183 protein-coding genes (2 of these 183 only partly in view) are annotated in these 230,686 nt (G+C 56.0%); 128 read left to right on the top strand and 55 right to left on the bottom strand.

The annotated features are described in order from the left end of the window. Both VHE34_RS24265 and VHE34_RS24260 read left to right on the top strand, forming a co-directional pair. Positions 1-284, top strand: partial view of an ABC transporter permease gene (locus tag VHE34_RS24265; RefSeq protein WP_325592766.1) — the final stretch only. Its footprint begins 2,107 nt before the window's first position; only the last 284 of its 2,391 coding nucleotides appear in the window; its start codon lies beyond the left edge, outside the window; the stop codon is at positions 282-284. A gap of 9 nt (positions 285-293) precedes the next feature. Beyond that, positions 294-2,675 carry an ABC transporter permease gene (locus VHE34_RS24260; protein WP_325592764.1) on the top strand — a complete coding sequence of 794 codons (2,382 nt, stop codon included), beginning with the start codon at positions 294-296 and terminating at the stop codon, positions 2,673-2,675. A 255-nt stretch (positions 2,676-2,930) separates the two neighbouring features. On the opposite strand, the gene VHE34_RS24255 is transcribed toward VHE34_RS24260, so the two are convergent. Further along, the gene (locus VHE34_RS24255; RefSeq protein ID WP_325592762.1) at positions 2,931-4,019 is read right to left on the bottom strand and encodes an alpha/beta fold hydrolase; all 1,089 of its coding nucleotides are present in this window, start codon (positions 4,017-4,019) and stop codon (positions 2,931-2,933) included. A 178-nt stretch (positions 4,020-4,197) separates the two neighbouring features. Between VHE34_RS24255 and VHE34_RS24250 the strand changes: the two genes are divergently transcribed. Beyond that, a complete protein-coding gene (locus VHE34_RS24250; protein ID WP_325592760.1) occupies positions 4,198-4,716 on the top strand; it encodes a hypothetical protein in 519 nt (172 codons plus the stop codon). A gap of 21 nt (positions 4,717-4,737) precedes the next feature. Continuing rightward, positions 4,738-5,259, top strand: coding sequence for a hypothetical protein (locus VHE34_RS24245; RefSeq protein ID WP_325592758.1), 522 nt, complete (start codon positions 4,738-4,740; stop codon positions 5,257-5,259). 38 nt (positions 5,260-5,297) lie between these two features. Here the strand turns inward: VHE34_RS24245 and VHE34_RS24240 are convergent, their stop codons facing one another. Continuing rightward, positions 5,298-5,738, bottom strand: a complete 441-nt coding sequence (locus VHE34_RS24240) for a hypothetical protein (protein ID WP_325592757.1) — start codon at positions 5,736-5,738, stop codon at positions 5,298-5,300. A 132-nt stretch (positions 5,739-5,870) separates the two neighbouring features. Then, a complete protein-coding gene (locus VHE34_RS24235; protein ID WP_325592754.1) occupies positions 5,871-6,032 on the bottom strand; it encodes a hypothetical protein in 162 nt (53 codons plus the stop codon). A 314-nt stretch (positions 6,033-6,346) separates the two neighbouring features. On the opposite strand from VHE34_RS24235, the gene VHE34_RS24230 reads away from it, so the two are divergent. Continuing rightward, on the top strand, positions 6,347-6,982 hold the full coding sequence (locus tag VHE34_RS24230; RefSeq protein WP_325592752.1) for a DUF4412 domain-containing protein: 636 nt from the start codon (positions 6,347-6,349) through the stop codon (positions 6,980-6,982). Here VHE34_RS24230 and VHE34_RS24225 read toward each other — a convergent pair. Genes VHE34_RS24225 through VHE34_RS24215 form a run of 3 tightly spaced genes read right to left on the bottom strand, consistent with a single transcriptional unit; the run spans position 6,979 to position 8,742 of the window. Further along, the gene (locus VHE34_RS24225; RefSeq protein ID WP_325592750.1) at positions 6,979-7,548 is read right to left on the bottom strand and encodes a DUF4337 domain-containing protein; all 570 of its coding nucleotides are present in this window, start codon (positions 7,546-7,548) and stop codon (positions 6,979-6,981) included. The two genes, VHE34_RS24230 and VHE34_RS24225, sit on opposite strands and share 4 nt — an antisense overlap. Positions 7,549-7,556: 8 nt before the next feature. Beyond that, a complete protein-coding gene (locus VHE34_RS24220; protein WP_325592748.1) occupies positions 7,557-7,943 on the bottom strand; it encodes a DUF3037 domain-containing protein in 387 nt (128 codons plus the stop codon). Next, on the bottom strand, positions 7,921-8,742 hold the full coding sequence (locus VHE34_RS24215; RefSeq protein WP_325592746.1) for a HipA family kinase: 822 nt from the start codon (positions 8,740-8,742) through the stop codon (positions 7,921-7,923). The genes VHE34_RS24220 and VHE34_RS24215 overlap by 23 nt, the downstream gene beginning before the upstream one ends. A gap of 75 nt (positions 8,743-8,817) precedes the next feature. On the opposite strand from VHE34_RS24215, the gene VHE34_RS24210 reads away from it, so the two are divergent. From VHE34_RS24210 to VHE34_RS24145, 14 genes are all read left to right on the top strand, one after another. Then, entirely contained in the window at positions 8,818-9,555 is a 738-nt protein-coding gene (locus VHE34_RS24210; protein ID WP_325592744.1) for an ATP-binding cassette domain-containing protein, read from the top strand. Positions 9,556-9,649: 94 nt separating this feature from the next. Then, positions 9,650-11,635, top strand: a complete 1,986-nt coding sequence (locus VHE34_RS24205; RefSeq protein WP_325592742.1) for a M1 family metallopeptidase — start codon at positions 9,650-9,652, stop codon at positions 11,633-11,635. Positions 11,636-11,726: 91 nt separating this feature from the next. Next, positions 11,727-13,271 carry a glucose-6-phosphate dehydrogenase gene (gene zwf, locus VHE34_RS24200; protein WP_325592740.1) on the top strand — a complete coding sequence of 515 codons (1,545 nt, stop codon included), beginning with the start codon at positions 11,727-11,729 and terminating at the stop codon, positions 13,269-13,271. A gap of 33 nt (positions 13,272-13,304) precedes the next feature. Further along, complete coding sequence (locus VHE34_RS24195; RefSeq protein WP_325592738.1) at positions 13,305-14,150, top strand: DUF1080 domain-containing protein; 846 nt, start codon at positions 13,305-13,307, stop codon at positions 14,148-14,150. A gap of 122 nt (positions 14,151-14,272) precedes the next feature. After that, positions 14,273-14,782: a sigma-70 family RNA polymerase sigma factor gene (locus tag VHE34_RS24190; protein ID WP_325592736.1), complete on the top strand. Its 510-nt coding sequence runs from the start codon at positions 14,273-14,275 to the stop codon at positions 14,780-14,782. Further along, positions 14,767-15,024, top strand: coding sequence for a hypothetical protein (locus VHE34_RS24185; protein WP_325592734.1), 258 nt, complete (start codon positions 14,767-14,769; stop codon positions 15,022-15,024). Before VHE34_RS24190 ends, VHE34_RS24185 begins: the two co-directional genes overlap by 16 nt. Before the next feature lie 2 nt (positions 15,025-15,026). Beyond that, complete coding sequence (locus VHE34_RS24180) at positions 15,027-15,701, top strand: ClpP family protease (RefSeq protein WP_325592732.1); 675 nt, start codon at positions 15,027-15,029, stop codon at positions 15,699-15,701. Positions 15,702-15,733: 32 nt separating this feature from the next. Beyond that, positions 15,734-16,765, top strand: coding sequence for a hypothetical protein (locus VHE34_RS24175; RefSeq protein ID WP_325592730.1), 1,032 nt, complete (start codon positions 15,734-15,736; stop codon positions 16,763-16,765). 31 nt (positions 16,766-16,796) lie between these two features. Continuing rightward, entirely contained in the window at positions 16,797-17,483 is a 687-nt protein-coding gene (rpiA, locus tag VHE34_RS24170; protein ID WP_325592728.1) for a ribose 5-phosphate isomerase A, read from the top strand. Between the two features lie 5 nt (positions 17,484-17,488). After that, positions 17,489-18,208 (top strand): SDR family NAD(P)-dependent oxidoreductase, encoded by a 720-nt coding sequence (locus VHE34_RS24165; RefSeq protein ID WP_325592726.1) that lies wholly within the window; start codon positions 17,489-17,491, stop codon positions 18,206-18,208. A 238-nt stretch (positions 18,209-18,446) separates the two neighbouring features. Then, positions 18,447-19,997, top strand: coding sequence for a vitamin K epoxide reductase family protein (locus VHE34_RS24160; protein WP_325592724.1), 1,551 nt, complete (start codon positions 18,447-18,449; stop codon positions 19,995-19,997). A 34-nt stretch (positions 19,998-20,031) separates the two neighbouring features. Then, a complete protein-coding gene (locus tag VHE34_RS24155) occupies positions 20,032-20,262 on the top strand; it encodes a hypothetical protein (protein ID WP_325592722.1) in 231 nt (76 codons plus the stop codon). A 14-nt stretch (positions 20,263-20,276) separates the two neighbouring features. After that, on the top strand, positions 20,277-22,532 hold the full coding sequence (locus VHE34_RS24150) for a peptidase domain-containing ABC transporter (RefSeq protein ID WP_325592720.1): 2,256 nt from the start codon (positions 20,277-20,279) through the stop codon (positions 22,530-22,532). Position 22,533: 1 nt separating this feature from the next. Further along, positions 22,534-23,046 (top strand): hypothetical protein, encoded by a 513-nt coding sequence (locus VHE34_RS24145; RefSeq protein ID WP_325592719.1) that lies wholly within the window; start codon positions 22,534-22,536, stop codon positions 23,044-23,046. A gap of 8 nt (positions 23,047-23,054) precedes the next feature. Here VHE34_RS24145 and VHE34_RS24140 read toward each other — a convergent pair whose 3' ends face one another. Beyond that, positions 23,055-24,278 (bottom strand): multidrug effflux MFS transporter, encoded by a 1,224-nt coding sequence (locus tag VHE34_RS24140; protein WP_325592717.1) that lies wholly within the window; start codon positions 24,276-24,278, stop codon positions 23,055-23,057. 60 nt (positions 24,279-24,338) lie between these two features. On the opposite strand from VHE34_RS24140, the gene VHE34_RS24135 reads away from it, so the two are divergent. Next, positions 24,339-24,773 (top strand): FKBP-type peptidyl-prolyl cis-trans isomerase, encoded by a 435-nt coding sequence (locus VHE34_RS24135; protein WP_325592715.1) that lies wholly within the window; start codon positions 24,339-24,341, stop codon positions 24,771-24,773. Here VHE34_RS24135 and VHE34_RS24130 read toward each other — a convergent pair. After that, the gene (locus VHE34_RS24130; protein ID WP_325592713.1) at positions 24,766-25,221 is read right to left on the bottom strand and encodes a Dabb family protein; all 456 of its coding nucleotides are present in this window, start codon (positions 25,219-25,221) and stop codon (positions 24,766-24,768) included. The genes VHE34_RS24135 and VHE34_RS24130 overlap by 8 nt on opposite strands. A 169-nt stretch (positions 25,222-25,390) precedes the next feature. Between VHE34_RS24130 and VHE34_RS24125 the strand changes: the two genes are divergently transcribed. Continuing rightward, positions 25,391-26,569 carry a T9SS type A sorting domain-containing protein gene (locus VHE34_RS24125; RefSeq protein WP_325592711.1) on the top strand — a complete coding sequence of 393 codons (1,179 nt, stop codon included), beginning with the start codon at positions 25,391-25,393 and terminating at the stop codon, positions 26,567-26,569. 93 nt (positions 26,570-26,662) lie between these two features. On the opposite strand, the gene VHE34_RS24120 is transcribed toward VHE34_RS24125, so the two are convergent. The 3 genes from VHE34_RS24120 to VHE34_RS24110 form a co-directional block, all read right to left on the bottom strand. After that, positions 26,663-29,671, bottom strand: a complete 3,009-nt coding sequence (locus tag VHE34_RS24120) for a hypothetical protein (RefSeq protein ID WP_325592710.1) — start codon at positions 29,669-29,671, stop codon at positions 26,663-26,665. Positions 29,672-29,783: 112 nt separating this feature from the next. Next, entirely contained in the window at positions 29,784-31,334 is a 1,551-nt protein-coding gene (locus tag VHE34_RS24115; RefSeq protein ID WP_325592708.1) for a metallophosphoesterase, read from the bottom strand. Beyond that, a complete protein-coding gene (locus VHE34_RS24110; RefSeq protein ID WP_325592706.1) occupies positions 31,331-33,019 on the bottom strand; it encodes a cytochrome-c peroxidase in 1,689 nt (562 codons plus the stop codon). The genes VHE34_RS24115 and VHE34_RS24110 overlap by 4 nt, the downstream gene beginning before the upstream one ends. 61 nt (positions 33,020-33,080) lie before the next feature. Between VHE34_RS24110 and VHE34_RS24105 the strand changes: the two genes are divergently transcribed. Beyond that, complete coding sequence (locus tag VHE34_RS24105) at positions 33,081-34,409, top strand: serine hydrolase domain-containing protein (protein WP_325592704.1); 1,329 nt, start codon at positions 33,081-33,083, stop codon at positions 34,407-34,409. Positions 34,410-34,643: 234 nt separating this feature from the next. Here the strand turns inward: VHE34_RS24105 and VHE34_RS24100 are convergent, their stop codons facing one another. From VHE34_RS24100 to VHE34_RS24090, 4 genes are all read right to left on the bottom strand, one after another. Beyond that, positions 34,644-35,057, bottom strand: a complete 414-nt coding sequence (locus VHE34_RS24100) for an abortive infection system antitoxin AbiGi family protein (protein ID WP_325592703.1) — start codon at positions 35,055-35,057, stop codon at positions 34,644-34,646. Positions 35,058-35,087: 30 nt separating this feature from the next. Beyond that, complete coding sequence (locus tag VHE34_RS31220) at positions 35,088-35,570, bottom strand: abortive infection system antitoxin AbiGi family protein (RefSeq protein ID WP_414709922.1); 483 nt, start codon at positions 35,568-35,570, stop codon at positions 35,088-35,090. 115 nt (positions 35,571-35,685) lie between these two features. Continuing rightward, entirely contained in the window at positions 35,686-36,363 is a 678-nt protein-coding gene (locus VHE34_RS24095; protein WP_325592701.1) for a hypothetical protein, read from the bottom strand. Positions 36,364-36,673: 310 nt separating this feature from the next. Then, positions 36,674-37,345, bottom strand: coding sequence for a hypothetical protein (locus VHE34_RS24090; protein WP_325592699.1), 672 nt, complete (start codon positions 37,343-37,345; stop codon positions 36,674-36,676). A 162-nt stretch (positions 37,346-37,507) separates the two neighbouring features. Here VHE34_RS24090 and VHE34_RS24085 point away from each other — a divergent pair, with 162 nt between their 5' ends. The 16 genes from VHE34_RS24085 to VHE34_RS24010 all read left to right on the top strand — a co-directional run bounded on the left by VHE34_RS24085 (position 37,508) and on the right by VHE34_RS24010 (position 65,653). Then, on the top strand, positions 37,508-38,698 hold the full coding sequence (locus VHE34_RS24085; RefSeq protein WP_325592697.1) for an MBL fold metallo-hydrolase: 1,191 nt from the start codon (positions 37,508-37,510) through the stop codon (positions 38,696-38,698). An 84-nt stretch (positions 38,699-38,782) separates the two neighbouring features. Next, positions 38,783-39,454, top strand: a complete 672-nt coding sequence (locus VHE34_RS24080) for an FAD-binding oxidoreductase (protein WP_325592695.1) — start codon at positions 38,783-38,785, stop codon at positions 39,452-39,454. Between the two features lie 99 nt (positions 39,455-39,553). Next, positions 39,554-39,988 carry a MaoC family dehydratase gene (locus tag VHE34_RS24075; protein WP_325592693.1) on the top strand — a complete coding sequence of 145 codons (435 nt, stop codon included), beginning with the start codon at positions 39,554-39,556 and terminating at the stop codon, positions 39,986-39,988. A 17-nt stretch (positions 39,989-40,005) separates the two neighbouring features. Continuing rightward, the gene (locus VHE34_RS24070) at positions 40,006-41,175 is read left to right on the top strand and encodes an ABC transporter substrate-binding protein (protein ID WP_325592691.1); all 1,170 of its coding nucleotides are present in this window, start codon (positions 40,006-40,008) and stop codon (positions 41,173-41,175) included. Continuing rightward, positions 41,172-42,323, top strand: coding sequence for a CaiB/BaiF CoA-transferase family protein (locus VHE34_RS24065; RefSeq protein WP_325592689.1), 1,152 nt, complete (start codon positions 41,172-41,174; stop codon positions 42,321-42,323). The genes VHE34_RS24070 and VHE34_RS24065 overlap by 4 nt, the downstream gene beginning before the upstream one ends. Further along, positions 42,311-43,459: a CoA transferase gene (locus VHE34_RS24060; RefSeq protein ID WP_325592687.1), complete on the top strand. Its 1,149-nt coding sequence runs from the start codon at positions 42,311-42,313 to the stop codon at positions 43,457-43,459. The genes VHE34_RS24065 and VHE34_RS24060 overlap by 13 nt, the downstream gene beginning before the upstream one ends. A gap of 24 nt (positions 43,460-43,483) precedes the next feature. Further along, positions 43,484-44,335, top strand: a complete 852-nt coding sequence (locus VHE34_RS24055) for an amidohydrolase family protein (protein WP_325592685.1) — start codon at positions 43,484-43,486, stop codon at positions 44,333-44,335. Next, positions 44,332-45,417: an L-rhamnose/proton symporter RhaT gene (locus tag VHE34_RS24050; RefSeq protein WP_325592683.1), complete on the top strand. Its 1,086-nt coding sequence runs from the start codon at positions 44,332-44,334 to the stop codon at positions 45,415-45,417. Before VHE34_RS24055 ends, VHE34_RS24050 begins: the two co-directional genes overlap by 4 nt. Continuing rightward, a complete protein-coding gene (locus VHE34_RS24045) occupies positions 45,414-46,481 on the top strand; it encodes a Gfo/Idh/MocA family oxidoreductase (protein WP_325592681.1) in 1,068 nt (355 codons plus the stop codon). The genes VHE34_RS24050 and VHE34_RS24045 overlap by 4 nt, the downstream gene beginning before the upstream one ends. A gap of 18 nt (positions 46,482-46,499) precedes the next feature. Then, complete coding sequence (locus VHE34_RS24040; RefSeq protein WP_325592679.1) at positions 46,500-49,544, top strand: SusC/RagA family TonB-linked outer membrane protein; 3,045 nt, start codon at positions 46,500-46,502, stop codon at positions 49,542-49,544. Positions 49,545-49,555: 11 nt separating this feature from the next. Continuing rightward, positions 49,556-51,346 carry a RagB/SusD family nutrient uptake outer membrane protein gene (locus tag VHE34_RS24035; protein WP_325592677.1) on the top strand — a complete coding sequence of 597 codons (1,791 nt, stop codon included), beginning with the start codon at positions 49,556-49,558 and terminating at the stop codon, positions 51,344-51,346. Next, complete coding sequence (locus VHE34_RS24030) at positions 51,346-53,913, top strand: alpha-d-galacturonidase (RefSeq protein WP_325592675.1); 2,568 nt, start codon at positions 51,346-51,348, stop codon at positions 53,911-53,913. Before VHE34_RS24035 ends, VHE34_RS24030 begins: the two co-directional genes overlap by 1 nt. Further along, on the top strand, positions 53,910-56,606 hold the full coding sequence (locus VHE34_RS24025; protein ID WP_325592673.1) for a glycoside hydrolase family 95 protein: 2,697 nt from the start codon (positions 53,910-53,912) through the stop codon (positions 56,604-56,606). Before VHE34_RS24030 ends, VHE34_RS24025 begins: the two co-directional genes overlap by 4 nt. Then, positions 56,603-59,587, top strand: coding sequence for a malectin domain-containing carbohydrate-binding protein (locus VHE34_RS24020; protein WP_325592671.1), 2,985 nt, complete (start codon positions 56,603-56,605; stop codon positions 59,585-59,587). Before VHE34_RS24025 ends, VHE34_RS24020 begins: the two co-directional genes overlap by 4 nt. Before the next feature lie 7 nt (positions 59,588-59,594). Then, positions 59,595-63,218, top strand: coding sequence for a family 78 glycoside hydrolase catalytic domain (locus tag VHE34_RS24015; protein ID WP_325592669.1), 3,624 nt, complete (start codon positions 59,595-59,597; stop codon positions 63,216-63,218). An 8-nt stretch (positions 63,219-63,226) separates the two neighbouring features. Next, positions 63,227-65,653 carry a glycoside hydrolase family 2 TIM barrel-domain containing protein gene (locus VHE34_RS24010; RefSeq protein ID WP_325592667.1) on the top strand — a complete coding sequence of 809 codons (2,427 nt, stop codon included), beginning with the start codon at positions 63,227-63,229 and terminating at the stop codon, positions 65,651-65,653. On the opposite strand, the gene VHE34_RS24005 is transcribed toward VHE34_RS24010, so the two are convergent. Beyond that, the gene (locus VHE34_RS24005; RefSeq protein ID WP_325592665.1) at positions 65,640-66,209 is read right to left on the bottom strand and encodes a DUF1579 domain-containing protein; all 570 of its coding nucleotides are present in this window, start codon (positions 66,207-66,209) and stop codon (positions 65,640-65,642) included. The two genes, VHE34_RS24010 and VHE34_RS24005, sit on opposite strands and share 14 nt — an antisense overlap. A gap of 130 nt (positions 66,210-66,339) precedes the next feature. Between VHE34_RS24005 and VHE34_RS24000 the strand changes: the two genes are divergently transcribed. Genes VHE34_RS24000 through VHE34_RS23900 form a run of 21 tightly spaced genes read left to right on the top strand, consistent with a single transcriptional unit; the run spans position 66,340 to position 109,088 of the window. Then, complete coding sequence (locus tag VHE34_RS24000; protein WP_325592663.1) at positions 66,340-66,918, top strand: DUF3826 domain-containing protein; 579 nt, start codon at positions 66,340-66,342, stop codon at positions 66,916-66,918. Between the two features lie 16 nt (positions 66,919-66,934). Further along, a complete protein-coding gene (locus tag VHE34_RS23995; RefSeq protein ID WP_325592661.1) occupies positions 66,935-70,162 on the top strand; it encodes a SusC/RagA family TonB-linked outer membrane protein in 3,228 nt (1,075 codons plus the stop codon). Between the two features lie 19 nt (positions 70,163-70,181). Then, positions 70,182-71,996 (top strand): RagB/SusD family nutrient uptake outer membrane protein, encoded by a 1,815-nt coding sequence (locus VHE34_RS23990; RefSeq protein WP_325592660.1) that lies wholly within the window; start codon positions 70,182-70,184, stop codon positions 71,994-71,996. A gap of 46 nt (positions 71,997-72,042) precedes the next feature. After that, complete coding sequence (locus VHE34_RS23985; RefSeq protein ID WP_325592658.1) at positions 72,043-73,683, top strand: polysaccharide lyase; 1,641 nt, start codon at positions 72,043-72,045, stop codon at positions 73,681-73,683. A 4-nt stretch (positions 73,684-73,687) separates the two neighbouring features. Then, on the top strand, positions 73,688-78,034 hold the full coding sequence (locus tag VHE34_RS23980; RefSeq protein ID WP_325592656.1) for a DUF6298 domain-containing protein: 4,347 nt from the start codon (positions 73,688-73,690) through the stop codon (positions 78,032-78,034). Next, positions 78,031-78,963, top strand: a complete 933-nt coding sequence (locus tag VHE34_RS23975; protein WP_325592654.1) for a glycoside hydrolase family 43 protein — start codon at positions 78,031-78,033, stop codon at positions 78,961-78,963. Before VHE34_RS23980 ends, VHE34_RS23975 begins: the two co-directional genes overlap by 4 nt. Beyond that, positions 78,935-79,669: an SGNH/GDSL hydrolase family protein gene (locus VHE34_RS23970; RefSeq protein WP_325592652.1), complete on the top strand. Its 735-nt coding sequence runs from the start codon at positions 78,935-78,937 to the stop codon at positions 79,667-79,669. The genes VHE34_RS23975 and VHE34_RS23970 overlap by 29 nt, the downstream gene beginning before the upstream one ends. 1 nt (position 79,670) lies before the next feature. After that, positions 79,671-81,473: a six-hairpin glycosidase gene (locus VHE34_RS23965; RefSeq protein WP_325592650.1), complete on the top strand. Its 1,803-nt coding sequence runs from the start codon at positions 79,671-79,673 to the stop codon at positions 81,471-81,473. Continuing rightward, positions 81,470-84,646, top strand: a complete 3,177-nt coding sequence (locus tag VHE34_RS23960; protein WP_325592648.1) for a beta-L-arabinofuranosidase domain-containing protein — start codon at positions 81,470-81,472, stop codon at positions 84,644-84,646. The genes VHE34_RS23965 and VHE34_RS23960 overlap by 4 nt, the downstream gene beginning before the upstream one ends. After that, positions 84,643-87,417 (top strand): glycoside hydrolase family 2 protein, encoded by a 2,775-nt coding sequence (locus VHE34_RS23955; protein WP_325592646.1) that lies wholly within the window; start codon positions 84,643-84,645, stop codon positions 87,415-87,417. The genes VHE34_RS23960 and VHE34_RS23955 overlap by 4 nt, the downstream gene beginning before the upstream one ends. Then, positions 87,414-90,053, top strand: coding sequence for a glycoside hydrolase family 78 protein (locus VHE34_RS23950; protein ID WP_325592644.1), 2,640 nt, complete (start codon positions 87,414-87,416; stop codon positions 90,051-90,053). The genes VHE34_RS23955 and VHE34_RS23950 overlap by 4 nt, the downstream gene beginning before the upstream one ends. Beyond that, positions 90,050-91,126, top strand: a complete 1,077-nt coding sequence (locus tag VHE34_RS23945; protein ID WP_325592643.1) for a sialidase family protein — start codon at positions 90,050-90,052, stop codon at positions 91,124-91,126. Before VHE34_RS23950 ends, VHE34_RS23945 begins: the two co-directional genes overlap by 4 nt. A 5-nt stretch (positions 91,127-91,131) precedes the next feature. Further along, on the top strand, positions 91,132-92,106 hold the full coding sequence (locus tag VHE34_RS23940) for a dihydrodipicolinate synthase family protein (RefSeq protein WP_325592641.1): 975 nt from the start codon (positions 91,132-91,134) through the stop codon (positions 92,104-92,106). A 6-nt stretch (positions 92,107-92,112) separates the two neighbouring features. Further along, positions 92,113-93,234 carry an iron-containing alcohol dehydrogenase gene (locus VHE34_RS23935; RefSeq protein ID WP_325592640.1) on the top strand — a complete coding sequence of 374 codons (1,122 nt, stop codon included), beginning with the start codon at positions 92,113-92,115 and terminating at the stop codon, positions 93,232-93,234. Next, positions 93,227-94,048, top strand: a complete 822-nt coding sequence (locus VHE34_RS23930; RefSeq protein ID WP_325592639.1) for a dihydrodipicolinate synthase family protein — start codon at positions 93,227-93,229, stop codon at positions 94,046-94,048. Before VHE34_RS23935 ends, VHE34_RS23930 begins: the two co-directional genes overlap by 8 nt. Next, positions 94,045-95,085, top strand: a complete 1,041-nt coding sequence (gene pdxA / locus VHE34_RS23925; RefSeq protein WP_325592637.1) for a 4-hydroxythreonine-4-phosphate dehydrogenase PdxA — start codon at positions 94,045-94,047, stop codon at positions 95,083-95,085. The genes VHE34_RS23930 and pdxA overlap by 4 nt, the downstream gene beginning before the upstream one ends. Further along, positions 95,079-96,173, top strand: coding sequence for a four-carbon acid sugar kinase family protein (locus VHE34_RS23920; RefSeq protein WP_325592635.1), 1,095 nt, complete (start codon positions 95,079-95,081; stop codon positions 96,171-96,173). The genes pdxA and VHE34_RS23920 overlap by 7 nt, the downstream gene beginning before the upstream one ends. 15 nt (positions 96,174-96,188) lie before the next feature. Further along, positions 96,189-101,393: a sodium:solute symporter family transporter gene (locus VHE34_RS23915; protein ID WP_325592633.1), complete on the top strand. Its 5,205-nt coding sequence runs from the start codon at positions 96,189-96,191 to the stop codon at positions 101,391-101,393. Between the two features lie 3 nt (positions 101,394-101,396). Continuing rightward, positions 101,397-102,458, top strand: coding sequence for a Gfo/Idh/MocA family oxidoreductase (locus tag VHE34_RS23910; protein WP_325592631.1), 1,062 nt, complete (start codon positions 101,397-101,399; stop codon positions 102,456-102,458). Continuing rightward, the gene (locus tag VHE34_RS23905) at positions 102,455-106,060 is read left to right on the top strand and encodes a sodium:solute symporter family transporter (protein ID WP_325592629.1); all 3,606 of its coding nucleotides are present in this window, start codon (positions 102,455-102,457) and stop codon (positions 106,058-106,060) included. Before VHE34_RS23910 ends, VHE34_RS23905 begins: the two co-directional genes overlap by 4 nt. Further along, the gene (locus VHE34_RS23900; RefSeq protein WP_325592626.1) at positions 106,044-109,088 is read left to right on the top strand and encodes a glycosyl hydrolase; all 3,045 of its coding nucleotides are present in this window, start codon (positions 106,044-106,046) and stop codon (positions 109,086-109,088) included. Before VHE34_RS23905 ends, VHE34_RS23900 begins: the two co-directional genes overlap by 17 nt. Here VHE34_RS23900 and VHE34_RS23895 read toward each other — a convergent pair. Further along, the gene (locus tag VHE34_RS23895; protein ID WP_325592624.1) at positions 109,054-110,136 is read right to left on the bottom strand and encodes a cytochrome P450; all 1,083 of its coding nucleotides are present in this window, start codon (positions 110,134-110,136) and stop codon (positions 109,054-109,056) included. The genes VHE34_RS23900 and VHE34_RS23895 overlap by 35 nt on opposite strands. Positions 110,137-110,177: 41 nt before the next feature. Here VHE34_RS23895 and VHE34_RS23890 point away from each other — a divergent pair, with 41 nt between their 5' ends. Next, positions 110,178-110,843: a winged helix-turn-helix domain-containing protein gene (locus VHE34_RS23890; protein ID WP_325592622.1), complete on the top strand. Its 666-nt coding sequence runs from the start codon at positions 110,178-110,180 to the stop codon at positions 110,841-110,843. Here the strand turns inward: VHE34_RS23890 and VHE34_RS23885 are convergent. The 3 genes from VHE34_RS23885 to VHE34_RS23875 form a co-directional block, all read right to left on the bottom strand. Next, the gene (locus VHE34_RS23885) at positions 110,826-113,330 is read right to left on the bottom strand and encodes a DUF5686 family protein (protein WP_325592621.1); all 2,505 of its coding nucleotides are present in this window, start codon (positions 113,328-113,330) and stop codon (positions 110,826-110,828) included. The two genes, VHE34_RS23890 and VHE34_RS23885, sit on opposite strands and share 18 nt — an antisense overlap. Before the next feature lie 73 nt (positions 113,331-113,403). Next, on the bottom strand, positions 113,404-115,371 hold the full coding sequence (locus tag VHE34_RS23880; protein ID WP_325592619.1) for an aceric acid hydrolase: 1,968 nt from the start codon (positions 115,369-115,371) through the stop codon (positions 113,404-113,406). After that, entirely contained in the window at positions 115,359-117,566 is a 2,208-nt protein-coding gene (locus VHE34_RS23875; RefSeq protein ID WP_325592617.1) for a DUF5703 domain-containing protein, read from the bottom strand. Before VHE34_RS23875 ends, VHE34_RS23880 begins: the two co-directional genes overlap by 13 nt. Positions 117,567-117,585: 19 nt before the next feature. On the opposite strand from VHE34_RS23875, the gene VHE34_RS23870 reads away from it, so the two are divergent. Continuing rightward, complete coding sequence (locus VHE34_RS23870) at positions 117,586-118,515, top strand: AraC family transcriptional regulator (protein WP_325592615.1); 930 nt, start codon at positions 117,586-117,588, stop codon at positions 118,513-118,515. 91 nt (positions 118,516-118,606) lie between these two features. On the opposite strand, the gene VHE34_RS23865 is transcribed toward VHE34_RS23870, so the two are convergent. After that, on the bottom strand, positions 118,607-119,065 hold the full coding sequence (locus tag VHE34_RS23865; RefSeq protein ID WP_325592613.1) for a DUF4251 domain-containing protein: 459 nt from the start codon (positions 119,063-119,065) through the stop codon (positions 118,607-118,609). Between the two features lie 99 nt (positions 119,066-119,164). Here VHE34_RS23865 and VHE34_RS23860 point away from each other — a divergent pair, with 99 nt between their 5' ends. Then, positions 119,165-120,592, top strand: coding sequence for an NAD(P)/FAD-dependent oxidoreductase (locus VHE34_RS23860; RefSeq protein ID WP_325592611.1), 1,428 nt, complete (start codon positions 119,165-119,167; stop codon positions 120,590-120,592). On the opposite strand, the gene VHE34_RS23855 is transcribed toward VHE34_RS23860, so the two are convergent. After that, positions 120,589-122,172: a hypothetical protein gene (locus tag VHE34_RS23855; RefSeq protein WP_325592610.1), complete on the bottom strand. Its 1,584-nt coding sequence runs from the start codon at positions 122,170-122,172 to the stop codon at positions 120,589-120,591. The two genes, VHE34_RS23860 and VHE34_RS23855, sit on opposite strands and share 4 nt — an antisense overlap. Positions 122,173-122,748: 576 nt before the next feature. Between VHE34_RS23855 and VHE34_RS23850 the strand changes: the two genes are divergently transcribed. From VHE34_RS23850 to VHE34_RS23800, 11 genes are all read left to right on the top strand, one after another. Continuing rightward, a complete protein-coding gene (locus VHE34_RS23850; RefSeq protein ID WP_325592608.1) occupies positions 122,749-123,243 on the top strand; it encodes an RteC domain-containing protein in 495 nt (164 codons plus the stop codon). Between the two features lie 26 nt (positions 123,244-123,269). Continuing rightward, positions 123,270-123,656 (top strand): LytTR family DNA-binding domain-containing protein, encoded by a 387-nt coding sequence (locus tag VHE34_RS23845; RefSeq protein ID WP_325592607.1) that lies wholly within the window; start codon positions 123,270-123,272, stop codon positions 123,654-123,656. Between the two features lie 46 nt (positions 123,657-123,702). Next, positions 123,703-124,233 carry a DinB family protein gene (locus VHE34_RS23840; protein WP_325592605.1) on the top strand — a complete coding sequence of 177 codons (531 nt, stop codon included), beginning with the start codon at positions 123,703-123,705 and terminating at the stop codon, positions 124,231-124,233. A 31-nt stretch (positions 124,234-124,264) separates the two neighbouring features. Continuing rightward, complete coding sequence (locus VHE34_RS23835) at positions 124,265-124,840, top strand: sigma-70 family RNA polymerase sigma factor (RefSeq protein WP_325592603.1); 576 nt, start codon at positions 124,265-124,267, stop codon at positions 124,838-124,840. Next, entirely contained in the window at positions 124,828-126,330 is a 1,503-nt protein-coding gene (locus VHE34_RS23830; protein WP_325592601.1) for a porin family protein, read from the top strand. Before VHE34_RS23835 ends, VHE34_RS23830 begins: the two co-directional genes overlap by 13 nt. 64 nt (positions 126,331-126,394) lie before the next feature. After that, complete coding sequence (locus VHE34_RS23825) at positions 126,395-126,814, top strand: OB-fold protein (protein ID WP_325592599.1); 420 nt, start codon at positions 126,395-126,397, stop codon at positions 126,812-126,814. Positions 126,815-126,926: 112 nt separating this feature from the next. Further along, the gene (locus VHE34_RS23820; protein ID WP_325592597.1) at positions 126,927-127,310 is read left to right on the top strand and encodes a hypothetical protein; all 384 of its coding nucleotides are present in this window, start codon (positions 126,927-126,929) and stop codon (positions 127,308-127,310) included. A gap of 22 nt (positions 127,311-127,332) precedes the next feature. After that, positions 127,333-127,881, top strand: coding sequence for a YceI family protein (locus VHE34_RS23815; protein ID WP_325592595.1), 549 nt, complete (start codon positions 127,333-127,335; stop codon positions 127,879-127,881). 8 nt (positions 127,882-127,889) lie between these two features. After that, the gene (locus tag VHE34_RS23810; RefSeq protein WP_325592593.1) at positions 127,890-128,783 is read left to right on the top strand and encodes a DUF5777 family beta-barrel protein; all 894 of its coding nucleotides are present in this window, start codon (positions 127,890-127,892) and stop codon (positions 128,781-128,783) included. After that, positions 128,780-130,426, top strand: coding sequence for an ABC transporter ATP-binding protein (locus VHE34_RS23805; RefSeq protein ID WP_325592591.1), 1,647 nt, complete (start codon positions 128,780-128,782; stop codon positions 130,424-130,426). Before VHE34_RS23810 ends, VHE34_RS23805 begins: the two co-directional genes overlap by 4 nt. Then, entirely contained in the window at positions 130,416-131,489 is a 1,074-nt protein-coding gene (locus tag VHE34_RS23800) for a glycosyltransferase family 4 protein (RefSeq protein WP_325592589.1), read from the top strand. Before VHE34_RS23805 ends, VHE34_RS23800 begins: the two co-directional genes overlap by 11 nt. A 48-nt stretch (positions 131,490-131,537) precedes the next feature. Here VHE34_RS23800 and VHE34_RS23795 read toward each other — a convergent pair whose 3' ends face one another. Then, entirely contained in the window at positions 131,538-132,641 is a 1,104-nt protein-coding gene (locus VHE34_RS23795; RefSeq protein ID WP_325592587.1) for a glycosyltransferase family 4 protein, read from the bottom strand. A 65-nt stretch (positions 132,642-132,706) separates the two neighbouring features. On the opposite strand from VHE34_RS23795, the gene VHE34_RS23790 reads away from it, so the two are divergent. Then, the gene (locus VHE34_RS23790; RefSeq protein WP_325592585.1) at positions 132,707-133,654 is read left to right on the top strand and encodes a hypothetical protein; all 948 of its coding nucleotides are present in this window, start codon (positions 132,707-132,709) and stop codon (positions 133,652-133,654) included. A gap of 14 nt (positions 133,655-133,668) precedes the next feature. Here the strand turns inward: VHE34_RS23790 and VHE34_RS23785 are convergent, their stop codons facing one another. After that, complete coding sequence (locus VHE34_RS23785; RefSeq protein ID WP_325592583.1) at positions 133,669-134,829, bottom strand: amidohydrolase family protein; 1,161 nt, start codon at positions 134,827-134,829, stop codon at positions 133,669-133,671. Beyond that, on the bottom strand, positions 134,816-135,562 hold the full coding sequence (locus VHE34_RS23780) for a class I SAM-dependent methyltransferase (RefSeq protein ID WP_325592581.1): 747 nt from the start codon (positions 135,560-135,562) through the stop codon (positions 134,816-134,818). Before VHE34_RS23780 ends, VHE34_RS23785 begins: the two co-directional genes overlap by 14 nt. Before the next feature lie 71 nt (positions 135,563-135,633). Between VHE34_RS23780 and VHE34_RS23775 the strand changes: the two genes are divergently transcribed. From VHE34_RS23775 to VHE34_RS23750, 6 genes are all read left to right on the top strand, one after another. Next, the gene (locus VHE34_RS23775) at positions 135,634-137,136 is read left to right on the top strand and encodes a B12-binding domain-containing radical SAM protein (RefSeq protein ID WP_325592579.1); all 1,503 of its coding nucleotides are present in this window, start codon (positions 135,634-135,636) and stop codon (positions 137,134-137,136) included. A gap of 118 nt (positions 137,137-137,254) precedes the next feature. Then, positions 137,255-138,022: a class I SAM-dependent methyltransferase gene (locus tag VHE34_RS23770; RefSeq protein WP_325592577.1), complete on the top strand. Its 768-nt coding sequence runs from the start codon at positions 137,255-137,257 to the stop codon at positions 138,020-138,022. A 6-nt stretch (positions 138,023-138,028) separates the two neighbouring features. Continuing rightward, complete coding sequence (locus VHE34_RS23765; protein WP_325592576.1) at positions 138,029-139,177, top strand: radical SAM protein; 1,149 nt, start codon at positions 138,029-138,031, stop codon at positions 139,175-139,177. Continuing rightward, complete coding sequence (locus VHE34_RS23760) at positions 139,174-140,685, top strand: hypothetical protein (RefSeq protein ID WP_325592574.1); 1,512 nt, start codon at positions 139,174-139,176, stop codon at positions 140,683-140,685. The genes VHE34_RS23765 and VHE34_RS23760 overlap by 4 nt, the downstream gene beginning before the upstream one ends. A 12-nt stretch (positions 140,686-140,697) precedes the next feature. Next, positions 140,698-142,161, top strand: a complete 1,464-nt coding sequence (locus tag VHE34_RS23755) for a radical SAM protein (protein WP_325592572.1) — start codon at positions 140,698-140,700, stop codon at positions 142,159-142,161. Next, positions 142,151-142,975, top strand: a complete 825-nt coding sequence (locus VHE34_RS23750; RefSeq protein WP_325592570.1) for a class I SAM-dependent methyltransferase — start codon at positions 142,151-142,153, stop codon at positions 142,973-142,975. Before VHE34_RS23755 ends, VHE34_RS23750 begins: the two co-directional genes overlap by 11 nt. On the opposite strand, the gene VHE34_RS23745 is transcribed toward VHE34_RS23750, so the two are convergent. Then, positions 142,950-143,846, bottom strand: coding sequence for a hypothetical protein (locus VHE34_RS23745; RefSeq protein ID WP_325592568.1), 897 nt, complete (start codon positions 143,844-143,846; stop codon positions 142,950-142,952). The genes VHE34_RS23750 and VHE34_RS23745 overlap by 26 nt on opposite strands. Positions 143,847-143,976: 130 nt before the next feature. Here VHE34_RS23745 and VHE34_RS23740 point away from each other — a divergent pair, with 130 nt between their 5' ends. Next, on the top strand, positions 143,977-144,582 hold the full coding sequence (locus tag VHE34_RS23740) for a sugar transferase (protein ID WP_325592566.1): 606 nt from the start codon (positions 143,977-143,979) through the stop codon (positions 144,580-144,582). Here the strand turns inward: VHE34_RS23740 and VHE34_RS23735 are convergent. From VHE34_RS23735 to VHE34_RS23720, 4 genes are all read right to left on the bottom strand, one after another. Then, on the bottom strand, positions 144,560-145,591 hold the full coding sequence (locus VHE34_RS23735; RefSeq protein WP_325592564.1) for an LLM class flavin-dependent oxidoreductase: 1,032 nt from the start codon (positions 145,589-145,591) through the stop codon (positions 144,560-144,562). The genes VHE34_RS23740 and VHE34_RS23735 overlap by 23 nt on opposite strands. After that, on the bottom strand, positions 145,588-146,580 hold the full coding sequence (locus VHE34_RS23730) for a hypothetical protein (protein ID WP_325592562.1): 993 nt from the start codon (positions 146,578-146,580) through the stop codon (positions 145,588-145,590). Before VHE34_RS23730 ends, VHE34_RS23735 begins: the two co-directional genes overlap by 4 nt. Positions 146,581-146,664: 84 nt before the next feature. Continuing rightward, a complete protein-coding gene (locus VHE34_RS23725; protein WP_325592560.1) occupies positions 146,665-147,468 on the bottom strand; it encodes a DJ-1/PfpI family protein in 804 nt (267 codons plus the stop codon). Between the two features lie 64 nt (positions 147,469-147,532). Then, positions 147,533-148,483: a GlxA family transcriptional regulator gene (locus VHE34_RS23720; protein ID WP_325592558.1), complete on the bottom strand. Its 951-nt coding sequence runs from the start codon at positions 148,481-148,483 to the stop codon at positions 147,533-147,535. An 86-nt stretch (positions 148,484-148,569) separates the two neighbouring features. On the opposite strand from VHE34_RS23720, the gene VHE34_RS23715 reads away from it, so the two are divergent. The 3 genes from VHE34_RS23715 to VHE34_RS23705 are packed head-to-tail and all read left to right on the top strand — an operon-like array spanning position 148,570 to position 152,840. Further along, positions 148,570-148,812, top strand: coding sequence for a hypothetical protein (locus VHE34_RS23715; protein ID WP_325592556.1), 243 nt, complete (start codon positions 148,570-148,572; stop codon positions 148,810-148,812). Between the two features lie 8 nt (positions 148,813-148,820). Continuing rightward, positions 148,821-149,885 carry a Fic family protein gene (locus VHE34_RS23710; protein ID WP_325592555.1) on the top strand — a complete coding sequence of 355 codons (1,065 nt, stop codon included), beginning with the start codon at positions 148,821-148,823 and terminating at the stop codon, positions 149,883-149,885. 27 nt (positions 149,886-149,912) lie between these two features. Further along, positions 149,913-152,840 (top strand): glycoside hydrolase domain-containing protein, encoded by a 2,928-nt coding sequence (locus tag VHE34_RS23705; protein WP_325592553.1) that lies wholly within the window; start codon positions 149,913-149,915, stop codon positions 152,838-152,840. Between the two features lie 48 nt (positions 152,841-152,888). On the opposite strand, the gene VHE34_RS23700 is transcribed toward VHE34_RS23705, so the two are convergent. The 3 genes from VHE34_RS23700 to VHE34_RS23690 are packed head-to-tail and all read right to left on the bottom strand — an operon-like array spanning position 152,889 to position 156,532. Next, positions 152,889-154,289 carry a hybrid sensor histidine kinase/response regulator gene (locus tag VHE34_RS23700; protein ID WP_325592551.1) on the bottom strand — a complete coding sequence of 467 codons (1,401 nt, stop codon included), beginning with the start codon at positions 154,287-154,289 and terminating at the stop codon, positions 152,889-152,891. Between the two features lie 12 nt (positions 154,290-154,301). Next, positions 154,302-154,754, bottom strand: a complete 453-nt coding sequence (locus VHE34_RS23695; protein ID WP_325592549.1) for a response regulator — start codon at positions 154,752-154,754, stop codon at positions 154,302-154,304. 26 nt (positions 154,755-154,780) lie between these two features. Then, entirely contained in the window at positions 154,781-156,532 is a 1,752-nt protein-coding gene (locus tag VHE34_RS23690; protein ID WP_325592547.1) for a sensor histidine kinase, read from the bottom strand. Between the two features lie 101 nt (positions 156,533-156,633). Here VHE34_RS23690 and VHE34_RS23685 point away from each other — a divergent pair, with 101 nt between their 5' ends. The 11 genes from VHE34_RS23685 to VHE34_RS23635 all read left to right on the top strand — a co-directional run bounded on the left by VHE34_RS23685 (position 156,634) and on the right by VHE34_RS23635 (position 171,592). Further along, positions 156,634-157,482 carry a fumarylacetoacetate hydrolase family protein gene (locus tag VHE34_RS23685; RefSeq protein WP_325592545.1) on the top strand — a complete coding sequence of 283 codons (849 nt, stop codon included), beginning with the start codon at positions 156,634-156,636 and terminating at the stop codon, positions 157,480-157,482. Next, positions 157,479-158,891, top strand: coding sequence for a dGTP triphosphohydrolase (gene dgt / locus VHE34_RS23680; protein WP_325592543.1), 1,413 nt, complete (start codon positions 157,479-157,481; stop codon positions 158,889-158,891). Before VHE34_RS23685 ends, dgt begins: the two co-directional genes overlap by 4 nt. Before the next feature lie 83 nt (positions 158,892-158,974). After that, positions 158,975-159,208 (top strand): hypothetical protein, encoded by a 234-nt coding sequence (locus VHE34_RS23675; RefSeq protein WP_325592541.1) that lies wholly within the window; start codon positions 158,975-158,977, stop codon positions 159,206-159,208. A gap of 180 nt (positions 159,209-159,388) precedes the next feature. Further along, positions 159,389-159,631 (top strand): helix-turn-helix transcriptional regulator, encoded by a 243-nt coding sequence (locus VHE34_RS23670; RefSeq protein ID WP_325592539.1) that lies wholly within the window; start codon positions 159,389-159,391, stop codon positions 159,629-159,631. 103 nt (positions 159,632-159,734) lie between these two features. Continuing rightward, positions 159,735-159,956 carry a helix-turn-helix transcriptional regulator gene (locus tag VHE34_RS23665; protein WP_325592537.1) on the top strand — a complete coding sequence of 74 codons (222 nt, stop codon included), beginning with the start codon at positions 159,735-159,737 and terminating at the stop codon, positions 159,954-159,956. 76 nt (positions 159,957-160,032) lie between these two features. Beyond that, positions 160,033-160,272 carry a hypothetical protein gene (locus VHE34_RS23660; RefSeq protein WP_325592535.1) on the top strand — a complete coding sequence of 80 codons (240 nt, stop codon included), beginning with the start codon at positions 160,033-160,035 and terminating at the stop codon, positions 160,270-160,272. 103 nt (positions 160,273-160,375) lie between these two features. Beyond that, a complete protein-coding gene (locus VHE34_RS23655) occupies positions 160,376-162,763 on the top strand; it encodes a glycoside hydrolase family 3 N-terminal domain-containing protein (RefSeq protein WP_325592533.1) in 2,388 nt (795 codons plus the stop codon). Between the two features lie 85 nt (positions 162,764-162,848). Then, positions 162,849-166,142, top strand: coding sequence for a SusC/RagA family TonB-linked outer membrane protein (locus tag VHE34_RS23650; RefSeq protein WP_325592531.1), 3,294 nt, complete (start codon positions 162,849-162,851; stop codon positions 166,140-166,142). Positions 166,143-166,162: 20 nt separating this feature from the next. Continuing rightward, positions 166,163-167,608 (top strand): SusD/RagB family nutrient-binding outer membrane lipoprotein, encoded by a 1,446-nt coding sequence (locus tag VHE34_RS23645; RefSeq protein WP_325592529.1) that lies wholly within the window; start codon positions 166,163-166,165, stop codon positions 167,606-167,608. A gap of 8 nt (positions 167,609-167,616) precedes the next feature. Then, a complete protein-coding gene (locus VHE34_RS23640; RefSeq protein ID WP_325592527.1) occupies positions 167,617-169,359 on the top strand; it encodes a M1 family metallopeptidase in 1,743 nt (580 codons plus the stop codon). A gap of 76 nt (positions 169,360-169,435) precedes the next feature. Next, complete coding sequence (locus VHE34_RS23635) at positions 169,436-171,592, top strand: S9 family peptidase (protein ID WP_325592525.1); 2,157 nt, start codon at positions 169,436-169,438, stop codon at positions 171,590-171,592. Positions 171,593-171,594: 2 nt separating this feature from the next. Here the strand turns inward: VHE34_RS23635 and VHE34_RS23630 are convergent, their stop codons facing one another. Continuing rightward, positions 171,595-172,482 (bottom strand): AraC family transcriptional regulator, encoded by an 888-nt coding sequence (locus VHE34_RS23630; RefSeq protein WP_325592523.1) that lies wholly within the window; start codon positions 172,480-172,482, stop codon positions 171,595-171,597. Positions 172,483-172,612: 130 nt separating this feature from the next. Here VHE34_RS23630 and VHE34_RS23625 point away from each other — a divergent pair, with 130 nt between their 5' ends. The 5 genes from VHE34_RS23625 (at position 172,613) to VHE34_RS23605 (ending at position 180,099) form a co-directional block, all read left to right on the top strand. Then, the gene (locus VHE34_RS23625; RefSeq protein WP_325592521.1) at positions 172,613-173,869 is read left to right on the top strand and encodes an NAD(P)/FAD-dependent oxidoreductase; all 1,257 of its coding nucleotides are present in this window, start codon (positions 172,613-172,615) and stop codon (positions 173,867-173,869) included. A gap of 21 nt (positions 173,870-173,890) precedes the next feature. Continuing rightward, complete coding sequence (locus VHE34_RS23620; RefSeq protein WP_325592519.1) at positions 173,891-176,041, top strand: S9 family peptidase; 2,151 nt, start codon at positions 173,891-173,893, stop codon at positions 176,039-176,041. A 113-nt stretch (positions 176,042-176,154) separates the two neighbouring features. Then, on the top strand, positions 176,155-177,090 hold the full coding sequence (locus VHE34_RS23615; RefSeq protein WP_325592517.1) for a dihydrodipicolinate synthase family protein: 936 nt from the start codon (positions 176,155-176,157) through the stop codon (positions 177,088-177,090). Further along, positions 177,090-178,505, top strand: coding sequence for an APC family permease (locus tag VHE34_RS23610; protein WP_325592515.1), 1,416 nt, complete (start codon positions 177,090-177,092; stop codon positions 178,503-178,505). Before VHE34_RS23615 ends, VHE34_RS23610 begins: the two co-directional genes overlap by 1 nt. A gap of 25 nt (positions 178,506-178,530) precedes the next feature. Then, positions 178,531-180,099: a GH39 family glycosyl hydrolase gene (locus tag VHE34_RS23605; RefSeq protein ID WP_325592513.1), complete on the top strand. Its 1,569-nt coding sequence runs from the start codon at positions 178,531-178,533 to the stop codon at positions 180,097-180,099. Here the strand turns inward: VHE34_RS23605 and VHE34_RS23600 are convergent. The 5 genes from VHE34_RS23600 to VHE34_RS23580 all read right to left on the bottom strand — a co-directional run bounded on the left by VHE34_RS23600 (position 180,096) and on the right by VHE34_RS23580 (position 187,542). Next, positions 180,096-180,455 carry a helix-turn-helix domain-containing protein gene (locus VHE34_RS23600; RefSeq protein ID WP_325592511.1) on the bottom strand — a complete coding sequence of 120 codons (360 nt, stop codon included), beginning with the start codon at positions 180,453-180,455 and terminating at the stop codon, positions 180,096-180,098. The genes VHE34_RS23605 and VHE34_RS23600 overlap by 4 nt on opposite strands. A gap of 26 nt (positions 180,456-180,481) precedes the next feature. Continuing rightward, positions 180,482-184,942: an efflux RND transporter permease subunit gene (locus VHE34_RS23595; protein WP_325592509.1), complete on the bottom strand. Its 4,461-nt coding sequence runs from the start codon at positions 184,940-184,942 to the stop codon at positions 180,482-180,484. Positions 184,943-184,949: 7 nt separating this feature from the next. Further along, positions 184,950-186,056, bottom strand: coding sequence for an efflux RND transporter periplasmic adaptor subunit (locus VHE34_RS23590; protein WP_325592507.1), 1,107 nt, complete (start codon positions 186,054-186,056; stop codon positions 184,950-184,952). Positions 186,057-186,135: 79 nt separating this feature from the next. After that, positions 186,136-186,480, bottom strand: a complete 345-nt coding sequence (locus VHE34_RS23585; RefSeq protein ID WP_325592505.1) for a hypothetical protein — start codon at positions 186,478-186,480, stop codon at positions 186,136-186,138. 30 nt (positions 186,481-186,510) lie between these two features. Then, complete coding sequence (locus VHE34_RS23580) at positions 186,511-187,542, bottom strand: LacI family DNA-binding transcriptional regulator (RefSeq protein ID WP_325592503.1); 1,032 nt, start codon at positions 187,540-187,542, stop codon at positions 186,511-186,513. A gap of 107 nt (positions 187,543-187,649) precedes the next feature. Here VHE34_RS23580 and VHE34_RS23575 point away from each other — a divergent pair, with 107 nt between their 5' ends. From VHE34_RS23575 to VHE34_RS23565, 3 genes are read left to right on the top strand one after another with little or no spacing between them, the layout of a single operon-like run. Further along, positions 187,650-188,414: an SDR family NAD(P)-dependent oxidoreductase gene (locus VHE34_RS23575; RefSeq protein ID WP_325592501.1), complete on the top strand. Its 765-nt coding sequence runs from the start codon at positions 187,650-187,652 to the stop codon at positions 188,412-188,414. A gap of 40 nt (positions 188,415-188,454) precedes the next feature. Then, positions 188,455-189,285 carry a 5-dehydro-4-deoxy-D-glucuronate isomerase gene (gene kduI / locus VHE34_RS23570; RefSeq protein ID WP_325592499.1) on the top strand — a complete coding sequence of 277 codons (831 nt, stop codon included), beginning with the start codon at positions 188,455-188,457 and terminating at the stop codon, positions 189,283-189,285. Positions 189,286-189,318: 33 nt separating this feature from the next. Beyond that, the gene (locus VHE34_RS23565) at positions 189,319-190,611 is read left to right on the top strand and encodes an MFS transporter (protein ID WP_325592497.1); all 1,293 of its coding nucleotides are present in this window, start codon (positions 189,319-189,321) and stop codon (positions 190,609-190,611) included. Between the two features lie 57 nt (positions 190,612-190,668). Here VHE34_RS23565 and VHE34_RS23560 read toward each other — a convergent pair whose 3' ends face one another. Continuing rightward, positions 190,669-191,703: a LacI family DNA-binding transcriptional regulator gene (locus VHE34_RS23560; protein ID WP_325592495.1), complete on the bottom strand. Its 1,035-nt coding sequence runs from the start codon at positions 191,701-191,703 to the stop codon at positions 190,669-190,671. Positions 191,704-191,778: 75 nt separating this feature from the next. On the opposite strand from VHE34_RS23560, the gene VHE34_RS23555 reads away from it, so the two are divergent. Further along, the gene (locus VHE34_RS23555) at positions 191,779-193,098 is read left to right on the top strand and encodes a sugar porter family MFS transporter (RefSeq protein ID WP_325592493.1); all 1,320 of its coding nucleotides are present in this window, start codon (positions 191,779-191,781) and stop codon (positions 193,096-193,098) included. 43 nt (positions 193,099-193,141) lie between these two features. After that, positions 193,142-193,567 carry a nuclear transport factor 2 family protein gene (locus VHE34_RS23550; RefSeq protein WP_325592491.1) on the top strand — a complete coding sequence of 142 codons (426 nt, stop codon included), beginning with the start codon at positions 193,142-193,144 and terminating at the stop codon, positions 193,565-193,567. A gap of 4 nt (positions 193,568-193,571) precedes the next feature. On the opposite strand, the gene VHE34_RS23545 is transcribed toward VHE34_RS23550, so the two are convergent. Then, on the bottom strand, positions 193,572-193,904 hold the full coding sequence (locus VHE34_RS23545) for a PDDEXK nuclease domain-containing protein (protein ID WP_325592489.1): 333 nt from the start codon (positions 193,902-193,904) through the stop codon (positions 193,572-193,574). A gap of 216 nt (positions 193,905-194,120) precedes the next feature. Here VHE34_RS23545 and rhaT point away from each other — a divergent pair, with 216 nt between their 5' ends. The 10 genes from rhaT (at position 194,121) to VHE34_RS23495 (ending at position 205,498) form a co-directional block, all read left to right on the top strand. Further along, positions 194,121-195,200, top strand: a complete 1,080-nt coding sequence (rhaT, locus tag VHE34_RS23540) for an L-rhamnose/proton symporter RhaT (protein WP_325592487.1) — start codon at positions 194,121-194,123, stop codon at positions 195,198-195,200. Positions 195,201-195,206: 6 nt separating this feature from the next. Then, the gene (locus VHE34_RS23535) at positions 195,207-197,327 is read left to right on the top strand and encodes a bifunctional aldolase/short-chain dehydrogenase (protein ID WP_325592485.1); all 2,121 of its coding nucleotides are present in this window, start codon (positions 195,207-195,209) and stop codon (positions 197,325-197,327) included. Between the two features lie 44 nt (positions 197,328-197,371). Continuing rightward, on the top strand, positions 197,372-197,686 hold the full coding sequence (rhaM, locus tag VHE34_RS23530) for an L-rhamnose mutarotase (RefSeq protein ID WP_325592483.1): 315 nt from the start codon (positions 197,372-197,374) through the stop codon (positions 197,684-197,686). After that, the gene (locus VHE34_RS23525) at positions 197,683-198,957 is read left to right on the top strand and encodes a TIM barrel protein (RefSeq protein ID WP_325592481.1); all 1,275 of its coding nucleotides are present in this window, start codon (positions 197,683-197,685) and stop codon (positions 198,955-198,957) included. Before rhaM ends, VHE34_RS23525 begins: the two co-directional genes overlap by 4 nt. Further along, on the top strand, positions 198,954-200,231 hold the full coding sequence (locus VHE34_RS23520) for an FGGY-family carbohydrate kinase (protein WP_325592479.1): 1,278 nt from the start codon (positions 198,954-198,956) through the stop codon (positions 200,229-200,231). The genes VHE34_RS23525 and VHE34_RS23520 overlap by 4 nt, the downstream gene beginning before the upstream one ends. 71 nt (positions 200,232-200,302) lie before the next feature. Beyond that, positions 200,303-201,028 (top strand): (Fe-S)-binding protein, encoded by a 726-nt coding sequence (locus tag VHE34_RS23515; RefSeq protein WP_325592477.1) that lies wholly within the window; start codon positions 200,303-200,305, stop codon positions 201,026-201,028. Next, positions 201,025-202,404, top strand: coding sequence for a lactate utilization protein B (locus VHE34_RS23510; protein WP_325592476.1), 1,380 nt, complete (start codon positions 201,025-201,027; stop codon positions 202,402-202,404). The genes VHE34_RS23515 and VHE34_RS23510 overlap by 4 nt, the downstream gene beginning before the upstream one ends. Next, the gene (locus VHE34_RS23505) at positions 202,401-203,042 is read left to right on the top strand and encodes a LutC/YkgG family protein (protein ID WP_325592474.1); all 642 of its coding nucleotides are present in this window, start codon (positions 202,401-202,403) and stop codon (positions 203,040-203,042) included. Before VHE34_RS23510 ends, VHE34_RS23505 begins: the two co-directional genes overlap by 4 nt. Before the next feature lie 252 nt (positions 203,043-203,294). Beyond that, entirely contained in the window at positions 203,295-204,353 is a 1,059-nt protein-coding gene (locus tag VHE34_RS23500; RefSeq protein WP_325592472.1) for a phosphatidylinositol-specific phospholipase C1-like protein, read from the top strand. Positions 204,354-204,466: 113 nt separating this feature from the next. Next, complete coding sequence (locus tag VHE34_RS23495) at positions 204,467-205,498, top strand: GntR family transcriptional regulator (protein ID WP_325592469.1); 1,032 nt, start codon at positions 204,467-204,469, stop codon at positions 205,496-205,498. Here VHE34_RS23495 and VHE34_RS31215 read toward each other — a convergent pair whose 3' ends face one another. Genes VHE34_RS31215 through VHE34_RS23485 form a run of 3 tightly spaced genes read right to left on the bottom strand, consistent with a single transcriptional unit; the run spans position 205,499 to position 207,281 of the window. Continuing rightward, the gene (locus VHE34_RS31215) at positions 205,499-205,831 is read right to left on the bottom strand and encodes a type II toxin-antitoxin system PemK/MazF family toxin (protein WP_414709921.1); all 333 of its coding nucleotides are present in this window, start codon (positions 205,829-205,831) and stop codon (positions 205,499-205,501) included. Next, a complete protein-coding gene (locus VHE34_RS23490; RefSeq protein ID WP_325592467.1) occupies positions 205,828-206,256 on the bottom strand; it encodes a hypothetical protein in 429 nt (142 codons plus the stop codon). Before VHE34_RS23490 ends, VHE34_RS31215 begins: the two co-directional genes overlap by 4 nt. Positions 206,257-206,297: 41 nt before the next feature. Then, the gene (locus VHE34_RS23485; protein ID WP_325592465.1) at positions 206,298-207,281 is read right to left on the bottom strand and encodes a Gfo/Idh/MocA family oxidoreductase; all 984 of its coding nucleotides are present in this window, start codon (positions 207,279-207,281) and stop codon (positions 206,298-206,300) included. Between the two features lie 29 nt (positions 207,282-207,310). On the opposite strand from VHE34_RS23485, the gene VHE34_RS23480 reads away from it, so the two are divergent. The 3 genes from VHE34_RS23480 to VHE34_RS23470 are packed head-to-tail and all read left to right on the top strand — an operon-like array spanning position 207,311 to position 211,115. Continuing rightward, positions 207,311-207,985 (top strand): HAD family phosphatase, encoded by a 675-nt coding sequence (locus VHE34_RS23480; RefSeq protein ID WP_325592462.1) that lies wholly within the window; start codon positions 207,311-207,313, stop codon positions 207,983-207,985. Between the two features lie 46 nt (positions 207,986-208,031). Continuing rightward, the gene (locus tag VHE34_RS23475; RefSeq protein ID WP_325592460.1) at positions 208,032-210,302 is read left to right on the top strand and encodes a TonB-dependent receptor; all 2,271 of its coding nucleotides are present in this window, start codon (positions 208,032-208,034) and stop codon (positions 210,300-210,302) included. Positions 210,303-210,305: 3 nt separating this feature from the next. Next, on the top strand, positions 210,306-211,115 hold the full coding sequence (locus VHE34_RS23470; RefSeq protein WP_325592458.1) for a DUF4249 domain-containing protein: 810 nt from the start codon (positions 210,306-210,308) through the stop codon (positions 211,113-211,115). Here VHE34_RS23470 and VHE34_RS23465 read toward each other — a convergent pair. Next, positions 211,112-212,542, bottom strand: coding sequence for a sigma-54 dependent transcriptional regulator (locus VHE34_RS23465; RefSeq protein ID WP_325592456.1), 1,431 nt, complete (start codon positions 212,540-212,542; stop codon positions 211,112-211,114). The two genes, VHE34_RS23470 and VHE34_RS23465, sit on opposite strands and share 4 nt — an antisense overlap. A gap of 306 nt (positions 212,543-212,848) precedes the next feature. Between VHE34_RS23465 and VHE34_RS23460 the strand changes: the two genes are divergently transcribed. After that, complete coding sequence (locus VHE34_RS23460) at positions 212,849-213,226, top strand: response regulator (protein WP_325592454.1); 378 nt, start codon at positions 212,849-212,851, stop codon at positions 213,224-213,226. Here the strand turns inward: VHE34_RS23460 and VHE34_RS23455 are convergent. Beyond that, positions 213,223-214,734: an alpha-amylase gene (locus tag VHE34_RS23455; protein WP_325592452.1), complete on the bottom strand. Its 1,512-nt coding sequence runs from the start codon at positions 214,732-214,734 to the stop codon at positions 213,223-213,225. The two genes, VHE34_RS23460 and VHE34_RS23455, sit on opposite strands and share 4 nt — an antisense overlap. Before the next feature lie 100 nt (positions 214,735-214,834). Here VHE34_RS23455 and VHE34_RS23450 point away from each other — a divergent pair, with 100 nt between their 5' ends. From VHE34_RS23450 to VHE34_RS23440, 3 genes are read left to right on the top strand one after another with little or no spacing between them, the layout of a single operon-like run. Beyond that, positions 214,835-215,071, top strand: coding sequence for a YtxH domain-containing protein (locus tag VHE34_RS23450; RefSeq protein ID WP_325592451.1), 237 nt, complete (start codon positions 214,835-214,837; stop codon positions 215,069-215,071). Between the two features lie 8 nt (positions 215,072-215,079). Then, positions 215,080-215,421, top strand: a complete 342-nt coding sequence (locus VHE34_RS23445) for a hypothetical protein (protein ID WP_325592449.1) — start codon at positions 215,080-215,082, stop codon at positions 215,419-215,421. Between the two features lie 4 nt (positions 215,422-215,425). Beyond that, positions 215,426-215,689 carry a hypothetical protein gene (locus tag VHE34_RS23440; protein ID WP_325592448.1) on the top strand — a complete coding sequence of 88 codons (264 nt, stop codon included), beginning with the start codon at positions 215,426-215,428 and terminating at the stop codon, positions 215,687-215,689. On the opposite strand, the gene VHE34_RS23435 is transcribed toward VHE34_RS23440, so the two are convergent. Further along, on the bottom strand, positions 215,664-215,942 hold the full coding sequence (locus VHE34_RS23435; protein ID WP_325592446.1) for a hypothetical protein: 279 nt from the start codon (positions 215,940-215,942) through the stop codon (positions 215,664-215,666). The genes VHE34_RS23440 and VHE34_RS23435 overlap by 26 nt on opposite strands. A 121-nt stretch (positions 215,943-216,063) precedes the next feature. On the opposite strand from VHE34_RS23435, the gene VHE34_RS23430 reads away from it, so the two are divergent. The 4 genes from VHE34_RS23430 to VHE34_RS23415 all read left to right on the top strand — a co-directional run bounded on the left by VHE34_RS23430 (position 216,064) and on the right by VHE34_RS23415 (position 219,601). Beyond that, positions 216,064-217,902, top strand: a complete 1,839-nt coding sequence (locus tag VHE34_RS23430; protein ID WP_325592445.1) for a sensor histidine kinase — start codon at positions 216,064-216,066, stop codon at positions 217,900-217,902. Beyond that, a complete protein-coding gene (locus VHE34_RS23425) occupies positions 217,899-218,570 on the top strand; it encodes a response regulator transcription factor (RefSeq protein ID WP_325592443.1) in 672 nt (223 codons plus the stop codon). Before VHE34_RS23430 ends, VHE34_RS23425 begins: the two co-directional genes overlap by 4 nt. A gap of 88 nt (positions 218,571-218,658) precedes the next feature. Further along, a complete protein-coding gene (locus tag VHE34_RS23420; protein WP_325592441.1) occupies positions 218,659-219,237 on the top strand; it encodes a sigma-70 family RNA polymerase sigma factor in 579 nt (192 codons plus the stop codon). Then, positions 219,218-219,601, top strand: coding sequence for a hypothetical protein (locus VHE34_RS23415; protein ID WP_325592439.1), 384 nt, complete (start codon positions 219,218-219,220; stop codon positions 219,599-219,601). Before VHE34_RS23420 ends, VHE34_RS23415 begins: the two co-directional genes overlap by 20 nt. Here the strand turns inward: VHE34_RS23415 and VHE34_RS23410 are convergent. Together VHE34_RS23410 and VHE34_RS23405 are read right to left on the bottom strand one after the other, a co-directional pair. After that, positions 219,578-219,889: a hypothetical protein gene (locus VHE34_RS23410; RefSeq protein WP_325592437.1), complete on the bottom strand. Its 312-nt coding sequence runs from the start codon at positions 219,887-219,889 to the stop codon at positions 219,578-219,580. The two genes, VHE34_RS23415 and VHE34_RS23410, sit on opposite strands and share 24 nt — an antisense overlap. A 49-nt stretch (positions 219,890-219,938) precedes the next feature. Further along, positions 219,939-220,178: a hypothetical protein gene (locus VHE34_RS23405; protein ID WP_325592435.1), complete on the bottom strand. Its 240-nt coding sequence runs from the start codon at positions 220,176-220,178 to the stop codon at positions 219,939-219,941. Positions 220,179-220,254: 76 nt separating this feature from the next. Between VHE34_RS23405 and VHE34_RS23400 the strand changes: the two genes are divergently transcribed. Then, the gene (locus tag VHE34_RS23400; RefSeq protein WP_325592433.1) at positions 220,255-221,751 is read left to right on the top strand and encodes an alpha-L-arabinofuranosidase C-terminal domain-containing protein; all 1,497 of its coding nucleotides are present in this window, start codon (positions 220,255-220,257) and stop codon (positions 221,749-221,751) included. Positions 221,752-222,011: 260 nt separating this feature from the next. Here VHE34_RS23400 and VHE34_RS23395 read toward each other — a convergent pair whose 3' ends face one another. The 4 genes from VHE34_RS23395 to VHE34_RS23380 form a co-directional block, all read right to left on the bottom strand. Beyond that, on the bottom strand, positions 222,012-223,436 hold the full coding sequence (locus VHE34_RS23395) for a C45 family peptidase (protein ID WP_325592431.1): 1,425 nt from the start codon (positions 223,434-223,436) through the stop codon (positions 222,012-222,014). Between the two features lie 13 nt (positions 223,437-223,449). Then, the gene (locus tag VHE34_RS23390; protein WP_325592429.1) at positions 223,450-224,652 is read right to left on the bottom strand and encodes a hypothetical protein; all 1,203 of its coding nucleotides are present in this window, start codon (positions 224,650-224,652) and stop codon (positions 223,450-223,452) included. 118 nt (positions 224,653-224,770) lie between these two features. Beyond that, positions 224,771-225,760, bottom strand: coding sequence for an ion channel (locus VHE34_RS23385; RefSeq protein WP_325592427.1), 990 nt, complete (start codon positions 225,758-225,760; stop codon positions 224,771-224,773). Positions 225,761-225,787: 27 nt separating this feature from the next. After that, positions 225,788-228,685: an FAD-binding and (Fe-S)-binding domain-containing protein gene (locus tag VHE34_RS23380; RefSeq protein ID WP_325592425.1), complete on the bottom strand. Its 2,898-nt coding sequence runs from the start codon at positions 228,683-228,685 to the stop codon at positions 225,788-225,790. Positions 228,686-228,722: 37 nt separating this feature from the next. Here VHE34_RS23380 and VHE34_RS23375 point away from each other — a divergent pair, with 37 nt between their 5' ends. After that, positions 228,723-229,925 carry a glucuronyl hydrolase gene (locus VHE34_RS23375; RefSeq protein WP_325592423.1) on the top strand — a complete coding sequence of 401 codons (1,203 nt, stop codon included), beginning with the start codon at positions 228,723-228,725 and terminating at the stop codon, positions 229,923-229,925. Here VHE34_RS23375 and VHE34_RS23370 read toward each other — a convergent pair. Together VHE34_RS23370 and VHE34_RS23365 are read right to left on the bottom strand one after the other, a co-directional pair. After that, on the bottom strand, positions 229,912-230,535 hold the full coding sequence (locus tag VHE34_RS23370; protein WP_325592422.1) for a GNAT family protein: 624 nt from the start codon (positions 230,533-230,535) through the stop codon (positions 229,912-229,914). The two genes, VHE34_RS23375 and VHE34_RS23370, sit on opposite strands and share 14 nt — an antisense overlap. Before the next feature lie 5 nt (positions 230,536-230,540). Further along, on the bottom strand, positions 230,541-230,686 hold the 3' end of the coding sequence (locus tag VHE34_RS23365) for a serine hydrolase (RefSeq protein WP_325592420.1). It continues 1,108 nt past the right edge of the window; the window shows 146 of its 1,254 coding nt (coding positions 1,109-1,254); the start codon falls outside the window, past its right edge — the gene reads right to left on this strand; it ends in the stop codon at positions 230,541-230,543.

The raw sequence follows: 230,686 nt of genomic DNA, 5'->3' as shown, positions 1-230,686 counted from the left end.
AGATCGGCATCCGCAAGGTTATCGGCGCCTCCGTCCACAGCCTCCTGGCATTGCTGGCGACAGGCTTCCTCAAACTCATCGGAATTGCCGTTTGCATTGCTTTCCCGCTCACTTGGTGGCTCCTTAACCGCTGGCTGGACGGCTTTGCCTATCGAGCCCATTTAGGCGCGGGCATTTTTCTCACCGCCGCGGGGAGCGTTGTCATCATAACCCTACTCACCATCAGCTTTCAATCCATAAAAGCCGCACTCGCCAATCCCATAAAATCTCTCCGCACAGAATAACGGATCAATATGCTAAAAAACTATTTTAAGGTCGCCCTCCGCAACCTCACTGCCAACAAAACACACAGTCTCATCAACGTCTCCGGCCTCGCCGTCGGCATGGCCGTCGCATTACTCATCGGCTTCTGGATCTGGGACGAAGTATCTTATAACCGCTCTATCCCCCAGCACGACCACATCGCCCAGGTCATGCAAAACAGCGTGGGCAACGGCACGATATTCACCGGCGGTAACACCCCTTTCCCAACGGCAGATGAATTGCGCACCCGGTATGGCAGCGACTTCAGCCGGGTCGTCATCGGCTCCCATATCAACCGGCATGTGCTCAGCATCGATAACAAAGTGATCATCCAGTCAGGCGGATGGTGGGAGCCCGGCATGGCCGATCTCCTCGGCTTGAAAATGGTCTACGGCACCCACGCTGCCCTCAACGCGCCTGAAGCCATCCTGCTCTCCGCTTCGGTGTCAAAAGCGTACTTTGGCGACACCAATCCCGTCGGGAAAACCATGCATATAGACAAGGATATGTTGGTACGGGTTAGCGGCGTTTACCAGGACCTTGCCACAAATACAGCCTTCGCCGATCTCCACTTCATCGCCAATTGGAAACTGCTCTACAACGCGTGGGGCCTCGAACACCGCCCCAATCCCTGGAGGATGAATGCTTTCATTACGCTCGTCGCCCTCAACGACAACGTCGACATCCACGCAGCTTCGGCAAGGATAAAAGATGCCAAACTAAAACATGTCCAGGGCTCGGACGCGTTGGCCCATCCCCAATTCTGGCTTCATCCCATGAATAAATGGCGGCTCTATTCGGACTTTAAGAATGGCGTCAGCATCGCCGGGAACATCAAATTCGTCTGGCTCTTCGGCGCCATCGGCGTCTTCGTCCTGTTGCTCGCCTGTATAAATTTTATGAATCTCAGTACCGCCCGCAGCGAAAAACGCGCCCGCGAGGTCGGCATCCGCAAGGCCATAGGCTCCCTTCGCCACCAGTTGATCCTACAATTCCTCAGCGAATCCCTCTTCACCTCCTTCATCGCACTCGTCATAGCTATCCTGCTCGTAAGTCTGTTGCTGCCCTTCTTCAATGAGGTAGCCAGCAAAAAGATAACAATGCCGTTGGCTCAACCATTCTTCTGGCTTGCAACCCTTGGCTTCACCGTCTTCACCGGTCTTATCGCCGGCAGCTACCCGGCGCTCTACCTCTCCTCTTTCCGCCCTGTCAGGGTCCTCAAAGGGGTCTTCAAAGCCGGTCCCGCCGCCGCGATCCCCCGCCGTGTCCTCACCGTCGTACAATTCTCGGTCTCCATCGTCCTCATCATCGGCACCATCGTCGTCTTCCATCAGATCCAATATGCCCAGGATCGCCCCCTCGGCTATAACCACAATGGTCTCGTGATGATCCCGATGATCTCCGATGGCATCCATGACCACCTCGATGCAGTCCGCAATGACCTGATAAGAGCCGGCGCCATCACCGCCATGACGGAAAGCGAAAGCTTCACCACCAACTTCGGCGCAGGTAGCAGCGACTTCGTCTGGGAAGGCAAGGACCCTGCGCTGGCAACCAACTTCTCCACCTCGGCCGTGGCCTATGACTATGGCAAGACCATCGGCTGGCAACTCGTCCAGGGCCGCGATTTCTCCCACGACTATCCCACCGACACCGCAGCCTTTATCATCAATGAAGCCGCTGTCCGCTTCATGGGACTCAAAAACCCCATCGGGCACACCATCCGCTGGTACAACCGGCCCTACCATGTCGTCGGCGTCGTAAAAGATATCATCGTCGAATCCCCCTATCAGGCGATCCAGCCTTTCTTCTACTATATCTATGACTATTCCCGGAGTAACACCATCCTCCGGCTCAACCCCAACATCAGCGCAAAGCTGTCCCTGGCCACCATCGCCAGGGTATACAAACAATACGACCCCGACCAACCCTTCAACTATCACTTCGCCGACGAAGAATACGCAAAGAAATTCGGTGACGAACAACGCATCGGCAAACTCGCCGGCTTCTTCGCCGCGCTCGCTATCTTCATCTCCTGCCTCGGCCTCTTCGGCATGGCCTCCTTCATCGCCGAACAGCGCACAAAAGAGATCGGCGTCCGCAAGGTCCTCGGCGCCTCCGTGTTCAATCTCTGGCAACTCCTCTCCCGCGAGTTCATCTTCCTCGTCGCCATCTCCCTGCTCATAGCGATCCCCGCTGCCACCTGGATAATGCACGGCTGGCTCCGGAACTATGCCTACCACGCCTCCCTCGCCTGGTGGATCTTCGCCGTCACCGCCCTCGGCGCCCTGCTGATCACCCTTTTCACCGTCAGCTTACAGGCCGTACGCGCGGCTCTTTCGAATCCAGTTAAGAGTTTGCGAAGTGAATAATGAGCGTTACCGCTCACGGGGAGGTAAAAATTATTTATATGCATCTATGTTCTATGTATCTAAATATTATGTATATTCGACATTCAATGACCTCCATGCAAATCCTCATCAATTGCCTTTTGACAAGGATCTTTTCAAAAGGATACGGCATGGCCAACCTGGAATATTAAATGGCAACAGGGTGATGCATCTGAAGGTTGTCAAAGCAAAAATTCTTTAACACCCCCTGGTCCGCGAGTCGCAGCTCTCAGCGTCTTATTGTTGGAGGAATTCCCCTATCGCCTCATTTAAGAACTTGGCATCGGCAGGGTTGCTCGCCGCTCCTGCCGTATGTCCCCACAACGAAGGAATGGGCTTGAAGACGACCTTTGGAATAAAGCCCGCCTCGTAACGGGCATCCGAAACCGGGAAGTACAGGTCTGTCTCCGAGGGCATGTAAAGCAGCGGTACCCGTATCGATCGCAGCGCCCTTTCCATGTCGCCGCCAAAGCCGTCCCCCGCGCTCACGTCGTGCTTCTCCCAGGTCCGGCATTGCAGGATCAGGTCGTTGGCATCGGCGCCCGGGATAAAATGATGAAACCGCACCATCACCGAATCGAAGGTCAACTCCGGGTGCGTCGCGTTCTTCCAAAGTTCCTTACGCCACCACTCCTGCGAGTAGAGCCAGCCTGCCCAGACCATCCCGAAGGTCTCCAATCCCCGCGCGGGCTGCGAAGCATAGTCGCCACCGGCAAAAGCCGGGTCGTTGGTGATCGCCGTGATCTGTCCCTCCAGTCGGACGACGCCATGAGGCCAGCATTTTGCTGTTCCCGAAGTCGCCACTATCTTGTCCGCAAAGTCGGGATGGCTCACCGCCCATTGAAAGGCTTGCTCGGCGCCCATGCTGAAGCCGATCACCGCCCGCACATGCCGGATACCGAGACCCCGCGTCAGCAGTTGGTACACCGCCGATACATTGTCGCGGATGGTCGTCAAAGGAAACCGCGGCCCGTGAAACGGCTCAGGGGTGTTGCTCGGTGAAGACGAATGACCATTGCCGAACAGCTCCGTCGCGACAAGGAACAGCTTGGTCGTATCCAGGGCCTTCCCAGCACCGATCAGCCATTCATAGCCCCGGTGAGTCGCCATATAATGCGACGGCAGCAATACAGCATTGTCGTGCGCCGCATTCAAGTGCCCATATGTGCCGTAGACCACCACAGCCCTCGGCAACACCACCCCGCTTTCAGTGGGGAAATTTTCGATCACGAATTCACGAACGTCCGCAACGTCCGGCCGCTGCGCAAACCCGTCCTCCCGCGCCATCACGACCATCGCCAGTGACAAAAAGACTATACTTCTCATATTCGAAACGATTAATTCAATCCAACCCTTCCCTTCACGCTCGTCAATATCTTTTGCGTATCAAACCCCACACCCCCTTTGAACACCACCATCTGATGTCCCTGGGCGCCGCACCTGTCCCGTCGATCACTCCCACCGCGCCCTTCCCATTTCCACGAAATTGCATTATTTTGAGTCCATGAACCCTAAATGGCTCCTCACCCTGGCCCTCGCCGTGCTGGCTGCCATGCTGACCTCGTGCGGCGCCTCCAAAAACCTCACCGGCGCCTACCGGTCAAAATTCGCGATCGGCGGCTTTTTTACGACTGACATCCGGCTCAACGCCGACAGTACCCTCCAATACGTTGTCCAGGGCGATCTGCAATATGAAAAGGCGACCGGCCATTACCGGGTCTTTGGGAAAAAACTCTATATTCTGTTCGATAAGGAAAAGCCGGACAGCGAAATGCCCTATCACCAATTCGACGTCATGCCGGTAAAACAGGACACCGTCGACGGCAACCGTATCGACTATCAGAAGTTCCTCTACATCGGACACAACAAGTTATTTCCCGCCCAGGTCAAGACCGGGAAAAAGCTCACCCGGAACACCGGCTACTCCAAACGCAGAAAGTATTTCTTCTGGGGCAGCCACTATTACAAAAGAAGATACTACTACTACAAGAAAAAACCGCCGGCAAACCCCCAAAAACACTAACTTTATAACACAATCCGGCGAATGCGCAAAACACGGGCCATACTGATTTTCATCACCCTTTTCTCCGCGGGAGCAAGCGCGCAGTCACATCTCCCCATCCCGACCTGGGGCTATGGCCTAACCCCCTGGCAGCCGCTGCTCATGCCCGCCGCCCCCACCGGCAACGCCAAATGGCAGCTCCGGCCCGCCGCCGGCCTCTCCGCAGGATATATCTTTTTCAATCACGGGGGAGCCTCTTACATTACAGCGCCCCTCAGCCTGACGCTCTACCACCCCCTGACTCCCAACGTCACCGCCTTCGCCGGCCTCGTCGCAGCCCCCACCATACTCAGCGCCGGCAGCCTCTATGCCCCCTCGCCTTTCAACCAACCCTTTTCCGGTAACGATTTCACCCGCAGCCTCGGCATCAACGCCGGCATCCAGGGCGGCCTCATGTACACCAACGACGCCCATACCTTTTCTATCTCCGGCAGCATTTATATGGAACGCGGAAGCTATCCTGCCTACTCTTCCCCTCGCCGGACCGGTGATTCGAAAAATTGATAACAAAAAACCCGCTCATCGAGCGGGTCCCCTCCGGATCAATCCGGAAATCCCATTTCAATAAATTCCCAACTCGTCGCTTCTGTGGCCTTTACAAGCATCGCCCCATTGGAAGTGAGCTCCACATTCCGAAGATCATAGAACCCGGACTTCAAACGCCTGGGAACACTCAACCCCTCGATGCGGGCTTCCTGCGGAATGCCTCCGCCATCTCCCTGCGTTTTGACATTTAATACCTCGATCGTCTTCATGGGGCAAAAATACATGACCACGGCCCCATGGTCCATATCCAGTCTGACCGGCGACAAATTTGCCGTCACAGTGCCGCCATGCGTCATTTTTCCCTCTTCCATCTTCTTGCGAAGCACATTGGGTTGTGAAAAGGAAGTGATCGTTACTGGTGAGGATGATTCGCTGGTTGGCGCAAAAACCTTTCCCCCACCGAAAAGGCTTTCGAACGCCGCATACATCTTTTTCATAACACTAAATCTCCTACATAGCAAGACATACAATTGCCGGGCCGGGTTGCGTCGGGATATAGAATATATTCTTTTTTCTTCGCCGGAAATTTTGTAAATTATTAGTAAGCGCTCGCCGCGAAATTCCGCCTCTCACGGCCCCTTCCTCCCCCTATCGCTCACCTGGTCAATCGACGGACTCCATAAAGGAATCGACGCATTATACCCCGGCGTATGGTTATTCGTATACGTATACATAAAGTTCGAAGCCACCAGCCACCCGCTATTCGTATACGCCGTAAACTCCGCATTCATTGGAAATAAGATTTAGATTCGATTTGGGCCGCTTCAGGGAAAACCCATAGTCATAAGCTGGGGAATTGCCGGACAGACTACGAAGGTACCCGTAAGTTTAACCCTCGAAGGCGGGGAACAGGCGAATACCCCCCAGTTTGTCGGTGGATGGAACAAACCCCTTAACTTCGCCTTCCCAGACCGTGCCCCGACCGGGCGGAACCCGCTCGAAGACATTAGCGGACGGGCGGATCCCGGTCCGGGTACCTCAGCGGACGGGCGGAGCCCAACGGTTCGCAAAGCGAACATAAAAAGACATAGGGATAAAATAAAATATGAAAAAGCTAACCGCAGCGGCACTATTTCTCAGCCTGGCATTGTCCACATCCGCCCAATTCGAAGGCGTCCTGATGTATGACTGCACCATCAAGAACAAAACCCTCACCACCATCTACGAATCCAAAACAAAGGTCCTGCTGGAAGCAAAGATATACCCCATGAAAGCGGGCATCGCCGATATCAAGGAAGCCAAGGAACAGGACCCGATATTATTCGATTTCGAAACAAAAAAAGCGACCCGTGTCGGCGCCAAACACCATGAGGTCGCTACTTCAGCCCTCGCACCGGTAACCAATGACCGCAACGACAAGGCAAAGGAAGACGAGATCAGTGTAACCCTCGTAGGAGAAGAGCGGATCGAACCCTACAAATGCCAGCATTTCACGATAAAAATAAAGAATACCACGGTCGATCTCTGGATCACAAAGGAACTCGGCGCGTCCGAGGTCGTCCTGCTCTCGCAGTTCGATTATTATCCCGCCGGTTCCATCCTCTTTGAAAAATTAAAGGCCACCGGTGGCGAAGGCGTCGTTGTCCGGTCAAAAGAAGGCGACGTCGTCGTCAACCTGACCAACGCTCAGGTAAAGACCGTCCCTGCTTCGTATTTCGATATCCCCGGTGTAAAGCCCTAACCCAGTATCTTCGAAACAAAGTCCGAATGTAAACTTACTTTCATAAACGCCGCCAACCCCAGCACGATCCCCAGCAAGCTCATACCCGCGGCAAACCACAACAACCACTTCCGCTGCGTAAGCGAAGCGATCCCCAACATCGCGATCGAGATCGTCAACAACGCTTCCGTCATATCGAATTGATCGTCAAACAGGTTCAGATCGTCATATTGTTTCGCAAAATCCTCCGCCTGCTTCTTGATCTCCGCTTTCTCTTTCTCATACCTGGCCACTTGCGCCTCATACCGCCGGACAATGGTATCCACGCCCGGCGCCCGCTGCAGCCGCGCCAGTTCCAGCACACTTTCGATCGTCGCCTGTTTGGTGCTCTTCGACTGGTAATAGGACCACGCGTCCAGCGAATGTGCCTGCGCCTGGTCCATCGCCTGTACGATGTTCCCGTCTTTCACATTGCAGATGGCCATAAAAGTGGCCGTGATCGCCACAAACAACGCCACCATCGAATTGATCTTGCTCTTGTCGGCATTCTCGGCCGACTCCTGGATCTTCTCGGTTATTTCGCTCATACAATAGATTAAAGTACCATCGCCGCGAAAAGCCGCTCCAACTCACCCTCCATATTCGTCCCACAAAAACCCGGATGCACCTTCGACGCCTGCAGGATCGTACTCCGCGTCGCCGTCAGCCACCGGAATCGCGACGCCTTGTCCAGCTGCCCGATCGGCCCGCCCGCCTCCGATCCCGCAACGATCTCCTCAAAACCTTTCAGGTGCGCGATCACTTCTTCGAGGTCCAGCTTAGGATCCAACGCCCGCAACCGTTCGGCATTGACCGAATATCGTATCCCCAGCCAGCGCGACAAATGACAATACGCGATCACCCCCACATTGAGGAACTCCTCCCGGTCCACCCGCGGCATGACCCGGATCACGGCATACTCAAACAATTGCTTTTCTGGCATTCAAGGCATTTTCTAAGAAAACCGAAGAGCTCTCAACCCTCCGGATCAAAAAATCACTATAAACTTGCCGCACGGCAGCAGGCGATTCCACCCAAACTCCCGTCGTCAACCATTCGTCCGGCACCAACTCGACGACGCCCCGGATCAAAGCTGGCGTCAGCAAACCCCGAAACTCTGCATCCACTTCGTCAAGTCGCGACGCAAAAGGCAACAGCACATGATCTTTCACCTGGGCAAAAGGCCGAACCGCAGCAGCCTCCCAGGGCGCCGAAGCTCCGTGATAGGAGTCATCCCAACTATGATGAAAATATAAAGCGGCCCCATGATCGATCAACCACAGTTCTTTGTTCCAAAACAGCATATTCGTATTCCGCACGGTCCGGTCCACATTCGTCAGCAGGCAATCCAGCCAGACTATCTTCGATGCCAGCAGCGCATCCACCCGGTTCACCACCGGGTCGAACGTAATCGACCCCTGCAAATAATGCAGTCCCAAATTCAGCCCCACGCTCGCCTTCAGCAGGTCCTGGATCTCCTCGTCCGGCTCGCTCCGCCCAAAGGCCGCATCCAGCTGCGCAAACACGATCTCCGGCACCCGCAATCCCAATAGCCGCGCGATCTCCCCACCGATCAGCTCCGCAACCAGCGACTTCACCCCCTGGCCCGCACCCCGGAATTTCAATACATACAGGAACTCATCATCCGCCTCCGCGATCGCCGGCAGCGAACCACCCTCCCGCAGCGGGGTGACATAGCGGGTCACCGCAACCGTCCTCAATTCAGACACCGAAGTAATCATAACGAGCCGGCAAGATAAGCAAACCTCCCCAATCCCCGAGTCGCCCGTTTAGCCGAATTCTTCTACTTTTGTCCCATGGAATTCCTCGAAGTCGCGCTGGAAAACATCGAATTCACCCTCCAAAAAAACCAACGCCTCGCCATCGCCGGCGAGACCGGCTCCGGCAAAAGCACCCTCCTGAAGATCATCGCCGGCCTCGCCGCTCCAAAAAAGGGACACATCCACTTTGAAAATGTAAAAGTCCTCCTCCCGCAAGAACGCCTCATCCCCGGCCAACCCGGCATCGCCTACCTCTCCCAACACTTCGAACTCTGGCACAACTACCGCGTTGCCGAGATCCTCGACTACACCAACGACCTCGAACCCGCAGATGCCCAAAATCTCTATCATCTCTGCCACATCGATCACCTCCTGGGCCGCCGCACCGACCAGCTCTCCGGCGGTGAACGCCAGCGCATCGCTCTCGCCCGGCTCCTCGTCCGCCCGCCCCGCCTCCTACTGCTGGACGAACCCTTCAGCAACCTGGATATGATCCACAAACGCACCCTAAAAGCAGTTCTCCGCAACGTCACCGCCAAATTCGACATCACCACCATCCTCGTCTCACACGATCCCTATGATACCCTCACCTGGGCCGAAAAGCTCATCGTATTAAAGGATAGCCGCATCGTCCAGCAAGGTCCGCCCCGCGAAGTCTACGAAATGCCCACAAATGAATATGTAGCCGGTCTCCTCGGCGATTACGCCCTCGCCAACGGCCAATTTATCCGCCCCGAAGCCCAAACAGCCTTCTTTTTTTCCACACATCCTTAAATTCGGCCGCACAGCGCGCCCGTTCCCTACCTTCGCGGGCACCCGCGGGAACCGATCCCCCGGCCCTAATAAAATCACACAAACTAGAATCACCATGAGAAATGTCTTCGGTCCCCTGGCCCTGGCCGCTGCGTTGTTCACTCAACAGGCAAGCCAAGCCCAATCTGCCGCCCCGGCAACCAACTATGACCCCCACGATGCCTTCGCCCCACTGTTCTACCCGGCCTACGGCGACGACGTCCGTACCGCGGCAGGTACCCCCGGTCCAAAATATTGGCAAAACAGCGCCGACTATAAGATCGACGCCAGCCTCGACGCCGAAACCCACGGCATCACCGGTACCGTCGTCATCACCTATAAAAACAACAGCCCCATCGACCTGCCCTTCGTCTGGCTCCAGCTCGATCAGAACATCTATAACCTCAAATCCCGCGGCGTGGCCATCACCGACCTCTCCGGCGGCCGCTGGGCCAACCGCGACCAATTCGACGGCGGCTATACCCTCGAGTCCGTCGAGATCCTCCACACCGGCACAAACGCCGCAGGATCCGCAAACAAAGCGACAAAAGCCGACTACCTCGTCTCCGATACAAGAATGCAGGTAAAAGTCCCGGGAAATCTCAAGTCCGGCGCAACCCTCAAATTAAAGATCGCCTACAAATTCATCGTCCCGCAATACGGCACCGACCGCTGTGGTCGCCTCGAAACAAAGAACGGCTGGGTCTATGACATCGCCCAGTGGTACCCACGGATGTGCGTATTCGACAACGTCGTCGGATGGAACACCCTGCCTTACCTCGGCCAGGGCGAATTCTACCTCGAATACGGCAACATCGAATACAACGTCAACGTCCCCTCCGAAATGCTCGTCGGCGGCAGCGGCGAACTCCTCAACGCCGCCGAAGTTCTGACCCCGACCCAGCTCAAACGCTATAACGAAGCAAAGAACAGCGAAAAGACCGTCGTCATCCGCAGCCTGAGCGAGGTCACCGATCCGGCCAGCCGCCCACAGGGCAAACGCCTCACCTGGCGCTTTAAATGCACCAACACCCGCGACGTAGCCTGGGGCGCGTCAAAAGCCTTCGTCTGGGACGGCGCCCGGATGAACATCGCCGGCCGTCCCACCGCCGCCCTGGCCCAGTCCCTCTACCCCGCAGAAAGCGCCGGCGACTCCGCCTGGGGCCGCAGCACGGAATTTGTAAAAGGCGCCCTGGAATTCTATTCCAAATATCTCTATCCTTTCAGCTATCCTTCGGCCACCAACATCGCCGGCATCGTCGGCGGGATGGAATATCCCGGCATCGTTTTCTGCAGCTACCGCAGCCGTGGCCGCGGTCTCTGGGGCGTGACCAGCCACGAGTTCGGCCACAACTGGTTCCCCATGATCGTCGGCAGCAACGAACGTAAATACTCCTGGATGGACGAAGGCTTCAATACCTTTATCAATGGGGTAGCCGACTCCGCCTTCAACCATGGCGAATTCTATCGTCCCATCAAGAGCCGCACCCGCATGGCCCAGCCCTATTTCAATTTCCCCGATCCCATGCTGACCATCCCCGACCAGGAACGCAGCCAGCCCGAATGGGGAACGCTATCCTATAGCAAACCCGGCACCGGCCTCGAACTGCTCCGCGAAGAGATTCTCGGAAAAGAAAGATTCGACTATGCCTTCCAATACTATGTCCACTCCTGGGCCTTCAAACACCCCACCCCTTATGACTTCTTCCACGCCATCGAGAACGCCTCCGGCGAGACCCTCGATTGGTTCTGGCGCGGTTGGGTCTTCAACAATTGGAAGATCGACCAGGCCGTCACCGGCCTCGACTATGTAGGCGGCGACCCCGCAAAGGGCGCGACCATCACCATCGAGAACAAGGAAAAACTACCCATGCCCGTTACCGTCGAAGTAAAGGAAGAGAACGGGACCACCAACCGCGTACAGCTCCCCGTCGAGATCTGGGAAAAAGGCGGTACCTGGAAATTCCACTACCCGTCCACCGGCAAGATCACCCAGGTCACCATCGACCCCGATCAACGCCTCCCCGATACCGACCCCGCCAATAACACGTTCAAACCGTAAAATAGCAAAGCCGCCCTCGGGCCAAGCCCTCTCAATTAACATTGAGGGGGCTTCTTTTTCGCTATATTTGTACACACTCAAGCACAATTCTATGGCCGACAAGAAAGTTCTCCCCGCATCGATCACCATCTTCGGGGCAAAAGGCGACCTGACCTGGCGTAAACTCATCCCCGCTCTCTACAACCTCTACATCGATCACCACCTCAATCCAAAATTCCATATTTTCTGCGTCGACTTCCTCACCGTCGACAACGCTTCCTATCACGAATGGCTCCTCACCGGCGTCAACGAGTTCAGCCGCACCGGCCGCGCCGACGCCCAGAAATGGACCGAATTCGCCAAACACATCACCTATGTCCAGGGGGACTTCATGAAGAAGGAAACCTATGACGATCTCAAATCACACATCGCGAAATTCGAAAAGCAGGAGAACATCCGCGGCGTCCGCATGTTCTACTTCGCCGTAGCCCCCCGCTTCATCGAAGTTATCGCCGACGCCCTCTGCAAGCAAAAACTCTGCAACCGCGACGCTCTCGACCGCATCGTCGTCGAAAAACCCTTCGGCACCGATCTCGACTCCGCCCGCAAGCTCAACCGCTACCTGGCGAAACGATTCAAAGAAAAACAGATCTATCACATCGACCACTACCTCGGCAAGGAAATGGTCCAGAACATCCTCGCCTTCCGCTTCGCCAACCACGTCTTCGAACCCCTCTGGAATAATAAGTTCATCGATCAGATCCAGATCAGCGTCGCCGAAGAGGTCAGCGTCGGCAAACGCGGCGGCTACTACGACAGCAGCGGAGCCCTTCGCGATATGATCCAAAATCACCTTCTCCAACTGCTCTGCATCATTGCCATGGACTGCCCCAAAGCCTACGAGGCCGAAGCTATCCGCGACGCCAAGATAAAGGTGCTGAAGGACGTTAGGATATACAACAGCGAGCAGGTGTTCAAGAACGTCGTCCGCGGTCAGTACGCCGCAGGCACCGTCGGCGGTCAACCCCGTAAGGCCTATCGCGAAGAAGAACAGGTCAAACCCGACTCGAACACCGAGACCTTCGTGGCCGCCCGCTTCTTCATCGACAGCCCCCGCTGGAAAGGCGTCCCCTTCTTCCTCCGCACCGGCAAGAACATGGCCAAACAATCCACTACCATCATGATCCAGTTCCGGGATTCCCCGCACAAGATCTTCAAGGATGACATCACGCCAAACCAGCTCATCATCAGCATCCAGCCCGAGCTCGAGATCGGCCTCATCTTCGAAGGCAAGGTCCCCGGCCTACACATGAAGCTCCTCCCGATGGAAATGGACTTCATGTACAAGGACGCCTATATCGAATCCCTACCCGAAGCCTACGAAGCCCTCCTCCTCGACGTGCTCGACGGCGACGCGACGCAGTTCATGCGCGCAGATCAGATAGAATGGGCCTGGAAAGTGGTCATGCCGATCCTCGACGCGTGGAAAAAGAATCCCAAAAAACAATTGCAGTTCTACGAATCCGGCACCTGGGGCCCCGCCGCGGCAAATGCGCTCGTCAAGCCCTATTCGAAAGAATGGTTCCGGCTCAACCACGAGCCCACACCGCTGCCAACACCCGCAGCCGAGAAAGCGCAGATTGTCGCAGCGACCTAACAATTTAAAAACTTTAACACACACTTTCAACCTATGAAGCGCCACTATCCGTTGGTCCTGCTGCTGCCAATCGCATTTTTTTCTGCCCGGCCGCCTGCCTCACAGCCGACCGCTTCTCCCTATTCAACTCCAACCGCGGCCTCCCGCGACAGCTGGAGCTCCCTCTTTAACGGAAAGAACCTGAATGGCTGGGATATCTATCTCAAAGGCGTCGGCCTGAACCCCGCCTCTCAACAAGTGTTCACCGTCACGTCCGAAGACAACCAAAAATGCATCCGCGTCTCCGGCGAGATCACCGGTGGCATCTCCACCAAAAAAGAATATGGGGACTATCACCTCCAGCTGCTCTTCAAATGGGGCGCCTTCACCTGGGGCTCCAAAAAAGGAAAGAAGAAGGACAGCGGTCTGCTCTATCATTCCGTCGGTCCCTATGGCGCCGACGGCGGCGCCTGGATGCGTAGCCAGGAATTCCAGGTGGAAGAGACCAACACCGGCGATTACTGGGGCTGTGCCGGTGCCACGGCCGACATCCCAGCCGTAAAAAAGGACACCGACTATGTTTACAACCGGGAGGGCGCACTCTATACCTTCCGCGCCGATACCCGCATCGGCCGCCACTGCATCAAGGCCGGCGACAATGAGAATGCCGCCGGACAGTGGAACACCCTTGACCTCTATTGTCATGGAGACACCGCCGTCCATGTTGTCAACGGGAAGACCGTCATGATCCTCTATCATTGCGCTCAGGTGGATAATGGTCAGTCGACGCCCCTGACAAAAGGCAAGATCCAGCTGCAATCCGAAGGCGCCGAGGTCTTCTATAAGCAAATCCGCATCCAACCCATTACTGCTCTCCCCGAAGAAATTCTAAGCAAATGAAATACGTGCGCTTAGTTCCTCTTTTCACCGCGCCGCCCGGCGGCCGCCCCAAAAAAATTTTTGGGCCCCACCGGTGATCTTCCTACCTTTTTAGACACTTCCTGGTAAGTAAACAAGTTCGTATGGCCGTCCACAACGATCACCGCCTCACCGCCCTTTATAGGGACTCCTTTCCCGACTTCGCCCGGCTCGTCCGCCGCGCAGGCGGGTCCCTCGAAGAAGCAAAAGACTGCTTCCACGATGCTATGCTGATTTATATGGAAAAGGAATCGGCGGGAACCCTTCATCTCTATTCCTCGCCAAAGGCCTACCTCCTGGGCATCGCCAGGGTCTGCTGGCTGAGGTCGCGGGCAGCGGGCCCCAACCTGCCACTCCCCGATGACTTCGGTGAGGCGTTCGATCCAGGGGATGCGGACAGGCAGGAAAGGGAAGAAACTCTCCTCCGTTCTTTACAGACCGCGGGAAAAAAATGCCTCGACCTCCTGAAAGCCTTCTACTACGACAATATTTCCATGCAGGACATCGCCAAAAAATTCGGTTTCAACGGCCGCCGGAGCGCCACCGTACAGAAATACAAATGCCTGGAGAAGGTCCGGGCAGAAATAAAAACAGAATTATGCGCAGCGAATTGAACGAGATCCAGCTGATCGACCAATACCTGCTCCGGCAGCTCCCCGCAGCCGAGGCACAGGCCTTCGAGACCCGGATCCTTTGCAATGGACCACTCGCCGAAAGGGTGGAGGCCCAGCGCATCGCCCACCGGCTCATCCGGCTTTTTGCCCGGAAGCAAGAGCGGCGCCGCCTTGAAACCATCTATCGCCAATTACAAGCCGAGCCATCCTTCGCCCGCCAATTGAAAACCATTTTTGCCTGATTATGATCATCCCTACTGTCATCGACAACGCGACAAGAGGTGCATTCGACATCTACAGTCTCCTCCTGAAAGAACGCATCGTTTACCTTGGTACCGCCATCGAGGAGAATGTCGCCAATCTCGTCGTCGCACAGCTGCTCTATCTCGACAGCGAGAACCACAATCCGATCATGCTCTATCTCAACAGTCCCGGCGGTATCGTCTACGGTGGTTTCGCCATCTACGACACCATGCGGAAAGTAAAGTCTCCCGTGGCTACCGTGGCGATGGGCTTTTGCGGCAGCATGGCCACGGTGCTGCTGACCGCCGGAACGCATGGCCAGCGATATGCCCTGCCCCACGCCACGATCCACATGCATCCAACCGGCGGCGGCGCCAAAGGGTACACCGAAGACGTACGCATCGCCTACAAGGAGCAGGAACGGCTGCAAAACCAGATATTCCACCTGATCGGAAAATTCTCCGGCCACACCCGCGAAGAAATAGAAGAAATGTTCCGGCGCGACCGGTTCATGAACGCCGAAGAAGCCCGCCAATACGGCCTCATCGACGAGATCCTCGGCGACACCGACGATCTCATCACGCTCGCCGACCCCCCAACAAAAAATTCCTTTCAGCCCCTTCCGAAAGACCGGGAAACTATCGGCTTCAAACGCCCCGTTCCACCCGCTCTTTGATTCATCGCAAATTTGGCTTATTTTATCGGCCTATGCGACCGGTAAACCCCTACATCCTTGCGCTCGCCACAGTCCTCTTCGCCGCCTGTAGCAGCAACACCCAAAAAGCTAAAACCGCCCCACCGCCCCTCTCGGACAGCGCCCGCGCGGCCTCCTTCGTCACCCATTTCCTCCGCTGGTACGCGGAGAAATATGACTCGCTCGATCATTTCCATCTCGTGAATATCCCTGAATCGGACGACTCAGGCTGGAATACCCTGGATCTGGCCCAAACAAAGAGCTATCTCAACGCACTTCGCTCGTCCGGGTACTTCACCGGGCAATTCCTCGCCGAAAAAGAAGCCTACTTCCGCCAATGCGATTCCTTCTTCAACGCAAAAAAGGAGAACAATCACTCGCCCACAGGATTCGACTTCGATCTGGTCCTTTCTTCCAGTCAAACCGGCGAGTTCCTCGCCGACTCGGTCAACCCCAATGTCACGGTGTCCCTTCCTACGGTCATCTTCGACAAATACCTCGTCTTTACCCTTCAATGCAGCGGCGACACTTGCCGGATCGACAAGGTCCACTATCGCGTGGACCCCGACAAATTCGCAGATGAGGTATACGTCCCCGGCGCCGACTCCAGCGATCCCGCGATCCGCAAAATAAAAGCAGAAGTCCAACAGATACGCGCAAACGCTGCCAAATACCGGATGGTCGCCAATGACCTTGAAGGGGTATCCTCCGAAGGTGGGGATGATACCCTCTATTATGAGGGGAACCGCCTTCGGAAAGCCGCGTCACAACTTTTCGGCTCGATCGGCAATGCCAGGTCTGACTACTATTTCACCGACGGAAAAATGCGCTTTGCGATCTATCGCGAGATCCAATACACGAAGCCTTTCACTATACCGAACTATGATATCGGCATGATCAGGACCACGCGTTACTATTTCCAGGATGGCCGGCTCTTCCGCTGTATTGATGAAAAGGGAAAGCTCGTCGACAAGGGGCTTTATCCTGCAATATTGAAAGAATTGGCCACCGAGGACTCCGTATTTTTGCCTACTTTCAGCCGATGAAACAGGCATTTATTTTGTCTCAAAATAAACTATGTCCGATTATAAACAGCAAGCCGCGATAGAGGCCGCCAAACTCGTCCAGCCCAATGCCACCATCGGCCTCGGCGCCGGCTCGACCATGACGCATCTCATCAACGCCATACGATCCACCCCCGGCCTCGCCGGGTCCCTTACCGTAGCCAGCTCTTCCTTTGCCACAAGACAAACCCTTCTCAAAGAAGGCTTCAACGTCAAAGAATCCGGCTGGCTGGCGCAGCTCGACCACTATTTCGACGGGTGCGACCAATTCGACTGGCGGCTCACCGCCCTCAAAAGCGGCGGCGGTGTTCATGCTGCTGAGAAGGTCCTCGCCGCGATGGCAAAGCAATTCGTCCTCGTCGGCGACGCCACCAAAAGAGTCGATCGCCTCACCAACACCTACCCCCTCGTAGTCGAAGTCATCCCCGAAGCCCTCGCCTATGTCTCCGCCCGCCTGAAAGAATACTTCAACCCAATAAGGTCCGAGCTACGCCTCAGCGACAAGAAGGACGGCGCAGTCATCACCGAACGCGGGAATTTCCTCATCGACAACTGGTTTGAAAGCTTCCCCGAACCCGGCGTCCTCAACGATCGCGTCAGCGTCCTGCCCGGCGTTCTGGAGCACTCGCTCTTCTATAATATGGCCCATAAGGCCATCACCGCCGGTCCCGACGGGATCGTCATCTATACGAAACCCTAAGAAAAATGAAAACCGTCCTCATCCTCGGCGCCAACAGCGACACCGCAAAAGAGGCCCTAAGGCTTTACGTCCAACAGGGCCACCAGGTCATCGCCGCCTCCCGCAGTCTCAAAGAGATAGACGCATACGTCCAAACCCATCACCTCCCGCAGGAAAAAGTCATCACCCGCTACTTCGACGCCACGGCGTTCAAGGATCACGCCGCCTTCTACGCCGCCCTCCCCGCAAAACCCCACATCGTCCTCTACGCCGCCGGCTTCCAGGTCACCAACGAAGAAGCCCTCCTCAGTTGGGACGGCACTTATCAAATGATCAACGTCCTCTACGCCGGCGCGCTCTCCATCCTCAACCTAATCGCCACCGACCGCGGCAACCCCAACCTCGAACGCATCATCGGCCTCTCCTCCCTCTCCGGCGTCCGCGGCCGCAAAAGCAATTTCGTCTATGGCAGCACAAAGGCCGCCTTCACCACCTACCTCGCCGGCCTTCGCCAATATCTCGCCCCCCGCCATATCATCGTCAACGCCATCATCGCCGGCTATATCGACAGCAAGCTCACCGCTCATCTCGACCTCCCAAAGAACCTCCTCATGAAACCCGCTTTCATCGCCCGCCACATCGTCCACGCTGGGAACCGATTCACCATCGTCCCCGGCTGGAAGTGGAAGATCATCTACCGGATCCTCAAAATGCTCCCGGAAAGCCTGGTCGCCAAGCTTCCTTGATTGGCCTCGCCTCGTGGTCAATCTTCCCTCATTAGTCTCCCCGGTGACCCAATTCCTCTAAACATCGGCGTCTCCCGGGTCCCACTGCCTGCGCCTCTATCGCACTCGTCTACACGCAAGCCCTTATTGCGCATAAACGCTTTTGGGCTGGCCTGGCATTTCGTATATTTTTAAAGAAGCCAATCGACCTGCCATGCTCTTCGACCTCCTGCTACCACCAAATACCGGAAACATTCTTATGGTCACCCGCCAGCTCCTGCGCGGGCTGCATATCAACGTCACCGTATCCGCGCTCAAACAGACCCTGGAGGGCCATCCCGACTATCCCAGCCTGTTGAGCATCAGCGACTCATTAAAGAAATTCAACATTGCTAACTCCTGCATCCGCCTGGGAAAAGAACAGCTGGCAGATATTCCCCTCCCATTCATAGCATACACCAGCCGGAAGGGAGGCGGCTTCCTGACTGTTCACTCCGTCGGAACCGACAATGTGCTGTGTTCCGGTGAAAAAAAGCACGGTGGCAAAAGGAATATCCCCACATCCGAATTCATTGAAGATTGGAATGGTATTTGCCTGCTCGCCGAAGCTTCCCCAAATTCCGGCGAGGAAGACTTCCGCCGCCGCAGGATAAAGGAATGGCTGGGCGACAACACCCCCGCTCTTATCCTGCTCTGCTGTCTCATCTGGATGACGCTCGCCATCTCGTCCTGGCCGTTATATCTACTCACCTTCATAAAATTCGCCGGCTGCTTCGTCGCCTCCCTGCTGCTGTGGTATGACATCGATGCACTCAACCCCGTATTGCAAAAGATCTGCACCGCCGTCAAAAACACCAATTGCAAAGCTGTCATTCAGTCGCCTGCGGCCAAATTTTTTGGCCTTGTCTCCTGGAGCGAGATCGGCTTCTACTATTTCGCCGGCAGTTTTCTTTGCCTGCTGGTATCCCCACCCGCTGCGACTGTTCCCTTGCTTTCTTGGATCAATCTGCTCACGCTCCCCTATATACTGTTCTCCGTCGGGTACCAGTGGCGCGTAGCAAAACAATGGTGCTTGCTTTGCCTCTGCGTACAGGCCCTGCTCGTCGCCGAATTCGCGGCATTTTACTTCCTCTTCTGGAGCAAGCCGTCCAACCACGCCCCAGTATTCACCGTCAACACCGTCGCCATTTTCCTGATCCCGGTCTTTTTCTGGACCTTCAGCAAAACTCACCTCCTCGCTACCCTCGCCAACCGGCGGCACAAAGCCGAACTTGACCGCCTTAAGGCAAACAAGGATATTTTTCAGTCGATGACCCAGCGGCAGAAAATGATCACTGCCGATCCCACCGGCCTCGGGATAACCCTCGGGAATCCCGCCGCAGGGAATTCGATCATCAAGGTCTGCAACCCCTATTGTAACCCTTGCGCTCAGGCCCACCCCATGATCGACCAACTGCTGCGAACCCATGACAACCTGAAAGTGCAGATCATTTTCACCGCCAAGGATGATGACAAAGATAAGAAAGCGGTACCCGTACGTCACCTGATGGCACTATATGATAAAAAGGATCCGGAACTGATGCTCCGGGCTCTCGATGACTGGTATCTCGCCCCGGAAAAGGATTACCAGCGCTTTGCCCGAAAATATCCCCTCAATGGGGAGTTGCAAAAGCAAGGAGGCAAGCTGCAGGCTATGAGCGAATGGTGCACGCAGACGGGCATATTTGCCACACCGACCATATTCGTCAACGGCCGCCAGATGCCCGAGATATACTCCCTTGGCGATCTCCAGTCTTTCCTCGAAGAATAACGCAATCTATTTTTAATCATAAAAACAAAAGAACATGATAACAACACTCGGCATCCAGCTCAGCCGCGCAGAAATGCGAAACCTCAAGGGTGGCTGCTCCAATCCTCCCTGCACTTACGTTTGGTGGACCTGCGATAACTGCTATATTGCCTGCTATGTTGATAATCCACCGGTAGAACAGATCCCCGGCTGCGATGGGGAGAGTACCAATTGTGTCCGAACCACCAACACCTGTTCGAACCCGAACTACATCGCCTGCTGCTAAGCACGAACCCATCCATGCCCTTCCCATTCTTCCGGCAACCGGACTCCATGGACTGCGGTCCCACCTGCCTGCAAATGGTAGCCGCCTTCTACGGCAGGAAATACCCCTTGCAGGCCCTGCGGGACAATGCCCAGATCGGTAAGGACGGCGTCAACCTGTTGGGGATAAGTGACACCGCAGAAAGCATCGGCTTCCGCACCCGTGCGGTTAAGATCGACCTGCAGTCCTTGGCGGCCGGGGTCGCCCTGCCCGCCATACTCCATTGGGATCAATATCATTTCGTCGTTCTTTACAAGGTAAAGCGCAGACATTTCTATATCGCCGATCCCGCTGCAGCTCGCGTGCGGCTTGGCGAAGCCGAATTTCTGCAACGCTGGGCCCCCGATCGCATCGGCATCGCACTGCTGCTGGAGCCGGCGCCGGAATTTTTCACCCGAAGCTCCTCCAAACCGGCTAGCTCCCCAAATCCGGCTGCCCCCAAAAATCACGCCGCTCCCACAAAACCGGCCAGCTCCGCTTTTCGCAGCATCTTCTCCTATCTCCGGCCTTATAAAAAAATGGTAGCCCAGCTAGCCATCGGCCTTGCTGTCGCCAGTCTCCTCCAGTTCGTTCTGCCCTTTCTCACGAAAAGCATCGTCGACGTCGGCATCGACGCCGCCAACATCCACTTCATCCAGGTCGTCCTCATCGCCCAACTCGCCCTGTTGGCAGGCCGGATGATCACGGAATTCATTCGCAGCTGGATACTGCTGCACATCAGCACAAGGATCAATATTGCCATCCTCACCGATTTCCTGGTCAAGCTGATGCAACTCCCGCTGTCCTTCTTCGATAGCAAACGAACAGGAGATATCCTCCAGCGCATGAACGATCATCTGCGCATCGAATCCTTTCTCACCGGTTCTTCCATCTCGGTGCTCTTCTCGGTCGTGAACTTGCTGGTCTTTTCCTTCGTCCTGGCCTCTTTCAACGGCTACATCTTCCTCGTATTCCTGGCGGCAAGCATTTGTTACTCTGCCTGGATCATCGTCTTCATGCGCCGTCGCCGCCTACTCGACTACCGCCGCTTCGATGTCGCCGCCAAAGAACAGGGCGCAGCCATCCAGATGATCCAGGGAATGCAGGAGATCCGCCTGAACGGCGTCGAAAAACAGATCCGCGGCTCCTGGGAAAAACTACAGGTAGCGGCCTTCAATCTCAGCGGCCGGTCGCTTTCGCTCAGCCAGTGGCAACAGTCCGGAGCGTTCTGTATCAACGAAACAAAGAATATCCTCATCACCTTCATCGCCGCAAGCTCCGTCGTCGACGGCCGCATCACCCTCGGTACCATGATCGCCGTGCAATATATCATCGGTCAGCTGAACGCCCCCGTCGAACAAATGCTCAGCTTCGCCCAATCCTGGCAGAATGCAAAGATCAGCGTCGACCGCCTCAACGAGATCCACTCCATGCCCGACGAAGAGCCCCGCCATAAGCCGTTACTCCAAACCCTTCCTCCCTCGTTCAGCCGGCAGCTGACCGGCGGCCGCCGCGCCGATATCCACCTGGACAATGTATCCTTCACCTACCCTGGCGCCGGCAACGCCCCCGTGCTGGAAAATATCTCGCTTCGCATCCCAAAAGGTAAAGTCACGGCCATTGTCGGCGTCAGTGGCAGCGGTAAAACTACCCTCCTCAAGCTCCTCCTGAAATTCTATCCGGTGCAGCGGGGCGCTATCTGGTTGTGCGATACCCCGCTCGACGCGATCAGCCATAAGCTATGGCGCAGCCATTGTGGGGTGGTCATGCAGGAGAGTTATATTTTCTCCGATTCTATCGCACGAAACATTGCCGTCGGATCGCCCGAACCCGATCGCGGGAGATTGGATTATGCGGTCAAAATGGCCAATATCGACAGTTTCATCACCTCCCTGCCTCTCGGTTATGACACCCTCATCGGCGCCGAAGGGACGGGGCTAAGCGCGGGACAGCGGCAACGCATCCTGATCGCGCGAGCCGTCTATCGCGATCCCGATTTTATTTTCTTTGACGAGGCGACCAACAGCCTCGACGCCGCCAATGAAAGCATCATCCTCGGACATCTGCAGGCCTTCTTCAACGGGAGGACCGTTGTCGTCGTCGCCCACCGCCTCAGCACGGTGAAGAACGCCGACCAAATCATCGTGCTCGACAAAGGCGTCATTGCCGAAAGCGGCACCCACCGGCAGTTACTACAAAAAAAAGGCGAATATTTTCGCCTCGTCGAAAACCAATTGGAATTAGGAGAATAACATGGACGAACTGCGGGAAATATTACATCGCCGTCCTATCTGGATCATTCGCTGGGGAACCGGTCTGTTCCTGCTTGTCCTGGCCGCCCTTCTCGCATTGGCGTTCTTTATTCGGGTTCCCCTAACTAGCCGCATCCGGCTCCTCATCTTCCGCTCTGCTTCGGACGACTACTATGGCCGGCTGGAACTTCCACGGCAATGGATATCCTGCATCTGCGCTGGCCAGACCGTCCGGGTTAAGTTGGCAGGCTACCCGCCGGAGATGTATGGTTACCTGGATGGGAAATTCGCTCCGCCCGCCGGGACCGTCACGAACACAATGGTCACAGACAATGCCGCCGGGGAAAAAACAGTCCCGGTCCTTATCCGCTTTCCCGCCGGTCTCACCACCACCCGCGGCCAACATCTTACCTGCTCCGACGGATTACCCGCCACTACCGAGATCCGTCTTGGCGAACAACGGCTGCTCTTGCGGCTTTGGCAGGAAATAACGATAAAGCCACGGCTCCCCTGAACCGCCGCTCAATGCCCCGTCACGACACCCGCATCCCCTTCCTCCATCACCACCGGCCGCTTCCGCCCCATGAACAACACCCCTAGCGCCAGCACCGAAGTCACCGCGATCACCGCCGCCACCGGCCGCACCGTCCCATCCGCAAACGCACTCACCCCCGCCGAAGCCAGCGCCCCGATCCCCAGTTGCAAACACCCGAGCAGGGAAGACGCCGTCCCCGCATTCTTCGCAAAAGGCGCCATCGCCAGTGCAGCCGCATTCGGATTGGTAAAGCCAAGAAAGCCCAGGAACACAAACAAAAAAGCGATCGTCCCGCCCAGGTTCAGCCAACCCGCCGTGGCAAACCCCCAAAACACCAACCCCGTTACCGCCTGCCCCGTAAGCGTTACCCGGATCACCTGCTGGCTCGTATAGCGCTTCAGCAGCAGACCGTTGAACTGGCTCAGCCCGATAAACGCCACCGCCAGGAAGGCGAAGATCCATCCATACGTCTGCTTGCCGACATGAAAGATGCCCATAAAGATCACCGGCGAACCCGCCACATAGGCCAGCAGACCGGAGAACGCCAATGCCATTACAAATACATAGATCAGGAATTGTGGAACCGAGAAGACCGATAAAAAGTTCCGCACGATAAAGCGCGGCCGCAAACTAAAGCCTTCATCCGCGGGGTAACTATTCGGGAGGAAGAGGATACTCAACCCAAGGATCAACACACCGAGTACCAACAGCACTAAAAATATCGCCCGCCATCCCCAGGTCACGACAATATATCCCCCCGCGGTCGGCGCGATCATCGGCGAAGCCCCCAGTACCAGCAACAACAGGGACAGCACCTTCGCACTCTCCTTCGGACCGAACAGGTCCCGCACCATCGCCATCGCCGTCACCTGCGCCGCGCAGCTTCCCACGGCCTGGATGAACCGCAACACGATCAGCACATTGATATTTTGAGCCCGCATACAGACCACCGTCGACAGAATATACACGGCAAGACCCGCATACAGCGGCTTCTTCCGCCCATACCGGTCCAGCAGCGGCCCATACAGCAGCTGCCCAAGCGAGATGCCCACAAAATAGCTCGCCAGCGAAAGGCCCACCTCGGAAACCGAAGTCTCCAGGCTCTTCGCAATGTCTTCAAACCCCGGCAGGTACATATCGATCGAAAAGGGCCCCAACGCAGTCAGCGATCCCAAAACCAGTATATAGGTGTAATACTTCCTCTTGTCCATAGATCGACCGCAAAGATATGGCATTCCCATTCCCTGTATCTTTGCAAAAAAAACACATTCATGGGCATCGCCGACAAACTCTTTCAAATGAAAAACGAAAAAGCCGCCGCCAACCTCAAAGCCGGCCAGGACTTCCTCGAAGCCAACAAAGCGAAACCGGGCGTCGTCGCCCTCCCCAGCGGTTTACAATATGAGATACTGACCGAAGGCACGGGCCCTAAACCCAGCGCCTCCAACAAGGTCACCTGCCATTATCATGGTACCCTCATCGATGGTACCGTCTTCGACAGCAGCGTACGCCGGGGCCAGCCCGCAACGTTCCCGCTCAACGCCGTCATCAAAGGCTGGACGGAAGGGCTCCAACTAATGCCCACCGGCAGCAAATGGCGCTTCTTCATTCCTCCGAACCTAGGCTATGGCGAACGCCAGGTCAGCGCGGAGATCGGGCCCAATAGCACTCTTGTCTTTGAGGTCCAACTGATTTCTTTTACTTAGAATACACGTTCATCACGTCGTACACCACCACTTTCGTCCACAGATGACTGTAGTTTTTGACAAAGTCAAGGTGGATGGGATGTTGTTGATACGCAGCCTGGTCGGTGACATTGTCAAAGAACATCAGTTCCGACACCTGCCAGGATGTATCGACGACATCCCTTTTTTCGGTCGAGGCGATCACGCCGACATGCAGCTCCCGGATCACCGGGATTCCCGCTAAGGTCTTCAACCCCTCGACCAGCCTGTCGCGATCCGCAACGGAAGAAGGATCCTTCAGCCAAAAAAACACATGATGCCCCACTGGCGGCAGCTTCGTCGCACCCGCGGCCCCTTTCGCCCCCGTACCTTCCCCAAACGCCACCACACCCATCGCAGAAGCACTACCCGCCAATCCAAAAGCCCCCGCCGTCAGGGCGGAAGCACCTAAAAATTTTCTTCTTTTCATAATATCCTGATTTTTACCGGAAAGATAACCGCCTTTCCCTTCCCAAAAACGGAATTTTTTCTCTTTTTTGTCCGTAAGGGTTTACTGCTGGAATCCTTAGTGGTCTCTGAATCATGTCGTTGTATGGGTGGCACTATGCTTGACGTTAATAGGTAGATAATCTGTATCCATGCGCAAGACCTTACCGACCCTGATCCTCTTCATCGCCCTCTCTGCCGGCCTGGAAAATATCGCCCGCGCCCAGGTCATCAGCCAGTTTGGCTTCGAAGCCGGCTCTATCCTAACGGCCGACATAGGCGCCAACGCCACCAGCGTCAGCGGCACGGCCTCCCTCGTAACCCCCGGTAACGCCGGCGGCCATGGAGTAGCCCCCAACAGCACCAACGATATCAATCTCGTCGTGCCCGGCGCTCAATTCGAAGTGCCCGGCCTCGATATATCCATCGATTTCGTCCGCGCAGAGAACACCGCCGGCTTCTTCACGCTGGGCGGGATGGACATCGGGATCAACACCGGCGCCATCTATGCGAAGTTCCAGCTTGACAATGGCGGTGCGGCCCAAAACATCTCCCTCGCCAACTTTCTGTCCGTACCCACCGACGCCAATTTTCATACCTATCGCTTCGACTACGACAACGTCTCCGGCACCTTCCGCGCCTGGCTCGACGGCACGCTGAAATACACCAACGTCGTCGGCGCCACCGGGCAGGCCCTATACTGGGTCGGCGCAACAAACGCGACGATCGGCTCGGGAATGAACGGCAATGGCGCACACACCGCCGTCCTCGATAATTTCATCGCGACCACCCCGCTCTTCGTCCTGCCCCTATCCATCACCGCCTTCGACGCCGTCGCCGATAAGGGCGCCGCCGCCCTCAGCTTCAACGCCGCCGCCACCGGCGGGTTCACCATCGAACGCTCCGCCGACGGCTCGAATTTCAGCACCATCGGCGCCGTGCAGCCGCAGCCGGACAATACCGATGTCTATCATTTCACCGACAACACGCCCGCCGCCGTCAACTACTACCGGGTGACGGCCGTCGCCATGGATGGCAGCGTCGCCTACTCACCTATCCGCAAGCTGACCTTCCTCGCCACCGGCGCCACGATACGCTGTTACCCAAACCCCGTCGTCGACTACGCCACGATCCGCCTCGACAACGGAACGCCCGAAACGGTCCGCCTCAACGTGACGACTCTCGACGGCCGCCTGGTCCGCTCCGGGCAGCTCACCGCCAACCCCGGCCAGGATATCACCCTCGATCTGACTAACGCGCCCAAAGGCATCCTCCTTGTCAGCCTCGGTACAAACGATCATGAAGAAACGCTGAAAATTCTGAAAAATTAAGGCGTTGCCCTTCGGGCCCGGACCTGGGCGGTTGGAAGCCGACTGGCCGAAGGCCAATCATTAGCCTGTGTCGCGAGCGGCGCCCGCGCCCCCCTAACGCAATCCCGGCACCCGCAACAACGAGAAGACCCCCTCCGGGTTCGCCGCCAATCTAGCCCCCTCAAAATTTCCCTCCAACCGCCGCAGCGACGGCCGCGAGATCTGCCACCCCAAGGGCGCCAGCGGACAGTACGCACTATCGGTGCCCGAATTGATGCAAAACGTATTTGGCCACACCGAAAAATATCCTCCATAGAGCGACGCAAACAACGGATTCCCTGCAAACCGCGAACGCAGCGCACTGTCCGCTTCCATCGCATTCCCGTTGATGCCGCTATTGATAATGCCCACCACCGGATTCAAGGGCTCAAGCCGGTTCTTCACCACCCGCCGGTCATCCGGCGGCGGCACTCGCAAAGTTGTCGTCGCCGAATTGGAGATCGACACAAAGTAAATCTTCAGTTTCCTCAACAGCGACACATAGCTGCTGTCCCTCCCCTGGGCAAGCTCCACCTCCATCGCCCGGCTCAACGCAAAAAAGATCTGCGCCGACGTCCCGGCCCCCGAATTATCCTTGCCGCCGCCATCCATAAAATGATACGCCGGTCCCATCTTCCCGCTCGGACTGATATAGGGAAATCGCGCACTCAGGAAAGCCCCCGTGATCAGCGAGATCGACATCGGCGGTTCCCCGCCCGCGCGGGCGTTCGCATTCAAGGCCCGCACCCGGTCCCCCACCTGGATCACCTCCGGGAAATCGGCAAAATCCAGCGACACCGGCGCACAGATGCCCTTCAACCCATTATCGACATTAAGCGTATTTGAAAATAGCAGGGGAATATCATATGCCTGCCGGCCCATCCTGGTCGGGTCCCAGATGGCATGGAACTCACTGTCAAGATTCAACCCCAGCTCCTGCCGCCCATATCTCGCCCATAGCTCCTCCTGTATCGCCGCCCGGTCCCACCAAAGCGTGCCGTTCAGCGAGGTCCATCCATCCGTCACCGCCGAGGACCAGGCATCCCGGCCGAGGATGCTGGCCAGTACCGGCGTCAGGAAATCGTGGCGATAGAACCGCTCGAAGTCCTCCTGGAAATTCGCATAGGGATTGACGATGCTCCCGCCGGCCGCCATGCTGTCGGGATGCGTGGCCCGGTAGGCGCACTGAACGGCCGAGCCGATCGTCCCGCCGGAGGCGCCCGAAAGGGAGAATACATAATGCTCAAACCCCCGCCTCGGCAGCCCCGCAAGGCTGTCCCTGCGCAACAGTGAATCGTCAAGGTACGAAAGCACGAAATTCGTCCATGCCGCCGCCCGTATGCCGCCACCGTAGCTATTGACGAGGAACACCGGGTAACCGGCCGGCGCCGCCCGTATCTCCTCCTGTCGCGCGAGTACCCACTGTTTAAAATATTCGGTGAGCTTCGGGGCCGCCGGTGCGGCCGCCACCGGCATCCGGTGCACAGCGTGAAAGTTATTGCTGCCGTTCACCACGATCAGTACCCAGCCCGATAGCAGGAATAAAAGAAAATTGATCCTCTTCATCTGCCCGGCCCGCAATATCAGCGTCACAACGAGAATATAGAACACGATCCCTGCCAGCAGCACCGGCAGACTGAGATAGCAACCGACCACACCCTGCATCGCGAATGGGAAAATAGTATACAGGATAAAGCCCAGCGCCATCGCTCCCGCGGCAGGCAGGATCAACCGCCCGATCTTCTCGCCCAGCCAGCCTTTGTTATCGAATAGCTGGTCCCGTAAACTGACCAATAAATAAAACGCGAACGCGATCAGCAACAGGTCTGCGAATAGGAAATTCAACGATTGCGGGGCCTCCCGGTTGTGCGGGATCAGGAACAACCGGAAGAAGCTGGGCAGGATCACCGCCGCGAGGGCAATCAACCCGAATGCTACCCCTCTCGCTATGCCCCGGCCCAGCCTCCGCGAGGTCCACCCAAACAATTTTTCGGCGACATTCTGCTGTACCAGCACAAAGAAGATCACCAGCAACCCCGCCAGCCAGGCCACCGGCGAAAAAATATCCATCCAGTAATGCAGCCGCGTGGCGGCCAGCGCATTCAGAATGGCTACTGCCGGGATCACGATCGTACAGATGCCCAGGTAGCGCGAAACTTTCTTCTCCGAGGCCAGCACGGCCGCGTATACCTCCGGGTCGACAGGCTTGGAGAATACCGGCTCGTTCAACGGCCAGAAAGGCGGAACGTACCGGCTTTCGAAGAACAGTTTCGCCAGCCACCAGTTCAGCAACGCCGCGATCACGACAACCATGATGAACAGGAATACCCCCTTGTCCTCCGCATTGGTGTTCACCAACAGATCCTGCCCCTGGTCCATTAGCCAGATGGGCGCCGAAAAACAGATCACTCCCAACAGGATGAGCCGGAACCGAAAGGCCTGCAGCGATTTGGTGCGGAGATAGTTGGACACCCATTGCAACCCGTAGTGCCGGAAGATGAGCACATATACGATATACAGCGTCAGCAACAGAAGGATGCCCATCTTGGTTAGCTGGGTGGCTCGCGTGAAATTGGCCGCTGCCGCCGTTCCGCTGCCCGCAATAAATTGTAACAATCCCCAGTCGCCGGCAAATCCGCAGAGGGCTGCCAGGGCCACCAGCCCCATCAGCAGATGGCTGAAGCCGGCGCTTCCCCCCGCCTTGCCGGACTTTCTTTCGGCCTGCAGCGTCGAGAGTACCACGATAAATAAGGCCGTATAGAATACGATGAAGAAAAAGTCCCAGTAGGTCACCGAACGGGCTACCTCGAGCCTTGTAGGCTGTAAGGTCCTTACTTCGCAAAAATCATCGGCGGGGATATCCGGCACGTAGATCCGCCACGCGGCGATGATCGCGGTATCCGTCCGGAATCCCCCTGTCTCCAGCGAAACAATACCCATCGGGGACGTGTCCGTCCGCAACACGGCCTGATTCTTCAGCTGGAACAGCAGGATACAAAGGGTGCCGGCCAGCGCCGGCCAGAACAAACGATGAAAATTACGGGCGACGAACCCGTAAAAGCGGTTTTGCGAAGCAAGGTTCATATGGCGAGTTTACGAAATATATAAATTCGCCCGGTCACCCGCAACCGTATAAACACTCGAAATACCCACCGGCCACAAACGCCAACGGCGCCAGGCGCGTCACCGAATACGCTCATTTCTCCACCCGCACCTCGAACCGCTCTTCCGCGCACCCCGCCTCGTCCTTCACCGTGTACACCGTGGATCGGGACGGTCGCACCTCGATGCTCGAACCCGTCTCCTTATTGCTCCATTTCCCACTGAACGGCGCCTTCAACACCACGTTCTCACCCCTCCGGATCGTCACCCCATGCGGACTCCGCGTATTCTTCAGCATCGTAAACTGATCCCGGATCACCCCATCCGCGCAGATCCATTTCCAGTCCAGCCGGTCCCCCTGTATCTCCAACATCCCCGCACCGCCATGCGTGGCGTCCGCATAGGGTAGGGCGTCATGGGGAAACGAGGTTTGCCTGCCGCCCAGCTGCCCCGCGCTGCCGCTCACGATATACACCGTGCCGACGTATCCATTGGCGGAATCCTTCAAAAAGGGACAGCTCATTGGGCTGCCGTCATAACGGCCACTGCCATGCTGCACCACATACGAGGACGAGTCCCAGCTCTTCTCCATCCCATAATGTCCCTTGATCAGTTGCGACCGCTCATAGTCATGGCTATGCCCGCAGATCACCAGGTCGACTCCATATCGCTCCAGGATACGGATAAAGTTCTCCCGGATCTTCACCAGCTCGCTTTCACGATCCGAATTATGCGAACCCATCGTATAAGGCGGATGATGCCAGTAAGCTATCACCCACCCTTTGTGCCCATAGGCTTCCAGGTCTTTCTTCACCCACTGCGCCTGTGGTCCCAGTGTATCATACATCCGGTATTGATCCTGTTCGATCCCATAGCTGTCCAAAGACAGGAAATGGATATTGCCAAGATCGAAGGAATAAAAGGCCGGGTTATGCGAAGCCACCCCGCCGGCCTCCCCGTTGACGGGCATCGTGAAATTCTGGAAATACGCCACCTGGTGGGTATGCTGAACCTTCTCTTCCGAGGAATCCCCATCATAATAATCATGATTGCCGGGGCTGGGGTACATCGGGTATTTCGGCAGCAGGTTGTCTTTATAGAGGTTGAAGAAGTTCGACTGGAATTCCGCGTCGCGGCCTGTGTAATACGCGTTATCGCCCAATAGTATCCACGCATTGAGATAATATCCGCCCAAATACTTCAGCAGAGCATCCCGCACGTCCCGCTGGTTCACCGAGTTGTTCCCGCAATCCCCGACGGCGGCGATCCGGTATAAGGCCTCCGTACCCGGCTTCGGCAGCGTCATGAAATAGTCGTTGGCGCCAATTTGCAAGGTATCCTTAAACGAGCCGATCGAATAAAAATACCGCGTGTCGGGCAGCAACCCTTCCAGCAGGATCTTGTGTTCGGTCGTCAGCACGGTGTCCTGTGCATTCCGGTCCAGCAAGTCGCCGCTCCGGCCAAAATGAACGATCCCCCGCGTCAGCACATCGGTGCGCCACCGGACCACCGCCGAGGTAGGTGTGACGGATTGCAGATAGGGACCGCGTAGCAGGACCGATCTGATAGGACTAACATAACGTTGAGCAGAAACCGCCGCAACCATCAGCAGAAGCGCCGGCAACAGAGCCATTTTTTTGATCATAAACTATCCGTTAATGTATGGATGAAAAGTACAATGTCATTCATTTCCGCAGTCGAAAGCCGCAGCGAATCGGCCGAAAGCGTCTGGTCCGGCACAGCCAGTCCCATCCCCGCACCACCACCGTTGTTATAGAATTGGATCACCGTCGCCAAAGACCCAAACCCGCCGTTGTGCATATACGGCGCCGTCAGCGCCGCATTCCGCACGGTCGGCGTCTTGAAAGCCCCGCGAAAAAAAGGTAGGGGATAGGGCCCATATCGTCCCGAGTCCGGGCTCAGCCTCGGATGCCTGAAATCGTCATCCGCAGTCGTTCCCAACACCTCGAATTCCGTCACCGCATAGTCCGGCGGGATCAACCCGTTGAACAAAGGAATAAAATGACAGGTAGCGCACTGCGCCTTCCCCATAAAAAGATTCGCGCCCCGCCGCGCCGCCGCTGAAAGCTCCCCGCTTCCTCTCAAAAAATGATCAAACGCCGAGTTCATCGGCCGCAGACTCCGCACATACGCCGCAATCGCCTTGACATCCTCCTCCCGCACCTCCGTCGCCCCCATCTCCCGCGGATTTTGCAATACCGTCCGGATCTGCTCTTCCAGGCTCTTTACCCGGCCGTCCCAAAACTGTGAGAACTGGAAACCCGCATACAGCAGGGTAGGGGCGTTCCGGTCCAGCGGCTGATGCCCATCCAATTCCACACTCACCCGCAACCCATCCGTAAAAGCCTTTGCCGGGTTATGACACGAGGCGCAAGCCTTCCGGCCGTTCCCCGACAGACTGGAATCGAAGAACAATCGCCGCCCCCGCCGCACAACGTCGTCAGGCGCGGGGGCGGCCCCCGGAAACTTCGCCGCCAAAAACGCATCCGGCGAAAAGATATCCTCTGCGGAATAATTCAACGTCCTCGTCGTATTCAGCTCCAATCCCCTCTCCCGGATGAACAACCCCAACTGCCGCTGAAGCGGCAACGCCGCTTCCCGCAGGAACCGCAACCGGTCAAACCCATCAAAATCACCCGTCAGCAATGCAAGTGATCGGTCCAAATAGCTCCCCACACTATCCCCCCGCTTCCCCTCCAGGTAAGGCCCCAGTTGCACCTCCATCGCCTCCATCGCCGCCCGCGACTCCCCAATCCCGCTCTTCAACAAAGGCGCCTCATATCCCGTAACATCCAACGCCACCACCCGGATCAATTCGATTCGCAGACTCTCCAACACCTGCCGGTCCGTTGCCTTCAACCCGTATAGCAGGGCCGGCAGATCCACCGCCGAACTCTCCACCGCCTTCGCCTGCTCCAGCAAGGCCCGGCGATCCAATGTTTTCGCATAAAGCAAGGACTCCATCAATTGCATCCCGACCGGCTCCTGGTATTCCATCCCCCCATCCTCCGCCTCGAACTTCGGTGGCCGGTTATAGATGGTCGCACTGCTCCGGAAAAAATATTCAAGAAAGGATTCGATCCGCTTATAACGCAATCGCGCCAGCGCCAGCCGCTGCCGCAGTTCCCCGACATCTGCGGGCCCCTCCGCCGCCTCCCGCAGCCCGGTACAGGCGCCCGCAAAGGCTACCGCTTCCTTGCGAAAATACTCCACGGCGCCCTCCACGCCCGGTGAAGGGCCCCGCGGCCCCACGAACCGCGAAGCAGCCATCAGGCCCAGACAAACACAACAAAGGATTAGAATGCGCATCAAACCCTAAAGGTAAAAGGCCGGTCACAAAAAATGCATTATCTTACTGTAAACTAGCCACATGAAAAAGCTTATCCTATCCGTACTCACCCTTCTTTCATTCGCCCAATGCCTCTACGCCCAAAGTCCCGGCGTAACCACGGAAGCCGCCTTCCAAACCGCTCACCCGGCCACATACCCCTCCGCCCAACCCCTCCTCATCGCTCCCGACCCCTCGGTCCATCTCCGCCGCCTCGCGCGCATCGACACCTTTGTGAACGACTGTATCAACAAGGGCTGGATCAACGGCGTCGTCACTCTCGTCGTAAAGAACGGCCATGTCGTCCAGTACAAAGCCTATGGCTACGCCGACAAAGAAGCCGGCATACCCATGCGCCGTGACGACCTCTTTCGCATTGCGAGCCAGACAAAGGCCATCATCAGCGTCGCTGCGATGCAGCTCTTCGAACAGGGCAAGTTCTACCTCGACGAACCCATCAGCGATTTTCTCCCCGCCTTCAAAGACATGAAGGTTGTCGATAAATTCAATCCCGCCGACAGCAGCTATACTACCGTCCCCGCCAAGAGGCCCATCACCTTCCGCCATCTCTTCACCCATACCGCCGGCCTTGATTATCCGCTGATCGGCACAAAGGAAGGCAAGGCCATCTACGCAAAGGCCGGTATCCCTTCCGGTCTCGGCGAGTACGATGGCGATCTGAAAGAAACGATGTCAAAATTAGCCACCCTTCCACTGACAAGCCAGCCCGGCGAGAAATGGCAATACAGCCTCAGCGTCGACCTCCTCGGCGCCCTGATCGAAGTCATCAGTGGAAAAAATCTGGAAGACTACCTCGTGCAGAATCTATTCAATCCCCTCGGCATGAACGACACCCGGTTCAACATTCCCGCCGAAAAAGCCGGCCGTCTCACAAAGGTGTACACCGAGGATTCGGTTCACCACATAATTCCCTGGACAAAGCAACGCACCACCATCGATCCCAACTATCCCCTCGCGCACAAACGCTATTTTTCCGGCGGCGCCGGCCTCACCTCCACCGCCTGGGACTACGCCATATTTTTACAAGCCCTCCTCAACGGCGGCTCCTACAATGGCGCCCGCATCCTCGCGCCCCGAACGGTAGAAATGATGACCACCGGCCAACTCTCCTTTCTCTTCAATGAAACCGACAACTTCGGCCTCGGCTTCGGGATCACCAGCGCCCTCTCCGCCGCCCGCGAAGTCCGCGGCGAAGGCACCTTCGCCTGGGGCGGCTACTTCGGCACCACCTACTGGGCCGATCCCAAAAACCACGTCATCGGCCTCGTCATGACCCAGCAATCACCCAACTCCCACGGCGACTTCGAACATCGCCTCGAGCAGGTCATCTATCAATCTTTTGTTCGTTAAACCCCTTATCCTGCCTAATCCGCGCATCTGCAGTTCCCAGCCGCTAGCCTTTACGAGTCGGGGTGTTTATCGCTCGGGTAAATATCATGAAATGAGTTTTCATTGAAGGAGGAAGGATATCTCTAATGTTAAACCAACCGCCTTTCGGCTTCTTATGTCATCCTGGCCCATAATCACCTATCCAGAACATTGCAGCAATCATAAACGACAAGCTCAGGCGGCACAACTTTGCCTTCAAAAATCACCAGTCAGGTTCTCAATTGTAAATATCTTTGTAGAAAGAATTTCAAATTCACTTGCATTCTGAACTAGCCCTTCGACTGTTCGCAGATGTTTCAATAACTTGGGAATATCACTGGTCGATCTTACGAGTAAATACTTAATATCGTTTGCTTTAAATGACAGGCTTATACGATCGACGAAAGGTTTCATTTTGGACTTGCCCCGATAAAGTGTAAATTCTTCCTTTGTTAAAGATGCCTTCACACGCGCGTCAGATATTTCTGGAATATATCGCCATTCTTTTTCATCATAATATATATATTTTTTAGCACTAGGTCCGTCTCTATAAAGCAATCCCTGATAATTTTTGATGTATCTGAATAGATTCATCTGGGTATTAGCTATGCTAGTGAGCGACTTGTACATCAGTCCAAGAATATTTATTGCTTCCGCTTGCTATGTCAACACCTCTGCATGATTTGATATCCTTTTATTTAGCTCATTGTTTACATTTACTAGCCCGCTTGAAAGTTCTTTACTTATCACAACCTCGCCAGCGAGCTCGGATATTTTCGAAGAAATTTTAGAAAATTCGTTGCGAAGGTGTTCCGTCATTTTTGCAAGATGATCAAGATTGGACTGTATTTCGTGGCTGAGATAGGATTTCGTCTCAAGATAAATGACCGGATTGAGCTTATTTCTAATCCCCCAGTCCTTTGTCAATCCGACCGCGAACGATCCGTATTTGTTGATATGATTTTTAGCGAGTGACAATGGAATGTCGCAGAAAGAAATCATAGGATAATATGCGCTGTGAGTTTGATAGTCCAAAGTGTATTGTTCAAAACAATACGCGATTCGAAACTTATCTGAAACTATCCCCTTCAAATTAGCCAGTGTGGGCGTAAAGTGAAATAATGTTTCTGAAGAAATTGCCATGTTTCCGATTACGGGTTCAAATTTATCGAAAAACTCACTTAACCAAATGCGATTGCTTGAATTATAAAAGCCGCTAGGCTGATGATGATACAGATGCTACTATCCGATATAAAATTTATCGGTCCGCCTTCGGCCTCGATGCGTCCTTCAACGCCTGATAGGCCTTTCTCACGGCATCTATATCACTGAGATCCTTTGCCGGGACACTGGAATCCAACCGGGGTCTTAAATGATTTCCCAAGTACTTCACCACCCACGCAGGCATCACCTCCAATCGCATAACAATTTCGCCCCTCTTGAACTCCCCCACTAAAACCATCGAATCAGTATTATCGAATAGTTCCAGTACATCAGGATAATGAAAATAGTGGTCGAGCAATTTTAGCCCACTGATATATCGTTGTTCTACTATATCCGGACGGACAAAATGATCTCCCAATCTTACCCTGATTGCAATCCGATCGTTCAATACTTGTAATTGATCCGTTGAATAGTACTTCACATGCAATTCATATCCAAGTTCTTGAACCTTGATTAGAAATTTCCATGTTTCTACATCTGACAAATTTGTCTCTATGGCGAATGTATTTCGCTTGCCGATCTGCTCATCGACAAGACGAGCAGCTTCTTGATTGCTATATTCTTGGGTATTTGCAACGATTATCCCGGCCGCCCGAGCCTCCTTTGCAATTTCGTCGGAGTTGATCACCGGAATTCCACTGGGAAGTATGTCAAAAGACGATGTTGTTTTTCCTATTCCGTTAGGGCCTGCGATAACGTAAATAGTAGGCATTGGCTACTATATTAATTGCGTTCCACAATTCTACCATCGGGCCACTCTTCGAAAACTTTCCCTTCTCTTCCAAAAATAATGGGTTGCCCCTTGGAAAACGCTTTTTCTTTCGCCCTACGGCGAATCGAAACAGCTGCACGAACAAGCTCTTCCTGGCTCATCTCAGAAGTGTCCTTCTCGGCCCCTCCATACCGGAGAAATATGGGTGTTCCCTGCGTCTGCATCATTACAAATATACGCATTTGCCCCGAAATCTAAATCATTGATCTCCAGCCGCCAATCCCGAATCCTGAATGGGAGTTTCGCTCCCTCAAAGATCATCCATAATCATAAACCGGTTCCGGTAAAGCGCAAGCACAAGCCCATCCCGTGTCCGTACACCGAAAAGCCGGTACACCCTCGCCACCAGTTGAGTAAATGTTGAATGACAAAGATTCATTCGGCGACGGATATCCTCATCGGAGGCCTCCGACATCGCCAGCCGAAAGAACCGCCGTTGAGATACAGTTACAGGTGGCCATGCGCCGGCGGCAACCGGTCTGGGCTCCCCGATCCCGCCAAAAGCCTGCTCCATCAGTGGCGTGGTATAGTTGCCGTTGCAGGCCAGCTTCCGCAGGGCCTCCTCCAGTTGCTCGGGATCGCTGTTCTTGGGGAGATAACAATCGATGCCCAGTTGCAACAGTCGCAGGATCGCTTCCCGGTCCCGGGTCAGGCCAAGCGCGGCAAGCCGAACAGTGGGGCATCCGCCCTTCACAAATGAGATGAGCCCCGCCGCCCGGTGCAGGTCGAAGTTGACGTCCAGCAGGACGATGGCGGGATAGAGTTCCACTCCGCCCCGGACAATGCTGTCTTCGAGCTCGCGGATATCCTTGCTGATCGATACGACGCGGAAACCGCTCTCAGGCCGGAGCAAACTGGCCAATGCGTGCAGGTTCAGGGCGTGGTCACCGGCGAGAGCGATATGGATGGCGGGGTGTTGCATATCCAATTCTTCCCGAATTTACCTTTAACCGGTCACCGCAAAAGGCTCGCCTGACGAGGTTTTAATGGATTTGATGCATTTGTTCAACGATCGCTAAAGAGATTCTACTAAAAATGCCGGCCGAATGCCCAACCAATCCACCGGTCCATTGTTAGATCAGCCATGTCCCTGCTAAAATCTCTCGGCAAACAGCCCGCCGGCCTGCGGCTCCAGCGTATTCTCCGCTCCTCGCACTACCGCGACGGCAGCTTTCAGAACCCCATTCCCACCGAGGTCACCCTCAAGGATACCACCATTTGGAAAATGCTTGGAGAATATCGCCGTCGACCGACCGACAGCACCCCACCCGGGCCCCTTCCGTCGATCCGCACCAATCTCACCCATTTGCCACCGGACAAGGCCACCGTCGTTTGGTTCGGTCACTCCTCTTATTTGCTCCGACTCGGCCCTACCCATATCCTCGTCGACCCGGTCTTCAGCGGCAACGCCTCGCCTTTCACCTTCTTTGCAAAGGCATATCCCGGCGCGGATATCTATAAGCCCGCGGATATGCCGCCCACCCTCGAGGCTATCCTCCTCACCCATGATCATTACGACCACCTCGACTATAGGACCATCCAACAGCTCAACCCGCGAACCCGCCACTTCTACACCTCCCTCGGCGTCGGCGCCCACCTCGAATTCTGGGGCATCCCCCCCGAAAAGATCACCGAACTCGACTGGGGCGAAACGGTCCATATCGACCCCACCGGCAAGCCTCTCACTGCCACCAGTTCGGTCACTACCGGTGGCCCGGTCTCCACCAGCGACCTGATCGCCGCCAGCCCTTCTCGCGCCGCCGCCGATGACACCCTTCATCTCACCGCCACCCCCGCCCGGCACTTCTCGGGCCGAACCTTCAAAAGAGGACAGTCAGCCTGGTCTTCCTTCATCCTCAACGCCCCCGACCCCAGCTCCCCCGGCAAAACCCGTCTCAACCTCTTCCTCGGCGGCGACTCCGGCTATGGCCCCCACTTCCAATCCATCGGCCAGCAATACGGCCCCTTCGACCTCGCCTTCCTCGAATGTGGCCAATACGGTGTCCACTGGCCCCATATCCATATGTTCCCCGAAGAAACCATCCTGGCCGCCGTCGACCTGAAGGCAAAAGCCCTCCTCCCCGTCCACTGGGCCAAATTCACCCTCTCCCTCCACCCCTGGAACGAACCCATCCGCCGGGTCCTGGCCGAAGCCAAAGCCTTTCATGTCCACATCACCACTCCACGCATCGGGCAACCCGTCATCATAAACCATGATTATCCCATCGATCCCTGGTACGATCTAAACCGGATGGAATCCGGTTCAAAGACATAACCAAACCGGATGGAATCCGGTTCAAAGACATAACCAAACCGGATAGAATCCGGTTCAAAGACATAAACGAAGTAAATTTGAAGTATGGAAAACGCATACACCGTCAAGCTCCTCCAAACAAGACAAGTCACCCACGACGTCAGGGAATTCCGCTTCGAAAAGCCAAAAGGGTACCGGTTTGTACCCGGCCAGGCCACCGATATGACCATCAACAAACCCGGCTGGACCGACAAAAAGAACCCCTTTACCTTCACCGGCTACAACGACGACCCGTTCATCCAGTTCACCATCAAGCGCTACCCCGATCATCACGGCGTCACCGATCAGCTTCACCAGCTGCAACCCGGCGATACCGTTATCGTTCACGACGTCTGGGGCGCCATAGAGTATAAAGGCCCTGGCGTCTTCCTCGCCGGCGGCGCCGGGGTCACCCCCTTCCTCGCCATCCTCCGCCAGCTCCACCGCGACAAAAAAGCCGAAGGCAACACCCTCTTCTTTTCCAATAAGACCGTCGATGACATCATCGAACACCAGGAACTGCTCGACATCCTCGGAGTCAGCGCCAGCTTCATCCTCACACAGGACGATACAAAAGGCTACCTCCACACCCGTATTGACAAATCATTCCTCAAAGCGCAGGTCACCGACTTCACCCAACCCTTCTATATCTGCGGCCCAGATCAAATGGTCGCCGAACTGAACGATACGCTGAAAGAACTCGGCGCCAACCCCGAAGCCCTCGTATTCGAGAAATAGGAAGATAATCCATCAAAAAAGTCAAACCTGACATTGCGCGCGGCTCGCCGCGACGCTACCTTCATTTTTCAATCACATAGGTTCACGCGATTGCTTAAAATGAAGAAGTACTACGAAGAGTTCGAGCCCGGCCAAACCCGCAGCACTACCGGCCGCACCATCACGGAGACCGATATCATCCTCCATGCCGGCCAAACCGGCGATTTTTTCCCCCATCATATGGACGAAGAATGGTGCAAGACCCAACCATTCAAACGCCGCATCGCCCACGGCACCCTCATCTTCTGCATAGCTATCGGCCAAACCGCCGGCGAGATCAACGAGGTCTCGATGACCTATGGGTACGATCGCCTCCGCTTCATCCGTCCCGTCTTCATCGGCGACACCCTTCGCACCGAGGTCACCATAAAAAGCAAGAACGAACACAAACGACCCGAATATGGCCTGGTCGTCGAACAGGTCCACACCTACAACCAACACCTCGAACTCGTCATGGCCTGCGAACACCTCCTGCTCGTAGAAAAGACCCGGTAGAAAAGCAAAAGACTAAAATGCCTTCAGCAAAAAGCAATACAGAAATAACAATAAAAGGCATCACCTGGGGCCATAGCCGCGGCTATACTCCCCTCGTAGCCGCCGCCCAACGCTTCACGGAACTCAACCCAGCCATCACCATCACCTGGGAAAAACGCAGCCTCCAACAATTCGCCGACTATCCCATCGAAGAATTGGCAAAGGTCTACGATCTTCTCATCATAGACCACCCCTGGGCAGGCGCCGCCCACACCAACGCAGTCCTTCCCCTCGAGCAATATCTCCCCGCCGAATATCTCAGCGACCAGGCGGAGAACAGCATCGGGTTCAGCCACCAGAGCTATTACTATGGCGGCCACCAATGGGCCCTCGCCATCGACGCCGCTACTCCCGTCGCCAGCTATCGCGCCGATCTGATGAAAAAGGCCGGCGCAAAAGTTCCCGGGACCTGGGCCGAAGTCCTCGACCTCGCCAACAAAGGCCGCCTCGCCGTCCCCGCGATCCCAATCGACATCCTGATGAACTTCTACATGTTCTGCATCGCCCACGGCTGCCGCCCCTTTCAGTCGCAGGAACGAGTGATCGATCCCCAAACAGGCGAAGCCGCCCTCGACACCATGCAGGAGCTCTATTCAAGGATCGACAAAAAGTTCTTCTCCGCCAATCCCATCGCCGTCGCCGAAGCCATGACCGCCACTGACGACTACTGGTACTGCCCCTTCGCCTATGGCTATAGCAATTACGCCCGCGAAGGTTATGCAAAGAACAAACTCTCCTACACCGACCTCGTCGCGTTCAACGGTCACCGCCTCCGCTCCACCCTCGGCGGCACCGGCCTCGCCATCTCCGCATCAACAAACCACCCCGAAGCAGCAATCGCCTTCGCCAAATACGTCTGCGCACCAAAGACACAATCGACACTATACGTCGAACACGGCGGCCAGCCCGGCCACAAACAAGCATGGCTCGGCAAAGCAGCCAACCACCTAACAGACAACTATTTCTTCAACACATTACCCGCTCTCGAACGCAGCTATATGCGCCCACGCTACCACGGCTACCTCCACTTCCAGGACCACGCTGGCAACCCTATCCAGCAATTCCTGCAAGGAAGGCAGGACAAAAAAAGCACATTAAAAAAAGTAGAAGATATCTACGCGCAAAGCCTCAAAAAAGAACCCGCATGAACAACCTACCCCTACACGGGCTCACCATACTGGAATTCAGCCAGTATCTCTCCGGACCCTCGGCCGGTCTCCGGCTTGCCGACCTCGGCGCCCGGGTGATAAAAATAGAGCGACCCGACACCGGGGACGCCTGCCGCCGGCTCTCCATCAAAAACCTCTGGGTCGACGGCGACTCCCTGCTTTTTCATACCATCAATCGCAACAAAGAAAGCTTTACCGCCGACCTCAAATCGCCGGAAGGGCTCCAAAATATACAGCGGCTCATCGCCCGGGCCGATGTCCTCACCCATAACTTCCGCCCCGGCGTCATGGAATCCGCCGGCCTCGGATACGAAGAAGTAAAGGCGATCAATCCAAAGCTCATCTATGGCGCCATCAGCGGCTATGGGAAGGAAGGCCCCTGGAAAGATCGCCCCGGCCAGGATCTCCTCCTCCAATCGATGAGCGGCCTTGCCTATACCACCGGCAACGAGAAAGACAACCCGATGCCCTTCGGCCTCTCGATCGCCGACAGCCTCTGCGGCGCCCAGCTGGTCCAGGGCATCCTGGCCGCCCTCGTCCGCCGTCAAAGGACCGGCACAGGCGGTCTCGTCGAGATCAGCATGATGGAATCCCTCCTCGACTTCCAGTTCGAATTCCTGACCACCTATCACAGCAGCGGGCAATTGCCACTTCGCAGTCGCAACAACAACGGCAATCCCCTGCTCAGCGCACCCTATGGCATCTACGCCACGGCAGACGGCCATATCGCCATCGCTATGGTCAACATCCCCCAGCTGGCCCAGGCCATCGGTTCAAAAGATCTCGCCGCCTATGGCCAGGACCAGGCCTTTAGCCACCGCGATGAGATCAAGGCGCTCCTCGCCCGGCACCTCGCGGAAAAGCCGGCCGGCCATTGGCTCCAACTTCTCCACGCTGAAGATATGTGGGCCATGGAAGTACTCGACTGGCGAACCCTGACATCGAGCGAAGGCTATAAAGTACTGGAAATGGAACAACCCGTCACGACGGCCAGGGGCAAACGCGTGATCACCACCCGCTGCCCGATCCGGATCGACGGCGAACGGCTGTTCTCGGAAAAGGCCGCCCCCTCCCTCGGACAGGACAATGTAACCATCGAATTAGAACTAAAGCAATGGACCTCTTAAAGGATATTATCGTTATCGACTTCAGCCAGTTCCTTTCCGGTCCCTCCGCAGGGCTCCGGCTTGCCGATATGGGCGCACGTGTGATAAAAATCGAAAGACCCGGCACCGGTGACATCTGCCGCCAGCTCTACGTATCCGACACCCGCATCGAAGGGGAATCGACGATTTTCCACGCGATCAATCGCAACAAGCAGAGCTATGCCGCCGATCTCAAGGACGCAATCGACCTCGAAAAAATAAAAAAACTGATCGAAAAGGCCGATATCGTCCTGCACAACTTCCGCCCCGGCGTAATGGAACGCATCGGTCTCGATTACAAAACCGTAAAACAAATAAAACCGGGTATCATCTATGGCGAGGTCAGTGGGTATGGGTCGGAAGGACCCTGGCGCGACCTCCCCGGACAGGATCTCCTCGTCCAGGCCCTCTCCGGCCTGACATTCCTGAGTAACAATCACGACCAGGGCCCTACGCCGATGGGCGTCTCCGTCGTCGACATCCTCGCCGGCACCTACCTCACGCAAGGCATCCTCGCCGCTCTCTATCGAAAGAACGCCACCGGCCAAAGCGCCCTCGTCCAGGTCAGTATGATGGAAGCCATTCTCGATTTCCAGTTCGAGGTGCTCACCTGTCACTACAACGACGGCCGCCAGCTGCCCGTCAGAAGCAAGCTGAGCAATGGCAACGCTTATATCCCTGCGCCCTATGGCATCTACAAGACCCGCGAAGGCTACCTGTCCCTCGCCATGGGCGATATCCAAAAACTGGCGCTGCTGCTGGAATGCAGCGAGCTGCAACCCTATGATTCGCCTGCGGAGTGGTTTGAAAAACGCGACGAGATAAAGGCGATCCTTACCCAACACCTGCTCCTCCGCACTGCCGACGAATGGCTGGCCATCCTCCAACCCGCCGACATCTGGTGCGCCAAAGTAATGGATTATGCCGATCTGCTTCAACAGGTCGGCTATAAGGTCCTGAACATGGAGCTGAAGGTAAAAACCAGCAACGGACTCTCGATACGTACCACGCGTTGTCCGATCCGTGTGGACGGAAAAATAGCCGTATCGGAAAAAGGCGCACCCCTGCTGGGCGAACACAATACCATGATCGACGCGCAATTCGGTTTGGTAAAGTAATTTGGTGCTTCAAAGCCGCCAATTATGAGCAGATTAGTAGACACACATATCCACATCTGGAACCTCGACCAGGTTGAATACCCCTGGTTGAAAGGCAACACGTCTATCCTGAACCGCACCTATGATCTCAATGAACTCGAACCTCAACGAAAAACCACAGGTATAACAAGTGGCGTCCTCGTACAGGCAGCCAATAACGCCGAAGACACCGCCTGGATGATCCGCACTGCTGAGTTACACCCGTGGATCACCGGCATCGTCGGCTGGCTGCCGCTACAGGACCCCGCCGCTACCGCCCGTATCCTCGAAAAGGAATACGTCCCCGGAGCAAAACTAAAAGGCGTCCGTCACCTCATCCATGACGAACCCGACCCGCGATGGCTGCTGCAGGACACCGTACTCGAAAGCCTCGGCCTCCTCGCCGCGGGCGACATCCCCTATGATCTCGTCGGAGTCCTCCCGGTCCATATCAAGACGGCCCTCGAGGTCGCCGAAAAATGGCCATCCCTGAGAATGGTCTTCGATCACTGTAATCAACCGCCCATCGGCCGCGTCGACAGTGAATGGGAAGACCTCATGACCATCGCCGCGAAACACCCGAACTTCTATGTAAAACTTTCCGGTCTGGGCACCGCCGCACAAAAAGGCGGCGCCTGGACCGCCGCCGATCTCGAACCCAGCATCGACTTCGTACTCCGCCATTTTGGTGTCCATCGCTGTTTCTTTGGTGGCGACTGGCCCGTATCCCTGCTCGCCGGCTCCTATGAAACCACCTGGACCGCTTATCGCACGCTGATCGAAAAAAAGCTCGATCCGCAAGCCCAGGCAAAGCTATATCATCTCAACGCAGAACGATTCTATAAACTGCCATTATGAACGTCATCATCGGGTTAAGCATGCTCATCCTCGGCGGACTCTCCGCCGGAACCAGCTATGTACCCCTGAAAGGGGTAAAAGGCTGGGCCTGGGAAAGCGGCTGGGCCGTCCAGGGTATCGTCGCCTGGCTCCTCCTCCCACTGCTCCTCGCCCTGCTCGCGACACCGCATCTTTTTAGCGTCCTGCATGCAACGCCTACGGCCACCCTGGCCGAAACCTACGCCTTCGGCTTCCTATGGGGCCTCGGCGGCCTCGCCTGGGGAATGGCCGTTCGTTACATTGGTATCGCCCTCGGCTTCTCCATCGCCACCGGCTTCCTCTCCTCCCTCGGCACCCTGGTCCCCATCATCGCCGAAGGAAAATGGGCCGCCACCCTCGCCACTCCGTCCGGCCGCATCACCATCGCCAGCATCGCCCTCTCGCTCATCGGTATCACCATCTGCGGTCGCGCCGGCTGGCTCCGCGACAAGCAAGGCCGCAGTACTTTCAACTTCAGCAAGGGAATATCCATTGCCCTCGCCGCCGGGATCCTCGGTGCCTGTTTCGCCTTCGGAATAGCCGCCGGCGATGCAATAAAACAGAACGCGATCGCAAACGGCGCCGCCCCCCAATGGGCGGCAACCCCCATCTTCTTTGTCGAACTATTAGGCGGTATCACGGTCAATCTCATCTATTGCATCGCCATGAACCGCCGCAACAAAACTTTCAAAGACTACAGCCAGGCGGCAAGCAGCAAAACCCTGAAGACCAACTATGCCTTCAGCGCCCTCGTCGGCGTCCTCTGGTACCTCCAATTCGTATTCTATGGAATGGCCTCTTTCTATATGGGTCCATATAGCTTCGCCAACTGGTCGGTCCACATGTCCTTCATGGTCGTGGCCAGCAACCTCTGGGGATATTATTATAAAGAATGGACAAGCACCACCCGCGCAACGATCCGGCTCAACACCACCGGCATCGCGATCCTCGTCATCGCCGGGATCATCATGGGCGCGGCGGGCGCAAAAGCCGCCGCAATCGGAAATGAAGCCGAAAGCGCAAAAGCCGCAAAGGCAGTAATCAGCCAAAAAGCAAAAGTATGACCATCGAAACCAATAGCCCCTTACCCCAGCGCGCACGGCCCATCGTGCTGATCGGCGCCGGCGGCATCGTCAACGACGCTCACCTGCCCGCCTACAAGCTCGCAGGATTCTGGGTCACCGGCATCTTCGATGTCGATCGGGAAAAAGCGCTACAAACCGCCGCCCGCTTCGACATCCCCCTCGTCTACTACTCGATGGAGGACATGCTCGCCCGCTGCCCCCGCACCGCCGTCTTCGACATCGCAGTCCCCGGCGGTCAAATGTTGCCCGTATTGAGACAACTCCCCGACGAGGCCTGCGTCCTCATGCAAAAACCCATGGGCGAAGACCTCGCCATGGCCCGCGAGATCCTGCAACTCACCCGCGACAAACGCATGAAATGCGGGGTCAATTTCCAGCTGAGATACGCCCCCTATATCAATGCCGCAAGAAGCATCGTCAACCAGGGTCTCATCGGCGACCTGTGCGACATCGAGATCAACGTCAACGTCTACACCCCCTGGCATCTCTGGAAATTCCTCTACGAGCTGCCCCGCGTCGAGATACTCTACCACAGCATCCATTATATCGATCTCATCCGCTCCTTCTACGGCAACCCCGCCTCGATATACGCCAAAACGGTCCAGCATCCCGGTATGCCCGAACTGGCCTCCGTCCGCAGCAGCATCATCATGGACTACGGTCCAATGATCCGCGCCAATATCCTCACCAACCATAGCCACGACTTCGGCCTGCTGCAACAGCACTCCTATATCAAGTTCGAAGGCACAAAAGGCGCCATAAAGATAAAGATGGGCCTGCTGATGAACTACCCCGAAGGGGTACCCGACAGCTTCGAATACTGCATCGTCGGCGCCGACCGCTCCCGTGTCTGGAAATCCCTCGACATCCCCGGCGGTTGGTTCCCCCACGCCTTCATCGGCAGCATGGCCCAGGTCATGCTCGCAGCGGAAGGCACGATCCCACAACCCGATAACTCCGTCGAAGACGCCATCGACACCATGGCCTGCGTCGAAGCAGCCTACGAGTCCAGCGCCAAAGGAGGCGTCCAACCCGATTTTTAAAATAACAACCACTGCCATATGCACCGCACACACCTGAAGCTACTATTGTGGACTTTGATCCTCCCGCTCCTCACCTGCACCACCGCGCTGGCCCAGGAACGGACCCTCACGGGGATCATCGTCGACCAGTCCACCGGTCAGCCATTGTCCGGCGTGACCGTCATGGTCAAAGGCGATCCGAAAAGCGCAGTCGTTACGGACAACGCCGGATCCTTCACGATCCATGCCTCCAACGCCAAAGCGACCCTCCAATTCTCCTACATCGGCTATGAAGCCTCAGAGTTCAAAGCAGGCGCAAACACAAACGCAAGCACCCCGATCCGCATCAGCCTCAAAAAGACCGACAAAAGCCTCGACGAGGTGGTCGTGGTCGGCTATGGCGGTCTTGTCAAAAAGCGCGACCTCACCGGCGCCATCTCCGTGGTCAAAGCAAGTGATATCGTCCGCTCCCCGACAAACGACCCGCTCGAAGCCATACAGGGCATGATCCCAGGCGCCGATATCACCAAGGTCTCGGGCAAAGAAGGATCGGGCGACAGTATCCACATCCGCGGCACCCGCACCATCAGCGGCAACACCGGGCCCCTCTACATCATCGACGGCATCCAGGGCGGGAACATCAACAACATGAACCCGAACGACATCGAATCCATCGAAGTGCTCAAGGACGCCTCCTCCACCGCCATCTACGGAAGCCAGGGGGCCAACGGGGTGATCATCGTCACCACCAAACGCGGCACCAGCGGCAAGGCGAAGATCAACTACAACGGCTATATGGGCACAAACGGCTTCGTCCAATACCCCCATCCCCGCGAAGGCCAGGCCTATCTCTGGCTACGCCGCGAGGCCAACGTATTCACAGGACTCTGGAACAGCCCCGCCGATGACCCGAAGATCTTCAACGCCGGCGAATTGGCCGCCATCGCAAAGAACCAATGGGTCGACTGGCCCAGCCTCGTGACGCAGAACGGTCTCCGCCAAAGCCATTCCGTATCCGTCGCCGGCGGCAGCGAGAAAAGCAGGGCCTACCTCTCGGCCGGCTACTATGGCGACAACGGGATGATCCGGTTCAACAATCTCAAACAATACAACCTCCTGCTCAACCTTGACCAGGATCTCAACAAATGGATGAAGGCCGGCGTCCAGGCCGCCATGGTCTACTCCGTCACCAATACCCGCAGCGCCGATCCTTATTCGCTGGCGTCCACCGCAACACCCCTCGGAACTCCCTATGATTCAACCGGTCACATCGTCGTCTACCCGATAGCCGGCAGCACCGTCATGAGCCCGCTCTCCGACGATCGCGGCCCCCTCATCGCCACCAACACCTCCAGCGCCACCCAGACCACCATCAACGCACATCTCGATGTCAATCCCATCAAAGGCCTCAACTTCGTCACCCGGTTCGGCGCCAATTTCCTCAGCAATCGCACCGGCCAGTATTTCGACTCCTCCGCGCTGGAAGAGATCAATAACAAATACACCTACGCGACCCAAACGACCAACAATAACCGTTTCTATGAGTGGGACAACGTCCTGACCTATAATAAACAGATCGGCGATCATTCCTTCACCCTCACCGGTCTGACCACCTATACCCAAAGCGTAAAAGAATCCCTGACGGCCGGCGGCACGGGACTGCTGTACAGCTCCCAACTGTTCTACAACCTCAACGGCGCGCCAAACAACCGTTTCCAGGGTTCCAACTATATCCGGACGAACAATATGTCCTATGCCGGCCGGTTGAATTATTCCTACAAGGGGAAATACCTGCTGGAACTCACCGACCGATACGACGGCGCCTCCATCCTCTCCGCAGGTCATAAGAACTATAATTTCCCATCGGCGGCCGTCGGCTGGCGCCTCAGCGACGAGAAGTTCATGGAACCGGCCAACGCCATCTCCAATCTGAAACTGCGGTTCAGCTACGGCGTCGCCGGCAACTCCGGTATCCCCGCGTACGGTACCCAGTCCGTTCTGTCTGTACAGCAGATGGGATTCGAAAGCGTCAACGCACCGGCTTATATCTTCAATCCCAATATCGGCAACGCGGCCCTGGGCTGGGAATTATCCAGGACTGCCGATGTTGGCATCGACCTCGGGCTCTGGAAGAACCGGGTAGACCTCTCCGTCGATCTCTACAATACCAATACCGATCATATCCTGCTCAACCGCACCCTGCCCCCGAGCCTGGGTGTAAGCACCACGTTCCAGAACGTAGGCTCCTCTCAAAACCGCGGCATCGAAGTGGGCCTGAATACCCGCAACATCGACGGGCCTCGCTTCAAATGGCTCTCTACCATCAGCTTCATGTCCAACCAGGAGAAGATCACAAAACTCATCAACGGTACCAGTATCATCGACGGTACGGATGCCGAAAACAACTCGTTGCTCATCGGCCACCCGATCCACTCTTTCTACAACTATAAGAAGCTCGGCATCTGGCAGTCGGGCGAAGCGGCAAAGGCAGGCGCCCTGGTATTCGGCACAACGCCCTTCACCCCCGGCACCATCAAACTGGCCGATCTCAACCACGACGGCAAGATCAGCCCCGACAGCGACCGCACCTATATCGGTTCGCAGGTGCCCAAATGGTCCCTCGGCTTTCAGAATACGTTTATATACAAGAACTTTGACCTGACCGTATACGTCCTCGTCCGCTGGGGCCAGATGATCAACGATAAGGTCCTCGGCCGCTTCGATCCCACCGGGAAGACCAACAACGGTCCTGAATATTTCAGCTACTGGTTGCCCAATCATCCCAGCAACGATTACCCGATGCCGAAGGCCGGCGCCACCCTTTCCAACTATCCGGGCTCTACGACTCTTCAATATGTCGACGGCTCCTACGCAAAGCTGAAGACGGCAACGCTGGGTTACACCCTTCCCCGGAGCCTCCTGAAGAAGGCCTTTATGACCTCTCTCCGCGCCTATGTCACCTGCAACAATATTTTCGTACAGGCAAAAAGCCGCCTGATCAAACAATATGACCCCGAACGAGGCGGCGCCGAAGACTCTCCGCTCTCTCGCCAGCTCGTCGTTGGTCTCAATGTTGGATTCTAAAAAAAGCCATTATGAAGAATTATAGTATCATCATCCTCGTCCTCGGTTTCACAGGACTCCTCTCCTGCAATAAGAAGCTCGTGGAATACAACCCGACAAATCCCGCCGCAGGCACCGTCTGGACCACCCCCGCGGGTTTCGTCACCAATGTCAACGGCGCCTACTCCTGGATCCCCTATCTCTACGGCAACGACGAGAACGGGCTCTTCCTGTCGGAACCCGGTACGGACCTCTGGTACAATTACAACAAAGTGTCCTATGACATCGATCTCACCCAATACCAGAATTTCACCTCGGGCTCCAATCCCTGCAAGGGGGTCTGGACCACGCTCTACAAAGGGATCAACCAATGCAATGCCGGCATCGGGCGGATCAACCAGGCTGGGTTCACCGACCCGGTCGAAAAGAACTATCGCCTGGCCGAGCTGAAATTCCTCCGGGGTTTTTATTATTGGTGGGTTGTCGAGCAATTCGGCGGGGTCGTTCTCGATACCGTGGAGACGACGACAGCCGACCTTACGGCTCAACGCAGCCCCGTGACCGATTTTTACAATCTCATCATCAACGACCTCCAATTCGCCGCGGCAAACCTCCCGGCCCTGTCGGCCGCTTCCGGTGTCGCCCACGTCTCAGGCGGCGCATGGGAATTCGGCCGCGCTACCCAACCCGCGGCGATGGCCCTGCTGGCCCGCGTCTACCTATCCCGCGCGTATTATAACACCGGCGATCAAAGCAGCTGGTTCCAGAAAGCGCATGATATGGCCATGCAGGTGATCAACAACGCCTCCCAGTACAATCTCAGCCTCTATGCCAACTATGCCGACATGTGGAATCCCACCAATCGCCAGGGCAGCAGTACCTCGAAGTTCAACAAGGAGACCATTTTCTGGGCTTCGTATTCTCCTTCCCCGAATACCAATCTCAATATCAACGGCAACGGCAACCGCACCAATCTCTGGTTCCTCACCAACTACAGCGGCTATAGCGCCCCGACCATCCCGGGCCTGACGCTGAGTATCTCCTACGGCAATGACCAGAAGAATCGCCGGTTCATGCCCACCCGCGCCCTGTTGAATTTTTACAACGACAGCATCGACTCCCGCTATGCCGCCTCCTTCCAGGAGATCTGGCTCTGCAACAAGGCGTATACCTGGACGGCCGCCGACGTGGCCCGGTTCGGCAAGGACCCTTCACTCGTCGGTCATAAAATGAACGTCGGCGATACCGCGATGTGGATCAGCAAGCACTCGATCGCCAACCCCTCCAAACGCCCCTACGCCTGCTACAGCGTCGACAGCACCTATAATGCCAACGGCTCTATCAGCAGCACGGAAGGCGATCACTATGTCGTGCTGACCAAATACCTCGATCCGCTCACAAAGGCCGGCGCCACCACCTATCCGGGCTATCTCGATCTGCCCATCCTCCGCCTCTCCGAACAATATCTCATCGCCGCCGAAGCCGATGTGCAACTCAGCAATACCGGCGAAGCCGCCAGCCTCGTCAACGTCCTTCGCACCCGCGCCGCCGTCAAGACACCGGTCGATCATACCGCCGATATGCAGGTTGGGGTCGGGGATATGACCCTCGACTTCATCCTCGACGAACGCGCCCGCGAGCTCTGCGGCGAATACCTCCGCTGGTTCGATCTCAAACGCACCGGCAAGCTGCAAAGCCGTATCGCGGCCTACAACCCCGATATCACCGCGTTTAATCCCAATTACTATCTCCGCCCCATACCCCTCGTCGAGATCCAGGGCCTGACAAACGGCGCCGCCTTCGGCCAAAACCCCGGCTTCTAATGAAAGGATTCATAATAATATTGTTCCCACTTGCCGCTCTTACGCAACCTCGTCTGGAGTACGGCAAACAACGCTTAGCTGCGGTCGCCGGAGGCGGCCAAAACTTCATCATAAAAATTGACAGCACATCCGGTCCTAAAGAAGGCTTTGTCATCAACGTCGCTAAAAATACCGCCGTCATCACCGGCGCCGACGCCTCCGGCGCCCTCTACGGTTGCCTCACCCTCGCCGACGCCATCAAAGCCCACGGCTGGCCGCAAAGCCTCCACCTCGCCGACCACCCCCGCATGGTCCTCCGCGGCACCTGCATCGGCCTCCAAAAACCAACCCTCCTCCCCGGCAGGGGCCCTTACGAATACCCCTATACGCCGCAGAACTTCCCCTGGTTCTATGACAAAACCCTCTGGCGAAAATACCTCGACTCGATGGTCGACAATCGCCTGAATACTTTGTACCTCTGGAACGGCCACCCCTTCGCCTCCCTCGTCCGCCTCCCCGACTATCCCTACGCCGTCGAAGTCGACGACAACATCTTTAGAAAGAATGAAGAAATGTACCGCTGGCTCACCACCGAAGCCGACAAACGCGGCATCTGGGTCATCCAGCTGTTCTATAACATCATAGTCTCCAAACCCTTCGCCGAACACAACCACCTCAAGACCCAGGATCGCAACCGTCACATCATTCCCATCATCGCCGACTACACCCGAAAATCCATCGCTGCCTTCGTCAAAAAATATCCCAACGTCGGCCTCATGTTCACCCTCGGCGAAGCCATGGAAGGCGTCGGGCAGGACGATATCGACTGGCTCACAAACACCATCATCCCCGGCATCCGCGACGGCCTCGCGGCCTCGGGCCGAAACGACCTCCCACCCATCGTCCTCCGCGCCCACGACACCGACGGCCCCGCAGACCTGAAGGCCGCCATGCCCCTCTACCCGAATCTCTACGTCGAAGCCAAATACAACGGCGAAGCCCTCACCACCTATACGCCCCACGGCGCCTGGGCCGATCTTCACCGCCAGCTCAGCACCCTCAGCAAAGGCCTCATCGAGAACGTTCACATCATGGCCAATCTCGAGCCCTTCCGCTACGGCTCCCCCGACTTCATCCAAAAATGCGTGCAGGCCATGCACAACGTCTATGGAGCCAACAGCCTCCACCTCTATCCCCAGGCCTCCTACTGGGACTGGCCCTACGCCGCCGACAGCGCCAACCCAAAATTGCTCGAAATGGATCGCGATTGGATCTGGTACCGCGCCTGGGCCCGCTATGCCTGGAACAGCGACCGTCCCCGCGCCGAAGAGGAAAAATACTGGACCACCCAACTCGCCGCCAAATACGCCTGCGACTCCGCCTCCGCAAAAAATATCCTCGACGCCTACGAACAATCCGGCGAGATCAGCCCAAAGCTCCTCCGCCGCTTCGGCATCACCGATGGCAATCGCCAGACTATGACGCTCGGCGAATTCATGACCCAGCTCATCGACCCCGAACGATATGGACTCTTCACCCTATTATACGAATCCGAAGGCCCTCCCGGCGAATCGCTCGCCGAATACGCCGCCAGGCAGTGGCGCCACCAGCCCCACACCGGCGAAACCCCCGTCGACGTCATCAATTCCGTCCGCGAGGAAGCCAATAAGGCGGCCACCGCAATCGACAAAGCCGTCGCCAAAAGAGACAATGCCGAATTCGACCGCCTCAAAAACGACATCTATTGCTACAAGGCTCTCGCCGGTTTCTATGCCGCCAAAGCCGAAGCCGCTCTCGACGTCCTCCGATACAGCTATTCAGGCAATCTCGCCGATCTCCAAAAAGCCCTGCCCGCACTGCAGTCCAGCGTCGACCAGTTCCGCGAACTCACCCGCCTCACCGGCCCCGCCTACCGCTACGCCAACAGCATGCAAACCCAACAACGCAAGATCCCCATCCGCGGCGCTAACGGCAGATACATCACCTGGAGCGAAATGCTACCCCTATACGAAGAAGAACTCCACCATTTCAAAACCCATCTCGATTCGTTAAAGACCACCAGCGGCCAACCAGCCCCCACACCCCAACCCCTCGAACCCGCCAACGTCCAAATAAAATCACCCTATAGCATCGACAGCGGCGCCCACCCCTTCACCGATAGCAACCTGACCATCCAGGCCGCCACCCCCGTCCTCAGAAACCTGCAAGGCATCCAACAATCGGTCACGACCCAACGCACCGTGGGCACAAAAATTACGTTCACAACCACCGAACCCGTAGATTTGCTGGTCGGATTCTTCAACCATAAGAAGGGCTCGGACTTCGCATCCGCGCCCCAATTAGAAACCGACGCGAGCGCCAACGACTACGGTCAGGCCGAACCGTGGATCACCAACGCAATGATCATCGCCGGTATGCCCCCCGTCAACGTCCACGCCTGGTCCTTTCAACCCGGCGCCCATACCCTCGAACTCGGAAAAGGGCTCTGCCTCATCCTCGGCTTCGCAAAACCGCAACCCAACCGGAAACCCTTCGATGCGGCGCTCAACGAACCCGGCAAAAAAAACCTCGATTGGCTATTCGAATGAAACGACTCATCATATACGTCTTCGCCTCTCTCGCCTTTACAACCACGCAGGCCCAGAAGCTCTGGTACACGCGGCCCGCCCAAACCTGGACCGAAGCCCTTCCCATCGGCAACGGCAACCTAGGCGCCATGATCTATGGCGGGGTAGGGGAGGATCATCTCCAACTCAACGAATCCACCTTCTGGACCGGCCGCCCCCGATCCTACCAACGCGAAGACGCCCACCTCTACCTCGACTCGATCCGCAACCTCCTGTTCGAAAACAAACAAGCCGCTGCCGAAGCCCTCGCCCAGGCCCATTTCATGGGCAAGAAAGACCCCGACGAAAACGAATACACCAATCGGAAAGCGGCCTGGCTAAGGGAAATGCGCAACGACACCAGTTCGGCTACCGCCAATCCCATCAAATGGAGCATCATGCAGTTGCCTACCCCCAACGGCTGGGAAGTCTCAGACCTTCCAGGAATCGACGGGGCCCTCTGGTTCCAAACCGAATTTGATCTGCCGGAAGCCTTCTCCAATAAATCTCTCTGGCTCGACCTCGGTCGTATTCGTGACCTCGATTATACCTATATCAATGGCCACCTCATCGGTACCGCCGAAGGCATCAGCACCAAACGTCACTACCTCATCCCCGCCAATGTCCTCCAAAAAGGAAAAAACAAACTCTCCGTCCAGGTCATCAACTTCGACGACAAAGGCGGCTTCACTGGCCTCAAAGGCGACAAGCCTCCCTTCATCCTCTATCCAGAAGGAACACCTATCGATCAGGCCCTCCATCTCCCCACAACCTGGCGCTACAAGATCCAAAACATCAACCCACCACCCCTCCCCAAATACGAGGCCGAATACCAACCCTTTGGCGACCTCTTCCTGCAATTCGATCAAACCCAACCCGAAAATTACCGCCGCGAACTCGACCTCTCCACCGCCCTCTCAAAAACAGAATACACCACCAACGGCATCCACTATACGCGCGAATACCTCATCAGCACCCCCGACAAAGCCCTCATCATTCACCTCACCACCGACAAGCCCGGAACCCTCAACTTCAAAGCCGCCCTCAAAACCCCGCAACGCAACTTCCAGATTAAGCAAATCGGCGCCCAAACCACCGAACTGCTCGAACAGGCAAAGGACGGCGTCGTCAAAGGCGTCGCCATTTTACACGTCGAAAAAAAGCCCACCGAAGCCACCATCATTCTTACCGCCGCCACCAGCTTCGTCAACTATCACGACGTCTCCGCCGATCCCGAAGCCGTCGCCAAAGCAAAAATGCAGGCCATAAAAAACAGATCCTGGGAATCCCTCAAATCCGCCCATCTCGCCGAATACCAAAAGCTCTTCAACACATTCGCCATAAAGCTCGGCAACACAAAGACACCCGGGATCCCCACCGACCAACGCATCATCCAATACACGCCCGAAAAAGACCCCGACTTCATCAGCCTCTACGTCCAATACGCCCGCTACCTGATGATCGCCTCCTCCCGCCCCGGCTCCGCCATGCCCGCCAACCTGCAAGGCCTCTGGAACGAAGACCTCTCACCGCCCTGGGGCAGCAAATACACGACCAACATCAACCTCGAAATGAACTACTGGCCGGCCGAAGCCCTCAACCTCGCCGCCTGTGAACAACCGCTCTTCAATCTGATAAAAAATCTCTCCGTCGCGGGCCAGGCCACGGCAAAGGCCTACTACAACGCCCCCGGCTGGGTCCTCCATCACAACACCGATCTCTGGTGCGGCACCGCCCCCATCAATGCCTCCAACCACGGCATCTGGCCCACCGGCGGCGCCTGGCTCTGCGAAGCTATCTGGCAGCACTGGCTCTACTCCCGCGACACCGCCTTCCCGCGCAAGTATTTTCCGATCATGCGTCAGTCTGCCGAATTCTTTCGCAATTTTCTCATCAAAGATCCACACACCGGCTATCTCATCAGCACTCCAAGTGCCTCCCCGGAACACGGCGGCCTCGTAGCCGGCCCAACCATGGACCACCAGATCATTCGCGAACTCTTCCATCATTGCAACATTGACGCGTCCCGCATCGCCCCCAACAAAATTGGCCGGTACGGCCAATTGCAGGAATGGCTCGAAGACAAAGACGACACCACCGACACCCACCGCCACATCTCCCACCTCTGGGGCGTCTACCCCGGTACCGATATCACCTGGAAAGACAGCGCCATGATGCTCGCCGCCCGCCGGTCTTTACTATATCGCGGCGACGAAGGCACCGGCTGGAGTCTCGCCTGGAAGGTCAACTGCTGGGCCCGCTTTCACGACGGCGACCACGCACTAAAATTGCTAAACAAATTGCTCTCCAATGCCGTCGGCGCCACCGGCGAACACGGCGGGGTCTACCCAAATCTGTTCGACGCCCATCCCCCGTTTCAAATCGATGGTAACTTCGGCGGCGCCGCAGGTGTCGCGGAAATGCTCCTCCAAAGCCAGGATGGAGTCCTCGACATCCTCCCGGCCCTGCCATCAGCCCTTCCCGACGGCAACGTCAAAGGGATCAAAGCCCGTGGCGGCTTTACCCTCGACATCCAATGGCAAAATGGCAGTCTTAAAACTATCACAATTACGTCGCATTCCGGGGGCCCTTGCACCCTCCGTTATCACGATAAAAAAGCCACAATTAGTACCTTCGCTGGCAAAACTTATCATCTCAACGGAAATCTGGAATGAAATTTTTTTGCATCGTACTACTGTTATCCGCCCTCTCCTGCGCCGCCCAGCCACGTCAGGACATCTTGTTGAACGCCAACTGGCGCACCACCCTGGTCGACAGCAACCATTGGCAAACAGTCGATATTCCCCACAACTGGGACGACTACGGCGGCTATCGCCGTCTGCTCCACGGCAACCTTCACGGCAGCGCCCTCTATACAAGAAGCGTCGGGATAAAAAAGATCTACGATAAACGCTATTTCCTCTGGTTCGAAGGCGTCGGCTCCTACGCCACCGTGCGCGTCAACGGCCAACTCGTCGGCACCCACGCAGGCGGCCGCACTTCGTTCACCCTCGACATCACCCATGCCATAAAGCAGGGCAACGGGCAAAACACCATCGAGGTCCGCGCCGACCATCCAGCTAATATCCGCGATCTCCCCTGGGTCTGCGGCGGCTGCTCCGACGAACGCGGCTTCTCCGAAGGCTCCCAACCCTTCGGTATCTTCCGCTCCGTCCATCTTCTCGTCACCAGCGAGACCCGCATCGAACCCTTCGGCGTACACGTCTGGAATGACACTTCTGTCAGCGAACAAAAGGCGACCCTCTTTCTAGAAACCGAATTAAAGAATTACGCCGGTCTGCCTACCCAGGTCGACCTGATCCAAACGCTTTATGATACCACCGGCGCCGTCATCGCCACCAAACAACAACCGGTCTCCTTCACCGACACGACCACTGTTCGTCAGCAACTTCCCAATATCGCCAACCCCCATCTTTGGTCCCCTGGTAGTCCCTATCGCTACACGCTCGTCACGCAGCTATCTCATAAGGGCAAGGTCATCGATCAAACCGTCATCGGCGTAGGCATCCGTCGCATCCATTGGACCGATCCCCAGGCGCCGGGTCCCCATCCCTTTACCGTCAACGGCCGCCCTGTCTTCATCAACGGTATCGCCGAATATGAGCACCGCATCGGCAACAGCCATGCCTTTACGCTCGAAGAGATCCGGGCCCGCGCCTTGCAGATCCGGGCCGCCGGCTTCAACGCCTTCCGCGACGCCCACCAGCCCCACAACTTATACTATCAGCATTTCTGGGACAGCATCGGCATGCTCTGGTGGCCGCAATACTCGGCACACATCTGGTTCGACACCCCCGAATTCCGGAAGAACTTCAAACAAGACCTGATCGAGTGGGTCAAAGAACGCCGTAACAGCCCCAGCATCGTTATGTGGGGATTGCAGAACGAAAGCAAGTTACCCGAAGACTTCGCAAAAGAATGCGCGGATATCATCCGCCGCCTCGACCCCACCGCGACCTCCCAACGGCTCATCGTCACCTGTAACGGCGGCCAGGGCACGGACTGGGATGTGCCGCAAAACTGGACCGGCACGTATGGCGGCGATCCAAAGACCTATGGCGCCGATCTCGTCCGCCAGGTTCTCGTCGGTGAATACGGCGCCTGGCGCACCGCCGATCTCCATGGCGACACCGCCAACAGCCTGGATCGGATGTGTACCCTCATGGAGCAGAAGATCCGCCTCGCCGACAGCGTAAAGACCCAGGTCGCCGGGCATTTCGCCTGGCTCTACGCCTCCCATGACAATCCCGGCCGCGTCCAGTCCGGCGAAGGCCGCCGCGAGATCGACCGCATCGGCCCCGTTAACTACAAAGGCCTTCTCACCGAATGGGAAGAACCCCTCGATCCTTATTATTTGTACAAAGCCAATTTTACCAGGCCGGGAACCGATCCAATGGTCTACATCGTCCGCCGCCCACAGCCCACGGTCATCGTTTATTCAAACTGCGACACCGTCGAACTCTTCAACGGCCTGACCTCCCTCGGCAAACGCGCCCGCCATGGCATCGGCACCCATTTTGAATGGAACGATGTCAAAACAAAATTCCGCCAGATAAAAGCCGTCGCCTACGATAAAGGCCAGGCGGTAGCGACCGACGAAACCGATCTCGCCGCTATCCGCGGCCAGGCCGAGGTCGACACTCCCGACAAACCCCGGTCCGGCGTCTTCGGCAGACTCGAAAGCCTGGGCAAGAGACTCCGCAACGTCGTCCCCGACATCAACAGCTACTATTTTTTATACCGCGTTAACTGCGGCGGCCCAACTTACATCGACCGCGAAAAGAACGAATGGATGGCCGACACCCACTACACTGGTGGGAACACCTGGGGCTCTACCTCCTGGACGGACGATTACAAGAACGTCCCCCCCTTTTTCGCCAGCCAACGCTTCATCAACGACCCCATCGCTAACACCCCCGATGACTCGCTCTATCAAACCTTTCGCTATGGCCTCCAAAAGCTGAACTACACCTTCCCGGTCGAACCCGGCGAATACCGCGTCGAACTCTATTTCGTCGAACCCTGGCTCGGCACCGGTAGCCCCAAAACAGACTGTACGGGCTGGCGCCAATTCGATGTAGCCGTTAACGACGAAACTGTCATAAAAGACCTCGATATCTGGAAAGAAGCCGGCGGTCGGGCAATAGCGCTGAAGAAGGTCGTCAACGTTCGCGTCAAAGGAAACAAACTCGACATCCATTTCCCAAAAGTAGCCGCCGGCCAGGCCGTTATTTCCGCCATTGCCATCGCCACAAAGGACAAGAACCAACGCCCCGCGCCGCCCTCCGTCGACACCGCCACCTATCATCTCGAACCCGCTTACGACACCCGCCCGGTAACCAACTACAAGGGCGACACGACGCAATGGGATGTGTCGGTCGGCGTCAGCGACAAATATGCCCTCACGGTCAAATACCGCTGGGAGAACCCCGACACGACGGCGACTCTCGAAGTGCGGCTCCCGGACAGTACGCTGATCCATACCGAAACGGTTCATCTCAAAACGAGCCTGCCCGATAAATGGAACTACATTAGCACCACTACCGGCACCATGATCAACGCCGGCCGCTATTCCGTCACGCTCATCGTTCCGACGCACGGGAATTTGAAGGTCGACGAGCTACAGGTCCAATAAAAAAGCCATGAACCGATTACTTACCATCGCCTTACTCGTCCTCAGTGCAACGGCAACCGCCCAGCAGATCAAACTTGTCAACCTCCGGACCGAATACCGTACCAACCCTCTCGGCGTCGGCACGCTGACGCCGGGACTCAGCTGGGAGCTCAGTTCTTCTCATCATGGTATCACCCAATCGGCTTATCGGATCATTCTATACAAAGACACCCTCACCAACCCTTTTTTCGACACCCAAAAACAAGAAAGCCCCACGAGCGCCGGCATCACCTACAATGGCCCGGCCCTCACCGCCGGTCATACCTACTACTGGCGCGCCATGGTCTGGGACCAAAACCGCAACGATAGCTCAAAATGGAGTGCCGTCAATTCGTTCCAGATCGGCCCGATCGGCCAACAAGACTGGCAGGGCGCCCTGTGGATCGCCCGCGACTCCGCGCTGCCGATGTTCAAAAAGGAGATCATTGTCGACAAACCCCTGCTGCGCGCCACCGCATTCATCAGCGGTCTCGGTCACTTCGAATGCACTCTTAACAACAAGACCGTAGGGGATCACTTCCTCGACCCCGGTTGGGTCGCCTATGACAAAAAAGCCCTCTATGTCGCCCTCGATCTTACCCCGCAACTGAACCAGGGCCCCAACACGCTGACCGTCCTCCTCGGCAACGGCTTCTACAACATCCCCCGCAAACGCTATCATAAGCTGATCATCAACTACGGCATCCCAAAATGCATCGCCCGCATCGTGCTGGAATATAAGGACGGCACATCAAAAGACATCATCACCGACACCAGCTGGCAGACAGCTCCCAGCCCGATCACCTACTCCAGCATCTACGGCGGGGAAGACTATGACGCCCGTTACGAGAGCCCCACCGGTTGGCGACCCGCAACGATCGTCAGCGGCCCGCCCAGACTCGAGGCGCAATCCGCCGAGCCGCTAAAGATCTTCGAACGCTTCACCGCCCAACACGTCACCAAACGCAGCAGTCACTCTTACCTCTACGACCTCGGCCAGAACGCCTCCGGCATCGCCGCCGTCACCGTCACCGGCAAGCAAGGCGCCACCATCCGTATCACCCCCGCCGAGCTGGTGCAAGGCGATAGCGCCAACCAAAAAGCTACCGGCAAACCTTACTATTGGGAATATACGCTGAAAGGGGGGCAGCCCGAATCCTGGCAGCCGCGGTTCACGTATTATGGCTTCCGTTATCTTCAACTCGACGGCGCCGTCCCCGCCGGCGAACCCAACCCCGACAACCTCCCCGTCGTCTCAAAGCTCGAAGGCCTTCATACCCGCAACGCCGCTGAACGTGTGGGAAAGTTCACTACCAGCAATACCCTCTTCCGCCGCATCGACACGCTCATCGACTGGGCCATCCAGTCCAACCTCGCCAGCGTCTTCACCGACTGCCCGCACCGCGAGAAGCTCGGCTGGCTCGAAGAGGCGCATCTCATGGGTAACTCGATGCGCTACAGCTATGACATCGCCTCCCTGTATCGTAAGGTCATCCGCGACATGATGGACGCCCAGACCGACAGCGGCCTCGTTCCCGAGATCGCCCCCGAGTTTACCGTCTTTGGTAAACCGTTCCGCGATTCCCCTGAATGGGGCAGCAGCGCGATCCTTCTTCCCTGGTACTGCTGGCAATGGTATGGTGACAAAGCCGCCCTCGAAGAGGCCTGGCCAATGATGCAGCGATACATGACGTATTTAGCCGGCAAAGCCGAAAATCACCTCCTCTGCCAGGGCCTCGGCGACTGGTATGACATCGGTCCAAAGCACCCGGGTCTGTCACAAAACACGCCGCAAGGCATCACCGCCAGCGCGATCTACTACTACGACCTGGCCATTATGTCTCGCATCGCCGAACTCCTCAACCAACCCGCAACCGCAACAACCTACCGCCAACAAGCCGAACTCGTCAAAACCGCCTTCAACGAAAAATTTTTCGACCGGACCACCGGCAACATCGGTACCGGTAGCCAGGCCGCCAATGCCATGGCCCTCTATGTCGGCATCGTCCCTGAAAAAGACCGCGAAGCGGTCTTTGACAATATCGTTAAGGACCTCAAACAGCGCGACAACAGTCTCACCGCCGGCGATATCGGCTTCCGCTATCTCCTCAAAGTCCTCGATCAGCAGCATCGCCCCGATCTCATATACGCCATGAACAACCGTTCCGACGTCCCCGGCTACGGCTATCAACTGGCAAAAGGCGCCACCGCCCTCACCGAGTCCTGGCAGGCCTTGCCTTCCGTGTCAAACAACCACCTCATGCTCGGCCATCTTCTCGAATGGTTCTACGAAGGCCTCGCCGGCATCCACGCCCTCGATAGCCCCGGTCATACCACGATAAAACCCGAACCCGTCGGTAATATCCAATGGGCCGGCGCCGACTATCACAGTCCCTATGGGCCGGTAAGCTCCCATTGGAAGCAGACAAAGAATATCTTCGATCTCGACGTCACCGTGCCCGGCAACACAACCGCCACCATCTGGCTCCCCGCGTCAAAAGCCGCCGTCATCACCCAGGGCTGGAAACGCCTCGACGGTCAAAAAGACATCCACCTCATCCGCCGCGACAGCGCCTGGGCCATCTTCGAAGTCGGCTCCGGCAGCTACAACTTCCGCGCAACCACCGGCAACACCGTGCCCGAAAAGACCATGAACGCCATCTACGAAAAGATAAAAACACCCTATAAATACGGTCTCGTGGTGGTCCCAAATGACAAGTCGAAAAAATTGGACTGCCCCTCCATCTTCCGCAAAGGGAACAGCTGGTACATGTCGTACATCATCTACGACGGCCGCGGCTACGAAACCTGGCTCGCCACCAGCCCCGACCTCCTCCACTGGACCACCACCGGCCGCATCCTCTCCTTCGCCGACACCGGTTGGGACGCCAGTCAAAAAGCCGGTTACATCTCCCTGCTAAAATTCAATGGTAAATACTGGATGCCCTACTTCGGCGGCGCCTCCACCGGCTATGAAGCGGGCACCCTCTCCATCGGCATGGCCTTCACAAACAAAAACCCTTGGGAACCTCACGAATGGCAACGGCTCAACCACCCAATATTATCCCCAAAGGACACGACAGTGTCCTGGTGGGACAACCACACCATGTACAAATCCTGGGTCTATGAGGACAAGAAGCGAATCACCGGCCATCGGTTCCTCCTCTATTATAACGCCAACGGCGATAGCCTGGACAAAAAAAGAGGCGCCGAACGCATCGGTATGGCCGTTTCGGAGGATATGGTCCATTGGAAAAGATTCGGTAAAAACCCAGTCCTCGATCACCTCACCGGCATCACCGGTGACCCGTATATCCAAAAAATAGGCGATATTTACGTCCTGTTCTATTTCGGGGCCTTTTGGAAAGGCACCCACGCGGCCTTCAACCGCTTCGCGTGCAGTTACGATCTCGTGCATTGGACCGACTGGACCGGCCCCGACCTGATAGAACCATCCGAACCCTACGATGAAGTTTTTGCTCACAAGTCTTTTGTCATCAAGGATAAAGGTATTATATACCATTTCTATTGTGCCGTAGACAAAAAAGGCAATCGCGGCATCGCTGTAGCTACCTCCACCGTCAAAGGGAAAAGTCCTCTTACCTTTCAGTAGAAATGTATATGCGACGATTATTATATGCCGCAGGCATTGGTTTATTGCTTTCGAATGCCGCGGCCGCCCAAACCCCCGAGACAGCCAATAATCCGCACCGGCGAATCAACTTCGACGCCGGCTGGAAATTCCACCTCGGTAATGACTCCACCGCCGCCAACCCCGCCTTCAACGACAGACCCTGGCGCAGCCTCGACCTCCCCCACGATTGGAGCATCGAAGGCGACTTCAACTCAAACAACTCCACCGGCCAGCAGGAAGGCGGTCTACCCGCCGGCATCGGCTGGTATCGCAAGACCTTCAAACTCCCTACGACCGCAAAAGACAAGGTCTATATCGACTTCGACGGCGTCTATCGCAACAGCACCGTCTTCCTCAATGGCCACCCATTAGGTAAACGCCCCAATGGCTATATCTCCTTCCGATACGACCTCACCCCCTGGCTGAAAAAAGGCGCCGACAACGTTCTCGCCGTCAAAGTAGACAACGCCGCCCAACCCAATTCCCGCTGGTACACCGGTTCAGGCATTTACCGCCACGTCTGGCTCGAGATCCAACCCGCCGCATCGGTCTCGATCGACCAATGGGGTATCCTGGCCTCCACCGCGAGCCTCACCGAAGAACAAGCCCGCCTCCACGTCGCAACCACCCTCCGCGCAATTCAGGGAGGCCAGGCGGTAACGATCCAACAGAGAGTATACGATGCCGAAGGCAGACAGATCGCTACCGGCACACTTCCCTATACCGTCAATGATACCCTAAGTACCGTCCAGCAAGACCTGGTATTGACCGGGCCAAAGGCCTGGTCCCCTGACCACCCCTACCTTTATGTCCTTGAGACCCGCCTTTTAATCAACACAAAGTTGATCGATCGCCAATCCACCCGCATCGGCCTCCGCGAATTCTACTTCGACAACCGCCAGGGTTTCCTCCTCAATTCTCGTCATCTCAAGATAAAAGGCGTCTGCCTCCACCACGACCTGGGCGCCCTCGGAGCCGCCGTCAACACCGCCGCCATTCGCCGCCAGCTGCTGATCCTGAAGGAGATGGGTTGCAACGCGATCCGCACCTCGCACAATCCCCCGGCCCCCGAATTCCTCGACCTCTGCGACGAAATGGGCTTCCTCGTCATGGACGAGGCTTTCGATATGTGGCAGAAGAAAAAGAACAAATACGACTACTCACTCGACTTCCCCCAATGGCATCGCCGCGACCTGGCCGACCAGGTCCTGCGCGATCGCAACCATCCCAGCGTCTTCATCTGGAGCATCGGCAACGAGATCCGCGAACAATTCGACAAAACCGGCATCGCATTGACAAAGGAGCTGACCTCCATCGTCAGGGCGAATGACCCGACCCGTCCCGTCACTTCCGCCATGACCGAACCCGATACACTCGAAAATTATATCTGGCAGGCCGGCGTCCTCGACGTCATGGGCCTCAATTATCACCAGCAGATCTACGACGAGGTCCTGCAGAAATTCCCCGGCCATCCCTTCCTTGCCACCGAGACGACCTCGGCCGAAGAGACCCGCGGACACTACGACATGCCCTCCGACAGCATCCGCCGCTGGCCCACCTCCGCCAGGATCCCCGCCGTCGGCGTCAACCGCGACTACACCGTCTCCGCGTATGACAATGTAAGCGCCTACTGGGGTTCCACCCATGAAGAGACATGGCGCCTGGCGAAGAGAAATCCGGCGGTGGCAGGCCTTTTTGTGTGGACCGGCTTCGACTACCTCGGCGAGCCCACCCCTTACCGCTGGCCGGCCCGCAGCAGCTACTTCGGCATCGTCGACCTCGCCGGCTTCCCCAAGGACAGCTATTATCTGTACCAGTCCGAATGGGCCTCCAAACCCGTCCTCCACCTGTTCCCCCATTGGAACTGGCGGCCGGGACAAACGGTCGATGTCTGGGCCTATTATAGCCAGGCCTCGGAGGTCGAGCTCTTCCTCAATGGCAAAAGCCTGGGTGTAAAGCGAAAAGAGGGGGATGATCTGCACGTGCAATGGCGGATTCCCTTCGAACCGGGCGTATTGAAAGCCGTCTCCCGCCTCCATGGAAAGACGGTCCTCGAAGAAGAGGTCCACACCGCCGGCGCCCCAGCCCGCCTCCAACTGGTCGCCGACAGGACAACCCTTCATGCCGATGGCGCCGACCTGGCCTACATCACCATCCACATCCTCGATGCCAACGGGCACCTGGTCCCGAATGCCGACACCCAGCTCAGCGTGGACATCACGGGCGAAGGCACGCTCGCCGGGATGGACAACGGCTACCAGGCCGATCTCGAGTCGTTCCGGGGCACCCGGCACAAAGCCTTCAACGGGCTCTGCCTGGCCATCGTCCGGGCCAAAAAGAATGCCGGCAGGATCACGCTCCGCGTCAGCGGCACGGGCCTCCCACCGGCTACTATTGAAATTACTTCCTTGTGAATTTGATCTCCATGTTCTTGACTTCCTTCCCATCCATGGAAGAATACATCTCCAGCACCTGGTGATCGTCATCCACGAACTTCATTACCTCGCGGAACGGGGTGTCCTTGCCGGTCATCGGGTCCGCCATCGTACCGGTAAAGTTGATGCTCTTGTTCGCAGCATCCCAGGTCCCGGTCATCGTCATGATCCCCGTCCCCATATTGTCGATCCAGGAATTGACGAACTGCTTCCTGACATTGTCGTAACCGGTGATCCCCACGCCTTCAAAGGGCATCCCCATCATATTCCCCGTATTGGTCGACTTCAGATACCGCCCGCCCATGATCATCTCATTGGTGGCGCTGGCCGTGGAGGTCGTCGGCGGAGCGCCGGGCTGCATCCACATCGTCACGGCCGCAGTCCAGGTCCCGGCCGACCTGGCCAGCATCTTCTGGTTCTCGCCCGGCATGGCGGCGGCCATCATGGCCTTCATATCGGCATCGTTGTTCTGCGAAAAGGAGCGAAACGGAAGCGTGACGGCCAGCGCCACGACGGCAACGGTTAGCTTTTTCATATGCTTTGTTTTGGTGTACCCCAATTTACAAAAAATAGTAAGATTTGCCATCAACTCAGTTAAACCTTACATTGTTTCCCCCTCCCGCCCCCTGTACCTTTAAATTCCAACACTTAAACGGTTAAGACATATGAAGGTCAGCTTGCTTGCTATGGGTATCGCCCTCCTACAATTCACTTTCTCTCCCGTCTACGCCAGCAAGACTGCCGCGACAGCTTCATACGAAGACACCGCCTACCTCCGGGTGATCACCGAACGCGCAGGGAAGATCGTAACAGCCCTCGGTCTCCCCGATTCCGCCACCTTCCTTCGCGTCCGTACCATCGTCGCCAACCAATACCGCGACCTCAATGCCGTGTACACGGACAGGGATAGTGGTAAGATCGTCCAGCAAGACGTCGATGCAAAAATTGCAAAACTTCATACCGCTTACCTCGAAAAATTGGCAACGGAGCTGACCCCACAACAGATCGACAAGGTGAAAGACGGCATGACCTACGGCGTTGTCCAGGTCACCTATCGCGCCTATAACCAACAGCTACCGAACTTGAACGACAAACAAAAAGCCTACATCCTGTCCACATTGATCGAAGCCCGCGAACACGCAATGGACGCCGAATCCTCAAAGAAGAAACACGAGTGGTTCGGCAAATACAAAGGCCGGATCAACAACTACCTCTCCGCCCAGGGGATCAGTATGAAAAAGTAGAAAAACTAAATGCCATATGACAGTAAAGCGATTGCTAAGATCCTCACTCATTCTGCTGCTCGTGTGTTTGCATCACTCGATGCTCTACGCGCAGAAAAAGACCGTAGTTGGTCATGTTTATAACAAAGAAACCAAAGAACCGATGATGGGGGTTACCGTCGCGGTCAAAGGGACAACGACGGCGGTCATCACGGACAACAATGGCTATTTCGCCATCAACCCGCCTGCGAGAATGAAAGAAGTATACCTCACCTTCTCCTACATCGGCTTCGGCAGCATGAGTGTCAGGGTCGACTCTACGGCGCCCCTGGCAGTAAATATGTCCACCACCAACAAATCCATGGACGACGTCATCGTCGTGGGCTACGGCACGCAGAAGCGATCGAATGTTCTGGGTTCCGTCTCCGTCGTATCCGGTAAAGAACTGGAAGATATCCCCGCGGTGAATATGTCCACCTCCCTGATCAATACCGTTCCCGGAGTGGGGGTGAGCCAGACCTCGGGTAAGCCGGGCGCCACTACCAACCTGACCATCCGCGGGGCCACGACCTTCGCCACCGGCGGCTCGACAAATCCCCTGTATGTTATCGATGGACTCGTTCCCATCATCTCCGCCTCCGGGTCGGTCGATCCCACTGGCAAAACAGCCTTCGACCTGCTCGACCCTTCCGAGGTGGAAAGCATCACCTTCCTGAAGGACGCTGCGGCCACAATATATGGCGCCCGCGGCGCAAACGGGGTCGTACTGGTCACTACCAAAAGAGGCCGCCCGGGAAAACCCCGTGTCAGCTACTCCGGATCTTACATCTACGAGAATGCCTCCAAAGTACCGAAGATGATCGACGGCTATGACCAGGCCCTGCTGCTGAACAACTGGGTGCAAAACTATGATCCCTATAAGGTTGTCCGGACCGAGATCTATACTCAGCAGGAACTGGATTCCATCCGGTACAGAACGCATAACAAACGCAACATGTGGTTCGACAGATCCTGGAAACCCGGCTATGCCACCCGTCACAACGTCAGCGTCAGCGGCGGCTCCGATAAGATCACCCTTTTCGCAGGCGGCAACTACTACAACGAGATCGGCAACCTGCCCGAGGACACGCACAACAAATATGGCATTCAATTGGGCGCCAATGCCAAGGTCACCGATGACCTGACCGTGGATGTCACCCTGGGTTACGACGTCGGCTATAACAACCAACCCGTTCCAAAAGGGATCACCACCACCGACCAGGCCGACCAGGAGAACGGGTATGTTGGCAGCCTGCTGCAAACGCCCGGTTTTATACCCGAAACATCCGGTGGAAAGCCCTTCTACAACAGCCCGACCAAATTCAATCCGCTTCCTTTCACCGCGTCCCGGTCCTATACGCATGACAATTCCGAGACGTTCAATGTCAACCTCTCCGTCAATTATAAGATACCCTTCATCAAGGGACTCACCGTCCACGGACAGTATGGCCGGAACACCTACAATGACTTCTCCAAACAATGGTTCGTTCCTTATCTCGCCTATAACTTCAAATCGCCGGGCGTACACACCAACAAGACCGCAGGCGGCGCCAATACGCCCACGAGTACACAGAATGTGATGTACTATGACACGGTAAGCTCCGTTCAAAAGGTCACGAATAGCGATCAACTAGCCGAATACTATAACAATTCCAAGAACTGGCAGGCTACCGAAGGCATCCAATATGCACGGGTATGGGGGAAACACAACCTCGATGTTGCAGTCTACGCCGAACAGGCCCAGACACTGGGACAATATCTCAAATCTTATCGCCAGACCCAGGTAATCCCTGGCGTCGACCAATACTTCGCCTATTCGGCCAACAGCGCCAACTGGGATGCCGAAGGGTACCAGACCTCCACAGGCCGGGCAAGCTACCTGGGCCGCCTGTCTTATACCTACAATGATAAGTATATGCTCCAGGCTGCCTTCCGGGATGATGCCTCGCCGCAATTCCCGACCGAACATCAATGGGGCTTCTTCCCTTCCGTATCGGTGGGCTGGCTCGCATCCAACGAAGATTGGTGGCAAAAATTCGCACCGGGGATCAACGATTTCAAGGTTCGCCTCAACATCGGCCTGACAGGGAATGACGCTACTTCCTCGTTCTCCTGGTCCCAGGTCTACTCCGCCTCCAATCCCATCGGCTATCTCTTTGGCAACACAGGGCAATATGGGGCCAACGGCCTGCAGACGACGGTGGTGCCGAACCCCGAGATCACCTGGGAACGCGCCCTCATGAAAGACCTGGGTTTCGACGGCACCTTTGCCAACCGCAAATTCCATTTCACGGTTGACCTCTGGTACAAACACCAATACGATATGTTGGATATCCCCACCGCCTCCGTGCCCAATACCTTCGGCGGCAGCATCGCCAACTTCAACTACGGCATCCTCAACTCCTGGGGCGATGAGTTCCAGATCGGCTACAATGGCCGCATCAACAAGGACTGGTCGGTCTTCGCTACCGTCAACTTCGGCTTTGCCATTGCCGGGAACAACAAGGTCATCCGAACCTATTACAGCACAGGTACCGATACGGGCTATAAATATCCCATCGGGAAACCCACCGATCTGGGCATCAGCGGCTATAGATCGACAGGTATCGTACGCTCGCAGGACGAGGTCAATGCCTGGTACGCCAAGCACCCCGGTTGGACGATCAACGGCGACTCCCTTCGTCCCGGCGATCTCAACTTCGTCGACGTGAACGGCGACGGCGTTATCGATGCCAATGACCAAACGCAGATCGCCAAACACTCCAACAGCATCGCCAGCTTCGGGTATATCCTGGGTGCGCAATGGAAAGGACTCCGGATCTCGACAAACATCGCCCTCACGCTGGGTGGCAAACGGGTCCTGAGCAAGGTGGACATCAATCCGCCTACAAAGGACGCCGCCGGGCTGGATATGTGGAAGCATTCTTATACGGCCTGGAAGACGGATGCAACCCTGCCCGCCATTTATGCGCCATTCGCCAACCAGGCATCCACCTTCTGGCTGCGGGACAACACCTCGTTATACGTCAACAACCTCCAACTATCCTGGTCGTTGCCGAAGGCTTTCGTCGGCAGGTACAAGATCCCGGAAGCACGCGTCTACCTGACTGGGATGAATCTCTGGACCATCATCAATCCAACCCCATACCGGGACCCGCGATCAGGTGAGATCACCGACTACCCGATCCTGCGCACCTGGACCTTCGGATTGAATGTAAATCTGTAGAACTATAAAAGTAGAAAAAATGAAAAAGACGATTGCATATATATTCCTGGCGTTGACGGTTCTTGCCGGCGGCTCCTGCACCAAACATATCCTCGACAAGGTGAACTTCAACGGCCTCCCTGCCGATCAGGTCTGGTCCGATACCACCCTGGCAAACCTCTATCTGAACTCCTTGTACAATGTCGTTATGCCGCTGTGGCCGGCTAACGATAACGCCAATACCTTTCCCTCATCGTTCCACAACACCAGCGATGAAAGCAACGGTGGAACCACGACGCTCCTGCAGGGCAAGCTGACCAGCGAATCCGTCACCGACTTCTTTGCATCGGGTACGGCCGGCGCCTATCCTTATATGCGGCGGATCAATATGCTCCTGGCCAACATCGACAACTATGGCCTGAAACCCAGCCAGACCGCAGTCATCAAGGCCCAGGCCTACTTCCTGCGGGCCTATATCTACTTCGATCTGTTGAAGATATATGGTGGGATTCCCTATATCACAAAGCCCGAGGACTGGATCGCCGACTCCCTCAACGTCGCGCGAACCCCCACCTCTGCCTGTGTCGACAGCATTGTGGCCGATCTTAACCATTGCTCGGTACTCCCGGCATCCTGGCCTGCAACGGACTTCGGCCGGATCACCCGCGGCGCGGCGCTGGCCTTCAAGGCAAGGGTGCTGCTGACCTGGGCCAGCCCTCAATTCAACCCCCAGAACGATCCGTCCCGCTGGCAGACGGCCTATACCGCCGCTCAGCACGCCTATGACACCTGCACCCTCGATGGCTATGGCCTTTATTCCAACTTCTCCCGAATCGCCCTCGACATTTCAAATGGAGCCAACCACGAACCCATCCTCTTTCGCCCCTTCAACGGCGTCAATGCCAGCGGGAACCAGTATGAAAGTTATGATAATGTGACCCGGCCGTATTCTCAGTCGGCGGGCAGCGGGGGCACCACCAACAACCCCACCTGGAACCTGGTATCGGCCTTTCCGATGAAGGATGGCTATCCCATCACGGCGGCCTCCTCCACCATACCCTATGATTCCGTATATTACTGGAAGAACAGGGATCCCCGGTTCTACGCCACCATCGTATACAATGGGGCCGTCTACGGTCTGGGTAACACTCCCGGTCGCAAACAATGGATGTATACCAATATCACTGTCGACAAAGGCCATGTTACCGCCACCGGCTTCTATTGTCGCAAGAACATCGATACTACGCAATCCGCGGTAAATTCCCAATACGGCAAAACTTTCTGGGTCGAACTTCGCTTCGCGGAGGTGATGATGAACCTGGCCGAGTGCGCAAATATGACCGGCAACCAGGCCCAGGCCTATACTTTGTTGGAGCAGATCCGGAAAAGGGCCGGCATCACCGCTAACGCAGACGGACTCTATGGCCTGCAGGCAGGCATGAGCCAGGGTCAGATGCAAACCGCCATCCTTAACGAGCGCGAGGTGGAATTCGCGTTTGAAGGCAAACGCTATGATGATCTCCGGCGTACCCGCACCTTTGACCAATTGAACGGCAGTTATCGTCAGCAGATGGTCGTTGCGTTCAAATCAACCTATAAAGTCTCCGATATGGAAAAGGTCAATGCAACTACCGGCATCGCCCCGGTCGACACGATCAATGTCAACGGTCCGGATTATACAAAGTACTTTACACACACGATCGTTCCGATCACTAACGAGAACCCGATCAACTTCCTGACCATCTACTATGCCTATGCCATCCCGTCCAGCAATATCAGCAAGGAACCGGCCATGCAGCAGACCATCGGCTGGTTGTATGCTGGCGGCATGGGCACCTTTGATCCGACGAAATAAACCAAACCGGACGGAGTCCGGTTCAAAAACAAATAGTGCTATAAAAATGGAAAAAAGAATTTTTTCGATCGTAACCCTCGCGGCAGTCTTAAGCATCGCGATGCCGGCCGTTGCCCAGTACCCAACGATCCCCGACGACGTCAAAGCTCAGTCTGAGGCCCTATTAAAAGAGACCTACCGGCGCAGCGATTCCGCCTGGCAGGTCGCCTGGCCCATAGTCGACAACGATGCAAAACACGGCAAACCCTATATTCCCTGGGCCGCAAGACCTACCGATCTCCCACAGTCATCCCTCCTCGCCTTCCCCGGCGCTGAGGGTGGGGGAGCCCACAGCTTCGGCGGTCATGGAGGAAAGGTGCTGGTGGTAACCAGCTTGGAAGACTCCGGTCCCGGCACTCTCCGCTGGGCCGTTGAACAAGGCGGAGCACGGATCGTGGTCTTCAACGTGGCCGGGATCATCCACCTGAAAAGCCCGATCATCCTCCGTGCTCCCTATATCACGATCGAAGGCCAGTCCGCACCCGGTGATGGCATCTGCATCGCCGGCGAATCCTTTTGGGTCAATACCCACGACGTCATCATCCGCTATATGCGTTTCCGCAGGGGTGAGACCAACGTAGGCCGACGCGACGACGCCTTGGGCGGTAACCCGGTAGGCAACATTATCGTAGACCACACGTCCACCTCCTGGGGACTCGACGAAAATTTCTCAATGTATCGTCATATGTTCGATCCCGGCGACGGCTCTAAGGAAGAAAAGCTGGGAACGGTGAATATCACGATTCAGAACTGTATCTCAGCCGAATCCCTTGACACCTGGAACCATGCCTTCGGCACGACGATGGGTGGCGAGAACTGCATGCTGGTCCGTAATCTCTGGGCCGATAACACCGGCCGCAATCCCTCCATCGGGTGGAACGGCGTGTTCAACTTCGTCAACAACGTCGTCTTCAACTGGCATCATCGCAGCATGGACGGCGGCGACTACACCAGTCTCTTCAACATCATCAACAACTATTTCAAGCCTGGCCCCGTCACTCCCAGGAACGAGAACGTGGGGCACCGCATCCTCAAACCCGAAACCGGCCGCAGCAAGTTAAAAGAGCTTCATTTCGGGCGCGCCTATGTCAACGGGAATATTATGGACGGGTATCCCGAGATCACAAAGGATAACTGGAACGGCGGCGTACAGATCGGTGAAGAGAAGGACGCCGGTGTCTACAAGGACTATATGAAGGTGGATAAACCCTTCCCCATGCCTCCCGTAACGATCCTGCCCGCAGAACAGGCCTACCGGTTCGTCCTGGCCAATGTCGGCGCCACCCTTCCGCACCGCGATGCCGTCGACGCACGCGTGGTCGAACAGGTGAGGACGGGTAAAATAACTTATAAAGACGTGAATACGGATACGCTTCCGCAGTTCCATGTTCGTAAATTGCCAAAGGATTCGTACAAGTTGGGCATCATTACCGAGGTCTTCGAGGTAGGGGGGTACCCTAACTACCAGGGTAAACCCTATAAGGATTCGGACAACGACGGTCTGCCCGATGAGTACGAGACCGGCCACGGCCTCAACCCTAAGGACCCTACCGACTCCGCAAAACCCGCAAAAGACGGCAGCGGTTATAGCAACATCGAGGTCTGGCTCAATACGATAGCAAAAAAAGGTGAACAGTCTCTAAAATAGGACCATGCGATTATCCGCAATTGTATTCGCAACCCTGCTGCCCTTTTGGTCGGTAGCACAGAAGAAACAGAAACCACCCGAACCGCCACCTCCCGTGGCTGTCAAAGGAGGCCACCTGGTCTACACCCCCGACGACCGGGGCGACCGCATACCGGACTTCTCCTACAGCGGCTACAAAGGCGGGGATAGCACGATACCCGATGCCCCCATCCGCGTCACCGTTCCTCAAAAGGACGGTGACGCGACTTTTCGGGTTCAGGCTGCACTTGATTACGTAGGGAGTCTCCCTGCTGACAAAAATGGAATCCGCGGCGCCGTGTTACTCCAGGCTGGCGCCTATAACATCTCAGGCAGCCTGCTGATCCGCCACAGCGGCGTCGTCCTCCGCGGTAGCGGCATGGGGGAGAACGGCACAATCCTCCGGGCCACCGGCCACGATCGCCGTACCCTTATCCGCATCGTTGGTCGAAACGACCGGCAGACAACAAAAGAAGTCGCAATCGCCGACGGCTACGTGCCCGTCAATGCCCGTCATTTCCGCCTCGCCGAAGCCGATGCCTTCCGGCAAGGGGATCACATCCTCATCCACCGGCCTTCGACAGAAGACTGGATAAAGCAGTTAGGGATGGAAACCTTCGGCGGCGGCATCTCCGCTCTAGGCTGGAAACCGGGACAACGCGATATCTTTTGGGATCGGGTCGTCACCGCTGTCGACGGTGACGGCATCACCATCGACGCCCCGGTCACGACGGCCCTCGATTCGGCCTTCGGTGGTGCCCAGGTAGCCGTCTATCGATGGCCGGGCCGTATCGAACAGGTAGGGGTCGAAAATCTCCGTTGCGTCTCCGACTATGACCGGCAGAATCCAAAGGACGAAGCCCACAGCTGGATGGCCATCACCATCGAGAACACCCGCGACGCCTGGGTCCGCCAGGTCATCGCCGAACATTTTGCTGGTTCCGCCGTCTTTGTCCTGAACACCGCAAGCCGCATTACCGTACAGGATTGCAAATATCTCGCGCCGGTATCGGAGATCGGTGGTCAGCGCCGTAACGCCTTCCTCACCGAAGGCGGCCAAACGCTGTTCCAGCGCTTGTATTCCGAACGCGCCTTCCATGATTTCGCCGTCGGCTTCTGCGCTCCGGGGCCCAATGCCTTTGTCCAATGTCAATCGTATTATCCTTACAATATCAGCGGCGCCATCGATAGCTGGGCCTCCGGCGTCCTCTTCGACGTGGTCAACATCGACGCGCAAACACTCAGCTTTGCCAATCGCGAACAGGATGGCCAGGGTGCCGGCTGGTGCGCTGCCAACAGCCTTTTCTGGAACTGTACTGCCGCTCGCATCAACTGTTACCGTCCACCGGGTGCTGAGAACTGGTCTTATGGCTCCTGGGCGCAGTTTGGCGGCGACGGCTATTGGAACCAATCGAATGCGACTCTTCAACCCCGCAGCTTCTTCTACGCTCAACTGGCGGACCGCCTCGGCGCTGAAGCGGCGAAACGGGGCGAGATCCTGCCTGTCGAGAACGAAGCAAGCAGCAGCCCGACCGTCGCACAGGCAAAAGCTCTCACCGAATGGTCGGTAAGACCGCGCGTCCAGATGACAACATGGATCGACCAGGCGGCTCAACGCGATCCGATCGCCACAATTGCCGGCAACGTCCCCTCCATCGACAGGCTCAACCCCAAAACACCCCTCCATACGCCCCAAGTTCCACCCCTTCATATCCTAAACGGATGGCTCGTCCGCGGCAACACCATCCAAACTGGCAGACGTTACGAGGAGCCGTGGTGGAACGGCTCCTCTCGCTCCTATGGCCTCGAAGAGGCCAAACCCGCCATCACCCGTTGGGTTCCCGGCCGCGTCGGCAGGGGGCTCACCGACGACCTGGACGCCCTCACCGATACCATGCAAGCCAGGCACGTGGTGGCCCTGGATCACAACTACGGCCTTTGGTACGATCGCCGCCGCGATGACCACGAACGCGTTCGCCGCGCCGATGGAGATGTATGGCCGCCCTTCTACGAGTTGCCGTTCAAACGCAGTGGTAAAGACACCGCCTGGGACGGCCTTAGCAAATACGATCTGACAACTTACAATCCCTGGTATTGGGATCGGCTCAAACGATTCGCCGATCTGGCCGATGAGAAGGGAATGGTCCTGATCCATCAGAATTATTTTCAGCATAATATCATCGAGGCCGGCGCCCACAATGCCGACTTCCCCTGGCGGCCGGCCAATAACATCAACAACACCGGCTTCCCCGAACCTACTCCCTATGCCGGCGATAAACGGGTCTTTCTCGCCGGGCAGTTTTACGACACCGCCAATCCCGCCCGGCACGACCTGCATCGCGCTTTTATCCGCCAGTGCCTCGATAACTTCACCGGCAACACCGGGGTCATCCAGCTCATCAGCGCAGAATATACCGGACCGTTGAATTTCACACGATTTTGGCTCGATGTGATCCGGCAGTGGGAGGCGGAAAAAGGTCATAAAGAGCTTATCGGTCTCAGCACAACAAAAGATGTTCAAGACTCTATCCTTGCCGATCCCATCCGGGCTGCTGCCGTCGATCTCATCGACATCCGCTACTGGTACTACCAGGAAGACGGAAAAGCCTATGCGCCGCTGGGTGGGCAGAACCTGGCTCCCCGCCAGCACGAACGCCTGCTGAAACCCAAACGGCCATCCTTCGAACAGATATACCGGGCGGTAAAGGAATACCGGACAAAATACCCGGCAAAAGCTGTGATCTATTCCGCCGAAGGCGAGAACATGGGCTGGGCCGTCTTCATGGCCGGCGGCAGCCTTGCAAATATCCCCGTCGTCAGCGATCCGCATTTCCTCATGGCGGCCACCTCGATGAGTCCCGCGGGCAACTATGTGCTTTCCGGGCCTAACGGTTATATCGTTTATGCCACCGGAAACACCTCGATCGAACTCGCCCCCGGGACCTATTTCGTTCACCGCATCCATCCGGACGGACAGGCAGAAAAAAACATCGACAAAATTGAAGGCGGCAAAGCCGCCTCACTCGAAACCCCGGGAACCACCATCTTTTGGCTGGAGAAACAGCCTCTGTCCTTGATCCGCATATCCCAGGATAAACATTTTCTTCAAACGGAAAAAGGTGAGCCCTTCTTCTGGCTGGGCGACACAGGCTGGCTCCTCCTCACCAAACTTACGACTCCGGAAGCCGTAAGCTATTTCACCGACCGTCAGGCCAAGGGATTCAATGTCATCCAGGTAATGCTGCTCCATGGACTCAACGACACGGATATCTATGGGGACTCGGCCTTGCACAACAGGAACATCGCTACGCCCGCCGAAGCATATTGGCGGCACCTGGATTCCATCGTCGATCTCGCCGGTTCAAAGCGTCTCTATCTTGCCCTCGTCCCGGTGTGGGGTGGGGTGGTAAAAGCCGCAAAGACAACCACCGCACAGGCACAGGCCTACGCCTCTTTTCTCGCACACCGCTATAAAGACAGATCGAACATTATTTGGATCAACGGAGGGGATATAAAAGGCTCAGACTATGAAGCCGTCTGGAATACCATCGGCGCCACCCTAAAGTCTGAAGATGCCAATCATCTCATCACCTTCCATCCGCGCGGCCGGGCCTCCTCCTCCTTCTGGTTCCAACAGCAATCCTGGCTGGATTTCAACAGCGTACAGTCCGGTCATCGCAGCTATGAACAGGACACCTCCCGTGATGATCCGCGCTACGGCGAAGACAACTGGCGCTATATAGAAGCCGACTATAAGCGGACCCCGGCGCGACCCGTGCTCGATGCCGAACCCTCGTACGAACAGATCCCCCACGGCCTTCATGACACCAGCCAACCGCGTTGGACCGCCGACGATGTCCGGCGCTACGCTTACTGGTCGGTCTTTGCCGGGGCCTGCGGATTCACCTATGGTGATAACTCGGTCATGCAAATGCGACGGCCTACCGACAAGAGCAACGCCTACGGGGCCCGCACACCCTGGTTCCAGGCCATCAACGATCCCGGCGCAGGCCAGATGATCCATCTGAAAAAGTTAATGCTCTCCCGGCCCTATTTCGATCGGGTCCCCGATCCGTCCCTCATCGCGGATCAGGGCAAACGCTACGACTACATCGTCGCCACCCGCGGCAAGGACTATGCCTTCATTTATACTTACACAGGCCGGACCTTCGGGATCAACCCGTTCGCCGAACACCTTACAGCCTCCTGGTACAACCCGCGCACCGGCGAAACGACCTCCCTGGGAGCCGTCCGTTCCAACACCTTCGATCCGCCGGGCGAACCCCACCCCGGAAACGACTGGGTCCTCATTCTCGACAAGATTACCGAATGAAGCAAACGCAGTTCATCATAGTAGCCCTTCTCTTCCTCGCGTCCTGCAAGCCGGCAAAGGATGTCTATCTCTTTACCTCGTTCCGCGAACCGGCCGTCGACGGCCTCTTCTTCCTCTACAGCAATGACGGCTATCGCTGGACCGACCTGGGCGGCTCCTGGCTGAAACCGGCGATCGGCGAAAAGAAGTTGATGCGCGATCCTTCGATGGCCCAGGGACCCGATGGAGTATGGCATCTCGTCTGGACAAGCGGCTGGAACGGCGACAAAGGCTTCGGCTATGCCTCCTCAAAGGATCTCATCCATTGGAGCGAACAACAGTTCATTCCCGTCATGCGCCAGGAACAAGACGCTTTTAATGTGTGGGCCCCGGAGATCTTTTACCAGAAGGACAGTGCACAGTTCGTTATCGTTTGGGCGACGACCATTCCCTTCCGCTTTCCAAAAGGCCAGGAGGATGAGAAGAACAATCACCGGCTATATTGTACCACCACCAGGGATTTTGTCACGTTTACCCCGACACGCCTCTATTACGATCCGGGGTATAGTGTCATCGATGCCACCGTCGTTCAGCGAGGACCAAAGGATTTCGTCCTTGTTTTTAAAGACAACACCCGGCTGCAACGGAATATAAAAGTCGCCTTCGGGGCCAGTGCCGCGGGCCCCTGGCACGATGATTCACAGTCGTTCACACCGGAGTTCACGGAAGGACCTACCGTCGCAAAAGTGAAGGATCAATATCTTATTTATTTCGACAGTTACCGCGCAAAGAAATACGGCGCGGTAAAGACCACCGATTTCAAGACCTTTACGGACGCCTCCGGCGAGGTCTCCGTCCCCGTCGGACACAAACACGGCACCATCGTCATGACGGATAAAAGAACCATTAAAAGATTACAGCATGAGCACAAGTCGCAGGACCTTCATTAAAACGGCCTCCCTGGGGAGCCTTCTGGCTGTCAATATGCCCGAAATCGCATCTGCCAAAAAAATCAGCTTATCCAATGATGATATTATCGTCTTCCAGGGTGATAGCATCACCGACTCCCATCGGAAAAGAGATGATAACACCCCTAACAGCCCTGCTGCCCTCGGCACCGGTTACCCGTTCCTCGCCGCCGCCGACCTGCTCAACCGCTATCCCCAAAAACAACTGAAGATCTACAACAGAGGGGTCAGCGGGAATAAGGTCTATCAGCTCGCCGATCGCTGGCAGGCCGATTGCCTCGATCTGAAACCCACGGTTCTCAGTGTCCTCGTCGGGGTCAACGATTTCTGGCATACCCTCGTCAATGGCTATACGGGAACGATAAAGACCTATCGGGATGACTATAAAGCCCTTCTCGACCGGACAAAAAAACAGCTCCCCGACATCAAACTCATCATCGGTGAACCCTACGCCGTCAAAGGCATAAAAGCGGTCGACGATAAATGGTATCCTGCGTTCAACGACTATCGCCAGGCTGCCCGCGAAATAGCCGAAAGCTTTGGCGCCATCTTTATCCCCTACCAGGAGATTTACGATAAGGCCCAAAGATCGGCCCCGGGTTCCTATTGGACCTTCGACGGCGTCCATCCCACCCTCGCCGGCGCCCGGCTGATGGCGGAAGCCTGGTTGCAAACCGTAAAAGGATAACATGAAACGCTTCCTCCTCCATACCACCCTGTTGATCTCCGTTGCCGCAGCCGCCCAGGACAGCGCTACCGAATTGGTTCACTACAGCGGGCACACCCTTTCCAACCCCGACTACCACCACGGCCGGTTAATTCCCGCCGTGGGAGTGCATAGCATGCAGGTACTCCGGGCCAACCGGCCAGGCTACACGTACAATCACGCTCCCATGCTGGCCTATTGGAATAAGAAATTCTACCTCGAATATCTCAGCGATAGCGTAAGCGAGAGCGTCCCGCCCGGCCAAACCCTTTTAACCACGTCAACCGATGGCTATACCTGGGCGACACCTATCGTCATTTTTCCCCCATACAAAATCCCCGATGGCACCACAAAGGAAGGTCACCCCGGCGTGGCAAAAGACCTTTATGCAGTCATGCACCAGCGAATGGGTTTCTATGTCTCGAAACACAACCGGTTGCTGGTGCTGGGGTTCTATGGCATCTGCCTGGATCCACACGATGACCCTAACGACGGCAAAGGCATCGGCCGGGTCGTCCGGGAAATAAAACCCGATGGCAGCTACGGACCCATCTATTTCATACACTACAATCCCGCGTGGAACGAAAGGAACACAACTTTTCCCTTTTACACCTCCGGTAAGGACAAAGGTTTCATCGCCGATTGTAACGAGCTCATGGCCAACCCGCTGATGATGATGCAGTGGGTGGAAGAAACGGATCGTAACGATCCCCTGATCCCCCTGCACAAGGACTACAAGGCCTTCAATTTTTATCACCTCCCCAACGGTCATGTGATCGGCCTTTGGAAGAACGGTCTCACCGCAACGAGCAAGGATGAAGGCCGCACCTGGTCCCGCGTCATTCGCGCCCCCCATGTCGTTACCGCCAACGCCAAGATCTGGGGTCAACGAACCTCCGATGGTCACTATGTCACGATCTACAACCCATCGGAGTTCCGCTGGCCCCTGGCCATCTCCACCAGTAAGGATGGCCTCGACTATACCGACCTTTTGCTCGTCAATGGCGAGATCTCCACCGCCCGTTACGGCGGTAATTACAAGAACTACGGTCCGCAATACACCCGCGGCATCGAAGAAGGCAACGGCACTCCGCCCGACGGCAATATCTGGATCACGTACAGCATGAATAAGGAAGACATCTGGGTCAGCACGATCCCCACCCCCGTCAAAGACAAGGTCACCGCCGATGTCAATGACGTCTTCACCAGGCAGCCAAACGGGAAAGCGCTCGACCCCTGGAACACCTTTAGCCCCCTCTGGGCGCCCGTCAGCATAACCGACAAAGGGCTCGAGCTAAAGGACGCCGATCCCTACGACTATGCCATGGCCGAACGTGTTTTTCCCGTGGCACAAAAAATGACCGCGGAATTCGCCGTCACTCCCGGCCAGGATGACCACGGACAGCTTCAGATCGAATTCCAGGATGAACGAAACGCTCCCGCGGTCCGCCTCAGCTTTGAACCCGATGGAGCCTTCACCGCAAAAGCCGGCGCCCGGGTCAAGAAATTGCTTTCGTATCAATCCGGCCGCAATTACACGGTCAAAGTATCCCTCAACACCGATACCCGCATGTACACGGTTAACGTCGATGGTAAAGATGTAGTCACGCAACTCTTCTTCGCTCCCGTCGAAAGCTTCGGCCACATCGTATTCCGAACAGGTGAACCTCGGCACTTTCCAACACCCGATAGCCCGGCTGAAGCCGACACCGATCAACCAAAGGCTGGTGAAAGGGTTCCGGAAGCTGCCTGGACTATCTCCTACCTGAAGACCACAAGACAATGACGACGCATCTCACGATATTGGCCCTTATTTTCACAATCACGGCTACCGCGCAAAAAGAAAACTCCATTTCTCCCACCGCCGTCCACAACCTCGGCGGCTTCGCCGGTATGCGCATAGAAAAGAACAAGAACAACTATCTGAGAAAATTTGACATCGCCAAATACGTCGGCCTCATGGAGACCCGTGATTTCACAGGCTGGGACTGGCGTCAGGGAGAACAACCCGGCAAATGGTTGGAAGCGGCGATCCTCTCGGGCGAACCATCGGCCCACACCGTCTATCAACGAATCCTGAAGACGCAGGCCCCAGACGGTTATATCGGCATCACCAGTCAGTCCGTCCGCACCCCGAAAAAGCCCCTTGGGGGAATGGACGCCTATGAACTCTATTTCACCCAGCACGCCCTTCTTACCGCCTACCAGGTTTGGAAAGACCCCAAAGCGTTGCTCGCCGCCAAACGCCTGGGCGACTATTTTGTCCACTATATCGGCCCGGGCAAAGCCGAATTCTGGCCGTCACCCACACATGCCCCCGAAAACAAGGACAAAGCGCTAAAAGGAACTATGCACTCGGATATCGCCGGCCATAGCATCCATTACTCCTGGGAAGGCACCCTCCTCATCGACCCGATGATGCGGCTCTACCAGCTCTCGGGGGATAAACGTTACTACGATTGGTGCAAATGGGTGGTGGGAAATATCGACAAATGGAGCGGGTGGAACGCGTATTCCAACCTGGACAAGGTGGCCGCCGGAACCCTGCCCATCGAAAAGATCCAACCCTATGTCCACTCGCATACTTTTCAAATCAACTTCCTCGGCCTGCTGCGCATGTATCTTGTCAGCGGCGACAGCGGATACCTGAAGAAGGTCGAAGGAGCCTGGAACGACATCGCCGGGAGGCAACTCTACATCACCGGCGGAGTCAGCGTTGGCGAACACTATGAACGGGACTTTATAAAGCCCCTCACAGGCGAGATGATGGAGACCTGCGCCACCATGTCCTGGATGCAGCTTTCTCAGGCCCTGCTCGAGATCACGGGAAATCCGAAATACGCCGACGCCATCGAACGCATCCTGTGGAACAATGTCTTTGCCGAACAGACCATCGACGGCGATGCTAACCACTATTTCACTCCCCCCAACGGTTATACGCCAAAGGGCTACTACCGGGAGCCGGATTGTTGCATGAGCAGCGGCGAACGCCTCTTATCCATGCTCCCCGGCTTCCTCTACGCCACCGGACCCAACAACAACATCTACATCAATCAATTCATCGCCTCGGGAACAACCGTCGGAAAGACGACTATCACCCAACAAACTGATTTTCCCGAAACACAAACCGTCACAATACTCATCGATCCCGCCACCACAACCAACGCTACCCTCAACATCCGCATCCCAGCCTGGTGCACAAACCCAACCCTGTCTCTGAACAATCAACCTGTCGAAGCAAAGCCCGGCACATACTCCCGGATCACCCGAACCTGGCGTAAAGGTGATAAACTGACGCTCACCCTGCCCATGGCCCTCCAATGGATACGGCACGACCACTATCAAAGGACGGCCGATCGAAAACCCTATAAAACCACTCCCGACGATGACGCTCCCTACGCCCTTACCCGCGGACCCATCGTCTACGCCGTCGACGATATCTGGTACAAGGGCGACACGGCCGATTTTCACAAAGGCTGGATGGATAGCATCCGCTACTTCCTCACCAACCCCACACAGTTAAAACCCGTTCCGGCCCCCGACAGCAATATCCTCGGTCCCGGCTATGAGCTGACACTGGTTAAAGCCGGTGGCGAAAAGGTCGTCCTCCCGGTCTATCCGTTCGCCAATATCGGCAAATGGTACCGCGACCCGGCCCGCAAACCCGACAGCAATGCCGCCGCCTGGACCTATGCCATCTGGCTAAAAGGCGAACCCGCCAACACCGGCGCCCTGAAAATGCCCCACGTCTTCGGCAACAATATGGTCCTGCAACGCAACGCATGCGTTCCCATCTGGGGCGATGCAAAACCAAACGCCGCCGTTACCATTCATTTCAATACCCAGGCAAAGACAACCACCACCGATGCACAAGGCCACTGGCGCCTCAACCTGGATCCCCTCAAAGCCTCTGCCGATCCCGCAACCCTGACCATCACCAGCGACAGCAGCACCATCCGCTATCGCAACGTCCTCGTCGGCGATGTCTGGCTCTGCAGTGGCCAGTCCAACATGGAATACCCCATGCGCCGGCTCAAAGACCCCGACACTATCAATGATCCCAATATCCGCATCTTGCTCGTCCGCCATGATTATTACAAGAGCGCGCAGCGCGATTGGGCCACGGCAACCGGCGCTCCGCTAAGAGATTTCTCCGCCCCAGCTTATTATTTCGCAAAAGAGTTGCAGGCCACTCTCCGCGTGCCCATCGGCGTCATCTCCAACGCCATCCCCGGCAGCAAAATAGAACCCTGGCTCCCCGACAGCGGGAAATTTTACACCACCATCGTCAGGCCGCTCGCCCCCTATGCGGTAAAAGGATTCTGCTGGTACCAGGGCGAGTCCAACTGCTTCGCCGGCGATACGGTCGCCTATACGAACAAAATGACGACCTTGATCACCAGTTGGCGCAACCTCTGGGAGTCCCACAATGCCCCGTTCTATGAAGTACAGATAACGCCATACGAATACTCAAAGACCACTCACTCTCCCTACACCGAACCCGTCTTCTGGGAAGCTCAGCAAAAAGCGCTGAGCCTCCCAAACACCGGGATGATCGTCACCACCGACCTGGTCGATAGCATCAGCCAGCTACATCCGAGGGACAAGCAGCCCATCGGCCACCGCCTCGCCCTCCTGGCCCTTGGAGAGGGAACCTCTCCCGTCTTCCAATCCATGACCATCAAAGGCCACACCGTTCAAATAAGGTTCAGGCAAACCGGCGGCGGCCTCGTCAGCCACGACGGCAAACCCCTCGACTGGTTCGAAACTGCGGACAAAAACGGTAAATTTATGCCCGCAACGGCAACCATCACCGGCCCCGATACTATTACCCTAACGGCAAAGAACAAGCCCATTGCCGTCCGCTTCGGGTGGAACGAAGCAGCCCAACCCAATTTATTCAATAAAGAAGGCCTGCCCGCGATGCCGTTCCGGGCGAACGCCAGCGAATCGAAATGAACCGGATCATCACCATAGCGCTTATCTGCATCGCCACATTCCCGGCCCGAGCACAGGAGACTCAAAAACTGTATCTCTCGGGAACAGGCAACGATCACACCGTCGACTGGAAATTCTTCTGTACCGAAGGCAGGAACTCCGGAAAATGGACTACCATTCCCGTCCCTTCCAACTGGGAACTTCAGGGCTTCGGAAAATACAACTATGGCCTTGACAAGGACTCCGTCCGTGGCCATGAGAAAGGACTTTACAAATACAACTTCACGGTCCCCGCGGCCTGGAAAGGCCGGGAGGTCGATATTGTTTTCGACGGCAGCATGACGGACACCGAGGTAAAACTCAATGGCAAGTCCGCCGGACCTACCCACCAGGGTTCCTTCTACCGTTTCCGGTACAATATCACCGGACTCCTCCGTTACGGCAGGTCGAATCTCCTCGAAGTGACAGTTGCCAAGGAATCGGGCAACAAGTCTGTCAATATGGCTGAACGCCACTGTGATTTCTGGATCTTCGGCGGCATCTTCCGCCCCGTCTATCTCGAGGCCGTGCCCATTCAGCACATCGCGGGTACCGCGATCGATGCAAAGGCCGATGGTTTCCTCAGGGCCTCCATCCGGCTTGCCGGCATCACCGGCGCCGATCATATCACGGCTCAGGCGTATTCACTCATCAATCAACCACTCGGGCAGCCCTTCACTACAAAGATCTACGCCGGCGATACCGTTGCCCATCTCCAGTCCAACTTCGACCATCCACTCACCTGGACACCCGAAGCCCCGAATCTTTATAAGCTTGTCTTCACACTGTTCCGGGAGAATACCCCCATCCACACCGTCGAACAACGCTTTGGCTTCCGCACAGTCGAGCTGCGCGTAAGCGACGGCATCTATGTCAACGGCGTGAAAATAAAATTCAAAGGCATTTGCCGCCACTCGTTCTGGCCCGGTTCCGGCCGGGCATTGAACAAGAACCTTAGCATCGAGGATGTCCAGCTGATGAAAGACATGAACATGAACGCCGTCCGGATGTCCCACTATCCCCCCGACGATCATTTCCTCGATGCCTGTGATTCCCTCGGCCTCTTCGTGCTGGATGAACTCACCGGCTGGCATCATGCCTACGACACGGAGGTCGGCTCGAAGCTTGTAAAAGAGATGATCGAAAAGGACGTCAACCACCCCTCCATTGTCGTGTGGGATAACGGCAACGAAGGCGGCTTCAATTTCGATCTGGATCCCCTGTTCGATAAGTTGGATCCGCAACATCGGCCCCTGATCCATCCCTGGGCGCTGTTCCGTCACTTGGACACCCAACATTATATCAACTATAACTATGGGAATGGCGCCTGCTTCCAGGGACACGAGGTCTTCTTCCCCACCGAGTTCCTCCACGGCCTCTACGACGGTGGTCATGGCGCCGGACTGTACGATTACTGGGAGCTGATGGTACACAACCCTCTATCCGCGGGCGGATTCCTCTGGGACTTCTCCGACGAAGCCGTCGTGCGAACCGATCGCAACGGCGAGCTGGATGCCGACAAAGACCACGGCCCCGATGGTATCCTCGGACCCTACCGGGAAAAAGAAGGCAGTTTCTATGCCGTTAAAGAGATCTGGTGTCCCGTACACATCCCTCGTCGCGAGATAACCAACGCCTTCGACGGAACGATCCCGGTCGGGAATAGGTTCATTTATACCAATCTCCGCCAATGTCATTTCTCCTGGCGGCTCAGCCGCGCAGCAACCCGGCCCGCGGGTGCGGCTGGCGAGGTCCCTGCCCCGGATGTCCGCCCCGGCCAAATGGGCACACTGAACCTCGCACTTCCCAGCCACTGGCAAGACTACGATATCCTTTCGCTGACGGCAAAAGATCCCGGCGGCCGCGAGCTCTATACCTGGACCTGGCCTATTGCTACACCTGCGGCCATCGCCGCCCGGCTGATCGATACCGCCGGTTCGACCCCGGCGACTGCCAACCAAACGGATTCCCTGATCACACTCACCGCAGCCGGGATCACAGCCTCCTTCGGCAAAGCTACCGCACTGCTTCGCTCGGTCAATAACAGCAAAGGTCCCATTCCATTCACCAATGGGCCGACGCTCACCTCCGGCGAAGCAGTCCCCAGCCACGTCGTCATCCGCAAAGAAGGGAACAACACGATCCTCGAAGCCACCTATCCGAAACCCAGCGTCTGCCAGCTTCTCAGGTGGACCATGTACCCTTCGGGCTGGCTGAAAATGGAATTGAAATACTATCCGCCGGAATATGACTATACCCTCCTTGGCGCCAGCTTCTCCTATCCCGAAAAAGGACAGGATTCCGTCAAAGGCGTCCGCTGGCTCGGTGACGGTCCCTATCGGGTATGGAAGAACCGCACGCAAGGCGTAACCCTCGACATCTGGGACAAAGCCTATAACAACACCATCACCGGCCAGGGTAAGGTCATCTATCCGGAATTCAAAGGCTACTTCTCCAATTTCTACTGGATGCGCCTGGAGACGGCCAGGCAGCCTTTCACCGTTGCCTGCGCAGATAAGGACGTCTACCTGCGACTGTTCACGCCCGGGAACCCACTGAAAACATATAACGTGGCGCCGCCCTTTCCCGAAGGCGATATCTCGTTCATGCACGCGATCCCGCCGATCGGCACCAAATCTCAGAAACCCGAGAATATGGGTCCCTCCGGCGCAAGGAATATGTATTACGATTATACCCGGAGTAAGGACTATGCCAAGTCACTGACCCTTTATTTTGATTTTTCAGGGAAATGAAGAAGCGGATCATCCATATCGCACTTTTGTTCACGACCTTCGTCGCAACGGCCGCTCCACCGACTGCCCTCCAATGTGAACAGCTCGTCGATCCGCAGGGTATCGATACCCGGCGCCCGCGCCTGAGTTGGCGACTCTCCTCAGAGGAAGGCAACAATGTCCGGCAAACCGCCTGGCAGATTCTCGTCGCCTCTGCACCCGAACTTCTCGCGAAGAACAAAGGCGACTGCTGGACGTCCCCAAAGACGGCAGGTGACCAATCCCGCATGGTCGCCTACGCAGGGATCCCCCTAAAAAGCGGCCACAACTATTACTGGAAAGTAAAGGTCTGGACCAGCACCGGAACCTCGGAATGGAGCAGCCCTGCCCGGTGGTCGATGGGCCTCCTCGATCCCTCCGACTGGAAAGCAAAATGGATCGGCTACGATGGCGGCTTCCCATGGGACAGCATCTCCAAATTCTCCCGTCTCTCTGCCCGCTATTTCCGCAAAGAATTCATACAAGCCGATAAAATAACGCGGGCAACCCTCTACATCGCCGGTCTCGGCCACTACGTGGTCGAAATCAATGGCCGGCCCATCGGTAACCAGGTGCTCGCAGAATCCCCCACCGACTATACGAAAAATGTAAAGTACAACACCTTCGATGTTACCGCCGCCTGTCGCAAGGGCGCCAATGCCATCGGCGTCACCCTCGGCAACGGCCGGTTCTTTACCATGCGCCCCAAATACAAACCACAAAAGATAAAGGAATTCGGCTTCCCAAAGCTGCTGCTCCAGCTCGACATCGAAGACGACAAAGGCCATCATCAGCTGATCACAAGCAACGACTCCTGGCGTTTCACCGCCGATGGCCCCATCCGTGCCAACAATGAATACGACGGCGAAGAATACGACGCGACAAAAGAATTCCCCGGCTGGACAAACTCCGGATTCGATGACAGCCGCTGGCTGAAGCCTCAACGTACCGCCGCCCCCGGCGGTCGCCTGACGGCGCAGATGAACGAGCCCATAAAGGTCATGGAAACCGTAAAACCCATTTCCATAAAATCCCTCGGGGACTCCACGTACATCCTCGATATGGGGCAGAACATGGCCGGCTGGCTCCAACTAAAGGTCAAAGGCCCACGAGGCGAAAAGATCACCCTCCGCTTCGCCGAAACCCTAAAACCCGGCGGCGATCTATACACCGCCAATCTCCGCGATGCAAAAGTGACGGACAGCTATACACTCAAAGGGGGTGGCGAAGAGGTCTGGCACCCGGTCTTTGTCTTCCATGGGTTCCGCTATGTCGCTGTTACCGGCTACCCAGGTACCCCGAATACAAACGACTTCGAAGGGCAGGTGGTCTACGACGATCTCCCCACCATCGGTCAGATCGAAACATCCGACACTCTCCTTAACCATATCATTCGAAACGCCTGGTGGGGCATCAACGCCAACTACAAAGGCATGCCCATCGACTGCCCGCAACGTAACGAACGGATGCCCTGGCTGGGTGACCGGGCAACGGGATCCCTTGGCGAATCCTATCTCTTCGGCAACGGGAACCTCTATGCCAAATGGCTGGACGATATCGAAGAATCCCAAAAGGCAAGCGGCTCGATCCCCGATGTCGCCCCGGCCTATTGGAACTACTATTCCGACAACATGACCTGGCCGGGCGCCTATATCCTCGTCGCCGATATGCTGTATAACCAGTTCAGCGACCTAAGGCCCATCGAAAAGCACTATGCCTCGATGCAACGCTGGCTTCATTACATGAGTGCCAAATATGAACACGACGGCATCCTGGCAAAAGACAAGTACGGCGACTGGTGCGTCCCCCCGGAATCCCCGCAGCTTATCCATTCAAAAGACTCCCTGCGCAATACCGATGGCACGCTTATCGCTACGGCCTACTATTATCATTTGCTCACGCTCATGCAAAAATTCGCGGCCTTGCTCCATCAACCGGATACTTTTGCCAAACACGCCACTATCGTGAAGACCGCCTTCAACCAACGATTTCTGAATGGTGATCACTACAACAACAACTCCGTCACTTCCAACCTGCTCCCCCTTTGCTTCGGCATCACACCCGGACAAGACCGTAGCCCGGTCATCCACCATCTTATCGAAAAGATCGCTCAAAACAACAACCACATCAGCACGGGCGTCATCGGCACCCAGTGGCTGATGCGCGGGCTCACGGAGTTTGACCACGCCGATCTGGCCACGCAGCTCGCGACCAACAAAGACTACCCCGGTTGGGGCTATATGGCAGTACATGGCGCCACCACCATCTGGGAACTCTGGAACGGCAACACCGCCGACCCGGCCATGAACTCCCAGAATCACATCATGCTGCTGGGCGATCTGCTCACCTGGTGCTTCGAAGATCTCGCCGGTATCGCGCCGGCCGAACCCGGCTTTAAAACGATCCGGATGAACCCGGTCTTCCCCAGGCAAATCAACTATGTCAGCGCCTCGTATGAGAGCCCCTACGGCTTCATCAAAAGCAGCTGGCGGCGCAACGGCGGCATCGTCACCTGGGACATCACGATCCCGCCGAACACAAAAGCCATCCTGAACGGCAAGACTACCGTCGGTTCCGGCACCTATCACTACACTTTAAATAAGACACAACCGATATGAGACGAATAGGCACACTCTTCTTCCTGGCAATTACGATCACGACGCAGGCGCAAACCGGCGCCGTCATTAAAGAAGAGTTCCTCTATGAAACCGCCCCCTTCCCCGAATGCCACGCCGCCACCATCGCCGAGACACCCAACGGCCTGGTCGCCGCCTTCTTCGGTGGGACAAAGGAACGCAACCCCGACGTCTGCATCTATGTCTGCCGCAAAGACCAGGGCGCCAATAAATGGTCCCCACCCGTCAACGTCGCCAACGGCATCCAGAACGATACCCTCCGCTATGCCTGCTGGAATCCTGTCCTATACCAGGTCCCTGCCGGCGATCTCCTTCTCTTTTACAAAGTGGGACCCAGCCCCGCCAAATGGAAAGGCTGGCTCGTCCGCAGCAAGGACGGCGGCGCCACCTGGTCCAAACCCCGGGCCCTTCCCGAAGGCATCCTCGGTCCGATCAAGAACCAACCCGTTCGCCTCGCCAATGGCGCCCTCCTCTGTCCCACCAGCACCGAAGGCAATGGCTGGCACATCCATTTCGAACAAACCAGCGACGACGGCCGTACCTGGCAAACTTCGGCGCCACCCGCCGATAGCTTCCGCGCCATCCAGCCAACCCTGTTGCTACATAAGAACGGCTCCATCCAGGCGCTGAGCCGCAGCGAGAACCGCGCCATCCTGACCACGACATCGAAAGACAACGGCCGCACCTGGTCGCCACAGCGGCCCATCGGCCTGCCTAATAACAACTCCGGCATCGATGCCACCACACTCGCCGACGGCCGCCAGTTTTTGGTCTACAACCATGTCCTACCCCCACCCGGCGAAACAAAAGGCGAACGGTCTCCCCTCAACGTCGCCGTGTCACCCGACGGGATCAACTGGTATGCGGCCCTGGTGCTGGAAGATGACCACACGGGACAATACAGCTATCCCACTGTGATCCAATCCACCGACGGGAAGGTTCATATCGTCTACACCTGGCATCGCAAAAAGATAAAATACGTAGAGATCGACCCTACAAAACTCAGGCTCGAAAAGATCGTCAACGGCATCTGGCCAGGCGACATAAAAAAATAGCTTCTATGGAAAAGAAATTTGTCCCCGTCATGATCACCCCCTTCAACCTGAAGGCCAGGGTAGATCTCGACGCCGTCTCCGTCCTGGTAGAATTCTATCTGGCTGCCGGCGTCAAAGGCTTCTTCGCCAACTGCCTCAGTAGCGAAATGTACAGCATCAGCGAAGACGAACGTCTCGAGCTCACCCGTCATGTGGTCAAAGCAGTCGATGGCCGCGTACCCATCGTGGCTACGGGTTCCTTTGGCCTCACCATCGAAGACAAGGCGGACTTCACTGCCCGGATCTATGATACGGGCATCGACGCCGTGATCCTGATCACCGGTCACTACGCGAACGTAGAGGACAACGATGATATCCTTCTGCGCAACTTCCACAAGATGTTCCGCCTCACCCGCGACATCCCCCTCGGACTCTATGAATGTCCTGCCCCCTATAAACGCATCATCACCCCGGAAGTGTTCCAACAACTGCTCGACACCGGCCGTCTTGTATATCACAAGGATACCTCCATTGACCTGGAAAAAGTAAAGGCAAAGCTCGATGTCCTGAACAAAGAGGATTACGCGCTCGAGTTCTATGATGCCCATACGCCAAACGCCATGTACTCCCTCCGGATGGGCGCCCGCGGCATGTCCTCCATCTCGGGCAATTTCTATCCTGAGATCCTGGTCTGGATGTGCGACAATGCCAATGACCCCAATAAACAGGAAGATGTTCGCTGGCTACAAGGGGAGTTGAGCCGCGTAGACCCGCTGATCCACATTGCCTATCCACTGAGCGCGAAATACTTCCTCCAGAAAAGAGGACTTCCCGTCCGTACCATCAGCCGGGCCCATGCACTCGAGCTGACCGTTCAACAGAAACAAACCCTCGACGATATCTATAACAGCTTCCTCGGCTGGTGCGAACGCCTCGGGATCCAACCCGTACAAACCAGCCGCCTGGCAAAACCCAAAATGCCTCTCGATCCACCCATCTAAACGAACATGCTAAGAATTCATTTCCCTGGTAAATTAGTCTTCGGCAATCATTGCATCGACGAACTTCCTGGAGAGGTCGCAAATCTCGCCCCTGCCCGGGTATTAATCCTGACCATTACGCCCTTACTGGCGCACCTCCAGCCCCTCTTCAAGGCGCTGGAACAGCGCAATATTACTATAGCCCTCTACACATCGATCACCCAGGAACCTACCTTCAATGACTTCCATCGGGTCATGTCCGAGGCCACGCCTTTCGACCCCGATCTCATCCTCGGCATCGGGGGTGGAAGCGTTCTCGACATTGCCAAACTGGTCGCCGCCCAATTGGGCAACGCCCAATGCATAAACCACTATGTAGGTATCGGCCTCCTGAAAGGCCGCGGCCGAAAACTCATCTGCATACCAACCACCTCCGGCACCGGCAGCGAAGTCTCGCCCAACGCGATCCTGGTCGACAATAACGACAACCAGAAAAAAGGCATCATCAGCCCATATCTCGTCCCCGATATCGTATACGTCGATCCCCTGCTGACCATCGGCGTACCCCCGGCCATCACCGCCGCTACCGGCCTCGACGCACTTACCCATTGCCTCGAAGCCTATACCAATAAATTCGCCCAACCCTTCATCGATCTTTACGCATTCGAAGGCATGCGGTTGATCGCGGAAAACCTCGTGCGCGCCGTAAGAAATGGCGCCGACGAAGAAGCGCGGTCACAGGTGGCCATGGGTAGCCTGCTCGGCGGGTTCTGCCTCGGACCCGTCAATACCGCCGCGGTCCACGCCCTTTCCTACCCCCTGGGCAGCAGCTTCCACCTGCCGCACGGTCTGTCCAATGCCCTTCTTCTTCCCTATGTCATGGAGTTCAATCTCCCGGCGGCGCGCGACCGCTACACCGGCGTCGCCCGGGCCCTGGGCGTAACCACCGCCGAAGAAGGCGTGAAAACCATCAGGCAGCTGATCCGCGATTGCGGCATCCCCGCTACCCTGAAAGAAGCAGCCATCCCCTATGACGCCATCGAAACCATGGCAGCCGATGCGATGAAGATCACCCGGCTGCTCAACAATAACCCGCGACCCGTCTCAAAGGAAGACGCCATCGCCATCTATCAAGCAGCATATGAATAAGAAATTTCACGGGATTATCGTACCGGCCGTAACGCCGTTAAATGCGGACCGCACCCTGGATACAAAGGCCGTGGAAAAATTACTTCCACTCTTTCCGCATTCCTTTATTCTCGGAACAACAGGTGAATTTCCCTCCCTTCCCGGGCGGTTAAAAGAAGAATATATCCGTTTGGCCGGCCGTATCAAAAAGCCCGGACAGCACCTCTACGTCGGGATCTCATCCAATTGTTTCGCCGATTCCGTCGAACACGCTCGCATCGCAGGCGAAGCCGGCGCGGATCTCGTCGTTGCCAATGTTCCTTCCTACTATCAATTATCACCTGCTCAAATAAAACACTATTTTCAACAACTGGCGGATGCCGTTCCCTTACCATTGATTGTCTACAATATACCCTCGACAACCCATCACTCCATCCCGCTTGATTTGATCGACGAACTCAGCCACCACCCCAATATCGTAGGTACAAAAGACTCTGAGCGAAGCGAAGAACGATTGAAAGAGTCCCTGCAGCGCTGGTCAAAACGCGTCGACTTCAGTCATTTCCTCGGCTGGGCGACGAGATCGGCCGAAGCCTTGCTCAATGGCGGCGACGGCCTTGTACCCAGTTCTGCCAACCTCGATCCGGAACTCTATACCAACATGGAACATGCCGCAAGGGCCGGCAATATTACCGAACTTACCCGCTTGCAGGAATCGTCCGATCAACTCGGTACTACGTATCAGACCGGCCACCCCGGGGAATCCCTGGGCCGCCTGAAACGTCTTATGCAGGACAAGGGTCTTTGTCAACCCTACACAATGCCACCACTATGAACAAACCCATCATAGGGATCACCATGGGTGATCCCGCCAGCATTGGTCCCGAGATCGCCATCAAAGCCCTGCTCGACGAAAAGGTCACCTCCATCTGCCGCCCCGTCATCGTCGGCGATGCCGCCACCCTCGGTTTTACCGCAGATCACCTCAAATGGAAGGCGCGTATCTATCCTGTCTCGAAAATAGCAGAAGCCGTCTTTCAGCCGGGTGTGATCGACGTCCTCGACATGGCCACCGTCGACCTGGACCAGCTCAAATGGGGCGAGGTCTCGGCCATGGCCGGTCACGCCGCCTTCGAAGCCGTCCGGAAAGTCATTGAGCTGGCCCTGGCTGGTGAGATCGATGCCACGGTGACCGGTCCGATCAACAAGAAGTCGATCAACGACGCCGGTCATCATTTCGCCGGCCACACCGAGATCTACGCTCACTACACCGGAACGGCAAAATATGGGATGCTCCTCGTCGAGGACAACCTCAAGGTCATCCATGTCTCAACCCATGTCTCCCTCCGCCAAGCCTGCGATCTGGTAAAAAAAGATCGGGTCCTCGCCTGCATCTCCCTGCTACAGGACGGTCTTATCCGTCTTGGGGAAAAGAATCTTCGCATTGGCGTAGCGGGTTTGAACCCCCACGCCGGCGACTCAGGGCTCTTCGGCACAGAAGACGACGGGGAGATCCTACCCGCCGTACTCGAGGCGCGAAGGCTGGGTTATGAGGTGGATGGCCCCGTTCCTCCCGATACACTTTTCGCAAAGGCCGCCACGGGACATTACGGCGGAGTGGTCGCCATGTATCACGATCAGGGACATATCCCTTTTAAGCTCAACGGCTTTAAATGGAATGCGGAAAAGCAACGCATGGACAGCGTCAAAGGGGTCAATATCACCATGGGCCTGCCCATCATCCGCACCAGCGTGGACCACGGCACAGCCTTCGAGATCGCCGGCAAAGGCATCGCCAGCCCCGACGCCATGATCCTGGCGATTGAAGCCGCCGTGCAGTTAAGTAAAAGCCAACCCAAAGAAAAATGGTAGCGGTCATTGCAGACGATCTCACAGGAGCCGCCGAACTGGGCGGCATCGGCATCCGCCACGGTCTCAAAACCGAGATCCGGCTCACCATTGGTGATTCCACGAGCGCCGGCCTGCTCGTCATTGCCGCCGACAGCCGTTCAAAGAATGAAACAGCCGCCATCGAAGAAATGACCCGCATCACGCGCGATCTCCGCCGGCTAAAGCCGGAATTCATCTATAAAAAAACAGACTCTGTGCTCCGCGGCCATGTTGTCGCTGAATTAAAGGTACACCTGCAGATCCTCGATTGTCCCCTCGCCCTGCTTATCCCCGCCAACCCATCGCTCGGCCGCACTATTCGCGACGGCCACTATTACCTCAATGGCGAACCGATTCATCAAAGCTCTTTTTCCATCGACCCCGAGTTCCCGATCCTCAGCTCGGATATCCAGGACATGTTGCATGCCAAAAACCAGCCCGTTCCGATTCGTAAATTTGCCGAAACGCTTCCCGTCCGCGGTATTGTCGTCGGCGAAGCCCAAAGCGAAGACGACCTTCACCATTGGACCAAAAGAATTCCCCCCAAAACCCTGCTGGCCGGCGCAGCAGGCTTCTTCTCCGCCATCCTCGATGCGCAATATCCTAACGTGCCCCCCCATTCGGCCACCCTTGGTACACCCGCTTTATACGTCAGCGGCAGCACCTTCAACGCCAACCGGAACCTCATCCGCGAACGAGCCGCCAAAGGCGACCCCGTCACCTGGATATTCTCCGGCTCCTGGCAACAACAAATCCTCGACAACCTCAAAATACACGGCAAATCCATAGTCGCCATCGAACCCATCCCCCAAAACCAATCCGCTCTCCAGCTCCGCAATGCTATGGCCAGTTCCATCGCTCCGATCCTCCGGGCCGCACAACCGGCAGAGCTGATTATTGAAGGCGGCTCGACCGCCTATGCCATCCTGCAGCAAATGGGTTGGCGCCAATTTATCCCCGAACAGGAATTCGCCCAGGGCATCGTACGCATGAGCGTTCCCGACGCCCCGGGACTCCATATCACGGTCAAGCCCGGCAGCTATGCCTGGCCTCCATCTATTCGCTATTAACAACGTATTGCCGATATGAACCGACCACTAAGCATCGCCGATATTCTGATCATTGTTTTCTTCCTGACCCTAACCCTCTACCTGGGACTCAGGCACGCCCGTAGGAAGCAATCCACTCAATCCTTTTTCCTCGCAAAAGGCAAGATACCGGCCTGGGCGATCGGCATGTCCCTACTGGCATCCATGATCAGCAGCGTCACCTTCCTGGCCTATCCCGGCGAAGGCTATTCCTCCAATTGGATCCTCCTCGTCCAGGGGCTGATGGTCCCAGTGGTATTGCTGGGGATCATCTGGTTCGTCGTTCCTCTCTACCGAAAGGTCATCGGGCTCAGCACCTATGAATATTTTGAGAAACGGTTCGGCGTCTTTGCCCGGTATTACAGCTCGCTCGCCTTCGTGCTCCGCCAGTTCTCGGCAATGGGCACCATCTTCTTTCTTCTCGCCCTGGCCCTCAGCAAGATGCTCGGCTGGAACACCACCGGCATGATCGTCGCCATCGGAACGATCATCGTCGTGATAAATTTGCTCGGCGGCATTGAGGCCGTCATCTGGCTCGACGTCTTCCAGGGCTTCATGCTCTTCGCCAGCGGGATCACCTGCCTCCTCATTCTGCTCTTCACCGCCGCTCCTTCCCCCGCCAAGGCGGTCCGCATCGCGGCCGCCGCTCACCACACCGGCTTCGGCCCCTATACTTTCGACTTTACCCACCTTACCTTTCTCGTCATGGCGATCAACGGGGTCTTCTATGCGATCCAGAAATACGGTACCGACCAGACGGTCGTTCAACGCTATCTGACCGCCCGAACCGACAAGGCCGCTATCCGCGCCTCGCTGATGGGCGTTCTGCTCACGGTCCCGATATGGATGCTTTTCATGTTTATCGGCACCGGCCTCTTTGTATACTATCAATCTCATCCCCTACCGCCCGGCACCCGCGCCGACGCGGTATTCCCTTATTTTATCATGACCCGCCTGCCGACGGGGCTCGTCGGGTTCATCCTCTCGGCCATGACCTCGGCGGCCATCTGCAGCATGAGCGCCGATCTCAATTCCCTTGGCGCCGTGGGTGTCGAAGATTATTATAAGAAGATCCGCCCCAACCAGGCAGACAATCATTACCTCCGGGCAGGAAAGGTCATCGTCACCGCCGCCGGCCTGATCTCCATCGGCATCGCCATGCTCTATGTCAACGCGGGGAGCGGCGGCGTTCTCGGTATCGTATTTTCGCTGTATGCCATATTCTCCGGCGGCATCTCGGGGATCTTCCTGCTCGGGCTCTTGAGTCCCCGTACCAACCGCCAGGGAATCAACATCGGCATCATCGCCTGCATCCTCTTCACGGCCTATGCCTTTCTCACCTCCACCAAAATAGGACTTGGCGGGCACCAGGCCCTGCTCCTCGATCTCGGTCGTTATAATTTCACCCACCATACGCTTATGCTTGGAGTCTACAGCCATCTCATCGTCATCGTCGTCGGCTATCTGGCCAGCCTGTTCTTCCCAAAACCGGTCCTTGACCCAAACCTCCTCTTCAGCGGCTGGCGCAAAGCAAGAAAACTTGTGCCCATTATGCTATTGACCACCGTCTGCGTCAATGCCCAGGAGCCTTGGAAGCGTAGCTTCCAAAAAGGCGTCGAAGCCCTGGATCATCTTTCCTCCCAATACAACAATAAATCCGAATGGGAATTGCGCAGGGCAACCTTACAATCCTGTCTATACCAGGCGCTCGATCTTAACCCACTCCCCCCAAAACTCGACACCCCACCCATCACTACTCCCTGGCGAAAAAAAGATGGCTATGAAGTAGCCAACGTCGCCATCGAGCTGATCCCCGGTCTATATATAAACGGTTCATTATACAAACCCTTGAAAATAAAGGGACGCATCCCTGTCATCCTCAATCCCGACGGGCACTTCGAACATCACCGCTATCGCCCCGACTGCCAAATCCGCTGCGCCGCCGAAGCCCGCATGGGCGCGATGGCCTTTAGTTACGATCTGTTCGGCTGGAACGAGTCCCTCCTTCAGTTCAAACCCGAAGACCACCGCACCCCACTAGCCCAAACCATCCAGATACTCGGCGGCATCCGCGCCCTCGACTATCTTCTTTCCCTGCCCGAAGCCGACAAAGAAAGGGTAGGGGTCACCGGCGCCTCGGGCGGCGGCACGCAAACGATCCTGCTGACCGCACTCGATGACCGGATAAAAGTTTCCGCCCCCGTCGTCATGGTCTCCGCTTACTTCGACGGCGGTTGCCCCTGCGAACACGGCCGGCCCATCCACGTCTGCGCAGGTGGCACCGACAATGTAGAGATCGCCGCCATGGCCGCCCCACGACCTCAGCTACTTGTCTCCGACGGCCACGATTGGACCGCCCATATGCCCGAACACGACTTCCCATACCTCCAGCGCATCTATGGCTATCTTGGCGATTCGTCTCTCGTGGAGAACGTACATCTTCCCACAGAAAGCCACGACTATGGCCCCAATAAACGCATCGCGATGTACCACTTCATGGCGAAGCGCCTCGGCCTCAACCTCAAAGCGATCCAACACAAGGACGGCAGCATCGACGAGAGCCGCTGTGCCATAGAACCCGACTCGGCCCTCTTCGTCTTTGGTCCTCACGGCGAGGATCTCCCCGCCGACGCCATCATGGGTTTCGACAACCTGCAACGTGCCTGGGCGCATCGATACGACCCTCGCCCTCAGCCCCAACAATATAAAGTCGCCGTCGTAGATCTAATGCTCCTCAAACGCCAGAAACTGGGCGCCATCCCCCTCGCACGAACCGTGGGCGCAGATGGCCTCGAAGTCGATATGGGCGGCCTGGGCAGCCGCGAGACCTTCGAGAACAGTCTGGCAAATGACTCCATCCGCCGCCGATTTCTGGAAACAGCCCAGGCAGATAGTATCGAATTCTGTTCCCTCGCCCTAACCGGCTTCTACTCCCAAAACTTCGCCACCCGCCCCACTTATCAAAAGAACATCGCCGACGCCATCGCCGCGATGAAGGGCATGCACATCCGCATCGCGTTCCTTCCCCTCGGGGTCAACGCCGATCCCGGTAAACATCCGGAATGGAGAGATTCCCTCATCCGTCGCCTCAAAATTGCCGGCAAAATGGCCGAACAGGCCGGGGTCGTCATCGGGATCGAGACGACCCTTCCGGCTGTCGAAGAGTTGAAGCTCCTGAAAGCGATCGGCTCACCCGCCATAAAATCCTATTTCAATTTCGCCAACGCCCTCGACGCGAAACGCGACCTCAACCAGGAATTGAAAACCCTTGGCCGGGACAATATTTGCCAGATCCATTGCACCAACACCGACGGCGTCTGGTTACAAAACGACCCGGCCATCGACATGAAAAAGGTAAAGGCCATGCTCGATGAGATGGGATACTCCGGCTGGCTCGTCATCGAACGCTCCCGAGATGCGAGGGACCCCCATAATGTTAAAAAGAACTTCCGGGCCAACACTCATTATGTCCAATCCGTCTTCCAGCCCGGCGCCACCATCGAAGTGTCCCCCAATGGCAAAACGTTGAGCACCGCATTTCGCGAAGCCCGCGAGCTCCGCCGTCTTGCAGATCCTTCCGCAAAACACGGCATCCACATCCTTCTCAAAGGCGGGGAATACCAACTGACCGAACCCCTCTTCCTCCGGCCTGAAGACAGCGGTTCTCCCAACAGCCCCACGATCATCGAAGCCTCCCCCGGCGAAACTCCCATCATTAGCGGCGCCACCTCCATCACCGCCTGGCGCAAATCCACCGGCAACCTCTGGGAGGCGGATGTCAACATACCCTTCCGCGAGCTCTGGGTCAATGGCGTCAAAGCCGTCCGCGCCCGCGATGTTGACGATGACGATCTGATGCCGCGCATCCGGGCAGTCGATAAAGCCGAAAAAGCCATCTACATTCCGGCAATCCACACCCTCCCCACCAACCCCGGAAACATGGAAATGGTCATCCACCAGATGTGGGCCACTGCCATTCTTCGCGTAAAGACGATCGAAAAGATGGGCGACCGCTATAAGCTGACTTTCAAAGAGCCTGAGTCCCATCTTGAATTCGAACACCCATGGCCCGCGCCCGTCCTTGACAGCGCCCATAAACAGAACGGCAGCTCCGCCTACTATCTCGTCAACGCCCCCGAATTCCTCGACCATCCCGGCGAATGGTATAACGATGAAACAAAAGGTAAACTCTATTACTGGCCAAGACCAGGTGAGGACATAAACACTGCACAGGCACGCATCCCGGCGCTCACTAACCTCCTGGTCACTCAAGGCACCCCCGACAACCCCGTCCACGATATTCAATTCAAAGGCATCCAATTCTCATACACCGGCTGGCTCCGCCCGTCGGAAAAAGGCCATGTTCCCCTCCAGGCGGGCATGTATCTTCTCGACGCCTATAAGCTGAAGATCCCAGGTACGCCCGGTAAAAAAGGGCTCGAAAACCAGGCCTGGATCGGCCGCCCGGCCTCCGCCGTCGAAATATCCTATACCCATCATCTTCTCTTCGACCATTGCATCTTCACCCACCTGGCTTCCACGGGTCTCGATTTCATCCGCGGTACTTATAACGACAGCACCACCCGCTGCCGCTTTCAGGACATCGGCGGGACCGCTCTCCAACTCGGCGTCTACTCCGATCCCGCCTTCGAGACTCACTTACCCTACAACCCGCAAGACCCCCGCGAAGTGTGCCACGACGAATGGATCACCGACAACACCATTACCGACTGCACCAATGAAGACTGGGGTACCGTCGGCATCAGCGCCGGCTATGTCCACGACGTCCACATCGGGCACAACGAGGTCAGCGAGGTGTCCTACTCGGGTATCTGCGTCGGCTGGGGCTGGACCCGGACCATCAACTGTATGCACGACAACCATATCATCGGCAACTATGTGCACCACTATGGAAAGCATATGTTCGACGTCGGCGGCATCTACACCCTCTCGGCGCAACCGGGAACGCTGATCATGGACAATCGCATTGATTCCATCTATCATCCACCCTATGCCCACGATCTTAAACACTGGTTCTATTTCTATTTCGACGAGGGTTCCTCCTTCATCACGATAAAAGACAACTGGTGCCCGGCAGAAAAATTCATGCACAACGCAAACGGCCCCGGCAATACCTGGGAGAACAACGGACCACAAGTCGCCGAAATCATCAAACAGGCCGCAGGCCCACGTAAAATATAACAAATGCTAAATATAGGAATCCTCGGCCTCGGCGAAGGCCGCAGCACCATGTCCGCCGCCCTCAACAGCCCCAAATGGCAACTCAAAAAAATTTGCGATCTCGATGAAGGTCTCTGCCGCCACCGCGCCGAAGAGTTCAATTTTCCGCACTATACCCTCGATTACAACGCCCTTTTGACCGATCCCGAAATCGACGTCATCGGCATCTACACCCCCGACAAGCTCCATGCCACCCATGTAAAAATGGCTCTCTCCCACGGCAAGCATGTCGTCTGTACAAAGCCCTTCATCGATAACCTCGCCGATGCAAAGACGATCCTCGATCTCGTCGCCTCCACCGGCAAAAAGGTCTTCGTCGGTCAGTCTTCCCGATTTTTCGAACCCATGCGCCGTCAGCGAGAAGACTTCGAAGCGGGTCTCATCGGCGAGCTGATCACCGTCGAAGCCTATTACCACGCCGACCACCGCTGGTTTCTCGAAAAAGGCTGGTCCCTGGAGTCCCGATTCAAATGGCTCTATGGCGGCCTCAGCCACCCGGTCGACCTCGTCCGTTGGTATCTGCCGGACATCAGCGAAGTGATGGGGTACGGCATGCTCAGCGCCAACGGGAAGAAAGGCGGTCTTCACCACGAGGATACGATGCATTTCATCTTCAAGGCAAAAGACGGCCGCGTGGCCCGCGTCAGCGGGGCCTATACCGGACCGGTCCAGCCTGTCACCCGCGACAGCGAGATGAGCTGTATCCTGCGGGGGACGCAAGGCTGCAGCCAGGCCGACTATATGGACCTCCGGTACGCCGTCACTACCAACACCGGGGAAGAGAAGATCATCACCTGGGAACACAAGCTAAAGCACTATTTCCGTTTCGAAGGCAAAAGCCATCATGCCGGCGAATACCAGAATTATCTCGAATACTTCCATGACTGTATCGAGGCAAACCGGCCCGCCTACCCGGACGTAAAAGAAGGCATCGGCACCATCGCCCTACTAAAAGCCATGGAAGAGTCCCTGGCGACGGGTCAACCGGTCAAAGTCGCCTCCATCCTAAACACCTATGGCCTATGAGACACCTGCTCCAGCCGGTGGATCTGATCATCATCGTCGTTTATTTCATCGTCCTGCTGGCCATCGGCTACTGGGCCAGCTTCGTACGGAAAAAGAAAGCAAACGAGAACCTCTTCCTCGCCGAACGGTCCCTGGGGTGGGGGAGTATCGGGCTGAATATGTGGGGAACGAACGTCGGTCCCTCGATGCTGATCGCATCGGCCAGCATCGGCTACAGCACGGGAATTGTGGCCGGTAACTTCGCGTGGTATGCCTTTGTGTTCATTTTATTGCTGGCCGTCGTCTTCGCTCCCCGTTACCTCGGAGCGAAGGTGTCGACCCTGCCGGAATATATGGGACTTCGCTTCGGCGAATCAACCCGTACCATCCTTGCCTGGTATACCCTGATCACGATCCTTATCTCCTGGCTCTCGCTCGGGCTCTTCGCCGGCGGGGTCCTGGTCCGGCAACTGTTGGGCCTGCCCATGTGGCTCTCCGTGATCAGTATGGTCATTCTCGCCACCTTCTTCACGGCCGCCGGCGGCCTTAAAGCCATCGCCTATACCAATGTCTTCCAGATGCTGCTGCTGATCGCAGTGTCGGCCGCCCTCGTATACATCGGTATCACAAAGGCCGGTGGCGTCCACGCCCTTTTCGATAAAACACCCCGCACCTACTGGAACCTCTTCCTGCCCGCCAACGATAAGAATTATCCCTGGCCCGCCATCCTCCTCGGCTATCCCGTCATGGGAGTTTGGTTCTGGTGCACCGAACAGTCGATGGTTCAGTCTGTCCTCGGCGCCCGAAATCTCGAACAGGGCCAGCTCGGCGCGAACTTCATCGGCTGGCTCAAGATCCTCGACGTCCCGCTCTTCATCGTTCCCGGCGTATTGTGTTTTATCCTCTATCCTCATCTGAAAAACCCCGATGAAGCGTATCTTACATTGGTGACCCAACTCTTCCCACCTGGGATGCGCGGGCTGATCATCGTCGTGCTCGTCGCCGCCCTCGTAGGGAATATCGGCTCTTCGCTAAATTCCGTCAGCACCGTCTTTACCATGGATATCTATATCAAGAAATATCAACCGGACGCCACCAATAAGGAGATCATCCGCATCGGCCGGGTCATTACCGTCGCGGGGGCCATCGTCTCGGTCCTCATCACCCTGGCCATCGACAACATCAAAGGCCTCCATCTCTTCGACGTCTTTCAATCGGTCCTCGGCTTCCTCGCCCCACCGATGTCCGTCGCCTTCCTTCTGGGCGTCCTCTGGAAGGGCGCCACCGCCCGCGCGATCAATGGGGTCCTCACCCTCGGCACGGGGTTTAGCGTCGCCATCGGTATCCTCTTCCTCTGGGTCTTCCCTGCTTCCAAATACCCCGCCTGGCCCCATTTTCTGCTCCTGTCCTTCTTTATCTTCGTGGTCATCACCCTCGCCGCCGTCCTCGTCTCAAAGACTGGCCCCGCACCCGTCCTTCCCGCCATCGCGACTGCCAAACCTACCCGCCGCGTAAAAGGACTCTGGGCGGCCCTCACGATCGTCATGATCATCTTATATATCCTTTTCAACGGCTACCCGGCAAAAGCCCAACCCTATATCGGTTATCCCGGAGACTATGAGATCTGGCTCTCCAACCAGGTTCAGCTTCGCCGCACCGAACGCGGCACCTTCTTCCCCCCTTTTTGGAAACTCGACGATCACTACGTCCTCATCGACTTTCACAAAACCTTCACCATTCCCGCAGACGACGACGTAGCCATCAAGGCCCAGGGCCGCTACAACGTCAAGCTCGACGGTAAGATGATCTCCGGTACGCCGAAGCGGCTGCACCTAAGGCAGGGCCATCATACGCTCGAATTGAAAGTCTATAACCAAAGCACTCCACCCGCCCTCTGGATAAAAGGCCGCTACCTGCAAACGGACAACACCTGGGAGGTTACCTTTGAAGACAAGGAATGGATCGACGCTACCGGCAAAGCCTCCGATAAATCCGGCACCACCTGGTTCTCCGCCGAACCGCTCCCCGGCAAGGACCCCGCGCACTGGCGCCTGCCCACCGAACCGCATCGGGCGATCCATACCGAAAAGACCCCCAATGGCCTGCTGATCGACTTCGGCAAAGAATCCTTCGGTTATATAAAACTCCATGGCCTGAAAGGAAGAGGAAAACTAAACCTCTATTACGGCGAATCAAAAGAAGAAGCCCTCTCCACCGACAGCTGCGAGGTCCTCGATCGCCTCGACATCGACCAACCCAACTCAAAAGATTCGACCCTCGACGGCAGCCGCGCCGTAAGGTATGTCAATATCCAATGGACGGGTGATGTCCGCATAGACTCGGTGTCCCTGCTTTTCGAATACGCACCCCTTGCCAACAAAGGCGGCTTCCGCTGTTCCGACCCCGCGATCAATCATATCTGGGATGTCGCCGCCTACACCTTCCATCTCAACACCCGCGAATTTTTCATCGACGGGATCAAACGCGATCGGTGGGTATGGTCCGGCGACGCCTATCAGTCGTACCTGATGAATTATTACCTCTTCTTCGACTCCGCCACCGTCACCCGCACCCTCTGGGCCCTCCGCGGCAAAGACCCGGTCACCAGTCATATCAACACCATCATGGATTATAGTTTCTATTGGTTCCTGGGAGTCTATGACTATTACCGCTATACGGGAGACACCGGTTTCATCCGCCTCATCTATCCACGGATGGTCAGTCTGATGGACTGGATCGCTTCCCGCCGCGACCCGGACGAATGGCTGCAAGGCCAGCCCGGTGACTGGCTCTTCATAGACTGGGCCGACGGCCTATCCAAAAAGGGCGAACTCAGTTTCGAACAGCTGCTCTACATACGTAGTTTCGAGACATTGGCCCTTTGTGCCGATCTGGTGAACGATTCGACGGCAGCCGAAGCGTATCGGAACCAGTCTGCAGCGCTCCGCGAAAAATTCTTCGCCGACTTCTGGGACCCCCACCGCCAGGCCTTCGTCCACAGCCGCATCGACGGTAAGCCAGGCGACAACATCACCCGCTACACCAACATGTTCGCCATCTTCTTTGGCTACCTCGATTCCGCTCAAACGCAAGCCGTAAAGCATAATGTCCTCCTCAACGACAGCATCCAGGAAATCACCACGCCCTATATGCAGTTTTACCAACTGGAAGCCCTGTGCACGATGGGCGAACAACCCCAGGTTCTAAAGAAAATAAAAGGCTACTGGGGAGGTATGCTCGCCAACGGCGCCACTTCGTTCTGGGAGAAATATGATCCGCAGGATAAAGGCGCCCAACACTTCGCCATGTATGGTCGTCCCTTCGGCAGAAGTCTCTGCCACGCCTGGGGCGCCAGCCCAATCTATCTGCTTGGCAAGTACTTCCTCGGCGTCCGCCCGCTGACCGCTGGCTACGCCACCTACGAAGTGGAACCCCACCTGGGCGGTTTGCAATGGATGGAAGGCGAGGTCCCTACACCACACGGGAATATAAGAATATCCTGCACTCACAACCAGGTAAGGATCCACACGGCAGAAGGCCGCGGCTCCCTCCGCCTAAAGAAGAAAACCATAATCCTCGAATCCAACAAAGACTATTTAATAAAAGATGAGGTCCCCAATTAGCATTATTCTGCTCCTACTGTGCACCAACGCGACGGCGCAGCAGGCGCCCGACCCGAAGCAATTCCTCAACCCGCCCGTCGCCGCCAAACCATGGGTCTTCTGGTATTGGATGAATGCCGCCGTCTCAAAGGAAGGCCTCCACGCCGATCTCCTTGCCATGAAGTCGGCCGGTATCGGTGGCGCCTACCTCATGCCCATCAACGGCGCCACCAATCCGCCCCAATATACTCCCATCACCGAACAGCTAAGCCCCCGCTGGTGGGAAATGGTTCGCTATGCCATGCAGCAGGCCGATAGTCTCGGCCTCCAGCTAGCCATGCATGCCTGCGACGGCTTCGCGGTTGCAGGCGGTCCCTGGATCACACCCGCCCTCTCGATGCAGAAGATCGTGTCCTCCCGCATTACCCTCTACGGGGGAAAGCACATCACGAAGGCGCTCCCACAACCCCCTGCCCTCGAAAATTATTACAAAGACATCGCCGTCTTCGCATTTCCCACGCCCGCCGCATGGGACGACACCGCAAGGAAAGGCCCGCTCAAATGCGAGGACTCCTGCCATCTCGATTTTACCTTCGACAAGCCTTTTACCTGCCGCAGCATCATTATCCATAGCACCAACAACTATCAATCCAATCGCCTTCTCATTCAAACCAGCGACGATGGTGAACACTTCCATGATATCGGCCGCCTCATACCGCCCCGTCATGGCTGGCAGGACGGCGACGCTCCCATCACCCATTCGATACCCACCACTACCGCCCGCTATTTCCGGTTCATCTATGACAAGACCGGCTCCGAACCCGGCGCCGAAGACCTTGACGCCGCCAAATGGAAGCCGGTCCTGAAGCTCACCGCCATCGAACTCTCTGCCGCCCCGGCCATCAACCAATTCGAAGGCAAGAGCGGCGAGGTATGGCGCATCGGCCTGCCCGCGAACGACAAAGAACTCCCCGCCTCCCTATGCATCCCACAAAGCAAGCTCATCAACATTACCGCCTATCTCGACAAACAAGGCCATCTCGATTGGCAGGCGCCCCCCGGTCATTGGACCATCCTGCGCATCGGCCAAACTTCCACCGGTCATACCAACGCAACCGGCGGGGGAGCAAAAGGACTCGAATGCGATAAGTTCAACCCCGAAGCCATAAAGCTCCAGTTCGACCGCTGGTTCGGCGAAGCGATAAGACAAGCCGGTCCGGAACTGGCCTCCCGCGTCCTGAAGATCTTCCACGTCGATAGCTGGGAATGCGGAAGCCAGAACTGGTCCCCCGTCTTCCGCGCCGAATTCAAAAAGCGCCGGGGCTACGATCTCCTCAACTATCTTCCCGCCATGACCGGCGTTCCCATCGGCAGCGCGGAAGAAAGCGAAAAATTCCTCCACGATATCCGCCAGACCATCGCCGAACTCATCCATGACCAATTCTATGTCACGCTGGCAAACCTCGCCCATGCCCACGGCTGCACCTTCAGCGCCGAGTGCGTCGCGCCCACCATGACCGGCGACGATCTTCTCCACTACAGCGCGGTGGATATCCCCATGGGCGAATTCTGGCTGCGCAGCCCAACCCACGACAAGCCAAACGACATCCTCGACGCCATCTCCGGCGGCCATCTCTATGGAAAGAATATTATCCAGGCGGAAGCTTTCACGGAATTACGTGAAGCCTGGGATGAAACCCCCGCGATGCTCAAGACCCTGCAGGACCGCAATTACGCGCTCGGCATCAACCGGCTCGTATTACATGTCTTCGTCCACAATCCCTGGATGGACCGTAAACCGGGCATGACGCTCGGTGGGGTAGGGACCTATCTCCAACGAGACCAGACCTGGTGGCCACTGGCCAAAGGTTGGATTGACTACACCACCCGCTGTCAATGGCTCCTCCAGCAGGGCCGGCCCGTCGCCGACATCGCCGTCTTCACGGGGGAAGAGATTCCCCGCCGGGCATGGCTGCCCGAACGGCTCACGACCATCCTCCCCGGCCTCATCGGCGCCGACCGCATCACCGCCGAAACCAAACGTCTTGAAAACAAAGGTGAACCCACGACAAAACAACCCAACGGCGTCGTCCATTCAGCAAACATGGCCGATCCCGCGGATTGGACCGATCCCTTGCATGGCTATGCCTTCGACTCTTTCAACCCCGATGCACTCTTCCGCCTGGCTACCGTCCACAACGGTCGCATCGAACTACCGGGAGGCGCTAGCTACGCCTGTCTCGTCGTCCCCGGGCCCACCAGTCCCGCCGCTGCAAAACGGCTCGCCCAACTAAAAAGCCATGGCGCCACAATCCTCTACGCTCCAGTGACCCATCTAAATATCCGACCCGATCTCACCGCCCTCAAAAATCTCGCCTACACGCACCGAACAGGGCCCGGCTTCGATATCTATTTCATCAGCAACCCATCCGACCACCAATTCGGTGGCCTGGTCACCTGCCGTATCACCGGCCGCGCACCAGAGCTATGGGATCCGCTTACAGGAAGCGTCGATACGGCCCTTCAATACAACTCCACCCCCAACAACACCCTTGTCCGCCTCACCCTCGAAGGCCATCAGTCCATCTTTCTCGTGTTCCGCCGCAAAGCCGCAACCCCTAAACAACTCAACGCTACCATCGTCAAAACCGCATTGAAGACCGGTCCATGGACCATCCGGTTCGATACCATAAAAACTGTCACCACCGATACCCTCTTCGACTGGAGCCAACGATCCGACACTACCATTCGGTATTATTCCGGCCTTGCCGTTTACACCACCACCTTTGAAGCAACACCAACTCAAAACCCCGCTTTTCTCGATCTCGGCCACGTAGCCGACATCGCAAAAGTCACCATCAACAACATCGACGTCGGCACCGTCTGGACCAGCAACAAACTGGAAATAACAAAAGCCCTCCATCCCGGGGTCAACACCCTAAAGGTTACCGTCGCCAACACCTGGGCCAACCGCCTCCACCACACAGGTTTGCCCGCCGGTCTGCTCGGCCCACTTACGCTAAGCGTACATGCATCTCCTTCACCATAAGGACATTGGCAAGCGGTTCATACGCCGGTTGAGATTCCACGACCTCTACCTTCCGGTAGGTGTGAAACAAGTAGCTCATCGTCTCCGCCGCCAACAGCGTGCAATACATCCCCGCAATACACCCATGTGTCCCATGGCCAAAGGTCAGCATCGAGAGATTGTTGGGCCGATGCCGGTCAAATTCCTCGGGCCGCTCGAATATCGTCGGGTCTCGGTTCCCTGCCGCCACAACCACCAGCACCGTAGCGCCGGCTGGCAGCGTCGCCCCGTCAATATGCACATCCTCGGTCAATACCCGGCGCGTATTATGCACCGGCGAATCATATCGTAACACCTCCGTCACATATGAGAGAAAGAAATCCATATCCCGTGAAGCCAGCATACCAGGGTCCTCCCGGCGTAACAAATGCAGCAATGCAAGGCTCAACAGCCCCTTCGTCGCATCATGGCTCTGGATGATCAGCCCGATAAGGTTACTCACCGCATACTCTTGCGTCTCCTTCGTCAGCCCCGGGAACACCGTCGCTACCTGCCGATCCACGATAGGATAAACCATGGCAAATGCCTCTTCCAACGCCTGCGCATTCGTCACAGGAGCCATAATTTTTAAGATAACTGGCAGCTGCCCCAAAATAAGTCCTATATCCCCATCGGAAAATCCAAACCCCGCCAAAATATGCATTGCCGGCAACACCCTCCCCACCTGGCTCACCCATTCCACCGTGCCGCCGGAAGCCGGAGCCGGCAGCAACCGCGACAGAAGCGGGCCCGCATGCGCCGGACGCCGCCCGCGGAACATCCGTAACGCCATCTCCCGCGCAAGATCATGCGCCGGCGGATTGCTGATCCGCACAAGCCGGTGCTTGACGGCCAACGCAGGTCCCCCCAGGTTACCATCGGCGACCGGTGGGATCAGCGTGGCAGGGTGTGACAACACCTGTTGACAGAAACGATAGGAATAGACGGCCCAAAGACGTCGTTGCTCGTCCCAACAAACCGGCGTCTTTTCGCGCCGCTCGCGATAGATTTGATAGATGTCTGCATCCATGTCCTAAAATTAGGTACCTTCCATCAGCAATACTTCAGTCTATGCTTAAGGATATCGCGCAGCTGATCGGCGATCCCGTCCGCGCCAACATTCTCTGGACGCTGCTCGACGGCCGCGCCTACACGGCTTCCGAACTTGCCTCAGCCGTGGACACCTCCGCTCCCAACTGCAGCATGCACCTGGCGAAACTCATCCGGGCCGATCTCCTGACAGTCGAGGCGCAGGGACGTCATCGCTACTACACCTTCTCCCGCCCCGAGGTCGCCTACGCTGTCGAAGCCCTCGCCGCCCTGGTCCCCCAACGCACCCGCGAAGCCGCGGAAAAAGAAGATCCGCCCATCCGCGTCTGCCGAACCTGCTACGACCATCTTGCCGGCAGGGTAGGTGTACAGTTGACCGAAAGTCTCGTCAAACAGAAAATCCTCACTCAGACAAAAAAGCAATATGATCCAACGCCAAAGGGCGTTCGATGGTTTCTCGATCACGGCATTGACCCTGATAAGCTGCAGCAACAACGCCGCCATTTTGCCCGCACCTGCCTCGACTGGACCGAACGTCGCCCCCATCTGGCAGGCTCCCTCGGAGCCGCCCTCCTGCAAATGATGCTGGACGAGCAATGGTTGCGCAGAATGCCAAACACCCGCGCGGTAATGGTGACGCCAAAAGGCCGAAAGGCGCTGACCTCTGAATTAAAATTGGAAATTTGAGCTGATTCGCAATCCGAGATCGCTAACCCCAGGATGGTCCAGATAGGTAAATCTTTTTACAAGATCTACGCGGAAAATGGTAAAGATATTATAGATGCCGACACTCCCTTCGATATAGGGCTTTCCGCCCAACGAATAGGTGGACATTTCCCCCTTGGTCAGTGGGAACCTCATCTGGTTCGGATTCAATGCGGGATTGTTCTCATCCCGCAGCCCGCCATACAGGATCTTGCCGGCGATGACCTCCCGCAACCGCAGCCGCTTCAATCCCGGGATCTTGTTGAAGAAAAAGCCATTGAAGAAATGATCGATATCGATCCCCGCATAGTGGTCGCTCACAAATTCCCCCACGTTCATCAGATTGTAGGCCCGTTGGCTGTAGAAATACGAGGGGTTACCCGGATGCACCGTCAGCAACGGGAAGGGCAGCGCCCCGCTGAGATAGCCGGCATCGAAATTGACATCCGAATATCCAAGCGGCGCGATATAGCAGCGTTTATATACATTCAGATGGAACGCATTGTAATCGTAGGCCCCGGCAAAAAGTCCCTTTACTCCCCGGCTATACTGGACTGTGACAATTGGATAGTGATTGATGATATTGACTCTCCCCGCTTTGTTCTGGAAGAACTGCTCATGGGGCGCCCAGCGGAACGACACCGAAAGCTCCGTGGTCGTCAGCCGGCGGACGGTATCGGGCTGGTCGGCAAAGTTCTTGTAGATGTAATACAGCGATCCCGTTGGCTCCTGCTGCCAGTTCTTTCCGCCCACGGTAAAGGAAAAATGACTATTGAACTCATGGATATAGGAGAGGCGCGCCACCCGGCTGTAAACCCATTTTGAATTGTCCCCATGGCTGAAGGAGGTAAAGAAGTTATTGGCTACGGCAAAGGTATTCTCCTGCCCCAGCGTCCGTACGTCATATAGATAGCTGCCCTGTACATAGTGTTGCGGATAGGTGTAGATCGACTTGTTGTTCAAGGCATAGGATAGCGCGCCGGAATACTTCCAGCGATCATCCTTTGTGCCGTAGGCCGCATAGCCCTCCCCGAACCAACGGGTGCTGAGCCGGGTATTCGTCCGTCCCCCGAGCTTTAGCCGCTGGCCCTCGATCGTGTTGAAGGTATAAAAGCTGCCGATCGCTCCCACATCGAACTTGCCCGCTGACTTGTAGCCGGCTGTAAAGGCGGTCACATAATCCATCAACCTTCTGTAGCTCTTCATCTTCACAAGGCTATCGGTGTTGGAATAGGTTTTCGCCTCGGTCTCGCTCAGGGCCACCGGCCGCCCGCCGGTCCAGAAGCTGTCCGTCTGAAGATTGGCCGCGCTCAGGGTGTCCACCGGCAATCCCCTGAAAACACTGTCGGGCACCGGGTCATGGGTCATCTCCCGGATATTGACGATGCGTTCCCCCACTACTCCCGGGCTGCGGGGGAACGGACTGAACGTCGCGATCATATCGGAACTGGCAAGATGATAACGATTATTGGGGCCTTTCTCAAACTCCTCCGTCACGCTGAAATCCCGGACGTAATTAAGGTTGATATGCCGGCTCACGCTCAGCTCTGCCCGCCGGATCGCATAGTTGCCATCCATCGTGATAGAGAGCAGCCCGCGGAAAAGCAGGTCCTCCGGATTCCTCGGCACAAAGAACAACCGCACCAGGTTTTCTCCATGGTCCACAACCGTATCACGGATAAAATACATATAAAAAGTGGGACCAAGATCGGAGATGGGACTGAGGAATTGCATCGTAAATGCGTTCACCGAATTGTCATATAGATTGATATCTTCATACAACCGGTTCACCGCCATGCTGATCCCCCGCATATCGATATACTCGCCAAAATCCACGCTCTTCTGGCCGATGACCACTTTCTTATTGTCGTTTGGATGCTTCCGGTAATAGTTGTTGGAATACAGTTCCTGGATATACACCGGGACCAGCGTCTTGCCCGGGACCGTCGTCGTGTCTTTATTGTCGAAAAGGAACCGGTACTTTTTGATCAGGATATTGTCAACAAGGATCTTCGGAACCTTGTCGAGCAGCAACCGCACCTTCTCGTATTGTTGGAAGGCGGTATAATCATCCGCTCCTGGCCCGTTCTGGGGTTTGTTGGCGATCACCTTGCGGATCAGCTCCACCGCCGGATTATTTTTATTTCTATATTTACCCCGATGGCCTTTTATGACCACGGCCTTCAGATCGGTGAAATTCTTTTCCAATCCGATGACCAGCGGATGCGTCCCGTCGGCGGCTACTTCGAGAGGTTGATATCCAATTGCCGAGACGATCAGCTTTTGACCGGCACTGTCTGCCGTAATGTGGAACCTTCCCTTGCCGTCCGCGATCACCGCCTTGTGGCTGCCCCACAACCCGACCGTAACACCCATCACCGGAGTCCGGGATGTCGAATCCACGACGGTACCTGTGACGGATACCCGCTGTCCGGTTACGGTCTGAAACAATACGACCGCGGTCCACAAAAGTACGATCTGTTTAAAGTTAGGAATAGGGTTCGTTTTTATACTACAACAACGCAGGCAAGATAATTAAATTTCATTCCCTTAACAAGTTCATCCAGACTGTCATATCCGTGACGCCGCGGTTGGCCCACGCATAATATGGGATCAGCCTTACGGGGATATCCTTTGCCGGCGAAACGGTCACTTCCTGGTACAATTTTCCATCCCCTGCGGGCAATAATTTTGCCGTTCCTTCCAGTGCCATAAAATGACCGTTTCCGATGTTCATAGGCGTCGGCTTCAACTGTGCTCCTGAAGGCATCGCCACGGTAAAGATCGATTGACCCGGTCCAAGATCGGGGGACTCCAGGCAGTAGACCACCGGCCCCCGGCGCACTGCCACCTGCCCCCTCGTCTCCTCGACAAGCGGGTTGGCCTGGAGGAGCACAGGCCGCATAGGCAGATCCAACTCAATGACATCGCCGGCCTTCCAAACGTGGCTTAACTCCGCGTATTTTCCCTCTTCAACAGCCATATCCCAGGCCTTTCCATTCACAAGGATACCCGCCCCCTTACACCAGCCCGGTATCCGGAGATGGATCCCAAACACGGTCTCCGGCGCCTTTCTCACCGTGATCGTCACTTTCCCATCCCAGGGATAATTGGTAACCTCTTCCAGTTCCAGCCCTTTCGTTTTAAGAACATTTCCGCCATACAGGTTTACATATAAACCCTTTGAACTGACACAGTAGGCATAGTCGCCCACTTCCGCTAAAGTGCGCGCAAGGTTGGGTGGGCAGCAGTTGGAAAGTGCGATATATTCTTCCCGCCCACCCGACCAACGCAGGGTATAAGGAAAACTCCGCGATGCCCGCAAGGGATTGGTGTAAAAGTATCGGTCCCCATCGAGGCTGACACCCGACAGAACGCTATTATATAAAGCCTGCTCCAACACGTCCGCATATCGCGAGTCACCACTGACGAGCAGCATCCGCCAGTTCCAAAGCACATTGCCGATATTGGCGCAGGTTTCGTTATGCGCCGTCGTATTCGGCAGCTGATAATCCCGCCCATACGCCTGATGCACCTCCTGGATGGCCCCGGGGCTATACGATACTCCATCAGGGCTCACCCCATCGTACAACGCGCCACAACCACCCGTGATATACATCTTCCGTTGGGTCACATCCGTCCAAATGGCGTTGAGACAATGCCAAAGGCTGTCGTCCCCCGTCTCGGCAACGACATCGGCAACCCCCGCATAGAGATAGTTCGCCCGTACGGCATGCCCCATCGCGACCGTCTGACTCCGAAAAGGCACCCGATCCTGGTTATCGTCCGTGCCGTTGTCCGCCAGCCCGCGGATATCGATGAGTTTCTTCGCCAGCTGCAGATAGGCAGGGTTCTTCGTCACCCGGTAAAGCTCCACGATGCCCATATAATGGGACGGACAGACGGCATTCCGCGCCTGCTGAGGTGTGCTGCGCTGGTAAAAGGCCACAAGCCAATCCGCAGCCTTCGTCGCCACGGCCAGCAACGTCTTCTTTCCCGTCGCCCTGTAATGCATACAGGCGGCTGTCATCAGGTGTCCCATGTTATAACATTCGAAGCTAAGATGTTCTTCATCCGACACCACCTTCGTGGCTCGCGCCGCGATGACCACCGGCGTATGAATATACCCGTCAGGCCGCTGGCTCCGGGCTATGACAGCAATAGCCATATCCATCAGGCTGTCAAGCCTTCGGTCATGGTCGATCGCGTACATCGCCGCCATTCCCTCCAATAATTTATAGAAATCCCCGTCGTGAAAGGGCGGCCCCGCATGTGACCCGGTATCCAGCCCCGCCGCGATCCGGAAATTCTCAAAAGCATGACTCACATTCTTATCCGTATAAATATGCCAAAGATGAGGCAACATCGAATCCCGGCAAACGGCAAACCGCTCGGCCCAAAAGCCCTTCGTCCAATGTACATCGCCGATCCCAACCTCATCCAGTACCGCATGGGGTCCCTGGGCTCGTGCGCTCAAACTCACCAGCAATAAAAAGATCAGTTTTCCCATGGTAACATATTTATGATATCGTCTTGCCGCGAAGCAGGCTCCACGGTCAATTGCTCCAGCTTCCCACGCTTCAGCACCGCCTCCACCGTCGTATGATAAGGCGCCCACAATTTAAAATGAACATCCCAGTCCTTCGGCCAGGCGGGGAACAGGAATATCTTTTTGCCATCGGTCTGCAAGAGCATCTCCTGTAACCCGATCATCCCGCTGCCGCCCCAATTATGGTCCGGCGTCCAGTCGAAACCCGGTCCCCAGAAAGCCGGGAACCGCCGCGGCCCATCCCGCAATTTTCCGATCGTCAACGTCGCTGCATCCTTCGTCAACCCCAATCTCGCCGCAAAGATATTGTCCTGCTTCCAGCCCACATAGCTTCGGAATCGCACCGCATCCGTATCATACTTATACGTATCGATCGCCGTATCCAACCCCGGCCGCCCGAGACCATAAATACCCCAGGGGAACACGGGATACAGTTGAGGACATTCTTTATTATTCATCCGCTCCCAGGTCTTGGCCGGCGCTATCGTCAGATGCCCGTCAAAACTCCGGTAGGATAGGGGAGGCAGCCGCCGCAACATCCCCTCCCATTTCGCATCCTTGCCACCGTTCAGCTCGATCAAACGCATCAGCACGGTCCTCAAGCCCGCGATCGTTGATGATGGATTATTTGCCATCTTATACGTCTCTGCTGCCGAACCCGGATAAAGTACGATATATCCATTCGCATCCCGAGCCTTGTAATGCTCATCAAAAAATCGTAGACAACTCTCAACAAAGGGGATGCAATCCCTTCGCCCGGCCTCCAACATCATCAGGCAAAACTCCAGCGAAGTATCCCACTCATATTCAAGCCACTTGTTATATTCCACACCCTTATCATGATCCGCAGGCATATTCCATCCATATTCTGCATTGTTCGGCAATCCAAAATTCTCCAACTGCTCCGCGAAGCAGGCGCCCCCATGGCCCCAATACACCCGGCTCCGCAATTCTGCCGTCCGGAGAGTCCGCAAATAAAAATCGAATTGCGATCGCATCAGATCCGTGTCCCCGCTCCGCAACAAGGGCCAGTACACCAGCCGCTGATTCTGCGCGGTCATCGTTCCTCCTCCCCAATTCCGAAAATCCGGCGTGAACCGCATCGACGAGTCCGTCAGCGATGGATCGACTGTAAAAAGGCCGCCGTTAAATTTTGTAGGATATTCGCCATAGGCATTGCACCCCAGCATATATCGGAACAGTTGGTAGTTCCTTCCCGCCTGCCATTGGGGTGATTTTTCGTCTCCCCCGATATAGATAAAGCTCCTCCGCCAAAAATTGGTCCACCATTCGGCCGTCTTCTTCCTATCACCCGACGCACCCGCCTCCGATGTACCGAGCACCAGCATTACCTCCCGCTTCCGCATCGGCCCACCCGCCAGTTTCCATCCCTCAAAATCAGTATCTAAGTATTTCCCGCTCGTCCTTCCCGCCGGCTTCATCCCGGTCCCCGTCATGACTCCACCAAACATCCGACCCCTGAGCGGATTGTACAGCAATCCCTTCACCGAATCCAACCCTTGTTGCCGCACCGTTACATCAAACACCGTCGAATCCTTGTTCCGATGATAGAACAAGACGCCGTTACCTTTGAACCGGATACTATCCTTGTAGGTCACCACCCGGCCGCCCGGGGCATGCCGGTAAGCCCATTTATAGCTATTTGCGTTATTCGCCTTCCCCTCCATCACCCGGTCCGTATACCGCCAGCTCTCGTAGGTCGCCTCGGCTGCCAGCGCCCGGCTTCCATTCATCTCCACATGCACCACCGGCCGGAATACATCCACCCAGATACGGACGGTTACGGCAGCGCGCCCAATGCGCCCGGTAACCACCACCGACCCATCCCGCAACACCAGCTCCTGCTGCACTTCACCGGCCAGCGGATTCGGCGAGAGCCGAACGCGCACCCGCCCACCCTTCAAAAGCGCATTATTCTCATCAAAAGCTCCGCTCTGCCCAAAATAAAACAACAAGTCTCCATTTTCGACCCAGACATTCAAACCCACATCCCCACCGCCACACGGCATCGACCCCGCCGCATCCCGGCTGGGACCACTCCAGACAATATTATCGCGGTCGATAGGCATCTCCTGGGCCATCAAACAGACACGTTCACCGAAAATGAGCAGGCAAAAAAGTACGCAGAATTTCAAATTGCACTAATTTACGAGGATGGGGGGAATAAACGATATTAAAAAAGAGCAAAATAAGGTGGGGTCTCACAAGAATATCTGGCACGGCGTCGGCCGTCAACGGATCGAGATCCCCAGGTCCGTACTGAAATCACGCATCCAAAACAATGCGCTCCTGCGGCAAATGTACATCTGCGGGTTGGGTTATTATCCAAGAGCGACTCATCATTATACGTATCGGAAAAAAGGCCTGCCCGAGAATTTTCTCTTTTACTGTGTCGACGGCCATGGTTTTTACACCATCGGCGACAAACGCTACGAAGTTGGTCCCGGGCAGTGTTTCATCCTGCCACAGAATGTCGAACATGCCTACGGCAGCAGCGAGAATGATCCCTGGACCATCTACTGGCTACACTTCGGCGGCAGCCTCCTTCCCAATTTCAACGCCCTGCCCGTAATCCAGAAACATTTCAAACCCAACCCCGTCCGTAGCAGCAATGAGATGATCTCCCTCTTCAGTAAGATCTATAAGACCCTCGAGCTGGGGTATAGCATCGACAATCTCCTCTTTGCCAATATGTGTCTGTCACACTATATCACTCTTTTCATCTATAATCAGAAACATTTCGTCGCCTCTCCTTCGGAGAAGATCGACTGCATCGACAGCGCCATCCTCTTCATGCAGGAACATATCAACGAAAATATCACGCTGAATGAGCTCAGCCACCGGTACAACTACAGCCCTTCCCGCTTCTCCAGCCTGTTCAAACAGCGCACCGGCTATGCGCCCATCGACTATTTTATCCAGATGAAAATGCAGAAGGCCAGCCAGCACCTGGGGATCACCGACAAGTCGGTCAAGGATATTGCGCTGAGCATGGGCTTTGACGATCCGTATTATTTTTCCAAACGGTTTACCAAAGTAATGGGTATGTCGCCCACCAAGTATCGTTCGGTCACCCGCGACTGACGTGATGGATCGGCTGCGTTTGGTTGGGTCACGCGGAGCCCAGGCGCCGGGCAAGCCGCCGGGCCGGCAAGCCGCCGCGCCGGCCGCGCCCCTATTTCTGCCGCGGGGCGGAGACCACCCCGTTAAAGCTGATGGCCTGGCGATTCGTGGAGATCACCTGTAACGTGGCATACCCCTCGGAAGAGATATTCAGCGTCATCGACTGGACTTCCCTGTAGTCTTTTGGTTTGATCGTCACCGTCCAGCCGTCCTTCTTTCCCGGCGTGGACGTATATTCAAAATCCTTCGACGTAAAGTCAAGCGGGCTCTTCGTCTCGCCGATGGTAGCCTGGTAGGCCCGCCCAAAATAGGGGAGATAGCTGACGACCGAGCCCGGCGACACCCGCAGGTCATAGTCCGAGGTAAGATTCCGGGACCGCCCGCTCAGCGGTAAGGCCGTCTGCGCCTTGAAGACATAATGTTGCGATTCGACCGCCTCTTTGATCGACTTTGGCTGGGCATGGGCGATAAACCCAAAACCCAGGCTCAGCAGCAAGACAAAGCTTTTCATAACGAGTTGATTGTTTTTCAGGGGTGTTATGCAGTCGGCTATCGCCTCGTGTCATAACGTCTCGATTGTACCCTAAATTTACGAAATTTGTCTATGCCTATGAGCAAGACCGATTTTGATGCCGTGATCCTGGGTTCGGGTCCAAATGGGCTGGCAGCGGCTATTGTACTGCAACAGCGCGGATTGTCCACCCTGATCATCGAAGGGCGGAATGCGATCGGCGGCGGGATGCGATCGGCTGAGCTCACCCTTCCGGGTTTCATACACGATGTCTGCTCCGCTGCCCATCCCCTCGGCATTGCCTCGCCCTTCTTTAAAACGCTTCCCCTTGACCGGCATGGACTGGAGTGGATCGTCCCGCCCATCGCGGCGGCCCATCCACTGGACACCGGGACAACGCCCTTTCTTACGCAATCTCCCCAGCAAACAGCCGAAAGCTTCGGCGTCGACCGGTCCACCTACCTCCGCCTTCTTTCCCCCCTGGTAAAAGACTGGCCCAGTCTGGCTCCCGAGTTGCTCGGGCCCTTCCATTTCCCCAATCATCCCGGGATGATGGCGCGATTCGGTTGGCAGGGCATCCCCAGCGCCGCTCATCTCGCAAAAGGTTTCCAAACGGCAGAGGCAAAAGCACTGGTCGCCGGTATGGCCGCTCATGCCATGCAACCACTTACCAATTTGACCACCGCCGCCGTTACCCTCATCTTCCTCATGGCAGGTCACGGGGATGGCTGGCCGATAGCCCGTTATGGATCTGTAAAGCTGGCCGAAGCGCTTGCCGCGTATTACACCTCCCTTGGCGGCCGGATCCAGACCAATACCTGGATCGGCGAGTTATCGCAACTGCCCTCCGCAAAAGCCCTGCTGCTCGATCTCACCCCCCGCCAGTTGTTAAAGCTCGGCGGTAATCGCTGGTCAGCGCTCTATCAGCGTCAACTCGAACGATACCGGTATGGCATGGGGGTATTCAAGGTTGACTGGGCTCTCGATGGTCCTATCCCCTGGAAACACCCCGCTTGTCGCGAGGCCGGTACGGTAAACCTCGGGAATACCTTTGAAGAAATAGCCGCTTCGGAAGCGTTGACCGCGCAAGGCGGCCATCCCGACCGCCCCTTTGTCCTGCTCACCCAGCCATCCCTTTTCGATCCTTCCCGCGCGCCGCAGGGGAAACATACGGCCTGGGCCTATTGTCATGTTCCCGGCGGTTCCCGCAGGGATATGACTGCAGCCGTCGAAGCGCAGATCGAACGCTATGCGCCCGGCTTCCGCGACCGCATCCTCGCCCGTCATACCATGGACACGGCGCAGATGGAAGAATACAACCCGAATTATGTTGGTGGAGATATCAACGGCGGGATCATGGACATCCGCCAACTGTTCACCCGCCCTGCCCTCCGGCGAAGCCCCTACCGGACATCCGTAAACAACATTTACCTCTGTTCCTCCGCGTCACCGCCGGGTGGGGGAGTCCACGGGATGTGCGGGTATCATGCCGCCCGCCGGGTGCTGAGGGATCTCTTCCGGCTCTAGCCGTTCCGCAGGACCGCTCCCTGGGCAGCTTCCATTTTTCGCTTGCTGCTGCGATACTTTTCGGCAATGATCTCGCTCATTGGTCGCTGATAGACCTTGCTCTCCACCCAGGAGACAAGATCGAGGTATGCAAAAGCCCGCGCCTCATACCGGTTGCCCTCGAAATGTTTGATCTTCCCGAGGAATTTCTCGAATTCGGCGCGTAGTCCGGCCCTCGAGGTCTGGAAGGAGGTCCGTAAGAACCGGAACATCTCTTCTTCGACCCGGGTCAGGCGCTCGCGCTTGGCCATAAATCTATATACTGATTTGGTCAATGACTCCATCAGATCGAAGTTTTTTAATTCGTAATGCGCCATCAGGTGCAGCACCCGCGCATAGCATTGCAGATCGTTGCGGAGGTCCTGCTGATCGTTGATGATCCGTTGCAGATAGTCTATACAGGTGCCGTAATCCCCGGCGCCGAAATACATCGAGGCGATCTTGTAGTTCAGCACGAGGATGCGGTGCCGGTCGATAAAAAGATCGTATTCGGCCAGCTTCTCCTCGATCTCCGGCACGAATGCAAGCCCCTGGGCAAAATTGCCCAGCATAAAGACCTGGTTGATCTTGGCGGTGGTGATGTAGACAAAGGACTGGATACGGAAGTTGTCGTTCTCCCGGACCCGGTCGGTCTGCGAAAAGGCCTCGAACTTCCGCAGGACGAGCTCGAACTTCTGGTAGTTGCGAAGATCGAAATGGGCATTCAGCAGGTTGTGGAGGGCCTTGATGTAGTGTCCCGTCTCGACGCGCACCATCAGCGGCTGTTCCTCGAAAAGGTCCAGCCATTTCTGGGAATACCGGTAGTACATCAGGAAATCCTGGCGGATAAAGGCATACCAGTTATAGCTCTGGTAAAGGTAAAGCCGCTCATAGAACCCGGTTTGCTCCCAGGCATTCGGCGGCAGTTGCTCCTTCATATACTGCCGGATGCGCTGTTCATCCTTTTCATTACGGGCATGCCCGTTCTGGATATACCAGCTGTACACCAATAAGGCCAGGTTGCTCAGTCTTGCGACCATATTGATCCGGTCGATGACCTCGGAAGACTCCGCCGACAGCTGTTCCGCCCGCATCTGCATGCTATGGGTGATGTGCAGGGTCTCGATCCGCTTTTCCAGCGACAGCACCTGCACGAGGAAATTGAACTTCTGGTTCGCCTTGGCGGTCTCTTTGGCCCGGTCCAGCAATCGAAGACTCTGCTGGAACAGGCCTTTCTTATACAGGATATGGGCGTAGTCGAAGGTTTCGTTCAGCTGAAGGTCGATGCTGTCGGCGCTCTTCAGCAGCCGGAGACTGGCCAGGATCTGTTTGTAAAGATGGGTCTTGAGATTGGACAGCTGCGGCTTTTCGATGCCCGGCAGCTTCTTCAGCAGGTTCTTTTCGTCGTAATCGCTTAATTTATCAAGGGCGTCGAACAGCTGGACGATCTTGAGATCCTCCTTCGCCGAGCTCCTTTTGATATAGAGCTTAAAGTGCCTTTTTTCTGACTTTTCGAGCGAATGTATAAGTTGGAATAAGGTATCTGAGAAACGGTTGGCCATAATGCTGGGATTATCCTAAAACTCAATCCTGTAAAGGGTTTTAACGCAAAAATGCCGATTTTGACATGATTAACCTGCCCATAATTTGATTCAAGAGGGAAGCCTGCCAATAGTACATTTGTGAAGAGAATGAGATTAGGAGCGGCAAAGATAAGAAAAATGGCAGCAATCGCTTAACAGGCATTCGCTAGAGGCTCATTCCACGAAAAATAGATATTTCTACCTTTTTTCATATGGCAAGCAATCGTTAGAGGCCGGCTGTTTCTACAGAGGGCCTTTTTTCGTTTCCGCAATTTAGTTAACGGTTAACAAATAGCGGCTTTTTTTCACGCATTTATTTTCACTCCCTTCTTTTGCTAAAATTCTGCTAAAAAAACCCGCCAGGAGTGGTTAAAACACGAACGCTCCTGTAGTCATTTACAGTGATCAAATTGACAATTATCCTTTTGCCGCTGAAAGATTTCGTTTGTTTTTAGTTATATAAAGTGTAGTGTTTTCTCATGTGACCTTTGAGTCCTCCGGGGTTTGTGTCTACAACGCCCTGCTGTTTGTTGTTTAAACCTTCCTTACGAAACTATGTCCCCTGAATATCAGGAATATTATCAACAACTGTTGGCTGTCCTCCATTCCCATGAAGATGCATCCGGTACTGATATGGAAAGGATCGAAGCCTGCTTCAAATCCTGCCTGGATCAGAAGCCTGCCTTCGCCTCCCACACTGAGTATTACACTTTCAGATATCACGCGATACTCTTCGCGCCGGTGAATGAACCGCTCGAGCTGCTCCGGCTCCGGCGTTGGGAAGAGGTAAAGATGCAACGATTCTTCGAGGACAACCGCGAGTTCTGTCGGTACATCCGCGAAGGCGACACCCATCACGACGCCGAGTATTTCAGGCACACGCCCGGCACCGGCGGCAACAGCCGCTCCAGCGACCTTATCCACGACCCTGACCTCGAGTTGATGTCACCCAAGGATCCCCTGCTTACCGTCATGAGGGCGTATGAATTGTATGGACGCTATATCCATCAACAGGCCATTTCCACTTTGCAAACAACCCCGTCGCAATAATTTTTTTTGTCAGTAAATTTTAGCAAGTGCAACCATTTTTCTTTATCCGTCATGAAGGTAAATTCATGAAAGTGGACATCCGGCATATTCTTTATATCGAAGCCCGGAAGAACTATACCCGGTTAGTCCTCGAAGACAGACCTACTGCCGCCCTGGTGCTGGTTACGCTCAAGCAATGGGAGAAGTTGCTGCCCCGCGATCTGTTCTGCCGCGTCCATCGTGGCTATATCGTTTCGATCGATAAGATCGTCTCTTTTGACAACAAGCATGTCTATATCCCGGCGGAAAAGATCCCCATTGGGGAACAATATCGCAACGCCTTGCCTGACGCGGTCACGATCCTCGCCAATGAGCCGAGCCGCGAGTCCATCCGCAGTGTGACCAAGGATGTTCTTCACGAATTGGAGCTATAGCTCCCCGCTCCCGAAAAAATGGTAATTTGCACGACCCTTTAGGTCGATGGCAAATACCAACCATACGGAATTCTGGCTACGCGGGCCTGTGCCTGCCATAGACCCATTGCTTCAACCCGTCGCTCACGCCCTTCTGCAATCGGAACAGGAGGTCGATCAATTGATGGCGGAATTTCCCGATGCACTTCTCTGGGAGCGTCCCGGCGGGGTAGCCTCTCCCGGTTTCCATCTCCAACACCTGGCCGGCGTTCTCGACCGGCTCTTTACCTATGCCCGGGGCCATACGCTCAATGAGGCGCAGTTGGCCGACCTCGCCACCGAAGGTGAGCCGGCTGAGGGCCAAAGTACCGTGGCGCAACTGCTGAATAGATTTAACATACAGATAGACAAGGCTTTAGAGGAGCTGGCAAGCATTCCCGAGGAAAGCCTGACAAGCCCCCGGACGGTAGGTCGTGGAAAATTGCCTTCTACCGTCGGCGGGCTTCTTTTTCATGCGGCCGAACATACACAACGGCATACCGGTCAATTACTCGTGACGGCTCGTATCCTTACGCATTTGAGGCAACCGATGGGATAAATAGGACGTTTAATCCTCCAAGAATCTACATTTGGAAAAACTACTTCACATAATCGCAGGTTGCGCCCAGCAGGACCGGCAATGCCAGAAACTGCTGTACGATCAATACTATGGCCTGTGTCTCAAGATTGCCTTCCGGTATGTCAATACCTACGAGCAGGCGACGGAAGTGACCCATGATGCCTTTCTGAAGATGTTTAAGAATTTTAGCCGGTTTGAGGTGCGGGACAAGGAGAAGGTGGAAATGCTGCTCATCGGCTGGATAAGAAGGGTAGTCATCAACGCCGCGATCGATTATATGCGGCGGGAAATGAATAATACGCAATCGTATCCCATCCCCGAGCATGTTTGGGAGCATAAGGACGATGGGCAGTCATCCGACAATTCGGTACTCTACAAAGAGCTGATCGCATTGGTAAAGGATCTGCCCCCGGCTTATCGTGTCGTGTTCAACCTACACGTTATCGAGGGATATTCACATCCCGAGATAGCGAAAATGCTTGGAATAACAACCGGAACCTCGAAATCTAACCTGTCCAAGGCCCGCGCACATTTGCAAAAGGCCCTGACCGCAGAAAACACTGAAAAGATATTATGTCAAATCTAAAGGACACCGACTTTGATGATCTTTTTCGGCGGGCGTCCGACAAATACCCGCTAAGGACAGACAGCTCCGACTGGGATCGGATGGCCGCTGCCCTTGAAAAAGATCCATCCCCCGATGCCTTCGACGAGGTAGATAATCCAGACCGTCGCCGGAGAAGGAGGTTCTTTTGGTGGTTCCTCCTGCTGCCTCTTGCCGGTATCGGGTATTTGGTCGTCGATCTATCCGGCCATGGCGGCCACAAGCCTGCCGGCCAGGTGACGGCCAGATCGGGCGGCGAGCCGGCGGCTGCCAATGCGAACGGCACACCCGCCAATAACGTAGTTGTCACCAAGCCCGCCGCAACCAAGCCCGCCGCAACCGGGTCGGCCGCAACCGGCGCAGCCGCAAAAGACGCAGCCGCAAAAGACGCAGCCGAAAACAAGCCAATCGACAACAACGCCACCGCACCCGCCCTCTCCGAGGGCCAGGCCGGCGCCGGGATGCCCCACAAGGCGCCTCGGATGGTTAACTCCACGAATCCCAAAAACTCAGGCAAGATAATCCGCAGCGCCGGTGGAACTTCGTTGGAGCTGCTTCGGCACGCTCCTCCTCGTTCAGGCTCTTCGCGTTCGCCCGAGCCCTTCCCGGTCCGGCCCGCAACCACAGCCAAAGTCCGGCCCGAAACCACAGCCAAAGTCCGGCCCGAAACCAATAGAACAGAAGCCGATCGCATCAGCGACGACCAGATCGCCACAATCGACCCTACAACCAACCCGGTAGCGGCCGCCTTCACGCTGCGCAACACCAACATCAACCAACAACGCGCCCGCATCGCCGCGCCCTATGCACTTAAGGTAGCCGTAAAAGCAAAAGAAATAAAGAAAGACAGCACGAAACCCAAATCCAAAAACCAATCCTACCTCTACGCGGGGATCGTAGGAGCTCCCGACCTCAGCACCGTCAAATTCCAGTCAACAAAAGGCGTCGGCACCACCTTCGGCGTGATCATCGGCTACGCCTTCGGGCCCCACTGGGCGATCGAGACCGGCGCCTATGTCGAGAGAAAACGCTATTACACCGACGGGGAATATTTCAGCACCAAGAAAATAAGCATATCGCCCACTGTCGATCTGCTCAATGTAGACGGCAATTGCTATATGTGGGAGATCCCGCTCAATGTGCGCTATACCTTCAACCCCGCAGGGAAAACCCGCTGGTTTGCAACTGCAGGTCTGTCGACATACCTGATGAATCGCGAGAAATACACCTATGAGGCTAAATATTACAATTACCCCAATGCATGGTACAAATCCGTGGATTGGAAAACGCCTTCGCAATATCCATTCTCGTTGATCGGGTTCAGCGCCGGCTTCGAACAGCGCCTGGGCGGTGTAGGCAACCTGCGAATCGAGCCATATGTGAGGGTGCCCCTCGGCGGAATCGGCACGGGCAGCCTGCCGATCATGAGCACCGGTATCAATATCGGTATCACGAGGCGGCTCTGGAAATAGAATACCGGGCGAAAAGATCCGGACAAGGGGGAAAGCCCGGAAAATTAACTGTCAAATAAAGAACATGCGTAACAAACGAACCATTTTGTGGACCGTCATCCTTTTGATCGTACTCGCGGCCCTCGGTTGGGGCTGGCATCTCTTCGACAAGCGCCATCAAAGCGCCGCCGGCGAAACCGCCGACGTGACCATCAATGCCGATACTCTCTATCACCAGTATTCGACGGACGAACATGCCGCCGATCAGAAATACATGGGAAAGGTGATCGCCGTCACCGGCCGGCTGACCGAAGTCCAGCATAGCGGTGGCTCGACCAGCTGGCTTCTCTCCACTCAACCCGGCGGCGGCGGCATCAACTGCCAGATCTTCGCCGGCACAAAAATCGACCCGGAACCCCATTCCGGCGACCTGGTCACCGTCAAGGGCCGCTGCACCGGCTTCCTGATGGACGTCAGCCTCGTCGACTGCGTGCCCGAAAAATAAAGTATTCAGGGCAGACCACGGGTCTGCCGGCCGAAGGCCCATCATTTAACCGTCTGGCGCCGAGGGCTTAATTTGCCAACAGCACGATGGCGCCAGACACAATCAATAGAACATGAAGCATCCTAAATTCCTCCTGACAATCGGCCTCATCGGCGCCGCCGTCCTCTACCTCGCCGGCTGTACCAAACAAAGCGAAGACAAATTAAAAGGCGCCACCACCTGCGACACGACGGCAGTATCCTACTCCCTGCAAGTCCTGCCCATCCTGCAAAACAACTGTTACGCCTGCCACGGCGCCGGAAGCACGGCAGGCAGCGGCGGCATCGACCTCAGCACGTATACAAAACTTAAAGTATATGCAGACAACGGCTATCTCGTCGGCAACGTGAGCCACAGCCCGGGATATGTCGGCATGCCCTATGGCCAGCCCATGCTTCCTTCCTGCGAGGTCAACACCATCGCAGCCTGGGTCCACCAGGGAACAAAGAACAATTGATAATCGAATAACAAAAATGAATATGAAACTCCCCCTCTTCGTATCTCTCCTTTTACTATCGCTCATCCGTCCCGCAACGGGCTATAGCCAGCTATATTCCACCCGTACCGGCTTCATCGGCTTCTACTCGAAAACGCCGCTCGAAGACATCAAGGCGGAGAACAACCAGGTATATGCCATCATCGACGGCGGCAAGAAGAACATTGCGTTCACCCTCCTGCTGAAGGGCTTCATTTTTCAAAAAGAACTGATGCAGGAACATTTCAACGAGAATTATGTCGAAAGCGACAAATACCCGAAGGCCAATTTCTCCGGCGCCTATACCGGCGACGTCCCGCTCAACAAGGACGGTGTCTACAAGGTCACCGTCAAAGGCAATCTCAATCTGCACGACGTCACAAAACCCATCGAAGTGCCGGCCACCATCGAAGTAAAGAACGGCCACCTCATCGGGCTGTCCGACTTCAAATTGAAGCCCGAAGATTTCAACATCTCCATACCCTCGCTGGTTCGCGATAAGATCGACAAGGATATCTCGGTAAAGGTAAATATCGACTGCACCACTAAATAACTACACTCATGACTATCCGAAAAACGCTCTGCATACTCCTGCTCACCGTCGCTGCAAGCCATCTACAGGCCCAGGACACCACCTTGCTCAATATGCTCAATGACTCCCTGGCCGTACATAAGGGCAAGACCTATGTCACCGGGACCTTCAAGGCCGAGCATATCATCAACGCGCAAACGGTGGAGTCTCCGGCCAACGGCAACCTCAATTTCGTGATCCAGCACCGCTTCGGCCAACTCAACAGCGGGGCCTACAATTTCTTCGGCCTCGATAACGCCACCCTCCGGCTTGGCCTCGACTATGGGCTTACCGACGATCTGTCCATCGGGGTAGGGCGGAGCAGCTATCTCAAAACGTTTGACGGCTACTTCAAATACAAGATCCTGAAGCAGACCGAAGGTCCCCAGATGCCTTTCACTGTCGACATTTTAGGCACTATCACCAACTACACCCAGAAGGACGAGACAAAACCCTACCTGGATGCCAATTACCGCACGGCCTATTCGGCGGAGCTGCTGATCGCCCGTAAGTTCAGCCGGGCGCTGTCCCTGCAGGTGACGCCGACCTACCTGCATTATAATCTCGTTCCCACCGTCGCCGACAAGAACGACCTCTTCGCGCTCGGCCTCGGCGGTCGCATGAAGATCACAAAAAGAATGAGCGTCAATGCCGAATACGATATCGTTCCCAAGAACCAGGTGGTATCCACGACGGTGCACAATTCCTTCTCCCTGGGCTGGGATATCGAGACCGGCGGACACGTTTTCCAGCTGGTATTCAGCAACTCCCAGAGCCTGGTGCCTACGCAATACCTGACGCAAACCGCCGGCACCTGGGGTAAAGGCGATATCTTCTTTGGCTTTAACATCTCAAGGAACTTCAATTTGAAGAAGAAACGGTGATCAGAAAGATCCTTTACTTGCTGTCCGGTCAGGAGAAACGGCGGCTGGCGGGGCTGATAGCGGCAAACGCGATCATCAGCATCGTGGATATTGCCTCCCTCGGAGGGTTGCTCTATATCGTAAATCACCATTCGACGAAGCTGATCGGGCTATTCGCGGCTTTTTTCGTAGCAAAAAGCATTCTCGGGTATTTCGTCCTGCAGGCTCAGTCCAGGTTCGTCTTCTCGGTGGCCTCACGCATTTCCGAATCGAATATGTTGCAGTACCTCGAAGGGGGATACCCGGAGTACGTCAGCATTGACGCGTCCGTGCATATAAACAAGATCCGCCAGCAGCCGATCGAATTTTGCCAATACGTGCTATCGGGCGTTCAGCAGATGCTTACCGAAGGGATGCTGGTGGTTCTTACGATCGCGGCGATCATGCTGTTCAATATAAAGCTGTTCCTGCTGCTGACCTTGCTGCTGCTGCCGGCCGTCTTTCTGCTGGCAGGATTTTCCCGGTGGAGATTGAAGGCTGTTCGCGGAAATATAAAGACCAGCAGCGAAAAGAGCCTCCAACATCTGCGGGAGGCACTGACGGGATACGTCGAGAGCAACGTCTACCAAAAGAATCTGTATTTTTCACAACGGTATGCCGGCTATCAGCGCACCTTGAATATCCATCTTTCCGAACTGCAGATCATCCAGGGAGTTCCTACCCGGATCATCGAGGTCTTTGCCGTTCTCGGCCTGGTCGTTCTCATGGCATTGGGTCCATCGGCCGGGAATGGTAATGCCGTCCCTTTTGTCACCCTGGGGGCTTTCCTGGCAGCGGCCTATAAGATCATCCCGGGGATCGTGAAGATCCTCAATCTCAGCGGGCAGGTAAAGACTTTCCGGTTCACCGTTGACGATCTGTACGAGGGATCACGGAAGTTCAGGTATCCCGATGCCCGGCAGCCGGGCGGTGCAATAGAGACGATCGCTTTTAGAAAGGTCGGATTCCGGTACCAGGAGACTCCGACGGTGCATCGTCTGGATTTCTGTCTCCGTCCCGGTGAAATGCTGGGGCTGTCCGGAACCTCCGGCAGGGGAAAGACGACCATTGTCAACCTGCTCCTCGGCTTTCTAACCCCGGATGAAGGACAGATCCTGATCAACGGCGAGGAAGCACGAACGGCCGACCGCCGGCAGTTTTGGAGCCGCATCGCTTATGTAAAACAGCAGCCTTTTTTATTGCATGATACGGTGCAGAAAAATATCACGATGACGGACGGGGTTGTCGATACCGGCCGGTTGGAGGAGATTGCCGGAATCGTGGGATTGGATAAACTGACGGGAACCGCCCCGCATGCAGGCAAACCTGGCGACACCGCCCCTCACGAAGAAGGCGGCGGGATCATGACGAAGTTGATCACCGAGAACGGCAAGAATATCAGTGGCGGGCAGCGGCAGCGCATCGCCTTCGCCCGGGCCTTATACAAAGATGCCGATGTGCTGATACTGGATGAGCCTTTCAGCGAGCTGGACGAAAGGGCCGAACGGCAATTGCTCGATCACTGCCTCCGGCTGACCCGGCAAGGCAAGATGATCCTGTTCATTACCCACAAGAAGAATAATTTGTCTCTTTGCCACAAAACCATTTTGTTGGATGAAGCATAAGCCGAAGACGCTGGTCATCTTATCCCCAGGATTCCCTTCCGACGAAGCAGATACGCCCTGCCTGCCGGCCCAGCAGGTATTCGTGAAGGCGATAAACCGGAACTATCCGCAACTCCGGGTCGTGGTCATTGCCTTTGAATATCCCTTTCGCAGGGACGATTATTGCTGGTTTGACAACAGGATCATCGCGGTCGGTGGGTGGAAGGATGGCTGGATCAATAAATTCCAGACGATGAGAACGGTCTGGAAGCTGTTGAACAAATTGCGTAAAAAGAACGAGGTGATCGGCCTGCTCAGTTTTTGGCTCGGTGGCTGCGCCCTCGTAGGCAAATACTATTCGAAAGCGAAGGGGCTGCCCCATCATACCTGGATCCTGGGGCAGGATGCCCGGCCGGGAAACCGGTTCGTCCCCTTGGTGCGGCCCACAGCGGGCGATCTGATAGCCATGTCCGATTTCCTGGCAAAGGAATTCAAAAAGAATTACGGGATACGACCCGCCCATATCATTCCCAATGGCGTCGATGCCTCTCTCTATGGGCCTGCACCTGCCGTCCGGGACATAGATGTGCTGGGCGTCGGTTCGCTCATTCCGTTGAAGCAATATGAACTTTTTGTCGCCGTTATCCACCGGCTCTCCCGGATCCTGCCGGGCATCCGCGCCGTCCTGTGCGGGAAAGGGCCGGAGCGCGATCGATTGATGCAATTGATCGAAAAGCAAGGTCTGCAAGCGAATATCGAGCTGGTGGGCGAGAAGCCGCATGCCGAAGCCATCGGGCTCATGCAGCGCACCAAAATACTTTTGCATCCTTCCTCCTATGAGGGATTCAGCACCGTATGCCTGGAAGCGCTGTTCGCAGGCGCACGCGTGATCAGCTTTTGCGACCCGGTCGGTTCCCGCGTAGCCAACTGGTATATCGTCGCCGGTGAAGAGGAAATGACGGCACGGGCTTTGTCGCTGCTGCAGGACTCCCGGCTCCGCTTTTCGCCGACCCCCGTCTATACGATGGACGACAGCGCCAAAAAGATCGTAGAGTTGTTCAATTATAGCGAGACGAAGACCTGATGGATGCCGGCCGCTATAGGGAGACGGAGACCTGATGGATGCCGGACGCTATAGCGAGACGAAGACCTGATGGATGCCGGCCGCAATGACTTCAAAGGATAGCGCTTCCCGAAATCGCCGCAGCACTTTTTCCCGCTCGACGGCGGGGTCGCAGGTTGTGATTCGGTCCATGGCCCTGAAAAGGGAGTCGGCGTCGCCCGGAGTATACAGGATGCCACAGCTCCCGTTACCCGTCATTCGCCGGAAGGAAAGGATATCCGTCAGGACGGGGATGCAGCCGCAGGACATTGCCTCGCAGACGGCATAACCGCTGCCTTCATAATGCGATCCGGAAACGATATAATCTGCAGCGTTATAATAAGCTTCCATTTCATCATGGGTTTTTTCTCCCAACAACACGACGCGTCGTCTTACGCCGGGCTCGCGGTTCAGCAAATCCTCTATGTCCGGTAATAGCGCCTGCGTCTGGAAGATCATATACAACTGGGCCGCCGGCGCCACCCGGGCAAATCGTAAAAAAGCCCGGAGAACCGTAAGCGGATCCTTGTTGGCGTCCAGCCGGCCCACCCACAAAAACAGGGGACTGCCCTCCATGCCCGTGCATTGCCGGGCGCCGGCGCGGTCGCTCAAGGTAAACACCGACGAGGCTTCCATGATCTCCCGGACCTTGCCCGCCCGCCGGATGATCCGCCTGCTGATCCACTCATCGCCCATTTCCCGGGCCGTAAACAGATATGCACTGACAAAAGGGTCCGAAAGCCGCTGCAGCCATCCTCGCAGACCCGTACCCGGCTTTTCCGCGTGATTCTGCACAATTATCTTCGCCCTACGGCCCAGCCGCCATCTCAACAACAACACCTGCAACGGGAAATTCATACCCTGCACAAGCACGACATCGGGTTTGAACTGACGGGTAAGCCGATGCAACCGCAAAGCAGCCGTCAACCGACGTCCGTCGAAATCCGGGAAGCAGTGATAGACTCCGCGGAGAGGGTAGTCGCCGCCAAACCGGATCCGGTCGATACTGATAACGGTAAAATACCGGCTCAGCGCTTCGAGGACCCCGATATAGGGCCGGACGCGGAAAAGCCAATCTTCCGGCCGGCTGTATTGTGATTTCTTTGTATAAGTGAGACTGACTATTACAGGCATCCTTTTTATGAAAACGGGCGTTTGTTATAAAAGGATGCTTTCGCATCCCTGATAATGTATTGTTTATGAAATTAGGCGCCGCTTTTGGAAAACTGTTGTCCGGAGAATCCATCATCCGGGAATTTCTCACCATCGGCATCGATGACAATGTCCGGGAAAAAGCCTATCTCCGGGCCGACGATCAGCTGCTGGAGGTCACCCGTAACCAATGGTTGCTGGGCCTCGACCCGCGGGTGATCGGCGTCTGGAGCGATACGCCCATTCCCGCGGCCGGCGCTTATACGCTGATCTTCCGCGACACTCCTGCCGAATCCGCATCGACGGCCGGCAATCGCGCCCTTGCCATCCTCCAACTGGACTATGTCGACCGGCTGGTCGAGAACAACGGCAACCTCTTCCTCTTCCGGGTCCAGTCTTCGGCGATACATCATATCGACGGGATCCGGCTCCGCCTGCTCTACCGGAAGTGGTATAAAAAACCGGGCGTCGATTTCGAACGCACGAAAGCCGTTGCGGCGGCCTATACCTATCCTCGCCGGGTCCGCATCATCTCTTTTCAGCTTGACGGCAATTATAACTATATCTTCCCGATGGATCTGCTGGCCGACATAAAGACTTCCGGCCGTTACCTGCTCGGCATGCGCCATTCCAATCAAGTGCTGACACGAATCATGGATTCCCGTAAGATCGTCGTCGCCGAGGCGCCCGCGAAATATAAACCCGTCATCTATCAATTGGGCAGAAACCACAGTGCTGCACCGCCATCCCTCGATGAACTTCCCTTCGGGACCCTCACCACCAGGGACTTTGGTTTTTATGTCCCCGAATGGGTGGAAAGCTACAAAGAGGTCACGATCGATAAGATGATCGATCTCGGCAGCCATATGCTCCTCTGCGGTCAATGGAAGGAGGACGTGCAGCTGAAACCGGCGACGCCGAGGCTGCATCATATCCATTTCCTGCACTTTCTTTATTTGAAAAGCAAAGGCGTCACTTACCCGGTTATTCAATAGGCGCCGGATGTGGCTCAACGGTCATTGGCCGTCAGCATCGCGGGAAATTCTGCCGCCGGGCAGTAGTGTTTTATCTCCGCCATCAACCCGGGCACATCGCCCACCACATATTTTCGCCCGCAACGCGTAAAATCAAAATCCAGATCGCCCATCCCAGCTTCCATCAGCATGTCCCGGATGCTCACGTCGAAGAGCAGGATCCGCCCCTCGTGCAACACCAGCAGCAGGTCTTCCGGATCAAGGCCGAAGAAGGCGTCCATTCCCACAAGACCCGGTTTAGGCCGGGCGATCACCAGGTCGGCCCGGGATCCCTTCGCCAGCACGCCCCGGTTGGCCATGCGCCATACCGCTGCCGGGACGGTCGTGAGCGCTGCAAGCAATTCGGTGTCGGTCATTGCTCCTTCATTGCGGGCTTGCCGGATCTGCTTCCAGTGGTTCCAACCGGCGGTCAGCGTGCTGTCGGTGCCAAATACGATGGGCACCCGCTTCTTCAGTTTTGCGATCGGCGCCGTGCGGTGGAGCAGGAAGTAATTGGAGGTGGGACACCATACCAGCCCCCGAAATGCGGCAGCCTGCTCTTCAGACATCGCTACGCCATGCACGCCGATCAATGGCCGGTTGAACAGATTCCAGCGAAGTAACGAGTCGATCTCCCGTTCCGAACGCTTGTCCGTTCCCTCGCCGGTATGCAGGACAAAAGGATGATGATCGCTGAGCGGCCGGTTAAGCTTCCATCGCCAATTGCGCTCGAAACCCACCGAATGCAGATTATGACAATCCTGGAAAACGGTGACCAGGCCCAGCGGAACATTCAACTTCACTCCATGGTTGACGACGGTGGTGAACCCATTGAGCAGGTTCTTATAAACGCCCCACAGTACCCGCAAGGGCTTCGGGATCTGCAGCACGGCGTCGATCTTTTCCTTGTCGACGGTATGAATGTCCCGGCCCCAGTCCCTGTAATCGGCATAGGCGCCATTGGCAAGGGCAGGGAAGAGATTGAAGTCGAGATGGTCGTGGGAATTGATAAGGCCGGGAAAGACAAGCGCGCCGTCAAAGAATAAACCGTCATCCCCACCTTCCGAAGAAGCACGACTGTCGACGATGGCCATTCCTTCAACCAGAATATCCCTCGGCAGATTTTCACCTGGAAAGCGCAAGTTATTGAGCCACATCGGATCTCTTTAGGTGAATGCCATAAATGATGGGTACACCCTGAAACCGTTGATAAGTCGCCAATGCCTGTTGCTTTTCATAGTACGGTCTCATCGACTCATCGACGTGTTTTTCGACCACGCTGATCTCGCGCAAACCCAGTTTGGCGGAGATCGCACGGATCTTCTTTATCGGATAGATATGATTGCGGATGGCGATGACCGAGCCCCCGGCGCGGAAGCTCCGCTGGCCACCCCTGGCCAATGCCGCAGGATGATAGTCGGTGATGATCATCTCTCCGCCCGGCCTGAGTACCCGGTTCCACTCTTTAAGTGCGGCCACGATATCGGGAATATGCGCGATCGTCAGGGTCGAGAGCACAACGTCGACGCTGCCCGCCGGCAATTCGGACAAGAGCCCGCCCTGGAACAGATAGGTTTCGGCCTGCGGGTACTTCTGTTGAAGGATATCCAGCATGCCGGAGGATACGTCATAACCCACCAATCGGGCGGGCCGGTACGACAGTATTTTGGCCCAATGCCGCCCCGTGCCGCACCCGATGTCGGTCACGACACTGCCCCTGAGTGCGACGCATGTGAACAGATCCGAACAGATCCTCTCATCCAAAGCGAGCATTAGATTGTCCGGTTGCTGATCATAGCTCTGCGCCCAAAGATCGTAAGCTGCTGAGGGTTCTTTCTCCTTCCGGCGGCCAGGCAGAAGGGTCTCTTTGATTTTGCGTAGTATAGGCATCCTTTCCTATAAAACGGACGTTTATTCTCGCGGGATGCCTGGAACAGGACAAAATTTAGTAAGGATATACCATGTGTAAGATATTGTTATTCAATCCAAGAAGTGCCACTTACAAATTCAGGATACCAAACTCCATCTTACAGATAGCCGCGTCTGTGGATGATCAGTACGAATGGGTCGTCGTCGACGGTAACAGGGAGACCGATCCGTACAAAAGGATCAGGTCCTGGCTGGCCACCGGCGAATTCAAATACGTAGGCTTTACCGTCATGCCCGGCCCGCAGCTCAAAGAGGCGATCCCTTTCTCCCGCCGGATACGGGAAGAATTCCCGGGCGTCGTGATCATCTGGGGCGGGTACTTCGCCTCCAACCAGCACAAGGTGGTCTTGCGAAGCGGTTGCGTCGACTTTGTGATCAACGGCCCCGGCGATCATGCCTTCCCGGCACTCATCGATGCGCTGGAGAACAACAAGCCCTACGAGCTGATAAAGAATTTGATCTACCAAACGGCGGAGGGCAAGATCATCAAGACCCCAAAAGAAGACCTCATCGATCAATCCACCTTGCCCCGGCTTCCGTACGACAAGTTGGACAAATACTACTCGCTGGAAAAATATCTCGGCAAGACCTATCTTGGAGACCGCACCCTCGCCTATCATTCGAGCATGGGCTGTCCCTTCACCTGCAGCTTTTGCGCGGTGGTGCCCATTTACGAAGCCCGCTGGAAAGCAAAACCCGCCGACCAGGTCTATGCCGATGTCCGGTATATGAAGGATAAATGGGGCGCCGACTCGATCGAATTCCACGACAACAACTTCTTCGTATCCGAGCGGCGCACCGCCGAGTTCGCCCGGCTGATCAAAAACGATAACATGATCTGGTGGGGCGAAGGCCGCATCGACACCATCGACAAATACAAAGACGAGACACTCTCGCTCATGCGCGAATCGGGCTGCAAGATGATCTTCTTCGGCGCCGAAACAGGCAACGACGAGATCCTGAAGAAAATGGACAAGGGCGGTACCCAGTCAGGCGCGCAGATCCGGGCCTTCGCCGCGCGGATGAAGAAGTTCGACATCATTCCCGAATATTCCTTCGTACTCGGGACTCCGGCCGAAACGCCTGAAAAAGTGATGCAATATATCGACCAGGACATCGCCTTCATAAAAGAGATCAAATCCATCAACCCGGACACCGAGATCGTGATCTATACCTACAGCCCCGTGCCGACCGAAGGATCGGAACTGTTCAAAAAGTCCCAGGAGTCCGGGTTCCGCTTCCCTGAAACACTCGAAGACTGGATCAGCCCCCAATGGGAGAACTTCGATCTCCGCAAGAATCCCCTCACTCCCTGGCTCACGCCCGAAATGATCGACAAGATCCGCAATTTCGAGACCGTGCTCAACGGCTATTACCCGACCGTATCGGACATCCGCCTCAGCGCGGTAAAACGCAAATTCATTCATGCCGTCTCTTCACTTCGTTATAAAACCAACCTATATCAATATCCTTATGAGATCAAACTGCTGCACAGGCTTTGGCGCTACCGGCAACCGGAGATCCAGGGATTCTGACGCCAGGTGCGGGAGCTCTCCCGGTACAGGAGCTAATTTTTAGCTCGCGGGCATCCTTTAACAAAAAAACAACGTTTATTCTGTCGATAACCTTGATGCCACGATTAAACCGCACGAAATGTATCTTCCGGACTCGTCTATATTGACCAATATACAGGTACAAGGCCATACCCGGCTCAGGGAGATCCTCTTCGAAAAGAAGTACATCCAGGTCCGGGCATTGGAAAGCCGTTTGTACACCGATGACGAGCTGGTGTGCCTCCCCGAGATCGCTCCGAGCCACCCCCGGTACAAAGAATGGCAGGGGAGAAGCCAGTCCTGCCGCCGGCTGGTCCGGTATATCTCCCGCAGAAAGGCCGACGTTGACATCCTCGAGATCGGCTGCGGCAACGGATGGCTCACGCATCAGCTGGCCGAGATCCCCGGCTCGGCGGTGGTCGGCGTAGATATCAACTTCACCGAGCTCCAGCAAGCCGCGCGCGTGTTCAGCAATGATCCCAACCTCCGGTTCATCCATGGGGATATCCGCTCAGGCCTCCTCGACGACCGCCGCTTCGACTTTATTCTCCTTGCCGCCACCCTCGAACATTTCCCCTCGGCAAAAAAGATCCTCCATTTCTGCCTTTCCTACCTGAAACGCGGCGGAGAGATCCATATCATCGATACGCCGTTCTGCAAACCGGAAGAAGTAAAGATCGAAGAAAGAAGGACGCTGGCCTACTATACTTCCTTCGGCTACCCCGAAATGGCCGAGTATTATTTTCACCATACCCTGGACGATCTCCGATCCTTCCGTTATTCCATGATGTATAACCCGAAGGATCTTCGCCACTGGTTCCAGCGGAACAAAAGACCCCTTCCCTGGATCAGGATTTGCAGCAAGTGAGGCTACATGCCGGGATTCGAAGAACGCTGTATCAGCATCCGGGACAAGGAAGGCCGGATGCAGGCATCCCTTGTACAAAATTTTGCGTTTAAAGGAATTATGAGCATGCCCGAACTGGTCCATACCCTCCGGCGGTATCAGACACTGCAAACCGGCAGGATAACTGCCCTGCCGATCGTCATCCTCATGCCCCACAGTGCCTGCAACTGCAAATGCGTGATGTGCGACATCTGGAAAGGCAATCACAACCTGAAGCAACTGACGGAAGAAGACGTCGAAGGCCTTGTCGTCGGCCTGCGCCGCTATGGAACCCGGCAGGTGCTCATGTCCGGCGGCGAAGCCCTGCTCAACCCCAATTTCTTCCGGCTTTGCGCCATGCTCAAAAAAGAGGATATCCGCATTACGCTCCTCTCCACGGGCCTGGCCCTGGGCCGGCATGCCGACAACATCCTCGAATATGTCAGCGATGTGATCGTGTCCCTTGACGGCGACGAAGAGCTGCATGATACGATCCGGAATATCCCCGGCGCCTTCCGGAAGATGAAGCAGGGCATCCTGCAGCTTCATGCACAGCGTCCGGGTTTCACCGTTACCGGCCGCACCGTCATCCACCGCCTCAACTTCCGGCGCTTGCCGGCGATCATCGAAGCGGCAAAGGAATTGGGCCTGCACCAGATCAGCTTTCTCCCCGCCGACGTTACGAGCGAAGCCTTCAACCGGTCCAACCCGTGGGATGAGCCGAGGCAACACGAGATACTGCCCTCGCGGGAAGAGCTCCCCGAGTTGCTAAGCATGCTGGACTCTGTCATAGAAGACTATGCCCCGCTGTTCGCCAGCCGCTACATCGCCGAAGCACCGGCAAAGCTGCGCAAGATCGGGGAATATTACATGGCTTCCCACGGCCAGAATCCCTATCCGTATAAGAAGTGCAATGCCCCCTGGGTCTCTACGGTGATCGAAGCGGACGGAACCGTACGACCCTGTTTCTTTCTGCCGCCCCTGGGAAATATCCACGAACAGGATCTCCCTGCCATACTGAACAGCCCGGAAGCCATCGCCTTCCGGCGCACCCTCGACATGGAGAAGAATGAAACCTGCCTGCGCTGCGTATGCTATCTGAACCTTTCGCCACGAGCAAAACTGAACAAAGGATGATCCCGGCAAAAGCAACACTCCCGCTACGCGTCGTCTTTCCCATATTGCTGGCGTATACCGCCCTAAGCATCCCCGGTCATTACTACCATGAGCTGGGACTGGAAGAGGGTCAGCAATACCTTTTCGCCCGCGACAGCCACTCACTCGCCGGCCTGTATCACAACATGCGATACGAGGGTCATCCGAGAGGCTGGTGCGTGCTGCTCTATGGGATCATACATTTCATCACCCCCAGCCTCACGGCCATCCGCATCTTCCACCTGGCGATCACGATCACGACGGTCTATCTCTTCCTTCGCTTTGCCCCCCTGCGGCATTGGATCAAGATCGGGTTTGTCTTCGGCTACTATTTTCTCTTCGAATACAATCTCCAGGTCCGCAGCTATGCGCTGGGCATTCTCCTGCTTTTCGCGACTTGCCGGCTGCTCGCCGACCCCGCCAGGCACCTTCCCTTTATTGCCGTTCTGCTGCTCTTGCTGTGCAATACCGATATTTTTTACGCCTTCGCCGCCGCAGGCATCTTCCTCTACCTGGTGATGGGGTATGCACGGGAGAACCGCCTGTTCACGGCGCCGGTCTGTCTGTTGACCGTATTCTTCGTGCTGGGATTGACGTGTACCTGTATCCAGGCGCAGATACCACGGGAAGACTACATCGTTCACTCCCGGGTGGGCGCCGGTCTTTCACGCGAGAACCTGTCTTCCGCTTCGCTGGCGCTGGCGGCAGGCTGGCTGCCCCTTCCCGGCGACCCGGCACATTTCTGGAATACCTTCTGGATCGGAAGACCCGGTCCCGTCGCTATCCTGCGGACCGTCCTCGCCCTTTTCTTCCTGTTGTTCCCGGTGGCCCTGCTCAGAACCCATACCCGCGCTCTCGTCTTCTACTATTTCAGCCTTTTCCTTCTCCTGGGCTTGCTGATGGCGTCAGGCTTTGGCGCCGCCCGCTATTTTGGAATGGTGGTGATCTACCTGCTTGCGGCATGGTGGCTGGCGGGTAATGAAGCGGGCGGAGTTCTGCCGGTGAGGCCGGTCCTGCGCCCGGTGATCGGTATCGTCGTCTTAGTGCAACTGGCTGCGGGGCTCTTTGCCTGGGAACAGGATCTCGCCCGGCCCTTTTCCCAGGCCAGCAATGCCGTGAGCTGGCTGAAGGCCCGCGGGCTGAACGGTCAGCCCGTCGTCGTCAACGGGTACATCGCCGGTCCGGCGTTGTCGGTCTATTTGGGGAAGAAAATAGAATATCTCAATACCGGTGGCGAAGGAAGCTTTTGTCTTTGGCGGCAGTCCTATTTCCCAACGCACGCCGGGACAATCGCCGGACAGCTGGCGGCCATGCCGGATCTGTCCCGCCTCGACAGATTCCTGCTGCTGTCTTCCTCAGCCGTTGATCGATCGCTTTTGACGGACGGGGCCGCCGGTTTTCGTTTCGCGCCGTTACAACGCTTCACCGATGGTATCCTCCCCACCGAAGACTGCTATATGTACCAGGCAACCCGAATGATGGAACATTAAATCAATAAAGGCATGAACAAGGTTCTTTTTTCCCATAGCTATTTCATGCGGTTCGACCCAAAGCAATGGGCCACTGGCCAGCCCTATCCACCGCTGGCGACCATCGGCGCCGCTGCCCATCTGCGGGAGAACGGCTTCAAGGTCGGCCTCTTCGACACGATGTTCGAAACGACGCCGGAAACCCTTATCCCGCTTTTGCAAAGTCAACGGCCGGATTTCTTCGTCGTCTATGACGACGGATTCAACTACCTCACGAAGATGTGCCTGACCAATATGCGCGATGCCGCATTCCGGATGATCCAGCTGGCGCATCAAAGCGGGGCGGTGGTGATCGTCAGCAGTTCGGATTCCACCGATCACTACCGGAGCTATCTTGAAAAGGGCGCGGACTTTGTCCTGCTCGGCGAAGGAGAGGAGACCCTGCTGGAGCTGGTAACGGCCATCCGCAGGGGGAACGATAATTTTGAAGCCATCAACGGCCTGGCCTGGAAACGCCAGGGTCTTCCCGTACAGACGGCCGCAAGAAAAGTAATGAGGGACCTCGACCGGCTGCCCATTCCCGCCTGGGATCTCGTCGACATGGAAAGCTATCGCAAGGTCTGGATGGAGCATCACGGCTACTTCTCGCTCAACATCAGCACTACCCGTGGTTGTCCCTTCAAATGCAACTGGTGCGCAAAACCCATCTACGGCAACCGGTATAATGCCCGCTCACCGCAACATGTGGTCCGCGAGCTGAAGATGCTGAAAGAACGATACCGATTCGATCATATCTGGATGTGCGACGACATCTTCGGACTAAGACCGGGTTGGGTGGACGAGTTCGCGGACCTCGTCGGGAAAGAGAACCTGCATTTCAAATTCAAGATCCAGTCCCGCGCCGACCTGCTCCTGCAGGAGAATTATGTGAAGGCGCTTGCCCGCGCGGGCTGCGAGAACTGCTGGATGGGCGCCGAGAGCGGCTCCCAGAAGATCCTCGACGCGATGGATAAAGGAACCACCGTCGGGCAGATCGCCTCCGCCACCCGCTTGCTTCGCCAGCACGGCATCCGGCCCTCCTTCTTCATTCAGTTCGGCTATCCCGGCGAAACAAAGGAAGATATCGAAATGACGATAAAGATGATCAACCATCTCCTTCCCGACAGCCTCGGTATTTCCGTCTCCTATCCCTTGCCCGGCACCGTCTTCTACGACCGGGTAAAGGCCCAGTTGAAGGAAAAAGCCAACTGGACCGATTCCGATGAGCTGAAGCTGATGTTCCGCAATACCTATCCACCGGCTTTTTACAAGCAATTGCACCGGTACGTACACCGCAGCTACGGCTGGCACCTGGCTCTCCGGCAACTCGGTCAGCTCATCGTCCGGCCTGCCCGCGTCACCAACCGAAAACTCCGGTTGGCCGCGTCCATTCTCTACCAATTCCCCGCGGCGATGGTCGCCCGGCTGAAACTCAAAAGACTGGAACATGGTAATTAGCGATCCCATCAACGAAAAGGACGCGGCGTCGGCCTTCAGCAAACAGGCCCTCGTATTCGACGAATACGACGCGGGCAATACGATCATCCACTATAAGCGGCAGCGGGTGAGATCACACGTGTTGAGCATGCTGGATCCCGGCAGCAACATCCTCGAGCTCAACGCCGGCACGGGGGAGGACGCGATCTTCTTTGCCCGGGAGGGCCATCGCGTGCATGCTACCGACATTGCAGAGGGAATGCAGGCCAGGCTGCGGGAAAAGGTCGCCGCGCAAAACCTCACCGGCCAGGTGAGCACCGAGCTGTGCTCCTTTACCGCTCTCGGCGGCCTTAGGGAAAAAGGCCCCTACGACTGCATCTTCTCCAATTTCGCCGGCTTGAACTGCACCCGGGACCTGGGACTCGTACTCCGGTCCTTTGCGCCGCTCGTGAGACCTGGTGGATTGGTGACGCTCGTCATCCTGCCTCCCTTTAGCCTTTGGGAGACGGCGATGCTGTTCAGGGGGAATTTCAAAACGGCTTTCCGCCGGCTCATTTATGGCCGTAAAGGCGCTCCGGCCCATGTGGAAGGCGTCCACTTCCGGTGCTGGTACTATTCTCCCTCCTTCGTAAGATGGGCGTTAAAGGATTCTTTTGAGCAGGTGAAACTGGAGGGGCTCTGTACGATCGTTCCTCCTTCCTATATCGAACATTTTCGGGAGAATCATCCTTTTGCCTGGGACCGGCTCGCGGCCTGGGAGAACAAATGGCGGGAAACCTGGCCCTGGCGGAGTATCGGAGACTATTACATCATTTCTTTTCGAAAAAAGGGATAGCCTCGGTGGGCATAACCTCCCGAACTCTCTTTTGGTACTTGTTGAGGACGCGTTGCTGGAAGAACTCCGGGTTAGGCCGGCTGTAATGCTCCCCACATTGCAGGGCCATCGGATCACCTTTGCCATTGACGTCGCCCCGCTCGGTCTTCCGCTTCCAACGGCGATCGGTCAATCCGCGCAGCCAGGCCTCGAGCCGGTCGCCCGGGCGCCGGTCAAAGATCTTTTCGAGGACCCGCTTCAGCCGGGAAGAGCGATGATGGGCCAGGGTCATCCGCAGCCGGTCGTTATAATGGGGAAGGTATTGGCTGGTCCATTCGTTGGCCTGGAAGAAGCGGGTGAGGCCGCCGTTGCCACAGACCGGTATCAGGGTGAGCAGTTCGATGGCCGTAAAGATATTCTTCTCTTTTATCTCGAGGGCTTCCTCGTCGATAAAGTAGTTCATGCAATAGCGGTGCTGACGCCCGCGCAGATAGGTGAGCTTCTTGAAAAGATGCAACAGGGTCCGGGCGATCCAGATCCGGTTGGACTTTGTGACGATAAAATAATCGATATCGGCCTTCTCGTCGGCACAACGCTTTGAAAGGGACCCGGAGATACAGACGCCTCTTACAAACGGGAACTGGTAGAGGAGCCGGGCGCCGCGGTTGGCTATCGCCAGCAGCTCGTCGGCATGGGTCTCCCCCCTCAGCCGCCGGGTGGTAAGACCAGGGTCGTTTTGCAGGGAATAAAAAGGACCCGAACGGAACAGGCGGCCCTCGTGGACCAGCGCGTCCATTTCCTCTGTAACGTCCTCCTGCGAGGCTTCCCTATCGAGATACCAGCAGACGTCTTCCGTGGACAGCGGGTAGTGGAAAATGTCGAAGTAAGCCATCGTCCTTAAAATGCTCGATCGTAATACCATAAAAAAAAGAACGCGGTCCCAAAGACATCGGTTGCCCGGTCGCCCGGGCCGAATGCAGACCTGATGTGGGGCAACCGATAGGGCTATCCCGCCGTTTTCTATGGTGATGGCAATCGCGAAACGAGCATTCGATCTCTTCGTATCTACCCTGGTGATCCTGGGCGTCCTGAGCTGGTTGTTGCCGGTATTGGCCTGGTTGATACGACGGGATTCGCCGGGCCCGGTATTCTTCGTGCAGAAAAGGGTAGGGAAGGAGGGTAAACTATTTAGCTGTTTTAAGTTGCGGAGCATGGTTGTTAATTCAAATGCCGGCCAGCACCCGGTGGCGGGGGATGGACGTATCACGCCGCTGGGTAGCTGGCTCCGGCTATCGCATCTCGACGAGCTCCCGCAATTTTTTAATGTGTTCCTGGGTTCGATGAGCCTCGTGGGCCCCAGGCCCTATATGCCGGCGGACTGCCTGCGCTTTGCGCAGTGGGTCCCCGATACCGGCCGCCGCGAAAAGGTAAAGCCCGGCATTACCGGATTGGCCCAATCCCGTGGATTGCACGGCAACGTCTGCGACCGCAATACCTTGCTCCAGCGGTATTATTGGGATGAGTACTATATACGACACGGCAACCTTCTCATGGATCTCGGCATCCTCTGGAGCACCTTCCTCAATCTTCTTCCGCGCCGCCGTCTTATGCGTATTGTTCGCGTTTGATGATGGTTTCGGCAAACCGCTCCATCTCCTCCAGCTGCGGACTGCACTGCAACAAAAAGAATTCCACGCCCTCCGATTCGAATGCCGCAATGCGATCCTCCACCTGCGCCGGCGTACCTACAAGCCCCGAGCGAAGTCCCCGGTTGGACACCGAGTAGTCTTCCAGCGAGACCTTTTGCTCCAGCTGCGTCCCCGCCAACCACTGCTGGTAGTTGTGATAACCCGGGCTGCCCGGCTGTACATCCGTAATTCGCGCCAGTTCTTTCTTTACTTCGGTGTCGTTGTTCCGGATAATACTATACGCCGCCACGCCATACTGCATCGGAGGCAGACCTTTCTTCTCTCTTCGCTGCTTCATATCACGGATGCGTTTGCCGATGGTGGCCGGCTCGTCCCCATGCATCACATAGCCATCACAGGTACTGGAGATAAGATCCTTGGCCGCCTCCGACTCCCCACCCGCATACAATGCCGGTCTGGGATGCGAAATGGGCTTTGGTTGGAGGGTGTTGTTGTCTACCCGGTAGAATTTTCCACTAAAGTTGAAACCATCCTCCTGCCAGACTCCATTCAATACCGTCAACCACTCGGCCGTCCGCGCATAGCGATCATCATGCTGCTCGAACCCTACTCCATATTTGGTTGCCTCATCCCGCCACCATGAGGACACGACGTTTAATGAAAGCCGACCGCCGCTGATGTGATCGATATTGGCCGCCTGCTTGGCCAATAGTGCCGGGTTGTGAAAGGTGGGCCGTACGGCGACCATCAGCTCCTGCTTCTGCGTCACCGCAGCCAGGGCCGCGGCAGTCGACCAGGCATCCAGCGATGGCGCCTGCTCGCCCTTGATATCATTCAGGTTCAGCTCGGCGATAAGGGAGAGATCGAACCCGATCTCTTCGCTGCGGATCGCCAGTTTTTTGACATATTCCCAGGTCGGTTGCATGTTCTCGTCTTCGACGTTGCGCAGCCAGCCGCCAAAGACGGGCATCCAGTATCCGTATCTCATGCGACGGCGGTTTTAGAGGCCTGCGGCGAACGTACCCCGGCCCGGGTTTCGAGATAGTCCACGAGGCGATGGAAGGGATTGAACCCGATCACGTTCACGGCATCGGCGACAAAATTCGACAGCGCGTTGACGTCGTAATAGAGCAGCTCCCCATCCCGGTCGTCGATGATGTATTCGATCCCGCCGACATCGATCCCCGATTGCTGGACGAGGGTCTCGACCGCTTTGATAACCGCCGGCGGCGGCGTGTATCCTTCCACTTTCAGCCCGTTCTTCGGCGCGTCAAGCGCACACGCATTGCGAACCAGCTCGACGCCGGCATTGGTCTGGCAGATATCCGCCGGACATAGGTTGAAGGTGTCGCCCGTGAGATAGACGCGGATAGCGTACAGGAATTTCCCGCCGAGGGTCTCTACGCGGGTGATATAGCCGCCGCGCGCAGGAATGAACTCCTGCAGCAGGGCTGTATGATCGACCCCAAAGTCGATCGGGACTCCCATCGGCCCTTCGGCCGCCGCCCGAAGATCATCCAACGCATTGTATTTCGTGATCCCCGCTCCGCTGCCCCCGATATTGGCTTTTACGACGACGGGAAAACGAAGCCCTTCGGCAGCCGCAACCAATTGTGAAGGATGGTTGACGACACGGGCCCTGGGATACTTGATCCCCAGCGACTGCATCAGCTCGAGCTGCAAAGCTTTTGAGGTCTCGTTGACAAATGCTTTGTATCCATTGACGGTCGGTATGCCCAGATATTCCAGTTGCCGGAGATAATTGAGCGTATAGAAAATGCCCTGCACTCCATCCCGCAGATAAGCGGAGGGGCTCATGCGGTTGAAGAAGAGCGAATAGTCGGGTGCCGGCGCCTCGATGGCGAACTGATGCGCTGCCGGGTTCAGTCGTACAAAAGGGATCCCCCTGCTGTTCAGCTCCGCAAACAGCGGCTTGAACCAGTCGGGATGTTCATGATATATAGCGATAGGTGACATAGGGCAAATATAGCCCAAAATCGACAAAGCGACCCGGAGGGTCGCTGCCCGAAGGGCCGACATAAGCGATCCGGGGGCACTAATTTAATTCTTATTAACCACCAATCCCTGATTGGGAATCCACTTGTCATACTCCATGTACTTTGCCACCTTCCGCGCCATCTCATCCCCCTTTAACCGGCTTACAAGATGCAATGCCCCGTCTATCCCCGCAGAAATACCGGCTGTAGTGATTACATGCCCATTATCTACATATCGCACATTCTCCAACACCTTTGTCTTCGGCAGGGCGGCCCGCAACGACTCGATGCTGGAGTGAAAGGTCGTCGCAGTGAGGTTGTCGAGGAGGCCCGCCCGGCCAAGGATAAAGGCGCCCGTACAAACGGAAAAGAAATATTGCGTTTTCGCAGCTCTCGTTTGGACCCATTTCAGCACCTCGGGATCGTTTGATGAGGGACCGGCGTTGCCGCCAAAGAAGGCGATAATATCGGCGGCCGGCGCGTCGTCGATGCTGTAATCCGGCATCACCTTCAGGATGCCCTGGCTGTTGATCGGCGCTTTTGTCCGGGAGACCGTGAAGACGTTGAAACCGGCATAATTAAAAACTTCCATCGGGCCGGCAAAATCGAGTACTTCGACTCCATCCTGCAAATAAAAACAGATCGTCATTTTATGTTCGAGTTGGTTTAACAGGTCCCGCCGTTCGGCATACGTCTGCCTGACCAGCTTCATCCGGCAATGCGTGCAGAAACCCGGCTTTGTAAAGAGAAGGGTGTCGCAGGCGTCGTTACACAGACTACAGAAATAGCCCTCGCCATCCCCCGCGGGAATCTGGGCTTGCACACAAACGGCGATAAAACAGAAACAGGAGAAAAGAATTGCTTTCATGGAAAGATGTTTCCGCAAAGCTACCGGCACCGCCCTAAAATCGGGAGGACAACCATGCGAAGGATCAGGACAAACTCAACTCTCTGGGCAGCCGCCCCGTATGTTTCTTCACGAGCGAGCGCAGCTGGTTGGTGCTCTGCAATCCGCACTGTCGCGGGATCGACGCCAGCTTGACCCGCTGCTGCAACATATGCACGGCCTTTTCCACGCGCAGCTTCTCCACATACTGCCCCACGGTGACGCCCGTAGCCGCCTTGAACAACCGGGTCAGGTTCCTCGGGCTCGTATGGATCAGCGCCGCCAGTTGCTCGATCCTTATCTTCTTTTGCAGGTGCTGAATGATCCAGTCCTGTACCACGTGGATATCGTTATGGATATGACTCCGGTACTGGAGATAGATGCTGTCCTGCGAAGCGGCGCCATCGCGCCGGATATAGACGACCAGTTCCCGCGCTATTTTGAAGACCAGCTCCGCGCCATGCCGCTCTTCCAGCAGGAAAAGCGACATATCGAGCCCGGTCGTGACGCCTGCGCTGGTGTAGATGTTTCCATCCTTTATAAACAACCGGTCCACTTGCACCTTCAGCCGAGGATATTCCTTTTGCAGGCGGGTGGTGTATTTCCAATGGGTCGTGCATTCGCGTCCGTCGAGTAGTCCCGCCTCCGCCAGAAGGAACGCTGCCGTACAGACCGAGGCTACCACTGCTCCGCGTTCGGCGGCCGAGCGCAGCCATTGATGCAACCCTGAGGTGGAGCCTGCATGCAATTGCCGCAGCTCGAACCCGGCCACGATCAGCACATCCCCCGCACCCGCTTCCACCGTCGAGTAATGCTCCAGCCGCATGAATGGCAGCCCCGCCGAAGACACCGGCGCCCGCTCACCTCCGACATAGACCATTTCATAGGGCTGCCCATAGTCCCCGGCCTCATAGAACGCCTGCACCGCCCCCGAAAGGTCCAGCAGGTGAACGCCGTTATGCAAGTAAAAGATTACCCTGTTTTTATCCTGTTTCATAACAATGTCCTAATTGGTCCTAATTCATCCTGATTTAGGATAAAATTTCAAAAAATATCCTAATTTTTGAATAATTAGGATGAAATATGAGAAAGGTCGAAAAGCCCCCATATGTTGGCAAATTGGATTCCGCCCAATTCATAAAGGAGATCGTCGCATCGGGCCGTCTCCCTAAAATTTTAGGGATCAATGATTCTTCATACCCTTATTGGGATAAATGGAAATATCAGGCAAAGGAATGGAATTTGGATGCTAAAAAGTTATGGGCGGTGATAAAATTTGTTCGGGATTCGGCAAGAGAGGTAAATTTTGGGGAAAGGACAGCATAAGGCTTCGCATGAATACTCCTGACGAGATGCAACGGCAATTGCATGAGCTCGACATGAACCTTGGGGGAAGCTTGCACACCGGGGATCTGATCCCATCGGAAGAAAAACAGCGATACCTCGTAAGCTCTCTTATGGAAGAGGCTATTGCTTCCAGCCAGTTGGAAGGGGCCGTGACGACACGGAGGATTGCAAAAGAAATGTTGGAAAGCAACCGCAAGCCGCGTAACCATTCCGAGCAAATGATCGCCAACAACTATGCAGCGACGCAATGGATCGTCCATCACAAAAGCACTGACCTAACACCCGACCTGGTGCTCAAACTGCATCAAATCGTCACTGCAAATACTTTACAAAGTTCTAACGAAGAGGGGGCATTCAGAGATGACGATGAGGTGAAGGTTATCGACGTGCAGACCGGAACGGTTTTGCATACGCCGCCTACCTATAAAAAGGTGAAAATGCTGATGAACGAATTTTGCCTTTTTGCGAACGACAGGCGAACCGACCGTTTTTTTCTTCATCCTATTGCAAAATCAACCGCCCTTCACTTCCTGATCGGCTACATCCATCCCTTTGCTGATGGCAATGGCCGTACCGCCAGGGCCTTGTTTTATTGGTACCTGATAAGAAAGGGCTATTGGCTGATAGAATACATGTCGGTGTCAAGGATCATCTTACGGTCAAAAGCACAATATGCGAGGGCCTATCAATACACCGAGCTCGATGACATTGATCTTACCTATTTTGTGCTCTACAATTTGAATGCCATTCGAATCTCACTGGGTGACCTGAGAAAATATATCGAAAGAAAGAACAGGGAAAAGAATGAAATGTTGGGGCTGCTGACGAACGCTGAGTATAACGATCGGCAAGTTGTGATCCTGCAAGAGCTTCTTAATCAAAAAAAGAACGTTTATACCGTTACGGAGATCGAGGTCCGCTTTGGCGTCAGCAATCAGACGGCCCGAAATGACTTGAATCAGCTGGTTGAACGAGGAATTTTGGTTTCAAGAAAAAGCGGAAAAACCGTTCAGTTCATTTCAGCCGGCGATATTGAGAAGAAGCTTAAATAAATCACGATCAACCCTTACCTTCGGTTTATGCAAAAAATAGCGGCCCTTCTTATCATCCTTGTTACTCTCGCTCGTTCGATTCACGCCCAGGAGATTCCCTACACTTCCTGCCCCAAATGCTGGAACCCCGACTCCCTCGGCAACCACCGCGCCGTCATCCGCTTCAACGGGCCGGGCAACATTGCGCACGTGCGCATTCCCTGGCGCCTGCCCATGGCCGATCCGTTCGATCATCGCATCATCGTACAGGATGCAAAAACCGGCGCCCGCGTACCCTCCTCATCATCCAATCTTACCCGCGAAGCGGGTGACATCTACTTTGAACCCAGCTCGGGGAAAGGCGTTTACTACGTGTACTATTTGCCATATCGAAACGAAGGCCGCAGCAACTATCCAAAAGGGGCATACCAAAAGGCCGATACAACCGCGAACCTGCCCGGTACCCACGCCGCAAATGCCGTCGTCACCTCCTTTCAATCCATCGACACCTTCAACACCTTCTACCCGATGGAGGTGATCGCCACCGCAAAAGAAACAAACGCCCTCAAGGCAAAACACCCCGGCGCCCCCTTCCTCCTCTTCCCCGAAGACCGCGATCACCCGATCCGCATGACAAACGATCTGCCCCTTCGCTGGATAAAGCAACAACCCCTACACACCCTCACCGCCGCAAAAGGCGAATACTACGCCTTCCAGGTCGGCGTCTTTGCGACAAAGGACCTCGAAAACATCCAGATAACCATCAAAGCCCCATTTGCCGCCAACTGCATCAACACCACCGGTGTCACGTACGATGGCAAACCTTTCACAAAGGACATCAACCTCACAAAAGACCAGGTCCAACCCCTCTGGTGCGGCATCGACATTCCCGCAAACGCAAAACCCGGAACCTATCCGGTAACCGTCACCGTAAAAGCGCACGACACCCAACTTCAAACGTTCCGCCTCAACCTCACCATCGCCAACCGCACCGCCGACGACGATGCGCAAAAGATGACCCATCTCAAATGGCTCAACTCCACCCTCGCCCAGGAGAACACGGTCATCGCTCCTTACACGCCCCTCGCCATCCAGGGCGACACCTGCGTCAGCCTCCTCGGCCGGAAGATATTTCTGAGCAAGCAGGGCTTCCCCGAACAGATCCAGACCTTCTTCACGCCGGAGATGACAGAGATAACGAAGGTCCCCAACAACCTCCTGGCCGAGAACATTCATTTCCACTTTACAAAACGATCCGACGGGAAGGACATCCGGCTCAAACCACAACCCATCCAATTCACAGAACGATCCCCCGGAACCGTAAAATGGCAAGCCGCCAGTCTTGCCGACGAACTAAAAATGGATGTCAGCGCGACCCTCGAATTCGATGGTTTCCTCGCCTACACGGTAAAGGTCACCGCATTGCAGGACATCGACCTCAAGGACATCACCATGCACATCCCCTTTCGGAGAGAGATGGCCACCTACCTGATGGGACTGGGGCAAAAAGGCGGTTATCGCCCGGACAGTATGTGCCACTGGAAATGGGACGTCGCCCACAAGAACCAGGATGGGGCCTGGATCGGCGCCGTCAACGGCGGCCTTCAATATTCGCTTCGAGATGAACACTATGTCCGGCCGCTCAATACCAACTTCTACCTTCAGAAGCCGCTTATCGCTCCGGCCTCCTGGGCCAACGGCGATAAAGGCGGTATCGATATCGGCATCAAGGGCAGGTCCATGCTTGCCAACAACTATAGCGGTGCGCGCAGCCTGAAAAAAGGCGATACGCTGTATTACAACTTCAACCTGCTGATCACCCCCTTCCATCCGCTCAACACCGATTTCCAGTGGGCGACGCGGTTTTACCACAAGTACGCCAACCTCGACACGATAAAAGCCACAGGCGCCACCGTGGTCAATATCCATCACGCGACGCCTGTCAACCCGTGGATCAACTATCCCTTTATCGAAGCCAAACGGCTCAAAGCCTACATCGATTCGGCGCACGAAAGGGGCCTCAAAGTAAAAATATACAATACCGTCCGCGAGCTCTCCGATCACGCATACGAGACATTCGCCCTTCGGAGCCTCGGACATGAGATCTATTCACCGGGTCCCGGCAAAGGCTTCTCGTGGTTGCAGGAACATCTGCGGGAGGACTATATCCCCGCCTGGTTCGTGCCCGAGATAAAAGATGCGGCGGTGATCAATAGTGGCATGAGCCGTTGGCACAATTACTATGTCGAAGGCATGAACTGGCTCGTTCAGAACGTGGGCATCGACGGCATCTATCTCGACGACGTGGCCTTCGATCGGGCCACCATGAAAAGGATCAAACGCGTCCTGACAAAGGACGGTCACCCCGGCATCATCGACCTCCACTCCGCCAACCAGTACAATCCGCGCGATGGGTTCAACAACAGTGCGAATCTCTACATGGAACATTTCCCCTATCTCAACCGTTTGTGGTTCGGGGAGTATTTCGACTATGAAAAGAACCCACCCGATTTCTTCCTCGTGGAAGTCAGCGGCGTCCCCTTCGGCCTGATGGGGGAGATGCTCGAACACGGCGGCAATCCCTGGCGGGGAATGGTCTACGGCATGACGAACAGGATGCCCTGGTCGGACAACGCCGATCCCCGCCCGATCTGGAAGGCCTGGGATGATTTTGGAATGGCTGGGACAAAAATGGTCGGCTATTGGAGTCCGAACTGCCCGGTAAAGACAAACGCTATCGACGTGCCGGCCACGGTGTATGCCAGGACCGGCGCCGCAATGGTTGCCCTGGCCTCCTGGGCGCCTGAAGACACAACGGTCATGCTGAATATCGACTGGCAAAAACTGGGCGTCGACCGGGGACATGCCATCATCGAGGCCCCCGCGATAGCGAATTTTCAGCCGGCGAGGAGATTCGTCCCCGGCGAGCCGATCCCGGTGGAAAAGGGAAAGGGCTGGCTGCTTATTATCCGGTGACGGGGCAGGGTCGCGGCCGCTTCCCAGGCGACAGGGCGGGTCGCATCCTTATCGTCCGAACGGAATAGTAATGGTGAGCCGGCATCCCTTGCCCGGCTCGGAATCGATATCGACGCTGCCATTGTAATAACCAACCCGGTTTCGGATATTGCGCAATCCAATACCGCTCGTCTTTGCGCCGGGATGGAAGCCGACACCGTCGTCGGTAATGGTCAGCACCAGGCTGTCGGTTTTCCGCAACCCGATGGCGGCGTTCTTAGCCCGGGAATGTTTGATGATATTGCTCAATTGCACTTGCGCGATCCGGTAACAGGTGAGCTTCAGGTCTTCATCGTCGATATCGCCCCGATAACCCGAAGTGTCCAGGCTTAGCCGCAGCGATGAAGTGGCCGGCAAATCGCCTATCAGCCTGGCCAATGCCCTGTCCAGGCTCACCCCGCCGAGGGTAGGGGCGACCAGCGACTGGGTAAGCTGCCGGATCTCCTCCATGGCGACGCTAAGGTTCTTATAGCTTCTGACAAGCACTTCGGTGACCGCTTCCTCGGAGCACTCCTGGATGGCCAGGTCCAGATGCAGCCGGGTGGCCGCGAGGATCTGGTTGATATTGTCATGCAGCTCCTTGCCGATCTCCTCGCGTTCCCGCTCCTGTACCTGGATGCTGGTTTGCGTGATCAGCTTCCGCTGGGTCTCCGCCTGCCGGGCAAGCTCCGCTTGCGCACGCAGCTTCTCCGTGATATCGATCGCCAACACGAGGATCACCGGTTCCTGGTCATGTACCAGCTCGTGGGCGATGACCTCCACGTCGATGACCGATCCGTTCCTTGTCTGCTGCTTCCAGATGCCGCTTTGATAGACTCCTGCTGCGGCCGGATTCCAGAGACTTTCGGCCGGAAGAGACAGAAACTCCTCGCGCGAATAGCCATAATGTTCGATGGCAGCCGAATTGACATCGACGATGCGCATCGAGCACTTCGAGAACATCCACATCGGCATGGGGTTGGCTTCGAACAGTAACTTGTATTTCTGCTCGGATGAACGCAATGCGTCGTCGGCGCGTCTTCCCGCCTCCTCAATCTTCTTTCTGTCCATCGCATTGCGGACGGCATTGGGCAGGCGCTCGAGCCGATCTTTTAAAATATAGTCGCTGGCGCCCTCCTGCATGACATTGACGGCGTATTCTTCGGACACGGTGGCCGTCACGAGGATCAGCGGCGCCGTAATCCCTTCCTCTTTGGTGATCCGAAGCGCTTCAAGGGAATTGAAAGCCGGCAGCGAATGGTCGGAGAGGATGATATCCGGCTGAAATTCCCGGAGCGCCTGTACGAACTCGGGCCTGTCCACCACGACTTTTTTCTCAAACTCGATCTTTGCCTTCCGGAGAACGCGATCCACCAGTTCGGCGTCGGACGGAAGGTCCTCGAGGTGCAGTATCTTTAACGGTAAAGCCATATAGCGATGCGTTTATTGTTTGTTTTGCGGTAACGGGGGCTGGTTGGTCAGCAGCCAATACAATCCCAACTGGCTTACGGCCCGCGCGAAGCCTTCGAAATCCACCGGCTTGACCACGTAGCTGTTGACTCCCAGTTCATAGCTGTTGATGATATCCTGCTCCTCTTTGGAAGAGGTCATGATCACCACGGGAATGGTCTTGCTGAGGGGATTTCCTTTTAGTTGCTTCAGCACTTCGATGCCGTCTATTTTCGGCATTTTAATGTCCAGCAGGATGACCTTCGGCAGATGGGCCGAATGACGGTCGGAGAACTTTCCCCGCGCATAAATGAATTCCAGCGCTTCCTCTCCATCCTTCACATGGACCAGGTTGTTGGCGAGGTTTACCTTCTTCAGTGCGCGGATGGTCATTTCCGCATCATGAATATTGTCTTCTACAAGGAGTACTTCAACATAATTCAGCATATAGATACGATTGATGATCGATGTGATCAGGCCGGTATCCGGAAATAGAAGACCGCCCCGTTGCCGGGAGAGGATTCGGCCCGGATATCTCCCCGGTGTTTGTCCAAAATTCGTTTTACCAGCGCCAGGCCCACCCCCGTCCCTTCGAATTCCTCATGGCTGTGCAGCCGCTGAAAGACCTTGAATAATTTATCCGCATACCGCATATCGAAGCCCGCACCGTTGTCGCGGATAAAATATACCGTTCCGGCGGGGTCGGTCGTCGCGCCGATGGTGATCTGCGGCTCTGCCTGCCGGGACGAATACTTCATGGCGTTGCCGATAAGATTCATCCAGACCTGCTTGAGCAGGTCGCTATCGCCCATGCAGGTGGGCAATGGGCCGATATCCAGCCTGAAGCCGACGTCGGGCCACGCCGGCAGAAGGACTTCGACACATGCCTCCGCCAGTTGTTTCATATCGGTCAATTCTTTCCGGACATCCCTCTTTCCCAGGCGGGAGAACCCGATCAGGTCGTCGATCAGCCGGCCCATCATTTTTACGTTACTCAGGATATTACCGGTGATGCGTTTTGCCTCGTTGTCGAAGGTATGTTCATAGTCCTCTTTCAGCATCATGGTATACCCGCTGACAGCGCGAAGCGGCGCGCGAAGATCATGGGAGACGGAATAGGAAAAGGCCTCCAGCTCTTTGTTCACGGCTTCGAGCTCCTGGGTTCGGCGTTGTACTTTGTCCTCCAGCTGTTCCTGGGTATGACGAACCTGGGTCATCATGGTATTGAAGGATGCGGCGAGTTTGCCGATCTCGTCGGTCCGGTCGACGGGGACGTGGGAGGAATAGTCCCCGTCCGCGATAACCGTCGTAGCATGTATCAGCCGGTCGAGCCTGCGGGTGACGCTCCGGCTGATGAGCCAGGCGATGAGGCTTCCGCCGATCACCAGCACGGCCCCGATGCCGAGCATCCAGTATAAAAATCGGTTGGCCGCCTCCAGGATCAGGTCTTCGGACAGCTCGACCATGATCAGCCACCGGCTGCCCGGTATCGACGTGGTATAGCCGATGACCTTCCCGTTCGGGCCGCTGTAGTGCAACAGCTTCCGCAGCTTTCGCACGGTCGGGGAAGTATTGGTCACCGGCTTCAACATATCGGTCCACAATGTCCCGTCGTCATTTCCAAAATACAGCGCGGCTTTCGTGCCCAGCAGCTGGGATAGCTGGACAACCGCCTTTGGCGAGGTCCGCACCGGGCGCCACCGGACAAGGTACCCTTCCGGACTGGCTCCGCGGTAAATGCGGGCAATGCTGGGATAGAACATGCTATCCCCGGAAAGATAGATCCGCCCGATAAATGGACTGTCGGGTTTGGCTGGCGGGAATTCTCCTGCGATATCGGCGGAAACGTTGCGCCCGGCCGCCAATAGCAGGCCTCCCCGTGAATCCCGCATTTCGGCCCGGACGGTCATGGTATCGGCCAGCATCTTCTCCAGGGCCTTTGGCGCGCCGTTGGATCCAATCCCTGCCGCCGCATCCCCGGGGAAAAAGTTGACGATATCGTCCTGTCGCGCCAGCTTCTGCGTCGCGGCCGCCAGGCTATGAGCATTTTGTTGGAATAAGGAAGACAGTTCCTGGGTCAGCGACTGCAGGCGCTGTTCCCCGATCGCGATAGACGCGCGGCGAACGCCCAGGTATGAGATGGACCCGAAAAGTGTGATAACTACGATCAATAATAAGCAGATCAGCAGTGGGAGCTGCTGGCGGATGGAAAGCGTATGTTTCATAGCAAGGTAAGCGAGGGTCGTCTAAAGGGGTTGCATAAGGTAAACAAATTCAAGGAATTTCACAAGTTAAACAGATTAAAATCCGCTAAATTTGGCGCATTATGAAACTGTACCGTATCAGCAAGGGCAGCCTGCTCCAGCACGACAATGCATCTTACCTGATCACCCAACCCTGGGACGAGCTGATCGGACGCGACCAGCTTCACGACTATTTGCGGCAGCAGGTGCGTCATGCAGACCTCCTGACCCCTGTAGAGGCCGATGCCCTGCTGAACAGCCGGCTGCTGGCGCCGATCGGCGCCCAGGAGGTTTGGGCGGCCGGGGTCACCTACCTGCGCAGCCGGGACGCCCGCATGGAAGAATCGAAGGAGTCCGGCGGGGCCACCTTCTATGACAAGGTATATGAGGCCGAACGCCCGGAGCTGTTCTTCAAATCCCAGCCCCATCGCGTCGCGGCCCACGACGAAGAGGTGTACATCCGGCACGACTCTACCTGGAATGTCCCCGAGCCCGAACTGACCCTCTTTATCAGCCCCAGCGGCGCCATCCAGGGTTATACCATCGGCAACGACATGAGCTCCCGCAGCATCGAAGGGGAGAACCCGCTCTATCTGCCCCAGGCCAAGGTATATCAACGCAGCGCAGCCCTTGGACCCTGTCTGTATGTCCCTGCCCACCCGCTTCCGACGACTACCCGGATCAGCATGGTCATCCGGCGCGGCGGCAAGGACGTCTATGCCGGTGAGGTCGCCATCAGCCAGATAAAAAGAAAATTGTCCGACCTGGCCGCCTGGCTGTACCGGGACATGGACTTTCCCCATGGCTGCTTTTTGATGACCGGTACCTGCCTCGTCCCGGGAAACGAATTCACCCTGGAAAAGGGCGACAGAGTGGAGATCACCATCGACCACATCGGGACACTCAGCAACACCGTAGGATATAAAAAATGAATTGGCAACAGCTTTACTCCCCACTCCGTACCGGTTCCTCCGCCCGGTCTGCTTCCGGCCCGTCTGCCCAGGGCGAAGGCCCCAAAAGCGACGCACAACTCCGCACCTCGTTCTTAAGAGATTACGATCGCATCATTTTCTCCTCCGCCTTCCGGCGGCTGCAGAACAAGACCCAGGTCTTCCCGTTGCCGGGGCCCGTCTTCGTCCACAACCGCCTCACTCATAGCCTCGAGGTGGCTTCCGTGGGACGCTCTCTCGGCAAGGCCGTCGGTGACGCCATCGCCGACAAACATGCCGGCAATGGTGAAAACTTTAAAGAATTCTATAAATACGAACTGCCTTCCGTCATCGCGGCCGGCTGTCTCGCCCACGACATCGGCAATCCCCCCTTCGGTCACTCGGGGGAAGACGCCATCCGCAACTTCTTCCGCGGCCTGGAGGGGGAAGCCAAAGACCGTTTCGAGACCCTGAGTCAAAACCAGCAACGCGATTTCCTTTTCTTCGAGGGCAACGCAAATGCCTTCCGGACCCTGACCCACCACTTCAACGAACCGTCTCCCGGTGGATTCCGCCTCACCTATGCTACGCTGGCCTCCATCGTCAAATATCCCTCGGATTCCCTCAACGGGTTCAATAAACAACGGTTGAACACAAAAAAATCCGGCTTCTTCGACTCGGAGATCGAAACCTGGCGCTCGATCGCCACCGCACTCGGTATCCCCCAGCCCGATCCGGCAAAGAACGTCTTCGCCCGGCATCCTTTCGTCTACCTCGTCGAAGCCGCCGACGACATTTGCTACCGGATCGTCGATTTCGAGGATGCCCACCGGCTGAACATCATTTCCATCGATACCATCGCCCGCCTCTTCCTCTCCTTCTTCGACGAGGAAACAGGCTATGACGCCCGGGACCGGGTGGAAAAGATCTTCCATGACATCAATGACGACAACCAGAAGGTCCAGTTCCTGCGGGCCAAACTCATTAATTTATTGATCTTCCGGGTCCGCGACATCTTCATGGAAAAGGAGCCGGAATTGTTGGCCGGTAAGGCCACAAAATCCCTGATCGATTACCTTCCCGCCCGCGAGCTGGCGCTCGTCAAAGAGATCGACGCCTTCTCGGTCCAGCATATCTACAACCACCGCTCCGTCGTCGAGATCGAGATCGCCGGCTACAATGTGATCGGTGGAATGCTGAAAGAGTTCTTCGGCGCCATTCTCGATCCCGGCAATGTCAAATCGGAGAAGCTGCTCCAGCTGATTTCCCGGCAGTTTGCCATCAGTCGCACTCCCGACCGGCTATACAATGATATCCAGTCGGTCGTCGATTTTATCGCGGGGATGACCGATCTGTATGCCGTCGATCTGTACCGGAAGATCACGGGGATGACCTTCCCGCAAATCCGCTGAACAAAATCACACTTCCAGGGGTTGTATCGAATGGGTAAACTGGCACGATTTCTTCAATAGGAATTGTAGAAAAAACCTATTTTATGTTCAATAAATTCCCTATCAACTTTGATTACGACGGCAAGAGATACAGCGGCCTCATCCAACCCTTGCAAACCGGTGTTCAGCACCGCATCCCCACCTCCTTCCAGGTATTCCTGAACAATGTCTACTACGGTCTTGTCCGGAGAAAAGGGACGGACTGGGAAACGGATTCCCCAAAATGCGCGATCATGGTAGACGTCATCGGCAATCATATTTACGATTGGTACGAATGACCGATCGCTGTTCCTTTCGGCATCCTTCTGTCGCTGCCAATAATTATCATTATATTTCGGTATCGCTGATTCGAAGAGTTCGTGGATGAACGAATTATTAAATCGGTTTGGTGAGGTCTAATTAGGCCACAATGGTTTTAAAAAAACTTTCCACCTTAGGCCCACATTAAGGTTACGATAATGATAACACCAGCTGATAAAAAGGTATTGAAAAGGTTTGGCGAAAACCTTAGAAAGCTCCGCAAAGAAAAAGGACTCAGCCTGCGCGAAATGTCGTATGCCTGCAGCATCGACAACAGCAAGATCGCAAAGATCGAGAAGGGGATGATCAACATTACTTTTACTACCCTCCTGCAACTGGCTGTAGCCCTCGAGGCCCAGCCGGCGATGCTGTTGGAATACGAGCCGGAAGTCACTAATTGATTCCTCTTTTTCCATTGGTTATCACCGGGCAGAGGCCGTAATAGGGTAGTACCTCCTATAAGGGTTCTTGTGTCCTTGCTGTTCCTCCATCAACACTCCCATTATGGATAAACAGCAAGATCCCCTCCGCCGGCTCGGCGAACGCCTGGCCTCCCGGCGCCGCCAAAAAAACCTTTCCCTGGCCCAGCTCGCCACCCTCACCGGCGTCAGCGGCCGGGACATCGCGGCCGTCGAAGCCGGCGAACTCGACCCCACGATCACGATGCTGGTATCCCTGGCCCGCGGCCTGGGCCTGTCTCCCAGTGAGTTGCTGTCCCCGGAGTAATTCTCCGCTTCCGCCAGCGCAAATTTCCTATTGCAAAGGCGCCCGCGCGGCTGTATATTGGAATAAATCCATTCCTATGACAACATTGGTAGGCATCTTCTTTTCCCTCATCTCTATCCTGGGCTTTTTGAAGGGGCAGTCCAAAAGCAATCTCCGCAGACTGGTCCTCATTACCTTCTCCTTTTTCCTGATCATCGGGCAGCTCCTCTTTATATACAGCTACCTGAATATCGAGAGTCAGAAATTCATCTCCATATCCGGACTTATAAGCGGGATTATCCTGATTTTGGCCTTTCAAAAGAACGAAGCGTGGTAGGACCCGGAGCCGCTGGAAGCGGTTCGCCCGAAGGGCAGACATAAGCCCTATTCTGGAAACGCGCTATTTTTCCTGAAGCGCGTTTTCGGGATTATATTCGCGGATGCGTACTTTCATTTTATCGGCCACCTGCTGCCTGGCCGCCTTCCTCGCATCCGCCCAGGTTAGATCCATTTACCATGATGGCTGGATCGACTTCAACAAAAACGGCGTCAAAGACATTTTCGAAGACCCCGCCCAGCCGGTTGACCGGCGGATCGCCGACCTGCTGAGCCGGATGACCCTCGAAGAAAAGACCTGCCAGACCGCCACGCTTTACGGCTACGGCAGGGTGTTGAAAGACTCTTTACCAACCTCCGGGTGGAACAACGAGATCTGGAAGGACGGCATCGCCAACATCGACGAGGAACTCAATTCGGTCGCCGGTAACCCCAAGGCCCAGACAAGCCTGTCCTATCCCTTCAGCCGCCATGCCGAAGCCATCAACACCGTCCAGCGCTGGTTTGTCGAACAGACCCGCCTCGGTATTCCCGTCGACTTTACCAACGAAGGCATCCATGGCCTGAACCACGACCGCGCCACCTCGCTGCCTGCACCCATCGCCATCGGCTCCACCTGGGATAAAGACCTGGTCCATGAGGCGGGTGTCATCGTCGGCCGCGAAGCAAAGGCGCTGGGCTATACCAACGTCTATGCCCCCATCCTCGACCTTGCCCGCGATCCCCGCTGGGGCCGCACGCTGGAATGCTATGGTGAAGACCCCTTCCTCGTCGCCGAACTGGGCAAACAGATGACCCTCGGCATCCAGGAACAGGGGATTGCTTCCACACTCAAACATTTTGCCGTATATAGTGTCCCTAAAGGAGGGCGTGACGGCAGCGTCCGCACGGATCCTCATGTGGCTCCCCGGGAACTCCAGCAGTTGTACCTTTATGCTTTTCGCCGCGTGATCCAGGAAGCCCATCCAATGGGGGTAATGAGCAGCTACAATGACTGGGACGGTGTGCCCATCACCGGTAGCTATTACTTCCTTACCGAGCTTCTCCGCGAAAAATTCGGTTTCGACGGTTATGTCGTCTCCGACAGCGACGCCGTCGAATACCTCTTTACCAAGCACCATGTCGCGGCCACCTATAAGGACGCCGTGCGGCAGGTGATGGAAGCCGGTCTCAATGTACGCACCAACTTTACCCCACCCGGGACCTTTATCGAGCCGCTGCGGGAACTGGTCCGCAACGGGGAGTTGTCCATCCACACCCTCGACAAACGCGTGGCCGACGTCCTTCGCGTGAAATTCCGGCTCGGCCTCTTCGACCAGCCCTATGTAAAGGACCCCAAAAAGGCCGATGAAGTGCTCGCCCCGGGCCGGACGAAGGAATTCATGCTCAAAATGGCCCGCGAATCCCTCGTCCTGCTGAAAAACGACGGCAACCTGCTGCCCCTCGACAAACAAAAGATCCGGCATATCCTGGTCACCGGCCCCCTCGGGAGAGAGACCTCCTACGCGATCAGCCGCTATGGCCCTTCCCATCTGTCTCCGGTCTCCGTCGAGGCAGGCCTGCGCAGCTATCTGGGCAACTCCACCTCCATCGACTATGCCAGGGGCTGCGATATCGTCGACAGCGCGTGGCCCGAAAGCGAGATCATCCCCACGCCACTCACGGCTACCGAACGATCGGCCATCGATGAGGCCGTCACGAAAGGCCGCAACGCCGATGTCATCATCGCCGTCCTGGGCGAAGATGAAAAGAGGGTGGGAGAGGGGATGTCCCGAACCGGGCTAGATCTTCCCGGCCGGCAGGAACAATTGCTCGAGGCTCTTTATGCTACCGGCCGGCCCGTCGTTCTTGTTCTCGTCAACGGCCAGCCCCTCACCATCAACTGGGCCGACCGCTATATCCCTTCCATCCTGGAAGCCTGGTTTCCCAACTCCTTCGGCGGCCAGGCCGTTGCCGAAACGCTCTTTGGTGACTACAATCCCGGCGGAAAGCTGACCATCACCTTTCCAAAGACCACCGGCGAGATCGAGTGGAATTTTCCTTATAAGCCCGGGTCGCAACCAAAAGGTGATAAAAGAGAGAATAAGACCAGCGTCTTCGGTCCCATCTATGCCTTCGGCCACGGCCTCAGCTATACCCAATTTGCCTATAGCCATCTCACTGTTACGCCGCTCACCCAAAACCCACAGGGCGATATCACCGTCACAGTAGACATAACCAACACGGGTAACCGTACCGGCGACGAGGTCGCCCAGCTGTACATCAACGACGAGGTCAGCAGCGTCACCGTCTATGAACAACAGCTCCGCGGCTTCCAGCGTGTCACGCTGAAACCCGGCGAAAAAAAGACCTTGCAGTTCACCCTTCGTCCGGACGATCTTTCCCTGATCGACAAAGATCATGTCTGGCGCGTCGAGCCCGGAAAATTCCAGGTGATGCTGGGTAGCAGCAGCACGGACATCCGGTTAAAACAGGAATTCGAGATCAGGTAAATTCCGACCATAAGAGATCAAAAACTAAGAAGCGCCGCGATGCGGCGCTTTCTATATTTGGTTTATTACCAAATATACTGTCGCAATGAGAAAACTGCTAACCGTCGTGTTATGCGGATTCATAGCCTCCTTGCTATGTCTTACCGCTCACGCTCAAAAACGGACCGTCACCGGAAAGGTCGTCGACTCCGTTGGAGCTCCCATCCCCAACGTCTCTGTTCGGATCAAATCTTCCCGCGGCGGCGTTACAACCGGTGAAGACGGCACCTTCCGCATCTCAGCTCAACCCTCCGACGAACTGATCATCTCCAATATCGGCTTCCAGCCGCAGGAGATCAAGGTCGGCAACAAGGAGAACTTCAGCATCACGCTTGCCCGGACAAACACCACCTTAAATGAAGTGGTCGTCACCGCGCTCGGCATCCGGCGGTCGCACAACTCCCTGCCGTATTCCACGCAGCAGCTGACGGGCAGCGAGATCACAAAAACACCCAGTTCGAACTTTGTAGACAATCTGTCCGGCAAAGTAGCCGGCATGCAGGTCACCTCCAGCAACACGATGGGCGGTTCCAACAATGTCATCCTTCGCGGCGTCAAATCCCTCACGCAGAACAACCAGGCGTTGTTCGTCGTCGACGGCGTTCCTTATGATAATACTAACCAGGCCCGGAGCAGCTATGATCTCGGGAACGCGATCTCCGACATCAACCCGGAAGACATCGAATCGATGAGTGTCCTGAAAGGCGCCGCCGCCTCCGCACTCTATGGGTCCCGTGGCAGCAACGGCGTTATTCTTATTACCACCAAAAAAGGATCGAAACGCAAAGGCATCGGTGTTACCCTCAACGCCGGGGTCACCGCCGGCACGCCCGACCATAGCACGATGCCTGTTTACCAGCAGCAATACGGCCCGGGCATCGGCAGCCAGGGTGATGCGGATGCGGGAAATCCCAACCCCTTCTTCTACTGGCAGAAAACGGCTTTCAGCCCGAATCAACCGGTACAGATCGTACAGACCGATGCCGACCAGGCGACGGGACCGGCCTATGATAAGAACCTCATGGTCTATAATTGGGACGCCTTCTCTCCCGGCAACCCGAACTATGGAAAGGCCACCCCCTGGGTGCCGGCCCAACACAATCAACCCTCCGATTACCTGGTCACGCCGATAACGAATATCGTCAGTGTGGCGGCCGATGGCGGAGATGACAAAGGCACCTTCCGGGTCGGCTATACCCGCACCAATGATAAGGGCTATATTCCTAACAGCAATAATAGAAAGAGCTTGATGAGCCTGGCCGGAACCTACAATCTCAACGAGCAACTGACGGTTGGCGGCCAGATCAACTACACCGATGAAGCGGCCATCGGGCGGTATGGCTACGGTTATGGCGGCGGCAATGGGACGCAGATCAACCCTTTTACCGACTTCCGCCAATGGTGGCAGACCAATATCGATCTTCACGCGCAGAAGGCGGACTTCTTCCGGACCAATACCAACGCCACCTGGAACTGGCAGACCAACAGCTACCTGCAGAATGCTCCGGGCAGCGTGCTCAAACCCAAATTCCACGACAACCCGTATTGGGTCCGCTATAAGAACTTTGAATCGGACTCCCGCACCCGATACACCGGCAATGTCTTCGCGAACTACAAACCAACTTCGTACCTCAATATCCTCGGCCGTGTTTCGGTAGACAACTGGAACCAAATGCAGGAGACCCGCTATGATGTCGGCAGTTACGGTACTCCTGCCTATGGCCGTTACAATGGCAGCTTCACCGAGACCAATTACGACCTGTTGATCAATTTCAATAAGGACCTCAACGAGAATTTCAACCTGAAGGCCCTGTTGGGAGGTAATATCCGGCAGGACGTGAACCAGAGCATCTCCGCCGCTACCAATGGTGGCCTGGTGGTCCCCGGGTTCTTCGCCCTGGCCAACTCCGTCAATAGTATCACCGCCCCGACGGAAAGCTATTCGGTAAAGGAGGTGGACGGTGTTTTTGCCGGCGCGACCCTGTCCTATAAGGATATGATCACACTGGACGGTACCATCCGCCGCGATAAGTCCTCCACCCTGCCGGCTAAGAACAGCTCTTTCTACTATCCTTCTGTATCGGCGAACTGGGTCTTCTCCAAGCTGATCCCGCAGGCACAGGAAGTGCTCAATTATGGTAAGGTTTGGGTCAACTACGCAGCAGTTGGCGGCGATGCACCGGTATTCGCGACCAAGAACACCTATACTTCCGGAACGCCGTTCAATGGCCAGACCATCTTCACTTCACCTACTGTCAATAATAATCCCAATTTGCTTCCTGAGCAAAATCATACCTACGAAGCAGGCGCCGAGTTGTCCTTCCTGCAAAGCCGCGTGGGTCTGACCGTCGTCTATTACAATTCCAAACAGCAGAACCAGATACTGCCGATCACGGTTTCCAGCAGCAGTGGATATTCCACGTTCTATGTCAACGGCGGAACCGTCCAGAACACCGGCCAGGAGGTTACGCTGAACCTGGTACCCGTAAAGACCCGCAACTTCAGCTGGACGATGAACATCAACTGGTCGCATAACAAGAACAAGGCTATTTCGCTGTATGCCGGCCAACCCTCCTTTATCATCTCCAGCTATCAGAATAGCATCCAGACCGTAGCCGAAGTGGGCAAATCGGTCGGCATCATCCGGGGTTCCGACTATCAATATAAGAACGGCCAGGTGCTGATCGATTCGGCCGGCTATCCCGTCAAGTCGACCAATAAGCTCTCCGATATCGGCAATATCAATCCCACCTGGCTGGGTGGTATCGGCAATACGTTGACGTATAAGAATATCTCGCTTTACTTCCTGGTCGATGTCCGCCAGGGCGGGGATGTCTACTCGCTTGACCTCGACTACGGCGCTTCGGCGGGCCTCACTCCGCACACCGGTGGCTACAACTCCAACGGCGTCGGGGTACGCGCTCCCCTTTCACAAGGGGGTGGATACCTGTTCAAAGGCGTGACAGCGGATGGCAAACCCAATACCCGCCTGGTGGACGCCTCCGATTTCAATGCCGGCTTATTCCCGTGGAGCTCGGATTTCAGCGAAGCGGCCCGCACTTATGTATACGATGCCAGCTATATCAAGCTGCGCGAAGTGACCATCACTTACTCACTGCCGGCAAAGACGATCGCAAAGATGGGGGCTATCAAGGGACTGGAATTCTCGCTCACCGGAAAGAACCTTTGGATCATCCATAAGAACCTGCCCTACGCCGATCCGGAACAGGGTGTGGCTACCGGCAGCGCCGCCGCCGGCGTGAATGGCTCCCAGGGCTTCCAATCGGGTTCCTACCCGGTGTTCAGAAATTTTGGAGCCAATATCCGGGTAAGATTTTAAAAATAGTAAATCGTAAAGCAATGAAAAAACTCATCTATATATCACTGCCGGTCCTACTGGGTCTCGCGGCCTGCAAAAAGGATCTCAGCGCCTATAACACCGACGGGAAACATGCCAGCAGCGTGCCGGCCACCAGCCTTTTCCTGGCCGGCGAAAAAAACCTGTCGGACTATTACGAACAACCCTCCGGTTCCTTCAACGTGTTCCGGCAATTCGCACAAAGTTGGACCGGCTCCAACTATACCACCGAAGCGCGTTATGTGCTTTCGGCATACAACTCCCCCAATAACTGGTGGACGCAGTTGTATACCAGCGTACTGGCGAACCTCACCAACGCGAAGGGCCTTTACGCGACTACGGTCACCGATCCCGCGGTTCTTCGCAACGATCTGATCGTAACCGATATCCTGCAGGTCTATGCCTATAATCTGCTGGTGTCCACCTACGGGAATATCCCCTATAGCCAGGCGGAGAACCGGACCGTTCCCTTTCCGAAATACGACGATGCAAAGACCGTCTACCTCGATCTCCTCCATCGTCTCGATACCTGTATCGCCGGACTGAACACCAGCGCCGCCTCCCTTGGCAATGCCGACCAGGTCTACAAAGGCAATACCGCTGCCTGGAAAAAATTCGCCGCCACCCTCAAATTGAAGATGGCCATGGTCCTTGCCGATGTCGACGCGACGACCGCCTCCAAAAATGTCCAGGATGCCATCGCCGCCGGGGTATTCACGGCCAATTCGGATAATGCCCGCTTTGCCTATCAAACCAGTCCCACGGGGAATACCAACCCCGTCTGGCAAGCGGTCATCAACAGCGGCCGGACCGATTTCGTGCCTGCGAACCTGATGCTGAACACGCTCCAGAACTGGAACGATCCCCGCCTGGGTCTCTATTTCACAAAGGCTACGGACGGAACCTATAAGGGTGGGGTGCCCGGCGGCGGTAACTCGCCAAGTGGTCTGTCTACTTTCTCCTCCGCCTGGACCGCTGCTACCTGGCCCACGGATCTGCTGGACTATGCCGAGACCGAGTTCCTGTTGGCCGAAGCCGTAGAGCGCGGCTTTCCCGTTACCGGCACCGCCGAACAACACTATAACAATGGCGTCACGGCCTCGATCACCTACTGGGGTGGCACTACCGCGCAGGCGCAGACCTATCTTGCCCAACCCACTGTTGCTTACAGCACCGCCACGGGCGACTTCAAACAAAAGATCGCCTGGCAGGAATGGATCGCCATGGCCGACCGCGGCTGGGACGCCTGGACGATCATCCGCCGGCTCAAACAACCCAATATCGACGGCATCAGCCCGCCCATTGGCGCCATCACCAGCCTGCCCAAACGCTTTTACTATCCGACGACCGAACAGTCGGCCAATTCGAAGAACTGGTCGGCTGCCGTACAGGCCATGAGCGGCGGTACCTCGGACGATGTCAATACGAAATTGTTCTGGATCCCATAAATTGTAATATGAGCTTTCACCACCCTCTCCTCCTCTGCAGCCTGTTGCTGCCGCTTGCGGCGGCGGCCCAGACGGGTCCGCAACCCAATACCAACCCCGACAGCATCCGCGCCCGGCGCGAACGCGCCATTGCCCATGCAAGAGAGGAATACGAGCACAAAGTATTCACCCATGCAGACACGCTTCGCGGGTCCAACGACGCCGAACGCAGCTGGTGGGATATCCAACGCTACGATATTACCATCAAGCCGGATTATACTACAAAGTCCACGACCGGCAGCGATCTGATAACCTATAAGGTCATCGGGTCCAACCAACCGGCGATGCAGATCGATTTGATGGAGCCGTTGCGTATCGACAGCATTGTTGCCAACGGGAAAGAGACCCTGTCCTTTTCCCGGGAGGGTAATGCCTATCATGTCCGGACGCCGAAGCAGGCTGTGGGATCGACTCAAACGATAAAGATCTGTTTCTCCGGCACCCCCGTCGAAGCCAAGCGTCCGCCGTGGAACGGCGGCTGGACCTGGACAAAGGATTCCCTTGGCCGTCCCTGGATGACGGTCACCTGCCAGGGTCTTGGCGCCTCCGTCTGGTACCCCTGTAAAGACTACCAGGGCGACGAACCCGACAAGGGCGCGTCGATGACGATGATCGTTCCCGACAGCCTTATCGGCGTCTCCAATGGGCGTCTCCAGTTCAGGAAAGCGAACGGCGATGGAACGACAACCTATAAGTGGGCCGTCGTCAACCCTATCAGCAACTACTGCCTGATCCCTTATATCGGCAAATACGTCACCTTCCACGAGGACTTCAATGGAGAGAAAGGACATCTGGATCTCGACTACTGGGTTCTCGACTATAATTTGCCGCGGGCAAAGGATTATATGCCGACCCAGGTGCACAATATGCTGCATGCCTTCGAACACTGGATGGGACCCTATCCCTTCTACGAGGACAGCTACAAGCTCGTCGATGTCGAGCACACGGGGATGGAACACCAGAGCGCCGTTGCCTATGGTAACCATTATGCCTTCGGCTACCGGGGTCGCGGATCGAAATACGGCATGATGTACGATTTCATCATCATCCATGAGAGCGGCCACGAATGGTTCGGCAACAACCTGACGACAAAAGACCTCGCCGATATGTGGGTGCACGAAGGTTTTACCAATTACAGCGAGACGCTTTTCGCCGATTATATGTGGGGTGTGGATGCCGGCAATGAATACAATGTCGCTACCCGCAACGGCATCCGCAACGACCGGCCCATCATCCCCCGCTATGGTGTCAACGAGCAGGGGAGTGGGGACATGTATCCCAAAGGTGGCAACATGCTGCAGGCCATGCGCCATAGCATCGACAACGACGAACAGTGGCGGCAGGTCATCCGCGGGTTGCAAAAGACGTTCTATCACCAGACCGTCACGAGCGCGCAGGTGGAGCGCTACGTCTCCGAACATGCCGGATTCGATTTCTCAAAAGTCTTCGATCAATACCTGCGGACGACGCAGATCCCCGACTTCGAATACAAGATCAGCGCCGACCATAAGCAGGTAACCTATCGTTACACCAATTGTGTCAACGGGTTCAACCTGCCGCTTGTCCTGCACAACGGCCGGACGCGCCTCCGCATCCTGCCTACACAGGACTGGAAAACCACCGATCTGAAGGGCGCCGAAGGCGACCTGTTCACCGAAGACGGAATAAAGAAAATGTATTACATTGGCGTTAAGCTGGCGGAGCCAGCTTAGAAAGACATTAGCCATACTGAGGCAAAAAATTACCTTTAAAAAACTTTTTTTGGCTCAATTTTAAACAAACAACGATATGAGATCACTGGTCCTATTTATCATTTCCTGCCTGCTTGCCAATGCCCTCACCGCCCAACGTGGCGGTGGCGGCGTCAAATGGGACAAGGAAGGGAACTCCTACTATGTCCTCGAAGCAAACACGCTCGTCAAATACACCCTCCCGGCGTTTGAACGAACGGTTGTCGCCGAAGGGAAGGACATGCCCGACCGGGTCCAGAGCTTCACCTTCAGCGAAGATGGGAAAAAGCTCCTTTTCTTCAACAACACGAAGAAGGTTTGGCGGCTCAACACCCGCGGCGACTACTGGGTTCTCGACGAAGCCACTCATCACCTCAAACAGCTGGGGGCAGGCCGGCCCGCTTCCTCGCTCATGTTCGCGAAGATATCCCCCGACGGGACAAAAGCCGCCTACGTCAGCGAGCACAATGTCTTTGTCGAGGACCTGGCCACCGGGTCCATCCGACCGCTGACCACCGATGGCAGCTTCCGGCTGATCAACGGGACTTTCGACTGGGCCTACGAGGAAGAGTTCAGCTGCCGCGACGGCTTTCGCTGGAGTCCCGACAGCAAAAGCATCGCCTTCTGGCAGCTCGACGCTACCAAGGTCAAGAACTTCCTGATGATCAACAATACCGATTCGCTTTACCCCTTTACCGTTCCCGTGGAATATCCCGTCGCGGGTGAGGACCCTTCGCCGTGTCGAATCGGCGTGGTGGATATTGCCACGGCAAAAACTACCTGGATGGATGTTCCCGGTGACAGCAAGCAACATTATATCCCGAGGATGGAATGGGCGGATAACAGCACCGAGATAGTGCTCGAGCAATTGGACCGAAAGCAACAGGTTGCCAGGGTCTTCCTTTGCAACGCCTCAACGGGCGCCGCGACGCAGGTGTACGAGGAATCCGACAAAGCGTGGATCGACGTCAAAAGCCGCTACAGCGACGACCCCACCGGCTGGGAATGGATGAGCGGGGGCAAAGAATTTCTTTGGGTCTCCGAAAAGGACGGCTGGCGCCATCTGTTCCGAATCAGCCGCGATGGGAAGAAGGAAACCCTGCTGACAAAGGGCAACTATGACCTCATCTCCCTGAAAGCCATCGATGAAAAAGGCGGCTATGCGTACTTCATGGCCTCGCCTGATAACGCCACCCAGCAATACCTGTATCGCGTCCGCCTCGACGGCAAGGGTAATATGGAGCTCGTTTCACCTGCCGCGCAAAAGGGGACACACAACTACACTATTTCGCCGAACGCATCTTTTGCTATCCATAATTTCTCCAACCATTTGTATGAATCGGTGTCCGAATGGGTAAGCCTGCCCAAACATGCGGTTATAAAGACCAACGAACAGGCCGCCCGGCGCGGCAACGGCCGGCCGCAGTACCCGGTCAGGATGTTCCAATTGACGACGGAGGATGGCGTGACCATGGATGGCTGGATGATATTGCCAAAGGACTTCGACAGCACGAAGAAATACCCGGTGGTGTTCAATGTTTATACCGAGCCGGCCTCTACGACGGTGAAGGATGTTGCCGGCGGGCAGGGCACCCGGCTTTATGCCGGCGACATTGCCGCGGACGGGTATATCCAGATGAGCCTCGACGGGCGTGGTACCCCTGCGCCCAAGGGCGCGGCCTGGCGCAAATGCATCTACCGGCAGATCGGGATCATCAATATCCGCGACCAGGCCATGGCAGTCAGGAAGATCATCCAGTGGCCCTTTGTCGATTCCAGCCGCATCGCCGTCTGGGGATGGAGCGGTGGCGGTTCGGCTACGTTGAACCTGATGTTCCAGCACCCTGAACTCTATAAAACGGGAATTTCCATCGCGCCCGTGGCCGATGAGCTGCTTTACGACAACATCTACCAGGAACGATATATGGGCCTGCCCCAGGAGAACCGGGAGGACTTCGTAAAAGGGTCGCCTCTTTACTATGCGAAGCACCTGCGTGGCAACCTGTTGATCGTCCATGGCACCGGCGACGATAATGTTCACTATAAGGGCACCGAGGAACTGATCAACGAGCTGGTCAAATACGATCGGCCCTTCCAGATCATGGTCTATCCAAACCGGACCCATGCCATCAATGAAGGCGAAGGGACGAGCATGCATTTGTCGCACTTATTTACCGACTATCTGCGTGCACACTGTCCCGGCGGCGGTCGTTGATACTATTCGGCGACGGCAACCGACTTGAAATAGCTGTCGACGTATTCACTCGGCGACTTCCGGGTCACGCTTTTGAATACACGGTTGAAATTGGTGATGCTGTTGAACCCGCAGTTGTAAGCAACGGTTGCGATAGAGTCGTAGTTGCCGTCGGTGAGCTTCTTGCAGGCTTCGTTGATCCGCACTTCGTTGAGGAACGACACAAAAGTGTGCAGGGTGTGCTTCTTGAAGTACCGGCAGAAGGCCTGAGGCGTCATATGGGCCTGTTTGGCGACGTCCTCGAGCGTGATCGGCTTATCATACATCTGCATGATATAGTTGTAGATCGCCCCGATGCGGATGCCTTCATGCTCGCTGTAGGCCGCGGGTTGGGAACAGGAGGAGAGGGGTTCCAGTTCGGGGAATGTGCTCAGCTGTTTCAGCAGCTCGATGAAATGGATCAGCTGGTCGACGCCGGTACTGTTCTGGATCTCGAGCATCTTCGCCGACACCTCGGCCTGTCGGGCCGGTGGGACTTTGAAACCGGTCTGGCGATTGAGCAAAAAGGCCTTGAGGTTTTTGATCTCGGGTAGGTCGAAAAAGTGGTCCAGCTGTCCTTTGACGTTAAAGAAGATATTGAGGGTATGAACTTTCTTCTGGCTCGAGGGCGCGAAATAGGAGGGATCGCTTTTGAATACATGCGGCAGGTTGACCCCCAGCCAATAGATGTCTCCCGGACGGAAAGCATACATATTGTTCTCTGCGACGAGGGTACCCTCTCCCTGCTGGATCCAGGTCAGTTGGATCTCCTGGTGACGGTGCAGGTGCGGGTAAAAGTGCGGAAGCTCATCCTTCTGAACGATGACCGTCTTGTCGTGCGGCACAGGGATGGTAAATTGCAGTACTTTCATATCTGAATGTACCACATTCTTAGATTTTATCGCGATCTTATCAATATAAGGTAAAAAATGGTTAAAATATGGTCAAAATCGGCTTAGAACGGCAAAATCGGCCATAACCTTTTCGTCTTAAATTTGTCGAATGAGAAAAAATGTAGTCGTCGTTGGCGGCGGTATCATCGGGTTAAGTTCTGCTTACTATTTACAAAAGGCTGGTCATCAGGTTACTGTTCTGGATAAGTCGGATTTTATGGACAACTGCTCCTATGGCAACTGCGGCTACGTTTGTCCCAGTCATTTTATCCCCCTTGCCACTCCCGGCATCGTACGCCAGGGATTGAAATGGATGCTCAATTCTCAAAGCCCTTTCTATGTGCAGCCCCGGCTGAGCCGTTCGCTGATAGACTGGGGGATGAAATTCATGAAGAGCGCAACCCCCGGGCATGTCGAGCGCTCCGCCGCCCCTTTGAAGGACATCGCCGTTCTCAGCCAATACGAATACGAGAATACCTGGCTGCCGACGCCTCATTTCGAATTCGCGTACCAGCATAAAGGCCTGCTCGAGATCTTCCAGACGGAAGCCGCGGCCGGGCATGCGCACCATACCGTCGAGAAGGCCCACGAGTTGGGTCTGGATGTCGATCTTCTCGACGCCAAAGAGCTGCAGGCAAAAGAGCCGCATACACGGGTCAATGGCCTGGGAGCGATTTTTTTCAAATGTGACGCCCACCTGTACCCCGATAAACTGATGAAGGGCCTGATCGGGTTGTTGCAAACGGCCGGCGTCGAACTCCTTCCACATGAAGAGGTCCGGCGCTTCGAAACGGGGAACGGCGGGGTCAAACGGCTCATCACCCCCCTTCACAGCTTCGAAGCCGATGCCGTCGTCATCGCCACGGGTTCCTGGAGCCGCGAGATCGCTTCGCTGCTCGATACCCATGTGCCGCTTGTTCCGGGCCGCGGCTATTCGGTTACCCTCGAAGACTCTCCGTGGAGCGTCAACTACCCGGCCATCCTGGTGGAAGGCCGCGCCGCCATCACGCCGATGGATGGCAACAAGATCCGTTTTGGCGGCACCATGGAGATCACCAGTACGAATACCCCTCCCCGCTATACCCGGGTACAGGGAATCCTCAATGCGGTGAAGCGCTTCTTCCCCGACTTCGACGTACCCATGCCGCCGCGGGAGAAGATATGGTACGGCTATCGCCCCTGTAGCGCCGACGGCCTGCCGTATATCGGCCGGATAAAAAGATATAACAACGTAGTCATAGCGACAGGCCACTCGATGCTGGGCCTCAGCCTGGGCGCCGGTACCGGAAAATTAGTAAGCGAGCTGATCGATGAACAACCCACCAGTATTGATCTGTCCCCATTTGCAGTAGAGCGCTTTAGCTAAAAACAAAACAAACCATACGATATGCTTCGAAAAATCCTGCTCCTGCAGGCAGGGCTTCTTTTTGCCCTGCTTACCGCCCATGCGCAACCGTATGCGCCGGCTAGCTTCTCCAAGGCGCCTTCGGCGCCCTATGAGCCAACCCGATCCGAGATCATGGATCGGTACAGGAAAGCGCATATTCTTGACTCCGTTGCGACCCGGTCGATATTCAAGACCAGCATCCGGCCGCACTGGTCGGCAGACAATACCAGCTTCTGGTACCAGAATATCCTGAAAGATAGCGTCAAAGAGTACATCTCCGTCGACATGATCCACGGCACCCGCAAGAAGCTGGATGCCCAACCCACAGACACGGCTACGCGCTTCACCCGCTTCCGGCCGTTTACCGGCCGGCGCTGGGCCTCTTTCTCGACCGACTCCGTATCCCCGGACAAACAGTTAGTCGCATATATCCACGATGGCAATGTCTTCATCCGCCCCGCCGGCGGCACGCGGCAGGACGGCGTGGCCTATACCACCAACGGCGATACCGCAAAACCCTATGGCCACCTGGCCTGGTCGCCCGACAGCAAATACGTCGTCGGCTATCATGTCAATCCCGTCCATGACTCGGCCGTCTTCTATGTCCTCTCGTCGGTAAAAGGCACCACGCGAGGCCAGCTCCGTCAACGCCCCTATAAACAACCCGGCGACCCCTTCACCACCTATGAGATGTTCCTCTTCCGGCCGGAAGGACACAAGACAACGAAGGTCAACACCCCCATCCTCGATTTCTTCGGTGCGCCCGAACTGCACTGGCGCCATAGCGATAACCGCTATTTTACCTTCGAGCGGGTCGAGCGCGGGCACCAACGCTTTCGGATCATCGAAGTGGACGCCAACACCGCCGGGACCCGGACCGTCTATGACGAAAAGACAAACACCTTTATTTATGAATCCCGGCTCTTCACTTACTATCTGCCCGAAACGAATGAAATGCTGATGACTTCGGAGAAGGACGGCTGGCAACACCTCTACCTGTTGGACGCCACCACCGGCGCACAGAAACAGGAGGTGACAAAAGGGCCATGGATCGTCCGGACGATCGACAGCGTCGACGCGAAGCGCAGGGAGATCTGGTTCTCCGCCAGCGGGATGAACCCCGGCGAAGACCCGTATTATATACATTATTACCGTATCGGCTTCGACGGCCGGCATCTCGTCAACCTCACCCCCATAAAGGCCAATCATATCCTGACCTGGTCGCCGGACAGAAAGTTCTACCTGGATGCCTGGTCGGAGATCAACGTTCCCACCACCATCGAGCTCCACCGGAGTTCCGATGGGAAGAAGATCCTCGACCTCGAGAAGGCCGATGCATCGGCCTATCTGGCCGCCGGGTTTCAATTTCCCGAACCCTTCCACGCAAAAGGCCGTGACGGGGTCACCGATATCTGGGGCATCATCGTCCGTCCTGCCAGCTTCGATCCGGCAAAACGCTACCCGGTCATCGAGAATATCTATGCCGGTCCGCAGGACGCTTTTGTACCAAAGGATTTCACCGGCCGCTACGGCGAGATGCAAAGCATTGCCCAACTCGGGTTCATCGTGGTGCAGATCGACGGCATGGGCACGGCCAATCGGTCGAAGGCCTTCCATGACGTCTGCTGGAAGAACCTGGCCGACGCCGGGTTCCCCGACCGCATCCTCTGGATCAAGGCCATGGCGGAGAAATATCCCTATGCAGACACTTCGCGGGTCGGTCTCTACGGGACATCCGCCGGAGGCCAGAACTCCCTTGGCGGTCTCCTCTTTCATGGCGACTTCTACAAGGCGGCCGTCTCGTCCTGCGGCTGCCATGATAACCGCATCGACAAGCAATGGTGGAACGAACAATGGATGGGCTATCCCGTTGGAAAGCACTACGACGAGCAATCCAATGTCACCAACGCCTGGCGGTTGCGGGGAGCCTTGATGTTGTTTGTGGGCGAGGCCGACAACAATGTACCTCCCGAATCTACGTACCGGGTTGCCGATGCGCTGATAAAAGCGGGTAAGACCTTTGAATTCCTGCCTCTACCCGGATTTGACCATACCGACGGCGGTCCCTATGGCCGGGTCCAGCGCCGGGACTTCTTCGTGAGACACCTGTTGGGCGTCGAGCCGCCTGCGCGGAATAATGGCGAATTGTAAACCCAAGGCAACCCCTGGAAAGAACAAACGGTTAATATCTGTATAGGATTGATTAAAAATCACCATATAAACCAGACGTGTAATAAATACATTTGAAAAAACATCAACATCTTATGCCTATAGTTTGGAAAGGCGTCATGCCCGCGCTAACAACGAAATTCACAGCAAAAGACGAACTGGACCTGAAACTCTTCGACAAGAACCTCCAATTCCAGTTGGCCTCGGGCGTTGACGGGATCATCCTCGGCGGCAGCCTGGGAGAAGCCAGCGTCCTCACCACAGAAGAAAAAGAACGGCTCGTAAAATTCGCCGTCGAATCCGTGGCCGGTAAAGTACCCGTGATCCTCAACATCGCCGAAGGTTCCACCCGCGACGCGCTGCAACAGGCGGCCTATGCAAAGCAGTGGGGTGCACAGGGCCTGATGATCCTGCCGCCGATGCGTTATTCGGCCGACCATCGGGAAACCGTCACCTGGTTCAAGACCGTCGCTTCATCCACCGACCTTCCGATCATGATCTATAACAACCCCGTCGACTATAAGACCGAGGTCACCCTGGGAATGTTCGACGAGCTCGCCGAATGCGCGAATATCCAGGCGGTAAAGGAATCCACCCGGGACGTGTCCAATGTCACCCGGATGCTCAACCGTTTTGGCGATCGCTTCAAGATCCTCTGCGGTGTCGATACGCTTGCGATGGAAGAGATGCTGATGGGCGCCGACGGCTGGGTCGCCGGCCTGGTATGCGCCTTCCCCGCCGAGACCGTTGCCGTATACCGCCTCGTAAAAGCGGGCCGCACGGAAGAAGCCCTGGCGATCTACCGCTGGTTCCTGCCCGTCCTCGAATTGGATATCCATAGCAAGCTGGTGCAATACATCAAGCTGGCCGAAGTACAGACCGGCATCGGAAGCGAATACGTGCGTGCGCCGAGGCTGCCGCTGGAGGGAAAAGAAAGGGAAAGGATCCTCAAAGTCATCGGCGAAGCCGTGGCCACCCGCCCGGCGCTCCCCGACTATCTCTCCATCCGTCCCGAAAACACCTTTGCCTGATGACTGGCGACGCATCCTTCAAACAATCCCTGGGCTTGCTCGACGCAACGATGATCGTGGTGGGCTCGATGATCGGCAGCGGCATTTTTATCGTCAGCGCCGACATCACCCGAAACGTAGGCTCCGCCGGCTGGCTTATCCTCATCTGGGCGCTCACCGGTTTACTGACCCTCATCGCCGCCCTTAGCTATGGCGAGCTGAGCGGGATGTTCCCAAAAGCCGGCGGCCAGTACGTCTATCTGAAAGAGGCCTTTAACCCGCTCGTGGGCTTCCTCTTTGGCTGGGCCTTCTTCGCCGTCATCCAGGCCGGCTCTATCGCCGCCGTCGCCGTGGCCTTTGCAAAATTCACCGCCTTTATCTTTCCATCGCTTGGGGAACAGCATATCCTGATAGATCTGGGGTTCATCCGCATCAGCGCGGCTCAGATCTTAGCCATTCTCCTGATCGTGGGACTGACGAAGATCAATACCCTGGGCGTGAAGGAAGGCAAGCTGATCCAGACTGTCTTCACCCTGGCGAAGATAATCGCCCTGGCGGGTCTGGTCATCTTCGGCTTCCTCCTGGCCGCCAGTAAGGGGATCGCTCACGTCAACTGGAGCACCGGGTTCGTTCTCGGCCACCGCGAAGGCGATAACATCGTGCCTTATGTCGGACTGGCCGGTCTCGGCGCTATCGCCGCCAGCATGGTCGGCAGCCTTTTCAGCAGCGACTCCTGGAACAACGTGACCTTCATCGCCGGGGAGATCAAACGGCCACAGCGAAATATCGGGCTCAGCCTTTTCCTGGGCACCCTTATCGTAACGGCCATCTATGTGTCCACCAACCTGATGTACGTCAACGTCCTTTCCCTGCACGACATCGCCAACGCTGAGAACGACAGGGTAGGGGTCACCGCCTCACTCCGCATCTTCGGCGCCAGCGGCACCATCGTGATGGCGATCCTGCTGATGGTATCCACCTTCGGTTGCGATAACGGGCTCATCCTTTCCGGCGCCAGAGTGTATTATACCATGGCCCTCGACGGCCTGTTCTTCAAGAAAATCGGAACGCTGAACCGCAATGCCGTTCCCAGCCGGGCGCTGTGGACGCAGTGTGCCTGGGCTTCCGTGCTTTGCCTTAGCGGACAATACAACGAACTGCTGGCATACGTCATCTTTGTGGTGTTGATCTTCTATATTCTCACTATTCTCGGTATATTCAGGTTGAGAAGGACGAGACCCGACCTGCCCCGGCCCTATAAGGCGTTCGGCTACCCGGTCCTGCCCGGGCTGTATATCCTGCTGGCGGGCTCGCTGTGTATCCTGCAGCTGATCTATACGCCCAGGTTTACGGTACGGGGATTGGCGATCGTCCTTCTTGGAATACCAATCTATTATGTTATTACAAAAAAGAATAAAGGCACAGAACTCGCTTAAAATTAAGCTGGCATCACTGCTGGTTTTGGTTAATGGATCCCTGCTAGTCTTAGCGGGGATTTGTGCATCTGCACAAACCATCACCATCGACTACACCAAACAGACCCATCCTCAATCTCATTTCTGGGCGTATTTCGGCTATGACGAACCCAATTTTACGTATATGCGGGACGGAAAGAAGCTGCTCAGCGAACTGGCTGCCCTAAGCCCCGTCCCGGTATACGTCCGCTGTCACAACCTCCTGACGACCGGCGACGGAACCCCCGCCCTCAAATGGGGCTCGACCAACGCCTATACCGAAGACGCGGCCGGCAACCCCATCTACAACTGGCGCATCGCCGACAGCATTTTCGACACGTATGTCCATCGCGGGATGAAACCCCTGGCCGAGATCGGCTTTATGCCGGAAGCGCTCTCCGTACATCCCGTACCATACCGTCACCACTGGCATCCCGGGACAACCTATGACACCATCTTCACCGGTTGGGCCTACCCGCCAAAAAGTTATGAGAAATGGGCGGCCCTTGTCGGGGAGTGGGTCCGTCACTGTGTCCAACGATATGGCGCGAAGGAAGTGGCCACCTGGCGCTGGGAAGTGTGGAATGAACCCGATATCCCGTATTGGAAGGGTACCGAAGAGGAATATTTCAAACTTTACGACTACGCGGCGTTTGCCGTCAAAAAGGCGCTGCCGGAAGCCCAGGTCGGGGGGCCGGCCACCACCGGCCCCCGGGGCAGGAACTCCTCGCGCTGGCTCCGCGAATTCCTCGGTCATTGCGCCGCGGCAAAGGTTCCGCTGGACTTCATCAGCTTCCATGCAAAAGGCAGCCCGAAATTCATCGACGGGCATGTGCGCATGAATATGGCCCCGCAGCTCGCGGATGTCACCAATGGCTTTGCCATCGTCAGGGCATCGGCTTTTAGCCGGCTGCCTATTTATATCACCGAATGCGATCCCGAAGGCTGCGCCGCCTGCGGGATGACGACCAATCCCGAGAACGCGTACCGGAACGGAACGATGTATTCCAGCTATACCGCCGCCTCCTTCGCCCGCATCGCCGCCATCGCCGACAGCATGCAGGTGAACCTCGCCGCGGCGATGAGCTGGGCCTTTGAATTCGAAGGGCAGCGATATTTTGACGGTTTCCGCGATCTGGCGACGAACGGAATCGACAAACCCGTTCTGAATGTCTTCCGGATGTTTGGCCTCATGCGGGGGAATCGCATCCCTGTCGATAGTGCCTTTGTCACCGCCGATGCTCATGCGATGTATATCCTGGTCTGGAACTATACCGATGACGATCTGCCGGGGCCGTCCAAGACAATGGACATTCAACTGACGGATCTGCCGGGGAAAAAAATAAAGCTCACTCAGTACCGCATCGATGAGGCTCACAGCAATTCCTACGAGGCCTGGAAAAAAATGGGTTCGCCGCAAAATCCCACCCCACACCAATATCAAACCCTCGAGGCCGCAGGCCTCTTGCAACGACCCGAACCTCCAAAAGCGCTTACAACGCCCCATATCACGGTCTCATTGCCGGCACACGCGGTAGCCCTTCTGAAACTCGAATGGGCATCCGCCGCACCTTAGCGCTCGAACCGCTGCCGCATCTCCCGGATCTCCGCGATATTCTCCCCGGCCCAGCCCTCCAATGCCCGGACCAGCGGCAATAAGCCCTGGCCCATCTCCGTCAGTTCATACTCTACCCGCGGCGGGATCTCCGGATATAGCTGACGAGAAACAAGTCCATCCGCCTCGAGGCTTCGCACCGTCACCGTCAGCATCTTCTGCGACACATCCCCTATCGCATTCGAAAGTTCGTTGAACCGGAGCTTCCCATGCTTCCCCAGCATCAGGATCACCAGTATCGACCATTTGCCCCCAATACGGTCCAGTACATGCCGGACCGGGCAGTTCTCCGTCGTCAAAGGTTCAAAGACACGCATTGTATTCAGTTGATGGTAAATAATAGTTATCTCCATCCACCCCCTACTCCACGGTAGAGGGCGACGGTGTGTAATAATATCTCCTTCCGGGCGCCTGTCACTTCCAGCTCGGCGTCCAGCACGCTGCGCTGCGCCGTGATGACCTCGAGGTAGGAAGCCCTTCCCACCAGGTAGAGATCATTGGCTACGGCTACTGCCTGCCGAAGCGACTCCGCCTCCTGCTGTTTCAACCGGTAGTATTCGGTATAGTTATGGATGCCCTTCAGGCTGTTGACGACTTCGCGAAATCCACCCGATATGGCCTTCTGGTATTCCATCAGCGCAACCTGTCCTCCGGCTACCGATCGGGCATAGTCCGCCTTGAGGGCCTGCCGGTTGATCACCGGCGCAAGCAGCCCGGCCGCGGCGCCCCAAACCAACGAACCTCCATCGAATAATAGCGAAGCCTTGAACGCATTGTAACCCACGTACGGCGTGAGGGTCAGCGAAGGGAAGAAGGCCGCCCTTGCTGCCCCGATGTTCGCATGCGCGGCCCGTAGCTCGAGTTCCGCCGCCCGGATATCCGGCCGGTTCAACAACAACTGCGAAGGCAGCCCCGCCGCCAACCCGTCCGGTACGGCCGGCTCCAGCAACGAGCTGTCCCGCCGGATCGATCCGCCCATCCGGCCGCTTAGGAAATTCATCTGGTTCTCCGTCTCGGCGATCTGCTGCGCCGTCGAATAGCGCAGACTCCGCGTATGCAACAGCTGCGCGCGAAACTGTTGTACTGCCAGTTCCGTCGCCCGCCCGGCCTCCTTCTGCACCTGCACGATCTCCAGCGCGTTTTCCTGCAACTCGATATTCCGTGTCAGCACCCGCTGCTCGTTGTCCAGCGCCAGGAGCTGATAATACAGCGTCGCAATATCCGCCACCAGGCTGGTCACCACAAACCGATATCCCTCTTGACTCGCCAACCAGCGCGCTACGGCAGCCTTCTTCCTATTCCGCAGCTTTCCCCAAACATCGGCCTCCCAGCTGCTGCGTAACCCCACGAAATTGTCGCTTCCCACCCCGTTCACCGCATTATCACCATTCTCATACCTGGAAATATTGGCCATGGCGTCCACCTCCGGATACAATGTCGCCCGGCTCTGCCGCATATTGGCCGCGGCGATGGCGACCCGCGACAGCGCCGACCCGACGTCGAAATTGCGGTGCAAGGCGGTGTCGATCAGCTCGCGCAAATAGGTGTCCGGAAAAAACTGCCGGAAGGGCACATTGGCGATGCCGGTGGTATCCGTATTCTCACCAAAGCTGGCAGGGACAGCGACGTGCCCCGGTGCGGTGGACGCCGAAGGCGTCTTACAACCGCCACCCAACAAAGCCAGAAATATCAATGCTCCCGCCACCATCGGCATCTTCCGCCGGCGCTTTTTTATCGTCGCAAACAGCACATACAACCCCGGCACCAGCACCACTCCGAAGACGGTCCCAAACAACATCCCGCCCGCGGCGGCCGTGCCGATACTACGGTTACCCATGGCGCCGGCGCCGCCGGCAATACATAACGGCAGCAAACCCGCGACAAATGCCAGCGAGGTCATCAGGATCGGCCGTAACCGCTCCCTTGCCCCTTCGATCGCCGCACCGAGCGCCGGCAACCCTTGCTTTTGCCGCTGGATCGCAAATTCCACGATCAGAATGGCATTCTTCCCGAGCAGCCCGATGAGCATGACCAGCGCCACCTGCGCATAGATATTGTTTTCCAGTCCGGCGAGTTTCAGAAAGAAGAACGATCCCAATATTCCTGCCGGCAGCGACAGGATAACGGCAAGGGGAAGCAGAAAGCTTTCATATTGCGCCGCCAGCAACAGATACACAAACACAAGACAGATCCCGAAAATGAAAACGGCCTGGTTGCCCGACAGCACCTGTTCCCGGGTCATCCCGCTCCAGTCGAAACTATAGCCCCGGGGCAGTTTTTCTTTCCCTGTCCGCGCTATGGCTTCGATCGCCTGGCCGCTGCTGAATCCCGGCGCCGCATCCCCCGTGATCATGGCGGAGGTATACATATTGTACCGTGTAAGCTGCTCCGGTCCGTGGATCTTCTGCATCCGCACAAAGCTGGAAAAGGGCACCATCTCCCCCTTGTTGTTCTTCACATACAGTTTCAGGATGTCTTCCGGCTTGGTGCGGTATTCCGGCGAAGCCTGAACCATGACTTTATACATCTGGCCAAAGCGGATGAAATTCGATGCGTAATAGCTGCCCATCAACGTTTGCAGGGCCGACATCGCCCTGTCGGTGGTAATGCCTTTCTGCGCGGCCACGGCATAGTCGATGGAGATCAGGTATTGCGGAAAGCCGGCGTCGAAGGTGCTGAAGGCGCCCGCGATCTCCGGCGTCTTGTTCAACGCATCGATAAAATCGGTGGTGATGGTGGCGGTCTTTTGCCAATCGTCGCTACCGCTCCGGTCCAGCACCCGGATCTCAAATCCGCTGGCGTTGCCAAAACCGGGGATCGTCGGTGGCGGGAAGAATTGGATCAACGCGTCGCCAAGGTCGCGGGTCCGCCGCTCCAGCTCATGCATGACTTCTTCCAGCGAAGCCTTCCGCTGGCCCCAGGGCTTGAGATTGACCATCCCCATGCCGTAGCTGGCGCCGGCCACTTCGTTGACGAGGCTGTAACCGGAGAGGGTCGATACCGATTCGACATCGGCCAGCCCCGCCGCGGCCTTCTGGACCTCGCTCAGCACCCGCTCGGTCCGCTCTACGGTGGCGCCCGGCGGGGTCGTGACGTTGACATAGATCATCCCCTGGTCCTCTGTGGGGATGAACCCGCCGGGCAACAGGCTCGAAACGCCCCAGGTCGCGACGACAAAGAAGAGCAGCATCGCCAGCGTCACCCATTTGCGGCCCGCGATCCGGTACAGCAGCCGGCCATAACCGTTCGAGACCCGCACGTAGCCCCGGTTGAAACCCCGGAACAATTTCCCCGGCGGGGAATGCCGCAGCAAAATGGCGCATAGCGCCGGCGTCAGGGTCAATGCATTGATCCCGGAAATGACGATCGAAATGGCCAGCGTAAGCGAGAACTGCCGGTAGAACACGCCAACAGGGCCGGTCATGAAGGCCACGGGCAGGAACACCGCGGACATCACCAGCGTGATCGCCACCAATGCCCCGGCGATGCTCTTCATTGCGCCTATTGTCGCGTCCATTGCGCTCAAATGCTCCGTGGTCATCTTATAGTGTACGGCTTCGACGACCACTATCGCATTATCTACCACGATCCCGATGGCCAGCACCAGCGCGAAGAGCGTCAGCAGATTGATCGAAAAGCCGAGCAGCTGCATAAAGAAAAAGGTGCCCACCAGCGCGACCGGAACGGCCAATGCGGGGATCAGCGTGCTCCGTAAGTCCTGTAAGAAGATGTAAACGACGATGAACACCAGCACAAAGGCCTCTACCAGCGTTCGCAGGACCTCGTGGATGGACGCATCGAGGAAACGTGACACATCGTAGTTGATGTTGTAGGTCATGCCCGGCGGGAAGGAGCTTGTCTTCAGCTCGGCCATCTTCTTCTTGATATCGGTGATGACGTCCCGTGCGTTGCTGCCGGGCCGCTGCTTGATCAGGATGGAAGCGGAAGGCTGTCCGTCCGTCTTAGACACCATGTTATAGGTCAGGGCGCCGAATTCGATGTCGGCGACCTCCTTTAATTTCAGGATCGACCCGTTACTGTCGGCGCGAATGACGATATTTTCGTACTGCGCCGGTTCGAAGAACTTCCCGGGATATCGCAGGACATACTGCAACGGCTGTGGACTCCGGTCGCTACTCTGCCCCGTTTTTCCCGGCGCGGCTTCCACGTTCTGATCGCGGATCGCCTGGATCACCTCTTCGGTGGAGATGCGATAGGCCAGCATCCGATCGGGTTTCAGCCAGACCCGCATCGAATAATCCTTCGCCCCCATGATCTCCGCGCGGCCCACGCCGTTGATGCGCTTCAGTTCCTGCAGGATATTGATATCGGTAAAATTGTAAATGAATTTCTCGTCCAGCGTACTGTCCCCGCTCAGAATATTCAGATACATCAACATGCTGTTGACTTCCTTTTCCGTCGTGACACCGGCCCGGATCACCTCCTCCGGCAGCTCGTCGAGGATGGTGGCGACGCGGTTCTGGACGCTTACAGCAGCCTGGTCCGGATCGACGCCGACATTGAAGTTGATCGTAATGACCGTTAGTCCGTCGTTGCTGCACACCGACGACATATATGTCATGCCGGGCACCCCGTTGATGGCCCGCTCCAGTGGAGTGGCCACTGCCTTGGTACAGACTTCGGCGTTGGCGCCGGTATAATTGGCCGTCACGGTCACCGACGGCGGCACGATATCGGGGAATTGGGTCACCGGGAGGTTCACCAGTGAGAGCACCCCCAGCAACAGTATGATTAAAGAGATCACCAGCGACAGCACCGGTCGCCTGATAAACAATTGAAGCATAGAAAAATTAGTTTTTGACCGGCCTTGGATGAATGGTCATTCCGGCACGCACGTTCTGTGCGCCCTCGTATAGGATCCGCTCGTCTGGCTGCAATCCTTCCCGGACCAGGTAGCAACCGGTCAGGCGTGTCAACGGCACGATATTGCGCATCTGAAGGACATCCCCCTTTCCCACCACATAGACATAGCTTTTATCCTGGATGTCGAACACGCTTCGTTGGGGAACGACAAGTACGCTGTCCACACGACGGGAGATATACAGCTTCCCGGTGGCCCCATGCCGCAACAGCCGCTGGGGATTGGGAATGCGCGCCCGGAAATCGATCGACCCCGTGTTCTGTTCGATCTCACCCTCTACGGTCTCGATCTTTCCATGATAGGGGTAATTGCTTCCGTCCGCGAGCACCAGCTGTACGTCGCCGCTGCCGCCGTCGCCGCTCTTTTGCAGCCGCAGATATTCGTTCTCCGGAATGGAGAAATACGCATACATGCTGCTGATATCCGAGAGGCTCGTCAGCAGGGTACCCTCGTCGATCAGACTCCCCGCCTTCAGGGGTATCCGGTCCAGCAGACCATCGAACGGGGCGCGGATGAGTGTATAGGAGAGATGATTCTCCGCACTCTGCACCGCTGCCCGGGCCTCTTCGATGGTCGCCTTGTCGGCTGCCACCCTGGCCAGCGCCAGGTCCAGCTCCGAAGCTGCGACGACATGCTTGTCCACCAGCAGTTTGACGCGGCCGGCCTCGACTTCGGAGGATTTTGCCGCCGCCAGCGCATTGGACAAGGCCGCTTTGGCCTTCGACAGGTTCACGGTATATTCCTCATCGTTGATCTTGAAAAGCGGCTGCCCCTTCCTGACGGGCTTTCCTTCGTCGACGAATATCGATTCCAGGAAACCCTTGACCCGGGCCCGGATCTCGACATTTTTGATGGCCTGGATGTCGGCCACATAGGGAGTTTGGATGACAGTGTCCCGCTGGTCCAGGGTAAGTACGGGAAGCCGTAAGGTGTCCGCGTTCCCGCCGTCCGGCTGGGCATAGCTGCGGCAACTGACCTGGCAGATAGAAAGTAGTACGATCACCCAACCGCCGTTGGTGAATAGAGATTTGAGCATAAAGCCAATAAAGTTTTCGCTGTTGGAAATAATAAAAAGGCCTCCGGCCTTTTCGGAGATAGTAACAGGGAAAACGCGCTCAGAAAGGACTCAATCGAAAGAGGAAATTATAGTAGGCGGGAAGAATAGGCTTCCGGATGAGGAAATTGCCGTATACATGCTGTACCGGGCTGAAGATGCGGACGATGCCTTTCCAGAGCGAAGGCAGCCGCCGGGCGGTCTCATGGGTGCGTGAGATGGTGTAGTGATGGCCGCAGAGATCTTTGTTCATGCCTTCATCGCTGCCGCCGTCATCATCACCCTGGACCTGGCCGATCAGCATATCCAGCAGCGAGAGGTCGGAACAGTAAGCCCCCGGGACACATCCAAAGGAGCTGTTCACGAAACAGCAGAGCGCAAATATGTAGATTAGCCGCTTGAACATAGGTTAACCAGGCAAAGATAAGGAAAAAGGTCACTTATGGAGACTCGATTCCCTGATCTGTAACTGCGTATCCAGCACCACCTTCTGGAATTCGGTCACGGGCCGCCTGGCTTCGATCAGTTGGATCAGCATCTCGGTGGCCGTCTGACCCATCTCTTTGGCGGGCTGCACTACCGAGGTCAGTGAAGGATGGAAGATATCGGCGGAAATGCTGTTGGTGAACCCCACCAGGCCGATCTGCCCAGGCACTTCGATCTTCATCTTTCGCAGGAGGCTTAGCGTGGTGGTACTCAGCCGGTCGCTGGCGGTAAAGATCGCATCGGGACGATTGTGCAGTTCCAGCAGTTCCGTCAGCGCCTGCCGGGTCTCATCGGGGATCATCCCGCCATGCTGACAGAATTTGATATAGCGTTCGTCGGGCTTCAACCCCGCATCGGCGAGGGCCTTCTTATAGCCCTCCAGCCGTTCGAGCGTGATCGACAGGCTACCGCTGCTGGTGATATGTGCGATCTGCCGGAACCCCTGCTCCAGCAGGTGCCGTGTGGCCTCATAGGCGCCCTTGAAATTGTCGGCGATGACCTTGTGGGTCGCGATCTCGTCGGTGATGCGGTCAAAGAACACCATCGGCAGTCCCTTGTCATGCAGCCTGGTCAGATGATCTACCTTCTTCGTCTCGGCCGACAGGGAAATGATAAGCCCATCCACCGACCGGGAGGAAAGATGCTCGCTGTTGGCGATCTCCCGCTCGTAGGACTCCTGGCTTTGGGTAATGATGACGTTATAGTCCTTTTGGCGGGCGACCGACTCGATGCCGTTGATCACCGCCGAAAAGAAGTTATTGTCGATATTGCAGACGATCACCCCGATCGATTTGCTTCGTCCCCGCTTGAGGCTTTGGGCGATGGGGTTCGGTTTATAATTGTGTTCGGCAGCATAGGCCAGAACATGCTTCTTCGTCTCCTCACTGATCTCGTGGCTACCCCGCAGCGCCTTTGAAACGGTTGATACTGACAGGCCCAATGCTTTGGCAATATCTTTTATGGTAATGGCTTCAAACTTCATGTAGTTGATGCTCCCCGCGCAAACGTTTTCGTAAAAAAAGTTGAAGATCAATACGTTCTTCTAAGAATTACAATGTACACTTGTCAAATATAGTCCTTAAAATCATTATGTCTGATCTGTTTAGTTTGAAGGGAAAGATCGCGCTGGTCACCGGTGCGAATAAAGGTATCGGGAAAAGCATGGCCCTCGGATTGGCCGCTGCCGGAGCCGATATCATCGGCATCTCCGCCAGTCTTCCGCTGCGGGACAGCCCGGTGGAAAGAGAGGTCCGGGCCCTCGGCCGCAACTTTTCGCCCTTCCAGGCCGACCTAACGGATCGGGCATCTCTGTATGACTTTATTGCGAGGGTAAAGGCAACCCACCCCCGCGTCGATATCCTGGTCAACAATGCCGGCATGATCCTTCGGAAACCGGCCGCCGAGCATCCCGATGAATACTGGGACAAGGTGCTGTCTATCAACCTCGATGCCGCCTTCATCCTGGCCCGCGAGTTTGGGAGGGAGATGATCGCCCGCCGCAGTGGCAAGGTGATCTTCACCTGCAGTCTCCTGAGCTTCCAGGGCGGGATCACCGTCCCGGGTTATGCCGCCAGCAAAGGCGCATTGGCCAGTCTCGTAAAGGCGCTGGCCAATGAATGGGCTTCGCAGGGGGTGAACGTGAACGGTATCGCCCCCGGTTATATCAGCACCGATAACACGGAGGCCCTCCGGAATGACCCGGTCCGCAGCAAGGCCATCCTCGACAGGATCCCGGCCGGGCGTTGGGGGGATCCCGATGACTTCCGGGGGCCAACGGTCTTCCTGGCTTCTTCGGCGGCCGATTATGTACACGGCACCATCCTCACCGTTGACGGCGGCTGGATGGGGCGATAAGATGCGGCCGGCATCTTAAACTATAAATCATGAAGTGAAAATGGAAATACGATTCGAACATAGTCCAAAAGAGGTCCGCGGGATGACGACAGACGAGCTGCGGGATGCCTTTCTGACGAACCGACTCATGCAGCCCGATTCGGTCCAACTGGTGTACACCCATTACGATCGGGTGATCCTTGGCGGCGCCTGTCCGGTACATCAAAGAATCATTCTTGAAACCCACCCGGAGCTCCGTGCCGACTTTTTCCTGCAACGCAGGGAGCTCGGCATCATCAACGTCGGCGGGAAGGGTAGGGTGCATGCGGACGACATTCCCTACGAGCTGAACAAGCTCGACTGCCTCTATGCGGGAAAGGGCGTTAAGAAGATCGTTTTCGAAAGCGAACATGCGGACGAACCGGCGCTCTTCTTCCTGCTCTCCGCCCCTGCCCATGCCGTTCATCCCGTGCAGTTTCTGCCAAAGGAAAAGGCGCTCCCCGTTACCACCGGATCGGCTGAGACGTCCAATGCCCGCACGATCTATAAGTATATCCATGCCGAAGGCATCCGCAGCTGCCAGCTCGTGATGGGGCTTACCATCCTGAAGCCAGGCAGTGTATGGAACACCATGCCGGCACATACCCATCTCCGTAGGATGGAAGCCTATTTCTACTTCGATGTCCCCGAAGGACAGCGCGTCTTCCACTTCATGGGGCAGCCGCAGGAGACGCGCCACCTCGTGGTCGCCGACTGCCAGGGCATCGTCTCGCCGCCCTGGTCGATCCATTCGGGCTGCGGCACCAGCAACTATTCCTTTATCTGGGGAATGGCCGGGGAGAACTATACCTATACGGATATGGACCTGGTGAATATTCCTGATATCCGATAAATGACTATCTTAATTGCCTAATTGAACTTCATAATGTCTAACGCTTCCATAGGCCGTTACCGCTGGACCATCTGCGCACTCCTGTTCTTTGCGACCACTATCAACTATATGGACCGCCAGGTGATCGGCCTGTTGAAGCCTACCCTGAAAGACACTTTTGGGTGGGACGACACCACCTTCGGTACGATCAACGGTATCTTCCAGTTCTTCTACGCCAGCGGCCTGCTGATCTTCGGCGCCATTATCGATAGGGTGGGGACCAAGATCGGCTACGCGATCTCCATCATCGGCTGGAGCCTTTCTGCCATGGGCCATGCCCTTGCCGGATCGACCCTTGGCTTCACCGTTGCCCGGTCGGCCCTCGGCCTGAGCGAAGCCGGCAACTTTCCTTCGGCTATTAAGGCGACCGCCGAATGGTTTCCCAAAAAAGAACGGGCCCTTGCTACCGGCATCTTCAATTCCGGCGCCAACATCGGCGCCGTGGTCGCGCCGATCATGGTGCCGCTGATCCTGGCGGCCTACGGCTGGCAGATGGCCTTTATCGCCACCGGCGCACTTGGTTTCATCTGGCTGATCTTCTGGTGGTTGATGTACGAGGTACCGTCGCGGAAAAAGAAGTTGAGCAAAGCGGAATACGAGTATATCCACAGTGATGACCTGGACGCCGCACCCGCTGCGACGGGCAACCGCGTGCCCTGGGCCAAACTGTTGAGCGTTCGTCAGACCTGGGCCTTCGTTTTCGGTAAGTTCCTCACCGATCCCGTCTGGTGGTTCTACCTTTTCTGGCTGACGGGCTATTTTCATGACGTCTTCCACCAGGATATCACGAAGGTCAGCTGGCCCCTGGTCATCATCTACTCTTCCACGACCATCGGCAGCATTGGCGGCGGCTATCTGTCCGGCTACCTGATCGAAAAAGGCTGGCCGGTATACAAGGCGCGGAAGACGGTGATGTTCATCTTCGCCCTTTGCGTGGTCCCCGTCGTCTTCGCCGGTTATCTGAGCAATATGTGGGCGATCACGGCCCTGATCAGCCTGGCCGCGGCGGCCCACCAGGCCTGGAGCGCCAATATCTTCACAACCGCTTCCGATATGTTCCCAAAAAGGGCCGTGAGCAGCATCACCGGGATTGGCGGGATGGCCGGATCCATCGGCGGCATCATCTTCCAGCCGGCGGTAGGCATACTCCTCGACTATTTCACAAAACACAACAATAAGACCCTGGGATATACCATCATCTTCCTGATCTGTGGTTCGGCGTATTTGCTAGCCTGGCTTGTGATGCACCTGTTTGCGCCCAAGCAAACGCGCGTGCAATTGGATTAGCCCCCGATTGCGGCGCCGGCTTCCTGCAGCCGGGCCTGGCGCCGGATCCCGGCGTCATTATCGCCGTTTCGTGCTGGACGATCGCACCGTCAGCTCCGTATTCAGCACCTTCGTCTCGAACTGGGTGATCGCGTGTTTGCTCTCAATGATGTCGATCAGCATTTCCATGGCCGCCTGCCCCATCTCGAAGGCCGGCTGGCGGACGCTGGTCAGCGCAGGATGGAAAATATCGGTCAGCAGGGAGTTGGTGAAGCCGACGATCGCCATCTCCTCCGGAACCTTGACCTTTCGCTTGGCCAGCGCCGCGAGACAGCCTGTCGACAGCTTGTCGCTGGCGGCAACGATCGCATCCGGCCGGTGTTTCAACCCCAGCAGGCTGTCAACGGCCTCGGACACCTCGCCCTCGATCAAACCGCCGTACTTGCAATACTTGACAAGGGATTCGTCATACGGATAGTGGTGGTCGGCCAGTGCCGCCTTATATCCCGCCAGGCGCTCCTTCGTGATCGACAGGTGCGGCGAGATGGTGAGATGGGCAATGCGTTTAAAGCCGTTGTCGATAAGATGTTCCGTGGCCTGGTAGGCGCCGTTGAAATTGTTGGCGATGACCTTATGGGTCGGCATCTCCTCGGTGATGCGGTCAAAGAATACGATCGGCAGTCCCTTGTCATGCAGCTTGTTCAGATGGGTGAGGTCCGTCGTTTCCGTGGAAAGGGAGATCAGCAGGCCGTCTACGCTCCGTGAGGCGAGGTATTGGGTGTTGGCCACCTCCCGTTCGAAGGATTCATGGCTCTGGCTGATGATCACGTAGTACCCTTTTTTATAGGCAACGGATTCGATGCCGTTGATCACCTGGGAGAAAAAGTTATTGGCGATCTCGCAAACGACGATCCCGATGGACCTGCTGCGCTTCTCCTTCAGACTAAGGGCGATCGGGTTGGGTCGATAGTTCAGCTTATCGGCGTATTCGAGCACCAGTTTCCGGGTCTCGGCGCTGATCTCATAGCTGCCGCGCAAGGCGCGGGAGACGGTGGAGGTCGAGAGTCCAAGGGCCCTGGCGATGTCTTTTATGGTGATGGCTTCGTACTTCATGCGCGAATTGAAATTAATCTTATTTTCGGTGAATCAAGAACCGGATTCCCCGTTCGTAACTTTAAATTGTCTGCCATGCTTTCTTACCCCGTGCGTATCGCCCTTATTGCCGCTCTCGGCGGTTTTCTCTTCGGCTTCGAGACCGTCGTCATCTCGGGCGCCGAACAAACCCTGGAAAAACTATGGCAGCTGAATAAACTCACCCAGGGGATCACCGTAGCCTCCAGCATCTTCGGCACCATCCTCGGCGCGATTTTTGCCGGCTTTCCCGCCCGCATCTATGGCCGCAAGAAGACCCTGCAGGTGATCTCGATATTCTTCATCGTCGCGGCCCTGGGTTGTGCGTTTGTCACGGCGTGGATGGGATTCATCGCCTTTCGCATCCTCGGTGGGCTGGCGGTGGGCGCTTCCTCGGTCATCGCCCCGATGTACATCTCCGAGATATCCCCGGCCAAGCTCAGGGGCCGGCTCGCCGGGTCGTTCCAGGTCAATATCGTGGCGGGCATCATGGTCGCCTATCTCACCAACTACCTCTTTACCCAGCTCGCACTACCGGACGCCTGGCGCTGGATGCTGGGCGTTATGGTAGTACCGGCGGTCATCTTTGCTATCCTGCTGTTCGCCATCCCCGAAAGCCCGCGCTGGCTTATCCTCAACAATAACGAGTCCGCGGCGATCCCCATCCTGATGAGACTCGGCGAACAGAACCTCGACGTTGCCGTCATAACCATCCGGGAATCGGTGAAAGAGCATCGCGAATCGCTGCTCCAAGCCCGTTATGCCAAACCGATAATCTATGCGATGCTGCTGGCCATGTTCAATCAGCTGGCGGGTATCAACGCCATTCTCTACTACGCGCCCCGTATCTTCGAGATGGCCGGTTTCGACAAGACCCAGGCCTTTAGCCAGCCCATCTATATCGGCGTCGCCAACCTCGTCTTCACGCTGCTTGCGATGAGTCTCATCGATAAATTTGGCCGCAAGACCCTCCTTATCATCGGCTCGCTCGGCATGATCCTGTTCCTGTCGCTCACCGCCGGCGCATTCCGTAACCCCGGGTCGGGCAACAGTCACCTTTTGCTTTATCTCATCGGCTTCATCGCCTTCTTTGCCTTCTCGCAGGGCGCGGTCATCTGGGTCTTTATTTCGGAGATATTTCCCAACTCCGTTCGTTCGCAGGGCGGTTCGCTGGGCAGCGGCACCCACTGGGTCATGGCTGCGATCATCACTTCGATCTTCCCCTATATTGTCGAAGGCAATCCCAACGGCGGCTTCTATTCCTTCGTCTTTTTTGCCGTGATGATGGTGCTGCAGCTGCTCTTCATCTGGCGAGTCATGCCCGAGACAAAGGGCCGTACGCTCGAAGAGATCCAGAAGGACCTGGGTATCTCCTAAAACATATTCCGGTACAACTCAAAAACTGCAAAATATGCGTCTCATGCTCTTATCCACTCTGATGTTATCCGTTTTCGCCGCTCCCGTGTTCGCACAGTCCAGGGACGAACAGGCAGTGTCCGGTGCCGTAGAGGCTCTCCGCAAGGCCCTTGTCGATCCCGACAAGGCGACCCTCGACGCTCTTGTCCTCGACGAGCTCACTTACGGACATTCCAATGGGAACCTGCAGGACAAGGCCGCCTTCGAGGAGGCCCTCCTCAATAAGTCCTCCGACTTCGTCACCATCGACCTCACTAATCAAACCGTCAAGGTCGTCGGCAATACTGCCTGGGTCCGCCATACGCTTACCGCCACCACCAACGACGGGGGCAAGCCAGGAAATGCCCATCTCTCCGTGCTGCTCATCTGGGTCAAACAAAAAGGCCAGTGGCGTCTGCTTGCCCGCCAGGCGGTCAAGGTCCAGGCCTGAGGCTTCACAATAATTTGACCATCTCCGCGACATCGGGGAGGATGCCCTTCATTTCACGGGGTATCTCCTTCATTGTCCGGTACGTCGCAGCGCCCATCGCTTTGTCGATGCTTCTTACCGTAAACTCCACCACGGTATTCTTCTTCTCCTTGCAGAGAATAATGCCGATTGAGGGATTCTCATTTTCCAATCTCACCTTCTCATCCAGTACGTTCAAATAGAAATTGAGTTGTCCCGCATACGCAGGCAGGAATTTGCCTCGCTCAAATGCTACAAGGCATCGTAAGTGCCTGTTAAAATCCGTTGACGGAAGAAACCTCGCCAGGCCCTTTCGCAATTCTACGAACCTTTCGTAATTCTGCAGTGGGTGACTGCAGAATTATAACTTCTTAGTAAATAAAACTACTAAAAATAGTAGCCAAATAAACTAAAAAACATAGTGAACAAATTAATTCCCAAAACCAACATGACAGTACATGATGGTCGAACGCCCGTTACGCCCTACATTTGAGGATTCTGTGTCTTAGCCATATCGAAAAAATCAAGGGTATACATGCAAATACTATTCGGAATTTTCTTCCATTTCGTCGGTGGGTTCGCATCCGGCAGTTTCTATATCCCCTATAAAAAGGTAAGGAACTGGGCCTGGGAAAGCTACTGGATCGTCGGCGGCCTCTTCTCCTGGCTCATCATTCCGCCACTGGCTGCCTGGCTCACCATCCCTAACTTCGGCGCCATCATCAGCCAGGCGCAAACGGCTACCATCGCCTGGACCTTTTTCTGGGGTATCCTCTGGGGCGTCGGCGGTCTCATGTATGGCCTCGGCATGCGATATCTCGGCATGTCCCTCGGTAACTCGGTTCTACTTGGCTTCACGAGCGCCTTCGGCGCTCTCGTTCCCTCCATCTACTACAACTTCGTTCCCACTCCCGGTAAGACAACCCTGCACGAACTGCTGACCACCAACTGGGGCCGTATCGTGCTGGCCGGCGTCGTGCTCTGCCTCCTCGGCATCTACATCTGCGGCCGGGCGGGGGTCATGAAAGAAAAAGAACTCCCGGAAGAAAAAAAGAAAGAAAGCATCAAGGAATTCAACCTCGTCAAAGGGCTTATCGTCTGCACCATCTCCGGCATCCTCAGCGCATGCTTCAACTATGGGATCGAAGCCGGTTCGCCGATGGCGCAGACGGCGAATGAGCTGTGGAAACAGGCTCATCCCGACGCCACGACAAACTTCCTCTACCAGAACAACGTCACCTATGTCGTCCTGCTTTGGGGGGGGCTCACCACCAATCTCATCTGGTGTATGATCCTCAACGCCCGCAACAAGACCTTCGGGGACTACACCAATAAGAAGACGCCTCTGTTGAACAACTACTTCTTTGCCGCTCTCGCGGGCACCGTCTGGTTCCTCCAGTTCTTTTTCTATGGGATGGGGGAGAGCCGCCTCGGCAACGGCGCCAGCAGCTGGATACTTCACATGGCTTTCATCATCCTCGTGGCAAATATGTGGGGATTTGCGCTGAAAGAATGGAAAGGAGTAAGCACAAAAACAAGAACAACCATCCTGTTGGGCATCCTGGCCATCCTGCTTTCGGTATGGCTGGTGGGCTACGGGAACTCACTAAAATAAAAGAATATGCCTGTTACAACCACTCAATTCAAACACGTAAGCTATCTGTGGGATGAAAAGAAAGCCGCTGAGCTGGCCGGGGATGAAGTAGCTTTACTCATATACCGTTCGAATCTCCTCGGCGCCGATCTGCGCCTCACCAACTATGGCGGCGGCAATACGTCCTGTAAGGCGATGGCAAAGGACCCGCTGACGGGGAAAGAGACAAAGGTCATGTGGGTAAAAGGCTCCGGCGGCGACCTGGGGACGCTGAAGCGCAGCGGCCTCGCGGCGCTTTATGTCGATCGCCTGCTGAGCCTGAAGAATATTTACCGCGGCGTCGACCACGAGGACGAGATGGTCGAACTGTTCAACCATTGCATTTACGACCTCAGCTCGAAAGCACCTTCCATCGATACTCCCTTACATGGATTTCTGCCCTTCGCACATGTCGACCACCTGCATCCCGATGCGGCTATCGCCATAGCCGCGGCAAAGGACGGTGAGAAGATCACAAAGGAACTCTTTGGCGGCAAGATCGGTTGGGTACCCTGGCAACGACCGGGCTTCGACCTCGGACTCAAGCTGAAAAAATGCCTGGACGAGAACCCCGGCATTCGCGGGATCATGCTGGGTTCCCATGGGCTCTTCACCTGGGGCGATACGGCTTATGAAAGCTATATCAACACCCTCGAGGTGATCGAACGCTGCGCGCAGTATCTCGAAGATCATATCGGTAAAAAAGCCCCGGTATTCGGCGGCGCAAAGCTCCAATCCCTTCCAAAGGAAGAACGCAAAGCGAAAGCGGCCGCTTTGGCGCCGGTATTGAGAGGCTTCTGTTCGGCCAAAACTAGGATGATCGGTCACTTCACTGACGACGACCGCGTGCTGGAGTTCATCAACTCCAACCACCTGACCCGCCTTGCGCCGATGGGTACGAGCTGCCCCGACCACTTCCTGCGGACAAAGATCAGCCCGTTGGTGTTGGACCTGACGCCGTCGGAAGATCTCGCAGCCATCGCAAATCTGAAAGAGAAGCTCGCACCCCAGTTCGAGGCGTATCGAAAGATGTATGCGGAATACTACAACACCTGCAAGCATCCCAACAGCCCGGCCATGCGCGATCCCAACCCGGTCGTCATCTTATATCCCGGTGTCGGCATGTTCACCTTCTCGAAAGACAAGCAGACGGCGCGGGTTGCAGCGGAGTTTTATATCAACGCCATCAATGTGATGAAAGGCGCCGAGGCGGTCTCGTCCTATACATCCCTGCCGAGGCAGGAGGCGTTCAATATTGAGTACTGGCTGCTCGAAGAAGCCAAGCTCCAGCGGATGCCAAAGCCCAAAGCCCTGTCCGGCCGTATCGCGCTCGTTACGGGTAGCGCCGGCGGCATCGGCAAGGCCATCGCAAAGAAGTTTGCCGACGAAGGCGCCTGCGTCATTATCAACGACAACGATGAACAACGCCTCGAATCGGCGAAAAAGGAATTCCAGGCGCAATACGGCCGGGATGTCTTTATCGGGGAGGTGCTCGACGTGACAAACGCGGCGGGTATCCGTAAGGTTGGCGATGCCGCGGCTCTGGCCTTTGGCGGGGTCGATATCGTCGTGAACTGCGCGGGGCTTTCCATCTCGAAACCTATCCTCGAGCATACCGAGAAGGATTGGGATATTCTTTACGATGTATTGGTAAAAGGACAATTCCTCGTTACCCAGGCAGGCGTTGAGATCATGCGCAAGCAGGGCATTGGCGGCGACGTGCTCAACATCGTCAGCAAGAACGGCCTTGTTTCGGGACCCAATAATGCGGCCTACGGTTCCGCAAAGGCGGCGCAGCTGCACCTCAGCCGCCTGAACGCCGCGGAGCTGGGCGCCGACAGGATCCGGGTCAACGTGGTCAACCCCGACGCCGTCATCTCCGACAGCAAGATCTGGGAGGGCGCCTGGGCGGAAGGCCGGGCCAAGGCCTATGGCGTTACCGTGGAAGAGCTGCCGGCCTATTATGCCAGGCGCACCCTGCTGAACGAGATCATTCTGCCGGAAGACATTGCCAACGCCTGCTTCGTCTTTGTCGGCGGCCTGATGAACAAGTCCACCGGCAATATGCTCAACGTCGACGGCGGGGTCGCCATGGCCTTCGTTCGTTGACCGGTCGGTACCCGGTCCCGACATCATGACCAAAAACGGAAAAAATGCAACGAGTTGCTTTTACCATGAAGCTCTTTAAAGGCTTCGAAGAAGAATATCGCCGCCGGCACGATACCCTCTGGCCCGAGCTGCAAACTCTTCTTCACGACGCCGGCATCCGCGAATATTCGATATTTTTGGATGAGTCATCCGGGATATTGTTCGCCGTGTTGAACATTGCCGACCCAAAACAGCTGGATGCCCTCCCTGCGCAAGCCGTGATGCAGCGCTGGTGGGCCTATATGAAGGACATCATGGAGTCGAATCCCGACAACTCGCCCGTAACATCACCATTAAAAGAAGTATTCTATTTGCCATGACAATCGAGACATACAAAATAGAGGAACACAACCAGTCCCTGCTCAAGGAACATCGCCGCAGGTTCGAGTTCATCGCCGCAAACCTCGCCAATGTCGAGGCGATCGTGAAAAAGCTCGTCGACTTCCAGGTGGCGATACCCAGTTGGGCCCTGGGCACGGGGGGCACGCGCTTTGGCCGTTTTGCCGGCGGTGGCGAACCCCGCAGCCTCGAAGAGAAGATCGAGGACGTCGGTCTTCTCCATGCGCTGAACCGCAGCAGCGGCGCCATTTCCCTCCATATTCCCTGGGATATTCCCCGCAATGCCGCGGCCATCAAGGCCCTCGCGGCGCAATATGGCCTACGCTTCGATGCGATGAATTCCAATACCTTCCAGGACCAGCCGGGGCAAAAGCATAGTTATAAGTTCGGCTCGCTGCAAAACGTAAAGAAAGAGATCCGGAAACAGGCGATCGACCACAATATCGAAGTGATCCATTACGGCAGAGAATTGGGTTCCGACTCGCTTACGGTGTGGCTTTCTGACGGCTCTTGCTTCCCGGGGCAGCTGAACTTCCGCCACGCCTTTCAGAATACGCTCGAAGGTTTGCAGGAAATATATGCTGCGTTGCCGCAGGACTGGAAGATGTTCGTGGAGTACAAGGCCTTTGAACCCAATTTTTATAGTACTACGGTGGGGGATTGGGGGCAGTCATTGCTTTATGCCACGAAACTGGGTCCCAAGGCCTATACGCTGGTCGATCTCGGACATCATCTGCCCAACGCCAACATCGAACAGATCGTCGCCCTGCTCCTGATGGAGGGCAAGCTCGGCGGGTTTCATTTCAACGATTCCAAATACGGCGATGACGACCTGACAGTCGGCAGTATCAAGCCTTACCAGCTTTTCCTCATCTTCAATGAGCTGGTAGAAGGCATGGACGCCCGGGGAATGGACCACGTCCGGGATCTCGGTTGGATGATCGACGCCTCCCACAATGTAAAAGATCCGTTGGAAGATCTTCTGCAGTCGGTCGAGGCAATACTGCTTACCTACGCCCAGGCATTGCTTGTTCCCCGCAAGGAACTTGCCGCCGCCCAGCAATCCAACGATACCGTGGCCGCGCAGGAAATACTGCAGAACAGCTTCCGTACCGACACCCGGGCGCTGGTGGCCGAAGCCCGGCTAAGGGCCGGGGCCGCCCTCGATCCGCTGGCGCTGTATCGCCATGAGAAGGTCCGCGAGCACTTGACAAAACAACGCGGCGCCGGCGCCGTGGCCACTGGCTTATGATCGCCATCTTCGACATCGGTAAGACCAACAAGAAGCTTTTTGTCTTCGACGAGCAATACAATATTGTTTGGGAACGATCCTGTACCTGCGAGCAGACGGTCGACGAGGACGGCGAACCCTGTGAGGACCTGGTTCAGCTCAACGATTTCATCTTCGATTCGCTGGCCCAGGTACCCGGCGACCTCCCCGTCCGGGCCATCAATTTCTGCGCCTATGGCGCCAGCTTCGTCTACATCGGCAAAGATGGCAAACCCGTTGCCCCGCTATATAACTATCTCAAGCCCTTCCCCGAAGATCTGAGGGCGAAATTTTATGCCGCCCACGGCGGGGAGGTCACCTTTTCCATGCTCACGGCGTCGCCGGTACTCGGCAGCCTCAACTCGGGCATGCAACTCTACCGGATCAAGGAGGAGCAGCCTGCGCTGTTCGAAAAGATCCGGACAGCGCTCCACCTGCCGCAATACCTCAGTTACCTGCTCACCGGCATCCCCTGTTCGGATATCACCAGCATCGGCTGCCATACCAACCTCTGGAATTTTTCGCAGAATCACTACCACGAATGGGTCTACCGGGAAGGGATCATCGATAAGCTGGCGCCCATTCTCCCGTCCACCAGCGTCCTGCCAACCCCTACGATTCCCCTCAGCGGCATCGGACTTCACGACAGCTCCGCTGCTATGATCCCTTATTTTGAAAGTTTCCGCGAGCCCTTCCTGCTGATCTCCACCGGCACCTGGTGCATCTCCATGAACCCCTTCAACGACTCTCCCCTAACCGTTGCCGAACTGCAAAAAGACTCCCTCTGCTATTTGAGCTACCAGGGAAAGCCCGTAAAAGCCTCCCGGCTCTTCGCCGGCTATGAACACGAGCAAAGGGTGCAGGAGCTGGCTGCCCGGTTCAACGTCAAACCCGCGGCCGCAATGACCGTAGCCTTCGACGCTATAACCGTTCAACAGCTAAGGGGAAATCCTCATCGCGAACCGGAGTCCTTCTCCCAAGCCTATCACCGCCTTATGCTCGACATCATCGAAAAACAGGTGGCCTCCACACAATTAGTGCTGCGCGATACCGATGTCAAGCGTATCTTCGTGGACGGTGGCTTTGGAAAGAACCAGGTATACATGCACCTGCTCGCCGGGGCCTTTCCCGATATCGAGGTCTTCGCGGCCTCCATCCCGCAGGCTTCGTCAATTGGTGCGGCCCTGGCTATCCACGAGCATTGGAACAGCCGGTCCCGCCCGGGAGATATTATAGAATTGAAATATTACAAATAGAGCAGACCACGGGTCTGCTGGCCGAAGGCCCATCATAAGCTATCTTGAGGGGTTGACCATAAATGAATTATATGATTGTTGGTTTGTTTATTCCGTGTTATGTCGACCAGTTTTACCCACAGGTAGCCATAGCTACTCTCGAATTATTGGAAAAATTGGGCTGTACCGTGGTGTATCCCCCCAATCAAACCTGCTGCGGTCAGCCGATGGCCAATTCCGGCTTCGAGCATCTCACGGGGGATTGTACAAAGCTGTTCATAAAGAACTTTAACGAATTCGATTATATCGTGTCCCCTTCCGGTTCCTGTGTCCTGCATATAAAAGAGCACTCGCATGAAAATGCCGGCCTTCACGATCGCATTTACGAGCTCGTCGAATTCCTCACCGACATTCTGAAGATCGACCATCTCGAAGCCAGCTTTCCCTATCGGGTAGGGCTTCACCAAAGCTGTCACGGACAGCGCGGACTCCACCTGGCGCAGATGACCGAGCTGATGGCGCCGCCGTTCTCCAAACCGGCGAAGCTGCTGAATATGGTGAAGAAGATCCAGCTGATCGACCTGGATCGCAAGGACGAATGTTGCGGTTTCGGCGGCACGTTCTGCGTTGCGGAAGAGGCCGTCTCGGTAAAGATGGGCAAGGATAGGGTGGCGGATCATGCAAAACATGGCGCCGAGGTCATCACCGGTTCGGATATGAGCTGCCTGATGCATCTCGAGGGCATTCTCCGGCGGCAGAAAAGCCCCGTTACCGTAAAACATATTGCAGAGATATTAAACAGCAGCATCGAGTCATGAGCAGCGAGAACTATAATGACCACGCCGCCCTTGCGGCGCAATTCAATAAGGACGAAGCCCGTGTCGACTGGCATGACCAGACGCTCTGGTGGGTGCGGGCAAAGCGCGATCGGGCGGCGGCCAGCGTTCCCGACTGGGAAACGCTCCGCGACGCCGCCTCCCGTATAAAAGACAATGTCCTGTCCAACCTCAGCGAATATCTTCGGCAATTCGAGGAGGCGGCCACCCGCAACGGCATCACCGTGCATTGGGCCGCCGACGCGAAGGAACACAATAATATCGTTCTTGGCATCCTGCGCAGTCATAAGGTTGACCGGATGGTCAAGAGCAAATCCATGCTCACCGAGGAATGCCATCTCAACGAATTCCTCGAAGCCAACGGCGTCGAAGTCGTCGACACGGATCTCGGCGAACGGGTGGTCCAGCTGGCCGGCGAGCCGCCCAGCCATATCGTCCTGCCCTGTATCCACTGGAAGAAAGAAGAGATCGGCCGGCTCTTCCACGAACACCTGGGTACTCCCGAAGGCAATGCCGATCCCCAGTTCCTCACCTATGCCGCGCGGCTCCATTTAAGAGAGAAATTCCTGACCCGCCGGGCGGCCCTCACCGGCGTGAACTTTGCCGTCGCGGAGACGGGGGAATTCGTCGTCTGCACAAACGAGGGGAATGCAGACATGGGCGCCCACCTCGCAGACGTTCATATCGCCTGCATGGGGATCGAAAAATTGATCCCTCAACGCCGCCACCTCGGCATTTTCCTCCGCCTGCTCACCCGCAGTGCCACAGGACAGCCGATCACAACGTATTCAAGTCACTTCAAACGGCCACGCCCCGGACAGGAAATGCATATCGTGCTCGTCGACAACGGCCGTAGTACCCATCTGGGCCGGAAAGACTTCCGCAACAGCCTGAAATGCATCCGCTGCGCCGCCTGCTTCAACACCTGCCCGGTTTATCGCCGGAGCGGTGGCCACAGTTATCATACCGCCGTCGCCGGGCCAATCGGCTCGATCCTCTCTCCTAACCTGGATAGGAAGAAATATTCCGACCTGCCCTTTGCCAGCACGCTCTGCGGCAGCTGCTCGAATGTCTGCCCGGTGAAGATCGATATCCATGAGCAGTTGTATAAATGGCGCCAGGTGATCGTTCAGGAGGGGAATGCCGCCGCCGCGAAGACCGCCGCCATGAAGACCATGAGCTGGGTGTTGTCGAATCCGGGGGTTTATCACACCGCCGGAAAAACAGGGCGTTGGTTGATGCTCAATGTCCCGTTCACGGTAAAGAACAAGTGGAATGCATGGTATCTCCAGCGGGAGCTGCCGGAGCCGCCAAGGCAATCCTTCGGTCAATGGTATAAGAAAAACAGAAACGTATGAGTAGCCGCGAGACCATCCTTGCCACAGTCAAAAGCAACCAACCCGGACCCCGTGATTTGCCTTCCGACTACAGCGGTCCTGCGGCAGAAGCGACCGACCTCACCCCCCAATTCATCGGTGTATTGGAAGCTATCGGCGGCGCCGCCTTCGTCGTATCGGGCTATGACCGCATCGCTACGATCCTGCGCGAGCAGTTCCCCGATGCCAGGCGGGTTGTCACCAGTTGTCCCCAGCTGACGGGTTTCGCAGCCGGCACATCCGCCGCAGCCGCGATTGCCGCCGCTGCGCCCGCCGATCCCCATACGTTCGACACCGTCGACCTGGCTATCCTCCCCGCCCATTTCGGCGTCGCCGAGAACGGCGCCTGCTGGATCACCGAATCCCAGATGATCCAACGGGTCCTGCCCTTTATTACGCAAAATCTGGCGCTTGTCATTTCTCGCGATTCGATAGTAGCGACGATGCACCAGGCCTACGACCGCATCGCCGCGCTTACCGAGGAAGGCTTTGGCAGTTTCATCGCCGGTCCTTCAAAAACCGCCGACATCGAACAGTCCCTCGTCCTGGGCGCCCATGGTCCACGCAGTCTTACTGTCTTTCTCGTTGACGAACATCTTTCCGACGCGGGATTCTTCTAAACGGGCGTGAGTCTCATTAAAAAAGCGAACGAGATCTGCACGGCCCCGGTTGGAACGCGAAGGCGGTGATGGATAAAAATAAAAAAAGAGCAAAGAGATGTTATGATATTGTGAATGGAATATTATTTTATTTGTCCCCTGCGGTTTCACAAGGGCTAATAAAATACGTAGTGGACAGGACTACGCTGTGGATAAAAAAAGAGTCGAATTGCGGATGGAAAAAGAATGCATATTTGCACAAACACAGGAAACATGAAAGGACTTCTCACTGCAACACTTCTTTCTGCCATCGTGGTCGTTGGCGACAGCGGCTTCGACGATCTTCCGATCAACAAGGTCCAGGTGATAGGCTCACACAACAGCTACAAGCAAGCGATCGACACGGCTCTCTTCTCGATGTTCAAAACAAAAAACCCGAAGGCCGCCATGGGGCTGGAGTATAGCCATGTCGGTCTGGGAGAACAGCTCGACCTGGGCCTTCGCAATCTCGAGATCGACGTCTACGCCGATGAGAAAGGCGGCAAATATGCACACCCGAAGGGGCTCGAATGGGAAGCGGCGGCCAATCCGCCGGCTTACGATCCGGCCGGAGAAATGAACAAACCGGGATTTAAGGTCTTCCACGTACAGGACCTCGATTTCCGCAGCAACTGCCCCACCTTCGCCGATTGCCTTCATCAATTGAAAGCATGGTCTGATGCCCATCCCGATCACTACCCGGTGTATATCACGATGAATGCAAAGGATGCCGAGATAAAGGCGCCCGGCTTCACCATCCCCGAAAAGTTTACGGGCGAGGTCTTCGACCGGCTCGATAAGGAGATACTGGACAATCTCGGCCGCAACTATTTGCTCACCCCGGACGATATCAGGGGTTCTTATCCCACGCTGGAGCAGGCGGTGCTGGCCGGCCACTGGCCGACAATGCGGACGGTGAAAGGGAGGTTCTTCTTTATCCTCGACGAGGGCGGCGAGCACCGTGAGTCGTATATCGCCGGTCACCCTTCGTTGAAAGGCCGTGTCCTGTTTACCGATTCGCCCGCGGGCACGCCGGAAGCCGCCTTTATGATCATCAACGATCCCAAACGCGATCAGGAGAAGATAAAGGCGATGGTTAAAAAAGGGTATATCGTCAGGACCCGTGCCGATTCCGACACCCGCGAAGCCCGTGCGAACGATAAGTCGGGCTTTGCTGCCGCCTGCGCATCCGGAGCGCAGATCATCACCACCGACTACTACTACAAAAGCAAATTCTTCGCCTCCGACTACGTCGTCAGCTTCGACGGCGGCGCATACATGCGCCGTCAATAAAAAACAGGCCAGCTCAAGTCAAAAGTAGCCGGCCTGTTTTTTCATGATGTCCGGCAAGTAATATTTGCCGGGATGAGGCCGTCAGGCCTCTTTTTATTATCTTGCGATTTCGCATGAAGCACCCCAATATATTCGAGTGGATCCGGGTCGACGAGTATGCCGCCACCCCAAAATACCTGCAGCTCACCAACTCCATCCTCAAAGCGATCGAGAACGGCAAGATCGGGAAGAACGACCTGATGCCCTCCATCAACGAGCTGAGCTATGAGCTGGAGATATCCCGCGACACCGCCGAAAAGGGGTACAAATACCTGAAGAAAATGGGGGTCCTCGGCTCCGTGCCGGGGAAAGGCTACTTTATCCAGAACACAGAGTTTCACCAGACGCTCCGCATCTTCCTCCTGTTCAACAAGCTGAGCGCCCACAAAAAGATCCTTTACGACGCGTTTATCGCCTCTCTCGGCGAATACACGGTCGTCGACTTTTATATCTATAACAACGACTTCGGCCTTTTCAAAAAATTGCTCGCCGACCGGAAGGAGGAACATTCTCACTACGTCATCATCCCGCACTTCCTGGAAGGCGGGGAACGGGCCGCGGAGATAATCAACAGCCTGCCAAAGGACAAGCTCCTCGTGCTGGATAAAAAAATACCCGGCATCACCGGGGAATACGCGGCGGTCTATCAAAACTTCGAACAGGATATCTACTCTGCCCTCGAGCGGGCCCGTGAGCCGCTCAGCAAATATCACACGATAAAGATCATTTTTCCCAGTTCGACCTATCAACCCGTCGAGATCCTGCAGGGTTGCTGCCGTTTCTGCCAGGAATATGCCTTTACCTATAAGGTGGTTCGCAGCATCGCCGACGAACCCATCGGTGAAGGCGAGGTGTATATCAATTTAATGGAAGAAGACCTCGTCGTGCTTATCGAAAGGATCATTTCCCTTAAGCTAGAGGTCGGCCGCCAGGTCGGCGTTATCTCCTATAACGAGACCCCCCTGAAGAAGATCATCCTCGATGGCATCACCACTATCTCCACCGACTTCCGCGAAATGGGGGTGATGGCTGCGCGGCAGATATTGGAGAATACGCATAGCCAGGAGGAGGTGCCTTTTTATCTGACGTTGCGGAATTCACTTTGACTATGCGGTCAGAAAGTCTGATAAATTTTGGAGTAGTTTACGATGAAGCTTTTTTTCAAGGAACCCGATTGTGCCTATTACGTCGATCGTCGATAGAACCGCCAGGCTTCCCAATCTAACGATGCTATTCTTGATAAGACCGGTGTCTGCAAAAGCGGCATCCGATATCTTCAACTCTAAATCGAAGTTTGGAACGAATTGGTGCACTTGTGATGAAATGGCACAAACGAGAAGGTCATTATACCTGGGAAGTATCTTAAGGATCAACACCGGTCGTTTCTTTTGCTGATTATCCTGGGGTATTGTCGTCAAAACTATATCACCGATTCTCACTTCTCCCTGGTTTTATATTCCGGGTTCGGTTCTTTCACCATATCTTCCGTGTACTCGGGTTCCTCGTCGCCATATGCCTTTACAAGAGCAGATTGGCTGAATTGCTGCCATTGGCGCCGTTCCCCGCTTTCATTTGAATCGATAACCAACTCTATGTTGTAATCATCGTTTAATTCTCTTTCAATGTCTTCCGCGGTTTTTCCTTTGAAGATATTATCCAGCAGATCGTTGGAATAATCTTCATATTTTTTCTGAGCGATGTAAAGTATCACGAGGGCGATGGAGAGAATGATTATTTCGTCTTCGACGGGCTTGCCCAGGATTACGTGCAGGCTATCGCCTTTTTGAAGGTCAATTCCATTGAATGCATCCTTGAGCTCTTTGAAGGACGGGGTTTGTTGTATGTCTAACTCGACCGTTTTCATGGATGTAATTTACTAAATATGTTGGTAAAGATAAAATATTATTATTGCTCCGGATATTTCACACCTATCTGCCGCCGGATCTCATCCATCGTCTCGGCCATCATCAGGCTGAAAGAGTGCGGCAACATCGGGCTTTCGATGAGCCCAAGAGCGCGGCAACGCATCGTCTCCCGGATCTGGTATTCGAAGCCATTCACCATCGGCTCCAGGGTCACCGGTTGAGAAGGCTCGCCTGTCCGGCTCCATTCATACCGGTCATTCTTATACCAGGGCGTCGGGATGCGGATCATCGCCTCCGTGCCGGCGATCTCGGCCGTGATGGAGGTTTGGCAGGCCAGTGTACTGCTGATCACGGCTGAAGCGCCATCACCGTACTGCAACACGGCGTGACAGGTGACGTCACTGCCGGTGGGTGACAGGTCGCCGGCGGCGGTGATCCTGGCGGGCCGGCCCAATAACTGGGTGCAGAGGAAGAGGGGGTAGATGCCGATATCCAGTAACGACCCTCCGCCCAGCCGCATATTGTAAAGCCGGCCTTCGGGATTGAAGGGCGCCGGGAATCCGAAGTCCGCCCGGATGTATTTTATGGCGCCGATGGCCCCGGAGTCGATGAGTTCCCGGATTGACTGCATCAGGGGAATGAACCGGGTCCACATGGCTTCCATGAGGAAGGCGCCGGATTCGCGGGAGGCTGCAACCATGGCCGAGACTTCGTGGGCGGATAGGGCCAGCGGCTTCTCGCAAAGGACGGCCTTGCCGTGGCGAAGACAGAGGATGGCGTGCTCGGCGTGAAAACCATGTGGAGTGGCGATGTATACGGCGTCGATCGCCGGGTCGGAGACGAGCTCCTCATAGGACGAACAGGAAGCAGCAGCACCGTACTCTTTGGCGAAGGCGGCGGCCCGCGCGGCATCCCTCGATGCTACGGCCCGCAACGTAGCCCCTTCGACCATCCCCAGTGCGGCAGCGAACTTTTTTGCAATTTTCCCGGGGCCGATGATCCCCCATGAAGTGGTAGTAGTCATATAATTGCAAAGTAATCTATCTTCGCGAGATGCAGTACAACACCGCGAAACCCGAAGCCTTTATTTTCGACCTCAACGGCACAATGATAAACGACATGGAATACCACAGCATCGCCTGGCACGCCATTCTCAATAGCGATCTCAACGCCGGCCTCACCATGGCCGAAGTCAAAAGCCAGATGTACGGCAAGAACGAAGAACTCCTCGACCGGGTCTTCGGCAAAGGCAAATTCACCAAAGAGCAGGTCGACACCATCTCCATGAAAAAGGAAAAAAGCTACCAGGCGGCCTTCAGACCCCACCTGCGGCTGATCGACGGCCTCCCCAAATTCCTTGAAAAGGCGGGACAACACCGCATCAAAATGGCGATCGGCTCGGCGGCCATCCCCTTCAACATCGATTTCGTCCTCGACAACCTTCACCTCCGCCACTATTTCGACTCTATCGTCAGCGCAGACGAAGTAGCCGTCAGCAAACCCGATCCCGAGACCTTCCTGCTGGCCGCAAAGCTCCTCGGCATTCCGCCGGAACGCTGCCTGGTCTTCGAAGACGCCCCAAAAGGGGTTGAAGCGGCCCTGGGCGCGAACATGGCCTGTATCGTCCTGACAACCATGCACGAAAAGGAAGAATTCCAGCGTTATCCCAACGTCCTGAATTATATTGCAGACTATACCGACCCATCCCTTGAAGAAATATTTATATAGACCGATTGGCCTTGTATCGACTGCATTTTTGATTAGCCTGGCGGCTATGGCGCAAACCCACTATACCGCCAACGGAACCGTCCGCGACAAAGCCTCCGGCGAAGTCCTGATCGGCGCCAGCATCAGTATCCAGGAGATCCCGCGCAGCGGCATCCTGAGCAACGCCTATGGCTTCTATTCCATCAGCGCGCTCCCCGGCCGGTACCATCTCCTGGTGTCTTTCTCCGGCTATCAGACCGACACGGTCGACCTGTCCCTCACCAAAAATCTCGAGGTCCCCGTCGAACTGGTCCCCGCCGGAAACTCCCTCGCCGCCGTCGTGGTCAGCGCGACAAAAAAGAACGAGAATGTCACCCGTCCACTGATGGGAGTTCAAAAGCTCACCACCAGCGAGATAAAGAACGTCCCTGTTTTGTTTGGGGAAAAAGATGTACTCAAGACCATCCAGCTCCTCCCGGGCATCCAGTTTGCAGGCGACGGCAACAGCGGCTTCTTCGTGCGGGGTGGGGGAGCGGATCAAAACCTCATCCTCCTCGACGAAGCCACGGTCTACAATCCTTCGCACCTGCTGGGTTTTTTCTCGACCTTCAACTCCGACGCTATAAAGGATATCACCGTATACAAAGGCGGGATGCCCGCCGAATATGGGGGCAGGCTGAGCAGTGTCGTCGACATAAAGATGAATGACGGGAATAACAAAGACTATCATTTCGGCGGTGGGATCGGTCTCATCTCGACGCGCCTGAATGCCGAAGGCCCCATCGTAAAGGATCGCGGCTCGTTCTCCATCAGTGGCCGCCGCACTTATGCCGACCTCTTTCTGAAACTGTCCCCGGATTCCTCCGTCAGCGATAACAGCCTCTATTTCTACGATCTCAATGTCAAGGCCAATTACAAACTGAGTGAAAGAGATCGAGTCTTTCTCTCGGGGTATTTCGGCCGGGACTATCTCAGCTTCGGAAACACCTTCGGCATCGACTACGGAAATGCCACCGGAACGGCCCGCTGGAACCACGTCTTCAGCAGCCGCCTTTTCTCCAATACCTCTCTTATCTACAGCAAGTACAGCTATAAGATCCGGATCAATTCCAACAATAACAATATCGGGCTCACGTCCAATATCAAGGATCTCGACCTTAAGGAAGATCTGCAGTATTACATCGACGCCGGCAATAAGGTCAACTTCGGCCTCAGCGCCATCCACCATGCCATCGCTCCGGGCATCCTTTCGGCGTCCGCGACCAGCAGCTTCAACTCGCTGAACCTGCAAAGCAAATACAGCCTCGAGAACGCGGTCTATATCTCGCATGAATGGTCGCCCACCGACAGGGTCCATCTCGACTACGGACTTCGGGTCTCCTCTTTCCTCGCACTCGGCCCCGGCGCCTTCTATACCTACGATGCGAATGGGAATCCCAAAGACTCGACGTATTATCCTTCCGGCAGGATTGCAAAGAGCTATACGAATCCCGAGCCGCGGGCTTCGCTAAGCCTCCAGCTATCGGAGGCGTCGTCGATAAAATTAGCTTACAACCGCAATACGCAAGTCCTTCACCTTCTTTCGAACTCCACCTCTGCCAACCCCACCGATCTCTGGATCCCCAGCAGCAACAACGTGAGACCCGGTATCGCCGACCAGGAGTCGATAGGGTTTTATAAGAATGCGGACAACAATCGCTACGAGTTCTCCGTCGAGGCGTACTATAAATCCTTGCAGAACCAGATAGACTACAAGAATGGCGCCCAGCTTATCGCCAACACCAACGTCGAATCCCAGCTGCTCTTCGGCAAGGGCCGGGCGTATGGCCTCGAGCTATTCGCCAAGAAAAAGGCCGGCCGCCTCACCGGTTGGATCAGCTATACCCTCTCCCGCACCGAGCTCCGGATCGACGGGATCAACCAGGATAAATGGTATCCCGCAAAACAGGACCGGACACACGATATCGCCATCGTCGGCATCTACCCCGCCGGCCCGAAATGGACCCTGTCGGCAACCTGGGTCTACTATACCGGCAATGCCGTGACCTTCCCCAGCGGCAAATACCAGGTGGCCAACCAAACGGCTTTCTATTACACCGAACGCAACGGCTACCGCATGCCCGCCTACCATCGGATGGATGTAGCCGCCACCCTACAGGGAAAGAAAAGGAAGAAGTGGGAAAGCAGCTGGACCTTCTCCATCTATAACCTTTATGGCCGGGAGAATGCCTATAGCATCGTTTTCCAGAACGACCCCGACGACCCTACAAAGACCCAGGCCCTTCAATACGCCCTTTTCCGGTTCGTACCCGCCGTGACTTATAACTTTAAATTTTGATCGATGAGAAAAATCCACATAGTCCTCATCCTGGCCGCGACGGCCGCCGTCACGGGGGTCGCCTGCAAAAAGGTGATCAGCGTCGATCTCAACAACGCGGCGCCCCAGCTTGTCATCGAAGGAGAGGTCACCAATGTCAGGGGACCCTTCCCTGTCCGCATCTCCAAATCCGTCCCTTTCGGGGCGAGTAACGACTATCCCCCCGTTACCAATGCGGACGTATACATTACCGATAGCACCAATGGGATCGTGGATCACCTCTCCCAGGCCAATTCGGACCCGGGCGTCTACCTGGCCCGGGGTACGGTGGGAGTGGCCGGCCATACCTATGTTCTGAGCGTCACCGTCGACGGAAAGCAATACAGGGCCGTTTCGACCATGCCGAAGGCCATATTCCTCGATTCAGTCACCTTCGCCCTGAATTTCGATTTCAACAACAAGCAGGAGATAGATGCCGTGGTCAACTTCCAGGACCCTCCCGGGCCCGGCAACTACTATCAATTTACCGAGATGGTCAACGGCAGGAACATACCCAACGTATTCGTATTTGAAGACCGGTTGTCCGACGGGAGATATATCGAACAGCCCCTGTTCAACGACAGCGCCTACCTGCAGAAGAACGATACCCTGCTGCTGACCATGAACTGCGTGGACAAGAATATCTATAACTATTTCTTCACCCTGGCCAACGTCACCGGCAACAACAACTTCCAAACGGCAACGCCGGCGAATCCGAATACGAATATCACCGGCGGTGCTTTAGGTTACTTCAGCGCCCATACGACGCAGAAGGTTGAGGTAGCAGTATACTAGGGCTGATAACTCTTGATCTTATTATAGAGGGTCTTGCGATCGATCTTCAGGATCTCCGCGGCCCGCGACTTATTGTAGTTCACCTGCTTCAACACATTCATGATCGTGTCGTACTCGGCCTGCGCCGCCGCATTTTTCAGATCGGTCTCCTTGTGTGCAATGGGATGGTGCACGGGCGCCACCGCCGGCGCATCCACGGTCTGGGCGCTGAAATTCTGCGCAAACCCGTTGTTGTCCACGATCTCCGCCGGCAACACCCGGGGACTCACCCGGCCACTGGAGGTCAGTAAGGCGGCACGGCGGATGACGTTCCGGAACTCCCGGAGGTTGCCCGGCCAGGGATAGTTCAGGAAGATCTGCATGACCTCCGGCTCGAACCCTTCGACTTCCTTGTTCAATTCCTTATTGGCCTTCGACAGGAAGAATTCTGCAAACAATGGGATGTCCTCCTTCCGATTGCGAAAGGCCGGCAATACGATGGAGAATTCGTTGAATCGGTGGAACAAGTCCTCCCGGAACTTCCCTTTCCGGTAAGCGTCCTGCAAATTCTCATTCGAAGCTACGATGATGCGGACATCGGTATCCATTTCCTTCGTGCCGCCGACCCGTTTGAATTTCCGTTCCTGGATCACCCGCAACAGGGCTGCCTGGATCTCGACGCTGAGATTGGCTACCTCATCCAGGAACAACGTGCCGCCGTTGGCCAGCTCGAAATGACCTTCCTTATCTCCGAGGGCGCCGGTGAATGCGCCTTTTACGTGTCCAAAAAGTTCGCTTCCCGCCAGTTCCTTTGAGAGTGTACCGCAGTCCATCGCGATAAAAGGTTTGTCCTTCCATGCGCTGTTGCCGTGTATCGTCCGGGCGATGACTTCCTTACCCGTACCACTCTCTCCGTAAAGAATGATGCTGTAATTGGTCGGCGCCACCAATTCTATCTGGCGGTACAGTTCTTTTGTCACCGGCGCCTGACCTACCAGGAATTCCTCTTCCGAACTCGATCGGATCGGGCGGCGCGCCGCCGGCGCGGGCGCATTTGCCGACGGCTTTGGAGTGTCGACCCCCTCCGGCGACTGCTGCAAAGCCCTGCCGATGACACTCAACACCTCTTCCGGAATAAGGGGTTTCGTGATATAATCGAAGGCTCCCGCCTTGATCACGTCCACCGCCGTCTTGATGTCGGAATACCCCGTTATGATGATAACGATCGCATGCGGATCGAATTGCTTGATCTCCCTCAACACTTCTCTCCCTTCCTTGTCCCCCAGCCGGAAATCACAAAGCACAACGTCGAATTTGGATTCTTTGAACTTGGCAATCCCCTTATTACCGCTATGACTGGCTTCAGTCTCATACCCTTTTTTCTGAAGAAAGCGGCCAAGCAGGTTGCACATATCCATATCGTCGTCAATGATGAGAATTCTCTTCATAGTCATTGTTTGATTTTCAAATATAACCGATTATACAATCTATACTCTATTCTAAAACTCTTGCCAATTTCCTGCGGCTTGGGAAACAGGGTTATGAAGGGTTTGTGGGGAGTTAATTCCCCAAACTGGGGAGCGTCGGTTCCCTGAATTTACGAAAATTACCGAACATGGGATTCTTAAAGCGGGCGGCTGGTCGTTTTCCGGTGCGCTCCTGCCCAAAACTTCTATGGCAATAAAATTGTAACAACATAGTTATATAAAATTGTTTGGATTCTAAATTTTGACGGTTAAGTGGAAACAATTATTATGACAGACAAACGTAAAGTCCTGATCGTAGATGATGAACTGGATATTTGCTATTTGCTCAGCGGAATGTTGAAACAGCGGAATTTTCATACGGGTTTCGTCAACACGCTAACCGACGCCAGGATGGCCCTTGAGACCGACACGCCTTCCCTTATTTTTCTCGACAACTATCTTCCCGATGGTTTTGGCCTGGATTTCATTCCTTTTGTAAAGCAGAATTATCCCGAAGTAAAAGTGATCATGATCACGGCCCACGATAGTGCACAGGACAGAAAAAAAGCTTACGACGGTGGCGTCGACCTGTTCATCGCCAAACCGTTGAACCGCAAGCTCATTTATGACGCCGTGGATAAGTTGCCGGTAATGCAACATCGCTAGCTTCCCTCTCTCACCCAGACGGACACCGAGCATCCGGCGACACGGAATTCTCCCTTGCCTTCTTCGTCGATGGTTATTTTTTCGGATGACTTGCCAAGCCAATCGACAAAAGTCTTTCCCGCGTGCGCCTTCCCGACCTCCATGGTCTTGAAGCCCTCGTCCCCGTTGCTGATCAGCACCGCGCAGCCTGACCCGGGATGATCTCCATCGCCCTCCCGGGTCCAGCCGATGCAATTCGGATGATCCAGCCAGTCACGCTGGGGCCCATAGGCAAACCGCTTCCTGGCGGTCATCAGCTTTTCGATATTTTCCACTCCCGGCAGGTAGATCTCATAATCATTGCCGTCGTGCCCCTTGTCTTTATACTTTGCTCCATACAGGTCCGGGTAGAATACACAAGGGTATTCCACTTCCCGCAACAGAATGATCGCATAAGCCATCGGCTTGAACCAGGGTTCGACCGGCGCCTCGAGCGATTGCAGCGGCTGCGTGTCGTGATTGTCCACGACAGTTACGGCCAGGTCCGGCCGCGCCGCCACCAGCGTGTCATTGAAAATTGCCGTCAGGTCATAGTCCCGCTTCTGCTTACCCGCTGCCTCGAAGTTGTGATGGAGGGACGCGTCGAACAGCGACATCCTGCCTTCCGTAGCGTCGATATATTTCAGCAGCAACGGCAGGTTGCCCGGCGCCCAATATTCGCCAACGGCGAAGAATTCCTTCCCCGTCACGTGGCGCATATGATCCAGCCATTCGTTCTCAAAGGCGGGCGAGATATGCTTCACGGCATCCAGCCGCACGCCGTCGAAGCCCGTCGTCCGGCAATACCATTCTCCCCATCGCTTCAGTTCTTCCACGACCGCCCGGTTTCGGAACTCGATATCGTCATACATCAGGTAATCATAATTGCCCTTCTCTTCATCGATCACGTCTTCCCAACCCTCGCCATAATCGTTCAGGATGCTGTAGACGGCTGTTTCCTTTGTCTTATTGTCGAAATCCACCCCGGTGAAGCACCGGAAGTCCCAGATGAAATCGGAATATTTCCCCTTCCGGCCGGGAAACGTGAATTTGGTGTAGGCTTCGATATCGAAGGGCTCGCTGATGAACTTCGTGCGGTCCTCCGGATCGACCTTTCGCACCTTGATCGTCTCGATCTCGTCACCGCCCGCCTTATGATTGAGGACGATATCCACATACACCTGCATTCCCGCGGCATGAACAGCCTTGATGGCGTCGAGATATTCCTGCTTCGTCCCGTACCTGGTCCTTACGGAATTCTTCTGATCGAACTCGCCGAGGTCCCAGAGATCGTAGATATCGTACCCGATCGAATAGATCCCGTTAGTGCCCTTGCAGGCCGGCGGCAGCCAGATGGCGGTGAATCCCATTTCGGCCAGGCGCGGGGCCTCTGCTGCAACCTTCTTCCAGAGGCTGCCGTCGGCGGGATAGTACCAGTGAAAATACTGAAAGATGGTTCCATTTTGCGGATGATCCGAGTCCTTACTCATGTTGTAGAATTTTTTGCTCATATCTTACCAGCAAATAGAATACCCCCGCTGACAAATAAACTGGCAGGGAATTTTATACTTAAACTAAAAATCAACGCGTATGAACAACACATCCAAAATTTTACTCGGCTTCATTGCCGGCGCAGCGATCGGCGGCGCCCTGGGTATCCTCCTGGCACCGGATAAAGGATCGGAGACCCGTCGCAGGATCGCCGAAAGAGGTTCGGAGATAGGTGACTCCATCGCCGACTTCGGCGAGTCGGTAAAGGAAAAATTCAATGACGTCGTTGATGGAGTAAAAGGCAATTTTAACCGGGAAAAAAACCCGATGTCCTAAACCGTTTTATGGAGCAGGAACCGACAGATATCGACATCCTTCTTTCCGACGCCGGAGACTTCATCCAGACCCGGACCACCTTATGGAAATACAAGACGATCGAGAGCCTGGCCGATGTCTCCGGCGAACTGGTCTCCGGCCTGGGCCTCATCGTCATTGCGTCCTTCGTGATCATCCTGTTCAGCATCGGCTTTGCCCTGCTGATAGGGGAGTGGCTGGGAAAAAGCTATTATGGATTCTTTGTTATGGGGGGACTCTACGTCATTCTCGGCCTGATCATTTTCGCCGGGCGGCGGAAGTGGCTCAAGGACCCCTTTAGCAACATGCTGATCCGGAAGATCTTAAAATAATCGTATGGCGAGGATAAAGACGATCGAAGAATTACGGGAAGCAATACGCGATCTCGAACACCAGAACTATGTCAACGAGCAGCACATGCGCAGCCGTATTGCGGTGGTCACAGATCGCCTCAAGCCCGCGAACATTATAAAGAACCTGTTCTCGCATTTTTTCAGCCGTGCCAACGAGCCAAAGACCACGCTGGTCAAGATCGTCGCCGGCTTCGCCACCAGCTTCCTCCTGAAGAAAGTCTTTAAAAAGAGCCTCGCCGGCAAATAGGGAGGGTCTTTCGCAGGAACCCGATGCGCAATTCATCCTGCCGCTCCTTTAGGAAGGCAAATACATGCTTCAACACCACCCGGTACACAAAGACGCCCTTGCGTTGAGCCCCGCTCAATTCCTCCATCCGCTGTCGCAATTCGGCAAGAATATTCTCCGTCAGGGCCTTTAGCTGCTTCTCATCGGTATGCCCGGTAAGCCTCACGACGGAATTAAAAATAGCTGGGTAATAAGAGTCGATAAGTTGGTTCAATCAGTTGGATGTCTTGATAGGGTAAGTTATTGTAGCCGTCCCGGCAGACAAAAAACTACTGAATTTTCCGCAATAAGAATTGAACAAGTACTATTGTATTGTTTTTTATTTACATTTGATCATGCGGTGTTGGAATTGGCTAAAATCCCTTTTCACGGTACTGAGCGTTATAACCGGTCTTATTGGACAGGCCCAGCTGTCCGATTCTCTGAAATACCGGTGGGCCTACCTGGAAGCCCGGCTTCAGGCCGGCGTGCTGAAAGATACGGATTATTGCAGAGCGATAGACTCCATCGCGCCGATGCTGGAAGCGGATGACAGTCTCCCCCAATTACTCTCTTCTTACCAGAAGATCGCCTTCGGCGATCCGGCCCTGCACCGCCAACGGGCCTACTATTACACTTATTTGGCGCTCAATGCATACAATACCCATAAGTTCGGGTCCGCGATCTATTATTCAGAGAAGAACAACGAGGAAAGAATAAAGGCCGGTCTTTTTGAAAAGGGTGATCTGGCTCATAGCGATCTGTTTGCGCTTTCCTTATATTACAACAACAGGGATTATGCAAAAGTGATCATCAGGCTGCTCGCCCTGGCCCCGGCCCTCCGCGGAATCCCTGCCGCCGTCACGTCGGGCAGAACAAGCCCTGAACAGGTCTTCGTGGCGCTGAGCATTCTCCAGACGGCGGTCTACACCTATGCGAAGACGGGCGATGCGGCGGCCCGCGACAGCGCTTACACGCTGGCGGAAGCGATCCAGCAGAATGTCCGGCTGCATCCGGAGAAATATGCCGCGTCGTTCCGAAACTATGACTATCTCCGGCACAATACGGCCTACCGTAACGAGCTGAGCCTTGGCCACACCGGCAAGGCCCGGGATCTTCTCAACGCGGCTATGCGCGACGTCGAATCCCCGGATTTTCCCGCCCGGCTGAAAGCCGATTACGCCGTGTCACTGTACACCGAGGCCGTGGAATTTTATTTCGACCATAACCAGGTGGACAGCGCCCGCCGCTATCTGCAGATATTGAACGGACATGGGCCAAACGCCGCATATGCGGTCACCGACCCCGGTTTCCTGCTGATAAACGACAGCCGCCTGTTGGCTCACGAAGGGAGATATGCGGAAGCCTGGCAGGCGCTTCACAAGGCCTGGCTTCTCCGCGACTCGGCCTTTTACAGCGTCAGCTCCGACCGTGACAACAATCTCTACGCCCTGGCGGAAGCAGAGAATGCCCGCGCCGGGCTACTTCGGGCCGAAGAAGGCAGACGCGCCGCCCACCAGTCCAATCTCTTACTCTTCTTTATCCTGACCCTGATCGTTTTGGGCGGTCTCTCCGCCTTTCTTGTCTACCATGCCCGCCAGCAGCATCGTCTCCTCCGGCTCCAGGGCCACCTGGCCAGCAACTTCCACGACACCGTAGGGCCGATGCTCCTCTATGCCAATGCCCTCGTAAAAAAGGAGTCCGACCGCTACTCCTCCGAAGGCCTCGACCAGTTGAAGGGGCAGATCGGCCAGATCATGGAGGCCGTCCGCGGCATTTCCCATGACCTCAAATCCAGCCGGCTCGGCACTATCAGTGCACTGGGCCGCGACCTCAATGCCATGCTGGAAAAGATCCGCGAAGCGACCGGCATCGCCTTCACCCTCACCGTCGAGAACGGCAATGTCATCCTCAGCCACTTCCAGATGACCCACCTGTCCAGGATCGTGCACGAGCTGATCTCCAATTCCATCAAACATGCGGCCTGTAATACTATTGTCATCGTCCTGAAAGGGGTCCCTCATAACCTGCAGATCGACTACACCGATGACGGCAAGGGCTTCGATCCCTCCGCCGGGGGGGGCATCGGCCTGCAAAATATCAACGAACGAACCGCGTCCCTGCGGGGCCGCTTTGAGCTCAACAATAATTTTCCCAACGGCTACACCGTCGCGCTTTCAATCCCGTTATTATGAGTGCATCCTTGAAACATTACGGCTCCCTGCTTGTGATCGATGACCATAATATGATCGTCAACGGTATCCGCCTGCTCATCGGCAACCGGTTCCAGGACATCTGGCAGGCCAACACCGCCGCCGCCGGCCTGAGCCTGGCTACCCAACGCCGGCCGCAGCTGGTCATCGTCGACTATGTCCTGCCCGACGGCACAGGCGACACCATTGTAAAAGAGATCAAATACCGTTGTCCCGCCACGCGTATCCTCGCCTATTCCTTCAACGGCTATTCCGCCGCAGTCCTCAAGATGTTCGGCGCCGGCGTCCATGGCTATGTCATAAAAAGTGAGAACGATGAAGAATTCGTTCACGCCGTGTGTACCCTCCTCGAAGGAAAGGAATATTTCTGCCGGGAGGCCCGCAATCATATCATCCACCGCGTCTTCCCGGAAGAAGAGCACCCCCGCCTCATCGTCGCCAATACCGGCTTCTCTGCCAAGGAAATAGAGATCATCCGGCTCATCTGCCAGCAAAAGACGGCCCGGGAGATCAGCACCCAGGTATACCTTTCCGAGCGCACCGTCGAACAATACCGCAGTAATATCTCCAAACGCATCGGCGCCCGGAACATCGCCGGGATCATCCGCTTCGCCCTGCAAAATCACATCATCGACCTCGCAGACTTATAAAAACCGGGGGCGGGGCTCACCGGCCGAAGGCCAATTATTAGCGGAAAATTCGTATCTTCAACACCCAACGCCAAACTAACGACCTGCAATGGCCTCCGTCAATCTACTGGACGAAAATCTCCTTCTCTGGAACAAGTTCCGCAACGGCGACGCCGATGCCTTCGGTGAATTGATGCGTGCCCACTACCAGGACCTCTTCAACTACGGCACCCGGTTCACAAAAGACACCGGGCTGGTCAGGGACTGTATCCAGGACCTCTTCCTTACCCTTTGGCTCAACAGGCTCACCGTCAGCGAAACCTCCTTTATAAAATACGATCTCCTCCGATCCCTTCGCCATAACCTTACGAGGACCATCAGCCGCTCCCGCCGGGCTGTCGAGCCCCAGTTCGAATATCTCTTCAACAGCCCTCCTATCGGCGGCAGCCTGATCCGCGAAGAACAACTCGCCGATCTCGCCCGTAAGATGCGCAGATCGCTGGCCGGCCTCTCCCGCCGCCAGCAGGAGGTGATCTATCTCCGGTTCCATATGGACGCCTACGCCGAAGACATCGCCGGGATCATGTCCCTTAGCGGTCAGTCGGTGCAAAACCTTCTCAACGACGCGCTCCGCCGCCTCCGCAAGGTCAGAAAATTCATTTTTACGAATGTCAATCGAAGATTATAGCACTCTCGAGGACCTCGCCTTCTCCCGCAGCTTTCGTAACTGGGTGCTCAACCCTGAGGGGCCCGAGGCGGATTTCTGGACCAACTGGGTGGCTCACAATCCCGAAAAAGGGGAATTGGTCAACCAGGCAAAAGCGGCGATTGCCGCCCTTGAGTTGAACCTGAAACCGTTGCCCGGCAGGACCATCGATACCGAGGTCCGGAAGGTTGTGCAAAAAATAAAGGACGGTCGCGTCAACGCCGTCCGGGAGATCCCCCTGCGAAATAGCTTGTTGGGCCGCCGCCCGGCCCGTACCTGGACGGTTGCCGCTATCATCGCCGCCGTCGCCATCCTCCTTATTTTATTCCGTATCTTCCGGCAATGAGTAGAGGATACTCTGCAAGGCCGAGATCCGGTCCTCCGCCCCTTGCTTCCGCAGGTAGACAAAGACATGCCGGATCAGTATTTTATAGATGAACGCCGGCGGGCGGAGTTCGGTCAGCACCTGGTCGCGGGTTCGCCAAAGTTCGTCGAAGATATCCATAGTGATGTTCCCGAGGTCCTTTTCATCGGTGACCCCGGTCAGCTTCGTAATGGCCGAATAGATGGAAGGATAATAGAAATCAATGAATTCACTGAATAAAAGCAATTGATCCGTCCTTTTTTCGCTCATGATTTACTTTTAATAAGGTACAATGGTTAACAATAGTCAACGCCGCCAGTCAAAACGTAATCGCAAAAGGTTGTTTTTTTGGCAGCTGATCTTTGTCCTGTTTATACAACAGCTGGCCGCCCAGGATATTGTCCTTCAGGCAGATAAGACGGTTGCCGCCATTCAGCCCACGATGTGGGGCATCTTCTTCGAGGACATCAATATGGCCGCCGACGGCGGCCTCTACGCCGAGCTGGTCAAGAACCGGTCCTTCGAGTTCACCAGTCCGCTGATGGGCTGGAAAGAGCATCCTTCCCTTCCAGGCACTGCCAGCCTCCTCGTCCTTAACCGCTCGGCCGAAAACCCCGACAATCCTCGCTATATCCGTGTCGGCCACTACACCGACGCCCCTTACGGTCTCGGGAATGAAGGCTTCCGCGGCATGGGGATCAAAAAAGGCGAGACCTATTTACATCGGCTTCGATGGCCAGGGCAGCGTCGATCTCGACATGATCTCGCTGTTCCCCGACCATACCTGGAAGCATCGGGCGAACGGCCTCCGCCCCGATCTCGTTCAGCTCCTTGCCGATATGCACCCCGGCTTCATCCGCTTCCCGGGAGGATGTATCGTGGAAGGACGGGATCTGACCAATCGCTATCAATGGAAGAATACGGTCGGTCCGGTCGAGCGCCGCAAGGGGATCATCAATCGCTGGAACACTGAATTTGCTCACCGGCTGACGCCCGACTATTTCCAGTCCTTCGGTCTGGGCTTCTTCGAATATTTCCAGCTGGCCGAGGACATCGGCGCCGAGCCCCTGCCGATACTCAACTGCGGCATGGCCTGCCAGTTCAACACCTCCGAAGTAGTGGCGATGCCCGATATCGATGCCTATGTGCAGGACGCCCTCGATCTCATCGAGTTTGCCAACGGTGACCCCTCTACGAAATGGGGCGGTCTCCGGGCGGCCATGGGCCATCCGGAACCTTTTCACCTGAAAATGATGGGAGTTGGGAACGAACAATGGGGACCCCAATATATCGAACGCTATAAAGTCTTCCAGCAGGCCATTAAGGCAAGATACCCCGGCATCCTCCTGGTCAACAGCACCGGCCCCGACCCCAACGGGGAGAAATTCGATTTTCTCAACGATACGCTCCGACGGCTGCACGCCGATATCCTCGACGAACATTACTACCGGAACCCGGAATGGTTCCTTCAGAATGCAACCCGCTACGACCACTACGATCGCGGCGGACCCATGATCTTTGCCGGCGAATACGCCGCGCAAAGCGACAAGGTGGTATCCGTCAATAACAGGAACAACTGGCAATGCGCCCTGGCGGAAGCCGCCTTCATGACCGGGCTCGAACGCAACGCGGGGGTGGTCCGCATGGCTTCCTATGCCCCGCTCTTCGCCCATATCGACGGCTGGCAATGGGCCCCCGACCTGATCTGGTTTGACAACATCGGCTCCTATGGCACTCCCGACTACTATGTTCAAAAGCTCTTCGCGACGAATAAAGGCGATGCCACGCTCGCCCTCACGCGCAACGGTCAACCCCTCGCAGGGCAGGACGGTCTTTATGCCTCTGCTGCCATTGATACGGCCTCACACGAGATCATCCTCAAACTCGTCAATACCACGGCTCAGGCGCAATCTCCCACGATCCGGCTCGCGGGAATTCGCAAATCCAATGCCCCGGCGACAGCCCTGGTCCTCACAGCCGCAGAACCCGGCGCCGTCAACAGCCTCGACAACCCAACGGCCATCAGCCCTGTCGCAATAAAGATGCTCTGCCGCGGCAAAACCATCACTCCAACTCTCGGTCCATATAGTTTTTCGGTGATCAGGATCAAGAATCAGGCGATTGATCTATGAAACCAGCAAAAGCCGGCACAGCCGGCTTGGCTGAAAGCCAAATAATTAGACGGTTTGAGCCGGCGGGTAAATTTTAAAAAACCCAGAGGCTCAAACCAAAATGGTACGGTAATTGTGGCTTAACGCCTAAGTTCGCCTCCTAACCTGACCCAACTTAATTTCCTGTGACGAACCTGTAACAACATCTGATCATCTGCGCAACTAGTAATGCATTTATGGGGTAATGTACGGACGACCCACCGCTACGTTACCCTCTTTTTTTAATGCTTCGCTTCGAACAACGTCCACGGCCACGCCTTCATATCATGAAGGTATCTCGACAACCATTCATATTCCGGATGGGCCGTAAAAAAGGGCGCCGCCAAAAAATCCTCGCCACTCGGATTGCCCATATGCGCCCAGAACTTCAACTCCCGCGCAAGCGCCGCCGTCGTCACCTTCCCCTGCACCGTCCCCCCGGGAAAATAAGGCCCCCATCCCCATTCCGGACATCCCTTCGGGTCCGTGTCGACCCGGCCCGCGATCACACACCGGCTCGCTTCCTTCGCCCCGGTCAGCTGATTATACGTATCGCCCTCGATCATCTTCGCGGTCTCCGCGTCGATCTTCCCCTTGTGATCGGCGCTAAGCCGCTCCCAGCGCCGCCTCCGGCTGTTGGGGGAATTCGTGCTGTCTGCCGGGTCGAAGGTCGTTTCCTCTTTGATCAACTTCTCATCGGCCGCCCAGTTGCTACCCGTATATATCCCATCCCTGGTCCGCCATACCGGGTGATTCTTCAGTCCCAGCTCCACTTTCGCGATCTCGTTGGTCTTCGTGTCCCCGACCAGCCAGTCATTTGCATAACCGCCGTTATTCCCGGTGGTCATGATCTGGACGAAGTCATCGATGCTATTTGCATATTGGGCCGCTTTCCGCGCCCGCACAAATTCGGGAATGCCCTTCTCGTCAAATCCCTTGAATTGGGTGATCGTTGTTTCCGTGATCAGCATGCCGCCACCGGTGACCACGAAATCGTCCCCGCTATGGATAAACCCCGGCATCATATCCATGAACAGCCGGTTCCCCGTTTGCGGGATGATATCCGCGATGACATTCCACCGCTCGCCGTACACAAAGTCCGTCCAGTTGTTATGACCGATAGCGATCTGCCCGTCGGCCGTATAGCTGCCCGTAGCGATGAATCCACTGCAGTTTCCAGGCGCTTTGTTATTGGCGGCGGCCGATCCCGGATGCGCCTTCTCCGCCAGCGCAGGGACATAATATTGCGAAAGTTCGATATTCCCGTTCAGCACCACGATATCGTGCACGTCATAAGACTTACCCCTGGCCTTTAGTCCCTCCGTGATCCCGGTTATCTCCTCCTGGTATTCGGGGTCGATCTTGTCCCAGAACGCCTTCTTCACAAACGCTTTGTAGAAGGCCCAGTCCTTGCCCGACTCATGCGGCAGAACCAGCTTCATCGCCCGGATCAGATCGTCGATCTCCGTGGCCAGCAAATAGCCGTTCTGGAACCCGATATCCTTCGGGCTCCCTTCGAGGTGGACATAGATCCAACCATTCCTGTCCTCCCGGCTGGCGTTGCCCAGGCGGGGGTTCTTTTGTTGGGGGAAACCGGCGTTGCAAAACAACAGCAGCGCCACAAGCAGCGCCATTTGCGCCGTCAGCAGTGCGGGTAATTTTCTCATATCGGGAAGGTACTCAAAATACTTCACCCAGGTTGACAAAAAAACCACCCGATCCATGCGAGCCCCAGCCGTAATCGACGCACAGATTGGTGCGGGAGAACTTGTTCAGGCTGATCCGGAACCCAAGTCCATAGCCGGGTTGAATATAGGTAAATTGTCCCGTGGCCAGTTCGGAGAAGGACTGGGCGTTGGCGAACAGGACTCCTCCCAGCAGCCCGTTCGGAGTGAGGCCAAAGCGGTATTCCGACTCGAAGTAGAGCATGTTCCGGCTCCGATACCGTCCCTGGATATATCCCCGCGCGGTATTGCTGTAGGCATCCCAACCGGTACTGGGCAGCAGCAGATAAGGCGGCTTGCCCCCACCCACGGTAAACCAGTCGTAGGTCCACAGCGCCAACACATTGTGAGTGCTGCCGGGGAAAGGAATGAATTTCCGGGCATCGACCAGCAAGGACTGCCAGTTATCGTCGCTGCCCAGGAAGGTGAAATTCGGCCGCCAGGTGACACTGGCAAAGGCGCCTTTGAGGGGATTGATGGGGTTGCGCCGGTCGTCATAGAGAAAATGCAAGGATACACCCGCCGCCTGTTCGGTCTTCGTCAACCCATATTTTTCCAGGTCGGTCGGCTTGCCGAACGGTGGGTCCACTTCCCGGATATTCCAGAAATAGTCCAGGTCGACCCCAACCCCGACATATAGGTCCCTGGTAACGCTCCGTAAAATGGCCTGATGGAGGCGCAGGTACCCGTAATCGATGTTGTAACCGCTGTCCGCATTCGTATTCCCTCCGAGCCCATACGTCAATGAGGGATACTTGAGATAGCGCCAGTCGGTCTGGATATTGTACTTGTTCCCCTTCGTCCAGATATTGGCCTGGACCGGGAGGATCACCTGCTTGTACTGGGAATAAGTGATGCTGGTCAGCACATTGGACAGGTTGGCCTGGCTGTGCTCGCTGGTATAAAAGGCGAAATTGCAGCTCAGGACACCCGCAAAACCCGTCTGTAAGGTATAGCCGGCCACGGGCAATGCGGAGATATGCAGCTTGCCCATCTTCTGGTGAACCGTGTCCACCCGGGTGCTCCGATGGCCCTTCAGGAACGACCGGCCGACGTCGACAAGATCTATCGTATTGGAAGACAAGGAGTCCTGCGCCGTCAGACGCAGGAAGGAAAAAAGAGAAATAACCAGGTATAGGTATTTGCTAGCGGATTTCAATAATCAATGGTGGCTTGATGATCCAGCGATCCAGATACGTCGGTATTTTTGATAGGTTGCCACGGCAAAAGCTTAAAAAGGATAAGGATTTATTACAGCGGGACAAGCGGTTGTAGTATCAACTCTTCTTTAAATCCCGGTATTCGTTCAATTTTTGCAGTTCCAGGATGGTGGTTCTGCCATCCTCGCTCTCCCGGTACATCGGGACGAATTTTCCGTCGAACCGGATCTCATGATAGGTATAAGAAGTCCGCTGTTGTACGAAATTGGAATAAACATCGTCAAACCCCCGGATGAGGACATAGATCTCCACATCGGACGCCTCCATATCCTCCTCCGTAAACCCCTGCAACGGGCTCTGTTCGTCGATGGGATGCACGACAGTCCAGTTCATCGGCAGACTCTCCACCTTTGTCCGTTCGAGGTTCAGATCGTAGTAGACATACTCGGCATTGCCGTCCGGCTGCATCATCTTCAAGCCGATGTTCACCCGGATCTGGACGTCCGTCAGGGTATGGTTGTCCTTGTAGGGGGCGAACCGGAACATCAGCGCGGTCTTTCCCCTGAAAGGGCTGACAAGAGCAAAGTCACTGAACATCAAAAAACTCCTGGGCCTCGAGAACCGGCCAAAGATAAGCCCGGTGGCCAGCGCAAAGGACAACCACCCGCTCATCGCCTCGATCGCGGCCACGACATTGGCGCCGTCGCCCACGGGATTCACCCGTCCATAACCCACGGTGGTAAAGGTTTCCGCGCTGAAGAAGAAGGCTTCCTTGAACCTGCCCCAGGGCGTGGTGGCCACAACCCCCGCCAGCCCGTCGACGCCGACGGCCAGGTAGATTACCGAATAGATCAGGTTGATAAAAATGTAGAAAAGCACCAGCAGGGAAATGAACTTCCAGCGCGGCATGGACAGCATGCTGTGGTAGATGCTGAACCGTTCGAAAAAATTGACTCCTTCCTTCTGCAGGTTGAACGTGCCGTCCCGGTTGATAAACCTGCCCCCGTAGTTTGCCGCATTCGTCCCAAAACCGGTGTCATTATTGGTCTTGAGCAGCGGATTCATCTTCCGGCTATAAGTAGTAGTCTTGTTCCTGGTATCTGCCATACGATGTGCAAAGCTAAGTTGTCCCGGTCAAATGGCCAGCGCCTCGTAAAGCACCTCTACGGGGTGCCTGGCGACCCGCCCCGTCCCGTCCTTGATCTGGTGCCGGCAGCTGGTCCCCGGCGCGGCGATGATCGTCTCCTCCTCCTGTCTCCTCACCGCAGGCAGCAGCACCAATTCGCCGATCTGCTGGGAGATGCCGTAATGTTCCGCCTCATAGCCAAAGGACCCTGCCATTCCGCAACAACCCGATGGAACGACACTCACTTTGTAATTGGCCGGTAACGACAGCACCTTCACGCTCCCCGCCACCGACGACAGGGCCTTCTGCTGACAGTGCCCGTGTAACAGCACCTTCTTCTTCTCCTGGGTGAACTGGTCCGCGCGGATATGCCCGAGGTCGATCTCCCTGGCGAGGAAATCGTCGATGAGAAAGCTGTGTTTGGCCAATTCCTGCGCCGCGGTGAGCCACTCATCGGCCGCCAGGTCGGGATATTCATCCCGGAAAGTCAGGATGGCCGAAGGCTCGATCCCCACCAATGGCGTCTCCGCCGACACCAGCGGCGCCAGCAGCCGGAGATTCCGGTCGACTATTTTTTTGGCTTCGCGCACCAGCCCCTTCGACAACCAGGTCCGCCCGCTCTCCGTGTGCTCGGGGATGACCACTTCGTAGCCCAGCTTCTCCAGCAACTCCACCGCCTTCATCCCGATCGTTACGTCATTATAGTTCGTGAACTCGTCGCAAAAGAGATACACCTTCCTGCCGCCGCTGTTCTTCGGGCGCCCATCGAACCATTTCTTCAAGGTCGTCTTGTGCAGCAGCGGCATGCTCCGCTGCGGTGCGAATCCTACCAGCCGCTTCATCCACCGCCGCTGGACAAAGAAATTGTACAGCCCCGGCGCCAGCATGCCCAGCTTCGCACTCTTCGAGAACGACGCGATCATCCGGCTCCGCATCGGCACGCCATTGGCATCGTAATAATGCTGGAGAAACTCCGCCTTCAGTTTGGCCACATCCACATTCGAAGGGCACTCCGACTTACACCCCTTGCAGCTGAGACAAAGATCCATCACATCGTAGATCTCCTTGTTGTCATACCGGTTCAACTTGTCGCTCCGGGTCAGCATCTCCCGCAGGATATTGGCCCTCGCTCTCGTGGTGTCTTTCTCGTTGCGCGTCGCCATGAAGGAGGGGCACATCGTCCCACCGGACAAATGCGTCTTCCGGCAATCCCCGCTGCCGTTGCACTGCTCGGCATGTTGCAGGATATCCTGGTGATGAAACCGGAACAGGGTAGGGAAGGGGGGGGTGTGTTGCCCGGGTTCATATCGCAGGTGCTCGTTCATCGGCGGCGTATCGACGATCTTCCCGGGGTTGAAGATGTTAGCAGGGTCCCAGTTCTTCTTGATGTTCTTAAAAAGCTGGTAATTGGCCGGGCCTACCATTTGGGGGATGAATTCCCCGCGCAGTCTGCCGTCGCCATGCTCGCCGCTGAGTGATCCCCGGTATTTTTTCACGAGGGTGGCGATCTCTTCGGCAATAGTCCGGAACAGCCGGTTGCCCTCGACGGTCTTCAGGTTGATGATCGGGCGCAGATGTATCTCCCCGCTTCCGGCATGGGCGTAGTGAACGGAATAGAGTCCATATTTCTTCAGGATCTCATTGAAGTCCCGAATATAGGCCGGCAGATCGTTCACGTCGACGGCCGTATCCTCGATCACCGGCACCGCTTTGGCATCGCCCGGCAGATTGCTCAGCAGCCCAAGCCCGGCCTTACGGAGCGACCAGATGCGGCTCGTATCTGCGCCAAACAGCAAGGGGAAATGATAGCCCAGGCCGGCGGCCCGCATATCGGCTTCGACCTTCGCCGCGATAGCGGTTATTTCTTCGCGCGTGTCCTTCTTGAACTCCACGACGAGGATCGCCCCCGGGTCGCCCTGTACGAAGAACCGGTTCTTGCGCTGTTCGATATTATCCTTGGTGCACTCGAGAATATAATGATCGATCAGCTCGCTGGCCGTCGGTCCGTATCGAAGCGCGATAAGATTGGCCCGCAGCGACTCGTCGATGGTATTGAAATGCACGCATAGCAGCCCGGTTTCTTTTGGCGGCAGCGGCGAAAGGTTCAGCTTCATCTCCGTCAGAAAGGCCAGCGTCCCCTCCGAGCCCGCCAGCAATGTACAGAAGTTGAAATCGGGCCCACCGGCCGTGAATGGGGCGGTGTCCACCAACAGGTCCAGCGCATAGCCCGTGTTCCGCCGTTCGATACTCTCCTTGGGGAACTGCTCGCGGATGCCTGCCTGGTTGTCATAGTTGCTCAGCATCCGCCGGATCTCGCGATACACCGAGCCCTCGAGACCCGGCCCCTCACACTTCGAATGAAAAGCATCCAGCCCAAGCGGCCCGAAGACCACTTCCGACCCGTCGCTCAGCAAGGCCTTCGTCTCCAGCAGATGCTCCCGCGTGCTCCGGTAGACCACCGAATTGCTCCCACAGGAATTGTTGCCTACCATCCCGCCGATCATCGCGCGGTTGGCCGTAGACGTCTCGGGGCCGAAAAGCAGCCCATAAGGCTTTAGGAAGAGGTTGAGGTCATCCCGGATAACGCCGGGCTGTACGCGCACCCAGCGCTCATCCACGTTCAGTTCCAGGATGCCGGTGAAATATTTGGAAACATCGACGACGATGCCCTTTCCGACGACCTGACCCGCAAGCGAGGTTCCCGCGGTGCGCGGGATCAGCGAGGTCTTCTCTGCCCGGGCGAAGGCGATCAGCTTCCGGATATCGTCTACGCTTGCCGGAACCGCTACGGCCTGCGGGATCTCCCGGTAGGCCGACGCATCCGTAGCGTATAGTGTCCTCATTGTCTTATCGTCATAGAGCTCTCCATCCAGTGAGGCTGCCAAAGCCTGCCATTTGTCGTTCATTGTCCAAAGATAAAAAATTACCCCTTATCTTCGGGCTATGTACCGATTACTCTGCCTGCTGTCCTTCGCAGGGCTGGCTTTGAACGCCGCCGCGCAAAAAAAAGACCTTCTCCAACCCAAACCCACGGTGCTGCGCCTGATCGACGGCAACCTCCGCCAGGCCGTCAACCAATATAAAGTATTGATGGGAAAGGTCCCTGCCGACCGGATGCCAAAGACGTTCTACGCCAATACGGGCAGGCTCGAGACCAGCGATGCCGGCTGGTGGACCAGCGGCTTCTATCCCGGTACTTTATTTGAATTATATTCCTTTTCTCATGATACGGCGCTGGGTAATGAGGCGCAGCGCCGGCTGGCGCTGTTGGAGAAAGAACAGTACAACAAGGGCACCCATGACCTCGGGTTCATGATGTACTGCAGTTATGGCAACGGCCTTCGGTTTGCCGATAGTCCCAGGTATAAGGAGATCCTCCTCAACAGCGCGCGCTCCCTCAGCACCCGCTTCCACCCCACGGTCGGCTGCATCAAGTCCTGGGACAGCAAGCCCTGGCACTATCCCGTCATCATCGACAATATGATGAACCTCGAGCTGCTCTTCTGGGCCACCCATGAAAGCGGCGACAGCAGCTTCTATAAAATAGCCGTCACGCATGCCAACACCACGATGCGCAACCACTATCGTCCCGACTACAGCTCTTTCCATGTCGTCGACTACGATTCCGTCACCGGCGTCATCCTCGCCAAAAAGACGGCCCAGGGCTTCGCCGACTCTTCCGCCTGGGCGCGCGGCCAGTCCTGGGGCCTCTATGGCTATACTATGGTCTACCGTTGCACCCACGATCCCCAATACCTCGAACAGGCCCGTAAAATCGCGCATTTCCTGCTCAGCAATCCGAACCTGCCGGCGGACAAGATCCCTTACTGGGACTATAATGCGCCGAATATTCCAAACGCTTTAAGAGACGCTTCTGCCGCAGCCATCATGGCCTCTGCCCTCATCGAGCTCAGCCATTACGTCCAACCGGCCGAGGCCCGGGGATACCTCGATGTCGCGGAAACCATTATCGTCAATCTCTCCGATAACAACTACAAAGCCGTCGTCGGCTCCAACGGTGGGTTCCTTCTGAAACACAGCGTTGGCCATTTGCCGGCGCATTCCGAGGTGGACGTGCCGCTGACGTATGCGGATTATTACTTTGTGGAAGCGATGCTTCGATACCTGGAACTCAGGAAGAAATAAGCTGACCCATAAAATCGTACGCCCGCAGGGGAATATCGTCGGCTTCGAACAGGTCGTACTCGCGGCGGCTTAACGCCCATACCATCAGATCGACCAATCGGCCGTCGCCATCGGTTGAGTTGCTGCGCAGCGTCATCTCGTGCCGGAAGCCCAACCGCAAGGGGATTCGACGGCTGAAGACATTCCCGGGGTCGCAGCGGATCTCCAGGCGCTGCATCTGCTCGATGTCGAACGCAACCCTTATCAGGGCCTGCACCGCCTCGGTGGCGTATCCTTTGTTGGCGTGCCTGACATTGATCCAATAACCGATCTCCCGGGCATCTTTCCCGATCCGGTTGTGCAACCCCGTTCCACCGATCTGCTCGGTCTCGGTCTTATCGAAGATGCCATATACTGCATCCTGTCCAAGATCGAATTGCCCGCGGAACATCCGGATAAAACCCACCATCCACTCCAGTTCCTTCGGCTCCTGCCGCGCCCAGGGGACCCATGGCCGCAGATGCTCGATGCTTCCCGTGATGGCTGCATGCATCATATGGGCATCGCCCGGCTGATAACACCGGATCACCAGTCGTTCCGTCTCGATCCTGTACGTCTTTGCCAGTTCCATTCCGCTTATTTTTTCGCACCCTCTCCGCCAAGGGCGCTCAATATTTTTTTTACCATCCCATCCATCGCCGAATTCTCGATCCATCGGACGACTGCGACCAGCTCATGCTCCGGGTCGACATAGATGAAGTTGGTGCCGTTGCCGATATGCA

Origin of the sequence: Puia sp. (assembly GCF_035546395.1) — a bacterium.
In the GTDB taxonomy this organism is placed as follows: Bacteria; Bacteroidota; Bacteroidia; order Chitinophagales; family Chitinophagaceae; genus Puia.
The sequence above is the reverse complement of the archived record's forward strand: the minus strand, read 5'-3'. Positions and strand labels throughout refer to the sequence as shown.

What these genes read in the sequence shown, in the direction of transcription:
- VHE34_RS24260 (WP_325592764.1), top strand. Translation starts at nt 294, where the DNA reads ATGCTAAAAAACTATTTTAAGGTCGCCCTCCGCAACCTCACTGCCAAC.
- VHE34_RS24255 (WP_325592762.1), bottom strand. Translation starts at nt 4,019, where the DNA reads ATGAGAAGTATAGTCTTTTTGTCACTGGCGATGGTCGTGATGGCGCGG.
- VHE34_RS24250 (WP_325592760.1), top strand. Translation starts at nt 4,198, where the DNA reads ATGAACCCTAAATGGCTCCTCACCCTGGCCCTCGCCGTGCTGGCTGCC.
- VHE34_RS24245 (WP_325592758.1), top strand. Translation starts at nt 4,738, where the DNA reads ATGCGCAAAACACGGGCCATACTGATTTTCATCACCCTTTTCTCCGCG.
- VHE34_RS24240 (WP_325592757.1), bottom strand. Translation starts at nt 5,738, where the DNA reads ATGAAAAAGATGTATGCGGCGTTCGAAAGCCTTTTCGGTGGGGGAAAG.
- VHE34_RS24235 (WP_325592754.1), bottom strand. Translation starts at nt 6,032, where the DNA reads ATGAATGCGGAGTTTACGGCGTATACGAATAGCGGGTGGCTGGTGGCT.
- VHE34_RS24230 (WP_325592752.1), top strand. Translation starts at nt 6,347, where the DNA reads ATGAAAAAGCTAACCGCAGCGGCACTATTTCTCAGCCTGGCATTGTCC.
- VHE34_RS24225 (WP_325592750.1), bottom strand. Translation starts at nt 7,548, where the DNA reads ATGAGCGAAATAACCGAGAAGATCCAGGAGTCGGCCGAGAATGCCGAC.
- VHE34_RS24220 (WP_325592748.1), bottom strand. Translation starts at nt 7,943, where the DNA reads ATGCCAGAAAAGCAATTGTTTGAGTATGCCGTGATCCGGGTCATGCCG.
- VHE34_RS24215 (WP_325592746.1), bottom strand. Translation starts at nt 8,742, where the DNA reads ATGATTACTTCGGTGTCTGAATTGAGGACGGTTGCGGTGACCCGCTAT.
- VHE34_RS24210 (WP_325592744.1), top strand. Translation starts at nt 8,818, where the DNA reads ATGGAATTCCTCGAAGTCGCGCTGGAAAACATCGAATTCACCCTCCAA.
- VHE34_RS24205 (WP_325592742.1), top strand. Translation starts at nt 9,650, where the DNA reads ATGAGAAATGTCTTCGGTCCCCTGGCCCTGGCCGCTGCGTTGTTCACT.
- zwf (WP_325592740.1), top strand. Translation starts at nt 11,727, where the DNA reads ATGGCCGACAAGAAAGTTCTCCCCGCATCGATCACCATCTTCGGGGCA.
- VHE34_RS24195 (WP_325592738.1), top strand. Translation starts at nt 13,305, where the DNA reads ATGAAGCGCCACTATCCGTTGGTCCTGCTGCTGCCAATCGCATTTTTT.
- VHE34_RS24190 (WP_325592736.1), top strand. Translation starts at nt 14,273, where the DNA reads ATGGCCGTCCACAACGATCACCGCCTCACCGCCCTTTATAGGGACTCC.
- VHE34_RS24185 (WP_325592734.1), top strand. Translation starts at nt 14,767, where the DNA reads ATGCGCAGCGAATTGAACGAGATCCAGCTGATCGACCAATACCTGCTC.
- VHE34_RS24180 (WP_325592732.1), top strand. Translation starts at nt 15,027, where the DNA reads ATGATCATCCCTACTGTCATCGACAACGCGACAAGAGGTGCATTCGAC.
- VHE34_RS24175 (WP_325592730.1), top strand. Translation starts at nt 15,734, where the DNA reads ATGCGACCGGTAAACCCCTACATCCTTGCGCTCGCCACAGTCCTCTTC.
- rpiA (WP_325592728.1), top strand. Translation starts at nt 16,797, where the DNA reads ATGTCCGATTATAAACAGCAAGCCGCGATAGAGGCCGCCAAACTCGTC.
- VHE34_RS24165 (WP_325592726.1), top strand. Translation starts at nt 17,489, where the DNA reads ATGAAAACCGTCCTCATCCTCGGCGCCAACAGCGACACCGCAAAAGAG.
- VHE34_RS24160 (WP_325592724.1), top strand. Translation starts at nt 18,447, where the DNA reads ATGGTCACCCGCCAGCTCCTGCGCGGGCTGCATATCAACGTCACCGTA.
- VHE34_RS24155 (WP_325592722.1), top strand. Translation starts at nt 20,032, where the DNA reads ATGATAACAACACTCGGCATCCAGCTCAGCCGCGCAGAAATGCGAAAC.
- VHE34_RS24150 (WP_325592720.1), top strand. Translation starts at nt 20,277, where the DNA reads ATGCCCTTCCCATTCTTCCGGCAACCGGACTCCATGGACTGCGGTCCC.
- VHE34_RS24145 (WP_325592719.1), top strand. Translation starts at nt 22,534, where the DNA reads ATGGACGAACTGCGGGAAATATTACATCGCCGTCCTATCTGGATCATT.
- VHE34_RS24140 (WP_325592717.1), bottom strand. Translation starts at nt 24,278, where the DNA reads ATGGACAAGAGGAAGTATTACACCTATATACTGGTTTTGGGATCGCTG.
- VHE34_RS24135 (WP_325592715.1), top strand. Translation starts at nt 24,339, where the DNA reads ATGGGCATCGCCGACAAACTCTTTCAAATGAAAAACGAAAAAGCCGCC.
- VHE34_RS24130 (WP_325592713.1), bottom strand. Translation starts at nt 25,221, where the DNA reads ATGAAAAGAAGAAAATTTTTAGGTGCTTCCGCCCTGACGGCGGGGGCT.
- VHE34_RS24125 (WP_325592711.1), top strand. Translation starts at nt 25,391, where the DNA reads ATGCGCAAGACCTTACCGACCCTGATCCTCTTCATCGCCCTCTCTGCC.
- VHE34_RS24120 (WP_325592710.1), bottom strand. Translation starts at nt 29,671, where the DNA reads ATGAACCTTGCTTCGCAAAACCGCTTTTACGGGTTCGTCGCCCGTAAT.
- VHE34_RS24115 (WP_325592708.1), bottom strand. Translation starts at nt 31,334, where the DNA reads ATGATCAAAAAAATGGCTCTGTTGCCGGCGCTTCTGCTGATGGTTGCG.
- VHE34_RS24110 (WP_325592706.1), bottom strand. Translation starts at nt 33,019, where the DNA reads ATGCGCATTCTAATCCTTTGTTGTGTTTGTCTGGGCCTGATGGCTGCT.
- VHE34_RS24105 (WP_325592704.1), top strand. Translation starts at nt 33,081, where the DNA reads ATGAAAAAGCTTATCCTATCCGTACTCACCCTTCTTTCATTCGCCCAA.
- VHE34_RS24100 (WP_325592703.1), bottom strand. Translation starts at nt 35,057, where the DNA reads ATGTACAAGTCGCTCACTAGCATAGCTAATACCCAGATGAATCTATTC.
- VHE34_RS31220 (WP_414709922.1), bottom strand. Translation starts at nt 35,570, where the DNA reads ATGGCAATTTCTTCAGAAACATTATTTCACTTTACGCCCACACTGGCT.
- VHE34_RS24095 (WP_325592701.1), bottom strand. Translation starts at nt 36,363, where the DNA reads ATGCCTACTATTTACGTTATCGCAGGCCCTAACGGAATAGGAAAAACA.
- VHE34_RS24090 (WP_325592699.1), bottom strand. Translation starts at nt 37,345, where the DNA reads ATGCAACACCCCGCCATCCATATCGCTCTCGCCGGTGACCACGCCCTG.
- VHE34_RS24085 (WP_325592697.1), top strand. Translation starts at nt 37,508, where the DNA reads ATGTCCCTGCTAAAATCTCTCGGCAAACAGCCCGCCGGCCTGCGGCTC.
- VHE34_RS24080 (WP_325592695.1), top strand. Translation starts at nt 38,783, where the DNA reads ATGGAAAACGCATACACCGTCAAGCTCCTCCAAACAAGACAAGTCACC.
- VHE34_RS24075 (WP_325592693.1), top strand. Translation starts at nt 39,554, where the DNA reads ATGAAGAAGTACTACGAAGAGTTCGAGCCCGGCCAAACCCGCAGCACT.
- VHE34_RS24070 (WP_325592691.1), top strand. Translation starts at nt 40,006, where the DNA reads ATGCCTTCAGCAAAAAGCAATACAGAAATAACAATAAAAGGCATCACC.
- VHE34_RS24065 (WP_325592689.1), top strand. Translation starts at nt 41,172, where the DNA reads ATGAACAACCTACCCCTACACGGGCTCACCATACTGGAATTCAGCCAG.
- VHE34_RS24060 (WP_325592687.1), top strand. Translation starts at nt 42,311, where the DNA reads ATGGACCTCTTAAAGGATATTATCGTTATCGACTTCAGCCAGTTCCTT.
- VHE34_RS24055 (WP_325592685.1), top strand. Translation starts at nt 43,484, where the DNA reads ATGAGCAGATTAGTAGACACACATATCCACATCTGGAACCTCGACCAG.
- VHE34_RS24050 (WP_325592683.1), top strand. Translation starts at nt 44,332, where the DNA reads ATGAACGTCATCATCGGGTTAAGCATGCTCATCCTCGGCGGACTCTCC.
- VHE34_RS24045 (WP_325592681.1), top strand. Translation starts at nt 45,414, where the DNA reads ATGACCATCGAAACCAATAGCCCCTTACCCCAGCGCGCACGGCCCATC.
- VHE34_RS24040 (WP_325592679.1), top strand. Translation starts at nt 46,500, where the DNA reads ATGCACCGCACACACCTGAAGCTACTATTGTGGACTTTGATCCTCCCG.
- VHE34_RS24035 (WP_325592677.1), top strand. Translation starts at nt 49,556, where the DNA reads ATGAAGAATTATAGTATCATCATCCTCGTCCTCGGTTTCACAGGACTC.
- VHE34_RS24030 (WP_325592675.1), top strand. Translation starts at nt 51,346, where the DNA reads ATGAAAGGATTCATAATAATATTGTTCCCACTTGCCGCTCTTACGCAA.
- VHE34_RS24025 (WP_325592673.1), top strand. Translation starts at nt 53,910, where the DNA reads ATGAAACGACTCATCATATACGTCTTCGCCTCTCTCGCCTTTACAACC.
- VHE34_RS24020 (WP_325592671.1), top strand. Translation starts at nt 56,603, where the DNA reads ATGAAATTTTTTTGCATCGTACTACTGTTATCCGCCCTCTCCTGCGCC.
- VHE34_RS24015 (WP_325592669.1), top strand. Translation starts at nt 59,595, where the DNA reads ATGAACCGATTACTTACCATCGCCTTACTCGTCCTCAGTGCAACGGCA.
- VHE34_RS24010 (WP_325592667.1), top strand. Translation starts at nt 63,227, where the DNA reads ATGCGACGATTATTATATGCCGCAGGCATTGGTTTATTGCTTTCGAAT.
- VHE34_RS24005 (WP_325592665.1), bottom strand. Translation starts at nt 66,209, where the DNA reads ATGAAAAAGCTAACCGTTGCCGTCGTGGCGCTGGCCGTCACGCTTCCG.
- VHE34_RS24000 (WP_325592663.1), top strand. Translation starts at nt 66,340, where the DNA reads ATGAAGGTCAGCTTGCTTGCTATGGGTATCGCCCTCCTACAATTCACT.
- VHE34_RS23995 (WP_325592661.1), top strand. Translation starts at nt 66,935, where the DNA reads ATGACAGTAAAGCGATTGCTAAGATCCTCACTCATTCTGCTGCTCGTG.
- VHE34_RS23990 (WP_325592660.1), top strand. Translation starts at nt 70,182, where the DNA reads ATGAAAAAGACGATTGCATATATATTCCTGGCGTTGACGGTTCTTGCC.
- VHE34_RS23985 (WP_325592658.1), top strand. Translation starts at nt 72,043, where the DNA reads ATGGAAAAAAGAATTTTTTCGATCGTAACCCTCGCGGCAGTCTTAAGC.
- VHE34_RS23980 (WP_325592656.1), top strand. Translation starts at nt 73,688, where the DNA reads ATGCGATTATCCGCAATTGTATTCGCAACCCTGCTGCCCTTTTGGTCG.
- VHE34_RS23975 (WP_325592654.1), top strand. Translation starts at nt 78,031, where the DNA reads ATGAAGCAAACGCAGTTCATCATAGTAGCCCTTCTCTTCCTCGCGTCC.
- VHE34_RS23970 (WP_325592652.1), top strand. Translation starts at nt 78,935, where the DNA reads ATGAGCACAAGTCGCAGGACCTTCATTAAAACGGCCTCCCTGGGGAGC.
- VHE34_RS23965 (WP_325592650.1), top strand. Translation starts at nt 79,671, where the DNA reads ATGAAACGCTTCCTCCTCCATACCACCCTGTTGATCTCCGTTGCCGCA.
- VHE34_RS23960 (WP_325592648.1), top strand. Translation starts at nt 81,470, where the DNA reads ATGACGACGCATCTCACGATATTGGCCCTTATTTTCACAATCACGGCT.
- VHE34_RS23955 (WP_325592646.1), top strand. Translation starts at nt 84,643, where the DNA reads ATGAACCGGATCATCACCATAGCGCTTATCTGCATCGCCACATTCCCG.
- VHE34_RS23950 (WP_325592644.1), top strand. Translation starts at nt 87,414, where the DNA reads ATGAAGAAGCGGATCATCCATATCGCACTTTTGTTCACGACCTTCGTC.
- VHE34_RS23945 (WP_325592643.1), top strand. Translation starts at nt 90,050, where the DNA reads ATGAGACGAATAGGCACACTCTTCTTCCTGGCAATTACGATCACGACG.
- VHE34_RS23940 (WP_325592641.1), top strand. Translation starts at nt 91,132, where the DNA reads ATGGAAAAGAAATTTGTCCCCGTCATGATCACCCCCTTCAACCTGAAG.
- VHE34_RS23935 (WP_325592640.1), top strand. Translation starts at nt 92,113, where the DNA reads ATGCTAAGAATTCATTTCCCTGGTAAATTAGTCTTCGGCAATCATTGC.
- VHE34_RS23930 (WP_325592639.1), top strand. Translation starts at nt 93,227, where the DNA reads ATGAATAAGAAATTTCACGGGATTATCGTACCGGCCGTAACGCCGTTA.
- pdxA (WP_325592637.1), top strand. Translation starts at nt 94,045, where the DNA reads ATGAACAAACCCATCATAGGGATCACCATGGGTGATCCCGCCAGCATT.
- VHE34_RS23920 (WP_325592635.1), top strand. Translation starts at nt 95,079, where the DNA reads ATGGTAGCGGTCATTGCAGACGATCTCACAGGAGCCGCCGAACTGGGC.
- VHE34_RS23915 (WP_325592633.1), top strand. Translation starts at nt 96,189, where the DNA reads ATGAACCGACCACTAAGCATCGCCGATATTCTGATCATTGTTTTCTTC.
- VHE34_RS23910 (WP_325592631.1), top strand. Translation starts at nt 101,397, where the DNA reads ATGCTAAATATAGGAATCCTCGGCCTCGGCGAAGGCCGCAGCACCATG.
- VHE34_RS23905 (WP_325592629.1), top strand. Translation starts at nt 102,455, where the DNA reads ATGAGACACCTGCTCCAGCCGGTGGATCTGATCATCATCGTCGTTTAT.
- VHE34_RS23900 (WP_325592626.1), top strand. Translation starts at nt 106,044, where the DNA reads ATGAGGTCCCCAATTAGCATTATTCTGCTCCTACTGTGCACCAACGCG.
- VHE34_RS23895 (WP_325592624.1), bottom strand. Translation starts at nt 110,136, where the DNA reads ATGGATGCAGACATCTATCAAATCTATCGCGAGCGGCGCGAAAAGACG.
- VHE34_RS23890 (WP_325592622.1), top strand. Translation starts at nt 110,178, where the DNA reads ATGCTTAAGGATATCGCGCAGCTGATCGGCGATCCCGTCCGCGCCAAC.
- VHE34_RS23880 (WP_325592619.1), bottom strand. Translation starts at nt 115,371, where the DNA reads ATGGGAAAACTGATCTTTTTATTGCTGGTGAGTTTGAGCGCACGAGCC.
- VHE34_RS23870 (WP_325592615.1), top strand. Translation starts at nt 117,586, where the DNA reads ATGGGGGGAATAAACGATATTAAAAAAGAGCAAAATAAGGTGGGGTCT.
- VHE34_RS23865 (WP_325592613.1), bottom strand. Translation starts at nt 119,065, where the DNA reads ATGAAAAGCTTTGTCTTGCTGCTGAGCCTGGGTTTTGGGTTTATCGCC.
- VHE34_RS23860 (WP_325592611.1), top strand. Translation starts at nt 119,165, where the DNA reads ATGAGCAAGACCGATTTTGATGCCGTGATCCTGGGTTCGGGTCCAAAT.
- VHE34_RS23855 (WP_325592610.1), bottom strand. Translation starts at nt 122,172, where the DNA reads ATGGCCAACCGTTTCTCAGATACCTTATTCCAACTTATACATTCGCTC.
- VHE34_RS23850 (WP_325592608.1), top strand. Translation starts at nt 122,749, where the DNA reads ATGTCCCCTGAATATCAGGAATATTATCAACAACTGTTGGCTGTCCTC.
- VHE34_RS23840 (WP_325592605.1), top strand. Translation starts at nt 123,703, where the DNA reads ATGGCAAATACCAACCATACGGAATTCTGGCTACGCGGGCCTGTGCCT.
- VHE34_RS23830 (WP_325592601.1), top strand. Translation starts at nt 124,828, where the DNA reads ATGTCAAATCTAAAGGACACCGACTTTGATGATCTTTTTCGGCGGGCG.
- VHE34_RS23825 (WP_325592599.1), top strand. Translation starts at nt 126,395, where the DNA reads ATGCGTAACAAACGAACCATTTTGTGGACCGTCATCCTTTTGATCGTA.
- VHE34_RS23820 (WP_325592597.1), top strand. Translation starts at nt 126,927, where the DNA reads ATGAAGCATCCTAAATTCCTCCTGACAATCGGCCTCATCGGCGCCGCC.
- VHE34_RS23815 (WP_325592595.1), top strand. Translation starts at nt 127,333, where the DNA reads ATGAAACTCCCCCTCTTCGTATCTCTCCTTTTACTATCGCTCATCCGT.
- VHE34_RS23810 (WP_325592593.1), top strand. Translation starts at nt 127,890, where the DNA reads ATGACTATCCGAAAAACGCTCTGCATACTCCTGCTCACCGTCGCTGCA.
- VHE34_RS23800 (WP_325592589.1), top strand. Translation starts at nt 130,416, where the DNA reads ATGAAGCATAAGCCGAAGACGCTGGTCATCTTATCCCCAGGATTCCCT.
- VHE34_RS23795 (WP_325592587.1), bottom strand. Translation starts at nt 132,641, where the DNA reads ATGCCTGTAATAGTCAGTCTCACTTATACAAAGAAATCACAATACAGC.
- VHE34_RS23790 (WP_325592585.1), top strand. Translation starts at nt 132,707, where the DNA reads ATGAAATTAGGCGCCGCTTTTGGAAAACTGTTGTCCGGAGAATCCATC.
- VHE34_RS23785 (WP_325592583.1), bottom strand. Translation starts at nt 134,829, where the DNA reads ATGTGGCTCAATAACTTGCGCTTTCCAGGTGAAAATCTGCCGAGGGAT.
- VHE34_RS23780 (WP_325592581.1), bottom strand. Translation starts at nt 135,562, where the DNA reads ATGCCTATACTACGCAAAATCAAAGAGACCCTTCTGCCTGGCCGCCGG.
- VHE34_RS23775 (WP_325592579.1), top strand. Translation starts at nt 135,634, where the DNA reads ATGTGTAAGATATTGTTATTCAATCCAAGAAGTGCCACTTACAAATTC.
- VHE34_RS23770 (WP_325592577.1), top strand. Translation starts at nt 137,255, where the DNA reads ATGTATCTTCCGGACTCGTCTATATTGACCAATATACAGGTACAAGGC.
- VHE34_RS23765 (WP_325592576.1), top strand. Translation starts at nt 138,029, where the DNA reads ATGCCGGGATTCGAAGAACGCTGTATCAGCATCCGGGACAAGGAAGGC.
- VHE34_RS23760 (WP_325592574.1), top strand. Translation starts at nt 139,174, where the DNA reads ATGATCCCGGCAAAAGCAACACTCCCGCTACGCGTCGTCTTTCCCATA.
- VHE34_RS23755 (WP_325592572.1), top strand. Translation starts at nt 140,698, where the DNA reads ATGAACAAGGTTCTTTTTTCCCATAGCTATTTCATGCGGTTCGACCCA.
- VHE34_RS23750 (WP_325592570.1), top strand. Translation starts at nt 142,151, where the DNA reads ATGGTAATTAGCGATCCCATCAACGAAAAGGACGCGGCGTCGGCCTTC.
- VHE34_RS23745 (WP_325592568.1), bottom strand. Translation starts at nt 143,846, where the DNA reads ATGGCTTACTTCGACATTTTCCACTACCCGCTGTCCACGGAAGACGTC.
- VHE34_RS23740 (WP_325592566.1), top strand. Translation starts at nt 143,977, where the DNA reads ATGGTGATGGCAATCGCGAAACGAGCATTCGATCTCTTCGTATCTACC.
- VHE34_RS23735 (WP_325592564.1), bottom strand. Translation starts at nt 145,591, where the DNA reads ATGAGATACGGATACTGGATGCCCGTCTTTGGCGGCTGGCTGCGCAAC.
- VHE34_RS23730 (WP_325592562.1), bottom strand. Translation starts at nt 146,580, where the DNA reads ATGTCACCTATCGCTATATATCATGAACATCCCGACTGGTTCAAGCCG.
- VHE34_RS23725 (WP_325592560.1), bottom strand. Translation starts at nt 147,468, where the DNA reads ATGAAAGCAATTCTTTTCTCCTGTTTCTGTTTTATCGCCGTTTGTGTG.
- VHE34_RS23720 (WP_325592558.1), bottom strand. Translation starts at nt 148,483, where the DNA reads ATGAAACAGGATAAAAACAGGGTAATCTTTTACTTGCATAACGGCGTT.
- VHE34_RS23715 (WP_325592556.1), top strand. Translation starts at nt 148,570, where the DNA reads ATGAGAAAGGTCGAAAAGCCCCCATATGTTGGCAAATTGGATTCCGCC.
- VHE34_RS23710 (WP_325592555.1), top strand. Translation starts at nt 148,821, where the DNA reads ATGAATACTCCTGACGAGATGCAACGGCAATTGCATGAGCTCGACATG.
- VHE34_RS23705 (WP_325592553.1), top strand. Translation starts at nt 149,913, where the DNA reads ATGCAAAAAATAGCGGCCCTTCTTATCATCCTTGTTACTCTCGCTCGT.
- VHE34_RS23700 (WP_325592551.1), bottom strand. Translation starts at nt 154,289, where the DNA reads ATGGCTTTACCGTTAAAGATACTGCACCTCGAGGACCTTCCGTCCGAC.
- VHE34_RS23695 (WP_325592549.1), bottom strand. Translation starts at nt 154,754, where the DNA reads ATGCTGAATTATGTTGAAGTACTCCTTGTAGAAGACAATATTCATGAT.
- VHE34_RS23690 (WP_325592547.1), bottom strand. Translation starts at nt 156,532, where the DNA reads ATGAAACATACGCTTTCCATCCGCCAGCAGCTCCCACTGCTGATCTGC.
- VHE34_RS23685 (WP_325592545.1), top strand. Translation starts at nt 156,634, where the DNA reads ATGAAACTGTACCGTATCAGCAAGGGCAGCCTGCTCCAGCACGACAAT.
- dgt (WP_325592543.1), top strand. Translation starts at nt 157,479, where the DNA reads ATGAATTGGCAACAGCTTTACTCCCCACTCCGTACCGGTTCCTCCGCC.
- VHE34_RS23675 (WP_325592541.1), top strand. Translation starts at nt 158,975, where the DNA reads ATGTTCAATAAATTCCCTATCAACTTTGATTACGACGGCAAGAGATAC.
- VHE34_RS23670 (WP_325592539.1), top strand. Translation starts at nt 159,389, where the DNA reads ATGATAACACCAGCTGATAAAAAGGTATTGAAAAGGTTTGGCGAAAAC.
- VHE34_RS23665 (WP_325592537.1), top strand. Translation starts at nt 159,735, where the DNA reads ATGGATAAACAGCAAGATCCCCTCCGCCGGCTCGGCGAACGCCTGGCC.
- VHE34_RS23660 (WP_325592535.1), top strand. Translation starts at nt 160,033, where the DNA reads ATGACAACATTGGTAGGCATCTTCTTTTCCCTCATCTCTATCCTGGGC.
- VHE34_RS23655 (WP_325592533.1), top strand. Translation starts at nt 160,376, where the DNA reads ATGCGTACTTTCATTTTATCGGCCACCTGCTGCCTGGCCGCCTTCCTC.
- VHE34_RS23650 (WP_325592531.1), top strand. Translation starts at nt 162,849, where the DNA reads ATGAGAAAACTGCTAACCGTCGTGTTATGCGGATTCATAGCCTCCTTG.
- VHE34_RS23645 (WP_325592529.1), top strand. Translation starts at nt 166,163, where the DNA reads ATGAAAAAACTCATCTATATATCACTGCCGGTCCTACTGGGTCTCGCG.
- VHE34_RS23640 (WP_325592527.1), top strand. Translation starts at nt 167,617, where the DNA reads ATGAGCTTTCACCACCCTCTCCTCCTCTGCAGCCTGTTGCTGCCGCTT.
- VHE34_RS23635 (WP_325592525.1), top strand. Translation starts at nt 169,436, where the DNA reads ATGAGATCACTGGTCCTATTTATCATTTCCTGCCTGCTTGCCAATGCC.
- VHE34_RS23630 (WP_325592523.1), bottom strand. Translation starts at nt 172,482, where the DNA reads ATGAAAGTACTGCAATTTACCATCCCTGTGCCGCACGACAAGACGGTC.
- VHE34_RS23625 (WP_325592521.1), top strand. Translation starts at nt 172,613, where the DNA reads ATGAGAAAAAATGTAGTCGTCGTTGGCGGCGGTATCATCGGGTTAAGT.
- VHE34_RS23620 (WP_325592519.1), top strand. Translation starts at nt 173,891, where the DNA reads ATGCTTCGAAAAATCCTGCTCCTGCAGGCAGGGCTTCTTTTTGCCCTG.
- VHE34_RS23615 (WP_325592517.1), top strand. Translation starts at nt 176,155, where the DNA reads ATGCCTATAGTTTGGAAAGGCGTCATGCCCGCGCTAACAACGAAATTC.
- VHE34_RS23610 (WP_325592515.1), top strand. Translation starts at nt 177,090, where the DNA reads ATGACTGGCGACGCATCCTTCAAACAATCCCTGGGCTTGCTCGACGCA.
- VHE34_RS23600 (WP_325592511.1), bottom strand. Translation starts at nt 180,455, where the DNA reads ATGCGTGTCTTTGAACCTTTGACGACGGAGAACTGCCCGGTCCGGCAT.
- VHE34_RS23595 (WP_325592509.1), bottom strand. Translation starts at nt 184,942, where the DNA reads ATGCTTCAATTGTTTATCAGGCGACCGGTGCTGTCGCTGGTGATCTCT.
- VHE34_RS23590 (WP_325592507.1), bottom strand. Translation starts at nt 186,056, where the DNA reads ATGCTCAAATCTCTATTCACCAACGGCGGTTGGGTGATCGTACTACTT.
- VHE34_RS23585 (WP_325592505.1), bottom strand. Translation starts at nt 186,480, where the DNA reads ATGTTCAAGCGGCTAATCTACATATTTGCGCTCTGCTGTTTCGTGAAC.
- VHE34_RS23580 (WP_325592503.1), bottom strand. Translation starts at nt 187,542, where the DNA reads ATGAAGTTTGAAGCCATTACCATAAAAGATATTGCCAAAGCATTGGGC.
- VHE34_RS23575 (WP_325592501.1), top strand. Translation starts at nt 187,650, where the DNA reads ATGTCTGATCTGTTTAGTTTGAAGGGAAAGATCGCGCTGGTCACCGGT.
- kduI (WP_325592499.1), top strand. Translation starts at nt 188,455, where the DNA reads ATGGAAATACGATTCGAACATAGTCCAAAAGAGGTCCGCGGGATGACG.
- VHE34_RS23565 (WP_325592497.1), top strand. Translation starts at nt 189,319, where the DNA reads ATGTCTAACGCTTCCATAGGCCGTTACCGCTGGACCATCTGCGCACTC.
- VHE34_RS23560 (WP_325592495.1), bottom strand. Translation starts at nt 191,703, where the DNA reads ATGAAGTACGAAGCCATCACCATAAAAGACATCGCCAGGGCCCTTGGA.
- VHE34_RS23555 (WP_325592493.1), top strand. Translation starts at nt 191,779, where the DNA reads ATGCTTTCTTACCCCGTGCGTATCGCCCTTATTGCCGCTCTCGGCGGT.
- VHE34_RS23550 (WP_325592491.1), top strand. Translation starts at nt 193,142, where the DNA reads ATGCTCTTATCCACTCTGATGTTATCCGTTTTCGCCGCTCCCGTGTTC.
- rhaT (WP_325592487.1), top strand. Translation starts at nt 194,121, where the DNA reads ATGCAAATACTATTCGGAATTTTCTTCCATTTCGTCGGTGGGTTCGCA.
- VHE34_RS23535 (WP_325592485.1), top strand. Translation starts at nt 195,207, where the DNA reads ATGCCTGTTACAACCACTCAATTCAAACACGTAAGCTATCTGTGGGAT.
- rhaM (WP_325592483.1), top strand. Translation starts at nt 197,372, where the DNA reads ATGCAACGAGTTGCTTTTACCATGAAGCTCTTTAAAGGCTTCGAAGAA.
- VHE34_RS23525 (WP_325592481.1), top strand. Translation starts at nt 197,683, where the DNA reads ATGACAATCGAGACATACAAAATAGAGGAACACAACCAGTCCCTGCTC.
- VHE34_RS23520 (WP_325592479.1), top strand. Translation starts at nt 198,954, where the DNA reads ATGATCGCCATCTTCGACATCGGTAAGACCAACAAGAAGCTTTTTGTC.
- VHE34_RS23515 (WP_325592477.1), top strand. Translation starts at nt 200,303, where the DNA reads ATGATTGTTGGTTTGTTTATTCCGTGTTATGTCGACCAGTTTTACCCA.
- VHE34_RS23510 (WP_325592476.1), top strand. Translation starts at nt 201,025, where the DNA reads ATGAGCAGCGAGAACTATAATGACCACGCCGCCCTTGCGGCGCAATTC.
- VHE34_RS23505 (WP_325592474.1), top strand. Translation starts at nt 202,401, where the DNA reads ATGAGTAGCCGCGAGACCATCCTTGCCACAGTCAAAAGCAACCAACCC.
- VHE34_RS23500 (WP_325592472.1), top strand. Translation starts at nt 203,295, where the DNA reads ATGAAAGGACTTCTCACTGCAACACTTCTTTCTGCCATCGTGGTCGTT.
- VHE34_RS23495 (WP_325592469.1), top strand. Translation starts at nt 204,467, where the DNA reads ATGAAGCACCCCAATATATTCGAGTGGATCCGGGTCGACGAGTATGCC.
- VHE34_RS23490 (WP_325592467.1), bottom strand. Translation starts at nt 206,256, where the DNA reads ATGAAAACGGTCGAGTTAGACATACAACAAACCCCGTCCTTCAAAGAG.
- VHE34_RS23485 (WP_325592465.1), bottom strand. Translation starts at nt 207,281, where the DNA reads ATGACTACTACCACTTCATGGGGGATCATCGGCCCCGGGAAAATTGCA.
- VHE34_RS23480 (WP_325592462.1), top strand. Translation starts at nt 207,311, where the DNA reads ATGCAGTACAACACCGCGAAACCCGAAGCCTTTATTTTCGACCTCAAC.
- VHE34_RS23475 (WP_325592460.1), top strand. Translation starts at nt 208,032, where the DNA reads ATGGCGCAAACCCACTATACCGCCAACGGAACCGTCCGCGACAAAGCC.
- VHE34_RS23470 (WP_325592458.1), top strand. Translation starts at nt 210,306, where the DNA reads ATGAGAAAAATCCACATAGTCCTCATCCTGGCCGCGACGGCCGCCGTC.
- VHE34_RS23465 (WP_325592456.1), bottom strand. Translation starts at nt 212,542, where the DNA reads ATGAAGAGAATTCTCATCATTGACGACGATATGGATATGTGCAACCTG.
- VHE34_RS23460 (WP_325592454.1), top strand. Translation starts at nt 212,849, where the DNA reads ATGACAGACAAACGTAAAGTCCTGATCGTAGATGATGAACTGGATATT.
- VHE34_RS23455 (WP_325592452.1), bottom strand. Translation starts at nt 214,734, where the DNA reads ATGAGTAAGGACTCGGATCATCCGCAAAATGGAACCATCTTTCAGTAT.
- VHE34_RS23450 (WP_325592451.1), top strand. Translation starts at nt 214,835, where the DNA reads ATGAACAACACATCCAAAATTTTACTCGGCTTCATTGCCGGCGCAGCG.
- VHE34_RS23445 (WP_325592449.1), top strand. Translation starts at nt 215,080, where the DNA reads ATGGAGCAGGAACCGACAGATATCGACATCCTTCTTTCCGACGCCGGA.
- VHE34_RS23440 (WP_325592448.1), top strand. Translation starts at nt 215,426, where the DNA reads ATGGCGAGGATAAAGACGATCGAAGAATTACGGGAAGCAATACGCGAT.
- VHE34_RS23430 (WP_325592445.1), top strand. Translation starts at nt 216,064, where the DNA reads ATGCGGTGTTGGAATTGGCTAAAATCCCTTTTCACGGTACTGAGCGTT.
- VHE34_RS23425 (WP_325592443.1), top strand. Translation starts at nt 217,899, where the DNA reads ATGAGTGCATCCTTGAAACATTACGGCTCCCTGCTTGTGATCGATGAC.
- VHE34_RS23420 (WP_325592441.1), top strand. Translation starts at nt 218,659, where the DNA reads ATGGCCTCCGTCAATCTACTGGACGAAAATCTCCTTCTCTGGAACAAG.
- VHE34_RS23415 (WP_325592439.1), top strand. Translation starts at nt 219,218, where the DNA reads ATGTCAATCGAAGATTATAGCACTCTCGAGGACCTCGCCTTCTCCCGC.
- VHE34_RS23410 (WP_325592437.1), bottom strand. Translation starts at nt 219,889, where the DNA reads ATGAGCGAAAAAAGGACGGATCAATTGCTTTTATTCAGTGAATTCATT.
- VHE34_RS23405 (WP_325592435.1), bottom strand. Translation starts at nt 220,178, where the DNA reads ATGCTCTTTCCAGCCCATCAGCGGACTGGTGAACTCGAAGGACCGGTT.
- VHE34_RS23395 (WP_325592431.1), bottom strand. Translation starts at nt 223,436, where the DNA reads ATGAGAAAATTACCCGCACTGCTGACGGCGCAAATGGCGCTGCTTGTG.
- VHE34_RS23385 (WP_325592427.1), bottom strand. Translation starts at nt 225,760, where the DNA reads ATGGCAGATACCAGGAACAAGACTACTACTTATAGCCGGAAGATGAAT.
- VHE34_RS23380 (WP_325592425.1), bottom strand. Translation starts at nt 228,685, where the DNA reads ATGAACGACAAATGGCAGGCTTTGGCAGCCTCACTGGATGGAGAGCTC.
- VHE34_RS23375 (WP_325592423.1), top strand. Translation starts at nt 228,723, where the DNA reads ATGTACCGATTACTCTGCCTGCTGTCCTTCGCAGGGCTGGCTTTGAAC.
- VHE34_RS23370 (WP_325592422.1), bottom strand. Translation starts at nt 230,535, where the DNA reads ATGGAACTGGCAAAGACGTACAGGATCGAGACGGAACGACTGGTGATC.